The organism is Sphingomonas sp. BL-S-28, from assembly GCF_055521515.1.
Genome location: NZ_CM145483.1, coordinates 1,477,326 through 1,703,770, shown reverse-complemented (window position 1 = coordinate 1,703,770; position 226,445 = coordinate 1,477,326). Strand labels below are relative to the sequence as shown.

General features: G+C 62.2%; 215 protein-coding genes and 2 pseudogenes (2 of these 217 cut by a window edge). 96 read left to right on the top strand and 121 right to left on the bottom strand.

Annotated elements, in window-relative coordinates:
- On the top strand, positions 1-2,308 hold the 3' portion of the coding sequence (locus tag ACZ1JC_RS07250) for an AAA domain-containing protein (RefSeq protein WP_465140214.1). Its footprint begins 1,199 nt before the window's first position; the window shows 2,308 of its 3,507 coding nt (coding positions 1,200-3,507); the start codon falls outside the window, past its left edge; it ends in the stop codon at positions 2,306-2,308.
- 151 nt (positions 2,309-2,459) lie between these two features.
- Complete coding sequence (locus tag ACZ1JC_RS07245; RefSeq protein WP_465140215.1) at positions 2,460-3,602, top strand: Ros/MucR family transcriptional regulator; 1,143 nt, start codon at positions 2,460-2,462, stop codon at positions 3,600-3,602.
- A gap of 115 nt (positions 3,603-3,717) precedes the next feature.
- Here the strand turns inward: ACZ1JC_RS07245 and rlxS are convergent, their stop codons facing one another.
- The 5 genes from rlxS to ACZ1JC_RS07220 form a co-directional block, all read right to left on the bottom strand.
- Positions 3,718-5,685 carry a relaxase/mobilization nuclease RlxS gene (gene rlxS, locus ACZ1JC_RS07240; RefSeq protein ID WP_465140216.1) on the bottom strand — a complete coding sequence of 656 codons (1,968 nt, stop codon included), beginning with the start codon at positions 5,683-5,685 and terminating at the stop codon, positions 3,718-3,720.
- Positions 5,686-5,943: 258 nt separating this feature from the next.
- Positions 5,944-6,306, bottom strand: a complete 363-nt coding sequence (locus tag ACZ1JC_RS07235) for a hypothetical protein (RefSeq protein ID WP_465139140.1) — start codon at positions 6,304-6,306, stop codon at positions 5,944-5,946.
- 233 nt (positions 6,307-6,539) lie between these two features.
- Complete coding sequence (locus tag ACZ1JC_RS07230) at positions 6,540-7,190, bottom strand: lytic transglycosylase domain-containing protein (protein WP_465140217.1); 651 nt, start codon at positions 7,188-7,190, stop codon at positions 6,540-6,542.
- Entirely contained in the window at positions 7,178-7,762 is a 585-nt protein-coding gene (locus ACZ1JC_RS07225; protein WP_465140218.1) for a S26 family signal peptidase, read from the bottom strand. Before ACZ1JC_RS07225 ends, ACZ1JC_RS07230 begins: the two co-directional genes overlap by 13 nt.
- Positions 7,759-7,989, bottom strand: coding sequence for a helix-turn-helix domain-containing protein (locus tag ACZ1JC_RS07220; RefSeq protein WP_465140219.1), 231 nt, complete (start codon positions 7,987-7,989; stop codon positions 7,759-7,761). Before ACZ1JC_RS07220 ends, ACZ1JC_RS07225 begins: the two co-directional genes overlap by 4 nt.
- Positions 7,990-8,214: 225 nt before the next feature.
- On the opposite strand from ACZ1JC_RS07220, the gene ACZ1JC_RS07215 reads away from it, so the two are divergent.
- Entirely contained in the window at positions 8,215-8,727 is a 513-nt protein-coding gene (locus ACZ1JC_RS07215; protein ID WP_465148494.1) for a hypothetical protein, read from the top strand.
- Here the strand turns inward: ACZ1JC_RS07215 and ACZ1JC_RS07210 are convergent.
- The 4 genes from ACZ1JC_RS07210 to ACZ1JC_RS07195 form a co-directional block, all read right to left on the bottom strand.
- The gene (locus ACZ1JC_RS07210) at positions 8,699-8,914 is read right to left on the bottom strand and encodes a cold-shock protein (protein WP_465140221.1); all 216 of its coding nucleotides are present in this window, start codon (positions 8,912-8,914) and stop codon (positions 8,699-8,701) included. The genes ACZ1JC_RS07215 and ACZ1JC_RS07210 overlap by 29 nt on opposite strands.
- Positions 8,915-9,032: 118 nt before the next feature.
- Entirely contained in the window at positions 9,033-9,932 is a 900-nt protein-coding gene (locus ACZ1JC_RS07205; protein ID WP_465140222.1) for a nucleotidyltransferase and HEPN domain-containing protein, read from the bottom strand.
- 71 nt (positions 9,933-10,003) lie between these two features.
- Complete coding sequence (locus ACZ1JC_RS07200) at positions 10,004-10,909, bottom strand: HEPN domain-containing protein (RefSeq protein WP_465140223.1); 906 nt, start codon at positions 10,907-10,909, stop codon at positions 10,004-10,006.
- Positions 10,910-11,006: 97 nt separating this feature from the next.
- On the bottom strand, positions 11,007-11,327 hold the full coding sequence (locus ACZ1JC_RS07195; RefSeq protein ID WP_465140224.1) for a DUF736 domain-containing protein: 321 nt from the start codon (positions 11,325-11,327) through the stop codon (positions 11,007-11,009).
- Between the two features lie 546 nt (positions 11,328-11,873).
- Between ACZ1JC_RS07195 and ACZ1JC_RS07190 the strand changes: the two genes are divergently transcribed.
- Together ACZ1JC_RS07190 and ACZ1JC_RS07185 are read left to right on the top strand one after the other, a co-directional pair.
- A complete protein-coding gene (locus ACZ1JC_RS07190) occupies positions 11,874-12,074 on the top strand; it encodes a hypothetical protein (RefSeq protein ID WP_465140225.1) in 201 nt (66 codons plus the stop codon).
- 112 nt (positions 12,075-12,186) lie between these two features.
- Positions 12,187-12,408, top strand: a complete 222-nt coding sequence (locus tag ACZ1JC_RS07185; RefSeq protein ID WP_465140226.1) for a hypothetical protein — start codon at positions 12,187-12,189, stop codon at positions 12,406-12,408.
- Between the two features lie 72 nt (positions 12,409-12,480).
- On the opposite strand, the gene ACZ1JC_RS07180 is transcribed toward ACZ1JC_RS07185, so the two are convergent.
- From ACZ1JC_RS07180 to ACZ1JC_RS07165, 4 genes are all read right to left on the bottom strand, one after another.
- Positions 12,481-12,705 (bottom strand): hypothetical protein, encoded by a 225-nt coding sequence (locus ACZ1JC_RS07180; RefSeq protein WP_465140227.1) that lies wholly within the window; start codon positions 12,703-12,705, stop codon positions 12,481-12,483.
- A gap of 167 nt (positions 12,706-12,872) precedes the next feature.
- Positions 12,873-14,777 (bottom strand): ParB/RepB/Spo0J family partition protein, encoded by a 1,905-nt coding sequence (locus ACZ1JC_RS07175; RefSeq protein WP_465140228.1) that lies wholly within the window; start codon positions 14,775-14,777, stop codon positions 12,873-12,875.
- 101 nt (positions 14,778-14,878) lie between these two features.
- Complete coding sequence (locus tag ACZ1JC_RS07170; RefSeq protein ID WP_465140229.1) at positions 14,879-15,283, bottom strand: DUF2958 domain-containing protein; 405 nt, start codon at positions 15,281-15,283, stop codon at positions 14,879-14,881.
- Entirely contained in the window at positions 15,280-16,308 is a 1,029-nt protein-coding gene (locus ACZ1JC_RS07165; RefSeq protein ID WP_465140273.1) for an ArdC family protein, read from the bottom strand. The genes ACZ1JC_RS07170 and ACZ1JC_RS07165 overlap by 4 nt, the downstream gene beginning before the upstream one ends.
- Before the next feature lie 1,027 nt (positions 16,309-17,335).
- Between ACZ1JC_RS07165 and ltrA the strand changes: the two genes are divergently transcribed.
- The 3 genes from ltrA to ACZ1JC_RS07150 all read left to right on the top strand — a co-directional run bounded on the left by ltrA (position 17,336) and on the right by ACZ1JC_RS07150 (position 20,346).
- A complete protein-coding gene (ltrA, locus tag ACZ1JC_RS07160) occupies positions 17,336-19,201 on the top strand; it encodes a group II intron reverse transcriptase/maturase (RefSeq protein ID WP_465140230.1) in 1,866 nt (621 codons plus the stop codon).
- 238 nt (positions 19,202-19,439) lie between these two features.
- Positions 19,440-19,853 carry a hypothetical protein gene (locus ACZ1JC_RS07155; protein WP_465140231.1) on the top strand — a complete coding sequence of 138 codons (414 nt, stop codon included), beginning with the start codon at positions 19,440-19,442 and terminating at the stop codon, positions 19,851-19,853.
- Between the two features lie 214 nt (positions 19,854-20,067).
- On the top strand, positions 20,068-20,346 hold the full coding sequence (locus ACZ1JC_RS07150) for a hypothetical protein (RefSeq protein WP_465140232.1): 279 nt from the start codon (positions 20,068-20,070) through the stop codon (positions 20,344-20,346).
- A gap of 603 nt (positions 20,347-20,949) precedes the next feature.
- On the opposite strand, the gene ACZ1JC_RS07145 is transcribed toward ACZ1JC_RS07150, so the two are convergent.
- Positions 20,950-21,141, bottom strand: a complete 192-nt coding sequence (locus ACZ1JC_RS07145; protein WP_465140233.1) for a DUF6771 family protein — start codon at positions 21,139-21,141, stop codon at positions 20,950-20,952.
- Between the two features lie 97 nt (positions 21,142-21,238).
- Between ACZ1JC_RS07145 and ACZ1JC_RS07140 the strand changes: the two genes are divergently transcribed.
- The 4 genes from ACZ1JC_RS07140 to ACZ1JC_RS07125 all read left to right on the top strand — a co-directional run bounded on the left by ACZ1JC_RS07140 (position 21,239) and on the right by ACZ1JC_RS07125 (position 24,047).
- A complete protein-coding gene (locus tag ACZ1JC_RS07140; protein ID WP_465140234.1) occupies positions 21,239-21,916 on the top strand; it encodes a heavy metal-binding domain-containing protein in 678 nt (225 codons plus the stop codon).
- A 66-nt stretch (positions 21,917-21,982) separates the two neighbouring features.
- A complete protein-coding gene (locus ACZ1JC_RS07135; RefSeq protein WP_465140235.1) occupies positions 21,983-22,384 on the top strand; it encodes a hypothetical protein in 402 nt (133 codons plus the stop codon).
- A 363-nt stretch (positions 22,385-22,747) separates the two neighbouring features.
- A complete protein-coding gene (locus tag ACZ1JC_RS07130; protein WP_465140236.1) occupies positions 22,748-23,266 on the top strand; it encodes a lipocalin family protein in 519 nt (172 codons plus the stop codon).
- A gap of 286 nt (positions 23,267-23,552) precedes the next feature.
- Positions 23,553-24,047, top strand: a complete 495-nt coding sequence (locus tag ACZ1JC_RS07125) for a Ros/MucR family transcriptional regulator (RefSeq protein WP_465140237.1) — start codon at positions 23,553-23,555, stop codon at positions 24,045-24,047.
- Positions 24,048-24,082: 35 nt separating this feature from the next.
- Here ACZ1JC_RS07125 and ACZ1JC_RS07120 read toward each other — a convergent pair whose 3' ends face one another.
- Together ACZ1JC_RS07120 and ACZ1JC_RS07115 are read right to left on the bottom strand one after the other, a co-directional pair.
- On the bottom strand, positions 24,083-24,451 hold the full coding sequence (locus ACZ1JC_RS07120) for a DNA -binding domain-containing protein (RefSeq protein ID WP_465169052.1): 369 nt from the start codon (positions 24,449-24,451) through the stop codon (positions 24,083-24,085).
- Between the two features lie 136 nt (positions 24,452-24,587).
- Positions 24,588-24,878: a transcriptional regulator domain-containing protein gene (locus ACZ1JC_RS07115; RefSeq protein ID WP_465140239.1), complete on the bottom strand. Its 291-nt coding sequence runs from the start codon at positions 24,876-24,878 to the stop codon at positions 24,588-24,590.
- Positions 24,879-25,084: 206 nt separating this feature from the next.
- Between ACZ1JC_RS07115 and ACZ1JC_RS07110 the strand changes: the two genes are divergently transcribed.
- The 7 genes from ACZ1JC_RS07110 to ACZ1JC_RS07080 all read left to right on the top strand — a co-directional run bounded on the left by ACZ1JC_RS07110 (position 25,085) and on the right by ACZ1JC_RS07080 (position 30,691).
- Positions 25,085-25,837 (top strand): LuxR family transcriptional regulator, encoded by a 753-nt coding sequence (locus ACZ1JC_RS07110; RefSeq protein ID WP_465140240.1) that lies wholly within the window; start codon positions 25,085-25,087, stop codon positions 25,835-25,837.
- 75 nt (positions 25,838-25,912) lie between these two features.
- A complete protein-coding gene (locus ACZ1JC_RS07105; RefSeq protein WP_465140241.1) occupies positions 25,913-26,527 on the top strand; it encodes an acyl-homoserine-lactone synthase in 615 nt (204 codons plus the stop codon).
- A complete protein-coding gene (locus ACZ1JC_RS07100) occupies positions 26,517-27,395 on the top strand; it encodes a phytanoyl-CoA dioxygenase family protein (RefSeq protein ID WP_465140242.1) in 879 nt (292 codons plus the stop codon). The genes ACZ1JC_RS07105 and ACZ1JC_RS07100 overlap by 11 nt, the downstream gene beginning before the upstream one ends.
- Positions 27,392-27,991 carry a GntR family transcriptional regulator gene (locus ACZ1JC_RS07095; protein WP_465140243.1) on the top strand — a complete coding sequence of 200 codons (600 nt, stop codon included), beginning with the start codon at positions 27,392-27,394 and terminating at the stop codon, positions 27,989-27,991. The genes ACZ1JC_RS07100 and ACZ1JC_RS07095 overlap by 4 nt, the downstream gene beginning before the upstream one ends.
- Positions 27,992-28,088: 97 nt before the next feature.
- Positions 28,089-28,208, top strand: coding sequence for a benenodin family lasso peptide (locus ACZ1JC_RS07090; protein WP_465140244.1), 120 nt, complete (start codon positions 28,089-28,091; stop codon positions 28,206-28,208).
- Between the two features lie 63 nt (positions 28,209-28,271).
- Positions 28,272-28,940, top strand: coding sequence for a lasso peptide biosynthesis B2 protein (locus ACZ1JC_RS07085; RefSeq protein ID WP_465140245.1), 669 nt, complete (start codon positions 28,272-28,274; stop codon positions 28,938-28,940).
- Entirely contained in the window at positions 28,937-30,691 is a 1,755-nt protein-coding gene (locus ACZ1JC_RS07080; RefSeq protein ID WP_465140246.1) for an asparagine synthase-related protein, read from the top strand. The genes ACZ1JC_RS07085 and ACZ1JC_RS07080 overlap by 4 nt, the downstream gene beginning before the upstream one ends.
- Positions 30,692-30,823: 132 nt before the next feature.
- Here the strand turns inward: ACZ1JC_RS07080 and ACZ1JC_RS07075 are convergent, their stop codons facing one another.
- From ACZ1JC_RS07075 to ACZ1JC_RS07045, 7 genes are all read right to left on the bottom strand, one after another.
- On the bottom strand, positions 30,824-32,926 hold the full coding sequence (locus ACZ1JC_RS07075; RefSeq protein WP_465138646.1) for an Atxe2 family lasso peptide isopeptidase: 2,103 nt from the start codon (positions 32,924-32,926) through the stop codon (positions 30,824-30,826).
- Positions 32,920-35,424: a TonB-dependent receptor domain-containing protein gene (locus tag ACZ1JC_RS07070; protein ID WP_465138647.1), complete on the bottom strand. Its 2,505-nt coding sequence runs from the start codon at positions 35,422-35,424 to the stop codon at positions 32,920-32,922. Before ACZ1JC_RS07070 ends, ACZ1JC_RS07075 begins: the two co-directional genes overlap by 7 nt.
- A gap of 143 nt (positions 35,425-35,567) precedes the next feature.
- A complete protein-coding gene (locus ACZ1JC_RS07065; RefSeq protein ID WP_465138648.1) occupies positions 35,568-36,581 on the bottom strand; it encodes a FecR family protein in 1,014 nt (337 codons plus the stop codon).
- On the bottom strand, positions 36,556-37,131 hold the full coding sequence (locus ACZ1JC_RS07060) for an RNA polymerase sigma factor (protein WP_465138649.1): 576 nt from the start codon (positions 37,129-37,131) through the stop codon (positions 36,556-36,558). Before ACZ1JC_RS07060 ends, ACZ1JC_RS07065 begins: the two co-directional genes overlap by 26 nt.
- Before the next feature lie 1,025 nt (positions 37,132-38,156).
- The gene (locus ACZ1JC_RS07055) at positions 38,157-38,414 is read right to left on the bottom strand and encodes a cytochrome C oxidase subunit IV family protein (RefSeq protein WP_465138650.1); all 258 of its coding nucleotides are present in this window, start codon (positions 38,412-38,414) and stop codon (positions 38,157-38,159) included.
- A gap of 11 nt (positions 38,415-38,425) precedes the next feature.
- Positions 38,426-39,016 carry a cytochrome c oxidase subunit 3 gene (locus ACZ1JC_RS07050; RefSeq protein ID WP_465138651.1) on the bottom strand — a complete coding sequence of 197 codons (591 nt, stop codon included), beginning with the start codon at positions 39,014-39,016 and terminating at the stop codon, positions 38,426-38,428.
- The gene (locus tag ACZ1JC_RS07045; RefSeq protein ID WP_465138652.1) at positions 39,013-39,714 is read right to left on the bottom strand and encodes a hypothetical protein; all 702 of its coding nucleotides are present in this window, start codon (positions 39,712-39,714) and stop codon (positions 39,013-39,015) included. Before ACZ1JC_RS07045 ends, ACZ1JC_RS07050 begins: the two co-directional genes overlap by 4 nt.
- Positions 39,715-40,195: 481 nt before the next feature.
- Between ACZ1JC_RS07045 and ACZ1JC_RS07040 the strand changes: the two genes are divergently transcribed.
- From ACZ1JC_RS07040 to ACZ1JC_RS07020, 5 genes are all read left to right on the top strand, one after another.
- The gene (locus tag ACZ1JC_RS07040; protein ID WP_465138653.1) at positions 40,196-42,715 is read left to right on the top strand and encodes a TonB-dependent receptor; all 2,520 of its coding nucleotides are present in this window, start codon (positions 40,196-40,198) and stop codon (positions 42,713-42,715) included.
- Positions 42,716-42,832: 117 nt separating this feature from the next.
- A complete protein-coding gene (locus tag ACZ1JC_RS07035) occupies positions 42,833-43,696 on the top strand; it encodes an NAD(P)-dependent oxidoreductase (protein ID WP_465138654.1) in 864 nt (287 codons plus the stop codon).
- A 480-nt stretch (positions 43,697-44,176) separates the two neighbouring features.
- A complete protein-coding gene (locus ACZ1JC_RS07030; RefSeq protein ID WP_465138655.1) occupies positions 44,177-45,400 on the top strand; it encodes a cytochrome P450 in 1,224 nt (407 codons plus the stop codon).
- Between the two features lie 444 nt (positions 45,401-45,844).
- Complete coding sequence (locus ACZ1JC_RS07025) at positions 45,845-47,467, top strand: GMC family oxidoreductase (protein ID WP_465138656.1); 1,623 nt, start codon at positions 45,845-45,847, stop codon at positions 47,465-47,467.
- Positions 47,464-48,954, top strand: coding sequence for an aldehyde dehydrogenase family protein (locus ACZ1JC_RS07020; protein ID WP_465138657.1), 1,491 nt, complete (start codon positions 47,464-47,466; stop codon positions 48,952-48,954). The genes ACZ1JC_RS07025 and ACZ1JC_RS07020 overlap by 4 nt, the downstream gene beginning before the upstream one ends.
- Positions 48,955-49,154: 200 nt before the next feature.
- Here ACZ1JC_RS07020 and ACZ1JC_RS07015 read toward each other — a convergent pair whose 3' ends face one another.
- On the bottom strand, positions 49,155-50,387 hold the full coding sequence (locus tag ACZ1JC_RS07015; RefSeq protein ID WP_465138658.1) for a cytochrome P450: 1,233 nt from the start codon (positions 50,385-50,387) through the stop codon (positions 49,155-49,157).
- 117 nt (positions 50,388-50,504) lie between these two features.
- Here ACZ1JC_RS07015 and ACZ1JC_RS07010 point away from each other — a divergent pair, with 117 nt between their 5' ends.
- Positions 50,505-50,870, top strand: coding sequence for a hypothetical protein (locus ACZ1JC_RS07010; RefSeq protein WP_465138659.1), 366 nt, complete (start codon positions 50,505-50,507; stop codon positions 50,868-50,870).
- Positions 50,871-50,906: 36 nt separating this feature from the next.
- Here ACZ1JC_RS07010 and ACZ1JC_RS07005 read toward each other — a convergent pair whose 3' ends face one another.
- The 3 genes from ACZ1JC_RS07005 to ACZ1JC_RS06995 all read right to left on the bottom strand — a co-directional run bounded on the left by ACZ1JC_RS07005 (position 50,907) and on the right by ACZ1JC_RS06995 (position 55,141).
- On the bottom strand, positions 50,907-51,707 hold the full coding sequence (locus tag ACZ1JC_RS07005) for an SDR family NAD(P)-dependent oxidoreductase (RefSeq protein ID WP_465138660.1): 801 nt from the start codon (positions 51,705-51,707) through the stop codon (positions 50,907-50,909).
- Between the two features lie 80 nt (positions 51,708-51,787).
- Positions 51,788-54,181: a TonB-dependent receptor gene (locus tag ACZ1JC_RS07000; RefSeq protein ID WP_465138661.1), complete on the bottom strand. Its 2,394-nt coding sequence runs from the start codon at positions 54,179-54,181 to the stop codon at positions 51,788-51,790.
- Between the two features lie 159 nt (positions 54,182-54,340).
- The gene (locus tag ACZ1JC_RS06995; protein ID WP_465148495.1) at positions 54,341-55,141 is read right to left on the bottom strand and encodes a helix-turn-helix domain-containing protein; all 801 of its coding nucleotides are present in this window, start codon (positions 55,139-55,141) and stop codon (positions 54,341-54,343) included.
- Positions 55,142-55,474: 333 nt separating this feature from the next.
- Here ACZ1JC_RS06995 and ACZ1JC_RS06990 point away from each other — a divergent pair, with 333 nt between their 5' ends.
- Positions 55,475-56,767, top strand: a complete 1,293-nt coding sequence (locus ACZ1JC_RS06990) for a spinster family MFS transporter (protein WP_465169051.1) — start codon at positions 55,475-55,477, stop codon at positions 56,765-56,767.
- A 60-nt stretch (positions 56,768-56,827) separates the two neighbouring features.
- On the opposite strand, the gene ACZ1JC_RS06985 is transcribed toward ACZ1JC_RS06990, so the two are convergent.
- From ACZ1JC_RS06985 to ACZ1JC_RS06975, 3 genes are all read right to left on the bottom strand, one after another.
- Positions 56,828-57,223 (bottom strand): carboxymuconolactone decarboxylase family protein, encoded by a 396-nt coding sequence (locus ACZ1JC_RS06985; RefSeq protein WP_133085088.1) that lies wholly within the window; start codon positions 57,221-57,223, stop codon positions 56,828-56,830.
- On the bottom strand, positions 57,220-58,068 hold the full coding sequence (locus tag ACZ1JC_RS06980) for an NAD(P)-dependent oxidoreductase (protein WP_465138663.1): 849 nt from the start codon (positions 58,066-58,068) through the stop codon (positions 57,220-57,222). Before ACZ1JC_RS06980 ends, ACZ1JC_RS06985 begins: the two co-directional genes overlap by 4 nt.
- 125 nt (positions 58,069-58,193) lie before the next feature.
- Positions 58,194-59,513: an MFS transporter gene (locus ACZ1JC_RS06975; RefSeq protein WP_465138664.1), complete on the bottom strand. Its 1,320-nt coding sequence runs from the start codon at positions 59,511-59,513 to the stop codon at positions 58,194-58,196.
- A 146-nt stretch (positions 59,514-59,659) separates the two neighbouring features.
- Between ACZ1JC_RS06975 and ACZ1JC_RS06970 the strand changes: the two genes are divergently transcribed.
- Positions 59,660-59,932, top strand: a complete 273-nt coding sequence (locus ACZ1JC_RS06970; RefSeq protein WP_133085085.1) for a PRC-barrel domain-containing protein — start codon at positions 59,660-59,662, stop codon at positions 59,930-59,932.
- Positions 59,933-60,006: 74 nt separating this feature from the next.
- On the opposite strand, the gene ACZ1JC_RS06965 is transcribed toward ACZ1JC_RS06970, so the two are convergent.
- The 12 genes from ACZ1JC_RS06965 to ACZ1JC_RS06910 all read right to left on the bottom strand — a co-directional run bounded on the left by ACZ1JC_RS06965 (position 60,007) and on the right by ACZ1JC_RS06910 (position 71,027).
- Positions 60,007-60,537, bottom strand: coding sequence for a VOC family protein (locus tag ACZ1JC_RS06965; protein ID WP_255490519.1), 531 nt, complete (start codon positions 60,535-60,537; stop codon positions 60,007-60,009).
- Positions 60,537-61,802, bottom strand: a complete 1,266-nt coding sequence (locus ACZ1JC_RS06960) for a hypothetical protein (RefSeq protein WP_465138665.1) — start codon at positions 61,800-61,802, stop codon at positions 60,537-60,539. The genes ACZ1JC_RS06965 and ACZ1JC_RS06960 overlap by 1 nt, the downstream gene beginning before the upstream one ends.
- The gene (locus ACZ1JC_RS06955; RefSeq protein WP_465138666.1) at positions 61,799-62,575 is read right to left on the bottom strand and encodes an SDR family NAD(P)-dependent oxidoreductase; all 777 of its coding nucleotides are present in this window, start codon (positions 62,573-62,575) and stop codon (positions 61,799-61,801) included. The genes ACZ1JC_RS06960 and ACZ1JC_RS06955 overlap by 4 nt, the downstream gene beginning before the upstream one ends.
- 22 nt (positions 62,576-62,597) lie before the next feature.
- Positions 62,598-63,785, bottom strand: a complete 1,188-nt coding sequence (locus ACZ1JC_RS06950) for a sulfotransferase family protein (protein WP_465138667.1) — start codon at positions 63,783-63,785, stop codon at positions 62,598-62,600.
- A 76-nt stretch (positions 63,786-63,861) separates the two neighbouring features.
- Positions 63,862-64,989, bottom strand: coding sequence for a phosphotransferase family protein (locus tag ACZ1JC_RS06945; RefSeq protein WP_465138668.1), 1,128 nt, complete (start codon positions 64,987-64,989; stop codon positions 63,862-63,864).
- A 2-nt stretch (positions 64,990-64,991) separates the two neighbouring features.
- A complete protein-coding gene (locus ACZ1JC_RS06940; protein WP_465138669.1) occupies positions 64,992-66,074 on the bottom strand; it encodes a TIGR03857 family LLM class F420-dependent oxidoreductase in 1,083 nt (360 codons plus the stop codon).
- A 62-nt stretch (positions 66,075-66,136) separates the two neighbouring features.
- Positions 66,137-66,592, bottom strand: a complete 456-nt coding sequence (locus tag ACZ1JC_RS06935; protein ID WP_465138670.1) for a nuclear transport factor 2 family protein — start codon at positions 66,590-66,592, stop codon at positions 66,137-66,139.
- Between the two features lie 12 nt (positions 66,593-66,604).
- Positions 66,605-67,798 (bottom strand): DUF1214 domain-containing protein, encoded by a 1,194-nt coding sequence (locus ACZ1JC_RS06930; protein ID WP_465138671.1) that lies wholly within the window; start codon positions 67,796-67,798, stop codon positions 66,605-66,607.
- A gap of 109 nt (positions 67,799-67,907) precedes the next feature.
- Complete coding sequence (locus tag ACZ1JC_RS06925; RefSeq protein WP_465138672.1) at positions 67,908-68,672, bottom strand: tyrosine-protein phosphatase; 765 nt, start codon at positions 68,670-68,672, stop codon at positions 67,908-67,910.
- Positions 68,673-68,676: 4 nt separating this feature from the next.
- Entirely contained in the window at positions 68,677-69,189 is a 513-nt protein-coding gene (locus ACZ1JC_RS06920) for a VOC family protein (RefSeq protein ID WP_465138673.1), read from the bottom strand.
- A gap of 63 nt (positions 69,190-69,252) precedes the next feature.
- Positions 69,253-70,038 carry an SDR family NAD(P)-dependent oxidoreductase gene (locus tag ACZ1JC_RS06915; protein ID WP_465138674.1) on the bottom strand — a complete coding sequence of 262 codons (786 nt, stop codon included), beginning with the start codon at positions 70,036-70,038 and terminating at the stop codon, positions 69,253-69,255.
- A 119-nt stretch (positions 70,039-70,157) separates the two neighbouring features.
- Positions 70,158-71,027, bottom strand: coding sequence for a helix-turn-helix transcriptional regulator (locus ACZ1JC_RS06910; RefSeq protein ID WP_465138675.1), 870 nt, complete (start codon positions 71,025-71,027; stop codon positions 70,158-70,160).
- A gap of 148 nt (positions 71,028-71,175) precedes the next feature.
- On the opposite strand from ACZ1JC_RS06910, the gene ACZ1JC_RS06905 reads away from it, so the two are divergent.
- The 3 genes from ACZ1JC_RS06905 to ACZ1JC_RS06895 all read left to right on the top strand — a co-directional run bounded on the left by ACZ1JC_RS06905 (position 71,176) and on the right by ACZ1JC_RS06895 (position 73,411).
- Positions 71,176-72,465: a sulfotransferase family protein gene (locus ACZ1JC_RS06905; RefSeq protein WP_465138676.1), complete on the top strand. Its 1,290-nt coding sequence runs from the start codon at positions 71,176-71,178 to the stop codon at positions 72,463-72,465.
- A 90-nt stretch (positions 72,466-72,555) separates the two neighbouring features.
- Positions 72,556-72,873, top strand: a complete 318-nt coding sequence (locus ACZ1JC_RS06900; RefSeq protein WP_465138677.1) for a 2Fe-2S iron-sulfur cluster-binding protein — start codon at positions 72,556-72,558, stop codon at positions 72,871-72,873.
- A 34-nt stretch (positions 72,874-72,907) separates the two neighbouring features.
- Positions 72,908-73,411, top strand: coding sequence for an ester cyclase (locus tag ACZ1JC_RS06895; protein WP_465138678.1), 504 nt, complete (start codon positions 72,908-72,910; stop codon positions 73,409-73,411).
- A gap of 25 nt (positions 73,412-73,436) precedes the next feature.
- On the opposite strand, the gene ACZ1JC_RS06890 is transcribed toward ACZ1JC_RS06895, so the two are convergent.
- Positions 73,437-74,102 carry a TetR/AcrR family transcriptional regulator gene (locus tag ACZ1JC_RS06890; RefSeq protein ID WP_465138679.1) on the bottom strand — a complete coding sequence of 222 codons (666 nt, stop codon included), beginning with the start codon at positions 74,100-74,102 and terminating at the stop codon, positions 73,437-73,439.
- A gap of 68 nt (positions 74,103-74,170) precedes the next feature.
- Here ACZ1JC_RS06890 and ACZ1JC_RS06885 point away from each other — a divergent pair, with 68 nt between their 5' ends.
- From ACZ1JC_RS06885 to ACZ1JC_RS06875, 3 genes are read left to right on the top strand one after another with little or no spacing between them, the layout of a single operon-like run.
- Complete coding sequence (locus ACZ1JC_RS06885; protein WP_465138680.1) at positions 74,171-75,109, top strand: Rieske 2Fe-2S domain-containing protein; 939 nt, start codon at positions 74,171-74,173, stop codon at positions 75,107-75,109.
- A 14-nt stretch (positions 75,110-75,123) separates the two neighbouring features.
- Positions 75,124-76,203 carry an aromatic ring-hydroxylating dioxygenase subunit alpha gene (locus tag ACZ1JC_RS06880; protein ID WP_465138681.1) on the top strand — a complete coding sequence of 360 codons (1,080 nt, stop codon included), beginning with the start codon at positions 75,124-75,126 and terminating at the stop codon, positions 76,201-76,203.
- A 60-nt stretch (positions 76,204-76,263) separates the two neighbouring features.
- Complete coding sequence (locus ACZ1JC_RS06875; protein ID WP_465138682.1) at positions 76,264-77,343, top strand: LLM class flavin-dependent oxidoreductase; 1,080 nt, start codon at positions 76,264-76,266, stop codon at positions 77,341-77,343.
- A gap of 336 nt (positions 77,344-77,679) precedes the next feature.
- On the opposite strand, the gene ACZ1JC_RS06870 is transcribed toward ACZ1JC_RS06875, so the two are convergent.
- Genes ACZ1JC_RS06870 through ACZ1JC_RS06860 form a run of 3 tightly spaced genes read right to left on the bottom strand, consistent with a single transcriptional unit; the run spans position 77,680 to position 80,027 of the window.
- A complete protein-coding gene (locus ACZ1JC_RS06870; RefSeq protein WP_465138683.1) occupies positions 77,680-78,387 on the bottom strand; it encodes a TetR/AcrR family transcriptional regulator in 708 nt (235 codons plus the stop codon).
- Positions 78,388-78,393: 6 nt separating this feature from the next.
- Positions 78,394-78,759: a hypothetical protein gene (locus ACZ1JC_RS06865; RefSeq protein WP_465138684.1), complete on the bottom strand. Its 366-nt coding sequence runs from the start codon at positions 78,757-78,759 to the stop codon at positions 78,394-78,396.
- Positions 78,760-78,785: 26 nt separating this feature from the next.
- A complete protein-coding gene (locus tag ACZ1JC_RS06860; RefSeq protein ID WP_465138685.1) occupies positions 78,786-80,027 on the bottom strand; it encodes an acyl-CoA dehydrogenase family protein in 1,242 nt (413 codons plus the stop codon).
- 387 nt (positions 80,028-80,414) lie between these two features.
- Here ACZ1JC_RS06860 and ACZ1JC_RS06855 point away from each other — a divergent pair, with 387 nt between their 5' ends.
- Positions 80,415-82,853: a TonB-dependent receptor gene (locus ACZ1JC_RS06855; RefSeq protein WP_465138686.1), complete on the top strand. Its 2,439-nt coding sequence runs from the start codon at positions 80,415-80,417 to the stop codon at positions 82,851-82,853.
- 83 nt (positions 82,854-82,936) lie between these two features.
- Here the strand turns inward: ACZ1JC_RS06855 and ACZ1JC_RS06850 are convergent, their stop codons facing one another.
- Together ACZ1JC_RS06850 and ACZ1JC_RS06845 are read right to left on the bottom strand one after the other, a co-directional pair.
- On the bottom strand, positions 82,937-83,752 hold the full coding sequence (locus tag ACZ1JC_RS06850) for an SDR family NAD(P)-dependent oxidoreductase (protein ID WP_465138687.1): 816 nt from the start codon (positions 83,750-83,752) through the stop codon (positions 82,937-82,939).
- 2 nt (positions 83,753-83,754) lie between these two features.
- On the bottom strand, positions 83,755-84,909 hold the full coding sequence (locus tag ACZ1JC_RS06845) for an oxidoreductase family protein (protein ID WP_465138688.1): 1,155 nt from the start codon (positions 84,907-84,909) through the stop codon (positions 83,755-83,757).
- Between the two features lie 281 nt (positions 84,910-85,190).
- Here ACZ1JC_RS06845 and ACZ1JC_RS06840 point away from each other — a divergent pair, with 281 nt between their 5' ends.
- A complete protein-coding gene (locus tag ACZ1JC_RS06840; protein ID WP_465138689.1) occupies positions 85,191-85,634 on the top strand; it encodes a nuclear transport factor 2 family protein in 444 nt (147 codons plus the stop codon).
- A gap of 175 nt (positions 85,635-85,809) precedes the next feature.
- Here ACZ1JC_RS06840 and ACZ1JC_RS06835 read toward each other — a convergent pair whose 3' ends face one another.
- The 11 genes from ACZ1JC_RS06835 to ACZ1JC_RS06785 all read right to left on the bottom strand — a co-directional run bounded on the left by ACZ1JC_RS06835 (position 85,810) and on the right by ACZ1JC_RS06785 (position 99,153).
- The gene (locus ACZ1JC_RS06835) at positions 85,810-87,468 is read right to left on the bottom strand and encodes an FAD-dependent oxidoreductase (RefSeq protein WP_465138690.1); all 1,659 of its coding nucleotides are present in this window, start codon (positions 87,466-87,468) and stop codon (positions 85,810-85,812) included.
- A gap of 68 nt (positions 87,469-87,536) precedes the next feature.
- The gene (locus tag ACZ1JC_RS06830) at positions 87,537-88,457 is read right to left on the bottom strand and encodes a TIGR03619 family F420-dependent LLM class oxidoreductase (RefSeq protein WP_465138691.1); all 921 of its coding nucleotides are present in this window, start codon (positions 88,455-88,457) and stop codon (positions 87,537-87,539) included.
- Positions 88,458-88,545: 88 nt separating this feature from the next.
- Positions 88,546-89,121 (bottom strand): 2-phospho-L-lactate guanylyltransferase, encoded by a 576-nt coding sequence (gene cofC / locus ACZ1JC_RS06825; RefSeq protein ID WP_465138692.1) that lies wholly within the window; start codon positions 89,119-89,121, stop codon positions 88,546-88,548.
- 58 nt (positions 89,122-89,179) lie between these two features.
- Positions 89,180-89,917 carry a coenzyme F420-0:L-glutamate ligase gene (gene cofE, locus ACZ1JC_RS06820; protein WP_465138693.1) on the bottom strand — a complete coding sequence of 246 codons (738 nt, stop codon included), beginning with the start codon at positions 89,915-89,917 and terminating at the stop codon, positions 89,180-89,182.
- A 9-nt stretch (positions 89,918-89,926) separates the two neighbouring features.
- A complete protein-coding gene (gene npdG, locus ACZ1JC_RS06815; RefSeq protein WP_465138694.1) occupies positions 89,927-90,586 on the bottom strand; it encodes an NADPH-dependent F420 reductase in 660 nt (219 codons plus the stop codon).
- Positions 90,583-91,413 carry an SDR family NAD(P)-dependent oxidoreductase gene (locus ACZ1JC_RS06810; protein ID WP_465138695.1) on the bottom strand — a complete coding sequence of 277 codons (831 nt, stop codon included), beginning with the start codon at positions 91,411-91,413 and terminating at the stop codon, positions 90,583-90,585. Before ACZ1JC_RS06810 ends, npdG begins: the two co-directional genes overlap by 4 nt.
- Positions 91,410-93,746, bottom strand: a complete 2,337-nt coding sequence (gene cofH, locus ACZ1JC_RS06805; RefSeq protein ID WP_465138696.1) for a 5-amino-6-(D-ribitylamino)uracil--L-tyrosine 4-hydroxyphenyl transferase CofH — start codon at positions 93,744-93,746, stop codon at positions 91,410-91,412. The genes ACZ1JC_RS06810 and cofH overlap by 4 nt, the downstream gene beginning before the upstream one ends.
- A gap of 34 nt (positions 93,747-93,780) precedes the next feature.
- Positions 93,781-94,158 carry a hypothetical protein gene (locus ACZ1JC_RS06800; RefSeq protein ID WP_465138697.1) on the bottom strand — a complete coding sequence of 126 codons (378 nt, stop codon included), beginning with the start codon at positions 94,156-94,158 and terminating at the stop codon, positions 93,781-93,783.
- A gap of 190 nt (positions 94,159-94,348) precedes the next feature.
- Positions 94,349-95,461 carry a CaiB/BaiF CoA transferase family protein gene (locus ACZ1JC_RS06795; protein WP_465138698.1) on the bottom strand — a complete coding sequence of 371 codons (1,113 nt, stop codon included), beginning with the start codon at positions 95,459-95,461 and terminating at the stop codon, positions 94,349-94,351.
- A complete protein-coding gene (gene kce, locus ACZ1JC_RS06790; RefSeq protein WP_465138699.1) occupies positions 95,461-96,390 on the bottom strand; it encodes a 3,5-dioxohexanoate:acetyl-CoA acetone transferase in 930 nt (309 codons plus the stop codon). The genes ACZ1JC_RS06795 and kce overlap by 1 nt, the downstream gene beginning before the upstream one ends.
- A gap of 81 nt (positions 96,391-96,471) precedes the next feature.
- Positions 96,472-99,153, bottom strand: coding sequence for a LuxR C-terminal-related transcriptional regulator (locus ACZ1JC_RS06785; RefSeq protein ID WP_465138700.1), 2,682 nt, complete (start codon positions 99,151-99,153; stop codon positions 96,472-96,474).
- 228 nt (positions 99,154-99,381) lie between these two features.
- On the opposite strand from ACZ1JC_RS06785, the gene ACZ1JC_RS06780 reads away from it, so the two are divergent.
- Complete coding sequence (locus ACZ1JC_RS06780) at positions 99,382-100,383, top strand: zinc-binding dehydrogenase (RefSeq protein ID WP_465140274.1); 1,002 nt, start codon at positions 99,382-99,384, stop codon at positions 100,381-100,383.
- Complete coding sequence (locus ACZ1JC_RS06775) at positions 100,380-101,156, top strand: SDR family oxidoreductase (protein WP_465138701.1); 777 nt, start codon at positions 100,380-100,382, stop codon at positions 101,154-101,156. Before ACZ1JC_RS06780 ends, ACZ1JC_RS06775 begins: the two co-directional genes overlap by 4 nt.
- 131 nt (positions 101,157-101,287) lie before the next feature.
- On the opposite strand, the gene ACZ1JC_RS06770 is transcribed toward ACZ1JC_RS06775, so the two are convergent.
- The 5 genes from ACZ1JC_RS06770 to ACZ1JC_RS06750 are packed head-to-tail and all read right to left on the bottom strand — an operon-like array spanning position 101,288 to position 107,571.
- Complete coding sequence (locus tag ACZ1JC_RS06770; RefSeq protein ID WP_465138702.1) at positions 101,288-102,115, bottom strand: SDR family NAD(P)-dependent oxidoreductase; 828 nt, start codon at positions 102,113-102,115, stop codon at positions 101,288-101,290.
- Positions 102,112-102,990, bottom strand: coding sequence for a MaoC family dehydratase (locus ACZ1JC_RS06765; RefSeq protein WP_465138703.1), 879 nt, complete (start codon positions 102,988-102,990; stop codon positions 102,112-102,114). Before ACZ1JC_RS06765 ends, ACZ1JC_RS06770 begins: the two co-directional genes overlap by 4 nt.
- 17 nt (positions 102,991-103,007) lie before the next feature.
- Complete coding sequence (locus ACZ1JC_RS06760; protein ID WP_465138704.1) at positions 103,008-104,165, bottom strand: acyl-CoA dehydrogenase family protein; 1,158 nt, start codon at positions 104,163-104,165, stop codon at positions 103,008-103,010.
- Positions 104,162-106,321: a 3-hydroxyacyl-CoA dehydrogenase NAD-binding domain-containing protein gene (locus tag ACZ1JC_RS06755; RefSeq protein ID WP_465140275.1), complete on the bottom strand. Its 2,160-nt coding sequence runs from the start codon at positions 106,319-106,321 to the stop codon at positions 104,162-104,164. The genes ACZ1JC_RS06760 and ACZ1JC_RS06755 overlap by 4 nt, the downstream gene beginning before the upstream one ends.
- Positions 106,322-106,368: 47 nt before the next feature.
- Positions 106,369-107,571, bottom strand: a complete 1,203-nt coding sequence (locus ACZ1JC_RS06750) for an acetyl-CoA C-acetyltransferase (protein WP_465138705.1) — start codon at positions 107,569-107,571, stop codon at positions 106,369-106,371.
- A 157-nt stretch (positions 107,572-107,728) separates the two neighbouring features.
- Here ACZ1JC_RS06750 and ACZ1JC_RS06745 point away from each other — a divergent pair, with 157 nt between their 5' ends.
- Entirely contained in the window at positions 107,729-109,393 is a 1,665-nt protein-coding gene (locus tag ACZ1JC_RS06745; RefSeq protein WP_465138706.1) for a class I adenylate-forming enzyme family protein, read from the top strand.
- Positions 109,394-109,422: 29 nt separating this feature from the next.
- Entirely contained in the window at positions 109,423-110,205 is a 783-nt protein-coding gene (locus ACZ1JC_RS06740) for an SDR family NAD(P)-dependent oxidoreductase (RefSeq protein ID WP_465148496.1), read from the top strand.
- Positions 110,206-110,212: 7 nt separating this feature from the next.
- Here ACZ1JC_RS06740 and ACZ1JC_RS06735 read toward each other — a convergent pair whose 3' ends face one another.
- Positions 110,213-110,920, bottom strand: coding sequence for a GntR family transcriptional regulator (locus tag ACZ1JC_RS06735; RefSeq protein WP_465138708.1), 708 nt, complete (start codon positions 110,918-110,920; stop codon positions 110,213-110,215).
- A gap of 130 nt (positions 110,921-111,050) precedes the next feature.
- Between ACZ1JC_RS06735 and ACZ1JC_RS06730 the strand changes: the two genes are divergently transcribed.
- The 12 genes from ACZ1JC_RS06730 to ACZ1JC_RS06675 all read left to right on the top strand — a co-directional run bounded on the left by ACZ1JC_RS06730 (position 111,051) and on the right by ACZ1JC_RS06675 (position 120,185).
- On the top strand, positions 111,051-111,902 hold the full coding sequence (locus tag ACZ1JC_RS06730; protein WP_133085045.1) for a fumarylacetoacetate hydrolase family protein: 852 nt from the start codon (positions 111,051-111,053) through the stop codon (positions 111,900-111,902).
- Positions 111,903-111,954: 52 nt separating this feature from the next.
- Positions 111,955-112,911 carry a VOC family protein gene (locus ACZ1JC_RS06725; protein WP_465138709.1) on the top strand — a complete coding sequence of 319 codons (957 nt, stop codon included), beginning with the start codon at positions 111,955-111,957 and terminating at the stop codon, positions 112,909-112,911.
- 5 nt (positions 112,912-112,916) lie between these two features.
- Positions 112,917-113,657: an alpha/beta fold hydrolase gene (locus ACZ1JC_RS06720; protein WP_465138710.1), complete on the top strand. Its 741-nt coding sequence runs from the start codon at positions 112,917-112,919 to the stop codon at positions 113,655-113,657.
- Positions 113,654-114,430: an SDR family oxidoreductase gene (locus ACZ1JC_RS06715; protein ID WP_465138711.1), complete on the top strand. Its 777-nt coding sequence runs from the start codon at positions 113,654-113,656 to the stop codon at positions 114,428-114,430. The genes ACZ1JC_RS06720 and ACZ1JC_RS06715 overlap by 4 nt, the downstream gene beginning before the upstream one ends.
- Before the next feature lies 1 nt (position 114,431).
- Positions 114,432-114,986, top strand: coding sequence for an NADPH-dependent FMN reductase (locus tag ACZ1JC_RS06710; protein WP_465138712.1), 555 nt, complete (start codon positions 114,432-114,434; stop codon positions 114,984-114,986).
- A gap of 63 nt (positions 114,987-115,049) precedes the next feature.
- On the top strand, positions 115,050-116,213 hold the full coding sequence (locus ACZ1JC_RS06705) for an acyl-CoA dehydrogenase family protein (protein ID WP_465138713.1): 1,164 nt from the start codon (positions 115,050-115,052) through the stop codon (positions 116,211-116,213).
- A gap of 11 nt (positions 116,214-116,224) precedes the next feature.
- The gene (locus ACZ1JC_RS06700; RefSeq protein ID WP_465138714.1) at positions 116,225-116,683 is read left to right on the top strand and encodes a hypothetical protein; all 459 of its coding nucleotides are present in this window, start codon (positions 116,225-116,227) and stop codon (positions 116,681-116,683) included.
- Positions 116,680-117,069: a MaoC family dehydratase gene (locus ACZ1JC_RS06695; protein WP_465138715.1), complete on the top strand. Its 390-nt coding sequence runs from the start codon at positions 116,680-116,682 to the stop codon at positions 117,067-117,069. Before ACZ1JC_RS06700 ends, ACZ1JC_RS06695 begins: the two co-directional genes overlap by 4 nt.
- Before the next feature lie 51 nt (positions 117,070-117,120).
- Positions 117,121-117,645, top strand: a complete 525-nt coding sequence (locus ACZ1JC_RS06690) for a VOC family protein (protein WP_465169050.1) — start codon at positions 117,121-117,123, stop codon at positions 117,643-117,645.
- A 15-nt stretch (positions 117,646-117,660) separates the two neighbouring features.
- The gene (locus tag ACZ1JC_RS06685) at positions 117,661-118,500 is read left to right on the top strand and encodes an alpha/beta fold hydrolase (RefSeq protein ID WP_465138717.1); all 840 of its coding nucleotides are present in this window, start codon (positions 117,661-117,663) and stop codon (positions 118,498-118,500) included.
- Complete coding sequence (locus ACZ1JC_RS06680; protein ID WP_465138718.1) at positions 118,497-119,249, top strand: SDR family NAD(P)-dependent oxidoreductase; 753 nt, start codon at positions 118,497-118,499, stop codon at positions 119,247-119,249. Before ACZ1JC_RS06685 ends, ACZ1JC_RS06680 begins: the two co-directional genes overlap by 4 nt.
- 15 nt (positions 119,250-119,264) lie before the next feature.
- Positions 119,265-120,185, top strand: coding sequence for an alpha/beta fold hydrolase (locus tag ACZ1JC_RS06675; protein ID WP_465138719.1), 921 nt, complete (start codon positions 119,265-119,267; stop codon positions 120,183-120,185).
- Between the two features lie 168 nt (positions 120,186-120,353).
- On the opposite strand, the gene ACZ1JC_RS06670 is transcribed toward ACZ1JC_RS06675, so the two are convergent.
- Positions 120,354-120,878: an ester cyclase gene (locus ACZ1JC_RS06670; RefSeq protein ID WP_133085034.1), complete on the bottom strand. Its 525-nt coding sequence runs from the start codon at positions 120,876-120,878 to the stop codon at positions 120,354-120,356.
- 148 nt (positions 120,879-121,026) lie between these two features.
- Here ACZ1JC_RS06670 and ACZ1JC_RS06665 point away from each other — a divergent pair, with 148 nt between their 5' ends.
- From ACZ1JC_RS06665 to ACZ1JC_RS06645, 5 genes are all read left to right on the top strand, one after another.
- On the top strand, positions 121,027-121,482 hold the full coding sequence (locus ACZ1JC_RS06665; RefSeq protein WP_465138720.1) for a nuclear transport factor 2 family protein: 456 nt from the start codon (positions 121,027-121,029) through the stop codon (positions 121,480-121,482).
- Between the two features lie 40 nt (positions 121,483-121,522).
- Positions 121,523-123,859 (top strand): membrane-bound PQQ-dependent dehydrogenase, glucose/quinate/shikimate family, encoded by a 2,337-nt coding sequence (locus tag ACZ1JC_RS06660; RefSeq protein WP_465138721.1) that lies wholly within the window; start codon positions 121,523-121,525, stop codon positions 123,857-123,859.
- A gap of 115 nt (positions 123,860-123,974) precedes the next feature.
- Positions 123,975-124,412 (top strand): nuclear transport factor 2 family protein, encoded by a 438-nt coding sequence (locus ACZ1JC_RS06655; RefSeq protein WP_465138722.1) that lies wholly within the window; start codon positions 123,975-123,977, stop codon positions 124,410-124,412.
- A complete protein-coding gene (locus ACZ1JC_RS06650; protein WP_465138723.1) occupies positions 124,412-125,428 on the top strand; it encodes an NADP-dependent oxidoreductase in 1,017 nt (338 codons plus the stop codon). Before ACZ1JC_RS06655 ends, ACZ1JC_RS06650 begins: the two co-directional genes overlap by 1 nt.
- 5 nt (positions 125,429-125,433) lie before the next feature.
- On the top strand, positions 125,434-126,159 hold the full coding sequence (locus ACZ1JC_RS06645; protein WP_465140276.1) for an SDR family oxidoreductase: 726 nt from the start codon (positions 125,434-125,436) through the stop codon (positions 126,157-126,159).
- A gap of 3 nt (positions 126,160-126,162) precedes the next feature.
- Here ACZ1JC_RS06645 and ACZ1JC_RS06640 read toward each other — a convergent pair whose 3' ends face one another.
- Entirely contained in the window at positions 126,163-127,314 is a 1,152-nt protein-coding gene (locus ACZ1JC_RS06640; RefSeq protein ID WP_465138724.1) for an NADH:flavin oxidoreductase, read from the bottom strand.
- A 130-nt stretch (positions 127,315-127,444) separates the two neighbouring features.
- A complete protein-coding gene (locus tag ACZ1JC_RS06635) occupies positions 127,445-127,651 on the bottom strand; it encodes a ferredoxin (RefSeq protein ID WP_133085027.1) in 207 nt (68 codons plus the stop codon).
- Between ACZ1JC_RS06635 and ACZ1JC_RS06630 the strand changes: the two genes are divergently transcribed.
- The 8 genes from ACZ1JC_RS06630 to ACZ1JC_RS06595 all read left to right on the top strand — a co-directional run bounded on the left by ACZ1JC_RS06630 (position 127,612) and on the right by ACZ1JC_RS06595 (position 134,919).
- Positions 127,612-129,129: an aromatic ring-hydroxylating dioxygenase subunit alpha gene (locus ACZ1JC_RS06630; protein ID WP_465169049.1), complete on the top strand. Its 1,518-nt coding sequence runs from the start codon at positions 127,612-127,614 to the stop codon at positions 129,127-129,129. The genes ACZ1JC_RS06635 and ACZ1JC_RS06630 overlap by 40 nt on opposite strands.
- A gap of 18 nt (positions 129,130-129,147) precedes the next feature.
- Positions 129,148-129,723 (top strand): aromatic-ring-hydroxylating dioxygenase subunit beta, encoded by a 576-nt coding sequence (locus ACZ1JC_RS06625; RefSeq protein ID WP_465138726.1) that lies wholly within the window; start codon positions 129,148-129,150, stop codon positions 129,721-129,723.
- Between the two features lie 13 nt (positions 129,724-129,736).
- Positions 129,737-130,906, top strand: coding sequence for an NAD(P)/FAD-dependent oxidoreductase (locus ACZ1JC_RS06620; RefSeq protein WP_465138727.1), 1,170 nt, complete (start codon positions 129,737-129,739; stop codon positions 130,904-130,906).
- Positions 130,903-131,715 (top strand): SDR family NAD(P)-dependent oxidoreductase, encoded by an 813-nt coding sequence (locus ACZ1JC_RS06615; protein WP_133085023.1) that lies wholly within the window; start codon positions 130,903-130,905, stop codon positions 131,713-131,715. Before ACZ1JC_RS06620 ends, ACZ1JC_RS06615 begins: the two co-directional genes overlap by 4 nt.
- Positions 131,712-132,344 carry a TetR/AcrR family transcriptional regulator gene (locus tag ACZ1JC_RS06610; RefSeq protein ID WP_465138728.1) on the top strand — a complete coding sequence of 211 codons (633 nt, stop codon included), beginning with the start codon at positions 131,712-131,714 and terminating at the stop codon, positions 132,342-132,344. The genes ACZ1JC_RS06615 and ACZ1JC_RS06610 overlap by 4 nt, the downstream gene beginning before the upstream one ends.
- Positions 132,250-133,575 carry an acyl-CoA dehydrogenase family protein gene (locus ACZ1JC_RS06605; protein WP_465148498.1) on the top strand — a complete coding sequence of 442 codons (1,326 nt, stop codon included), beginning with the start codon at positions 132,250-132,252 and terminating at the stop codon, positions 133,573-133,575. The genes ACZ1JC_RS06610 and ACZ1JC_RS06605 overlap by 95 nt, the downstream gene beginning before the upstream one ends.
- Positions 133,576-133,873: 298 nt before the next feature.
- Entirely contained in the window at positions 133,874-134,317 is a 444-nt protein-coding gene (locus ACZ1JC_RS06600; protein ID WP_465138730.1) for a gamma carbonic anhydrase family protein, read from the top strand.
- A gap of 2 nt (positions 134,318-134,319) precedes the next feature.
- The gene (locus ACZ1JC_RS06595) at positions 134,320-134,919 is read left to right on the top strand and encodes a malonic semialdehyde reductase (protein ID WP_465138731.1); all 600 of its coding nucleotides are present in this window, start codon (positions 134,320-134,322) and stop codon (positions 134,917-134,919) included.
- A gap of 74 nt (positions 134,920-134,993) precedes the next feature.
- Here ACZ1JC_RS06595 and ACZ1JC_RS06590 read toward each other — a convergent pair whose 3' ends face one another.
- The 4 genes from ACZ1JC_RS06590 to ACZ1JC_RS06575 all read right to left on the bottom strand — a co-directional run bounded on the left by ACZ1JC_RS06590 (position 134,994) and on the right by ACZ1JC_RS06575 (position 139,004).
- Positions 134,994-136,208, bottom strand: a complete 1,215-nt coding sequence (locus ACZ1JC_RS06590) for a cytochrome P450 (RefSeq protein WP_465138732.1) — start codon at positions 136,206-136,208, stop codon at positions 134,994-134,996.
- Positions 136,209-136,272: 64 nt separating this feature from the next.
- Positions 136,273-137,436 carry an acyl-CoA dehydrogenase family protein gene (locus ACZ1JC_RS06585; RefSeq protein ID WP_465138733.1) on the bottom strand — a complete coding sequence of 388 codons (1,164 nt, stop codon included), beginning with the start codon at positions 137,434-137,436 and terminating at the stop codon, positions 136,273-136,275.
- A 22-nt stretch (positions 137,437-137,458) separates the two neighbouring features.
- Positions 137,459-138,193 carry a GntR family transcriptional regulator gene (locus ACZ1JC_RS06580; RefSeq protein WP_465138734.1) on the bottom strand — a complete coding sequence of 245 codons (735 nt, stop codon included), beginning with the start codon at positions 138,191-138,193 and terminating at the stop codon, positions 137,459-137,461.
- Positions 138,194-138,359: 166 nt separating this feature from the next.
- Positions 138,360-139,004, bottom strand: a complete 645-nt coding sequence (locus ACZ1JC_RS06575) for a TetR/AcrR family transcriptional regulator (RefSeq protein ID WP_465138735.1) — start codon at positions 139,002-139,004, stop codon at positions 138,360-138,362.
- A 228-nt stretch (positions 139,005-139,232) separates the two neighbouring features.
- On the opposite strand from ACZ1JC_RS06575, the gene ACZ1JC_RS06570 reads away from it, so the two are divergent.
- Both ACZ1JC_RS06570 and ACZ1JC_RS06565 read left to right on the top strand, forming a co-directional pair.
- Complete coding sequence (locus ACZ1JC_RS06570) at positions 139,233-140,069, top strand: SDR family NAD(P)-dependent oxidoreductase (RefSeq protein WP_465138736.1); 837 nt, start codon at positions 139,233-139,235, stop codon at positions 140,067-140,069.
- 22 nt (positions 140,070-140,091) lie between these two features.
- Complete coding sequence (locus ACZ1JC_RS06565) at positions 140,092-141,669, top strand: phytoene desaturase family protein (protein WP_465138737.1); 1,578 nt, start codon at positions 140,092-140,094, stop codon at positions 141,667-141,669.
- A gap of 159 nt (positions 141,670-141,828) precedes the next feature.
- On the opposite strand, the gene ACZ1JC_RS06560 is transcribed toward ACZ1JC_RS06565, so the two are convergent.
- The 6 genes from ACZ1JC_RS06560 to ACZ1JC_RS06535 all read right to left on the bottom strand — a co-directional run bounded on the left by ACZ1JC_RS06560 (position 141,829) and on the right by ACZ1JC_RS06535 (position 146,583).
- The gene (locus ACZ1JC_RS06560; protein ID WP_465138738.1) at positions 141,829-143,043 is read right to left on the bottom strand and encodes an aromatic ring-hydroxylating oxygenase subunit alpha; all 1,215 of its coding nucleotides are present in this window, start codon (positions 143,041-143,043) and stop codon (positions 141,829-141,831) included.
- A gap of 102 nt (positions 143,044-143,145) precedes the next feature.
- Entirely contained in the window at positions 143,146-143,526 is a 381-nt protein-coding gene (locus tag ACZ1JC_RS06555; protein WP_465140277.1) for a VOC family protein, read from the bottom strand.
- Positions 143,527-143,653: 127 nt separating this feature from the next.
- A complete protein-coding gene (locus tag ACZ1JC_RS06550; protein ID WP_465138739.1) occupies positions 143,654-144,037 on the bottom strand; it encodes a nuclear transport factor 2 family protein in 384 nt (127 codons plus the stop codon).
- A gap of 86 nt (positions 144,038-144,123) precedes the next feature.
- Positions 144,124-145,182, bottom strand: coding sequence for a class I SAM-dependent methyltransferase (locus tag ACZ1JC_RS06545; protein ID WP_465138740.1), 1,059 nt, complete (start codon positions 145,180-145,182; stop codon positions 144,124-144,126).
- Positions 145,175-146,197: an LLM class flavin-dependent oxidoreductase gene (locus ACZ1JC_RS06540; RefSeq protein ID WP_465138741.1), complete on the bottom strand. Its 1,023-nt coding sequence runs from the start codon at positions 146,195-146,197 to the stop codon at positions 145,175-145,177. The genes ACZ1JC_RS06545 and ACZ1JC_RS06540 overlap by 8 nt, the downstream gene beginning before the upstream one ends.
- Positions 146,198-146,208: 11 nt before the next feature.
- Positions 146,209-146,583 (bottom strand): limonene-1,2-epoxide hydrolase family protein, encoded by a 375-nt coding sequence (locus tag ACZ1JC_RS06535; RefSeq protein WP_465138742.1) that lies wholly within the window; start codon positions 146,581-146,583, stop codon positions 146,209-146,211.
- 286 nt (positions 146,584-146,869) lie between these two features.
- Here ACZ1JC_RS06535 and ACZ1JC_RS06530 point away from each other — a divergent pair, with 286 nt between their 5' ends.
- From ACZ1JC_RS06530 to ACZ1JC_RS06520, 3 genes are read left to right on the top strand one after another with little or no spacing between them, the layout of a single operon-like run.
- Positions 146,870-148,246: a hypothetical protein gene (locus ACZ1JC_RS06530; RefSeq protein ID WP_465138743.1), complete on the top strand. Its 1,377-nt coding sequence runs from the start codon at positions 146,870-146,872 to the stop codon at positions 148,244-148,246.
- A gap of 29 nt (positions 148,247-148,275) precedes the next feature.
- Positions 148,276-149,685, top strand: a complete 1,410-nt coding sequence (locus tag ACZ1JC_RS06525) for an acyl-CoA reductase (protein WP_465138744.1) — start codon at positions 148,276-148,278, stop codon at positions 149,683-149,685.
- Positions 149,682-150,752, top strand: a complete 1,071-nt coding sequence (locus ACZ1JC_RS06520) for an aldo/keto reductase (RefSeq protein ID WP_465138745.1) — start codon at positions 149,682-149,684, stop codon at positions 150,750-150,752. Before ACZ1JC_RS06525 ends, ACZ1JC_RS06520 begins: the two co-directional genes overlap by 4 nt.
- 148 nt (positions 150,753-150,900) lie before the next feature.
- Here the strand turns inward: ACZ1JC_RS06520 and ACZ1JC_RS06515 are convergent, their stop codons facing one another.
- The 3 genes and pseudogenes from ACZ1JC_RS06515 to ACZ1JC_RS06505 form a co-directional block, all read right to left on the bottom strand.
- On the bottom strand, positions 150,901-151,782 hold the full coding sequence (locus ACZ1JC_RS06515) for a helix-turn-helix domain-containing protein (protein ID WP_465138746.1): 882 nt from the start codon (positions 151,780-151,782) through the stop codon (positions 150,901-150,903).
- A 225-nt stretch (positions 151,783-152,007) separates the two neighbouring features.
- A pseudogene (locus ACZ1JC_RS06510) lies at positions 152,008-152,365 on the bottom strand (FAD-binding protein); the annotation flags it as partial.
- 63 nt (positions 152,366-152,428) lie between these two features.
- The gene (locus ACZ1JC_RS06505) at positions 152,429-153,019 is read right to left on the bottom strand and encodes a TetR/AcrR family transcriptional regulator (RefSeq protein WP_465138747.1); all 591 of its coding nucleotides are present in this window, start codon (positions 153,017-153,019) and stop codon (positions 152,429-152,431) included.
- 168 nt (positions 153,020-153,187) lie between these two features.
- Here ACZ1JC_RS06505 and ACZ1JC_RS06500 point away from each other — a divergent pair.
- Positions 153,188-153,384, top strand: a pseudogene (locus ACZ1JC_RS06500) (integrase core domain-containing protein); the annotation flags it as partial.
- Between the two features lie 153 nt (positions 153,385-153,537).
- Here the strand turns inward: ACZ1JC_RS06500 and ACZ1JC_RS06495 are convergent.
- Positions 153,538-154,716, bottom strand: coding sequence for a tyrosine-type recombinase/integrase (locus ACZ1JC_RS06495; protein ID WP_465138748.1), 1,179 nt, complete (start codon positions 154,714-154,716; stop codon positions 153,538-153,540).
- 155 nt (positions 154,717-154,871) lie between these two features.
- Between ACZ1JC_RS06495 and ACZ1JC_RS06490 the strand changes: the two genes are divergently transcribed.
- Entirely contained in the window at positions 154,872-155,735 is an 864-nt protein-coding gene (locus ACZ1JC_RS06490; RefSeq protein ID WP_465138749.1) for a TonB-dependent receptor domain-containing protein, read from the top strand.
- On the opposite strand, the gene ACZ1JC_RS06485 is transcribed toward ACZ1JC_RS06490, so the two are convergent.
- The 4 genes from ACZ1JC_RS06485 to ACZ1JC_RS06470 are packed head-to-tail and all read right to left on the bottom strand — an operon-like array spanning position 155,725 to position 158,765.
- Complete coding sequence (locus tag ACZ1JC_RS06485; protein WP_465138750.1) at positions 155,725-156,102, bottom strand: PaaI family thioesterase; 378 nt, start codon at positions 156,100-156,102, stop codon at positions 155,725-155,727. The two genes, ACZ1JC_RS06490 and ACZ1JC_RS06485, sit on opposite strands and share 11 nt — an antisense overlap.
- Positions 156,099-156,524 carry a PaaI family thioesterase gene (locus tag ACZ1JC_RS06480; protein ID WP_465138751.1) on the bottom strand — a complete coding sequence of 142 codons (426 nt, stop codon included), beginning with the start codon at positions 156,522-156,524 and terminating at the stop codon, positions 156,099-156,101. The genes ACZ1JC_RS06485 and ACZ1JC_RS06480 overlap by 4 nt, the downstream gene beginning before the upstream one ends.
- A 7-nt stretch (positions 156,525-156,531) precedes the next feature.
- Positions 156,532-157,710 (bottom strand): acyl-CoA dehydrogenase family protein, encoded by a 1,179-nt coding sequence (locus ACZ1JC_RS06475; RefSeq protein ID WP_465138752.1) that lies wholly within the window; start codon positions 157,708-157,710, stop codon positions 156,532-156,534.
- A complete protein-coding gene (locus ACZ1JC_RS06470; RefSeq protein ID WP_465138753.1) occupies positions 157,707-158,765 on the bottom strand; it encodes an acyl-CoA dehydrogenase family protein in 1,059 nt (352 codons plus the stop codon). The genes ACZ1JC_RS06475 and ACZ1JC_RS06470 overlap by 4 nt, the downstream gene beginning before the upstream one ends.
- A 437-nt stretch (positions 158,766-159,202) precedes the next feature.
- Here ACZ1JC_RS06470 and ACZ1JC_RS06465 point away from each other — a divergent pair, with 437 nt between their 5' ends.
- From ACZ1JC_RS06465 to ACZ1JC_RS06455, 3 genes are read left to right on the top strand one after another with little or no spacing between them, the layout of a single operon-like run.
- Positions 159,203-160,066 carry an SDR family NAD(P)-dependent oxidoreductase gene (locus ACZ1JC_RS06465; RefSeq protein ID WP_465138754.1) on the top strand — a complete coding sequence of 288 codons (864 nt, stop codon included), beginning with the start codon at positions 159,203-159,205 and terminating at the stop codon, positions 160,064-160,066.
- Positions 160,063-160,521 (top strand): nuclear transport factor 2 family protein, encoded by a 459-nt coding sequence (locus ACZ1JC_RS06460; protein WP_465138755.1) that lies wholly within the window; start codon positions 160,063-160,065, stop codon positions 160,519-160,521. Before ACZ1JC_RS06465 ends, ACZ1JC_RS06460 begins: the two co-directional genes overlap by 4 nt.
- Positions 160,522-160,548: 27 nt before the next feature.
- Positions 160,549-161,454: an NAD-dependent epimerase/dehydratase family protein gene (locus tag ACZ1JC_RS06455; protein ID WP_465138756.1), complete on the top strand. Its 906-nt coding sequence runs from the start codon at positions 160,549-160,551 to the stop codon at positions 161,452-161,454.
- Between the two features lie 45 nt (positions 161,455-161,499).
- Here ACZ1JC_RS06455 and ACZ1JC_RS06450 read toward each other — a convergent pair whose 3' ends face one another.
- The 7 genes from ACZ1JC_RS06450 to ACZ1JC_RS06420 form a co-directional block, all read right to left on the bottom strand.
- Positions 161,500-161,976, bottom strand: coding sequence for an Lrp/AsnC family transcriptional regulator (locus ACZ1JC_RS06450; protein ID WP_465138757.1), 477 nt, complete (start codon positions 161,974-161,976; stop codon positions 161,500-161,502).
- Positions 161,973-162,440 carry an Lrp/AsnC family transcriptional regulator gene (locus tag ACZ1JC_RS06445; RefSeq protein WP_465138758.1) on the bottom strand — a complete coding sequence of 156 codons (468 nt, stop codon included), beginning with the start codon at positions 162,438-162,440 and terminating at the stop codon, positions 161,973-161,975. Before ACZ1JC_RS06445 ends, ACZ1JC_RS06450 begins: the two co-directional genes overlap by 4 nt.
- Positions 162,441-162,559: 119 nt before the next feature.
- Positions 162,560-163,318, bottom strand: coding sequence for an SDR family NAD(P)-dependent oxidoreductase (locus ACZ1JC_RS06440; protein ID WP_465138759.1), 759 nt, complete (start codon positions 163,316-163,318; stop codon positions 162,560-162,562).
- 40 nt (positions 163,319-163,358) lie between these two features.
- Positions 163,359-164,873 (bottom strand): amidase, encoded by a 1,515-nt coding sequence (locus ACZ1JC_RS06435; protein WP_465138760.1) that lies wholly within the window; start codon positions 164,871-164,873, stop codon positions 163,359-163,361.
- Positions 164,874-164,905: 32 nt separating this feature from the next.
- Positions 164,906-165,994 (bottom strand): Rieske 2Fe-2S domain-containing protein, encoded by a 1,089-nt coding sequence (locus tag ACZ1JC_RS06430; RefSeq protein ID WP_465138761.1) that lies wholly within the window; start codon positions 165,992-165,994, stop codon positions 164,906-164,908.
- Between the two features lie 14 nt (positions 165,995-166,008).
- On the bottom strand, positions 166,009-166,881 hold the full coding sequence (locus ACZ1JC_RS06425; RefSeq protein WP_465138762.1) for an amidohydrolase family protein: 873 nt from the start codon (positions 166,879-166,881) through the stop codon (positions 166,009-166,011).
- A gap of 41 nt (positions 166,882-166,922) precedes the next feature.
- Positions 166,923-168,599, bottom strand: a complete 1,677-nt coding sequence (locus tag ACZ1JC_RS06420) for a class I adenylate-forming enzyme family protein (protein WP_465138763.1) — start codon at positions 168,597-168,599, stop codon at positions 166,923-166,925.
- A 428-nt stretch (positions 168,600-169,027) separates the two neighbouring features.
- On the opposite strand from ACZ1JC_RS06420, the gene ACZ1JC_RS06415 reads away from it, so the two are divergent.
- Together ACZ1JC_RS06415 and ACZ1JC_RS06410 are read left to right on the top strand one after the other, a co-directional pair.
- Entirely contained in the window at positions 169,028-169,804 is a 777-nt protein-coding gene (locus ACZ1JC_RS06415; RefSeq protein ID WP_465138764.1) for an SDR family NAD(P)-dependent oxidoreductase, read from the top strand.
- A gap of 173 nt (positions 169,805-169,977) precedes the next feature.
- The gene (locus ACZ1JC_RS06410; protein WP_465138765.1) at positions 169,978-172,497 is read left to right on the top strand and encodes a TonB-dependent receptor; all 2,520 of its coding nucleotides are present in this window, start codon (positions 169,978-169,980) and stop codon (positions 172,495-172,497) included.
- 84 nt (positions 172,498-172,581) lie between these two features.
- Here ACZ1JC_RS06410 and ACZ1JC_RS06405 read toward each other — a convergent pair whose 3' ends face one another.
- Complete coding sequence (locus tag ACZ1JC_RS06405) at positions 172,582-173,361, bottom strand: alpha/beta fold hydrolase (protein WP_465138766.1); 780 nt, start codon at positions 173,359-173,361, stop codon at positions 172,582-172,584.
- Positions 173,362-173,448: 87 nt separating this feature from the next.
- Here ACZ1JC_RS06405 and ACZ1JC_RS06400 point away from each other — a divergent pair, with 87 nt between their 5' ends.
- Positions 173,449-174,345 (top strand): LysR family transcriptional regulator, encoded by an 897-nt coding sequence (locus ACZ1JC_RS06400; RefSeq protein ID WP_465138767.1) that lies wholly within the window; start codon positions 173,449-173,451, stop codon positions 174,343-174,345.
- A gap of 5 nt (positions 174,346-174,350) precedes the next feature.
- Here ACZ1JC_RS06400 and ACZ1JC_RS06395 read toward each other — a convergent pair whose 3' ends face one another.
- Positions 174,351-174,869, bottom strand: coding sequence for a hypothetical protein (locus ACZ1JC_RS06395; protein ID WP_465138768.1), 519 nt, complete (start codon positions 174,867-174,869; stop codon positions 174,351-174,353).
- 140 nt (positions 174,870-175,009) lie between these two features.
- Here ACZ1JC_RS06395 and ACZ1JC_RS06390 point away from each other — a divergent pair, with 140 nt between their 5' ends.
- Positions 175,010-175,138: a hypothetical protein gene (locus tag ACZ1JC_RS06390; RefSeq protein WP_465138769.1), complete on the top strand. Its 129-nt coding sequence runs from the start codon at positions 175,010-175,012 to the stop codon at positions 175,136-175,138.
- A 4-nt stretch (positions 175,139-175,142) separates the two neighbouring features.
- Here the strand turns inward: ACZ1JC_RS06390 and ACZ1JC_RS06385 are convergent, their stop codons facing one another.
- The 11 genes from ACZ1JC_RS06385 to ACZ1JC_RS06335 all read right to left on the bottom strand — a co-directional run bounded on the left by ACZ1JC_RS06385 (position 175,143) and on the right by ACZ1JC_RS06335 (position 186,965).
- Entirely contained in the window at positions 175,143-176,993 is a 1,851-nt protein-coding gene (locus ACZ1JC_RS06385) for a hypothetical protein (RefSeq protein WP_465138770.1), read from the bottom strand.
- Positions 176,990-178,078 carry a protein-glutamate methylesterase/protein-glutamine glutaminase gene (locus ACZ1JC_RS06380; RefSeq protein ID WP_465138771.1) on the bottom strand — a complete coding sequence of 363 codons (1,089 nt, stop codon included), beginning with the start codon at positions 178,076-178,078 and terminating at the stop codon, positions 176,990-176,992. The genes ACZ1JC_RS06385 and ACZ1JC_RS06380 overlap by 4 nt, the downstream gene beginning before the upstream one ends.
- Before the next feature lie 4 nt (positions 178,079-178,082).
- Positions 178,083-178,895: a CheR family methyltransferase gene (locus ACZ1JC_RS06375; RefSeq protein ID WP_465140278.1), complete on the bottom strand. Its 813-nt coding sequence runs from the start codon at positions 178,893-178,895 to the stop codon at positions 178,083-178,085.
- A gap of 103 nt (positions 178,896-178,998) precedes the next feature.
- The gene (locus ACZ1JC_RS06370) at positions 178,999-179,484 is read right to left on the bottom strand and encodes a chemotaxis protein CheW (protein WP_465138772.1); all 486 of its coding nucleotides are present in this window, start codon (positions 179,482-179,484) and stop codon (positions 178,999-179,001) included.
- The gene (locus ACZ1JC_RS06365; RefSeq protein ID WP_465138773.1) at positions 179,481-181,301 is read right to left on the bottom strand and encodes a methyl-accepting chemotaxis protein; all 1,821 of its coding nucleotides are present in this window, start codon (positions 181,299-181,301) and stop codon (positions 179,481-179,483) included. Before ACZ1JC_RS06365 ends, ACZ1JC_RS06370 begins: the two co-directional genes overlap by 4 nt.
- A gap of 56 nt (positions 181,302-181,357) precedes the next feature.
- Positions 181,358-183,043: a methyl-accepting chemotaxis protein gene (locus ACZ1JC_RS06360; protein WP_465138774.1), complete on the bottom strand. Its 1,686-nt coding sequence runs from the start codon at positions 183,041-183,043 to the stop codon at positions 181,358-181,360.
- 13 nt (positions 183,044-183,056) lie between these two features.
- A complete protein-coding gene (locus ACZ1JC_RS06355) occupies positions 183,057-183,575 on the bottom strand; it encodes a chemotaxis protein CheW (protein ID WP_465138775.1) in 519 nt (172 codons plus the stop codon).
- 4 nt (positions 183,576-183,579) lie between these two features.
- Complete coding sequence (locus ACZ1JC_RS06350; protein ID WP_465138776.1) at positions 183,580-185,598, bottom strand: chemotaxis protein CheA; 2,019 nt, start codon at positions 185,596-185,598, stop codon at positions 183,580-183,582.
- On the bottom strand, positions 185,595-185,963 hold the full coding sequence (locus ACZ1JC_RS06345) for a response regulator (protein WP_086492540.1): 369 nt from the start codon (positions 185,961-185,963) through the stop codon (positions 185,595-185,597). Before ACZ1JC_RS06345 ends, ACZ1JC_RS06350 begins: the two co-directional genes overlap by 4 nt.
- Complete coding sequence (locus ACZ1JC_RS06340) at positions 185,960-186,271, bottom strand: STAS domain-containing protein (protein ID WP_465138777.1); 312 nt, start codon at positions 186,269-186,271, stop codon at positions 185,960-185,962. The genes ACZ1JC_RS06345 and ACZ1JC_RS06340 overlap by 4 nt, the downstream gene beginning before the upstream one ends.
- Positions 186,272-186,542: 271 nt before the next feature.
- On the bottom strand, positions 186,543-186,965 hold the full coding sequence (locus tag ACZ1JC_RS06335; protein ID WP_465148501.1) for a hypothetical protein: 423 nt from the start codon (positions 186,963-186,965) through the stop codon (positions 186,543-186,545).
- Between the two features lie 239 nt (positions 186,966-187,204).
- Between ACZ1JC_RS06335 and ACZ1JC_RS06330 the strand changes: the two genes are divergently transcribed.
- Complete coding sequence (locus ACZ1JC_RS06330; protein ID WP_465138779.1) at positions 187,205-188,476, top strand: MFS transporter; 1,272 nt, start codon at positions 187,205-187,207, stop codon at positions 188,474-188,476.
- Between the two features lie 6 nt (positions 188,477-188,482).
- Here the strand turns inward: ACZ1JC_RS06330 and ACZ1JC_RS06325 are convergent, their stop codons facing one another.
- Genes ACZ1JC_RS06325 through ACZ1JC_RS06315 form a run of 3 tightly spaced genes read right to left on the bottom strand, consistent with a single transcriptional unit; the run spans position 188,483 to position 192,680 of the window.
- Positions 188,483-189,940 carry an efflux transporter outer membrane subunit gene (locus tag ACZ1JC_RS06325; protein WP_465138780.1) on the bottom strand — a complete coding sequence of 486 codons (1,458 nt, stop codon included), beginning with the start codon at positions 189,938-189,940 and terminating at the stop codon, positions 188,483-188,485.
- Between the two features lie 8 nt (positions 189,941-189,948).
- A complete protein-coding gene (locus ACZ1JC_RS06320; protein ID WP_465138781.1) occupies positions 189,949-191,508 on the bottom strand; it encodes an MDR family MFS transporter in 1,560 nt (519 codons plus the stop codon).
- An 8-nt stretch (positions 191,509-191,516) separates the two neighbouring features.
- Positions 191,517-192,680, bottom strand: coding sequence for an HlyD family secretion protein (locus tag ACZ1JC_RS06315; RefSeq protein ID WP_465138782.1), 1,164 nt, complete (start codon positions 192,678-192,680; stop codon positions 191,517-191,519).
- Between the two features lie 187 nt (positions 192,681-192,867).
- On the opposite strand from ACZ1JC_RS06315, the gene ACZ1JC_RS06310 reads away from it, so the two are divergent.
- On the top strand, positions 192,868-193,329 hold the full coding sequence (locus tag ACZ1JC_RS06310; protein ID WP_465138783.1) for a MarR family winged helix-turn-helix transcriptional regulator: 462 nt from the start codon (positions 192,868-192,870) through the stop codon (positions 193,327-193,329).
- A 252-nt stretch (positions 193,330-193,581) separates the two neighbouring features.
- On the opposite strand, the gene ACZ1JC_RS06305 is transcribed toward ACZ1JC_RS06310, so the two are convergent.
- The gene (locus ACZ1JC_RS06305; RefSeq protein WP_465138784.1) at positions 193,582-194,643 is read right to left on the bottom strand and encodes a YeiH family protein; all 1,062 of its coding nucleotides are present in this window, start codon (positions 194,641-194,643) and stop codon (positions 193,582-193,584) included.
- A 110-nt stretch (positions 194,644-194,753) separates the two neighbouring features.
- Here ACZ1JC_RS06305 and ACZ1JC_RS06300 point away from each other — a divergent pair, with 110 nt between their 5' ends.
- From ACZ1JC_RS06300 to ACZ1JC_RS06245, 12 genes are all read left to right on the top strand, one after another.
- Positions 194,754-195,650 carry a LysR family transcriptional regulator gene (locus ACZ1JC_RS06300; RefSeq protein ID WP_465138785.1) on the top strand — a complete coding sequence of 299 codons (897 nt, stop codon included), beginning with the start codon at positions 194,754-194,756 and terminating at the stop codon, positions 195,648-195,650.
- Positions 195,651-195,663: 13 nt separating this feature from the next.
- Positions 195,664-196,218 (top strand): GNAT family N-acetyltransferase, encoded by a 555-nt coding sequence (locus ACZ1JC_RS06295; protein ID WP_465140279.1) that lies wholly within the window; start codon positions 195,664-195,666, stop codon positions 196,216-196,218.
- A gap of 136 nt (positions 196,219-196,354) precedes the next feature.
- Positions 196,355-197,107 carry a CDP-alcohol phosphatidyltransferase family protein gene (locus ACZ1JC_RS06290; protein ID WP_465138786.1) on the top strand — a complete coding sequence of 251 codons (753 nt, stop codon included), beginning with the start codon at positions 196,355-196,357 and terminating at the stop codon, positions 197,105-197,107.
- A gap of 100 nt (positions 197,108-197,207) precedes the next feature.
- The gene (locus ACZ1JC_RS06285) at positions 197,208-197,660 is read left to right on the top strand and encodes a carboxymuconolactone decarboxylase family protein (protein ID WP_465138787.1); all 453 of its coding nucleotides are present in this window, start codon (positions 197,208-197,210) and stop codon (positions 197,658-197,660) included.
- Positions 197,657-198,523 (top strand): sigma-70 family RNA polymerase sigma factor, encoded by an 867-nt coding sequence (locus tag ACZ1JC_RS06280; RefSeq protein ID WP_465138788.1) that lies wholly within the window; start codon positions 197,657-197,659, stop codon positions 198,521-198,523. The genes ACZ1JC_RS06285 and ACZ1JC_RS06280 overlap by 4 nt, the downstream gene beginning before the upstream one ends.
- Positions 198,524-199,245: 722 nt before the next feature.
- Positions 199,246-201,684 (top strand): TonB-dependent receptor, encoded by a 2,439-nt coding sequence (locus ACZ1JC_RS06275; protein WP_465138789.1) that lies wholly within the window; start codon positions 199,246-199,248, stop codon positions 201,682-201,684.
- A 23-nt stretch (positions 201,685-201,707) separates the two neighbouring features.
- Positions 201,708-203,108 carry an MFS transporter gene (locus ACZ1JC_RS06270; RefSeq protein WP_465138790.1) on the top strand — a complete coding sequence of 467 codons (1,401 nt, stop codon included), beginning with the start codon at positions 201,708-201,710 and terminating at the stop codon, positions 203,106-203,108.
- 40 nt (positions 203,109-203,148) lie between these two features.
- The gene (locus tag ACZ1JC_RS06265; protein ID WP_465138791.1) at positions 203,149-204,102 is read left to right on the top strand and encodes a TauD/TfdA dioxygenase family protein; all 954 of its coding nucleotides are present in this window, start codon (positions 203,149-203,151) and stop codon (positions 204,100-204,102) included.
- An 89-nt stretch (positions 204,103-204,191) separates the two neighbouring features.
- Positions 204,192-205,895, top strand: a complete 1,704-nt coding sequence (locus ACZ1JC_RS06260; RefSeq protein ID WP_465138792.1) for an arylsulfatase — start codon at positions 204,192-204,194, stop codon at positions 205,893-205,895.
- Between the two features lie 128 nt (positions 205,896-206,023).
- The gene (locus ACZ1JC_RS06255) at positions 206,024-207,385 is read left to right on the top strand and encodes an amidohydrolase family protein (RefSeq protein ID WP_465138793.1); all 1,362 of its coding nucleotides are present in this window, start codon (positions 206,024-206,026) and stop codon (positions 207,383-207,385) included.
- A gap of 5 nt (positions 207,386-207,390) precedes the next feature.
- Complete coding sequence (locus ACZ1JC_RS06250; RefSeq protein WP_465138794.1) at positions 207,391-208,524, top strand: dipeptidase; 1,134 nt, start codon at positions 207,391-207,393, stop codon at positions 208,522-208,524.
- Between the two features lie 17 nt (positions 208,525-208,541).
- The gene (locus tag ACZ1JC_RS06245) at positions 208,542-209,471 is read left to right on the top strand and encodes an ornithine cyclodeaminase family protein (RefSeq protein WP_465138795.1); all 930 of its coding nucleotides are present in this window, start codon (positions 208,542-208,544) and stop codon (positions 209,469-209,471) included.
- Positions 209,472-209,658: 187 nt separating this feature from the next.
- Here the strand turns inward: ACZ1JC_RS06245 and ACZ1JC_RS06240 are convergent, their stop codons facing one another.
- Positions 209,659-210,132, bottom strand: a complete 474-nt coding sequence (locus ACZ1JC_RS06240) for a hypothetical protein (RefSeq protein WP_465138796.1) — start codon at positions 210,130-210,132, stop codon at positions 209,659-209,661.
- Between the two features lie 413 nt (positions 210,133-210,545).
- On the opposite strand from ACZ1JC_RS06240, the gene egtB reads away from it, so the two are divergent.
- Entirely contained in the window at positions 210,546-211,880 is a 1,335-nt protein-coding gene (gene egtB, locus ACZ1JC_RS06235; RefSeq protein WP_465138797.1) for an ergothioneine biosynthesis protein EgtB, read from the top strand.
- A gap of 100 nt (positions 211,881-211,980) precedes the next feature.
- Entirely contained in the window at positions 211,981-212,925 is a 945-nt protein-coding gene (egtD, locus tag ACZ1JC_RS06230) for an L-histidine N(alpha)-methyltransferase (protein WP_465138798.1), read from the top strand.
- Between the two features lie 41 nt (positions 212,926-212,966).
- Here egtD and ACZ1JC_RS06225 read toward each other — a convergent pair whose 3' ends face one another.
- Positions 212,967-213,575, bottom strand: a complete 609-nt coding sequence (locus tag ACZ1JC_RS06225; RefSeq protein WP_465138799.1) for a TetR/AcrR family transcriptional regulator — start codon at positions 213,573-213,575, stop codon at positions 212,967-212,969.
- A gap of 157 nt (positions 213,576-213,732) precedes the next feature.
- Here ACZ1JC_RS06225 and ACZ1JC_RS06220 point away from each other — a divergent pair, with 157 nt between their 5' ends.
- The gene (locus tag ACZ1JC_RS06220) at positions 213,733-214,737 is read left to right on the top strand and encodes a cupin-like domain-containing protein (RefSeq protein ID WP_465169048.1); all 1,005 of its coding nucleotides are present in this window, start codon (positions 213,733-213,735) and stop codon (positions 214,735-214,737) included.
- A 113-nt stretch (positions 214,738-214,850) separates the two neighbouring features.
- Here the strand turns inward: ACZ1JC_RS06220 and ACZ1JC_RS06215 are convergent, their stop codons facing one another.
- The 4 genes from ACZ1JC_RS06215 to ACZ1JC_RS06200 are packed head-to-tail and all read right to left on the bottom strand — an operon-like array spanning position 214,851 to position 219,425.
- A complete protein-coding gene (locus ACZ1JC_RS06215) occupies positions 214,851-215,597 on the bottom strand; it encodes an SDR family NAD(P)-dependent oxidoreductase (protein ID WP_465138801.1) in 747 nt (248 codons plus the stop codon).
- A 20-nt stretch (positions 215,598-215,617) separates the two neighbouring features.
- Positions 215,618-216,541: a LysR family transcriptional regulator gene (locus ACZ1JC_RS06210; RefSeq protein ID WP_465138802.1), complete on the bottom strand. Its 924-nt coding sequence runs from the start codon at positions 216,539-216,541 to the stop codon at positions 215,618-215,620.
- Positions 216,542-216,564: 23 nt separating this feature from the next.
- Positions 216,565-218,037 carry an acyl-CoA reductase gene (locus ACZ1JC_RS06205; RefSeq protein WP_465138803.1) on the bottom strand — a complete coding sequence of 491 codons (1,473 nt, stop codon included), beginning with the start codon at positions 218,035-218,037 and terminating at the stop codon, positions 216,565-216,567.
- The gene (locus ACZ1JC_RS06200; protein WP_465138804.1) at positions 218,037-219,425 is read right to left on the bottom strand and encodes a long-chain-fatty-acid--protein ligase; all 1,389 of its coding nucleotides are present in this window, start codon (positions 219,423-219,425) and stop codon (positions 218,037-218,039) included. Before ACZ1JC_RS06200 ends, ACZ1JC_RS06205 begins: the two co-directional genes overlap by 1 nt.
- A 161-nt stretch (positions 219,426-219,586) precedes the next feature.
- On the opposite strand from ACZ1JC_RS06200, the gene ACZ1JC_RS06195 reads away from it, so the two are divergent.
- Complete coding sequence (locus ACZ1JC_RS06195; RefSeq protein WP_465138805.1) at positions 219,587-220,588, top strand: GSU2403 family nucleotidyltransferase fold protein; 1,002 nt, start codon at positions 219,587-219,589, stop codon at positions 220,586-220,588.
- A 13-nt stretch (positions 220,589-220,601) separates the two neighbouring features.
- Here the strand turns inward: ACZ1JC_RS06195 and yaaA are convergent, their stop codons facing one another.
- The 5 genes from yaaA to ACZ1JC_RS06170 all read right to left on the bottom strand — a co-directional run.
- Positions 220,602-221,354: a peroxide stress protein YaaA gene (gene yaaA, locus ACZ1JC_RS06190; protein ID WP_465138806.1), complete on the bottom strand. Its 753-nt coding sequence runs from the start codon at positions 221,352-221,354 to the stop codon at positions 220,602-220,604.
- A gap of 71 nt (positions 221,355-221,425) precedes the next feature.
- Complete coding sequence (locus tag ACZ1JC_RS06185; protein WP_465138807.1) at positions 221,426-221,755, bottom strand: DUF1905 domain-containing protein; 330 nt, start codon at positions 221,753-221,755, stop codon at positions 221,426-221,428.
- 868 nt (positions 221,756-222,623) lie between these two features.
- Complete coding sequence (locus ACZ1JC_RS06180) at positions 222,624-224,006, bottom strand: FAD-containing oxidoreductase (RefSeq protein ID WP_465138808.1); 1,383 nt, start codon at positions 224,004-224,006, stop codon at positions 222,624-222,626.
- Positions 224,007-224,110: 104 nt separating this feature from the next.
- Positions 224,111-224,881, bottom strand: a complete 771-nt coding sequence (locus tag ACZ1JC_RS06175) for an SDR family oxidoreductase (protein WP_465138809.1) — start codon at positions 224,879-224,881, stop codon at positions 224,111-224,113.
- Positions 224,878-226,445, bottom strand: partial view of a GMC oxidoreductase gene (locus ACZ1JC_RS06170; protein ID WP_465138810.1) — the 3' portion only. It continues 25 nt past the right edge of the window; 1,568 of the gene's 1,593 nt are visible here — the last part of the coding sequence; its start codon lies off the right edge, out of view; its stop codon occupies positions 224,878-224,880. Before ACZ1JC_RS06170 ends, ACZ1JC_RS06175 begins: the two co-directional genes overlap by 4 nt.

The window sequence follows — 226,445 nt, the reverse complement described above, 5'->3', positions numbered from 1 at the left end:
CCGCCTTGCCTACCTTGATGCGGCAGGCAAAGCGTTTCCGCACCTCCAATCCCTGACCGTCGAAACCGTAGTCGCCGCGCTGCACCATCAGTTGATCGTTCAGGTGCAAATGCTGGCGGCGATCGAGAACGCCTGGCAGGCTCTCCTCCAAGCGCGGGCGGCGGTTCTTGCAGAACTGGGCTCGGATCCGCGCCAGGCCCGCGCCGATCGGGCAACTGCGCTGGAAGCGGCCGAAGCCGAGTTGCACCGCACACAGGCAATCTCGAGCCTCTGGGATCGGCACCAGGCCTCCGAGCCGGTTCTTCATTCCCTGCTTGGCTGGCTGCCGTCGATCGCAAAACGACGGCTTGCTGCAGCGCGGGCAACCCTTGCTTCAGACTGGTCCGGCCCTTTGCCGGACTGGACAAGTCTGGATGATATCGCCTCATCTGTAAGGGCTGAAGTCGCTCAGGCGCAATCTGCGATGGGCGACTGCATCGCAGACCTCGGCCGCGCCGACGCTGTTATTACGGATGAAACCACCGCGCTCGGTTCCTGGGCCAGTGCCCTCGCGGTGCTTTCTATCAGTCCTGAGGCAGCGTCTTCCATGACGCTCGCCGATGCGGACGAGGCTGCGGATCGCCTGGTTCGCTTCCCCATCTTCCTCACGACGACCCATTATTGGGAAGGTCGCTGGCTACTCGACATGGCCGCCGATCCGGACATTCCCGCCAAACAGCGAAAGACCGGCAGGATCCCGATGGCCGCGCGGTGGGCACGCCGGATGAAACTGACGCCCTGTGCCGTATCGACATTCTACATGCTGCCGCGCCTGCTCTGTGCGAGCCGCTTCCAGGACGGCGATTTCCTGCCGGACTACCTCTATGGCCAAATCGATCTCCTGATCGTCGACGAAGCCGGACAGGTCACTCCCGAAATTGCCGGTGCTTCCTTTGCCCTTGCCAAGCGCGCGCTGATCATTGGCGACACGGCCCAGATTGAGCCGATCTGGAGCGTGCCCAGCCGGATCGACGTGGGCAATCTGAGGCAGGCCGGCCTCATCGGCGGCGATGACAACAGTCCGGAACTGTCGACCTTCCTCGAGACAGGGCGCGCCGCTTCGTCCGGCAGCGTCATGAGGATTGCCCAGCATGCGTCCCGCTACCACCAGGATGCCGATCTCGAGCGCGGGCTCATGCTCTACGAGCATCGCCGGTGCTTCGATGAGATTGTCGGTTACTGCAACGACCTTTGCTATCGCGGAAAACTGCAGCCGAAGCGCGGGCTCAAATCGGAAGCCCGTAAGAGCGACGGCCTCCCTGCCCTCGGCTACCTTCATATCGACGGGCGTTGCGATTCCATCGCTGGCGGCAGCCGGCGAAATGCTCTCGAGGCTGAAACGATCGCTCGGTGGCTCGCAGATCGGCAGGAGGAGCTGCTGGCCTCCTATCCCGGCAAGCGCCTCGACGAGATCGTTGGCATCGTCACCCCGTTCGCAGGTCAGACCCGAGCGATCACGTCTGCGCTTGGACGACAGGAAAGCCTTACCGGCGCCAATGTCACCATCGGCACGATCAATACCTTCCAGGGCGGCCAAAGGCCGGTAATCCTGTTCTCTCCGACTTACTCCAAGCACGCAGACGGCAGTTTCATCGACGCCAAGGCCAGCATGCTCAACGTGGCGGTCTCCCGGGCGATGAACAGCTTCCTCGTGTTCGGCGACATGGATTGCTTCTCGGCCGCGGCTCCGGGCAGCCCGCGTGGCCGATTGAGGCAGCGGCTTCTGGCGCACGAAGGCAATCGGCTGTTTTTCGACGCACCTGCACGGCCCGATCTCACACACGAAGCAGGTCTGGTGCACCTCACTGACCTCGATGCGCACGACGGCTTTTTGCGCGACGTCCTCGAGGAATGCCGAAGCGAAATTCATATCGTCACACCGTGGCTGACGGATCGTGGACTGCAGGGTGCCAGGATCGTTCCGCTCATTGAGGCTGCCGCGAACTCCGGCGTATCAGTTACAGTCTATACTGACCGTGCTCTCAACGAATGGCGTGGCGAACAGGACAAGAGCGCCGTCGAGAGCTTTGCGACGGCAAAGCAGAACCTTGAAGGCGCCGGAGCCATTGTCGTCGAAGTGAAGGACGTGCACAGCAAGATCGTGATGGCCGACAACAATGTCTATTGTGTCGGGTCGTTCAATTGGCTGAGCGCGGCGCGCGAAGGTGCCTTCGTGCGCCACGAGACCTCGCTCGCGTATCGAGGAGCCAGCGTCTCACCCGAGATCGAAACCATGAAGGACAGCTTGAGGAAGCGGGCGATCATCTGATCCATTCCGGGCCGAATGGACCCCTGTATTGTAACGAACAGGTCGAAGCCCGATTAGGTGTGCCTTATGCCCCCTGAAAATCGCCTTTACTTGATGCGGAATTGGGAAGACAAAGGCCTCCTCCGATACCCCCCCCCAAGAGGGATCTTCCATGCCCGACACCGAGCAACCAGAGCTCGCCCGCCTGACAGTTGAACTGCTCAGCGCATTTGTTTCCAACAACACCATCTCCAGCGATGCGCTTCCCGCCCTGATCGAGGCGACGCGCAGCGCGCTCGCAGGAGACACCGGGAAGGGGCAGATCGAAGAACCGGAGTTCAAGCCGGCTGTGTCGGTTGAAGAGAGCCTTGCCTCTCGCGATCACATTCTCAGCCTGATCGATGGGAAGCCTTACAAGGCATTGAAGCGGCACCTCGCCAATAACGGCCTTACTCCTGAAGAGTACCGCGCGCGGTATAACCTTCCGGCCAACTATCCGATGGTTTCGGCAAGCTACTCCGATCAGCGCCGGGCCTTCGCTAAAGCGGCAGGACTTGGCGGCAGTAGAGCGGGTGCCAGCGCCGCCGCAGCTGTGCCCGCCAAAGCCGCTTCTCCCATAGCCGCGAAAGCCACCAAGGCAGCCGCGAAGAAGGCAACTCCGAAGACCGCGGTGTTGGCCAAGCCGTCAAACAAGGCAACGCAGGCTCCTGCAGCACCGTCTTCCGTAACGGCGCCGGCAGCCAAGGCTTCCAATGCGAAGCCGAAAAATGCCACAAAGGCAGCGGCGAAGTCAGTCAGCAAGCCTGTGCCCAAGGCTTCTGGCAACGCAGCCGTAGCCTCGGAAGCGAAGCCGGAAGCAAAGAAGGTTGCCGCGGCGAAGAGTGAGCCGGCTGCCGTTGCCACATCTGCCAGCAAGCCCGCCCGCTGGATGGCCCGGACGCCAGGCAAGGTTGCCGTCGAACCAGGTGCGACAGGCTCCGCGAAGCCAGCAGCGGCGCCCAAGAAGGTTGCGAAGACAGGGAAGAAGGCTGCCGCTCCGGCACCTACGGCCACGAAGCCTGTGACTGCCACGGTAGCCAGTCCCGAACCGAAAGCCGCAGTGCCTGCCGCAAAGACGGCAAAGCCCGCAGCAGCGAAGCCGAAGGCCAAGACTGCTGCGACCGCCAAGTCGCCTGCGCCGAAGAAGAGCCGTGCAAAGCTTGGAATCGCCGTGCCCACTGTGGAGAATGCGGCTTCGACGGCCGCAGTGTCGTCACCGACGGACCCCGCTCTCGACATACCGGCGGAACAGAGCACTGCAGAAGCCAAGGCCTGAAGGCCACGCTCGCCAGCTCCAGTTGCAAACCTGAGAGCTTTGACGGGCGGCCATCCTGAACGGGATGGTCGCCCCGTTTTCATCTAGGCTTCAGCCGCGCTCACGGCACCATGGATCAGGAAATTTCCGGCCCCGATCGCCCGCGTCCGAACTGCCAGTTGATACCGGCCTCCCGCATGATCCCGCCGGCCTGCTGTCCAAGCTGCTTCTCAAGCACCGGTCGCCATGGAACCAGGGTGAATTCGTGGCTTCGCTCCATAAGCGCGAAACGCCCCGAAATACCATCGATCCTGCGGCTCACCTTGCCTTCGATCCAATCGCCGGTCTTCGCCTCGGAAAAGTCCTTCCCCAGCTCTCCTGAAAGCCGCTCGGCGATCCGCAGCAACTCGCGCCTCTGCAGCAATGCGAGGGCATTCTGCCGCAGCCTGACACCGCTTGGCGAGACATCAGCCAGGTCCTGCTCGACCAGCCATTGGCGTCGCTGATCCAGACCCGCACGAACTTCCCGGCCGAAACCCGTATCGCGCATGGCCAGTCCCGAGGGTGAGGCAAGTTCGCGATCGAGCCAGGTCGCCCCTTCCATCCCGGCCATCCGCTCCACCGATCCCGCCCCCAGGACCTCGACTGCAACAGGCCGGGAAGCGACATCTCGCTGCTCGAAGCGTTCTGCGACTTCGAGATGTTCTGACGAAATACGCCAGCTTCCATCGACCTCACGGGTGACATCGGAGCGCGCTCGTCGCATCGCTTCAAGCCTGCGCACATGGGTCTCAGCGAAAGCCTGGGTGACGGAGCGATCGTAGCGTAAATGCCGCGCGATCGAATACCGCCCCTCATTCGCCTGTGACACTTCCAGAATACTGCGATCGATATCCCGAACCTCAGCTATTCGCGGGATCACCCGAACCACGGCCTCGCGCGGCAAAGGCTCAACAGCTGCCGAGGGGCCAATGTCGATATAATGCGAACGTCCATCGATGCCATCGACGAGCAGGAAATGCCGGTCGCGATGCTCGTCCGCCAGCCCGCGACAAATGACCTTGCCGACAAGCGGCCCGACGTCCGGCGAATAGATGCGCTGGTCCTGTCGCTCCAGTCTGGCGCGCGTGACCTCGCGCTGCATCAGGCGGATGATGTCGCCGCGCTCGCCCATGGTCCTGAGGGTTTCATCGAGCCGATCGGCAAGCTGCCAACGCCCGTCCCCCAATTCGGTCGCAAGCTCCATGCGCTTCAGGGCCTGAAGGCGCCCTGTCTCCAATGCCTGGAAAAACGGATCGCGATCGTGCGGCGAGACGCACCGATCGGCATCCATCCGACCGATGAGGCGGCGGTCCAGACCAGTGAGCCGCTCATGCCCCATTTCCTGACGCAGCCGCGCCTCGATTTCGTGGTCTGCGCGCGGCCCGAGATCGAGGGACATGAGATCAACGGCGCGCTCACGGAAACCATGGGCAATATAGTCGCGCGCGATAACGAGATCCTTGCCCTGATCGTCGATCCCGCGGAGCACGATATGCGTGTGGGGATGGCCAGTGTTGTGGTGATCGACAGCAACCCATTCCAGCCTGGTTCCAAGGTCCTCCTCGACCTGGTTCATGAGCCGGCGGATGTATGGCTTCAGGTCCCCATACTGGTCGCCGTCCTCGGCCGAGACGATGAAGCGGAATTGGTGCCGGTCGTCCTTCGACCGTTCGAGGAATTCGGCGCCGTCCATGCGGTCGTTGTCGGGGCCATAAAGCACTCCCCGTTCGCCCTCCCTGGTGACGCCGTCACGCTGGATGTAATGGAGGTGGGCTTTGAGGGCGCTGGCGCTACCGCTGCGAACTTTCACCAGCCTCGTCTTCACGACAACGCGGCGGGCCCGGTATCCCCCCAGTCGATCCCGCCCCGCAAGCGCGCGCCCGAGCGCCGCACCCCGACCGATACGGCTACCAACGAACTTGCCGCCCTTCTTCCCGGTGCCGATCAGCCCCGCTGCGACGGCAACGCGGGTCGCGTATTTGATCGCTTTCCTGCCGCCCTTTCTTGCGACCGCATCGCGCTGCCGCCCAAGGCGCGGCTCGAAATCGTCGTCGAAATCCATGCAAAGCCTCCCGAAAAGGCATGTCTCGCTACAGTCTCGTCACCGACCCTACAGTCTCGCAGAAAAACGATGTGCAGACAGAAACTTAAGCGTGTCACGAGACACGCCTTCAATCTTGTCGTCCGCAACTTTTCCCCCTTCACCCCCTCCCCACGACCAAACCCGCCTCCCCTGCAATCCAGCGGCCAGGCGCCGATGGATCACCGGCAAATCAGAGGGGCAGCACCGTCCGGCACTGCCCCATCGATTGCGCAGAGCTCAGTGGGCCTGCGCACTCGCTTTCTCAGCTGCTGCGCGCTTCGCAAAATCGCGCCGGGCAATGAGGCCGACCGGATCGCCCTCTCCATCAATGATGAGCGTGGCGGCGAACCAGCGGCGGCCCAGGCGGCCCAGGACGGCGACCCGATCGAGATCGACCGCATCGTCCTCGCCAAGGCCTTCGTAGCGCCCGAGCCAGCGCTCCGAGATACGTGCGTCCCAGAGGAAATCGCTTTCCTCCGCTTCGATAAAGCGCTGTGCCAGGGCGCGTCCTGCGCCTTTGCCGAACTCGATTTCGAGCCCGTGAACGAGGCTGGCGAACACATCGTGATGGTTTGCGGCAATGGTGCGATCGATCTGCATGATGAAGCTCCTCGCGTGACCGTTCCCGTGACTGAGAACGACCATTCGAAGACGGGCGCCGGGCGGTCTGTCAGGGCCGCAGGGCTTTAGTCCTGCGCCGCGAAGCGGACGTGGGGGGAACCGATTTGCGAAGCAAATTGGGGGGTACCCGCGGGCCTTGATAGACTGTTCGGCGCCCGTCACACTGCACCATCTCAGACGAGCATTCTTACCTCTCCTCTGGGCACGACCTCTCAGTGGGCGTTGTGGCGAACGGCAAACAGAGGATCGCGTTCGGGAGGACGGACGGGACTTTTCCCATCTCCTTCCACCACTTCCCCACGCGTTTGCCCCGACTTGTCCTCCGGGTTCTCCACAGGGCTTGGGGCAGACTGCGAAGTGCCCACAAAGAGCGGCGGCGCTTGGGGCAAAACGGAGGTGTCACTGCCGCTTATCCCCGCAAGGTAGGCCACAGTTTCGGCGGGCAGCGGTATGCCGGCCAGGTATTTTTCATAGCGCGCCGGCCCTGCATTATAGGCCGCAAACAGCCCCGGATATCCGAAGCGATCATAGAGCAGCCGGAGGTAAAATGACCCCGCAAGAATGTTGTCGCGCGGATTATCCGGGTCGTTGCCGAGCGACAGGCGCGTGCGCATCTCCGCCCAGGTTCCCGGCATCAGCTGCATCAGCCCGATAGCGCCTTTGGGACTGCGTATCGGCGCGTCGCCGATCTGCGTTCGGCCCCGGCTCTCGGCCCAGATCACCTTCCTGATCCAGGCAGACGGCACGCCGAAACGCGACGAGGCGGCTTCGATATGGGGCTGCCAGCGCTCCAGATCCTGGGCGCGGACAGGGCTTGCCGCGATGATCGTCGCGGCGACGATCATCGCTTTCAGCGTTCCCATAGCAGGTACGCCTGACCGATTATGTCCGAGCTGCGGCTTATCCCGAAATACCGCCCGTCGAAGGAATCCGGGCTGGCCGTCATGAGCAGGAAATACTCGCCGCGAGCAAGCACACGGCACCCTTCCCACCAGGGCATGGGCCGCCCTTTCCCGTCGCGCGCTTTGCGCACGACCAGCGGCACGCCGTCGAGGAAAATCTCGTTTCCGAGCGCACAGACTTCGCGCCCCGGATAGCCGACGACACGTTTCACCAGCGGTACGTTCGAGGGAAGATAGCGGCGCGAGGCGGCAAGGTCGCGCCACGGGCGGGGCATGCGGGCAATCACCATATCGCCCGGCAGGGGATCGCTTCCGGGCGATACCAGGTAGAGACCCATGGGCGCGCTGGGGCTGGCATTCCAGAGAAGGCGCGGTGCAGGCGGAAAGGCCAAGGTTGCACCCAGCAGGCTCGCGACTACGGCGATGCCGAACGCCATGGTCCGCCCCTTTCGATAACGGCTCCATCGGGACTTCCAGGCCTCGACTGAGGACAGGATCGGCAGGTCGCCGCCGGGGATATCGGGCCCGCTCATCGACGGAACGCCCGGCCAGAGTTAGCTTCGCTCCAGGCATTGAGGTCATCAATGTGGTACTGGATGAAGCGGCAATGGCGGCGAAAGATGGGACCGCCGCCGTTGCGCCGAAACTTCAGGAGCAGGCGGATCGAGATGCCGAGATAGGCTGCCGCCTGGGGCGTGTTGAGAAACGGCGAGCCGCGCTTTGCAGCCCGCGCGCGATCGATTTCGTCGGAGTTTTCCATGGTGTCCCTTCCGTGCATCGGGCGACACCCAGTCGCCCTCGGGGACACTCAAATGAGGGACAATCCATGGCCCGGGCAGAGTCGGATTCGGCTATAGGCGAATTCGACTCTGCCGCTGGGACGGCGCACAGATCGCTCTTTACAATTGCGCCGAAGCGCCGGGCTTGCCACACCGCCACGCGGGCATATCGACGGGGGCTATCCATGCGCGGACTATCGATTTTTGTGGGCCTGGCGGTGATTGCAAGCACCGGTGCCGCCCATGCCGCCGAGCCTCCGCCGCCGGCAATCCCGACTGCGATTTCCCCGCTCGCAGGGTGCTGGGAAGGTACCGGGCAGGTCATGAAAAAGCCGGTGACGATCGCCCTTGTCGGCAAGGCGGTCGCGCTCGGCGCCATCCTGACGGTTGATGCGGAGAGCCATACCATTGCCGATCCCGCCGACCGGTATTCGGCATATCTGGTGCTCGGCGGGGCAATGGTCCTGCCGGGAAGCGCGACCGATCTGGTCGGCTACTGGGCGGACAGCTTCGGCGGCGCGATGACCGCTTCGGAATCCGGATCGAGCAGACCCGATGGCTTCGACATGAGCTATCAAGATGAGGACGGCGCCTTCCTCAATCGCTGGCGCTTCAATGGCGACAAGCTCACCTGGCAGATTGTCTCCCAGGATCCGAAAAAGGGCGAGGAAGCGTTTGCGAGCTACTCGCTCACGCGCGTGAAATGCCCCGCAGGTTGATCGCCGACACCTTGCCGTTCCGGGCTAACAGAACGTCGTATTTGATGGCGTGGCCGGCTTCGAGATTCCATATTCCGGCAGCGATGACCACGGACACGTGGACGAAGAGATCGGGTCCTCCGTCATCGGGCGCTATGAAGCCATAGCCCTTTTTCGCATCGAAAAACTTGATCCGCCCGCTCGGCATCGCCCCTGCCCCCCACGTTACGGGGTTCTGCACGGTGCGGGCGAGATCAGAAATTGCACAAGTGAACACAAAGGCTGCGTATTGGAGCCGTGTCGCAAACCGGGACGGATTTCGGGCGTCAGATGCTGGAAATCCGCTTCTCGGCGATGCCTTGAACAGCGGTCTGGAGTTCCTGCACCCGCTCGAAAGCCCAGTCCAATTCCGCATCGCCGATAGAGTATTGGGGAGAGTATCGCCCCTTGATGTATGCCTGATGGAGAAGTTCAAAACATCGCCTGGCGAACTTGTCCTCGCGCGGCCAGATCGGGATCAGTTCGCGCGCGACCTCCTCGGCCCGGCTGCGCAGGAACTTGAGGTGATGCGTCCCCGGGCAATGGAGGGTCTTGACCGCTAAAACTGCCTGATACGATTGCTCGGCGGCCTGATGAAGCTGGAACGCGGCGTGACTGTTCGCTCCCCGCGAAAGTGCAAAATCCGCCGTATCGAGGAAGATCCTGGCGTTATCGAACCACTGATGGAAAAGCTGGTGTGTCTGCTGGCGAAGTTCCTCTCGCGGGAGCCTCTTCGGCATCTCGAACTGTGTCGAGCCGCACTGATAGAGCGCTATCCCCTTGCGCAGGAGGTCGAGGAAAAACGGTCGCCCACGATTGAGCTGCGCGGTGAAATCGTCGAGCGAATGGACCACCAGATTTGGCAATGCCGAAATGCGCTGGGCTATCGAGTATTCGCGCGCCAGCGCGTCCTTCGCCTTGTTCCAATTTTCGACTTCGTTCGCCAGACGCTCATGGTTGACGATGACCAGGATATCGTAATCCCACGCGTGGCCGTCCAGGTGATGAGCCTCCCAGTCGGCGCGCGCATAGGCGCCGTAGAGAATGACGCTCAGGATCCGACCTCGCCGCTTCCACGGCTGTGTTCCGCGCGCAATGGCGTCCTCGAACTGCGAGAATATGATCTGCACGACCCGTTCCAGGTCGCGCTGATGCTGTTCGGGCAAGTGGTCGAGATCGGTCTTCATAGTCCCCCGGATTTGGAAAAGTCCGGTCCAGAGACGCCGATTATCGAAAACACCCTCAGCGGGACTTCTCTTTAATCCAGCGGCTTGCCCAGATGCTTCTCGCAGATCGTTTTCACTTCCGCCTCGAGCAGTTTGATGCGCTCGACCAGCCACTCGAGCTCGACATCGCGGATGACGTAGTGCGGCGAATACCGGCCCTTCACGTAGGCCTGATAGAGCAGCTCCCAGCAGCGATTGCCGAACTTGGTATCACGCGGCCAGACCGGGATAAGATCGCGCGCGATGTCTTCCGCCCGGCCGCGCAGATACTTCAGGTTGTGCGACTTGGGGCTGTAGAGTTTCAGGACCAGCAAAACGGTGTGGTAGAAGTTCTCTGTAGCCTGGTGGAGCAGGAATGCGGCTTGGTTGCCAGAGCCGTCTGAGATAAGAAATTTCCCGGCGCGCAGGAACGCGCTCGCGCTATCGAACCACTGCCGATAATGGTTCTCGGCCTCGATGTGCGCCACCGCACTGTCGAGCGGCTTGGGCAGTTCGAACTGCTGCGCTTCGAGCTCGTAAAGCACGATGCCCTCGCGCACGACGTCGATGAAAAACGGTCTGCTGCGCGATAGCTGGAAGTTCGCGTCCGCCATTGAATGGACGGTCAGACCGACCGGCGCCGAGATCAAGTTCATGATGTCGTAGGCCCGGTTGAGGTGATCTTTGGCCTTGCCCCAATACTCGGCCTCGTCGGCCAGACGCTCGTCATTCACCACGACAAGGATGTCGTAGTCGGAATAGTACCGGCCGACGGGATCGGCGACCCAATCGCCGCGCGCATGCGAGCCGTAGAGGATCACTTTCATGATCCGCCCTTGCTTCTTCCAGCCCTGCGTCGCGAGCCCGAGAACGTCCTCGAATTCGGCAAAGACGATCTCCACCACGCGCTTCAGGTCACGGCGCTTTTCTTCGGGAAGGTGATCGAGATCCGTCTTCATAATCGCCTGATTCTAGACGAGTTCGGGGGAAGGACAACACACGTTTTGCTGCACGCACAGGAAATCCCCGCGCCGTTTTCGGCGCGGGGACCGGCTGTCAGTCGGCGGGATTCCAGATGATCGCGTAGCTGTCTTCATCGTCCTTGCCGGCAGCGCGACCCAGGTTCGCGTAGATGCGGCGCGGCCCGAATTCCGGCGCCGCCAGCGTCAGCGAGATGTAGTCATTGCCCGAGGCCTCGCTGCGGCGCAGCCATCCGGCACCCACCTCGACGCCGGAAGACGTGACCCGGAAATCCGGCTGGGTGTCGGCGGTCTTGCGGGTATTGGGCGCGATCTCGATCTCGGCGCGGATAGAGAGTGTGCGAAGCTGACCCTTGAAGCTGCGACCATCGCGCGTGACGTATCCGATTGCGGGCATGATAATTCTCCTTGATCTGTCGCCGCGAGAACCATTCCCGGGCGATGGGCAGACCGAAGGGACAGTCACAGCGGCGCCCGCGAACCGTGAGGCCGCAGCGTCAGCGAAGGACCGGAGCCGGCGGCTTGTTTGGAGCGTCCGCGACCGCGAGGAGCCCGCCTTTGGCGGGCGGGGAAAGAAGCCGTTCGGCGATGGTTTGCGCGGGACCGCGACTGTTCCAGGTCACTGCCTCGCACCCGGAATGGACCTGACGACCGATACGGGAACGCTGTCAAAGCCGCAGTTGGAAACGCAAAAGGCACCGATCTCGCCTCGATGGAACCTGCCTTGCTCTGTCTGAAACCGAGCCGATCCGAAGGGCGACTCTGTGTCCATCCGTCGACACTCCCGAAGCGCGGGTTGAACGTTATGCCCCCCACTCGAGCTCGCAGCTTGCCGCAGAAGCGCGTCGATTTATCGCAGCCCATATGGATCGCGGCGCCCGTCGATTGGAGAATTCGCAGGTCGTTTAGTGAAGCGGGGCATTGCCCGCGCATGGAGAACGCTATGACGATCTACACGCTCAAGTTCCATGAAGACCGCCACGGCCCTGCCAAGGATATCCGGTTCGAAGCGACCGACCCAGGCGCCGCCCTCCTGTTTGCCCAGAAAGAAGCACCCGAGCGCCCCGCCGAATTGTGGAACGGTTCGCGAAAGATCTGCACGCTCACGCAGAGCGGTAGCGGTGTGTGGGAACTCAAGGCGTGATCCGCCGGTCGTCGCGCCCCGGCGCCGAACGGCCTTGGCCGGCCGGGAACTCTTCAGCGGCTGTTGCAGTTTGTCAGTCCGCAAGCGTCCGGAAGAACGATGGAGGAGAGACATGAAAATCTACACGCTGCGCTTTTCGGACGATGGCGAGGGTCTCGCCAGGCGCATCGAATTCAAGGCCGAGGACCTCACCGCCGCGCTTATCATTGCCCATCGCGAGGCGAATCGAAGGACGGCTGAACTTTGGGAAGGAGCAACCAAGCTCTGCACCATTCGGCGCGAAGCGAACGAGAATGAAGTCCCTGTCTTTTCGCAGCGCCGCCAGATGGCCTGAACCTTCGCAAGCGGTCACTGTCGACGGCCGCCCTTTGGTGCGTCCGTCGGTTCGATGGTGCCCGGGATCAGTTCAGCGACGGCGCGTCACGAGGCGGGTTTCGCCGCAAAGGCTGCAGGCATCCTTGTTGCGTTCGAATCCGTTAGTCCCTGCCAGTTCGCGCACAAGCTGATCGGCGTGATCAAGCGGCGAGAGTCCGAGCGTCTGGTTGATGCATTCATCGCAGATCGGATCGGGAGAGAGCCGGGAAACAAGCTTTTCGATGGCGTGAAGCGCGTCGGTCTGAATTGCAGTCATGGTCTTTTTCCTGTCACCGATTGCGTGCCACCGGGATAGGACCACGGCAACGAAGTTTTGGTGTCAGCCGCGGACCCGCGCCTATCAGGGCGCGGGTCCGCGGCCGGAATTTTCTCTCGCCGCAACAAGTTGGATCGGAGGCGGATTGTTCCGCCTCCGATCATTTTTCAGGCCGCCAGCCGGTCGCCTTGCGGTCCGGCATCCTCCGTGAGGTCCTCGGGCCCCGCCCCTTCGGTTGAGCGCGAATCATAGGTTTCGCCCCAAGCCTCGCCGCCCTCCTCTTCCGCCGGTTGTCTGTCGGCTTGCATGGCCGCGCGGTCGTGCGCCTCGACCGTGCCGACTCCGCCCCGCTCGGTATAGGCGGATGGCGGGAAAACCATCCAGCGGGGCACCCAGCCCTCCCGCTTCTCGCGCCCGCCGCTGCCCGCCAGATGGTCGCGGATTATGGCGCGCAAGGTCTTGGCCTTCTCCTTGGCATTGGCCTCGGCCACCAGCTTTCCGGCCACCTCTCCGACCATGGCGAGCAGAATCTCGCGGTCACGCAGCGTTTCGAGAAAGGCTTCGTCGGCCTCCCACCAATCCGCCATGGGAACACCGATGGCGAGCCCCACCGCTTCCACCGAAGGGCTCCCGGCCTCCAGCGCCTCGCCCATGACGAGCGCCAGCACGTCCAAGACCTGCGCATCGGCAAGTTCGGTCAATCGAGCGAACAGGCCGCAAAGCGCGCGCAGCCCGCCCCGCATACCGTAACCGGTCCCGCCGATCACCGTCGGTTCGTCATCCGGCAAGCCCAGAAGCGCCAGAACTTCGCGCCGCCGCGCATCGAACACAGCCTCGGCCCGGCAATTCTCGACGCTTTCCTTCACCGCGTCGTTCTTGGAAGCCTGCGGTTCGACCACGATCCGCCATAGGGCAGACCCGGCGATGGCGTGGGCAACCATGAGCCGCAGGGCAATGCTCGGCCGTCCCAGCAGTTCGGTGCGCACGGCGGCATGGCGGTGCAGGTCGATATAGGTCTGGGTGATCGAGGTCAGTTCGGGTCGGACGGCCTTCGGGCTTGCCCCGCCCTCTCCCGCCTCGGACTTGGCGAGCCGCGCCGCTTCCTTCGTTGAGAGGTAGCCTTCGTGAATGACTACTTCGCCATTGCCGCGAACGTCAAGATAGACGCGCCCGCCCTTGCGCTTCGGGGTCTTGTCATATTCCCACGAATGAAAGTGGGTTTCGGGAGGGAGGATGACGGCATCGGTCCAACCCGCCTCGATGAAGCCCGCGCGCTTGGCCTCAACGGCGGCATTCTGGAGGTCCCAGAATGCGTCCGTCTCGGCAAAATACGCGTCTTCTCCGAAGAGGTCCGAAACCGTGGCGAGCCCACTCGCCTCGACATCGAACAGCGCATGGCCGGTCGGAACGGAGGTTCCGCCGAACAGGAACGATTTCAGCTGAAAGCCGCGCGGCGCGTAGCTTTCGGGGTCCTCGGCAAGGGCCAGCCATGCCTTCTGCTGCGATTTCGACGCCATGGTGAGATAGCGGATGGTCGCCGCGTCGATCTCTTCGGCCCGGTACATCTCGCGGATGCGGGGCAGAAGATTGCCGAGCGCAAGAATGCGCTTCACCGAAAGGTTTGGCAGACCGAAGGTCAGGCCTATATCCTCGACGCTTCGCCCTTGCTTGATGAGCCGGGTGAAGCAGGTCCAGCGCGAAACTTCGTCTGGATCGAGCCGGGCGATGTTCTCGATCAGCGAGGCCTCGACGGCGCTGGCATCGTCGGCATCGTCCAGCACCGCGCAAGGCAGCATCGCCGCTTCGGGGTCCGGCTCGCCCGCCTCGGTGCAGACAGCGAGCCGCTCGGCGGCGACGATCTGCGCGGCATGGAAGCGGCGGCATCCCGCAATGATCTCGTAGTGCCCGGCCCCCTCAACGCCTTCACAATTGGGCCGAACGATCACCGGCTGGATCACGCCGCGCGCCCGGACGGTCGGCAGGATATCCGACACATCGGGAGCCTTGCGTGCATAGCGCATGTTCGCCTTGCTAACGGAAAGGTTGCTCAGAGCGATGAATTCGAGTTTCATGGGTGTACTCCGGATTGAGAGTGCCGGTCCGTCCTTCAGGTGGAATAGTCGGGCGGACCGGCTTAGTTTTGACGGTGGACGACCGTCTGCGTCTTCTCCCCTCAGCGGGGCGAAAGCCTGATGGCGGACGGGTCCTCGCGCGTGAGCCGGTCCAGAAGCAAAGCGGCATCGGGGATTGATCCAGCGAGACGCGCGGCCTCCGTCCAGACGGAGAGCCGGTGCCGGGTGCAAAAGCCCATGTCGCGTTCGATGGTGAGCCCCATCGGCAGGCGGATCGCCTCGATCTCGCGAAGCGATGAAATGCCGAGTTCGGGGCATCCGAAGCCAAGGTCCGCCAGCCCGAACAAGGTGTCGTCGTCGGCATAGATTTCGGTCACCAGCCAGACCGCACGCCCCATCGGATTGAACAGGCGGACCAGCGGCAGCGGATCGAACTTGGGGTTTTGCATGCAATGCTCGAAATTGGCTGAGAGCATCGAGCGGATGGAGCGGCAAAGGAGGGTCATGCCAGCGCCCTCCCCTCGTCATCGTGGCCATCATCGTGGCCGTCATCGGGGGCGTCCGTGTGGCCGGGTTTCTCGCTTTCGGGCAGGCTTGCCTCGTAGCGGGAAAGCACCCAGTCCGCCGCCTTGCTCGCCATGCTGGCCGCGCGGAAGATTGCCCGGTTGTCCTCGCGCAGGACTTCGAGCCATGCCCCGATGTAATCGGCATGCCGGACAGTAGGAACGATTCCGAGCGAGGCGCACAGGAATGCCGAGCCCATTTCGGCCACCATTTCCTCACGCGCGTAGTCCTTGGAGCCGAACGCACCTGTCAGATTGCGGTTCAGCCGTGAACTATGGCCGACTCCATGGGTCAATTCGTGCAGCGCCGTCCGGTAGAAGTTCACCTGATCGTGAAATGCCTGCTGCGGCGGCACTTGTACGAAATCCTGCCCCGGAGAATAGAACGCCTTGTCCCCGCCGATCCGGAAATCGATCCCGCTCGCGGCAATGACGGCCTCGGCCACCGGCACGATCTCGCGTTCGGGCAGTGCCACTGGTCCGGCCAAGAAATCGTCCGGCAATCCCTCGCACTGCGCGACATTGAAGACCGTGAACCTTTTCAGGAAAGCAACCGAACGGGCATCCCCGCCAGTTTCGCGCGCCTTGGCCTTTTCGGCCTCAGGCGTGAAGCGGTCGGCATAGACGACTTGCGTTCCGCGCTCGCCCTTGCGGACATTGCCGCCTGCACTGAGAGCCTGCCGGAAAGTCAGCCAGCCCTGCGAGGCCCAACCGCCCGCAATGACCGCGCCCCACAGGATCAGCACGTTTATTCCCGAGTACCCGCGACGGGTCAGGGCATTGACGGGAAGCCCTGCTACCGGTCCCCCACCATTCCCACCGGCGGTCTCACTGCTCCACGGTTGCACCCACGGCACCCGCCCCTGTTCGAGTTCTGCGATGATCCGGGCCGTAACCTCGTCGTAGAGCGAGGCCCTGTCGGAACCCCTAGGGGCAGTGGCACGAATTGCGGCCCCCGTGTTGCCGATCTCGGGATTACCCCCGGCCACCCTCAGGGTAATTCCCGATTGCGACCCCGCGCATGACGGAGCCTTGCGATTGCGGCGCATGTCTCACCTCCATACCCCGCCCCAAACCACCATGGCCTCCCCCGACGGAGCGGGGGTGGGCGGCACGGGCGACCGCAAGGCCCGCTGCAGGGCAGCGCCTGCACGCGCAGCCGGGGCCCCGATCCAACAGGATCGGGGTGGCAAGGGCCGGAGCGAAGTCGGAGGAGCCGCATTCATGCGGCTTGCAGGCGGTGCCGGCGGGCCTAGACGGGCGCCGAGCCCACCCGCGCTCCGAGAGGGAGGCCCACAAAAAAACGCCGCGCGCGAAAGCGCGCGTCTGCGTCACCGGTCCATCTTGATGGACCGAGCCCTGCGCCAGCGATCCTCACCGAATGGCGTGCGCCGTTGAGGCGCGAGAAGAAAGGAGTGTTCTACCGAACGAAACTTACTGGCACAGTTTCTGCCTGACCGACTTACCGGTGCCGGTGATGAGCCGGCTGAGATTCCGAAAGGGAAACGGGACCATAGCATGTCGGTGAAGGGATCGAAGCCTGACTCCGCAGTCGGGCGGTTGACCTCCGGGCAAGGTGCGCATGGTGAAGACTGGATTGTCTGAATCCCAGTTTCCAGCGGTTAATAGGTGAGCGATGGCGAACGCGGATGACACGCCATTTCGTGCAGGGCGAGGAGCGCGGCCTAGCGAATCGCCGCCAGTCTGCACGGCGCGGCCCCGGTCAGGGGATCAAGGAAACGAACGGGGCACCTAAACGCATCGCGACTCCTCCTCGTGCAACTACGGGATCGCCTAAACAGGCCAGCGTACCGGACCTGCATGGCGACGGAGCCGTCATAGTACTCAAATGCCCGGTGTAATGGCCGGGACAGCCACCGCGAGGTGGACGGACCAGCGGTACAAGCGGCGAGTGATCGCCCGTGAAATCCGCCCGGTACGGGGGAAGGACGGCAGTTCTGCGTAACTCGACCAATCGATGGAAAGGAACTGCTGATGCAGACCGCTATTATCCTGAGAAGGCTCGAAACTCTTCCGGCCCTGTCGCGGGCGGGAAAGCGGGTCAATGGTCTTCACCGTCTGTTGAGATCGTCGCATCTCTATGAACGGGCCTATGTCAAAGTATCCCGGAACCGGGGTGCCGCGACACCGGGCGTTGACGGGCAAAGCTTCGACGGCATGACGCTTGAGAGGTTAGCCAATCTCGCCCGGCAGGTGGCCGATGGCACATACCGCCCCCGACCGGTCAGACGGGTCTATATCCCCAAGGGCAATGGCAAAATGCGCCCATTGGGCATCCCTACGGTCGATGATCGCATTGTTCAGGAAGCGGCTCGAATCGTCCTCGCGCAAATCTATGATCCTGTGTTCTCAAAACATAGCCATGGGTTCCGCACGGGACGCTCGTGTCACACGGCGCTCGAAGAGATCCGCAATACCTGGACAGGCATGAAATGGCTGATCGAGGTGGATGTTCGCGGGTTCTTCGACAACATCGATCATGACATCCTGCTCAGGCTTCTCTCGAAACGCATCGATGATTCTCGGTTCATCGGTCTGATAGAACGGATGCTGAAGGCGGGCGTCATGGACGACTGGATGTTCGAGCGGACCTATAGCGGCACCCCTCAGGGCGGCGTAATCTCGCCCTTGCTGGCCAACATATATCTCCATGAGCTTGATGAGTTCATGGAGGAAATGCGGGTCGGCTTCGATCAGGGAAAAACGCGTAGGGCAAATCCTGCCTATACGCGTCTATCTCGCCAGATCGCCGATTATCGTGCCGAGATCGATGCCCTCCGCGCCGGTGGCGCGGACGATGCCGAGGTCCGCAATCTGTTGAAGCGGATCAAGGCAGTCACGAAGGAAAGGCAGGCATGTTCATCTGTCGATCCAATGGACCCCAACTTCCGGCGCCTGCGCTATTGTCGCTACGCCGACGACTTCCTCGTCGGTGTAATCGGCAGCAAGGCTGATGCAAAAAGGATCAGGGCTGAAATCGAAGCGTTCCTTCGTGATCGGCTCAACCTTGAGGTGTCACCGGAAAAAACACGGGTCAGTGATGCATCGAAGGGATCGCCGTTCCTTGGCTTCCACGTTTGCGCCTTCACGTTGCGGTCTGCCGGATCAATGGCAGGGCGTCCGAAGGTCGGTGGCGGATCACGTCGTGTCCGTCGCCGACCAACGCGGGGCAATATCAAGCTGTGGGTGCCGAGGTCGCGGGTCTATGGGTTCTGCAGGCGTAAGAAACTCGGCAACCTCGACTTGAGGAATGGCCGGGTACGTCCGCAGTTCCTCGACTCCAGTGTCGCGGAAATGGTCATTGCCTACAACTCAGAGCTACGTGGCCTCGCCAATTATTATGCGATCGCCGACGGCGTGAAAAGCTCGCTCAACGGCCTTGAACTCGTCATGTTCAGGAGCCTACTGGCGACCATCGCGTCGCGGCAGCGCATAACGCGGGCGCGAGCCATGGCAAATCTGAAACTGGGGACGGACTATGGCGTGAAAACCATGGTACGGGGTGAACTGCGGGTCCAGATGCTCTGGCGGTTGAAGCACTTGAACGCTCGGCCTTGGCAACAGTCGGTCGTGGATAATACCACTGTCGGCTCACGCCTTGCGTTGAGCACGAACGACATCATCACACGCCTCAGCGCCCGCGAATGCGAGAGCTGCGGCGATGTTGATGGCCCGTTCGAAGCGCATCATCCCAACAGACTGAAGGACAAGCGGCGCGGCCCGATGACGGCGTGGAAACAATCGGCTCGGCGGCGCGGAACTGTCGTTCTGTGTCGCTCATGCCACGTCCACCTCCACGGCGGCCGGTTGACCAGCGGAATGGAGAGCCGTGTGCATTGAAAGGTGCAAGCACGGTTCGGGGGGAGGCGCTGGAACGTCCTCGAAAGAGGCGTTCCGCGTCGACCCTACCGAGACCGAAAGGGCTCGGTGCCCTGCACGCGGGCACGCTGCCAGCCCGCGCGCGGCATGGAGCGCGGTCGCGCTTCAGGCGCGAGGCGCCGAAAAATGTCGTTAAAACAAAAGGATGTGGCAAAATTCTTATCATATAACGGAAAGACAAAGTGAAAACGGAGACACTGTGACCGGAACAATCATGCTGCAGGCAAAGCAATTCACCCAAGCCGACCTCCATCGCGCACAAGCGCTGGGCGCGGTCGAAGGCAGCTACTGGACCATTACCGGCACCTGTCTGCTTTCCGCCGCGACACTGTTTTATCGAGAGGTCGTCACCTTTCTCCACCTCAACACGCTGGGCTTCACCCCGGCTAGCCAGGACGAACTCTGGAGGATGGGCAAAATCATCGGTTTTGGCTTGCTGGTGATGGGATTCCAGATTTTGCGCCTGAAACGACTTAACCGCAGGCACGCCAGCCTGTCTGCCGAGATCGGTGCCGATGATGGTTACGTAGCGCTAGACAGCCGCAAAGCCTTACACGGAAAGCTGGCGGGGATGACGCATCGCCTGCGCCAAATTCTGACGAAGGGCGTGTAGTTCAAACAGACACTCCCCGACGACGCTGGTTTCGTAGCAGGAGGGTACCGCGATATCGAGGACTGAGCGCATCGAAGCCGGCCTCGGCCCGCCCGCGCCACATGGCCAGGCCGCAACTTTGCAATCGCCTTCCAGAAAGGCATCTGACATTCAAGCCGAGATAACCGGATGCAGATGGAGCAGGCGATTGGCTAACGGAACATGGATGGTTCGCGTGAAGCACAACAAGGTTTCGGTCGGCATCTTCGCATGTTCGCTCTACGAATTGCCGCTCCTGGTGGATGAAGCCTGCGACCCGGGTGCCTGCGAGTTCAAGCCTCTGCCGGCGGGCGGCTTCATTTTCGGAGGCACGGTGGCGCTTCACGAGGTAGACGAGTGCGCCGATCACGATCTGCCCCATTTCAGTGACGGCTTTCTCACGGAAGGATGGGCCGGCGAGGCCTATGAAGAGACGGGCGACTGGCGGCCGATCATGATCGCGCAGAATGACTAGCAGGACGCCGCCATCTGCACCAAGAAGCGCATTCGCATAGTAGAAACCGCCCCCTGATTGGCAGCTTCCACCCATCAAGGGCCCCCGCCGCCCGGACGTCGGCATATCCACCACTCCCGACCCCTCAACCAATCGACAGCGTCTCATCCAATGGTCTGATCGCCCTTATAGTCGGTCAGTCCTGGCCGCCTCCTTTCTATAAATTTCCCAGGACTGGCGGGGGATGCATGATGGGCAGGCGGGAAGCACTGGATCGCCAGTGCAGGACAATCGAGGCAATTGCCGGGGCCGTCGCCATGGCCGGGATAGAACCGGCAGTCCGCGACTACCTGATGGAACTCATCGGAAGAGCAAGGATCGTCGCCTCGCCGGAAGCGCCCGGCAAATACCGCCGCCTATCGATGGCATCGACCAGACAGCTCTACCGCGACGTGCAGTTTTCTGCTCGAGCCGCCTGTCCTCTCGTGGTCGCTGCTAACCCAGATCGCCCAGGCAGACCTTGCGCTTTCGGTGCTTTCCGCACAGCCCAGGCACCGGGTGCCCGGCTAAAAGCCAGTCATGCGTCAGGCCCACGACCGCACGCACGCCCAGCCCCATCATTCATCAAGGGAACAGCTTGAGCTGATCGGGATCCGGAATTGCAGGATAGTCGGAAAGCCGTTCGACGATCGACTGGGCAAGTTCGTCGGCAGCTTTGAGTCGCATGCGCTCATCGCGCATGGTGATCCCGACCCGCGCCCATGCCGGCGCGGTGAGGATGGCCTCCGATAGCTGCTGTGGATCGAGTCTCTCCATGACACGAGGTTAGAACAAATAAAGAACAAAGCACAAGTCCCCTTGCGCGCCATCACTCCAGGCGACATGTGCACTTCTGGCAAAATCAGGGGGTTACATGAGCGACACATGCGGGAATTGCGGCGCGGAAATCACCAGCGGCGGGATCATCAAGGGCCCCAACCGCCGGTACAGCGCCAAGCAGGCCGAGATCCTCAATTTCGTGACGGGTACGCAGTACGCAGAAATCTGCGAGAAGTGCGGCAAGCAGGAATACGAGAACGCAATCCTGAGCCTCAAGACCGAGCGGCAGGCATGCCAGGATTACATGAAAGCGAACGTCGTCGATTTTCCGATGATGACGATCTCGCAAATCCCGCCCGGCGCCGATTGCAAGATCAAATCCATGGTGACCGCGAACGTGACCGTCGGCACGGGCATGTTCAGCGAGCTCAGCCAGGGCTTTTCCGACATGTTCGGCGCGACCAATGTGAATTCGGGCATGGCGCTGAAGGTCAACAGCGGCGAAGCCACAGCCCGCTCGATACTGGTCACCAAGGCGGTGGCGATGGGCGCCAACTGCATCATCGGCGTCGACGTCGACTACGGCACGACCGCCAACAATGCAGCCACGGTCAATATGCAGGGAACGGCCGTCATCATCCGCAATCTCGATGCGATCCTCGACGAGGACGTGCTGGAAAAATTCAGCCAATTCGAGGCATCGCTGGCGCGCGCCCAGGAAATCAGCCGCTGGCTGGCCGGCGATCTCACACCTGACAGCGTGCCCGCGTAAGATCTGGCACGCCTGCCCACTCCCCCGCGCTCCTCAAAAACCTCCAGAACTGCGAGAAATCGTCCCATGCGCCCCGTTCATATTGCCGCCCTCGCCTCGCTTGGCCTCGTGATTTCGCCGGCCTCGGCGCAGGTGAAGGACAGCCACGGCAATGCGCTGCGCGTCGGTCTGCCCGCCAAACCGGCCCCGGATTACGATGGCGGCACGATCAGCGCCGGCCGCCCGGCCAAATGCGTGCTGGACAGAGATGCGCCGCAGGTCTGTACGTTCTACCCTCGCAATCGCGATGGCAGCTTCGCCATCGATGTGGAGGGGATGGCCTATTATGCGGACAAAGTCTCGCCGAGCGAGGTCATCGTCGATTACGACAACGGCGCCCGGATGGTTCCGCAAGGCTCGTTCACGCGCAGCAAGCGCGATCCGGCCTGCTGGGTCCAGGGCAGCGACCGGAAAATTTGCGTCTATTGAGACCAGCCCCCGCGAGAGGGAGAAAGCGCCGGTCTGGCTCCAGCCAGCATGCATGCATGAGGAATCCCGGTCCGCCCAATACGTGCAGATCCGCAAAAAGAAACCCATAAAATACTGACCAATAATCACTTTTGATGGTTGCACGCGGGCCGCGACCGGTCATAGTGCTCTCCTCCCCAAAAGGGAGAAGGGGGCTGGAAGGTGCGACCCGACCCCAGCAACGGCGGCAGTTCATTCGCCCCCCGAACCGCCGCCGCCCCTTACCCCGCCGCTTCGCGGTCCAATCCGTCCCGACATCAGCGCGACTGCGCACATGGAACCCTTCCCCGCATTCGCCGGTTGCGGCACAGGAGGTCTTTTTTCATGTCCGAGCAAAATGCCGAAGTCCGCGCCGTTTCCGAACTCGACCTCGAGCGATATCTCGGGACCTGGTTCGAAATCTGCCGCCTTCCCCTCAAATACGAGGATGCCAAGGCAACCGATATTACCGCCAATTACGCCCTCAACGAGGACGGCTCAGTCCGCGTCGAGAACCGGCTCCTCGACGAGACTGGAAAACCCGACCGGGCGATCGGAAAAGCCGAGGCGACGGACGCTAGCAACGCAAAGCTCAAGGTCAGTTTCCTGCCCGACTATCTGCGCTGGATTCCCTTCACCAAGGGCGATTACTGGGTGCTCGCAATCACGCCCGATTACGAGACGGCGCTCGTCGGCACGCCCGACCGTGATCATCTCTGGGTTCTGTCGCGTACACCGCATCCGCTCCCGGAAACCGTTGAAGGCATGCTCAAGACAGCCACCGCCATGGGCTTCGACTTGTCCAAACTGATCTGGACCGAGCAAAGCGGCGTGCCGGTCCCTGCCAGTGCATTCGCGGACTAACCAAACAGTTCAACCACTGGCAGGCGCCTGACTGTCGCTGCTCGGATGGGCACGCACCGGTGCCGCATGGCAACCTTGATGCAGCCGATCAAGACAGATGAGAAATGCGGTTTCGGCCATCAATAGAACCGCGAGACCGACAAAGGAACTGCAAGGGCGGATAGAGAGGGCGGCATTATACTTTTGAAAATGACCTCAATTATCGATTCCAACTTGCGTTTCGAACGCATTGATGGTTGCCACGGGACCGGTGCGATTCACATTTTCACGCGGGTGGCAAATTAAAATGATGAAGGACGTCCTACTGGAGCTGACGAGCGACATTGTCGCTGCGCATGTCACGAACAATACCGTTTCCGCCGACCAGCTGCCGCAGATCATCGCAGCAGTCTACGGGTCGCTCGACAGGCTCGGGCAGCCGGCGGAGCCAATCGAGGAAGAACGCGTTCCTGCGGTCCCGATCAGGTCTTCCGTCAAGGCCGATGCCATAGCTTGCCTGGAATGCGGCGCGAAGCAAAAGACGCTGAAGCGTCACCTGATGGCGCAGCACGGCCTTTCGCCCGATGAATACCGCGCGCGCTGGAAGCTAGCTTCCGACTATCCGCTGGTAGCGTCCGACTACGCGGCCACGCGCTCCCAGATGGCGCACAGCATTGGGCTTGGCAGCAAGGGCGGCCGGAAAAAGAAGGTCGAGGCGCCCAAGGCACCCGTCGAGAATGCCGAAATACACGCGCCGACTGCGGCCAAGACCAAACGTAAGCTTGGCATCAAGGCCGGTTGAAGGCGATCGGAGAGCGAGCCGGCGGTCCTGGCCGTTCAAGCGATTTCCATGCCCATCAATGAACGGTACTCCCCCGCCGCCATCGACCGCGCATCGCGGACGAGGCGGCGGATCCGCGACTTGAGGGAATCCGATCCGCCGTTCGGACCGGCCCACTCCGTTCCGTAAAGGGCTTCCGCCATCTGCGCGATGCTTGCCCCGTCGGCTAGCGCGTCGGCAACGCGCAGGGCCGCTGCGAAGCGCTCCATCCTGGGATCCGGCGGGAACAGCGAAGTCACGAAGCGCCTATGAGCGCACAGGGCCAGCAGACGCCTGAGAGGCTGGATCCGGGGCCGCAGGGAAGCCAAGCCCGCCAACCTGTACTGTAAAACGACTGGCCCATCCTGGAGGGTCCCGGCAAGCACATCCAGCCTTATCCGGCACCTGCCGTCCGTCAGCGCAACGTGCTCGCAGCCTCCTGGCCCCACAACGGAACTGAACCAGCAACGGAACCAGAGAGGGTCGATGGCGTCAGGATCGCTGGGGCGTGCAAGCTGCGCCTCAACCGGGATTGCTCCGGGGTCGAACGCCGCACTCCAGATGAGCTTTGCCCCGCAGGCGCCGACTGCGGGGTTCTCGGCGAAAGTGAAGTCCCCATTTTCGGGTCACCTCCCCATCGCCTCCGCCACGGGTCGCTTCGCTCGCGCGGACGTACCACTCGATATACCGGGGATCGCGCCGAAGCCATTCCCACATCATTGCAGCGCGATCAAGCCTGATGAGATGGCGATATTGCGTGCCATCGCGCCAATTCGATTCCGAAGCCGGCGCATTGCCGCAGCCCCCGGTCATGGGGCCGGCACGCCCGCTTCCCGCGCGTATGACAGTTGTGTGACGCAAATCACATTGCGACCTGCCACCAAGACGATAAGTTGCACGCTACGTACAATCGCGGATCGCTGAGGGAATGAGGGCCCGATGCGTTTTCGCCCGTAAGCGGAAAGGACGGCTCGACGCGTCCTGGCGGCTTGAGACGCCGCGGAGAGCCGGTACGACGCATGGGCGTAATCAGCGCACACAAGAAATTCGAGAAACTCATTTCGGCGGCAGAGAATCTGCAGCAGCTCAACCTCGCCATGGCAAGCATTACCCAGGCGATGGGCTGCGACTTCTACGCGATCGGCCACCACGTCGATTGGGGCCCAGCCAAGCCCCACGCCTTTCGGCTTCAGAACTACCCTTCTCACTGGGTAGACTTTTACGACAGCAACAATTGCTGGGGGCGGGATCCCGTTCAACGGGCGTCGGGCCGCACTCAAAAGCCGTTTCTGTGGCGCGAGACTTCTGATTTCATCGAGGTAACGGGGAACGACGAGCGGTTCATGGCGCTTGCCCAGCGTAACGGGCTTGGCGACGGCATCACGGTGCCCTCCAATATTCCCGGCGAGTTCCAGGGGTCTTGCACTTTCGCGGTCGCGCCGGGCCGGCATCTCAACGAAGACGGCGTCTATCTGGCGAGATTGATCGCACCAGACATCTTTCATGCGGCCCGCAAGCTGATTGGAATGGCGCAGCTTATCGGACACATGAAGACGGCCCAACTGACGCAGCGCCAGCGTGATTGCCTGCTCTGGATCGCAGCCGGCAAGTCCGACTGGGAAACCGCGATCATCCTGGGGATCAGCGAAGAGACGGTGAAGCAGCATATCAGCGACGCCTGCAACCGCATGGGAATAAAGAAGCGCACATTGTTGCTGTTCCTCGCGTTGCGGAACGGAGCGATCAGCATTTCAGAGGTGCCGTTTCGCTGATATCCCCCTTTCCGGGGATAACGCTGACTGAATTTCCGCAGGCAGAAATACGAACCTTTTCAATGGAGGTTCGCCATGATCCACTGCCTTTCGCGTCCACCGGCCAACGGGGAGCACGCCGTCCTTCGCGCCATGTTCGAGGCGCGCAAGCGCGTCTTCATCGACCTGCTGAATTGGGACCTGCCGGTCCTTGGCGGTCGTTTCGAACTCGACCAGTTCGACAACGAGCGGGCCATCTACATTGTGCTCTCGGACAACAACGGAGCCCATCGCGCTTCGGCCCGGCTGCTCCCGACGACGCAGCCGCACATTCTCGACAGCCTGTTTCCCGAGCTGTGCGAGGAAGCCATTCCGCGCGGGCCCACCACCATGGAAATCACACGCTTCTGCCTCGAGCGCCGTTCCAGCGCCGCGCAGCGCCGAAAGTCCCGTGACGAACTGGTTCATGCGCTCGTGCGCCATGCCCTCGAGAACGGCATCGAACGCTATACGGGCGTGGCCGACCTGCCCTGGCTGCGCCAGATATTCGCCTTCGGCTGGCGCTGCAGACCGCTTGGGGCGCCCAAGACGATCGGCGGCCGTCGCCTTGGCGCCCTGTCGATTGAGATCGACGAAGACACACCGGCGCTGCTGGAACGCGCCGGCCTTCTGGCTGCGGACGACCAGCGGGAGGTCTGCCATGCGCATTAACGACCTGGCCGGTCGCGCGCGGCGCGACTGGGCCGCCCTCATGGACACGGGCTACTGCCTGATCAAAGGTGCCGTTCCGGCTGACGAGGTCGAAGCGCTGGACCGCGATCTTGCTCCCGCTTTCGAGACGACGCCTCTGTGCAGAGGCAAGTTCTCCGGCGAGAAAACGCAACGTTTCGGGCGCCTGCTGCTGCGCTCCACGCGAACGGAACGCTTTGTCTTTCACGAAACAATCAAGGCCATGACGGAGAACGTCCTGGCGCTGGGATGCGATACCATGCAGCTCAGTGTCACGCAGGGGATTGCCGTGCACCCGGGCGAAGCCGACCAGTTGCCTCACCGGGCCGAACATGTCTGGATGGCGGGCAGCGAGCGCTATGAACTGCTGGTCAACGTAATCTGGCCCCTGACGGCGCACATGGCCGAAACGGGTTCAACCCTCGTCTGGCCGGGCAATCACAAGCGGGGCGTCACTTTCCCGCCACCCAAGGACCCCGGAGTTGCGATCGAGATGGTTCCAGGCGATGCGCTCATGGTCCTGGGGTCCACGTTGCATGGAAGCGCGGCCAATCGATCCGATGGAATCCGCCGCGCAGTCAAGATCGGATATTGCCTCGGCTGGCTCAAACCCGAGGAGAACCAGTGGCTTGCCTATCCACCGGCGATTGCCCGGCGCTTCTCTTCTGAACTTGCAGACCTCGTTGGCTATCGGCGCCACAGGCCCAATCTCGGTTGGCACGAAGGGCAATGCCCATCCCTGCTGCTCGCGCCTCACCCCAGCGAACCGACAGGGGCCACCGACACCCTGCCCTCTTGGGAGTGCGCAGCTCTGGCGGCCTTCTCGGCCCACCAGGAACCGCACGCATGAACGCGGGCATGACGGCCGAGCGGGTCTACCAGGAACTCAAGGACATCATTCTGTCCGGGTCCATCCGGCCCGGCGCTCGGCTGGAGCCTGCCCGTCTCGCGGCTCGCCTTACCAGCAGCGCGACCCCTGTCCGCGATGCACTCCACCGCCTTGCCGGCGAAAATCTCGTCGATATGCGTACCAGCGACGGCTTTCACCTGCCGCCGCTCAACGAAGTCTTACTTGGTGACCTCTATCGCTGGAACAACGAACTCTTGAGGATTGCCCTACGACACCGAAGGCGATCCCCGCCCGGCAGTGGCGGCGAAGTCCAATCCGGCGATGCGGCAAGTGTCTTTGCGGCGATCGGCGAGGCAACGCGAAGCAGTCCGATCACCATGCACGTCGCTTCCGCCAATGCCATGCTGGCGACTGCGCGACACGCCGAATCGACCATTCTTGCAGGCGTCGCAGCAGAGGTTTCGGAGATTTGGCGCCAGTTCACACAGTCTTCCAGTGAGACAAAAACATCAATTCAGAACTACCACAAACGAAGATTGTTACATTTACCTGAGATAATAAAGGCAATAAATCAACGCGCCCCGCAGCCCAAATAACAATCGATCTATATTTTAGATATAGATTTCAGATCAGACTTCAATCGCAATACACTTGTTGGCGCCGCAATGGTGCGGTTTCAATGAGGAGTATACCATGAATCGAGAACTGACCGTCATCGAGCTGGGCACTGCCAGCATCGAGACCCGCGGCAGTATCGGTGCCAAGCAGGACGGGGTGCTGCTTCAGCCCCAGACCATGCTCACCGACGACTGACCATCTGGATGCGCGGCCCCGCAAGGGGTCGCGCATCTTGCGTTCCCTTGCGGAGTTCCTGCCATGCCCTATGCCCTGTGCCGCGGGGTCTCGTATTGCCGGATCGGTGAGAGATTGCTGTTCCTCGATCTGGCCTCGGATCGTTACCTCTGCCTGCCTCCCGCGATTGAGGCCTGTTTCATTGCGCTCAGCAAAGGCGAAAACGCGGATGGCGCGATAATGGCCTACCTGCGCGAGACCCGCCTTATCGAGCGGGCCAACTCCCCGGACCTCGGTGCGTGCCCTGCGCTTGCGCCGCCTACCTCCAGCCTGCTCGATGCTGCGTTGCCGGAAACAAGAGCCATTCTGCCCGCGATCACGCGGTTGGCACTCGCTTCCGCTTCGCTCAAATGGCGAGGGTTCCTTGCCGCTGTCGCGGGTCTCGCCATACGCAAGGATAGCAAGCGCGGCGCATCGCCGCTCGCGAACAGTTCTGATGGAGACAGTCTCGTCGCGCTCCGCGTCGCCGCTGCTTTCGATGCCTGCGACAAACTCGTCGGCAGCAGGGACAAATGCTTGCCCCGTTCGCTGGCCGCCGCGCATCGCATGTTGGATCTCGGCCTTCCGGCCCACCTTGTCGTGGGGGTGCGGCTGAACCCGTTTCATGCCCATGCCTGGGTGCAGTGGAACGATCTTCTCGTCAATGAACGCATCGATGCAACGCGCGCGTTCACTCCGATCCTCGTCGTATGATCGAGGATCGCTTCGTCCTTGTCCTGGACGCCCACGAGAACGCCAGGGAATGCGCACGATCCCGCATTTCCGAACTCGGTCTCGCCCCCGTGATAGACGAGCCCGGCATTCTTCTCGCCGTGAGTGCAGAGGCACGCATCATTGAACTTGGGGATGCCGGTGCGGTAATCGGTGCCGTCTATGCCTCGGGCATCCGGCACCGGCTGGAAGCGATCGACACCGACACCATCGTAACGGTCCGATCCTCAAGGGGACAGCGTCTCGTCGAGGCGTTCTGGGGGGACTATGTCGCGATTGTGCGAGGAGACGGGGAGACCGCGCTCGTTCGCAGTCCGTTCGGACGTCTCGCATGCCACTACGTCAGAACAGAGCATGGCCTATTCGCGGGATCGCATCTCGACGATCTCCTTACCCTGGCAGGCAAGGTGCCAACGATCGACTACGCGGCCATTGCCAGGCAGCTGATCGCCGGCAGCATGCGGCATTCCTGGACGTGCCTTGAAGGGATTGAGGATCTGCGCGGCGGGGACCGGATTTCCTTCGACCACCGGGCAGCTGTCCGCCACGATCAGGTATGGACGCCTTGGAAGTTCGTGCAGAGCAGGCGGACCATCTTCGATCGCGACGACGGATCAAGGCGCCTCAGGCATACTGCCATGGCCTGCGTCGCCAGACTGACCGAGCATTTGGAGCGTCCCTTGCTCATGCTTTCGGGCGGCCTGGATTCCTCGGTTACAGCGGCCTGCCTCGCCGCCACGGAACGCCCCTTTATTTGCCTCAACCTCGCAACCGCGCACGATAATGCCGGCAACGAGACCGAGTATGCGCGAATGGTTGCCACTCATCTCGGGCTGGAACTTGCCGAACGCACAATGGGTGAGGATCCGGAAGACATCAGGGAGTTCGCAAGGAACAGGCTACCGCAGCCGGCGGCACGCGGTTTCGAGCAGCTTCTTTTCCGTCAGGCCGGACGCTTCGCCCAAACTGCCGGCTGCGACGGCGTGATAGACGGGGGCGCCGGCGACAATGTGTTTGGAGCCTTGATGTCCGCGTCGCCAGCCGCCGATTGTCTGCTGGATCCTGCCGGCGCCGGCGATTTCAGAAGGGTTTGCAGCGATATCGCCAGCATCGTACAGGCGCCGCGTTGGAAAATCGCATGGAAAGCGCGGCGACGCGCCTACTCGGCGACGAGGCCGTTCCGCTGGCCGATCGAAACCCTGTTCCTGAGCAAGGATGCCGCCGCGCTCGCCGACGAGGCAGCGCGCCATCCCTGGATCGATGCCCACAGCGTTGCCCTTCCCGGCCGGGCGGCGCACATCGCCATGATCGTGGCGGCCCAATGCGTGGCCGAAGATGGTCCCTACGGCGCCCGCATCAATGCAGTATCCCCCCTGCTCGCGCAGCCGCTCGTCGAACACTGCCTCGCCATTCCGAGCTGGTACTGGTTCGAGAACGGCTGCAACCGTGCCGCAGCCCGGCGCGCTTTCGAAAGCCACTTACCGCACGATGTCGCATGGCGCCGGTCAAAGGGCGCGCCGGACAGCGCCGCAATCGCCATGTTCGCAAGAAACCGCCAAGTCATCCGCGACGAACTTACGTCGGGCGTGCTTTCCCAGTCCGGCATCCTCGACATGCGTGCCGTACTCAAGACCATAGACGACCCGCGCCCGATCACGGGAACCGACTACAACCGCATCCTGCAAATCTTCGATGCACAGTGCTGGGCAAGAGGAATCCTTGAACGCTCCTAGGCTCTGGTCGCTTCCGCCTGAAGAACTGTTAAACACCCGATATCGGAGGCATTGACGTCGCCGGAGCCGAAGATCATGCGCGGCAGAACCTGATCGTTCAGTTGCCTGTGACAGTCCCCCCCGCAGCGCAGTTCAATGCACTTTCACCCCAGCCGATCGCATCGCCTCCCACCTCTCGTATTGCAGACGCTTCGACGGGGCCTCGTCCTCGCGTCCCCCGAGCCAGAATTCGAACCAGTCGATAGACCGATCGTAAGTTGCCAGCCGATGAGCTGGCTGCCACTTGTCGTGAAACTCATCAGGATAAACAAACAGCTCGACGGGCTTTTCAGCTTCGCGAAGCGCCGTAAATGAAGGCAGCGCCAGCAGCGTCTCGCGGTCAGCAAGCTGCATGAGTATCGGCGTGTCGATCCGGCGCGCATTGACGGTCAGGGACAGCGGCTTCCAGAACTCCCGATCATCGTCGACAAAAGTTGGCAAGCCGGTTTTCCGGTTCTCATCAGCCCAGGCGAAGCCTCCCAATGCGAGCGAACTCAGCACATCGTCGCAGCAAGAGCTCATGGCTGCTGCAGCGAACCGGCGCGAATTTACCATCGCAAACTGGACGCTGGAGGCGCCATCACTGAGCCCGGTGATGCCAATCCGGTCGGGGTCGATGAAGCCTGTCGCGACTGCCGTGTCGATCCCGCGATCGAGAGAAGACATCAGGCTCCTGCGCTCGTTCCAGCCGTTGTGGTCCGCGGCCAGCGTCTCTTCCCAGCTCTTCAAGCCGGGAATGATCGAGGACGAAGATGGCGGGCGCTCGAAGCTCAACACGGCCAGCCCGTGAGCCGCCATGGGATAGATTGGGTAATCATCGCCGATACCGCCGCGCAAGAAGCCTGTGCTGTGGTACTGAACGATCACCATGGGGAGTTTCGAATGGCCGTCATATCCCGGCGGCAAGACAAGATCGCCCCAGGCAGGAAGGCCCCGGTCGTTGGCCCAGCGCAACCTGCGGACCGTCCCTAGCCTCAAACCGGCAAATTCCGGATTTGGATCGAAGATGGTCCTGAACCGTCCCGATTGCAGATCCAGGGCAGCAATGCGCCGAGGCGTGGTCGCATTTTCACGGCCACAGATGAGTTCGCTGGCAGCCTGGATGCAACCGGTAAACGCATCGCGCGTGCGCAAGACGAGCGAGATGCGTCCGGATACGGGCATCCAGCGATAGAGCGTCCAGTCTTCGCCGTTCCAGCCTTCGCGACGGAGGAAGACTATCGAACGCCCTCCACTTTCCCAGAACACACGCAATATCCGCCCCACGCATTGCTCCAGACCGCACGGCTGTTCCTTGCCGCCGGGCATTTGCGCCCAGAGCCGCAACGGCGCTTCGGGATGACCGGTTGTCCCGGCGGTCCAGGCAATCGCACCATTCCTCGCCCACACAGCCGAACCGCCGTGAGTATCCGGCCCGGGCGACGGCCAAGACCTGATCCGCTCCTCTTCGGCCGCCACGCGAACCGATCCGCTCTCGAGATCCACAATGAACGCGCGCTGCGGGATATCGCGCGCCCAGGGTTGCGGCTCCCACGATTGCTGGGGAAGTATGCTCGAGTCGTAGCGCCAGCCGGAAAGCCCATCTGCCTCCGTCTTGCGCTTCGACCCGAGCTGCCCTGGTCTGGCGAGGTAAGTTATGTGCGACCCGTCGGGCGACCAGGAGAAATCTTCGATATCTACGGGAGACTGCGTCACGGCCTGCGTGCCGTTGCCATCGGCTCCAACTCGCACGATCTGGACAACACCTCCGACCAACTTCCGGTATGCAAGCGACTTGCCGTCAGGCGCCCAGACCGGCGTAATGAGGTCGGGCAGGCCAGTGGTGATGAACACACCCCTGAAGACGCCTGCCAGCTTGGGAAGCTGACCTCCTCTGTCGAGCACTTTGGCAGGCGAGCGGCCATCGGCCGCGACCGTCACCAGCGCCGAGCAGATTGAATTGGTTTGCGGATCGCCGCGAGTAATGACGAAGGCAAGGGTCCTACCATCAGGAGAGAGAGCGAGTGGACTGGCGGCCCCACCCATGACTTCCGGAAACCCGATGTCGCGCAAGCGCGCGACATCGAGGGTGGTAATCTCCCTTTTCCCATGCGCTGCAGTCACCAGCGGCATAAGGTCATCGCAAGTGGCGTACGCGCGAGGCGAGACCATGCCCGCGGCGAGGGCCGCGAGCATGACCGGAAAACGATTTACCATTTCTTGGTCACCGTCAGGCTGACCACGCGCCCGAACGGCGAGTAATTCGTGCTGTCGTAGGGCGTATCCAGAAACGAACTGGTCGCGATCGTATCCGGCTTGTCATTGAAAACATTCTGGATTGAAGCAGTTACGTCGATTCCACCGAGCGGCCCATGCAGGCCCTTGGGATGGAACCGCAACGTGAAATCGACCGGTACCATGCCGGAAACCTTGATTGACGGCGTCGAACGGATGTCGCGAACCGGACCGATGTAATTGACCGCCGCTGTAAGCGTCAGGTCGGCACCGGCCCAGCTCAGTTCCCCTCGTCCGCGAACGTGCGGCGGATTGAACAGCGTACCGGCCAGCTGCGTCCAATCCTGGCCGGCTCCGAGCTGCTGCTTGCTGTCGAGATAGCTTGCATTGAGCGAGGCACTCAGCCGTCCTTCGCCAAGATCGAAACTGTAGCGGCCGAGGATGTCGACACCATGGATGTTCTGGCGCCCGGCATTGACGTTGGAGTTGTCGACGATCGCAACCACGCTTGCGGGGTCATAGGCACCACTGGTGAGGTTCGTGAAAGTGATGAGCCGCGAAATGACGTCGTTCTGCTGGTCGACCGTGGGATCGAGCGTGACATAGGGAGCGTAGAGCGGATTGGTCAGCGCCTCTCTGGTATAGGTAATCGGCGTGACGATCCGGTTGCGGTAGCGAATGTCGAAGTAGCTCACCTCCAGTTCGGCGCCGTCAAGCGCTGTCGGATGAAGCGCCAGGGTAGCCGACCAGTTGGTGGATCGCTCGGGTTTGAGATCGGGATTCCCACCCTGGAAATCGATCACGGTCCCGTTCGTACCCCCGAAGTAGTAGGAGTCCTCGAGGTAGCCGGGATTGGCGGTATATTGCTCGTAGAAGGTCGCGGCCCGGAAGGATTTGCCCCAGCTGCTCAGAATCGTGAAATCCTTGGTCGGATCGTATATCAGCCCCAGTTTCGGGGTCGCGACCGATGCGATACCGGGATACTTCTCGTAGCGCGCGGCAGCACTCAGATTGAGGCTTCTCCCCAAGGCCGAGTTCTGGTCGGGTGCGATGAGCGGAATGCTCAGCTCCCCGAAAGCATAATAACTGTCGCGGGATTTATCGACGAATTGGCTGGGCCCAAGGGTCGTCTGGCGGTGGAATTCGTCGCGCCGGTAGCCAGTCCCGAAAGCCGCCTTGATCGCGCCGGCAGGCAGATCGAAAAGCTTGCCGTTCCCGCTCACTTCGACATTGGCGGTGGCGTTGCGATAGTAGCCATTGCCCACGCTTGCCGAGGTCGCACCGTAAGTAACCGTCCCCTCATAGTAGACCTTGTTCCATCCGTAACTGCCAGCGAGGGTGACTTCCCACTGCGCGGGAAGTGACAGCGTCACGCTAGGGGCCAGTGCCCAGGATTCCGCTTTCTGCAGCGTATCGTATCGGCTCACTGACAGGTCGCCGGTCGCATCGAGCGGCATTACCTGCTCGCGCCGCCGCTTGTTGTAGATACCATCGAGATCGAACGTCAGGTTGGAGGCAAGATCCTGCCGAAGCGTCAACGCTGCATTGTAGTGATGCATGGCAGGATAGACTTCGAGCCCCGGAGAGGTATTCCTCAGGTAGGAGCGCTGGCTCGACTTGATTGCCGAGTTGCTCCCATATTCGGCCGAAACCATGGCGCTGCCGGAAGACCAGACTTTGCCGAGCGTTGCGCCATATTGCTGCTGAAAATTGCCCCCATCGGTCGAGCCGCCGACGCGCGCCGTCGTTTCCAGCCCGTCGAAGTTTCGCCGCAGGATGATATTGGCAACGCCTGCGACGGCATCGGAGCCGAATAGGGCTGAGGAACCGTCTGGCACGATGTCGATGCGTTCGATTGCTCCGAAAGGGATGGCTGAGACGTCGACACTCTGTAGCGCAGCATCGAAGCTGAGCCGGCGACCGTCGAGCAAGGTCAGCGTTGCATCGCTTCCCAACCCGCGCAGATTGATCGAGGCCCCACCCCCAACGTCAATATTCTTTCCGCCAGGGAGGTTCGCGCCGACCCCAGGATTTTGACCACCCGAGAAGTTTTGCGGAATGGCGCGGATCACGTCGTCCGCGCTCGACTGCCCGGCATTGCGCATTTGCTCGCGACCGTAAGTCAGCTGCACCGATGCCACTGGGGCGCCGCGGATGCGCGATCCCGTGACGACGATGCCGCTATCATCGGCGTCGCTTTCGGCGCGCGTGCTGACGATTACTCCGCCGCCAGATGGACTGAACTTCAGCCCGGTGCCGGCAAGGACAGAGGCAATCGCTTCCTCAAAGGTCAGCTTGCCATCAACGGCGCCTGCAAGCCGATCGTTGACCACCGCATCATCGACGCTGACATTGCGGCCGAAAATGCGCCCCATGTCCCGCAGTGATGCGGAAAGCGACTGCGCAGGAAGATGGACCTCGACCCTCGTATCGGCTTTCGCAGCAGCCGGCGCACAGATCATCGTTGCGGCCGCAGTCATGCTGCAGCACGCCAGTAGGTGATAACGCACTTGTGTACCTCCGTCCCCGAGGCCTGCTCTCAGCAGAACCCTTCGGAAGGCGAAGCGCCGTCCTTGAAAAAACACCCTACGCTCAGCGGAAATATTTTTCGAAAGCTGCAGCCTCAGCGATACACAATCGCAAAACTGCCGTCCGCGCGCGTTTCGAAGCCAAGACCGAAGGTGCCTGCTACCTGCCGAGCGAAGCTTTCCGGATCCGATCGCCTGAAGGCGCCGGTGACTTTCATGGGACGCGTCGATGATGCCTCGTAGAGGACAGGAGTGGGAGCAGTCCGGTTGAAGACAGCAACGGCCTGACCGATTTCCACGCCGTCGAGAACAAGCATGTCGTTGGGCCACTGGCTGTCGGCAGCAACGATCGGCGTGGGATCTCCGACAGAACCACGTTCGATCGCGATTTTCCGGCCCGCGGTCAGTTCTTGTCGCTTGCGACCATGCCCTCCGCTGGCATCTCTCACTTCGACAGCGCCCTGTAACAGAGCGACCCTCACAAACGTCTGCGCCAGTTCGACGTCAAAGAGGGTTCCGTGCGCAATCACCCTCGCCGCCCCTGCCTCGACCACGAACGGCCGCGCCTTTTCGTGTGCCACGGAGAAGCGCGCCCTCCCGGCAAGCAACCGCAACCGCCGCTGCTGCCCATCGAAGGAAATCTGCATCCGCGCGCCCCGATCCAGGATTATCGTCGACCCGTCCGGAAGAGATACATGCCGTGGGGGCTCCTCCAGCGATGCCACTTCCATCCGGGAGACCGCGTCCGGCACGTCCCAACTGCGATGCATGAGAATGGGAACGAGCACCCCCAGCAGTATGAGGCCGGCCGCAGCAGCTGCATATTTGCGGAGCGAAGTTCGCAGCAGCCATGGCTTTGCGATACCGAGATCCCTGTTCCTGACAGTCCCTGTGCTGGCAAGAAACATGGTCGTGTCGAATGACCGCACCCTGCGCTCATACGCTTCAGCATGCGCGGGAAAAGCACGCCATTCATCGAACTCGGCACGGAAGCTTTCTGCGTCCGATCGCCGCATCCGAATGAACCAGTCGTCGGCTTCCTGCTCGAGGCTCATTCCACCCCCATTGTTTTCCTGCCCGGCATCATGGCTCGAGCCTTCGAGTGACATGCCCGATCGCCCGGCTCATGTGCTTCTCGACGGTCTTTACGCTCAGCCCCGTCCGCGCCGCAATCTCTCCGTAGGTAAAGCCGTCGAAGCGGTGAGCGAGGAAGATTTCGCGCGTACGCGGCGCCAGTTCCGCCATGATCGCCTCCAGCCGGGCAAGCATGTCACGAGCCTCGGATGAGGCGACGCCATCAACGTCGGCGATCGGGATGTCATCCGAACACACACGGAGGTTTGCACAGCGACGCCGGTCGTAACGCGCCTCGCTCCGGATCAGATTGATCGTCGCCTGACGCAAATATGCGTCGGGCGCCTCTACTTCCAACGGATTTGCCTGCCCCCTGGCCGCGAGCCGTGCGAAGAGCTGCTGGACGATGTCCGGAGCACGATCAGGCTGGGTGTGACGCATGGCAAAGCGCACAAGCTTAGCGCAATGGGAACGGTAGAGCCGGTCGATCCAGTTTCCTTTCGGGAATTGAACCCGATCTTCAGGTGGCAGAGGGTCACCGTCCGCGATCCTTGGCGGGCAATCCTCATCGATATTCAGGCGCATAAGATCGCCCCACCTGTCACGAAACAGGTTTCGACCGCGCGCATCAAGGGCGCGCTCATCTTGCCCAAATCCACGGGCAGCTCTCCAGCCGGAGACCGCACGGCGAACGCCGGGCGGGGCCAACATTTGGAATCGATTACCGGCGCCTTTAGCCTGAGGCCTGGACATTCGCGCCAGCGGCCCGGATGCACGCACCGAGCGATTTTTCCTACAAGGCTGTTGGTTCGCCTTCACGCCCTCTGAAGGCGCATTTGCAATCATACGTATGGCACGCACCAAGGCAAGCCGCAGTTTTGATGAAAAATGCCGGGCGTGAGGGATTACCACTGTCTTGAGACAATGGGCCAAGACCTTTAGTCACAGCAAGACCTGAACATACGTCCCGGCCACCCGGACAATTCCAGACCGTTCGGCGACGCTATCAATTCTGATGTCAGCTTCCGTTGCCACCTTGTGCGACACAAAACGCCGTCAACATTTTTGAGCTTGGATCGCCGCCCCGACCAACAATACCATGCCACTCAAGACGGAGAACACAGAATTAAATTTTTGAAGCCCCTCGCAGGAAACGCCGTCATGCATTTGCACTGCTGAATTGAGTAGCGCTTGGTTTTTCGGGCGCCTCTTCATTTTCATAACAGTGAATGCTGAATGCAGCCTAGCGAGTGAATGGCAATGCCGCCCAACCGCATTGCCCCGTGCAATTGGGCGCGTACGCCGCGTAAGCTGGCTGCAATGACTGCGGCGTAAGCGAGGACTGGGCAAGGTCGAAACGTTCGACCGACGTCGAAGCCGGAATTGCACTTGTTAACGACATAATTATGGCAAATCGCGCCATGAACATAATTCGCCCTCCAGTTTATATTTTACCCTTTCAACATACAATGTCATTCTTAAGATTATTTATCTAATATTTTTCTATCAAACACATAATTCCAAATATGCAATATTCAACGTCAGTAAAATGCCCCTTCAATCATAAATTTCATACACTTCACTTAATTTCAAAATTCCGGCAATTTAGGTTACGCAAAGGTCAACACGGTAAGCGCAGTGGCGAGAGCGACAACCCATGCTTGAAACGGCCAAAGGAGATACTTCGGTGCGTGCCGCAACTCCATGAACTCACGCCCGACCACAGTCACCTTAGCAAACGCGACAATTAGGATCACACAGCGAGCGGTGCCATCACGGCCAACGATCATCGTTTCAAACGACAAGAAGGTGGCTGCGACCAAAATCGTCCATACAAGGATTGCGCGATTGTACAGAATTGAAGCCATCAAGACTCACCTCACAGCAAGTACAGCAACGCAAAGAGAACGATCCACAAAAGATCGACCATATGCCAGAAAACGCCGCCGCCTTCGATGAGCGCTATGCTGCCGCGTAACTGACCGGACGAGTCGATCTGCGATGCCGCAAAACACAGAACACCGATGCCGATCAAGACATGAACCAAATGAATACCGGTAAACATATAGTAATATATCGAGAATGCGTTGGTATTGAGAGTGAAGCCCTCCGCTATTTTAGACGAGTACTCGACGGCCTTCACCACGACAAAACCTGTTCCCAGCGCAATCGCGCCAAGCAGAAAGCGGCGTGCGCGCCGATCGCCTTTGCGAACAGCCGCAACGGCCCGAACCACGCAAAGGCTGCTGGTCAAGAGGAGTAGCGTGTTGAGCAAGCCGAGTTGGCGATTGAGCAATCGCTGGGATGCTTCGAAGAGAGCAGGTTCCTGCCGGTGGGCGACGGCATAGGTTAAAAAAAACACTGCAAAAACTATGAGGTCACCAGCAATAAATACCCAAACTCCTTCTTCGCCCGGTATACGGCCACCAGAAAACCCTGTCTCTGGTATTGTCTTTCGTTTGTCCGTCATTCGCCGTCCAATGCGCCGCGTTTGATCGCCGCCAGCATGGCTAAGATCATGACGTTGAACCAAATGCCGAAAACGACCGCCGGAAGCCAAAAGGCAAGAACGCCATTCCAAGCAAAGGGGCCCGATTTGAACAAACCGACCGCAAGACCTGGCAGCAACAAAACACCAGTCCAGAGATTCACGTAGCCCAGCCATCGCGGAAGGGTCGGCTGCGACTTCCGATCCTGCAAGATCACGACACCAGTGACAATGTTCTGCACGAACGCCGGGACGGCGGGCATAACGAACAAAAAGAAGGCGATGTCGCTCAACAAGGCGATTTCGGCGTCGGGCCGATCCGGCCGGTAAGCGGCTACTGTGAAGAAAAGCCCTGCAAAGAACAGGGTTACAAAACCATAGGCAACGATCATCACGAACGACCAGGTTAGCGGAGACACCGGCCCCTCTATCCTTTTCATGAATGTCGCCACCGCGCCGAGAAATGGGAAGAACAGGACCGAAGACGAGGTTATGAGTATGCCGCCGACCAATATCCCTGTCTGATGATCACGATAGTATTGCGCAACTTGTGCGTAAGGCATGGCTGGCGCCAGTGGAGGGAACAAGTGTGCAACCGGCCAGATACCCAGGAACATCATTGTCCCGGCAATCGCCCCCATGTAAGTGCACAGTTTCATTGTGGTGCCCTGGCTGCCCATCACGCCTCCCCGGATTTCTTGCAGTTGATCATGGGAAGTACCGGTGCGAAAATCACCCGCCCGAGGATAGGGTGTGTCGGCTCAGGAAACTTACCCTCGGGGAAGGGCTTCTCCTAAGAAGTCCTTCAAATGGCCATCTATTTGATGCATCCGCGCCACGATCCGCTCTATCGCATCCGCCCTCCTTTCAACCGTTCGCACGAGCGGCCCCTTGGACACTTACATCCTGCAAGTCCGCACGGGGTCGTAGAAGCGACTGAAAATCGGACGGCTAGCCCGCTGTAAGAGCGAAAATGTGCACCATGTAACGCGCCCCTAAACGCATCGCTGCAATCTTGCGACCTCTCACCCAGTCCGCATTTCTCGCAGCGGAAACCTTGCCCAACCCAATGGAAACGAGACTGCCCCACCCTTCGATAGGTAGCCCTGCGGCAGACCGTCAGTAGACTGCAAGAAAATTGGAGTCGGCAGGGAGATGGAAATGAAAAAGGCGATTTGCAGGGTATTGCTCGGTTCGAGCGCCTTGATGATCTGTTCGGGACAGGCCTGGGCGGAAGAGGATAATGCTCCGGCGAATACCCCTGGCGCACTCGGCTCGGGGGAGATTATCGTCACGGCTCGACGGACCTCCGAGCGATTGCAGGACGTTCCGGTTGCAGTCGCGGCGTTTGACAGCACCGCTCTCCAACGCTCGACCGTGCAGGAACTATCGGATGTCCGGACAATCGCCTCGGGCCTGAACTTCAATTCGGAAGGTGGGAAAAGCACCACCAACGTGAGTTTGCGCGGTGTAGGGCAGCTTCCAGTTGGGCTTACCACGCCGGGCGTAGTGACCTATTTCAATAACATCGCGATTCCCAGCCTCGGGTCGAGCATCCCCACGTACGACATCGCAAACGTGCAGGTTCTCAAGGGTCCGCAAGGCACACTGTTCGGCAAATCGACGCTCGGTGGCGCGATCCTCGTCAATACCGTTCAGCCGGACCTGTATGATTTCGGGGGCTACGTGAAAGGCACGTATGGCCGCTGGAATTACTGGGCGATCGAGGGAGCGGTCAACATCCCGATCGTGTCGGAAAAGATCGCATTGCGGGTTGCCGGCCAGATCCGGCGTCAGGACCCCAGGATCCGCTCGCTGGACGCAGACTTCTTCGCTCTGCCTGAAGTGAAGGCTCTGGGCGCAACAGATCCGAAAGCTAACAGCTATCCAGGCTTCGAGAACATCAAGAACGACAGCGTTCGCGTATCGCTTACGATTGCCCCCACCGAGGGGATCACGAACACGACGGTTGCAGAATATTTCAAGGCCGACGAACTGGCATCGGGTCTCTACTTATACAAAGCAGATTTCGCGCCTCTCCAGTCCTCCGCTTTCCTGCCGCTCATGGGCAGCGCCAGTCGGGCTGCCACGGCAGTTCAGCTTGCCAGCCTCGCCGAAACTTACGCACAGGCGCACCCTCGAGGCGCATTCGACGGAGGGATCGACGGAGGTCGCGCTTACCGAAAGTCGATCGCGGTCGTCAACACAACCGACGTTGAGCTGAGCGACAACTTCTCTCTTCGAAACATCTTCGGTTATCGCAAGAATACCAACAATCAGTCGATCAATACCGCCGCTGTCCCGGTTCTGGATCAGGGCGGATTTGCAAACCCGTTCCTAGGCGGACTGGTCACACAGCCGTTTATTACCTATTATGCAGAACAACGGTATGTTCGTGACTATATCGACAACGATTTCCAACTTATCTATAAGGGCACCGGCGGACTGAACGGGATTCTCGGCGTCTACTATAGTGTGGACGGCCCTGCGGGACCATCGGGCGACCAATTCACCGTATTCTCTTCCCTTGGCCGCGTTCCGCCAACGACTACTCACGTGAAGAATCAAAGTCTCGCGGTGTACGGCCAGTTTGGCATCCCGCTGACCGATAAGCTGAATTTCAACGTTGGCGGCCGCTACAGTTGGGACAAGTCGCAATTCTGCTACAATCCGGGCAATACAGCGACGTTCGCCTCGGTCGATTTCTCGCAGTGCAAGCAGAATATAGCCGATCGCATGGGTACGCCGACAGAATTCAGCGACGGCTTTGGTCGGGCAGCGGTCAAGGACAACTATCCTACATGGACTGTCGGATTTGACTACAAGATCAGCCCTGATTTCATGGTCTATATCACCAGCCGCCGCGGCGTTCGCCCCAAGAATCTCAATTTCCCCCTGTTCGAATCTGCTCCGGTCACCTGCCCATCCAAGGCCTACTCGATGTCCTGCGTGGATCTGCGTGGCTACCAGACAATCAAGCAGGAACGGGTCACGGACGTCGAAATCGGTGAGAAGCTGAGCTTCAATGTGGCCGGCGCACAAGGGCGGCTCAATGTCGCAGCTTTCTATTCGCGTTACGACAACGCCACGCAGTTCCTGTCGAATTCCGGCAACTTCCTGTTTCCTCGCGGAACCCTGGACGCGCCGCCTTCCTCGATCATCATCAATGCGGCCGATCTCAACATCTATGGTGTGGAGATCGACGCCAGCGTGTCCCCGGACCGCAACCTGACTCTGGGCTTCAACGGAGCCATAACGAAGACGGACGTGGCGAAGCTGCTGCCGATCAATACGAATGGCGAACTCGGGCCAAACGTCGGATCATTCGGCGCAGATCAAATCAACAAGCTGACGCCGACTTTCTCCGGAACGGTCACGGCAAGCTGGATAACGCCGATCCATCCGGCAAGCGCCGATGTCGTCGTCAGCGGTGATCTGTATATGACTGCTGATTACGGCGGCCAACAAGGCTATCAGCTGAAGGGCTACTCCCTCGCCAATGGTCGTATCGACGTCAAGGGAATTGCCGGCACAGGGCTCGATCTGGGCTTTTATGTCAAGAACCTGTTTGACGTTCAGTACCAGGCAGGCGTTTCGGTCATTCTGCCGAATGCTCCTTACAACAGCCTCTACCTCGGGCCGCCGCGCACCTGGGGCGTCGAAGCGAGCTACAGGTTCTGATAGCCAGAACGACTACGAAGGGGCGGATGCGATCCGCCCCTTTTGCCTTTGAATTGACCTGCAGGCGCCGGGACCTTCTCGGCAGCAAAAGTATTATTCCGATACAGGAGAGTGGCGATGAAGACCGGTGGCGTAATCGGGTTGGGATCGATAGGCGGAGGAGTTGCCATATGCCTTCAGCGATCCGGGCAGCTTGCAGCGATCTATGACGTTCAGGCGGCAGCCGCGGATCGCGTAAAGGGGGCGCCCGCAATTTCTCCGAGCCCCCGCATCTTGGCCGAGGCTTGCGATTGCGTACTGATTGCAGTCCTCAACGGCGAGCAGACCCTTGCAGTCCTGTCCGGACCGGACGGCGTCCTTGCGGCGAACAAACCCGGCCAGACTGTCATTCTTCTGTCAACGATCAACATGGCAGATCTCGCCAGCGCGCAGGCGATGTGCAAGGATGCCGGCGTTGTACTCATCGACTGCGGGGTCACGAACGGACCAAAGTCTGCCGAAAACGGCCTCATTTGCATGGCCGGCGGCGAAGACGACCATCTTGCGGCGGCCAAACCCGTATTTGACGGATTCGCGCAACAAGTCCTTCACATGGGCGGGCCGGGAGCCGGTATGGCTGCCAAGATCGCTCGCAACACCACCTATTTCGGCTGCATGAGGGCGGGTTACGAAGGGGCGGTTATCGCGCGCAACTACGGCGTCAGCCTCGATCAGCTCACTCTCGCCCTGTCAGGCGACCCGACCGCTGGCGGCGGGCTCGAGGGCGCCCTTTCCATGGCAAAACGTCCTGAAGCAGCCGGCAATGCCGATGAGACAAAGCTGCGCGAATATTTCCAGATGCTCATGATAAAGGATCTGGAGGTCGCAATTGCAGAGGCTGCTCGCTTCGGCGTCCGTCTTCCCATGGTAGAACTGATCCGGGAGAACGCTGCTTCCACATCGGGACTGGAATATCCACTCGGCCAACCAATCGACGCCTGATATACGCCCCTAACCAGGCCGCGGGCAACCTGGCGGATGTAGCATTGCGCATTCGCCATATTCGTCACGCGGTCTGACCGGAGCAGCCGAAGCGCTGAAATACAAGGCGCCAGGAAGCGACGCGGGGAAACCTATCAAAATTTCGTCCCCATCGCCGGCTCCGCCGTGCAGGAATATCCAGCGCCCAGCAGCAGGGCGAATGAGAGCCATTCAAACTCTGTGCTCGTTTACGCACGCTGCTGATTTTACTCAAGAACTGGCAAACGCCTACTGACCTAGCTGCAACGCGCCAAGCTCCGGTTTGCAGCGAACAGGGGTCCTTCGCCTATCTTATGGAAGGTTGCGCGCACCAAGCATTGACGCATTTCCCGTCATCTGATCGCGGCGCGACACAGGACTAGGCGCTTCGGTAAACCAGAATGGTCGCGCTCAGATGAGCGGTCTGGCCGACGGGGCAAAGACGATTTCGGAGAAGATTTGATGGCGAGCGCACCCACACAAGAAATTCCGCCCCACGTACCGGCCGAGATGGCAAAGTGGTTGCCCTATTTCGCTCGTGAGGAAGTGAAGGAGTGCCCTCAGGAAACGCTCATTCCCGAGATGCACCGCACCCTGGGACCCATTACGTATGTCACCAACATCTTCCCCGGAGACAAGCCCGGCTGGCTGCTCACCGGCTATGATGACACCATGGCCATGCTGCGCGATCCCGACAATTTCACCAAGAACGGCATGGGCCAGTGGTCCCAGAGCATCGGCGCAGACTGGTTGGTCGTGCCCACGGAGGTGGACCCTCCCATGCACAGTTTCTACCGCAAGGCCCTGAACCCCCAATTCTCGCCGCAGAAGATGGCCGCGATGAAAGACGAGCTGCGGCGACGCGCTAGCGATCTCATCGGGGCATTCAAAGACCGCGGCCACTGCGATTTCGTGAACGAATTTTCCGAACGCTACCCAATCTTCATCGTTCTCGACCTCCTGGGACTTCCGCAGGAACGGATGGCAGAGTTCCTGGTCTGGGAAAAGGAGATGTTGCACACCAATGACTGGCAGGTGCGCAGCAACGCGGTGCGCCAGGTCGTGGCATATCTGCAGTCCGAGATCGATGCTCGCCGCCGTAATCCTCAGGACGACTACATCACCAAGATATTCGATTTCGAAGCCGAAGACGGTCGCAAGTGGAATAACGAAGAGGTCCTCGGCCATTGCTTCAATCTTTTTCTCGGCGGTCTCGACACGGTCACGACCATGCTGGGCAATATCTTCGCACATCTCGCACGGCATCCCGATCAGCAGCAGGAACTGCGCGACAATCCTGACCGGATGGTCCTGGCGGTTGAGGAGTTTCTTCGGGTCTACGGGCCGGTTACGGCATTCCGCATCGCCTCGCGCGAAATCGAGATTCACGGACAGAAGATCATGCCGGGCGAATATGTGTCGGTCAGCACGCCCGTCGTGAACCAGGATCCGAAGATCCATGAAAACCCGGCGGAAGTCCGCTTCGATCGCAAGGCCGCGCATGTGGCTCTCGGAGGGGGTATCCATAAATGCCTGGGCATGCATCTCGCCCGGCTCGAACTCCAGAATGCCCTGGAATTATTCTTGAAGGAAATTCCGCAGTTTCGCTTGAGGGACGGTTTCGAACTGAAATATTTCGTAGGAAATATCACTTTCGTGCCGCGTCTCGAGCTTCAGTGGGAATAACCGGCGCAGTACGTTATTGAAGCAATACGCTGCGCGCAAACCGTTCCGGCTACAAGTCCTGCCTCGAGACTGGCGCAGCTCATGCGATCTACAGCAAACCGGAATGGCATATTGTGCCATTCCGGTAATTGTGGGCAGCCTGTTTACACTAGCCCCAAGGGCAGATCATACCCCTTTCGTGACCCGCACACGGGTGCTGAGAATTGTTGCGCGCCCCAAAGTCTTAAGACTGCCGCGGACGATAAAGCAGGATTGTGGCCTGGAATGCGTTACCGCGCCTGCCCCCCATTTTCCGGGGCAGGAGGCGGTTGCCCCAATGCTGTCATCTCTCTGAAGGCAATTGTCGGGTAAATGGCGTGCAAACCTTCCGCCCCCGGGACATAAGGTGCGCCGACCTTTCCTCAGACAGGTGGGCATACCGCGCCAGCATGTTCATTTGGCGGCATGCTGCAAAAAATCTACGATTATATCATTGTCGGCGCCGGATCTTCCGGCTGCGTTCTGGCAAACAGGCTGTCTGCCGATCCAGCCGTTTCGGTGCTGCTTGTAGAGGCGGGCCCCGACGACAGGAGTCCTCTGATAAGGATGCCACGAGGCATCGGCAAACTGCTTGCCCCTGGAAACCCGCATGTCTGGGACTATCAGGTATCCCCGGGCGGGAACGCATCACCTGAAGTGTGGCTCAAGGGCCGAGCGGTTGGCGGTTCAAGTTCCGTCAATGGTATGGTTTATGTCAGGGGCGCTCCGGCCGACTACGACGCCTGGGAACGAGCGGGCTGTGATGGCTGGGGCTGGACGGAAATGGGCCGGCATTTCGTCGAACTCGAAGACCACACGCTTGGTGCCAATGAATGGCGCGGCGCCGGCGGTCCACTGAAGGTCAGTGTTCATCCCGCCGGCGATCCGCTTTGCGAAGCGTTTCTGAAGGCCGGTGAGCAAGCCGGAATTCCTCGGGTCGCAGACATGAACGACATCCCTTCGGTCACCGAAGGCGGTATGGGCTACCAGCCGACCACGACGCATAATGGCAAACGCTTTTCAGCTGCGCGCGCATTTCTGAAACCCGTGCGTGGGAGAGCCAATCTCGACGTTACGCCCGGCACCGATGTCCTGCGCATCCTGTTCGAAGGCAAACGGGCCTGCGGCATTGTCGCGCGCAAGGCCGGCCAGACTTTCGAGGTGCAAGCACGGCGCGAAGTAATCGTATGTGCGGGTGCGATCCAGAGTCCGAAACTTCTGCAGCTCTCGGGCATCGGCCCACGCCGCCTGCTGGAGGGGCTGGGTATTCCGGTCCTGGTCGATGCACCGGGGGTGGGCGCCAATCTGCAGGAGCACCGATATCTGGGTTTCACTTTCCGGGTTCGCGGCCAAAGTCTGAATCAGCGACTGTCGGGCGCTGGTCTGGTCGCATCGTTCCTTCGCTACCTGTTTGCCTCGAGCGGTCCCCTCACCCATTCAGCGCACGAAGTTGGCGGCTTCATCAAGACAGAAGCGCAGCTCGAGCGACCCGACGCACAAGTGGGCTTGGGGCTCTATTCGTTTCATACCGATGAAAAAGGCGCGGTCGTTCTTGACCCATTTCCCGGCCTGACGGTGATCGCATACTACATGAGGCCCGACAGTCTGGGCGAAGTGAGAATTACCTCGGCAGATCCCGATGCTGCGCCTGCCATCGATGCCAATCACCTTGCGAGCGCCAATGATCGTGAGCGGTTCCTGGCTCTGTTCAGGTGGCTGCGCAACCTTGCCCGGCAGCCGGCCTTGCGGGACTGGATTATCGAGGAAACCGGCGCCACGGCGGGCCTCGAAACCGACGAGGACATCCTCGCGAATGCAATCGGGCTTGGTGGCACATCGTTCCACATCTGCGGGACCTGCCGGATGGGAAGCGATACGGGTGCAGTGCTCGACCCGCAGCTGCGCGTTCGCGGCGTCACCGGTCTACGGGTCGTGGACACATCGATCATGCCAACCATTGTGTCGGGCAATACCAACGCGCCGGCCATGGCGATCGCTCTCAACGCCGCGGAAATGATTTTGCGGCCCCAGCAGGATGATGGACTTTGACTATTCCCTTCACCAGTTTCGATGGTCTCTACATCGACGGCGCCTGGGCCGAAGCCGCCGGCGATCGGGACGACATCCTCAATCCGGCAACCGAGGCGGTAATCGGCCGTGCACCCGTGGGCGATAGCATCGCGGCACACGCAGCCATCGCCGCGGCGCGAGATGCATTCGATAACGGTGTATGGCCCCGCATGGCGATGGCCGAGCGGGCGGAATACCTTCGCAAGATGCATGCCGCACTGGATGGTCGTCGAGCCCAGATCGCGACGCTAATCGTGGCAGAGGTCGGCTGTTCGCAAGGCGTCACCCATACGATGCAGGTCGGCAATCCACTCGACCATTTGCTTGCCGCCCTGAACCACTCTACACGGGACGATAGTGTCCGGTTGCCGATCGACGTGACCGCCGATCCATTTGATCCCCAGGGCCCAAAGAAAATCGGCGGCACGACGGTAGTCCGCGAACCGGTTGGCGTCGTTGCAGGTATTACCGGCTACAATTTCCCTTTCCTGCTCAACCTGGCGAAAATCGTACCTGCCTTGCTGGCGGGCAACACGCTGGTGCTCAAGCCGTCCCCATTTACGCCCTTTTCCGCTCTCCTGTTCGGTGAGATCGCGCAAGAAATCGGGTTGCCAAAGGGCGTGCTGAATATCGTTACCGGTGGACCGGATGTGGGATCGCTGTTGACTACCGACCCGCGCGTCGATCTTGTCAGTTTCACGGGATCAGAAACCGTGGGCGCTGCGATCATGGCGCAGGCGGCCCCGACCTTGAAGCGCGTTCATCTGGAACTCGGCGGCAAGTCGGCGCTGATCGTCAGACATGATGCCGATATTGCCCGAACCGCGGCAATGGCCGCCGCTGTCTTGTCGGTCAATGCTGGACAAGGATGCGCTCTGCTCACGCGGCTTCTGGTGCACAACAGTGTGCGGGCCAAATTCGTCGAGGCCGTCTGCGCTGTCGTGCGCCAGTTCAGGATCGGCGACCCCAGCGATCCAACGGTGACGATGGGCCCGCTGATCCGCGAGAGCCAGCGTAGCAAGGTCGAACGCATGATCGCCCAGGCCCGCGATCAAGGCGCAAGGCTCGTTCACGGCGGCGGACGGCCGGCGGGGCTCGACAAGGGCTATTTTACGGAGATCACGATCTTCGACGATGTCGACAACCAGATGAACATCGCGCAGGAGGAAGTCTTCGGGCCCGTCGGCTGCGTGATCGGTTTCGACAGTGATGACGAGGCCATCCGCATCGCCAACGATTCCAGATACGGTCTCAACGGCGGCATCGAGACGGCTGACGCTGCCAAAGGGTATGAGATGGCAATGCAGATTCGCGCAGGCAGCGTCATGCTGAATGGCGGGACCGGGCGGATGACTTATGCGCCGATCGGGGGTTACAAAAGGTCAGGTATCGGCCGTGAGTATGGTCCGGATTGGCTTCACGAATACCAGAACCAGAAATCCGTGTTCTACCCAATCGGTCGCTAGAGCGTTTTCTAATCCGGTGGAACCACCTGATGACTCGGAAAACGCGCCAAACCAGAAGTTTAGAGCGGTTGATCCGATGCAGTCGGATCAACCGCTCTAGGCTGGAAAATTCGCTATCGGAACGCGCAGAGTATTAGGCTTTATGGCTGATACTCCTGAGCATCCGGGTGGCCCAACAAGGCTTCCCGGACGCTCAGCTGTCATGCCGATGCGCTATCCCATTGAAGATGAAGATCGGGCACGTGCAAGATGTTGCCGACGTAATAGGGGACTTTGAAGCCGTCCTTGATTCTGAATTCGGGCAGCGTCGTCACAAACTCCTCCACTGCTATCTGCAACTCCAGCCGGGCGAGATGCATGCCCAGGCATTTGTGGATGCCGCTTCCCAATGACATGTGCGCCGCCTTGCGGTCGAACCGGATTTCCTGCGGTTGATCGTAAAATACCGGATCGCGACCCACGACCGGCGAACTGAAGGCCACATAGTCTCCAGGCATGATCTTTTGGCCGTGAATTTCGATCTCCTTGGTCGCGATGCGAAACACGGTGACAGGTGCGAAGGCGCGCAGGAACTCCTCAACAGCCAAAACGATGAGCGAAGGATCGGTTCGGAGTTCGTTCTGCTTTTCCGGATGCGATGCCAGATAGTTGAAGATGTTGCCCAGCAGGGACGTGACCGTATCGAGGCCGCCGATGTAGAGATTGAAGCAGTGCCCCAAGACCTCGTCATCATTCCAGGGCCGCCCGTCTACTTCGAAGTCGAGCACCTTGGTGATGTAATCGTCGCGTGGCTGCTCGCGCCTCGCTGCGATTTCCTCGAGCAGGTAGGCCTTTACCTTTCGCACGGCATTTCCGCGCACTTCCCAGTCGTTGGAATGGAGCAGTTCCTTTTCCCATTTCAGGAACTCGGTCATTCGTCCCTGCGGCAGGCCCAAAAGGTCGAGGACGATGTAGATGGGAAACTTCTCCGAGAAGTCGGCAATGAAGTCGCATTGTCCCCGCTCTCGCAAGGCGCCGATGAGAGACCGCGCGCGTTCACGGACCTGTTCCTTCATTGCAAACATCTTCTGCGGCGCGAAATGGCCGTTCAGCGCCTTGCGGTACTGGGTATGGATCGGCGGATCGGCTTCCGTTGGGATCACGAGCCAGTCTTCACCAATATTCTGAGCCCATTTTCCCATGCCGTTTTTGGTGAAGTTGTCCGGATCGCGGAGCATCGCCTGAACATCTTCGGCGTTTTTCAGCAGCCAGCCGGGTTGATCCCCCGGAAAAATGTTAGTGACGTAAGAGACGGGCGGAAGCTCGGCGTGCATTGCCGGGATCAGAACTTCCTGCGGATTTTCATAGACGACCTTGCGCGCAAAGAGAGGCAGCGTGAACGCCAATTCGGCCGGAACATGGGCGGGGAGCGAGGATTTGGCGAGTGAAGTCATGGTATTCTCCAGAGCTCAACGGAAAGTGGCAACCCTTGCCAAAGATGGGTGCGTCGCCCGCTGCACGGATGCGAATGCGGCGGGGCGGAATATCCGCAGCCAATGGAGGCCACGAAAATGGGCGACGCAATCACTCCGGATCTTGAGCAGGCGATCAGGGACAACTACCGGTTGTGGAACGAAGGCAAGCGCGAAGAGCTCGATGCGCTTTTTCGCTCGCTCGGGCCCCAAGGTTTCACGATCGAATATGTCGGATCCTCCGCAGTCGACGGCCCCACCGCGATGGCCGCCATGTGGAAGGAATACGGGGGCAAATGCACCACCGAACTTTTGGATGTGATAGTCAATGGAACGGAAGGCGCCGCCTATGTCGCCAATCACCTTCAGACCGATAGCGGCACGGTCAGATTGACCAGCCTCGAGACCTACAAAGTTGCCGGCGGCCGGTTGGCTATCAGATACTTCCATCGGACTGCCCTGTAGAAGCTTCCTGGTCCGAATGCGGGTTTTTGGCATCGATCAGTCCGCTGCCTGCATGAAGGCAAGCAGATCCGCATAATGCGGCTGATGGACAAGGCCGCCGCCAGAAATGGAGATGTTCTCACCCGTAATGTAGCGAGCCTCGTCGGACGCCAGGAACGCCACAAGCGCAGCGATGTCTTCAGGTGTTCCGAAATTGGGCGTCAATATATGCCGCTGGATGATCTCCTTGAGACCCGGCACCGTCTTTTCCAGCGCTTCGGTCAGCACGACACCGGGGGCCACGCTGTTGCAGCGAATGTTGTCGCGTCCGTGCTGCGTCGCGATGTACCGCGTCAGCCCAATGATACCGGCTTTGGATGAACCGTAGGCGATACGGGCCAGATCTCCTGCCGAGCCTGAATTCGAGGCGGTATTGATGATCGAGCCGCCGCCACCAGCCACCATGTGCGGAATCGCGTATTTGCATCCGAGCAGGTAGCCAGTGAGATTGATGTCGAGGATCTCGCGCCATATCTCGATCGGGATATCGACTGCGGTCGTATCCTGCGGGCTTTTGACCGGATCCGTCATGGCCGCATTATTGTGAAGTATGTCCAACTTGCCAAAGTGCGCGACTGTCTTGTCGACCATGGCCTTGACCGACTTCGGCGCGGCCGCATCGAACTGCAGGGCGAGTGCCCTTTCTCCCAAAGATGCAGCAGTGCGCGCCGCGGCCTCTTCGGAAACATCTGCGACGACGACCAGCGCGCCTTCCTCAACGAACCGCCGCGCAACACCCGTACCGATGCCGCCGCCGCCGCCAGTCACAATTGCGACCTTGTTTTCTAGCCGTTTCATCTCTCACAATTCTCCCGGACGTGTACGAGGGGACCAAGTTGTCCCCTCGCTTACTCAATAGTTCGCCTCGACGCGGCCGATCAGTAGTTAAACGTCAATTCCACCCCATAGGTCGCCGGTTGCCCGACATAGGCTGCGACAATTCCAAGGGTTCGATAGAGATCCGGGAATCTTCGCAGCAGATACTTGTTGTTGGTGATGTTCCGTCCGTAGACGGCTATTTCGATGTCGGGGTTGTCGAACTGGTAGGCGATCCGGCCGTTGAAGACACCATATCCCGGCACGCGTCCGAGGCTGTTCTCAGTGTCGTAGGCGGCCTTGGTCGCAGCGGATGCCTGATCGGCCGCCCTCACCGCGTCGAAATGCTGAGCCCCAATATAGGAATAGGCGCCCGTAACAGCGAAGCTGCCCGCACCCAGCGGAACTTTCTGGGTCGCGCTGACGTTGAGCTGCTCCTTGGGCAGCTGCAGCAGCGGCAATCCGCTCAGGTCGACAACACAGCCGTTTGTCACGCCCGATCCGTTGGTACAGCCACTGCCCGGGACAACCTGAATTTCGTTAAATGTGCCCTTGACGTACTTGCCGTCCTGAAGCGACCCGTTGAGGCTGACGGTCATACCCTTCCAGGGAACCGCAGTTGCTTCGGCCTCGACACCCCAGATCCGCACCTTGCCGTTGTTCTGGATATACTGCGTAACGCCAATCCCGGGAACGAAGCTGTTGACGATCGCCTGGTTGTCGCTCTTCCAAGTATGGAAGACCGCCGTATTGAAGCGCAGATGCCGATCGAAGAGATCCACCTTCAGACCTCCTTCGACATCCTTCACTTTTTCCGGCGAGAATGCCGGTAGCCCGCCTGCCCGCAGGTTCCAGCCGCCGGCCTTCGCCGCGCCGCGTGTCGCGACATACAGGAAGAGATCGTCCGTTGCCTGCCAGTCGAGACCGAGGTTCCATGCAGGATAGTGGAACTTGGCATTCTGGTCCTGATTACAGGTCGTGGCCGTGACCGGTTCTGTGGGAGTGACCGTGCAATTGATCCCGGTGGGCGTGCCTGCGACCGGCACGTCATAGGGCAGGCCATATACCTGGGCATTGTGCAAAACACTGTCCCTGGTGTCCCACGTGTAGCGGAAGCCACCGACGGCGCGCAGGCTCGAGGTCAGCTCCAGGTAGGCTTGCGCAAACAAGCCGAACGTCTTGTTGGTAACGTCCGCATTGGAATCGCGAATGAGGCCGCCGAAGATCTGGGATCGACTGAACTCGTAGCCGCTTTCTTTCCCGGCGTAGGCACCGGCGATGAAGCTGAGCCCGTCCGTTACATTACCCGAAACCTGGAGTTCCTGGGAAAGGTAATAGGACCCCGATCCAGCGAAGGTCCCGAGCAAGGGAACCGCGGTACCATCGGTATCGCTCAGGCCGTAGTTCATCGAATGACGATAGCCAGTAATGGACTTCAGATTGAGTTGGCCCAGTTCGACATTAACGGTGCCGGAAAAACCGTATACTTCCAGAGTGTTGAACGGCTGCACCCCATAGAGAGCTTGCGCCTGCGGCGTGAGTCTGCCAATACCTGCCGGCACCGAGGTACCGGTAGCGGCATTGTCCCACCAGTTGTCCTTGGTCAGCAGACCTGCGGTGAGACCCGGCTGAAAGGGAGCCGGGACAATTGCGGGATTGAAGGTCCAAAGAGCAATCTGCTGCCCGCTGTTTCGCTGGCGGTTCCAGTCGCCGGAAAGAGTGACGTCCCAGCCATTACCAATGTACTTGAGTTTACCGCGCAGGAATTTGCTGTTGTTGTCAGCAAAATCCCGACCTGTAAGTGGATTGTTCCCGTAGCCATCGCGATCGTTGATCGCGCCGCTGACGCGGATCGCCAACCCTTCGGCCAGGGGGAGGTTGATCGTGGACTGAACACCGAGGTTGTTGTAGTTTCCAAACTCCGCCTTGAATCTGCCTTCGCGTTGGTCGGTTGGATCCTTGGTGATGATGTTGATAGCTCCGCCGGTCGTGTTCCGCCCGAAGAGCGTGCCCTGAGGTCCACGCAGCACCTCAAGGCGCTCGACATCCTGGATGTCGGTCATGCCGGTCGAAGGGCGCGGAATGTAGACACCGTCGACGTATGTCGCCACTGCCGGATCGTTGGCGAGGATCGGTTGAAGGTTTCCTTGTCCGCGAATGGCCACGAACACGATGCCATCGCCGCCCGCCGAACCGCGGCCGATCACCAGGCCGGGCGCCGTACGTTGAAGATCCACGACGTTTTCGACTTTGGCAGTCGTCAGTGCCTGGGAACTGAGCGCCGTTACGGCAATCGGCGTGGTCTGAAGACTCTCCTCGATCCGGCGAGCCGTAACGATGATGTCCTGGATCCCGGTAGTTTCGTTTGATTGTGTTTGCTGCGCGTGTGCGGGTTGCCCCCACGCAGCAATCAACGCGCCTGTCGCTATAGTCGCCAGTATGACAGCCTTGGTCATCCGTTCCTCCCACGTCGTTTTTGTTTTGCTCCGTGCCTGTTTCGGCACGTTGACGCGGGGAGGAGCCTAAGCGCGGGAGATTTTCCTCCATAGTGGTTGCGGAGTTAATGACTGCGGCGCGACATGTTTTGGCCGTCGCTCGATATGTTCAGGCGTCTGTCAGTGAACCTGCCGCGGCTGGCAGCGAAAGTCCTTGGGCGTTTGGCCGGTCGCCACACGGAACGCGGCCGAAAAAGCCGAGGTGCTGCTGAAGCCGCAGCGCCAGCTGATCTCCTTGATCCGCGTGCCGTCGCCGCGCAGCAGTTCCTTGGCGAGAGCAATCCGACTGCGCGCAACGAATTCCCCCAGACTTACGCCGGTACCGTCCTTGAACACGCGCGCCACGTGCCGCACGCTCATATTGCAACCGCGAGCGATGTCAGCAACTCCGAGCGGCGCCGCCAGATTATCCATCACATAGTCGACGATATGGCGCACTTGCCGTGTACTACGTGGGCTGCCGGCGCCGAATTCCTGTGTACTCACATGCCGAACCAGTTCCACGGCAAGTCCCATGAGCATGGATTCGATCAATGCCTGGCTTGCGAATCCGGGTACACGAAGCTCTGCCGCCAGCCCCTCGAAAAAGCGCCGCATCGCGATATTTTGAACATCGGCACAAGGTTCCAGCCCGTGGAAGGGGCGTTCGCCATCGAAAAGTTCTTCGAGGAATGCCTCGCCGAGCGCGACGCAAACGAGATGACGTTCCTGCAGGGCCGGCTCACCCACGTACTGACGGTGAGGCGGCATGTAGAGCATGTCGCCACTCGCCACGAACCCGTCCGAACGCCCCATCGAAAGCATGCTGCGACGAGGCTGGGTATTGAGGGAATAGTCGAGGTAATGCTTTTCAGGGCTGAACACGCCGCTGCAGGGCCGCACCCAATTGAAGTGCCGGATATCGACGCGGGCATCGTTCACCGATGCCAACGCTTCGATGTAGAAATCATCGACGCCGAACCTGTCCTGGCCGGTCCAATCGCTCTCCGGACGAAACATCGTTACCTCTGCCTCTTCTCTTTTTTTATGAGGGCATCAGATACCTGTGCCGCCTCCAGTTCCTCTATCTTCGGGTAGGTCGTCAAGATGCCCGAAAGTGCTGTCGGCAATTTATCCCGTTGGCCCATGCGCGACACGATCTGGCCGAGTGACGGCATTGGCCGTGGATGGCGGAACGTTTTCCGGGGGCTAGGCTGTTCTCGTCACAACGGGGAGACCTATGCATAACCTTTCGGTCAAAAGCGGGTCCGTGCGATGAGAGCTCCGGACCCAGTCAAATCCGCCGATCGCTACCCTTGGTATGTGCTTGGCATCTTGACACTATCGCAGACTTGCCATGGGATCGATCGCGCGATCATCGGTCTAGTGCTCGCACCGGTAGGCAAGGAATTCTCACTCACCGACGGTCAGCTTGGCATTCTGGCCGGGTTTGCATACGGGATATTCTTCGCATTGGCCGCGCTGCCTTTCGGCATCGCGGTGGACAGCCTGAACCGGCGCAACCTGATGGCGATCGCACTGGCGCTTTGGAGCGGCGCAACAGCGCTATGCGGTCTGGCATCCGGTTTCTGGACGCTCCTTCTCGGCAGGGCCGCGGTCGGCACCGCAGAAGCTGCCGGCTCTCCCACCGGAATGTCACTCCTTAGCGACTATTTCGGCGAGGAACGGCGGGCGACGGCTATCGGCATATGGTACCTGAGTTCGGGCATCGGTCTTGCCCTCGCCTTCCTGATTGGAGGGGCCATCGTTCAGGTCGGTGGGTGGCGATGGGCTTTTGCCGCAGCTGGACTGCCCGGCCTTGTTTTGGCGCCGATCCTGTTCCTGACCGTTCGTGAGCCGCAGCGAGGCGCCTACGACGATCCGGTGCCTGCACGGCCAGCCGAGGGCCAGCCCGGTCTTGCCGAACGCATCCTTCAACTCGCCGCGCGGCCGGGACTGTTCTTGTGCATAGCCGCCATCATTCTGATCGCGGCCGGCATCTACGGAATGAGCACCTGGCTTACGACGTTCCTCATTCGCGTTCATGGTATGCCGATCTCGCGCGCGGGCATCACCATCGCCATTGCCTACGGCGGCCTCGGCTCGGTGGGCGGTTTCCTTGCCGGGTGGGCAATCGATCAGATAAATCGCCGGCGCGGCGGCTTCGATCCGGCAAGAACCGCCCTCTTCGGCGCGGCGATCCCCCTTCTTACTGCCCTGACCGGGATCGGCACGGTGGTCGTTTCACAAACTGGTCCCATGCAAGCGCTCCTCATGGCCTGCGGCTTCCTGAGCGCCTCCTACAACGGCCCGATCTATGCGGTGATCGTCACTATAGCCGGCCCGCGCCTGCGCGGTCTTGCCGTATCGCTCGTGCAACTTGGCGCAAATCTGATCGGTGTTGGCGCCGGGACCTATCTGATCGGAGCTGTCAGCGACTTCGTGGGCGGGACCGAGGGAGTCGCATGGGGCATAGGGACGGCTATGCTGTTCACGTTTGCCGGTGGACTGGTGCTGTTGCTGGCATCGCGGTTCATTCGCCGCGCGCAGGAGAAGCAAATCGCCTAAAGAATTATGGCCCGGCTCGTGCGAGCCGGGCCATTCCCGAAAACTTGAAATCTCTGTTCCCTATTGGGCCGCTTCGACGCGATCGCGGCGCCGGGCCTTGGCGGCCTCGATCCCCCTAAAGAGCGCCGTGGTATTGCCTGCGCCAGCATAGAACAGCGTGAAAAGGGGAATGAAATCGAGCTCTTCGTCGGTGAACTCCCCGTTGATCAAGGCGCCGTTCATCTGAATTTCCACGAGATCAGTGCGGCCGAGCATGGCTGTTGCACCGAGCACGAGCAGACGCTTCTCGCGCATCGACAGGACATCGCTTGCCCAAAGGTTGGCGAACTGATTACCGACGATCTCCTGGTTGAACGATGAGTTCCGGAATGGCAGCACCATGTCCGAGGAACCCGGCCCATAAACCTGATCAAAGGTTTCGAGACCCTTTTGCCACTGTGTTTCGTCGATACTCATGCCTTTTCTCCCAATACTGCTTCAAGGCCGACAACCGCCAGGTCGGTGCGGCGGGTCAGTTCGATAAGCGGAAGCGAAATCCCGTAGCTCTGCGCAAGGTCGATCGCGGCGTCGAGATCCTTCACCATCAGTGAGCGGGTATATTCGCGCACCGCCGCTTCGCTCTTGCTCGACGACGGGTCGTCGCGAATGGCCAGCATCAGCGGCCCCCCTACACTGTCGGAACTGGCCTCGATCACCTCGTTGAGTTGACGAATGTCGACGCCGGCGTTGCGGCACAATATCGACGCTTCGTATCCTGCGCGAAGTCCCCCAAAGACAATGACGTTTCGTGCAATCTTTGCAGCCATGCCGGAACCTGGACCGCCCATATGGGCAACGTGCTTGGCAAAGCCGTCAAGCACCGGTCGAACCCGGTCAATCACTTGATCGCTGCCGCCCACCAGACAGACGAGCCCGTGTTCGCGCGATTTCGGGCCGCCGGTCACGCCGCAATCCACCAACTCCACTCCGGCTTGCTCCGTAAGCCTGCGGATGGCGTTCAAGTCCTCGATCGAGACGGTCGCCACGAGAACGACGGTCATGCCCGGACGCGCCCGCGCAAGCACTCCATCGGGGCCGGTGAGCACGCTGATCGTCTGCTTTGCATCGACGACAGCGATGACGATCACGTCGGCCTGCTCGGCAACAGCGGCAGGGGAGCTCTCTACCGCGGGCACGCCGTCCAGCGTATCGGATGCATCCGGCCGGATGTCGTAGACTGCCGCGAGTTGGTTAGATCGTGCCAGGCATACGGCAACGCCGGCACCGATCTGACCCAACCCGATGACTCCTGCTTGTCCCATTTTCTACCTCTCATGCGCGGCGCCTTGGCCACTTGATCGACATGTTTCAAATCGTGGCATAGCTGGGCCGTCGACGTCATCCTGACAGCTGCCCGTTGGCCGAAACGCGACAAATTTACAGCTTCTCACGATGCATTTGCTTCAGCGGGGAGGGTACTTGCAGCGCGCAAATATAGGAAAACCGCCACAACCAGCACAAATGCAGTTGCCGCCATGCTGAGTTGCAGACCGCCGGCCGCAGCCTGAAGGCAGGCTCGAGTCATCGAACCTCCCGCTGCGCCCACGCAATCGCTCGCGTAACCGGCCCCATAGCGCCAGGCGGCAAGGTGATCGCTGAGATAGCCCAGGAGCACCGACCCCAGTCCAAGCCCCGCCACGGTCTGGCCGAAGGAATGAAGTGCCGCTGCCGAAGCGCGCATCCTGGGTTCGACGAGGGATTGGGTTATTGTCATGATTGCGGGCGTGAAGGCATAAAGCAGGGCCGTCGCACCAAACAGGAAGCCCACGAGCCAGCGCCAGTCGTCCTGGTAGATAGCGAGCAGATAGAGTGGAAAGGCTAGAGCAACGGCCGCCGCCGGTGCCCAGCCTCCCCAACGCAGGTCGCGGCGAAGAAGGCTCGCGATGACATATCCGCCGCTTGCCTGTCCCACCATCGTGGCAAGGCTGAACGACAATGCAAAGACGAGCCCGGCTTGCGACAAGGACAATTCATATCGCCGTACAAGCAGCGGAATCAGGAAGAGATTGGTACCGAAGCCGACCATTCCTACAAATCCGCTCCCGGCGGTAAGGAAGAGGAAAGCGGGCGAACGGCCCAGCCTGCGCAGTACAGCGCCGAATTTTGGCGTATCGGCGCTCTTGCCGGCATCAATCCGAGCGGGCTCAGGGATCGTCGTTATCAGCATGCCCGCCAGAAGAATCCCGGGCAATCCAACGCAGACCAGGGCAAGGCGCCAGCCAAATGTCTGGGCGACCGCCCCTCCCGCAATTGCGGCAACCGCGCCGCCGATAGGGACCCCCAGCGCAATGAGCGAGAACACGACCGCCCTGCGGCTGGCCTCAAACCTGTCGGAAATCATGGAAACGAGGGCCGGCGTGAATCCTGCCTCTCCTACCCCTACTCCCATGCGGCAGATCAGGAGCTGAACGTAGCTCCCCGCCATGCCGGAAAGAGCCGTCATCAGCGACCAGATGACAGTGACGGCCGCGATGATCTTCACTCTGCTATACCGCTCGGCAAGACGGGCAAGTGGAATTCCGAGGACTGCGTAGAAGAGCGAGAACGCCAATCCTCCAAGCATTCCAAGCTGGAGATCGGTGAGCTTGAGATCGCGGCGGATCGCCTCGCCAACCACCGCGATAATGGTGCGATCGATGAAATTGAGCATGTAGATTCCGCCCAGAAGCAGCAGAAACCAACGGTCACGCATCGTGAAACTGGGCATAGGTTTGGCAGCTCTCCCTAGGCGGACTTTTTGCCTCGCATGAGACAAGTAGAACACTTTTTCTCTCAAGTGTATCATTTTTCACTTGATCGACGGCAAGACCTGCGCCACCACGCCGCCAACCTTGATTGGGGGGATCTTATTGCATGAAGAAGATAATCATCGCACTCATGGCACTTGGACTGTCCGTTCCTGCGCTTGCCGACGGAGCAGCGGTAAAACGGAACGACGCGGTCTATTCCGCGAACGGCACACGGATCGGCAAAGTTGAGCGGGTCCTGACGGATAGCGACGGCACCGCGACCGCTGTGCGCATCATCTTCCGCGGCAAGTTCATCACGATCCCTGTCGCCACGCTGACCGCCGGTGAAAAGGGCGTCACAACGAGCATGTCGACCGACGACATCAAGAAGCTCTAGGCGGATTTACCGGTCGGTCTCGCCGCGAGCCATGACTTTTTGAGGCGAACGGGCCGAGGCTCTTGCCAGCAGGTTCACGCAAGATCGGCGATGGCGCGAATGGGCCGGCTGATGCCGTCCCATTCGAGATGGGCTGCATGCATCCTCTGAAGCGATGCTTCCATGGCTCCCGACAGTTCCATCAATTCGATGAACCCCCCGTTGGCGGCCAGGGTATCGAACAATGCAAAGCGCTCACCCGAAGGCATCGTGCCGCTGAAAGCGATTTCATGACCTTCGGCCGAGAGCCGCTGAACGCCCTCCTCGTAGGGAATCCGCAGCATGACGTGATGGTAGCCCTCTCCGCTGCGATCCAGCATCTCGGTGAAGACGGATGGTCTCTCGTTCGTCTGCTGAAGAAGTTCGATCAGCAGGCCGCCGGAAAATCCGAAGGCGACCTTCAGTGCAACTTGCGTTGGCTCGCCTCGATAGATCTGGCCCGGTAACACCGGCACGTCGAAGACAAAAAAAGGTCCTGCCTTGATGACCCTCGTCCAGTGGTCGAGCGCACGGTCCATGTCGCGTACGACCTGGCATAGTTCGAGAATCGAGCCATTGGGTTGCATCAGCCCTTACTCCACTTCGCTGCGGCGGTCCGCAGCCCGTGACTGCGGGCCCGGTCAACCAATTGCCTGCGCCGCAGCGCGATATCCGAGGGCGGCAGCCGTCCTTCACCATCCCCAAGCGTCGCAAGATCGACGACGCGCACGTCGCGGATGAATGCCGCAGGATCGCTTCCCTCCGGCACGCCTTGCCAGCGCAGCAATACCCAGCCTTCCCCAAGCCCTGCGGTGTCGATCCAGTTGGCGATACCGGCATCCACGCCGGCGAGGACATAAGTGATCGTGCCGTCGGCGGAGGGCGCAACCTGTGAGCCAGCAAGACTTACCGTGCGCAGCATTGGATCGGGCGATATTGTCCAGGGGTCGGCAACCTGGATACCCGTGTAACGGCTTCCTGCCGGATCAATGGTGATGAGCAGCCCCTCGCCGTCCCCGAGCGCGAAACGACCCCCTGCAAGATAACCCCAGCCACCATCCCGCCCCTGAGGTCCGACTAGCCGATTGGGCTGCGGATACCCGAGAAAGTCGTCCTTGAAGCGCGACCAGAATGTCACCCAGGCTGGCATGTCGGCAACGATGGCGCGGGCGATATCCTCCTCGCTGCGTGGCATCGATGCATGCAATTGGTCGAGACGACTGACCCTGACTTCGGCGGGTACCTGTTCCCAGCCGCATTGACTGTCGCGCGTGTAGACCTGGATGCGCGCACCACTCTCGGTTTTCAGATGGGCCGGCCCGCCGTCCCCAGGGCCCACCGTGACCGTCACGCGCCGACTTGAATCGCAGAGCGGCAACAGGTCTTGAAGAGTGAGCGCACCGAGATTTCGACCGAGGCCGGCATGGTGTTCGGGCTCGACCTCCGCAACGATGCTGAATTGGGGCGGATCGGCGGAGAAGCGGATTTGAACCGCGTACCCGCCATCGCCGTCGATCGGAATCTCGCGATTGATATTATCCGGATTATCGATCGCGACGGCGGCGCCGGGAAATATGTGACCGAACCAATCCCGAGGGGCATTGCTGATATTCCACACGACCTTGGGATCGGCGGGATCGCCGTTGGCTTCCCGCATAGCAAGGCCGAGGACCCATTGATCCAGCGCACGATCGAGGCCAATTCGTCCATCGAGCGTCTTTGATAGCGGATCGCCAAGCAGAATCTGCCGTGCGCTTTCGCGCGCAGCGCGAACGTCAGGCCGTTCGATGAGGCGCAGGGCCAGCCGCTCGGCTGAAGCCTGATCTTCCGTCCATAGCGGATTGACCGTCATGATATCGTTCCCACCCTACCGCCTTCAGCGAAGATCGTGCTTCCCGTAGTGTAGCTGGAGGCATCGCTAGCAAGCAGGATGGCCGCCCCGACAGCTTCGTCCGCGGCACCGAAGCGCTTGATGGCGTTCCGCTCTGCCAGCCCCAGACCCTTGTGGATTTCCGCTTCCTGCCCATCGGGGCTCATGGAACCGACGCACAGACAGTTCACGCGCGTGTGCGGGGCCTGCGACTTGGCGAGTTCCCGCACCAGAAAGTGGAGCGCTGCTTTCGATACTCCATAGGCGACAGCCGGCGGGATGGGCGTGAAACCGCCGCAGCTTTGCACCGAGATAATACTACCCTTCCCATGTGCCTTCATGTCGGCTTCGGTCAGTTCAGCCAGCCACCAGGTCGCCATGACGTTGACGTCGAATGCGGTGCGCCACACTTCGTCGGTGTTCGCCCAAAGCCCGCCATCGGTGGCATATACGACCCCGGCTGCAGCATTGTTGAAGATGATGTGGATCGGACCGAAGGCTTCGCGTGCGCAGGCCACGAGCCGCTCAAGATCACTCCTTTTCCCGGCGTCCGCTACAATGGCGGCAGCGCGGCCGCCGCCGGCCGCATTGATCTCTCCTGCCAGCCGTTCGAGACGATCCCCCGAACGGGCGGAGATCACTACATTCGCCCCCAGTTCGGCGTAAGCCCGTGCAACATGTTCCCCAACTCCCGGACCAACGCCCGTCAGGATTGCAGTGCGCCCGTCAAGGCGGAAACGGTCGAGAATGCCCATGGTCTCGTTCCCCAGGTCAGGCCTATGAATGGTCGAAAAGATGGCCGTAGCGCGCGTAGTATCCGGCAAGGCGCGTGTGTACCTCGGCCGGATCAATCCCGAACTGCTCCGGACTGTGCCGATGCCTCCCCAAGCGGTTCGCAGCGGGATTCTCGGCAAGAAAGCGGGCGATGCGATCGCGGTGCTGCACCGAAAATGGCAGATCGAACCGGCTGTAGATGTGTTCGATTGCAGCCATTGGATCGCTGACGACATCGCGGTGAGCAAGGTCAAGGATGCGCCCTTCCAACGCCGGATCGGCCGACCGCGCCTCTGTCGCGCGCGCCATCGCCGCACACCAGGTGTCGACGACCGATCGCCCGATCGCCGCCAGGTCGTTTGCGCCGCCCACAGCAGCAAGGAAACCTGCAATCATGCTCGAGAGCGAGGAGAAGGTGAGAACCGGATCGCGGTGGGTCCAGACCAGCATTGCACCGGGATAGGCCTGCAGCAGGCCAGGCAGGTCCATCAGATGCTGCGGCGACTTCAGCGTCCACCGTCCCTTCGGGCCTTTCCACTGGAATTGCTGCAGCATTCTCCGGTGCGTGCGATATTGTCCCTCGGGCACGGTTTCCTGCAGCCAGCGCGCAAAATCGGGAACACCGAGCTCGGCCGGAAAATTGGTGCTGGCGAAATGCAGCATCATCCCATGATTGCATTCGCCGGGCTGGGTACAATCCATGCGTTGGATGTCGGCTAGCTGCGGGGCATGCTTAAGCCAATTCTCGTAGATCGCCTGGACCTGGCCGATGCGCGGATCACTCTCGAAATTTGCTTCTTCAGGAGCGGGCCAGGGAATATACCATTCCCACTCGCGCGGCGCCCTCGCGGACGGATCGAGACAGAGCAGATCGTAGGTGATCGTTGTCCCTGTGCGCGGCAGACCGCAGACTATGAGAGGGTCGCCGAGATCCTGCTGCGTAATCTCCGGGTGGCGTTTCTCATCCTCGATGTAGCGCAGCCGGGTCGCCAGCAGGCCGACAATCTTCTCGCTTGCTGTCTGGCGCAGTTGCGGCGGCGGATCCATCGTCTCCACCGCTTCGACCAGACGGTGAAAGCCGGCCATGAACGAAAGGTCGCTTCCGAAATCCGTAAGGCCCGTGAGATCGCGCGCGCGCGCGATCAGGGTTTGCGGTTCCAAAACCGCCGGTTCACAAGAGCCCGCGTTCATGCAGGCCGCTTTTCACGGTGCTGCGCCATTGCCGTACTTCTCCCAGGTGCCGCGATCCGGTATGGAATCCGGTCGCTCAGGCCTTGTCTTCGACCGGTGTCAGGTTCTTCATGAAAGCAACGAAATCCGGACCCAATTCCGGGATTGGCAAACCCAGACGTTCCGCGAGGTAGAGCGTCATGAAGTTGTCGTTCAGCGACTTGTTGGTCTCAGGGATATTGCCGATACCAACCTGGCGGTCGAACGCGCCGATCGCCACCAGCGCCATGCGCAGTGCGACGACGATATCGTAGTATTCAAGGTTTCTCGCCGTCTGCCGGGTAGTCTCCTCCCAGATCGCGATCGTTTCTTGCTTGTTGGGCAGCCCTTCAAGCCGGGTAATGCCGAACCGGCGACCGAACAGGTCGTCGAAGTAAAGCCACCATGCGAGGTCGAGCTCGGCCGGTCCCAATGCTGCCAGTTCCCAGTCGATCAGCGCGTTGACGCGGCCATCGGGCGCAAACATGACATTGGACGGTGTGGGATCGCCCCACAGTACGTTGACGGCCGCATCTTGCGGCATGTTGGCGCGCACATAAGCCATCGCCGTATCGACAATGGGCATTGCCCGCCCGCGTCCTGCGGCCTTGTGCCACGCTTCCAATGCACCGACGTATTGATCGAGGCCCGGCTCACCGTTTTCAGGTTGTGCGAGGAATTCGAACCCGTCGCGCCAGTCAATACTCGCCAGGCTGGCAAACGCCGATATGGCATTGGTAAAGGCCGCGCGCCGCTGCTCCGGCGCCATGTCGACCAGCCAGCCTTCAAGATTGTAGTTCGGCGTCTGCTTGGCGCATTCACCCGCCACTTTGCCCATCACGAGGAAAGGCAGGCCGAGAATCTCGGGATCGAGGTGCATCCCGATCCATGGCGGAACGGGGAGATCTCCGCGCGCATCGAGCGCGGCCATCATTTTCCCCTGAAGGGCCAGACTGCTGCCGAAGACGACTTCCAGGTCCATCGGCTGGCGGCGCACCACAAGTGTCTGCGCCTGGGGGCCTGCCTCGTCGACATAGTCGACCTCCACGAAGAAGATGTCGGCAGAGAAGCCCGCCCCCAATGTCACGTCGAGGGGGCGAACATGGATCTGGCGCCATTGCGGTTTCTGCCCGGCCAGCCATTCCTGCAACTGGACAGTAATGCGATCGGGGGTCAGCACGTCCATGATCACAGTCCCTTTGCAGCCAATGCGCGCTTCAGTTCGCTCGTGAGAGGACCCATGTCCTTGGGGGAGGAGCCGTGCAGTAGGATTTCGTCGGCGCCTGCATCAAGGAAGGACATCAGCTGATCGGCGCACTGCGCTGCCGTTCCCACTGCAGCTCCCTCGTCCAGCCACTGCTGGGGTATGAGACGGCTTACATCGACGAGTTCCTGACGCGTATAGGCCTGGTCGGCGGGCTTTCCGTTGAGCCCTGCAATCTTGGGGTGGGCGCGAATGTCGCCGAGCACCTGCTTGTCCCAGCCGTTGATGTCGACGATCAGGTCGCCAAAACCGGGGAGTTCGAAATAGGTGATCGCGCGCCCGCCGACGACGGCCTCTTCCTCGTCCTTGGGCAGATCGGGAGCGACAATGATATTATGGTAGATGCGCACTGACATCGGGTCGCGCCCTGCCTTTTCCGCGGCCTCACGGACGATTCTGGCGCTGTTCTTCACGCCCTGCGCCGAAACGAAGGGGTGAAGCAGCACGCCGTCGCAGTGCTCGCCTGCAAATTCGAGGCTTTTAGGCCCGATCGCCGTGAAAATGATCGGCGGGGGCGTTCCTCCGTGGCGATCGGTCAGGTTGATGGCCGGAAACTTGCCAAGTATGCCGTCGTAATCGACCTTTTCGCCGGCCCAGAGCCGGCGACAGATCGTGATCAGATCGGCAAGCCGCTCCATAGTGATGGGAGGGGATCCGAGCATCTTCATATAGGCCGGTACAGCGCGGGCGAACATGAGGCGGAACCGTTCCCCGCTCATCGCCTGCATCATGTCCGCCACGCTTGCAGTCACCAGCGGATGGCGCATCGTCGCATACATGGTTCCCGTTATGCGGATCTTCGATGTGGCCTCAGCCACAGCGCCTGCGAGCACAGCCGGTTCCTTGAGCGCATAGCGTTCGGAGATCCACACGCACCCCAGGCCGATCCGCTCGGCTTCCCGGGCTTCTTCGATGCCGCGCCGTGGGTCGTTGACACGCCCCGGCAGAATATACGTGCCGAACCTGTCGAAAAGCGCCTGTGCTCCCGGTTCCACCGCCAGCGTCATTGAAATCCTCTCAGTTCGTTATGCGCCGCAGGTTTGCGTCCGCGACGTCCATTGGCAACCTGTCAAAAGACAGGCTCGGGATGAACCTCGACATAAAGACGTGTCAGCTTGAGCGAGGCGATCTTCCATGACCCGGCCTGGCGGACATAACGCTCGGTGTAATGACCAAACCCGGTGATGGATTGCGCGCCGGGAATTGGGCTCTTGCCCGGCGCCCAGACGACGCGGTCCTGCATAGCAGTCACGACGCTCGCCTCATCCCCTTTGAGATCGATCTCCGAGGAATGAACCTGATGGGCCGACCGGGCATCCGCCACTGCAAACCGAACCTGGTCGAGTATCGCCTCATGGCCGGTGATCGGCGCGTGTCCGGTATCCTCCTGTACGTCCATCACCGCGTCACTGGTGAAAAGGTCGATGAACCCCTCCCAGTCCTTGGTATCGAGCATGCGGCAGTAGCGCGCCTTGACGTTGCGGATCGCTTCGTAATCGAGCAGCATCGAGAGTGCATCGTTCATCGCGTCCGTCCTTCACCAGATGATGCGGGTATGCGCTCGCAGCGCCCGCTCGCGGATTGCCTCGGCGCGTTCGTGCGGTGCCACCAAAACGGTGCCTGCCGGCAAATACTGGCGGACCTCGTTCAACTTCACCTTCTTCATGCTGGGGGTTGGACGCTCGTCAGTGTTGAACCACCGTCCCTGCACCGCTCCGCTGGAATAGCCCGAGGTATCGAGCCAGTTGTGCACGCCCGGGTCTCGCGCGGAGATAACGGCCCGAAAGACGCCGTCGACGTCGACCACGGCCTGCGCAGCATTGAGGCTGGACTGATTGTGATACCAGTCAGTCGTTTCGTAGAGCTCGTTGGTCAGGATCAAGGACCAGTACCCGACCTCCTTCGGGATCCGCACTTCGGTTATGAGGGCCTCGTCCTCGGCGAGTTCGTAAGCGCCTTCGTAGTACGACTGCCGAGCAAGACCCGTCATCTGCGAGAAATCAGCCACTTTCAGAGTGTTGATCAGCCCTTCGTCCCGCAGCTTCTGGACCTTATCGGGAAATGCCATCGCACATACCGCCGCCGTCACGGGAATCTCGGCGAACCGGTGCGCGAGCTGGGCGAGGCTTGGTCTTCCCTTGGCGGCATGTTCGGCATCCAGGCGGACGATGCCGAAGCGAGGCTCGCGCTCACAACCCCAGTCGCAAGCCACGATCCTCACCATCAGCTTTTCGGTCTCGGGCTTGAGCTCCCACCAATCGCCGTCGTAATCGGCGGGACGCTGCGGCGAGAGAATGACGTCGAAGCCGCCGTCAGACGCAATCTTCAGCTCATCGAAGTCATTCGCGTCCTGTGCGGGATGATGCTTCCCCGTGCGGAGCGTGTCGGGGCCGAGCTGAGCCAGGATCATCATTCGCGTGGTGCCGCGATCACCCCGAATGCGGTAGGAACCACCTTTCTCGATCAGCGCTGCCTTGTAAATGGTGTCTGCGTTGGGCTGGAAGATGTTCTGACAGATATTGAGTTCGGGGACGAAGATCGGATGACTACGATCGTGCATGATCGCATCGTTCGCGGTCCTGAGCACTCCGGAGAGCAAGAGCCGCATCGATTCCTGCATGACATGCGGATCGCTGCGGAGACGCTCGGGAATGCGATCGCGCATCTGCTGACCCAGCGGACGAAGCTGGTCGAGAAGGTCTTCCCATTCGAATACGCCGTTATCGCTCATATCGCTCTCCACCTTTCTGCGACCGATCCATGCTGCACCTTGGGTCGCTCCGCTTCCCGGCATCATCGTCAAGGCCGCGATTGTCGTCATGCCCGCACGAACCTCGCGCCTAGTCGGTGACGAGCAGCGCGCGCAGCGCCGCGCGCTGTTCGTCATCGATTCCGGCAGCGGCAAAATAACCGTCGACGCCGCCCCACCGGCTCTCCATCTCGTCAAAGGCGCGCGCGAGGAAACTGTCCTGAACTCCGATGAGCACTGCGACCATTTCGGCGGGCGGCACGAAGCCGAACGTCTTTTCAAGGTCACGCTTGAGATGATCCGACATGCGCAGATTTTCCCCGAAGACATCGGACTTGCGGTAATCTTCGGCAATCACCGCTCGCGGAACGCCCAGCAGTTCCAAGAGTAGTCCCACGACGACCCCGGTCCGGTCCTTGCCGGCCGTACAATGAACCAGCATCGGTGTTTCGCGGGAAAGAAGTGCCTCAACCATTGTCGGCAAATGACGCAGGAAAGCCTGAGGCATCAGGCCATAGTTATGCGCCATTACTTCCGACGCGCGCGAGGCACTCGGCTCCTGCCCGAGCGATGCCCACATATCCTCCCCGTGCGCGCGCAGGTCGGTATTCATGTCGAGATTGAGAAGCCTGCAATCCGGTCCGCACCAATCGTGGGGTGCCGATTGGCGTTCAATGTCCGAGCGCAGATCCGCAACGCTGCGAAAACCAAGCCTCACCAGTTCTTCGCGGTGATCTTCCAAGAAACTGGCCGGCCCCTCGGACCGGAAAAGAATGCCGTGCCGAACCCTTCGGCCGTCTGAGGTAGGCGTTCCGCCGATATCGCGAAAGTTCAGGCGGGATAGCGCGAGGGTCATCGTCTCAGCCCTCCACCGGAGGGAAGCTCGGGATCAGCGTTCGCATTTGTGCAAGCAATTCTGGAGACATCCAGACATGTTCAACGAAATGCCCGAGCGTTGGGCGCTCGTCGGTATAGATATAGCGCAGCATGTCTCCGACCGCGCCTTCGAACACCACCGGGTGGCGATCCTGATCGATCGAGCCCAGATGCGCTTCCCAATTCGCCATTGGCCCGCCGATCCGGGTCGCGATATGATGGAAGCGGATAGCAAGCTCATCCCCTTGCGGCAGGAAATCCCTGAACAGCGGCGCAGTGTCGCCCACTGGCTCGATCAGTTCGATTTCGACGCCCCCCACGACCGCAATGGCGATCTTGAGCACCGGCTTGCCTGTGGGATCTTCCCCTGGCTGGATGTTGCACATCTCGAAGAAGCCGGGCGTACCGTATTCCTGCTTGAGCCTCGCCATGGCGGCGGGCAGGTCATTGGTGACGTAGGCGACCTGACTGTGCAGGCTGTTTGGCCGGGCGAACATGCAATCCTCCTGATGTTAGGCTCCAGACTGGCGGCGAAATGCCCTCTCGCACCTGCCGTCCGGTCAGTTAGCCGACATCTTCCCGCCATCGACGACGAGCGTGTCACCGGTGTGGTATGCTGCCATGTCGCTCGCCAGATAGACCACGGCGCCTTCCAGGTCGGCCGGGGTTCCAGCCCTTGCGATCGGCGCTTTGGATGCGACGATATCGGCGATCCTTCGGCCGATCTCCGGGTCCGCGAACGTCATTTCCGTTTCGATGAAGCCGGGCGCTATGACATTGCAGCGCACACCGAAGTGGCCCAGTTCCGCTGCCAGCGCCTTGGCAAGCGCGTTGAGCGCCCCCTTCGCAATGCCGTAGTGCGCCATTGTCGGCACACCCTGGAAGATCGAGCCGCTTCCGCAAATGATCAGGGAGCCCCCGGGGTCACCGGCCTCGGCGCGAGCCTGCATGTGGCGTGCGCCTTCGCGCAGCGTGAAGACAGCGCCGTCGAGATTGATGTCGATGAGCTGGCGATACCGTGTGACGTCCATCTGGGTGAAAGGCACCTGGGTTGCGACACCTGCATTGGCGACGAGCGTGTCGATCCGCCCCATGGCTTCGAGGGCGCGTGAGAATCCGGAAACGATGGCCGGCTCGCTGGCAACATCCACACTGTCCGCAAAGACCCGGACACCGTAGGCGCGCAGGGCCGCAGCCGCCTCCTCGTTCTTGTCTTGCCGGCGTCCCCAGATCACGATGTCGCTGCCTGCACGGGCAAGCCCCCGCGCGAAGCCGAAGCCAAGGCCGGAATTTGCCCCTGTGACCAGTGCCACTTTGCCGCTGAGGTCGAACAGGTTCTCCGGCACGCTCTATCTCCCAGTGACCGCTTTGAAGTCTGGCCCGCTCGGCGAAAGATTGCCCGTTGCGGCCTTCACATCAACAATCGGAACTTTCGTAGCCCTGCCAAAGCCATCGCCAAACGGCCTTAGTGCATCAGACCATCCCGGAACTGCCGCGGGGTCACTCCGGTCGCCTTGCGAAATGCGGCGGAGAACGCCGCGGGACTATCGAAACCGCATTCCCACGCGATGACCTTGATAGCCAACTCGGTCTGGCTGAGCCGCTCCTTGGCTCTGAAGATTTTGCGCTCGGTGACGTAGCTGGTGAGCGTTTCGCCCGTGGCAGCTCGGAACGATCGGAAGAAGTGACGCGTGGAAAGACCGCAATCTTTTGCCATTTCGGCAATTGAGGGCGGCTTTCCGGGCATTTCGATCCGCTCGTTAATTCGCTCCATTTGGCGGCGCGAGAGTGCGCTGCGCGCGCTTCGACCCCCCGAATTCAGCCGCAAATACCGCTGCAACTCTATGGCCGCCTCGAGCCACATTGCCTGCACCAGCAATTCGCTGCAAAACCCGGGCTGTGCAATTTCGCCCGCAATACGCCTCAGAGCTGCGCGCACCGCCGCGCTGCGAACATCGAGCAATGCCAAACCCACATCGGCTGTTGGACGGCGCGCCTCCGCGAGATCGAAACCGGCTCCGTCAAATCCGCAACAGATGGATTTCTGTTCACCGTCACCCCAGCGCGTATGCAACCTGCTTCCCTCAGGAACGAAGATAATTTCGCCCAGCGCTCCCTCCCCGCCGCTTTCAAAGCCGCCACGCGGACGGCCTGGCCGCGGCGACAAGGCAAGATCCAGAAACCCGCGATGCGAAGTGAAGATGCCTTCCTGCCGCCCGAAAAAACGGTAGCGATGGAGTTCCATCACCACGCCAGGAAGTTCGATGCGTCCTTCGATCCTGCACTCCATCTCCGGAGTGGCTGGCAGGTCGTAGATTTGTGAAACAGTGTCCATCAAACTCTCCCAGGCGCCCTTTCCCGAAATCCGCCGCGCACGGCGATTGGCGTTATGAAGCAGGATTTGGCAGAGCTGCGATGCCCGATCACCTTGCCTAGGACAGGGTCCATCTCCTTAAATGCGGCAAAGGCCAAGGGAGAGTGACATGGTCGATTCCGCTCAGAAGAGGGCAACGCACCCCAACTTTATAGATATCGCCGACCTTCATCACCCCGTGCTCGACGAAATCCAGAAGCAGGTGCTCGCCGGCGCCGAAGCTGCCGCTGCGCATATTGTGTTCGAGCCGCAGGTCATTCTGGCAGCCGCCATGGCGCAGACGGGCCTTTCGGATTTCGGCGCCCAGGACTTTCAGGAACGTCTGGCGGTCTGGTGCCAGTCCATCGACGAGGACGAAAACGCCTCTGCCGTGACACGGGCAAATCTGTTCCAGATGATGATCCGCTATGCAGCAACACGTCTGCGCGTCGAGGATATCGTGAAGCGACACCCCGAGATTCTCGAAATACCGATCGAGAGGCCGATCATTGTTGCCGGCCTTCCAAGGTCCGGTACGACGCACTTGCTGGGGCTGCTTGCGGCAGATCGCCGGTTCCGTTCCCTGCCCTGGTGGGAAGCAATCGCGCCCGTAGCAGCGCCCGATGAAACGCCCACGCCCCACGATTCCAACCCGCGCTGGACAAAGGCCGAAGAAGGCTGGCGAACGATGGAATCCATCCTGCCTTACATGGCTATCATGCACGAGTTCTCGCCCGATCACATCAGCGAGGACATCGAGCTGCAGGCTGTCGATTTCTCCTCCTACCTCATAGAATGGCTTGCCCTCGTGCCACGCTGGCGCGACTACTATCTCAGTCACGATCAATCCGGAACATACGCCTATTTGCGCAAATGCCTCCAAGTCTTGACGTTCCTCAAGGGGCCCGATCGGTGGGTCATCAAGTGTCCGCAGCACATGGAGCAGTTGCCGGCCCTCTACAAGACATTCCCGGACGCGACCTTTGTGCTCACCCACCGCGATCCCGTCGGCTCGATCCGTTCGCAGCTCACGATGTACACTTACGCTGCCCGCATGCTGCGCAAGACCGTCGATATCGCGGAACCGCTCAGCTATTGGCCAGATCGATACCAGAGGTTGCTACAGGCCTGCGTCAGGGACCGCGATGTCCTGCCAGCGGACCAGACAATCGATGTCTATTTCGATGAATGGACGAAAGCACCGGATCGGATACTCAAGGAGATTTATCGCATCGCAGGCGTTGAGCTGACGGATGAAGCGCTGGCTGAGCTCCATCGCTATCACGCCGAGCACGGGGAACAATCCAAAGGAAAGATCGTCTACGATCTGGAACGAGATTTCCTTGTCACAGCCGAAGAACTGCGCCGGCCGTTCGGGTTCTATTTCGACCGCTTCGATGTCACCGCTGAAGTGGCATGACTTCCTCCGCGACCTGTCTTTCGGCAGGTCGAGAGACGGGGCTGGCTCGCTAACAGTCATACATCGACCAGACTTCCGCAGAGGAACCACATGCCTGAATTGAATGTCATTACCCGTGACGGCGCGCAGCAGACGATCGCGGCTTCCGCAAATGCATCGGTAATGGAAGCCATTCGCGATTCCGGCCTCGACGAACTTCTGGCCCTGTGCGGCGGCTGCTGTTCCTGCGCAACATGCCATGTCTATGTCGATCCGTCGTTTGCAGCGACGCTGCCGCCGGTGACCGAGGACGAAAGCGACTTGCTGGATGGCTCTCCGCATCGCAACGACAGTTCACGACTGTCGTGTCAACTCATGATGACGGATGCATTGTCCGGTCTTACCGTGACAATCGCACCCGAGGACTGATAAAATCCTTAGACCGAATAGAGAGAGGAAAGACGTGGCCTGGAAAGAATCAATTCGCGAACAACTGGACGTGTCCGCATCCCCGTTGCTCACCGATGCCCAGAAGAAGATGGTCAAGCATTGGACCGACCTTCAGGAAACCCTGAACGCGGGCGATTTCGATGGCATGGATCGCTTTTTCCATGCCGACTTTCGGTATGGAAACCCCAACCGGCCGGATCTTGGCACTTACGATCAGTGGAAGACCTCGCCGGTTGCATTGTACAAGACCTTCTTCCCCGCCGCCTACAAGACCATCGACGCGGTGGGCAAAGGCGATGACGAGATCTGGATCTATGCTACCCACTACTGCAAGCACGTTGGCGGTCCGTACATGGGCGTGCAACCGACCGGCAACGAGTTTCAGGTGAACTGGTTCTCGATCGTCAAGTTCAAGGACGAAAAGATTGTCAGCATCTTTAGTATTTCAGACGTCCTTTCGATGCTCAAGGACATTGGCGTGATCGACGTGCCGCAGCCAGTAGACCCTTACAAGTGATTTGCGCTTGCTCCCGGCGTGTCGTTCAGGCGACCGGCGGGAGCAAGGCCGCCAGCAGAAACGTCGCCAAATGGGCTGCCTGCTGATCTGCGTGGTCTGCATCAACCTCCTGCCCGGCGCCCAGTCGTTGCTGCATCGGCACCGCGCAGAAATAGTATCCCACCCCCTGCACAAGCAGAGCCATAAGGGCAGCCGTCGAAAGTCCGTGAACGGGCCGTTGGCGGCGCACAGCATCGAGAAGATCGTCCAGCCTGCGCTGGAAGGGTCTCACGAAGTGCTCGACGATGTGGTCCAGTCGCCAGGTTGAGCGGCAACCTTCGACATTGGTAAGGGCGACGATGTCCCCGTTTCGCGCCGCCCACAAGCAGAACCGCTCCACAAGATGCCGCAGACGCACTTCGGCGTCGGCCTGTTCGTCGAAAGCAATTTCAACGAAAGGAGAGGCCTGAGCCATCCGCCAATCAACCGCACGAACCCACAGATCCTCCTTTCGGCCGAAACGGACATTCAAGAGATTGTGGCTGACGCCGAGTCGCTTCGAGAGGTCGCGCAACGTCGTTGCCTCGTATCCGCGCTCTGCAAAGGTGGCAAACGCAAGCCCCAGAAGCTTGTCCTCGTCCAGAGCCTGGTCGGCATTCTGGGCGGGACGGCCGCGGGCGCGCTGAGGTCTATCGAGCATCTGAAAGGCCATATTCAAAAGTCATTGACTTATAAATTGTCACGCGTCAATTTAATCAAAAGGGAGAGTGGATAGACACTATGAGTCTCGAGAATGATCTCTGGTGGGCGGTGGCCCGGTCCGAGGAAGTGACCTCCCAGAAGCCGCTGTCGGTCGATATTGGCGATCAGCCGCTCGTACTGTGGCGGGATAATCAGGGCATTGCGCGCGCGCTCGAGGATCGCTGCCCGCACCGCAGGGCTCCCCTCTCGCTCGGGTGCATCCGCGACAATGGCTGGATTCAATGCGGCTATCACGGATGGAGCTATGATGGCGAGACCGGGCGCCTGAAGGAAATCCCGAACATGAAGGACCAGCAGAAGTTTCCGCCGGTCTACAAGGCCAACGCGTTCGGCGTGTATGAACAGGGCGGCTTTGTGCGCGTGTGCCTGAACCCGAAGGCGACGGTTCCACTGATAGCCGAGGACAAGTATAACTACTGCGGCACTGCAAACGTGAGCTGCAGCCATCAGGAATATCTCAACGCCCTCTATGACGATCCCAGCCTGATCCTCAAGATCAGGGGCGTCCGCTTCACCCCCTATCTCATGTCGGAACTCCATGAAGAGGACGGCATGCTGGTGATGGAGCGCAATTGTCAGTGGAGCACGCCGCACTGGCCATCCCACTTTGTGGCAGAGTTTCCGTTGACACTGCTCACGCGGACTCATCCGCAGACCGGCCAAACCACACTCATCCTGCGCGACGATCAATTCAACGAGCTAATGCGCGCGGTGCTTTGTCCCGTTCCCTCGGCACGGGGCGTTACGGCTATACGCTGGAGATCTGCACTGGGTGTGCGGCAACCTGGCCTTCACGGTGCAATTCTGCGCGGAATCAATCCGCTTTCGGTGCTGTCGTCGGTCGACGGATCCAGGCTGCGCGCGACGAAACCCACTGCCTCGCTGCACGGCGAGGACCTGCGTAGCGCAATGCTCGAACCGACACCGCTCGTACGCGACAAGACGGAAGCGGCCTGAAGGAGAAACTGGAGATGCTTGAAGTCGCTGATCGTTCCGCCGAACACGACGGAAGTCCCCCTTCCGCCCCCGGCGCCGGTAACGGCCAGATCGCGCTGAATGCGATCAACCGCTGGGTGCCGCACAATATTGTCATGCGCGACACGTGGTTTCCAGTCGCGCACAATTATTCCGTGACGGCAAAGCCCGTCCGACGCGCAGTCTACTCGCATCCGGTGTTTCTCTGGCGCGAAAATGGCTCTGTCATCGCCAGTGAATTCCATCCGAACGAGCGGATAGCGCGCGACAAGAGCGAATATACCGACGCCCGCGGGTGCTATCCGGTGATGGAGCACTATGGCGTCGTTTGGGTCTGGTTCGGCAATCCGCTCGCAGCCGATCCGGTACACCTTCCAAGCCTGCCGTTCCTGCCGCCGGACGGCGGACTTCCCCGGCACATGACCGCGACGGTACGCTTTGAAAGCGCTGCACCGATCAGCCTCGAAAACCTGATCGATCTGACGCACGCCGATTTCCTGCATGCCGACGTCGTGGGGGATGAGCGTTCGGACAGCGAGACGGTGGAAACCTTCTACGACAGCGAAACGGTCACCATGGTTCGCACCTGCGTGAATAAATCGGTCGCACCGGTCATGAAGTTTTTCAGCGGCATCAGGCAACCGACGCAAAACGTACGTCAGGTCATCCGCATCTACCTGCGTTCGCACTGTGCGATCGCCTATGGCCGGTTCAGCCCAGGCGACGATGTGCCTTTGTTCCATCCCTGTACGCCCGAAACGCGGGATCGCACGCGCATGGAAATGGTGATGAACACGACCAATGCCGGGCTCATGTTCCGGCATGTCATGCCGAAAGCCGGCTACAAGGTTTCGCGCCAAGACAGCTACATGACCTCTCCCCAAAGTCCGCGCTACATGCGTCATACGGACCGCAAGGACCTCCACAGCAAGTTCGATCAGGCTGGCCAGCGCTACCGCATGGCGATGATGGAGTTGGCCGATCGGCAAGCCAACGGCGATTTCGCCTATCGCGACAACGTCAGCGCGGATTGCAGCGAGATCATCGGACTTCGCAAAGAACTATTCCGGTTCTGACCTGACCTCTCCCCTTGGGCGGACAGCAATGTCCGCCCTTTTTTTATCTTCGGAGTAATCATGCCCGAGCTTGTCAATGCCGTCGGCGCGGAGCGCCGCTGGTGGGGTGTCATGCCCACTCTTTCCGCCCCGATCATGGCTGGCATTGGTCAGCAAATGGAGCAGGTCGGCTTCGAAGGCTGCTTCTCTCTGCAGATCTACGGCCCACCGTTCATTCCGATGACGGCGACTGCCGCACTAACCAGTAGCCTCAAGGTCGGCACTGGCGTGGCTATCGTTGGCACGCGCAGTCCGCTCGAAACGGCCTATGCGGCGATGGACGTTGACCGAATCTCCGAAGGGCGCTTCGTGCTGGGCCTTGGCTCCAGCATCAAGAGCTGCGTGACCGGCATGTACGGAGAGCCGGAACGTAAGTTGTTGACGCACCTGCGCGAGAGCGTCGGCGTCATCCGCTACGTGATCGCCAATGCGCATAAAGGCCTAGATCCGATCAATGGCGAATACTTCACCGCAGATTTCGAAGAAATGATGCTAACCCCCCCGCCTGTCCGCGAGCGAATTCCGATCTGGATAGCCGCGCTCCAGGACAAGATGACCGCGCTGGCTCTCGAAGTCGGCGACGGGCTCATGGTGCACGCCCTTTGGTCTGCGGCCTACACCAAGAGCAAGCTGCCCTTCATAAATGAAATACTGGCAAAGCACGGGCGCAGCCGCCTGGATGTCGAGATTAACGCGTGGCCATGGATCGCGGTCAACGCAAACAAACAGCAGGCGATCGACGACAGCCGGGCTACTGTTGCCGCTTATTCCGGCTACAAGGAATATGAGCCGTTCTTCGAGGCAATCGGCTTTGGAGATCAGGCACGGGCCTGCCAACTCAGCCTCGGCGAACATGGAGACATTGCAAAAGTAGTCGGCAATGTGTCAGACGAGATGGTCGAAGCTTTCGTCAGCTGCGGGCCGATCGACGAGGTTCTTGAAAAGATTGAGCCTTTCTGGGAGGTGGTCGACTCGCTTTGCCCGATGACGCCTTATCGGGATCTCACATTGGAGCAGTTGACCGAGTATAATTCGGGTCTCTTTCAATTGGTCGCAGCCGCGAAGGCACGTGCTGGCACGGCCATTCCCGCGCCAGCCTGATCGGGTCAGCGAATTGCACCATTTTCCAATAAAGAATGCCAAGGGTTCGCGTGGGGAGGAAGGACAGCATCCACGCACGCCCGTGCAGGCAGTGATAAAACCACTCGTAGTACGTAAGGATGCGGCGCTGCCTCCCTGCCATCACCTTCTTCTCAATCCAGAGCGTCAGATCGGCCCGTTTCGTCAAGATCGAGCGCGGATTGCCGTTTTCCGGCCGCGGCGAACCGGGGGATTTTAGGGACGCAAAGCGTACTTTCGATGCTAACAATCGGAATGGGTATCCCGCCTGCCAATGCCTCTTTCAAACATGACCGACAGCGACCAGATTAAGACAGATCACCCCCGTTCGATCGAACTCGACCACCAGTCCAGCTTGGTCGCCTCCTCGGACAGGCGAAATCGTACCTGCTTGCATGCGAGGGTCACCTCGTCGTGGGCTGCTGACAACCCGCCGAATGTGCATCGGATCATCTCGTCCATATAGGCATGCGGATCGCTTATTCCGCGAACGAGGCGCCGCCGGGCTTCGACAGTCATACCGACGATGAGGTCTACAGCGGCATCCGCCGACGTGAACATAATCTGCCCGCCATCCCTCGCAGCCTCAAGCGCATCGCGAACCATGAGGTCAAAGGCCCGCTCGCGCGCAAAATAATCCACAAAGTCGATGCGGCAGGTAAAGCCCCCCCACCGCGGATCGTGGAGCGCCCGGAGCAGCACCATCATTGCACCGCCCACCGCCCGCACCAGTGGATCAGTAACATCCCAGAACAGGCGGCGATAATCGGCGATCATGCCCACCGTCATCGCCTCTGCCAATTCCGCGACCACCGCATCGACGGAATCGAAATACTTGTAGAAACTCCCCCGCGAGACATCCGCCAGCTTGATCACGTCATCGATGAGGACATGCTGCGCGGCCTGGCCTGGCTGGTAGAGTTCAAGTACCGCTTCAAGCAGCCTCTGCCGCATCCGGTCGCGCCGCAGCGCTGCTGCCTTGCTGCGCGGATCCGGCTCTTGAAGGTGGGTGACAACGGAGGACATGCCGTCCTATTGCATGGGGTGGAAATAGCGCGCAAGCAGGCTGCCATCATCACCGAACACATACTGCTCGATGCTGTATGCGGTGACGGCGTGCCCCTGATATTCCCCTTCGTTGCGGACGTAGATTACGGCTTCGTTTCCGCTGACCTTCACATCCTCCACGAACAATTTCCAACCCGCATATTCACGGCATAGCGCTTCCAGCTTGTCCCATCCTTCCTGGATTGGACCTGTGGCGGGATCCTGCACCTTGAATCCTCCGGGCGCGATAGCCCTGAAGGCCGACAAAAAGTCATCAAGCCGCCCGGCGTTGAACATTTCAGCCTGCTCTTTGAGGAAGTTCGCGATTGCCTGCGGTGTTGGAATGGGCATCGTTTTCTCTCCTGTAGTAAGCGGAATTATCGGTCGTTTGAAAGGACAGGCACCGGCCCGATGTCGGGAATGAGGCGGATGTTCGACGCACGGCCCGTGATTGCCCGCCCGTAAAGCTCGAGGGACAAATGGCTATTGAGCGCGTTGTGACGTGTGCCCACGCTGAGGTCGCGCCAGAAGCGCTGCAACGGATTGGACAACGCGAAGGCACCCGGTCCGGCGACGTCCATCAGCCGCTCGCCTGCGCCACGCAGCAGTTCCATGGCATAACCACAGTCCGCCTGGATCCGCGCCTTGTCGTATCCTGTCAGGACCCGTTGCTGTGCCGCCTCGTCAAGCATCGCGGCAGCTTGACGGACATGCAGCCACGCCGAGTCTATTTCCATTGCCGCCCGTCCTGTCATTCCGATCAGGGCTTCGGAGGCAGTCTGAGTGGTAAACGTCCAGCCTACGACCGGCCGCCGGTCCATCTCCTCAACCACGTGCTCCAGCATCGCCATTGCTGCGCCGAGCATCGGCGCCAACACGCCCAACGGGAACAATGGCTCCATCGGCCAACGGTCCCGCGCTTCGAGACCTTCCATCGCGAGCAACACTTCTGCTGGAGGCGAATCCCTGGGATTCAGCATCAACTCTTCCGGCACGAACAGGTTTTCTGCAACGATCATGTTGCTCCCCGAGCCGGCCATACCTGCAACATGCCAATTGTCCTCGATGGAACATGCCGGATCATTAAGGTCCAGGAAGGCCATGGCTGGCTGCGCGCCACCCGGCGTATCAAGCATGACGCCGTTCAGCGCCCAATCGGCGTGAAGGCATCCGGAACCGTATCCCCACTGCCCCGAGACGCGATATCCCCCGGGGACCGCCGTCGCCTTGCCACTGGGCGCCGATGCGCTGCAGAACAGTTCACCCCCATGACGAAAGAGCAGCTCTGTCATCGACGGCCCCAATCCAAGAGCAGTACCGGTTATGCCGCTCAGCAAACCGTAGGCCCAGCCGGTGCCGGGGCAGGCGCGAGCGAGCTCCGCCACCGTTTCAATATGGGTGATCAGTTTATGCCCCGGCCCTCCGGCTCGCCGGGGTGCAGTAATGTGAAACAAGCCGGAGGCGCGCAAAGCCTCCATTACGGGTGCGACGATCCGGCGTTCCTTTTCGCATTGGGCGGCATGCGCTGCGAGCAATGGGCGTAATGCGCGAGCAGCGATTACAGGATTCTCGACGCGGGCAACACTCGATTTGCCCTCACCAAATGTGCCGATCCTCATCTTCGCCTCCTATAATGACATTTTCGTCATTATTTGATTGGCGGACGATTTGCAAACTGCCTTCTCATGAGGGGGCCCAAAATTATCACCTGCATGACTATGACGAGGAGAAGAAAGACATTCGATCAAACGCGAAGGACCAGTGCCGCAACCGGTCGAAAGCGGGGCAAAGCGAAGCTCTGCCGGGTGTTGGTCACTGATTACAATCTGCTTGTTTCGGAATAAGATGGTTCGAACTGAAACCGAGACCATTATGGGCTTCGCCCCCTCCGAAGATAGGGATCGAAACAGGATTGATCTCTATAGCTCCCGCAGTCTGCCCGCTCTTCGCAGCGGGAAATATCTACGCGCCGCGCAAGTATGCCGGACGCAAGTGGGAGGCGATACATGCAAAGTACACTAGTCCGCATCGTTGCGGGGACCGGCCTATGTGCGATGAACGTTGTTCCTGTTCACGCTTGGGCCGCCGATACCCCGCCCTCGCCCGAACAGTCCGCCGAGGCGCAGCCTTCTATCGCCCCGTCGCTAACCGGCGAAATCGTCGTGACGGCGCGGCGGCGTGACGAACGGCTCCAGGACGTGCCTGTGTCGGTCGTAGCCTTCTCCAACACTGCCCTAGAACGCAGCAGCGTCCAAACGATTGCCGATATTCGAACTATCTCGCCAGGTCTTACGTTCAGTTCGGAAGGCGGTAAGGACAACACTTCGGTGTCACTGCGCGGGATCGGGCAGATTCCGACCGGCGAAGTCACGCCCGGTGTGGTGACCTATTTCGCGAATGTGCCCCTTGCCTCTCTCGGCTCGAACGTGCCGACCTTTGATATCGGCAACATCCAGGTCCTCAAGGGACCGCAGGGCACCTTGTTCGGCCGCAACACCCTTGGCGGCGCGGTACTGATTTCCCCGCAATCTCCTGGCCAGGACTTTGGTGGGTATCTGCAGGGGACTTACGGCAACTACGATTATCGCGAGATTCAGGGCGCCCTGAATGTCCCGGTCATCGAGAATGTCCTTGCCATCCGCGTTGCAGGACAGCTCAGAAGACGCGATCCGATGATTTATTCAATCAACAGCGGCGACGGGTTCAACGACGTTCACCAGGACAGTGCGCGCGCTTCGGTTCTGTTTACCCCCGCTGACTGGCTGAAGAGCACAACGATTTTCGACTACTTCAAAGCCAGGGAATCAGCTTCGGGGTATTATTTGCTCCGCCAGAACTTCAGCTTTACAGACCTGTTCGCCCCGTCCGTCGGCCCAGCAGCAGGGGCACTGATCGGCGGTTCTCTCGATGCCCAGACAGCGCAGTATCTCGCACTGCAGAAGCAGAACTTCTACGGCGCTTTCGCCGACGATTCGGGATCCGGCCGTGCCAATCGTCGCAACTGGGGCATTTCAAACGACACGTCCGCAATTTTCGGCCAATTCACGCTGCGAAACATTTTCGGTTATCGCAAGAATCGCAGCGACCAGTTGATCAACACGGCTGCACTCGGACCGATGTATCTGCCGGGCGCGGCACTGGGCAGTCCGAATGACGTCCCGTTCACGGTATTCCATGCGGCTGCGTTGATTCAGCGCCAGTATCTGACCGACGAGGTGCAGTTCCTAGGCAACTTCGACAGGTTCAATTTCATTGTCGGCGGCTTCTACAGCCATGACACGCCCGATGGTCCCTCTGGATCGACATTCGCCGCATTCACCACGCCAGGAACACCGGCTGCCGTGGTCACCGCCAACGTCAGGAACACCAACTATGCAGCGTTCGGGCAAATCTCCTACAAACTGACGAACACCGTTACGCTCAACGCCGGCCTGCGCTACAGCTGGGACCGGGTGTCGGCTTGCGGGGGCGCCATCGGAACTTCTTATGCGGAGGATTCAACCTGCCGGTCGCTTGCAGAGCTCAATCTTCCGGACGGCATTGGCGTGGTCTCCAATCGCGGCTCCGCCCCAAGCTGGACCATTGGCGCGGATTGGAAGGCCTCGCCTGATCTTCTGCTGTATGTGGTGAGCCGTCGCGGCTACCGCGGTGTCAATGTCAACACGCCTCTATTCGAAACGCGCTTCACGACAGGGGGAACCGACCCTGCTTGCGGGTCCGGCTCGGGTCAGTGCGTCGATTTGCGGCCATTCCAGAAAACCGGAAAAGAAACACTTACCGATATCGAGATCGGCGAGAAATGGACTTTCAACATCGCCGGTGCCCACGGCCATATCAATACGGCTGCCTATTACAGCAAGTACAAGAACGCGTTGCAATTTCTGAATGCACAAACACTGATTCCCGCTTCCGCCCCGGACAGTCCGACTAACGGCTCGTTCGGCGTGAATGCGGCAGACCTGTCGATTTATGGCGTGGAACTGGATGCTGCCGTCAGCCCCAGCAGAAATCTGACGGTAGCCTTCAACGGCGCCTACACGCATATGAGGGTCGACAAGCTCACGCTGCCCGACGTGGAGGGAATTTCCTTCAGCTCCTCGGACGTAAACAAGTATGCCCCCACCTTTTCGGGAACTTTCAGCGCGAACTGGACTTTACCTGTCCGTCCGGCGGACGGCGATATGGTGTTGAGCGGCGACCTGTTCATGACTGCGGACTTCGGTGGTCAATACGGCGAAAAGCTGCCAGGCTACAATCTCGTCAACATGCGCCTGGACTGGGAGAACATCGCTCACACTGGCGTCGATCTCAGCTTCTTCGTCCGCAATCTGACCAAGGAGCGATATTTCGCGGCTGCGGATGTCCTGCTCAAGAGCTTCCCGGTCAATTCGGTAGCTGTAGGCGATCCGCGCACTTACGGGGTCGTTGCCAAGGTCCAGTTCTGAATTCAAACCGGCTCCGCGTTAACCGCGGAGCCGATCGGGCATTCTAGTACGGAGCGGTCAGTCTGCGACTGGCCGCTCCGTTTTCATTGGTGTGCGGTCGCTTGCATATCCATCACATCGCCGAAATATGGAGTGTGGTGGCAGATTCCGCCATCGACCGAGAAGACTTGGCCCGTGACGAATGCCGAAAGATCCGAGGCAAGGAACAGCACGGCCCCGGCGACATCGTCGGGCACGCTTTCTCGCGGCAGCAGCACATGCCGCTGGATCATGCGCAGTTGTTCTGCAGGCATCATCTCGCGCGCCTGCGGTGTAAGAACCAAACCGGGCATCACTGCGTTGCAGCGAATGTTCTGGCGGCCCAACTGGACGGCAGTGTTACGCGTAAGACTGTTCACCGCTCCTTTCGAAGAAGAATAGGCCGGGTTGAAGACATCCCCCAGGATGGAAACGCCTGTGCTTGTATTGATGATCGACCCACCGCCCGCGGCGATCATGTGAGGTGCGACGTGCTTGATCATCAGCATCGTGCCGCGCGTGTTGACACGAAACGCTGCGTCCCAAACCGCTGCGTCCATATCAACCAAAGCGCCGTCGGCCGCCATCTGGTTGACGGCGGTGTTGGCGGCATTGTTGTGCAGGACATCGATCCGTCCATGAGCAGTGATCACTGCGTAGACCAATGCAGCGATACTCGGCTCTTCTGCAAGATCGAGTGGACATGCCATTGCCTCCCCACCGGCGGCGCAGATGCTCTTCGCCACGCGCTCTGCTCCCGCCAGATTAATGTCTGCCAGAATCACTTTGGCGCCTTCGGAGGCGAGCTTGCGAGCGCATGCTTCCCCGATATTGGATCCCGAACCGGTAACGACAGCGATTTTTCCCTGAACCAGTCCCATCCTCACTCTCCCAGCAGGATCTTCCAGGTCCCAAGTTCCTCGCCCGCAACGAAGAACCGTTCGTTCATGGGCAATCCGTTCTGTCCCCAGGAGTCGTGGTTGGCGACCCACGCCTGAATTCCATACATCACCCAGAGGCGTGTCTGCTCCCAGACCTCCTCGAAGCGGGGAATCCCGGAGACGCCGGTCGCGGTCAGATATGATAGATATTGCTTTAGCAGATCCTTGTGATGGACGCGCCGCTCATCGATGGTCAACGATCCGACAAGGAAATAGGTTAGATCGCGCCAGGGACGTCCACGCCTGACAAGTTGCCAATCCAACCACAGCCTTTCCCCGCCGGGAAGAATATAGGTGTTACCCTGGTGGCAGTCCCCCAGCGCGATGCAATAGGGCGCGTCGTAGGCGCGCTCAAGCTCGCCCAGACGGTCGAAGGCGCGCTCGACGCGGCGCGGATCATCAAGGTAATGCTTTGGCGCGATCGCGCGGAAATTCGGATCTTTCAGGTTGTCGTCGATCCACTGCCACATGATGCGGACCTGGTCGCTGTCGACCGGAGTATCCATCTGGGTCTGCAACCAGGGCGCCTCGGCCTTGGAGATCTTCTCGCTTCCCCAGAGACTGGCATGAAGGCGAGCAAGGCCCTCGAGATTGGAGGCGATCATGTCGACGCCGGAGTGCTGCGTGCTGTGACCGAAGTGACCGCCGCGATCGTTGAGATCTTCCAGAACGAGCAGGCCGTGGGCGCTCCCGTCATCGTCCCAATCGGCGTAATAGCATTCCGCGGTGGGAACCTTCATTTCCTTTGCGAGGAAATGATAGAAACGGGCTTCGACGGCATGGATATCGACATTGTCGAAGCTGCCCGACCAGTTGGCCTTCAGGCACAGGTTCGCGGGAAGCCCAGCTGCCAGCCCCGCCTCGTTCCAATCTACTTTCACGCGCCACTTGGTCGTGTGACTGTTCAGCAGTTGGACCGTTTCCATACTGCGTGCCGCGACGCCGGGATACTTGTTGGCCATGATCGATCCCAGCCACGCGGCATCGATCCCCTCCATAGAGATCGGCAGATGACCGGTTCGCGAGGGATAGGGACGAGGGACGCAATCAGGATCGACGGTCGCACTGCGATATTGCGGTTGGGCTTGTGGGTCCATCGAACTCTCCTGGTGTGTTTTGGTGTTACAGCGTCGCGCAATCCGGCGAAAATCCTCGAGGGGGTGTGCCGGCATTGCGGATCGATATTGCGTTGCACTGGGGATACCCAGCATCGCAGGCACACCTGCAACGCAACCTGCCCGAAGAGAGGGGCGACACCAGCCTTCGACGGACACTTTGGAAAGGGCTTTTTGGCAGCACTTTCCGCAGTTTCGGTTCAGAGGAAGAACGCCCCTCGATCGCGATGCATGGGCGCTCCCGGCCGGCACGGAGCAAGACAATGGATTCAGAGACCAGGGTTCGCGCTTTTCAGGCGCTCCTCCATGCGACCAATCTCGACTTGTCCGCTTTGCGCGCAGCTCTCGCCGCCGGCGCTACCTTTCAATCGGTCTTACCGGCTATGCCGCTGCGCCGGGGTGTGGATGCGATATGCGCGGAACTGGTAGATCGAAACGCGCTCTACGACGAGTGCGACAGTGACATCCGCGAAGTCGCCACGAACGGGACCACCGTCTTCATGGAAAGTATCGATACAGCCCGCATTATTGCGGATGGACAGCGCACAACAACGCATGTGGTGGCGGTGTTCGATCTGGACGACAAGGGGCGGATCTGGTTCTGGCGTGAATATCGGGACATTCTCAACTGTAGGACCCGGTTGGGCATGCACGGTGCGTCGATGCCGCAGAACCTGTGCGCCGAACTTTCCGGTCTTGCCCGTTAGGGTGTTCAGCGGACGAACGTCATCGCGTTGCTGCGCACTCACCCAGGATAGCCGTGAATACCGTCAGCCAGCCGATACGGCGCGGAGGAGCAGCCTGCTCTACCGATTTACCCCCGGCAACGCAAAGGACGCGGTCCCCGCCCGAACGGGATATGCCGCGTACCAGACTTGACAACTACGATGCGAGCGCCAGCTCCTGCGCCATCGCATTGCCGGCTATAAAGCCGGTCACCATGGCAGGACCGACATTGCACCCATGTGCAGGCGACTTGCCGCGCCAGATCGAATTTGCATCCAACCCGGCTGCATAAAGACCGGGAACAGGTTCCCCATCTGCCCCCACCACGCGAAACTGGTCGTCGACCTTGAGACCTACGGTCGTGGAGCCATCACCGGGGTAGATCTTGATCGCATAGAACGGAGCCCGCTCGACGCGCCCCAGGCAAGGATTGGGCTTGTTCCGGGGATCGCCGATCTCGATGTCGATCTGCGTCTCTCCCTTTCCGAAGTCGGTGTCATGACCAGTTTCCGCATAGCGGTTGATCTTGGCCACACTGGCGACAAGGCCATCAGGGTTTACGCCGATTTTCTCCGCGAGTTCGCGGAGACTGCGCCCCTCGGTGACATAGCCCGCCGCGATAAGCCTCTTGAGACCGCCGCCACCGGGATAGACCATGCCCATACCGTACTTCTTGATGAAATCGGCATCACAGATGATGTGGGCCGGAACCGCTCCGTCACGGTGCATCGCTTCGACGAAATGCACCGATGCTTCATTACCGAAGCGCTCGCCCTTGGCATTGACCGCGATGCATCCCGGCTTCGACATGTCGATGAGGTGGGCATAGCGTGCCACATATCCGTCGGGCCGCGTGAGCATCGAGACCACGGCCCATACCGCATTGACCAGATTTTCCCCGGCGAGCGCGGCGCCTGCCTCCAATCCCATGTTCATGCCGTCGCCCGTGTTTTCGTAAGGGAGGATCGAGACATGGTGTTCGGCAAAGGGGATATAGGCCTTACGAAGCTGCTCGCTGGCGGAAAATCCGCCCGATGCCAGCAGAACTCCCAACCTTGCCTCGATCTCTTCCTCTCCTACACGAACACCGGTCACCCGGCCGGATTGGACCAACAATTGATCGACCGCTGCATCTTTTCGCAGCGTAATCCCTGCGTCGAGCGCCGAGCGAAGAAGGCGGGCTGCCAGTGCATTGCCCATCGTGAGACGTGTTCCGCGAGGATAGCGGCGAAGCTTGTCCAACCCGAATTTGGCAGCCAGCTTGCCGAAGTGCACAAGCGATTTCGCCGAAGGCATTTGCGCAAGATAGGGCAGATCGAACAGGTCGATCATGAATCCTCCCGGCGCGTTGAACTCTTCCCGCGCGGGCCTCAGCTGCGCGAAGTGTTCGCCCAGTTTCTTGCCGTCATATTCCTTTGGAGCGAGCAAACGACCGTGATCGGCTGCGCCGCGCACTTCGGGATACCAATCGCTGCTGGGCGGCGACAGCAGAAATTCCACCCTGCTGTTTTTTTCCAGCCACTCCACCATCCGCGGCCCTGCATCGAGGTAGGCATCGATGAGTGCCGGCTCGGCCGAGGGACCTATAACATTCAGGACATATTGCCGCGCCCTGTCCTTGCTGTCGTCGACGCCCGCAGCCCGCGCCTGCGGGCTTGCCGGAACCCAGATACCGCCGCCCGAGATCGAGGTCGTGCCCCCAAAATGCGATGCCTTCTCGAGAACAATCACCGACTTTCCGGCCGCGGCCGCACGCAGCGCGGCTGTCAAGCCCGCGGCGCCCGATCCGACTACGACCACATCGTACTGGGTCATTGCTACCTCCCGCTTTTCAATTTGGATGGAACGGCGGTTCACAATACTCGTCGTTCCCACGGCGCAGTTCAGATTTTCGGCATGATTTCCTGCGCGACCCATTGCAGCCGCTCGATGTATTCATCCATCCCACCGATCCCTGGCGGCAGGGGAACGATCGTTTCATTGACGCCCAGGTCGTGGAGCCATCCGATCTGGTCGATGATCTTCTGCGCGTCGCGGGTTCCGGGCGCGCGCGGATCATCCATGATTTCGTGATGTGCACCGACATTGAGCATTTCGAGCGCGAAGAACAAATCGATAGGCCGTCCGTCATATTCAGGCTGGGACCGGATGAAATCCAGGCACTCCGGGAATTTTTCGGGCGGCGTCCTGAATGGAGACCAACCGTCGCCAAACTTGGCCACGCGCTTGAGAACAGCTTCTGCGTCGCCGCCAAACCAGATCGGCAGGCCCGGCTTTTGGACCGGTTTCGGCGCGAACCCGACATTGCTGAATTTCACGAACTCGCCGTCGAATTCCGGATTGTCAGCGGTCCACAGCTCGATGATCGCAGCCACGTACTCGTCGGCCATTCGTCCCCGGTTATGGAAATCCACTCCCAGCATGTCGAACTCTTCCTTTAGCCATCCCACGCCGAAGAGCGCGGTCGCCCGCCCACCGCTCAACCAGTCGAGCGTAGACCATGCCTTGGCCTGGACGATCGGGTTTTGGAGGGGCAGGATTGTGACTGAAGAGCTCACTTTCATCCGTGAGGTTCGGCCGGCAAGGAATGCGAGAGCCACTGTCCCATGAACGTAATGGTCGCCGGACAGTTCTATGTGCTCACGGGGAATTATGAAATGCTCGCCCAGCATGCACTTGTTGAAGCCGAGATCGTCCGCAATTTTCAGCGCATGCCCTATATCGTCACCGGTCAGGGCATGCTCCCAGGGCTGGGTCATCGCAGCCACGTGCATGCTGTTGGGCACACTGACGTTCAGTTTCATCTGCTGTCCTCTCACGATGTCGGGCGGATAGTGAAGCGCGGCAGCGTGCTCGCACCTTTCCTTAGGAAGGAGAGCGCGCGACGACTGTTCACGCGGCTAACGCTATGAGCCTTCGGGACACTGCGTCTTGGAGATCGGCCGTCGTATCGAGATCGAATCCCAGCCCGCCGGTTTCGACGATCGCGGCCCCGGGAAATTGTGCCCGGTGGCGTGCGAGACTGCCAGGACCAAAGGCGAAAGTGAAAGAACCGCGGTCCGCAAGGGCGATTGCATTGGTGCCTCTGCCATGCCTATCGGGGGCGAATGCGCGTCCCGACTCTTGCGCCGCGGCAACCAAAGCCTCCACATCTGCGGCGACCAAGGCAGGCAGATCGGCGTGGATAACGAGAAGCGGCCGGCGATCAAAATGTTCGCGGATCCTGTTGAGTTCGCCATTAAGGCCAAGACCGCCATCACGCAGCCATTGCACAGGCCAATCATCCAGGCCGACAGGAGCCAGCACGAAAGTGGATCCGATTGCCTCTATCCCGGACAGGCAGCCGACGACGTGCGCCGCCATTGTACAGGCCAACGCCTGCCGCTTTGTCGAACTCAAGCTGTCTGCCAGTCGCGACTTCGTCTCCGCACCTTGTTTCCAGGGAACCACAGCGATCCAGTTTCTCATCGAACACGTCCTGCGGCGGAGCCGATTTCAATCACCAAGGAGCGCGGAGTTGTCCCGCTCATGCAAACAGGTCTTCCCGCCTAGGGCGTACCAGTTCGGCGGCTTTGCGCGGCGTCCCGTCAAGACGGCATCCACGGACGAGAACAGCTGGTATGCCTTCCGCCCCTTCACCCGACACCAGGCCAGCGGCACTGGCTATCATGTCCGCCAGAGCCACCTGAGTGACTTCCAAAGGACGGTCGTCGCGATCGAGTTCGCCGCGACGGTCGTGGAGGGCCGGCAGGCCCGCTGCGCCGATGGCGACACAGACCACGCCAAGGCGCCAAGGCCTTCCGAAGCTATCCGAGATCACTACGGGAACACCGAGCGCGCTGTGCAAATTCGCCGCTGTTGCGTCAGGGTCCAGGGGAAGCAACAACGCTCGAGCTCCCTGCGAAGGCCCGATGTTGGAACGATCGATCCCCGCATTGGCCATGACGTGACCCAATTTGTGCCGCGTGATCAGCACTTCGGGAACCGCTCGCACAATCTCACTCGATTCGTCGAGCACGAGTTGAACCATGCGCGGATCCTTGCGCGTCAATTGGGACAATTCGCGGGCCGGCTCGCCCGGTTCGACTTCCTCCAGATTGACCTGCCGTCCCTCAGCCTTCGAGACAATCTTCTGCGTTACCACGAGTACGTCCCCATCGCGCAGCGGCGATGCGCATCGTTCGATGGCGTCCCCAAGTATCGCAGCTAGGTCGTCGCCAACCCCGATTTCGCCAATACCGCCTAGTTCCACTATTTCGATCATTATCGCAGCCTATTGCTGATCTGGCGGGATCAGTTCACCCGTAATTCGAATACCGGCCCCGTCGACACGGTATGTCTTGTTCATGAAAATGAGGATTGATGTCAGCGCCTCGGCTGCGGCGGAATTGACAAGCGCACCGCCATGAAGGCCGCGAAGCCCCATGGCATCGGCAAGGTCCACAATCCGCCCGCGCGCTTCCTTGTCATCGCTGAACACAAGGACGTCGCAGCCGACATCGACGTCCTGGGCGAGCTTGTGGGCTGCGACGTTATGGAATGCCGAGACCACAACAGCACTGGCACCGAGTGCGGCCTGCGCTCTCAATGCTGCCGATCCTTCCTCGGGCAACTGCACGCGCATGACCTTGGGCGGAACAAGCGGAACCGTGGTATCGACAACCAGCTTTCCTGCGACATGAGGCGCAATGTCGGCAAGCGTCGACTGCTGCGCGTTGAAGGGAACCGTGACGATCACGATATCGGCTCCAGCCGCGGCTTCGACATTGTTCGCGCCGCGAAGTCCATGGCCCAACCCCGATGCGACGTCTTGCGCACTTTGAGCACTTCGCGATCCGATCACGACCTCATAGCCCGCCCGGGCCAGCCGCCAGGCGATAGCCGCGCCAAGGTTTCCCGTTCCGCCAACGACGGCAATAGAGGGCTGCATCATGCCTGTACTCCGGTATCCGTCGCCGCAAAACGCAGCATGTCCGCATAAACGGCCGAGTGGGATGTGAAGCCGCCGTCGGCGACGATCGCTGCACCCGTGATGTAGCGGGATTGCTCGGAGGCGAGAAATGCAACCACTTCAGCGATGTCCTCAGGCCTACCCAGGTGGTCCACCAAGTTATGTTCGGTCATCAGCTTCTGCGCCGCCTCGGGCATGTTCCTATCAAGTGCCTCAGTCATGGCGAGGCCTACGACAACGACATTGGAACGAATGCCCTGCTTACCGTATTGAGTCGCAATGTAGCGCGATAGTCCCAGCAAGGCCGCCTTTGTCGTACCGTAGGCCGGATAATCGAGATCGCCGGCAAGCCCCTTGCCCGAACCTGTGAAAATGATGGAGCCGCCCCCGCTGGCTAGCAGAAGCGGAATGGTATGCTTGGCGCAAAGCATCGATCCGCGCAGGTTTATCGAGAACGTGCGGTCCCAGAAATCTGCGTCCATCGCAGCAATGAGGCCATCCTCCCGCAGTTCGCCGGTCTGCGCCGCATTGCTGTGAAGAATATCCAGCCTGCCGAACCGATCCGCGAGGCGCGCAACGCCCCCTGCGATCGCGTCTTCGCTCGTCACGTCCATGACAATCGGCAATGCCTGCCCACCGGCGGCGGCAATTTCCCCGGCAACCTGAAGCAACGGCGGCTCGTCGAGGCCAGCGACGGCGACCATGGCGCCGCGCTGGGCGAACATGCGGGCGGTAGCGCGCCCGATGCCGCTTCCGCCGCCGGTGACGAGCGCCACCTTATCGCGCAGCGGAAAGGAAAGATCGATCATAACGTCTCCATGCAATGGCCGTAACGGAGCGGCGGATCTTCATACAGGGTGGTTCGCTGGCGCACGGGCCGGTTGACGGAAGCGGCAAGCGCCCGCATTTGCATGGGCCCGAATTCCTGTCCGTTGACGCCGCCGGCAGCGCGGGTGATGGACTCGTCCATCAGTGTGCCACCCATATCGTTGGCACCTGCCTGCAGGATAGCAGCTGCGCCCTCAGGCCCCATCTTGACCCACGAGACCTGAATATTGGCAATTACCGGATGGAGGACGATCCGGGCAACGGCATGCATCAGCACAGCCTCGCGGTAGCTCGGCCCCGAACGGGCCAGCCCTTTTCGCCAGATCGGCGCTTCCATATGGACGAAGGGCAGCGGGACGAATTCGGTAAACCCGCCTGTTTCGCCCTGAAGCGATCGAATCGACAGGAGGTGGCGGGCCCAGTGACTATATCCCTCGACATGACCGAACATGATCGTGGCCGTGCTGCGCAGTCCCACGCTGTGGGCGACACGCATGACCTCGATCCACTCGTCCGCGGTAACCTTGTCCGGGCAGATGATGTCGCGGATTTCCGGATCGAGGATTTCGGCGGCGGTGCCGGGCAGCGTGGACAACCCTGCCGCTTTCAACCGTGCCAGAAAGTCTTCGAGCGGCAGTCCCAGCGTTCTTGCGCCGTGGGTCACCTCAAGCGGGGAGAAGGCATGGATATGAATATCGGGCGCCGCCTCCCGAACGGCACGAAGGACATCGAGATAGGTATTGCCGTCGTAATCCGGGTGGATACCGCCTTGCAGGCAGACTTCGGTGGCCCCGCGATCCCATGCTTCCACTGATCGCCGGCCAATCTCGGCGAAATCGAGCCGATAAGCCGGCCCGCGCATGGCTTTGGTACTGCCCTTGGAAAACGCGCAGAAGCCGCATTTGTAAAGGCAGATATTAGTGTAGTTGATGTTGCGATTGACCGCATAAGTCAGCGTTTCACCCACCACATCCCTACGAAGGCGATCGGCGAAGTTCACCACTGCTGTAAAGTCGGCTCCTTCAGCATCGAACATCGACACGATTTCCGCCTCGTTCGGCACGTGCCCGGCTTGCACGCTGTCAAGCAAGAGCGACATGTGCGAGGACATCTCGTGCGAGCGAACCGTTGTCTGCTCCGGCGCAGCATCGCCCCTGCCCGCGGCCCAATCGTCTACTTTAGGCAATCCGCGAGCATCGATTGCCCGCAGGACATGTGCCGCGACAACGGGCGCCGCCCATTGTCTGGCAGTTGCCGCGTACCGGGGCGCGATGGCAAGACGCTGGTGCAATGTCCGTCCGGCGGCAATGGTAGCGCGTTCGAGAACCTCGAGGTGCGGCCAGGGCGCCTCCGGATTGACATGGTCCGGGGTTACCGGGGAGACCCCTCCCCAATCATTGACGCCGGCGCGAACCAGCGCGGCAAGATTATCGCTCTCCTGAAGGTTCGGGGGAACCTGGATCGTCATCTCCGGGCCAAGGATGATACGAGCAGCCACAATAGCCCATAGATGGTCATCCAGTGTCGGCTCGGGAAAATCTACCATCCGGGTGCCTGGCTTGGCGCGGAAGTTCTGGATTATGACTTCCTGTATGTGCCCATATTGGCGATGCAAGTCGCGGATGGCGACGAGTGCATCGACCTGCTCGCTGCGCGTTTCGCCGATGCCAATCAACAAACCGGTCGTGAATGGGACCTTGGCAAGTCCTGCCTGAGCGATCGACTCAAGGCGTCGCATCGGCTCTTTATCGGGCGATCCGAAATGCGGCCCGCCCTTCTCGCACAGGCGCTGCGCACTGCTCTCAAGCATCAAGCCCATCGAGGCTGAGTGCGGACGCAACGAGACGTAGTCGGCAGCCTCCATCAGGCCGGGATTGAGGTGCGGAAGCAGCCCCGTTTCCTTGAGGACGAGGGCTGCCATTTCGCCAAGGTAGGAAAGGGTCGTCTCGTGCCCCAAACGGGTCAAGGCATCACGTGCTGCACCATAGCGCAATTCTGGTCTGTCCCCGAGCGTGAAAAGCGCCTCGCGGCATCCTGCGGCCACACCGGCCCGCGCTATCTCGAGGACGTCCTCCGCAGCCAGATAGGCTTTGTCGATCCGGCCCGGCGTAGTAGCGAAAGTACAATAGTGGCAAACATCGCGGCACAGCTTGGTCAGAGGGATGAAGACTTTGCGCGAATATGTCACGCGCGGACCATGAGCGGCGAGCGTCATCGCCTCCGCCGTGGCCATTAATTCGTCGAGGGAAGCCGAACTGAGAGCGGTGTAAACCCGATTTGCGTCATCGTGACTGAGGTGCATTTGGTCGAGCATCACAATAGTCTCCGTGATAGTTCGAGGCCGATTTCTACCGGTCGCTCAGGCCGCTCTGGAACGTGTATCTTGCCGATGCACCCCAAGGTCCGGAGCCGCCGGCACAAACAGACCGGCTCGGGACGGAGGGGATCGACACGCTCGCCGCCGAGTAGGCGAACCTTGACGTGATCGTCTGCACATCGCCCATTGTCAGGACAATGCTTCGCTCCCGCGCTTTAGCGTAAAACGCTGAATTGGAGGCAGATACATCGTGCAGGCAATCTTCGCGGCGGCGTGCGCCGACAATGATGTCACCCATCGCCGCACATTCCAATTGATGCGCGGAAGCGTTGTCATCCTGCGCCCACGCCGGGACGGCAAACGTCGTACCTGCCGACGATAGCGCCATTCTCGGCAAACGCGATTTCATCAACTCTCTCCCGCCGCCTGTCTCTTCGCAGGCCTTTCAAAGTATTCTGAAAGGCCGCTATTTACGGCCTTTCACCACCTATCTTCGGAGAGGGAACGATACAAAAGAGGGGAAAACTGTTCAGTTTTGACTGCCAGGCAGCTCCGACTCCGCCGATAGGCGGCCCTGCTAACGATGAGGGACATGTTCATTACCCGTTTTCAGATCGCGGTGCCCAAGCCCGGACGAGATCCGAGATAGCGGCCGAATGCCTTGTGGTGATGGCAGGGACGGTTCCCGCCAGACGGGGCGATGGCGCTGGCTGCGTTACACCGCCCAGGGTGACGAAAGTATTTCGGGCGTCGTTGTGAGGGCTCGTCGGAGCCTCGGCCATGCTCAGGACCGGTGTCACGCAGGCATCGGTCAACGCGAAGGTCTCCCCCCACTCGTCGCGCGTCCGCGTCCGGAAGGCCGCTTCGAAATCGGCCTCCATACGAGGCCACCCCGCCCGATCATCTTGATCGTATCCGCGTCCGGCAAGGCCCAAACCTTCGAGCATCTGGGCAAAGAACTTGGGTTCCAGACAGCCCACGGCCACGAATTTGCCGTCGGCACAAGCGTAGCATCGATAGAACGGCGCGCCGCCGTCAAGAAGATTGGATGCGGGTGCATCATGCCAAAGGCCCTTCGGCTCCCAAGCGTAGAACAGGCTCATGAGCGACGCGACGCCGTCCGTGATGCAAGCGTCAACCACTTGTCCCGCTCCTGTCTGCCGAGCCGAGATCAAGGCGCTCAACATTCCGAAGATGAGGAACATCGCGCCGCCGCCGTAATCACCGACGAGATTGAGAGGGACGGGGGGAGGCTCGCCGGTCTTGCCCATGGCGTGCAGCGCTCCTGTGATGGCGAGATAGTTGATGTCATGTCCCGCGCGCATGGCCATGGGCCCGCTCTGCCCCCAGCCGGTCATCCTCCCGAACACCAGGCTCGGGTTACGGGCAAGACAGACATCCGGTCCGACGCCCAGCCGCTCCATCACTCCTGGCCGATAGCCTTCGATCAGACCGTCTGCATGCTCGATGAGGTCGAGGAGACTGCTGCGATCCCTTTCGTTTTTAAGATCGAGATAGGTGACGGTTCGGCTACGATGAAGGATATCACCGCCCACGTCCTCCCAGTCACCGGGGCCAGCGGAGGGAGGCCGCGCAACCCGCACGATGTCCGCCCCCATGTCGGCCAGCAGCATCGCTGCCAGCGGCACCGGGCCGATCGCATCGATCTCGACGATACGTACGCCGACCAGCGGCCCCGAGCGCGCCTGCATCAGATATTCGTCCGGTCCGCGCCCTTCAGGTCAAGAATGGCACGGGCTTCGTCCGGACTTGCCACCTCCAGCCCCATGCCCTCGATGATCTGGCGCGCGGTGCGCACCTGCTCGGCATTGGTCTCTGCCAGACGCCCGGGGCCACCCCACAAAGAATCTTCCAATCCGACGCGCACGTTTCCTCCCATCGACGCTGCCATCGCGACGACACTCATCTGGCGGGCACCCGCGCCGAGCACAGACCACTCGTACTGATCGCCGAACAGCCGATCGGCGGTACGTTTCATGTGCATGATATCCTCGGGATGACTGCCGATCCCGCCCAGAATGCCAAAGCATGTCTGTATGAAGAGCGGCGCCTTCACCAGCCCCTGATCCAGGAAATACTTCAGGTTATAGAGATGACTGGTGTCGTAGCACTCGAACTCGAAACGCGTGCCGAAAGGGGAGAGCGTGCCGAGCAGATGCTCGATGTCCGCGTATGTGTTCTTGAAGACCAGGTCCCGCGATGCTTCCAGCGCCGCCGGCTCCCAAGCGTGCTTGAATTCCTTGAAGCGGTCCAGCATCGGGAACAGTCCAAAACCCATCGTGCCCATATTGAGACTGGCCACTTCCGGCGCGAAAGTCTGGGCGGGACGGATGCGTTCCTTCACCGTCATCGACGGATGTCCCCCGGTAGTCAGGTTCAGCACCGCATCGCTGCGCTGTCGGATGATCTTGAGGAACGGTTCGAAGAGCGTCGGATCCTGATCAGGGCGACCGTCGGTAGGATTGCGGGCGTGAAGGTGGATGATTGCCGCACCTGCTTCGGCCGCGCCAATCGCTGATTCCGCAATCTCGTCAGCTGTCACTGGAAGATAGGGAGACATCGATGGTGTGTGGATCGCTCCGGTAATTGCGCAACTGATGATGACTTTACGTTTGGCCATGATGATTCCTTTCCCGCAGCCGCTCGATGACAGCCGCCTCGCCGCCCGCAATCTATCCTTCGATAGGCAGCGAGGGGGGCGTCAGGGAAGGATTCCAAGTTGGCGGGCGCGCAGAACCGCCTGCGGGCGCCGGCGAACACCGAGCTTGTCGTAGATCTGCTGCATGTACCACTTGACCGTACCCTCGGTCAGTCCCAGCCGATCGCCGATTTCCCGGTTGCGGAGACCGCCGCTCACCATGGTGAGAATGTCCACCTCCCGGTTGGCAAGGCGTCCGGTCAGCCCGAAATCCTCGTCCTCGTCCTCGTCGGTCTCGATCTGCGGGCCATTCCGCATCAGGGAAACCAGGTGGACCGCAAACCGGTCTGCAGGTGTTTCGAGTTCGGGGCCGTGGGAATAGGCCTCCGTAAGAAGAGCCGAAATGACTTCGCCCTCGTCGATAAACGTGCGCACCCAGCCGGCAGGTTCCGCCATTTCCACCGCCGCGCGCACAGCGCGGCGAGCCTCGGAGCGATTGCCCTGTAGCACCGCGATTTCGGCAAGGAGCAATTCGAAGGTTACGGCCGAGCGAACGGCCCCGGCGCGCTTTACGAACTCCAGCCAGCGATGGGCCACCTTGCGCGCCCGGGTCAATCGGTGATGCTGCATTTCGATGCGCAACCAGGCGATCGCATTGCACTCGTTACGACGCGTCGGCCGCAGCGTCGGTATGGGCTCGCCGTCGATCTGCGGATCGCCGGCCAGGAAGTGCCGCTCGGCCTCCTCGATTTGGCCCGCCTTGACGAGCAGACGGACCTCTTCGGCAACAATGAAGGCGCGCATGCGATCAAGACCGCATTCTATCGCAACGAGATGCGCGTCATTGAGAGTGGCAAGCGCGCCGGACAGGTCGCCGCGCGCGGCGCGAAGGCGAGCATCGACGAGGTAACCGGAGGCCATCTGGTCGGCAAATCCCCACTGTCGCACGACGGGCAAGTGCCGTTCAACCAGGTCAGCCGCACGATCCAAATCGCCGGCGTCGTAAAGAAGCTCCGCAAGCGGGAGTGCTGGCAAGGCAGCCAGCCCCGAGCCCTCGCCATGTAACCCTTTCGCAAGCGTAAAGGCTTCTTCGAGGAAGCGCTGGGCAAGAGGCGTCTTGCCTTGTGCCATCAATGTCGGGGCAACGGAGGCCTTGAGCGCGATCGAGGCAAAATCCGAACCCGGTCGGGAAAGCGCTCGCCGCGTTTCCGCTTCCAGCTTAAGCATGTCCTGAAAGTGATAGAGTTCGCGCCGCGCCGACATGAGCTGGGCAAGCAACGTACAGCTGAGATAGGCATGGCTTTCGGCCATCTCGACCAAAAGGGGCTCCGCGTCCGCTTCAACCTTGATCATGTCGTCGCGCGCGGAAGCCAGCATGACCAGGCGATGACGGATCATCAGATCGATCTGATCCGCATCGTGCGCAGAGACCCTTCCCTCGGCCACCTGGGTCTCGAGTATAGCGCGCGCTGCGTCGATAAACCGCTGGGCGGCGGCGAAAGACAATTGCCGAATGCGCCGCCATGCCAGAGCCAACAACAGATAAGGGTGCCGGGCCAGTTCCGCCCATGGCAAGGCGGAGCCCAACTCGTCGATGCGGTAGAGATAGCCGGTATAAGTCAGCTGTTCCGCCAATTGGTCGAGCTGGCGGGCCAGAAATGCCTGATCGCCGCTCAGTCGCGCATGCTCGATGGCCAGGACGGCCTGACCGTTGGCGGCGAAGTAGTCGCTGGCACGGCAATGCATCAGGGCCGCCCGTGCGGGCGCCCTGTCCATCAGGCGTCCAAGGACCATCTCACGAAACAGGCGGTGATAGGCGTATCGACTGTGTTCCTGATCGATAGCGTTCAGGAAGAGCCCCTGGCGAAACACATGGTCAAGCATCGCGCGCGAATCTTCGTCGCCGGTGACCGCGGCGCAGGCTGAAGGGGTCAGTTCATCCAGGATCGACGTATCGACAAGGAAGCGGCGAACGTCCTCTGGCTGACGGCTGAGCACCTCTTCATGGAAGTATTCCGCAAATTCCGGGCGCAAGCCCGTCAACCTGGGACTGCCGGCCCCCTGTTTGCCGCGGCGATACAAGTCGCAGGCGATCACAACGCCGGATACCCAGCCTTGCGTGTCCCGCACGATATCCTGAAGATCCTTGGAGTCGATCGGCGTTCCGATGCTCTGGGTTACCAGCTGAGCCGCTTCCGCGATTGTGAGTGAGAGATCGGCATTTCCCACTTCATTGAGGAAGCCCAATGCGCGCATACGCGCCAGCGGAAGCCCGATCGCGCCGCGGGCAGAAACGATGATGCACAGGGCATCCCGAGCTGTCGCCGATAGCTGCGCGATAAAATCGAGAGCGGCTTGATCGAGCAGATGGGCATCGTCAATGACAAGGACGGGCCGCGGGTCGACCGTCACCGATAACGCATCGAGCCAGTGCGTATCGTCGCCATCCAGGGTAAGTCGCTCCCAAGGAAGGCCGGCCGCAACGCCTGCTGCCTTGAGGGCTGCGAGGAAAGAAGCCTTGTTGAAGATTCCCGCACGTGTCGCCACCCAAAGGAGCGGGTGGCCTTGCGCGCGTAGCAGGTCCGCCCAGTAGAGCATCGAGGTGGTCTTTCCGCTTCCAGCGGGCGCCGACACCATCGTCAATCGGGAATCGCGGACCTTGGCCGTCAGGTCTCTCATGGCAGCGCGCTCAATCAATGTCGGCGTTATCCGATGCGGCAAAGCGCTCGTCGGAATGACTTTCATGGCTCTCTCCTGGACATGCCTTGTGGCAATTTGTTTTTTGATCCGAAATATATTCTGACGTGTGAAATCCTAAACGCAATCCTTTTTCCTATCCGCAGATAGGTCCTCGCGAGCCGAAGATATTGTCCTGCTCCGGATGGCCGGAAATTTTCGTAAATTGCCGTCTTTACACCCGAAACAAGCAGGCCACCCGAAGCTGCCGGGGCCAAAATCTAGGAAAGGTTGACCATGAAGGCCCTGTATCTCGAAAAAGCCGAGGGACCTGAATCTACCCGCGTTACCGACGTCGAAACGCCGGAACCCGGTCCCGGTGAAGTTCGAGTCGCACTCAAAGCCGCCTCGATCAACCACCGAGAACTGTTCATTTCTCACGGACAATATCCCGGCATGGTGATGCCGGTAACGCTGGGCTGCGACGGCGCAGGCATTGTCGACAAGGTCGGCGCCGACGTTAGCGGAGTGGATGTGGGCTCAGAAGTCGTTCTCTATCCGGCCCGCAATTGGGGCCCCAATCGCCATGCGCCCGCTGCGGACTTCGGTTTGCTGGGCATGCCATTTGCCGGGACGATCGCCGAATACATCTGTATCCCAGCCGAGAACCTGGCTCCCAAACCTTCGTTCATGAGCTTTGAGGAAGCCGGCGCGATGCCGCTCACCGCGCTGACATCGTGGCGGGCGTTGATGTTCAAGGGCCGGCTTCAGGCCGGAGAAACTGTGCTGATCAGCGGGGTCGGCGGCGGAGTCGCCACGTTCGGCCTCGCATTCGCCGTCGCCAAGGGAGCGAACGTCTATGTGACCGGTGAGAACCAGGAAGTCCTCGACCGGGCGATCGAGATGGGTGCCAAGGGCGGCCTGCTCTATACCGATCCGGATTGGCGAAAGCAGGTCGGCAAACTGACCGGCGGGGTTGACGTAGTTCTCGACGGTGCGCCGTCCCCCAGCTTTGCCAACTATGTCCGCACCATCAACCCGGGCGCGCGCATAGTCATCTACGGATCGACCGCCGGGAACGAGGTCAAGTTCAATGCGACGGATATCTTCCTCAAGAGCGCCAGCATCGTCGGCAGCCAGGTCGGCGATCCGCAAGACTTCCGGGAAATGCTAGCGTTCGCCGGCGAGCATCGGATCAAGCCGGTCATAGAGGCTGCGTACCCTCTGGCACAGGCGAAGGAGGCTCTTCTCCACCTTCGCGACCAGCACAAGTTCGGCAAAGTCGTGGTGACGATGTGAGCGACCTGTTCAGCCTCCACGGCAAGAGAGCCCTCGTCACCGGCGGCGCACAGGGGTTGGGGCGAATGATCGCTGAAGGCCTTCTGCGCGCAGGCGCCAGCGTGGCAATCACCTCGCGCAAGGCCGATGTGTGCGAGACCGCCGCCGCGCAAATGTCGCGCCTCGGGTCATGCCTGCCGCTTGCCGCAGACCTGTCTACGCCGGAAGCTGCGGTGGAGCTTGCAGCAGGGTATCGCAGCGCGCTGGGCCGATGCGACATTCTGGTCAACAACGCCGGCAAGACCTGGGGCGGCCCTATAGATACCTTTCCCGACCAGGCCTGGCCAAGCGTGATGGCAGTCAATGTGCAGACGCCTTTCACTCTTGTGCGCGAACTCCTTCCCGAACTGGTCGCGGCGGGCACGGCCGATGATCCATCGCGGGTCATCAACATCGGTTCGGTGGCAGGCATGAAGGCCGAACGGCTCAATGCCTACAGTTACGCTGCCAGTAAGGCGGCGGTCCACATGATGACGCGGGATCTCGCCTGCGACCTTGCCGACCGGAACATCACGGTCAATGCCGTGATACCGGGCTTCTTCCCAACCAAAATGACCGCTCACATGCGCGACGAAGATGCAGTCGACCCGAAACTGCTCAGCCATATCCCGCTGCGCAGGCTGGGCCGCGCCGACGACATCGCCGGAATCGTAGTGTTCCTTTGCTCGCGGGCAGGAGCCTATGTTACTGGCGCGCAAATCCCGGTCGATGGCGGCGTAGTCGGCTGCGGGTGATCTTGGTGTCGGCAGAGGGACGAGCGTCCAGCCAGGCTCATCCCTGATGCTGTATCCTCCGAGGACCTCATTCCTCTGGCAGCGGCAAAACTTGAGCGAGGGAGGATATAGGTCCTCCCTCGCTCCACAGGTCAGAGCTGCCAGCCGCCCCCCGCGACTATGACCTGACCTGTGATGTAGTCGGCCTCCGGCATGCACAGGAGATAGACGGCTCCTGCTGCTTCTTCCGGAGTGCCTGCGCGCCCGAGGGGAATTCCTTTCTCCATGGCCTCAAGGATCTCGTCGCTGACCCCGGCCTTGATCTTCTTGCCCTTGATATCGATGGTCGAACTGCCAGCCTCGCCGGCTGTCATACGCGTCATGATCGCGCCGAAGGCGACGGCATTGACCGTGGTGTTGTATCTCCCCCACTCCTTCATCACAGTCTTCGTGAGGCCGACAATTCCAGCCTTGCCGGCAGCATAACCGGCCTGGCCCGGGTTTCCGCCGAGACCCGAAACTGAGGAAATGTTTACGACCGTCCTTCGTTTGGCGCGCCCGTACTGTTCGATCTCTGCCTTGGCTGCTGACGATATGATCGGCTGGGCGGCTCGAAGAATCCGGAAAGGTGCGCTCAAGTGGACATCGAGCATCGCGATCCATTGCTCGTCGCTGGTCTTCTGAAGCACCGAATCCCAGGCATAGCCGGCATTGTTGATGATGATATCGATCGTTCCGAAAGCCGCCACTGCCGCAGCCACGAAGGTATCGCCAAAGGTCGGATCGGTCACATCGCCAACGCAAATGACGGCGCGAACCCCAAGTTCCTCGATCTCGGCCGCGGTGGCGCGGGCCACGTCTTCATCAAGGTCATTGACCACGACATTTGCGCCCGCGCTAGCCAATTTGAGCGCGATTGCCTTGCCGATGCCCCGCCCTGATCCCGAAACCAGAGCGACCTTACCATCCAGTATTTTCACGTGACCTCTTCCCGTTCTGTTACAAATCCCCGAACGCAGGCACTGCCTGCATCGAGCACCACCACGCCGCGTTCTCTCACAGACGCGCGAAAGCGAATCTCATCTCCATCGCGCCAGATCTCGGTCCGAATGGTTTCACCGGGGAACACAGGCGCGGTGAAACGGACATGCATGCGTGTCAGCAACGACGCGTCGCCGTCGCAGCACAAATGGATCAATGCGCGGCCAACGAGGCCCATGGTCGCCAGTCCGTGGAGGATCGGGCGCTCGAAACCCGCCGCCGCCGCCGTTCCGGCATCGATGTGCAACGGATTGCGATCGCCGGTCAGCCGGTAGAGCATTGCCTGGTTAGCAGCCGTAGGCAGGTCAAGCACTGCATCCGGCGGGAAATCGGGACATTGCCCATTCGCAAGCGGAACGAGAGAACGGTCTCCCCCGAAACCACCTTCGCCCCGTAGGACCCAGATTTCCTCTGCCTCCGCAATCAGCTGGTCTGTCGGCGTCGTCAGTATCCGCTTCGCCCGAACGAGAGCGGGCTTGCCCGGTCCCTTGTCGGCGACCTCTCCGATCTCGATCCGGCCATGAATGACCTGGCCCAGTTGCAACGGTCGATGCAGACGCAAGCTCTGCTCGCCGTGCAGAATTCGCGGCCAGTCCCACCCGAGTTCCGCAGCCATCGGCCAGAACCCCGGCGTGCCAAGCACAAGCGCCATGGTCGGCAAAACGGTTAGGTCACGCTCAAAGAGGAAGCGGCTCTCATCGATGGCGGCGAGCCCCGCTCCCACGCCCAGGGCGTAGAGGATGGCGGAACGCGGATCGCAAACGTCCTGCGCGGTCGGGACCTGGTAACCGCGCATGCGCTCAAGGTTCAGCATAGCGAGTTTCCCTTAGGTCAGGTCAGCTTGCGCTCGTCGAGCCCGAGCCCGCGCCCGATTATCTCGCGCATGATCTCGCTGGTGCCGGCGAATATGCGGCTGACGCGTGCATCGGTGTACATCCGGCTGATCCGGTACTCGTCCATGTACCCTGCCCCGCCGTGGAGCTGGACGCATTCGTCCATCACCCGGCCCTCCAGTTCGCTCGTGAGCAACTTGGCAGCGGAGGCATCTTCGGCAGTGAGTTCGCCTGCGTTGAGCAGGATCACGCATTGATCCACGTACGTCTGGATCGCATCGAGCTCCGCGCGCATGGAAGCCATCTTGAAGCGCGTATTCTGAAACGCGCCGATCGGCTTTCCGAAGGCCTTGCGCTCTTTCACGTAGTCCAGCGTAAGGTCGAAGGCAGTCTGGGCAGTGGCCATGAAACCGATCGCTGCCACGAGGCGCTCCTGTGCCAGGAAGCGCGCAAGATACTTGAAGCCCTGCGTCGGATCGCCCAGCACGTTTTGCTTGGGCACTTTGACATCGCTGAAGAACAGCTCAGCGGTATCCTGCGCCTTCATGCCCATCTTGGCGAGCTTGCGCCCGCGCTCGAAGCCTTCGAAGCCGCGCTCCACCACAAACAGGCCAAGCCCATGGCGGCTGGCCGGATCGGTCCGTGCCGCGACAACAACCAGATCGCCCAAAATCCCGTTGGAAATGTATGTCTTGGCGCCGTTGAGCACCCAGTGATCGTCACGCTCGACCGCGCTCGTGCGCATTCCTGCAAGGTCGCTGCCCGTAGATGGTTCGGTCATCGCCACGGCAAGAATAGTCTCGCCGCTGACGATGCCGGGCATCCATCGCTCCTTTTGCTCCTGCGTGCCGAGCTTGGCGATGTAGGGCGCGACCAAATCGTTATGGAGATTGATGTAGAAGCCTATGTCGCCGTGGCGCATATTCTCCTCAATGATGATCTGCTCGAAACGAAAATCGTCGATTCCCGCACCCCCGTACCGTTCCTCGGCCCAGGTGCAAAGCAATCCCTGCTCGCCTGCCTTGAGGTAAAGATCGCGATCGACCATGCCCTGTTCGCGAAAGCGTTCGGCATGGGCGCCGACGTTGGCGCTCATGAACTTGACGACGCTGTCGCGAAACTGCTCGTGCTCCGGCTCGAAGATCAGGCGCTTCATGCTGGCATGGGCTCCTTGGCCTCGTCGGCGCTTTCGGCAGTGTAGAAGGTCTCGCCGCGCGATGCCTTCTCACGCAGCCACGCGGAAGGCAGGAAACGGGGCCCATATCGCTGGGCAAGGATATCCGCTTCCCCGACGAACGAGCCGATGCCGATCGTATCGATGTAGCTGATCGTTCCGCCGGTCCACGTCGGGAAACCCCACCCATAGATCGCGCCGAGATCGGCGTCCTGCGGTGTTTCCAACACGCCCTCTTCCAGGCAGCGCGCAGTCTCCATCGCCTGGGCAAATAGAAAGCGCTTCTTGAGTTCCTCGATGTCCCAACTGTCATTGACAGGGAAGTGCTCGGCGAGCCCCTTCCACAAGTGCTTCTTGCCGCCTTCAGGGTAGTCGTAGAAGGCTCCTCCGGTCTTGCGGCTGGAGCGTCCGATCTCGTCCTTCATCTTGCGCATGACGGCAACTCCGGCCGGCGGAGTATAGCCCTCGCCCTCTTCCGCGATCGCCTGGTCGACGATCTTGAGCGGCAGATCCAGCGTGAGTTCGTCCAGCAGCGCGAGCGGACCGACCGGCATGCCAACTGCCTTGGCGGCATTCTCGATCACTGCCGGTGGCACGCCTTCCGCCAGCATGGCCGCACCTTCGTGGATCAGCATCTGGAACACGCGGCTGGTATAAAAGCCGCGGCTGTCATTGACGACAATCGGCGTCTTGCGGAGCTGCGCGATGAAATCGAGACCCTTGGCCAGCGTTTCCTTGCTGGTCTGCTTGCCCATGATGACCTCGACCAGGCCCATTCGATCGACCGGCGAGAAGAAATGCAGACCGATGAACTGATCCGGGCTTCTCGAAGCCAGCGCCAACTGCGAAATCGGAAGGGTCGACGTGTTAGAAGCAAAAATAGCTTCGGGCGGCAGCACAGCCTCTGCCTTCTTCGTGGTCTCCGCCTTGATCGCGGTATCCTCGAACACGGCTTCGACGACCAGATCGCAGCCCTGGAGCATGCCGAAATCGTCGGTCGGGACAATGCGGGCAAGAACCGCATCGGCCTTGTCCCGCGTCACCTTGCCTTTTTCGACCAGCTTACCGAGTACCTTGGCTGAATAGTCCTTGCCCTTTTGCGCCGTCGGCACATCGCGGTCGATCAAGACGACGTCGATGCCGGCATTGGCCGCAACGTAGGCAATTCCTGCACCCATCATCCCCGCGCCCAGCACGCCGACCTTTCGCGCTTCGAACCTGGGATAGCCTGCGGGGCGGCGAGCGCCCTTTTCTGCTGCCAGCTTCGAGATGAAGGTCGTGCGAATGATGTTGCGGGCGACCGGATCGGTGAGCAGCTTAGCAAAGTATTTGCCCTCTACTGCGAGCGCCTTGTCGAACGGCAACTGCAATGCCTGAAACAGCGAATTGAGAATTGCGAGCGGAGCCGGCTGATTATAGCCGCTCTTTGCCAGGCCTCCCGTCGCCATCATGTACGCGGCGGAATCTTCCGGTACCGTAAGCCCTTTCTTCTGAGGCGGAACCCAGCCCTTGACGTCCCACGGCTTGACAGGGTCGGGCCCGCTCGCCAGCCACGCCCGGGCGGTATCGAGAAGATCCGCTTCGGGAACCACCTGATCCACGATGCCCGTTTTGAGCGCTTCGGCAGGCGCGACGGCGCGGCCGGTCAGAAGCAGGTCGAGCGCCGTTTTCATGCCGGCGATGATACCGAGCCGAACCGTGCCTCCAGATCCGGGAAGGAGACCGACAGTAACTTCGGGCAGGCCGACAGTGGCCTTTGCATCATCGACGAGGATGCGATGATGGCAGGCCAGCGCAAGTTCGAAACCTCCGCCCAGCGCCAAACCGTTGATCACTGCAACCCACGGCTTACCCGACTGCTCGATCGCGCGGTGCATGTCGGTCGCCCGCTTCGAGAACGCATAGGCCTCGAGCGGTGTGAGCGTATCGAAGCCATTGACCAGCTGCTTGAGATCCGCGCCGGCCATGAACGACTTCTTGCCCGAGGTCAGGATAACGCCCTTGATGGCGTCGTCCTGCGCGATCTGCCTGGTGGCCTGCGTCATGTCCGCAATGAAGCCGTCGTTGACGACGTTCATCGGACCTTCGGCATCGAGAGTCAGGATCGCGAAGCCGTCTTCGGCCTTCTCCAGTCGCATTGTCTTCATGGGTGTGTCCCGATCTTTTTCTAGGAATGGAGCAGCGTTCAGACGCGCTCGATGATAGCGGCGGTCCCAAGACCATTGGCCGCGCACAGCGTGATGAGGCCTGTTTCGGCGTCGCGGCGTTCCAATTCGTCGAGCACGGTGCCGAGGATCATCGCGCCGGTGGCGCCGAGCGGATGTCCCATGGCGATCGCCCCGCCGTTCACGTTGATCCGGTCGTCGGGAATGTCCATGTCGCGCTGAAAGCGCATAACTACGCTGGCGAAGGCCTCGTTGAGCTCCCAGAGGTCGATGTCCTTGGGCATCATTCCTCCGGCCCGCAAAGCCTTGCGCGAGACCTCCGCAGGGGCCGTCAGCATGATCGTCGGTTCAGAACCGATATTGGCATAGGAACGGACGCGCCCGCGGGGTTTGAGGCCCGCTTTCTCACCGAACGCCCGTGAGCCGACCAGGACGAGCCCGGAACCGTCGACAATACCGGAGCTGTTGCCGCCGTGATGGACATAGTCGAGGTCCTCGATCTCGGGGTACCGGGCTTTCGCGACAGCTTCGAAACCGGCTTTCCCGAAGCCTTCGAATGCGGGCTTGAGCTTTGCCAGGCTCTCCAGCGTGGTGCCCGGACGCATGTGCTCGTCATGATCGAGCACGACCTCGCCCAGCACGTCCTTCACCGACACGATGGAATTTCGAAAATAGCCGTTTTCCCAGGCTCGGGCCGCCTTGCGCTGGCTCTCGACCGCGAAACGGTCGACATCCTCGCGGGTGTAGCCGTCGAGCGTCGCGATGATGTCCGCGCCGATGCCCTGCGGCGCATAATAGTTGCCGAATGCAACTGCCGGGTCCGACGTCCAGGCACCGGAATCATAGCCCATGACCGTTCGGCTCATGGATTCAACGCCGCCCCCGATGCCGGCCTGGATCATGCCGGAATGGACCTGGGCCGCGATGAGACTGACAGCATCGAGGCCAGTCGCGCAAAATCGGTGAATCTGCTGGCCAGCCACCGATTGCGCATAGCCGGCTTGAAGAACCGCCGCGCGCGCCAGGACACCGCCCTGCTCGCCGACCGGCTGCGCCATGCCAATGATAACGTCATCGAGCAAGGCGGTGTCGAGTGCGTTGCGCTCCTGCAAGGCCTTGAGCAGCTGTGTCGCCATTTCGACCGAAGTGATCTCATGCAGCGCGCCATCGGGCCGGCCCTTGCCGCGCGGCGTGCGAACATGATCGTAGATATAGGCTTCCATCGTCATTTCCCGGCCAGTGATCGGTGTTTTCGTGATCCTGCTCTTGGGTCTGGCCAGCCTGTCCGCACCTATCCAACGAAAGGCGCAGGATCGCGGGTTCGCTGCAATCTCGCACTCATCGCGCAGGGACGAACTTTGAGGACGAGCTTTTGTGAGCATGACGGGTGAAGACGACGCCGCAATTCGCATCACCGCGACGACGTTGGGTGATCACCTCTTGGCGGGGTGGGACAAGGGCAAGGACAGGGAGGCGCTGGTTTTCCCGGGCGAACGCAAGAGTTATGACGAAGTCGTGGCCAGTGTTCTGCGCCGCGCGAGGGGGCTAAGGGCGCTCGGGATTCGACGGGGCGACCATGTCGGCATCTTGCTGCCGTCCAGCATCGAATTCGTCGAAACGCTTTTCGCAAATGCGATGTGCGGTGCCGTCTCGGTTCTCATGAATGCCCGCTACAAGGCACCAGAGATGGCGTACGTGTCGGAGAACGCCGACCTTGCAGCCATCGTCACAAACGATCTTGTCTCTGAACACGTCGACTTCGGTGCGCGGCTTTACGAGGCATTTGCAGACCTGGCGAGTGCCGACAATCCTGCTCGCCTGTCACTTGCCGCGGCACCGAAGCTTTCCCGCATCATCATGCTTGGCGGTCGTTCGGTTCCCGGCTTCATCGACCAGGCGATGTTCGATGAAGCCGCCGAACAGGTCAGCGAAGACGAGATCCATGCGGCGCGCCTCACTGTTCGCGTGCGTGATACCGCGATGATTCTGTACACCTCCGGCACTTCGGCCAATCCCAAGGGCTGTCTGCTAAGCCATGAAGCCGTGACGCGCGAGGCGAACAACCTGGCGCACTATCGCTGGGCCTTCCAGCCCGGCGAGCGAGCATGGTCGCCGCTGCCGCTTTTCCATATCGCCGCAATGCTCTGCATGCTCGGCGCGATGGAGGTTGGGGGTACCTTCATTGGACAGCCGCATTTCGACGCCGGAGAAAGCCTGCGCCAGATCGAGCAGGAGCGCGTGACGATGATGTTCCTGCCCTTCGTCACATTCCATCAGGCAATGATCGCGCACCCCGATTGGGAAACGTCAGATCTTTCCTCGGTCAGGCTCCAGAACAGCTGCTTTGCCTTCATGCCCGACCGGGTCGGTCAGGCGTACCGGGAGAAGGCTCCCGGTATGTTGCAGGTGGGGACCATGGGCATGACGGAGGCTACAGGAATCGTGACCACCGGCGGCTACGGGATGGAGCCGGAAATGGGCTTCAGAAAGCTCGGTTATCCGCTCGCCGGCATCGAAATGAAAATCATCGACCCTGAGACAGGCTTGGAGAAAGCCGTCGACGAACGGGGCGAGATATTGATCCGCGGTTACAATCTGTTCGACGGATACTACAAAGATCCTGAGAAGACGGCCCAGGCGCTGGACAGCGAGGGCTGGTATCACAGCGCCGACATCGGCTCGATCGATGCGCACGGCCATGTGATGTTCCACGGCCGGTTCAAGGACATGCTCAAGGTGGGCGGCGAGAACGTCGCGGCGGCAGAAGTCGAAGCGGTCCTGGCCGCGCATCCGGCTGTTCGTCTTGCCCAGGTCGTTGGCCTGCCGGACGAGCGGCTGGCCGAAATCCCGGCAGCCTACATCGAGCGAGACGGCGACGTGATCGTCGAGCCGGAGGAATTGATCGCCTTTACCAAGGCGCGCCTTGCCTCGTTCAAGGTGCCCCGGCACATCCGTTTCATCGACGAATGGCCGATGTCGGCATCGAAGATACAGAAGTTCAAGCTGCGCAGCGCGTTGATGGACGAGCTTGGTCTCAAGGACTGATCAGGCGCTGCGCGCAAAGGGAGAATGGAATGCGTGTGGTCATTACTGGTGCAGCCAGCGGCATCGGCCGCGCCTGCGCTGAACTACTGGCGGCAGGACAAGTTTTGCCCGGCGTGCACTCAATGCTCCTCGCCGACAGGGACGAGGCCAATCTTGGAGCGGTGACGGGCAAAATTGGGGGGGCGACAGGGGGCTTCGTCGTTGACCTTGCCGAGCCCGACAGCGGCGATCGCATCGTCGAGGCTGCACTCGCCCACATGGGCGGTATCGATGCAGTCATCAGCAATGCGGGCATCATCATGGGCGGCACTCTTGTCGACCAGCCGCTTGCCGACTTCGACCGGATCTTCGCGATAAACACTCGCTCTACCTGGCTGCTAGCAAAGGCCGCGCATCCTCACCTGCGAGCCAGCAAAGGTGCCTTCATTGCAACGGGCTCGATGTCGGGCACCCAGCCTACGCCGGGGCTCGGATTTTATTCATGCAGCAAGGCGGCGCTTTTGATGCTGATCCGGCAACTCTGCATTGAATGGGGTCCCGATGGCATCCGTTGCAATACCGTCTCTCCCGGCCCTACCTACACGCCGATGACGGCCGCCGGCTACGGTGACAAGACGCGCCGGGAAGAGCGGGAAGCCAGTATACCTTTGCGTAAACTCGGCGTGGCCGAGGATGTCGCCAACGCCATCCTGTTCCTCGCCAGTCCGCAGGCCAGCCACATCAGCGGTATCGATGTGCTTGTCGACGGGGGCATGAGCAACATGCTGATGCCGGCCAGCGGGGGCGGCACGGGCCAGCAAAGGCAACGCTGAAATGGTGTCAGGCGGCCTTGTCATCCAGGAAACGCAGGCTCGCCTCACCCGCCGGGTCGCCCTGCCCATCGATCAGAAGCCTGGCTGTTGCCTCGAGATGGCTCCTGAGGAGAGCGACGGCCCGATCCGCGTCCCTGGCAAGCGTGGCTTCGACGATCTCGGCATGCTCATGCACCAGATCCCGCTCGCCGGTTGCGAGCGGAACGGTGAGGTAGCGATATCGTTCGGATTGAGCGTAGAGCCATTCGCGCATGCGCAGCAACCATGGGCTGTCGCAAGCATCGACGAGGGCATGATGGAAGTCGCCATGGGCCTCGGCGTAGTCCTCATTGAGCCGCTCCGGCATGGCGGGATCGCGTGTCGGCGTCTTGCTGAGACGGTGGGCAGCACTCACGATCGTCGATTCCCAATCGAGGCCGCCGCGTTCGATGGCGCGGCGAAGGCACTGTCCCTCGATGTCACTCCTCACCATGACGAGGTCGGTCAGATCGGCGATGGAAATCGGCGCTGCCCGAAAGCCTCGCGCATCGTCAAGCACGACGAACCCTTCAGACGTCAGGCGCGACAAGGCCTCTCGGACTGCACCGAGACTGAACCCCAGGTTGTCCGACACGTCTTTGATGTTGATCCGCTCCCCCGGCACAAGGCGGCAGGTCAGGAGATTGTCCCGCAGCCGGCGATAGGCCTGCTCGGTGAGGCTGAGCTTTTTTGTCATCCCAGTCCCCATAGCAGCAACGAAATGCAAGGTAAACGCTAGAGGTATATCTTAGCACTTAGAATATATTTTAGATTGACGAGCCGACCGAGCCACCCCACGGTGCCCGAGTTTGGAAAAGGATCGAATCATGCGCTTGGCAAAAGTTTCGAAGGACGGTCGCATCGGCGTTGCGGTGGACACTGGCTCCGGCATCAAGGCGATTTTCGGCGACGCGGCACTCTACGATCTGGACGACCTTGTCGCTCAGGGCGGCGAAGCGCTCGCAAAGGCGGGCGGCAAAGTCCTGGCCCAGGGAGAGAGCGTCGCGCAAGACGACCTTGAATTCCTGCCTCCGCTTATCAAGGCGCCGAAAATCCTGTGCCTTGGTCTCAACTACAAGGATCACGCTGCCGAAGGCGGCTTTCAGGTTCCGGAATTCCCGACAGTTTTCGGACGGTTCAATTCGAGCCTGATCGGCCACGGCGCGCCAATCATCAAGCCGGCCACATCGGACCAGCTCGATTACGAGGCTGAAATGGTCGCAATCGTCGGCAAGGGCGGAAAGAACATCGGAAAGGAAGACGCGCTGTCCCACATCGTCGCTTACTCGGTGTTCAATGACGGCTCCGTGCGCGACTATCAGCTCAAGACGCCGCAATGGACCGTGGGCAAGAATTTCGACGATACCGGTGCCTTCGGCCCATGGCTGGTCACGGCCGATGAACTGCCTGCGGGCGGCGCTGGGCTCAAGATCGAGACCAGGCTGAACGGGCAGGTCGTTCAGAGCGCCAATACCTCCGACATGGTCTTCGATGTTGTCGATACGGTGTCCTTGCTTTCCACATGCTTCACGCTGGAAGCAGGCGACGTGCTGGTCATGGGCACGCCGTCGGGCATCGGACTTGCCCGCAATCCCCCGCTCTTCATGAAGGACGGGGACGTATGCGAAGTGGAGATCGAAAAAATCGGCTTGCTGGTCAATCCCATCAAGGCAGCGTGATTTCGGGCCGAGCGATGCGCCAGAACATCGCTCGGCCGCCATGGAGGACAGGATGAACGAGAAAAGCATCGCCAGTCGCCGCGCCAATGTGCTTGGTGTACATTCGATCGATCACTTTGCGGTGGAAGTGCCCGACCTCGACGAGGCACGACGCTTCTACACGCTCTTCGGTCTGGACGTGCGCGAGGCGGATGGCGGGCTCGAACTCTATGCACAGGGTCATCCGCACAGGTGGGCAGTGCTCAGCCAGGCAGGCGATGCCAAGCGACTGCGTTATCTCAGCTTCGGGATATTCGCGGATGAGGAGGAGACGTTTCGCGGCCACCTCGAGCGCGCCGGTGTCGAATTCATCGCGGCTCCTGACAACGCAGAAGCCAAGGGTATCTGGTTCAGAGGGTTCGACGGCCTTCCTGTCAACGTCCGCGTTGCGGAGAAGGCGACGCCTGCCGAAAAAAGCCGCTTCAGCTTCACAAGTTCAGAACCCGGCAAGTCCGGCGCAATTCCCAACAGCAAGGCACCCAAGGTCCACCCCCGCCGTCTTTCGCACTTTGCGATCTTCACCACCGACGTGAACGCCGCGATCGACTTTTATGAGCGGACGCTTGGCCTGCGGCTCTCCGACAAGAGCGAGCCCGCTGTTGCCTTTCTCCATGGTGTCCATGGGAGCGATCACCACTTGCTCGCACTCGTGCTCTCCGACCGCCGCGGTATGCATCACAACAGCTGGGACGTGGGTTCCGTCATGGAAGTGGGTCTCGGCGGCGCAAGCATGGCGCGCGCCGGCTATGGACCCAACTGGGGCCTCGGCCAGCATGTGCTGGGCGCGAACTACTTCTACTACGTGCGCGATCCCTGGGGCAGCTTCAGCGAGTATTCCGCGGACATCGATTTCATTCCTGCGGATGTGGACTGGCCCTCGGCCAACCACGCCCCTGACGACAGCATGTTCCTATGGGGACCCGACCCGTTCCCCGAATTTATCCAGAACACCGAACCAGCGGAGGCCTGATTGCCATGACCACATTCGTTCTTCTTCACGGCGGCGGCATGGGCGGCTGGACCTGGAAATACGTCCGGGAAATTCTCGAAGCGCAAGGGCACACGGTCTACACACCGACCTTCACCGGCTTTGGCGAGCGCAGCCATCTCATCGGCCGCGATGTGGGCAACGAGACCCACGTGCGCGACATCGTCAACGTGTTCAAATTCGAGGATCTGAATGACGTCGTGCTGGTAGCGCACAGCTATGCCGGCACCGTGGCGCCGGGTATCATAGCAGAGGTGGGCGACCGCATCGCCAGCATCATCTACCTCGACGCCATCATCGCCCATTCGGGCGAGCGCATCGCCTCGCTGATGGGTTATGTACCCGAAGAACAAGTCGCACAGCTCGATGCATTGCTTGAAGCCGGCGAGGGACCGATCGGCTCGGGCGTCGACGAGATGCAGCGTGCGGCCGCCAAGGAGCATCCGCACCTCATGGATCCCGCACGGGAAAAGTGGCTGCTCGACAACCTTTCTGACCAGCCGATGAAGGCGACAGCGGGCGCCATCGCCAAGGGCAGCGAAACCATCGCAAGACCGGTGGACTATATCGCCGCCGCCGTCACCGTGATGACGGCGATGCACGAGCGCGCGCGCGCGCTCGGTTGGAACATTCACGAACATCCAGGCGACCATGCTCTGCTGGTGGGCGATCCCGAAGGTACCACCGGCCTGATCCTCAAAATCGCCGGATTGAAGGTGGACGCATGAACCCCGCAGAACTGTTCTCGGTGAAGGACCGCATCGCCGTCGTGACGGGCGGCTCCGGCGGCATCGGGCGCCATATAGCGACTGGCTTCGCCGCCGCCGGCGCCAAAGTTTATATCTGCGCGCGGACCGAGGCCAAAGTGCTCGATACCGCCCGGGAAATCAGCACCTCGACCGGGGGTCAGTGCATCGGGCTAACCGCTGATGTCTCATCCCTGGAGGGAGTGGACGCTCTCGTCGCCCGCGTGAGTGAAGCCGAGAAAGCGCTTCATATCCTGGTCAACAATGCCGGTGCGATGGCCGAGGCTCCTATCGACGATTACAGCGAGCAGGATTGGGACCAGGTCATAGATCTCAACCTGAAGGCACCGTTCTTCCTGCTTCAGAAATTTCTCCCTCTTCTGCGTGCCGGCGGGACAAAGGAACGGCCGGCATCCCTCATCAACATCGGCTCGGTAGGCGCTCTCAAGGTCGGTCCCAAGGAGAACTACGCCTACCAGGCATCCAAAGGTGCGATCCACTGGCTGGCAAAGGGTCTCGCGAAACGACTGGGCCGCGACCACATCACGGCCAATGTCATCGCGCCCGGCTTCTTCGAGACGGAGATGACCGTCATCACGTCCGACGAGATGAGAAAAATGGTCGAAGGCATGGTGCCGCGCGGGCGCACCGGTACTGCGGAAGACCTGGCGGGCGCTGCCATCTATCTGGCCTCTCGTGCCGGAGCCTACGTGACAGGATCGGTCATTCCGGTCGAAGGTGGATTGTCGATCTGATATGACCCAGCCCCATTTCATCGCCATCGGCGGCACCATGCGCGCCATGTCATCGACCGAACGCGCCCTGCGTAAAGCGCTAGCAATCGCGCAGGAGCGCGGCGCACGCACTACCATCCTTTCGGGCGAAGACATCAATTTCCCCCCGTATGCACCGGAAAATCAGGAGCGTTCCGACGCAGCACGGCGTTACATTGAACTGCTTCGGACCGCCGATGGCATCATCATCGGTTCGCCGGGCTATCACGGTGCGATATCGGGCTTCGTCAAGAACGCGCTCGATTATGTCGAGGATACGAACCGGGACAGTCGCTGCTACTTCGACGGCCTGCCGGTCGGCGCAATCGCCACGGCTGCTGGCTGGCAGGCTGCGGTTGGAACGCTCCAGCAGCTTCGCAGCATAACCCATGCCCTGCGCGGTTGGCCGACACCTCTGGGGGTTGCGATCAACACGGTCGGAACCGAGGGCGATCCCATCGAACAGGCGCCCGTCACCAGCCAGCTTACCATGATGACAGACCAGATGTTTCGCTTCCACGAAGGGCCGACCCTATAGGACGATAGGTTCTGAGCGCACCGGATGGGTGCCAATTGGGGGCGCAAGAGAACAGGAAGTACAATGGATTTTTCGCTCACCGACGAGCAGCAGGCCTTCCGTGACGTTGTGCGCCGCTGGGTCGACGCAGAAGCCCCGAAGGACTGGATGCGCACGCTCGAAGCCGACGAGGAAAACTACCCTTACGCGCTTTGGGACAAGCTGGCAGAGCAAGGCTTTTTCGGCATCGGCATCCCGGAAGAATATGACGGGCTGGGCGGCGACGTCATGATGCAGATGATCTTCGCCCGCGAGTTTGCCCGCACGGCAGGGGGATTGCTCTGGGTGTGGGGCCTTACCTCGTTCGGAGGCGCCAAGACGATCGGTGCGGTGGGAACCGAAGAGCAGAAGAATCGCTGGCTGAGGCCGATGGCCCAGGGCAAGCTTCGCGTCTCGCTGTCGATGACCGAACCCGATGGCGGAACCGATGTCCTGGGTGCGATGAAGACTTACGCGGACAAGGTCGAGGGTGGCTGGAAGCTGAAGGGGGCCAAGATGTGGACGACGGCCGCCAAGGCGGCTGACCGGCTTCTTGTCCTCGCGCGGACGGATCGCAATGTCGAAAAGAAGCATCACGGCCTCACGATGTTCTTCGTCGATGCCAAATCTCCCGGCATTACCTGCTCGCTGCTGCCCAAGCTTGGCATGCGGGCGATGGGTTCTTGCGAAGTCCATTACGACGATGTCTTCGTCCCGGATGAGGACGTGCTCGGGGAACCGGGGCAGGCGTGGTACGCAATGCTGCCGACGCTCAACAACGAGCGGATAATGGTCGGCGCGCAGTGCCTCGGTGCGATAGACGGCGTACTTGAAGACGCGCTCGACTACATGAAGCAGCGCAAGGCGTTCGGGGGCATCATCGGTCGCTTTCAGATCCTTCAGCACTACGTCGCGGATATCGCCACCTGGCAAAAAACGACCGAATTGCTGCTCAACAACGTCGCATGGATGCAGGCCAACGGCATGCCCTGCGGTGTCGAGGCGAACATGCTCAAGATGGTCGCGACTGAAAATGCAGTAAAAGCGGCCGATCTCGGCATCCAGATCCTAGGCGGCATGGGCTATTCCGCAGAGACCGACATGCAACGCTACTGGCGGGATCACCGGATCCTGAGAATGACGCCAATCAGCAACGAGATGGTTCGTAACTCGATTGCCGAAAGCCTCGGGCTGCCCCGCTCTTTCTGAAGGAAATGGCCATGAGCGATCTCGACGATCTGCCCCCTGCCCCACACGCTGCCGGCACGTCTCTGGACGGCAGCGCGGTCTTCAAGATCAGTGCCGAGGAAAACGCTGCGCTGTGCCGTTCAACCGGCATCGAGCCGGCGCCTGACGGCACTGCGCATCCGATCTACTACTACATCGCGACCCAGGTCGCGATGGGCAAGACGGTGGCCGGCGTATGCGAGGCCTGCGAATTCGACGTCGAGGACGGTCCGATGATGGGCTCGAGCGGCGTAACGTTCGACGCCCCCCTGAAGGTGGGCGAAAGCTACAGGGTCACCGGTGAAATCCTCGATCTCGTCCGCAAGCGCAGCCGCAAGCTCGGCGTCATGGACGTACTGACCTACCGGCTCCGCTTGCACCTGCTGGACGGCACCAAAGTGCTTGAGACCGACAACGTCTGGGTACTGCCCCGCAAGGAGTTTGCCGCATGACATATGACGTTGGAGACGAATTGCCTTCGTTCACCATCGAGCGCGTCAGCCCCGATGCAATGAAGCAGTGGGCGGTCTTTCTCGCAGATCCCAATCCGATCCATCTCGACGTCGAAGCCGTGAAGGCAAAGGGCCTGGGCAACCGCGTGATCAACCAGGGGCCAATCAATGTGGCCTACATGATGAACATGCTCATGCGTGCCTTCCCCAAAGGCCGGATTTCGAAGATGGATTCGCGCTTTCTGGACAATGTCTATGGCGAGGATCACGCTGTCGTCACCGGCAAGGTCACCGCGATCGATGGAGGCACGGTCACGTGCGAATTCAAGCTCGACGTGGACGGGCGTGGCACCGTCAATTCCGGCACAGCAACAATAGAAATCTGAAAATTCTCCAGGAGAGAGATTATGCCTAGCGGACCTTTTGCCCACGTTTGCATGGTCGTACGCGACCTCGACACCGCCATCGAGAACTGGACCAAGATACTGCGCGTTCTCGACCCTGCATCGCTGGAAGAGCGTATCGTCAAGTACGACGAATTCTCGAGCGGCGCGGATGCAGGAATGCGGTGGGCCACTTTCGTCAACAATGGTGGAACAGAAATCCAGTTCATCCAGCCCTCCCCGGGAACGCCGATGGGCGACCGCCTCGAAAAGGTCGGCGAGCACGTGCATCATTTCTGCTTTGCTACCGACGACGTACCGGGAGCAATGGAGAAATTGGCCGCGGAAGGCATTCAGGTGCTTGGCGACGGCAAGACCTACAACGACCCGGACATGACCTGGCAGAAATGGAGCTGGGTGGGCCCGAAAAGCACCCATGGCTGTTTGATCGAGGTCGCCTCGCCGTATGAAAGCAGGAACGACGGCAAGTGGCACCATGCACCGGGCAAGTTCGCGTACAGCGGGCCAGGCGAACATCCTTCCTTTGCAGAACTGGTACCCCCGGTCGCCGCGGCCTGACCGGCAGACTTGCGCATGATCACCGCTTCCCGAACCACGTGGCCCGGTGACCATCTCGACATGGTAGCCGATGCCTTCGGCGACCCTGCTGCGCCTGCAGTGTGCTTCTTCCATGGCGGCGGCCAAAGCCGCCGCTCATGGACGCAGTCGGCGCGGCGGACGGCGGAGACCGGTTACTATGCACTCACGTTCGATTTGCGCGGACATGGCGAGAGCGGCTGGGCGGCCGATGGCGACTATGAGCTGGAAGCCTACGGGCGGGATGTGGAATCCATCGTCGCCCGTCTCGCCAGGCCCGTTGCGCTGGTCGGCGCATCGCGAGGCGGGCAATCGGCACTGGTCGGCGGTTCGCGTCATCCCGACCTCGTCAGGCTGATCATGCTGGCGGACGTGGCGCCGCTAATCGTCGATGACGGCGTGGATGGCATTCGCGATTTCTTTCGCAGCAGCGACGCCGGCTTTGCCACGCTGGATGACGCAGCCGATGCTCTGCATCGCCATTTGGGCCAACCGCGCGTTGCCAACGTATCCGGCTTGGCCAAGTCGATGCGGAAGCAAGACGGCCGGCTGTTCTGGCATTGGGATCCGCGCACAACCGCACCCGAATTCCTGCATCCGCCTTCCGAACGCGCATCCCTGTTCGCAGCGGCCGGCAGGGTGAAATCACCCGTCGTGCTGGTGAAGGCGCAGCTCAGCGAACTTGTCTCGGACGAGAGCGTTCGCCATTTCAAAAGCCTCACTCCGCAATTGGAGGTCGAAATCGCCGAGGGTGTCGGTCACATGTTCACCGGCGACCAGAACGATGCCTTCGCAGTTCGACTGCTACGCCATCTGGCCGAGCATCTGCCTTTATGAACCGGGGAGCCGCAATCGTCATTGGCGGAACCGGCGGCCTTGGAAGCGAGATATGCAGGCAGCTTGCCTCTGACTGGAACGGCGTCGCCATCGGATATCGTTCCAGCCACGAGCGAGCCCTCGCAGTCGCCGAAACAATCGGCGGAAACGGCGGCACCCTGGCGGTCCGCTGCGACCTTTCCGACAATGCTTCGATCCAGGAGGCCATGCGCAGCACCGTGGAGCGGTTCGGAGCAATCGGAACCGTCGTTTACGCCAGCGGCGTCGAAATTCCGCAGCCATTCGTCAGTCAGATCGTCGAACAGCAATGGCGCGAAGTCATCGAGATCGAACTGATGGGTTTCACCCGCGTGGTTGCCCATGCCCTGCCGCACTTTCGAACGCAGGGCTTCGGCAATTTCGTCGCGGTCGTATCGGTTGCCAATTACTGCTTCCCCCCTGGCGATGCGCTTTCATCGGTTCCCAAAGCCGGTATCGAGGCTCTTTGCCGGGCTGTTGCGAAAGAAGAAGGGCGATACGGCATCAGGGCGAACACGGTTGCACCAGGCATCATTGACGCAGGGCTTGGCGCCGAATTTCTTTCCACTCTCTACACACCGGACATCTGGGAATCCCAGCGCAAGCGGATCGCGCTCCAGAGCTTTGGCAATGCAGGCGATATCGCCAACGCCGTGGCCTACCTCGCGTCGGCGCGTGCAGGTTACGTGACGGGTCAGACCCTGATCGTAGACGGCGGCTTCAGCCTCTGAAACAGGATAGCAAACGTGTCCAAATTAACGCTGTCGATACCCGTTGGACCCGCGATCGAATTCGCGCAGCCACTCACGGTTGCCGCTACGCTGGCCCTCCCCGAAACCGTGCCTTCAGATGCTCTCGACCTACTGGTCTGCCTTCATGGCGGTTCGTACAGTCGCTGGTACTGGGATGCACAGATTGACGGCTACCCCGGCTACAGCTTCATCGATTACTTCCTCGCCCAGGGAAAGGCCGTCCTTACCCTCGACGCGCTGGGCATGGGGGATAGTTCCAAGCCACACGACGAAGGGCTACTAAATCCCCTGCTCGGCGCGCGGGCGCACCATCAGGCGCTTGCAAACATCCTGTGCCGGATCGACGCTGGAGATTTCGGCGGGGAACTGGCTGCGAAGCGCAGACGGATCAGCGGCATCGGTCATTCCATGGGCGGAATGCTCACGATCATTCAGCAGGCCTCGTTTCGCAGCTTCGATCAGGTTGCGATCCTTGGGTTCACCAATATCAGCCTCGATCTGCCGGACGAAGTGCGTGCAAATCTCGAAAAGCGGGTCGAAGGCAGTGGCTACAGTCAAGCGGATCGGGGTTCGATGCGCGCGAGTTTCCACGCCCCTGACGTGCCGGAGGCCGTCATTGCCGCCGACGATGCCCGCGCCTCGGTCACGCCCAACAGCTACGGCCGCCTGGCGATCGTACCCGGCGGCGTGGCGGATGAGGCAGCAGCGATCGATGTTCCCGTCTATCTGCATTTCGCGGACATTGACGTCAGTCCGGATCCGCTTCTTGAGCCGTCGTTCTACGGCAAGTCGCGCCGTATCAGCCTGATGCCGCTCGCTGGTTCTGCGCATTGCCATAACTTCGCCTCAACGCGCAGCAACAGCTGGGCGAAACTCAACAACTGGATCGATGAGATGGCCAAGCCGGGCGAATGAGGCGTCAGCCGCTACTGCGAAACTCGCAGCGTTAAGGACGCCGATACCCCGAGGCACCCGAGAGACTCACGTCAAACCCTTGGCGCGTTACGCCGCAAGTCCCGCTCTAAGATTGGGCCTTTTCACACCCCGACCGCCCGACAACGCAGGCGGTCGGGGCGTGCTCGATCACTTGTAGGGATCGACCGGCTGAGGCACATCGATCACTTCGAGGTCCTTCAGCATCGAGAGCACGTCGGAGATCGAATAGATGTGGTCGATCTTGTCGCCGCGGAAACGCAGCCAGGAGAACCACAGGACGTTGAGCTCGTTTCCGGTCGGCTGAACACCCATGTAGGGACCACCAGTGTGCTTGCCGTAGTGATGGCAGAGCACGCAGACCTCATCGTCGCCGCGTCCCCATGCCTTCAAAGTCCGGTAAGTGCTGGGCGGGAACGTCTTGTAGAGGCCCTGCGGCGAGGTCTTCCAGATGTGGTAGGTGCCAAGATCCGGCCGGTTCGGATTGTCATACGTCATGGTGTCGGTGTTGAAGAAGGCATCCATGCCGTCCCAATCGCCCCGATTGATGACTTCGTGCAGGTCCATCCATTGCGTGACCATGAAAGCCTGCCGCTCAGTCAGTCCGGCTGTGATTTCGGCCCGCTTCTCCTTGGACAGGACGAAATCGGCTTCAGTGAACGGGGCCAGGCCCATCAGTAGTCTCCTTGCTTGATATCTGGCCCGCTCATCGCGCAAGCCGTAACCCGTCATTCCGGTCCCCGCACCTGCTGCCACCTACCCAACGAAAGGCGGCCAAGACGAACGCCCGTGCGATCGCACCATATCGAACGGAGGAGAGGCCATGACCCTGAGCATGCAGGAAATGTCCGACAGGTTTGAACTGCAGGACCTGATCGTGGGATATTGTTATGCCGTGGACAATCGCGATTGGGACGCGCTTGACGACTTCTTCACGCAAGACGCGCTGATAGACTATTCAGAAATGGTGGGCGTGCGCGGCGGACTGAGCGAGATCAAGCAATTCCTCGTGGAGGGGCTATCTCCCATTCTCGCCTACCAGCATGCAGTGTCGACGACAAAATACGCCATCGATGGCGATACCGCGCAGACCAAGACGGTATGCTACAATCCGATGACCGTCTCGCAGGGGCAATCGAGCGACACGCTCGTATTTGGGCTCTGGTATGTTCACGACTTTATCCGGACCGAGCAGGGCTGGAAGATCAGCCGCCTTTACGAACAGAAATGCTACCGGATCAATGTTCCGGACTGGCTGGCTCAACAACTTCCGTCCTGAGCCCGCGCTCACGCTCCATCCTGAGACCCAAGGCGGTGACATGCGACGCCTATTCAATCACGCTTTCCTGGTGCTGCTGGGCGCAACAGGCGGTACCCTGACTGTCCTTGGCGCCCAGCTCGCCTTGCTGGGTGGATCGCCCTGGTATCTGCTGAGCGGCCTTGTCATGCTTGTCTGCGCAGTTCTGGGATGGCTTAGGGAAGCAAAGTCTGCGCTGCTCTATTGGGTATTTCTCGGTGTGAACTTATGCTGGGCGCTGTGGGAGTGCGGCCTCGATGGCTGGGCACTGGCGCCGCGGATCGCAATGCCGACTGTCATGGGTCTCTACATGCTGACAGGTTGGTACCGCCGGCATCTCGGCCAGCAAGCGGCCCTGCCCGGCGGCGGCCTGCTTTGGCCTGGCCTTGCGGTAATCGGGATAGCCGGGATCGGGGCGGCGTTCTGGGCCGACCGCACACCTGCAGCCACAAGCACAGCTTGGGGACCGGCACCAGCAGCATCGGAAGAAGGTGACTGGATTGCATATGGCAACGACCGCGGAGGCTCGCGCTATTCCCCGCTTGGTCAGATCACACCAGCAAACGTCGGTAATCTGAAACCCGTCTGGACTTACCACACGGGCAAAATGACAAGCGGCAAGCAGGGCACGGCATTTCAAACCAATCCCCTCAAGATCGGCGATCGCTTGTTCATTTGCGCGGGTAATAATGATGTAATCGCACTCGACCCTGAAACCGGCAGCCAGATCTGGCGTCATTCGCCAAGGACAGACCTCGAAGGCGTTTACGGCCTCGTATGCCGCGGCGTGACATATTACCGCGTCCCTGGCGCGACGGGCACCTGCTCGGAACGTATCTATACCGCTACGCTTGATGCTCGGCTTTTGGCGCTCGATGCTGCCACGGGACAGTCCTGCCGCGCCTTCGGACAGAACGGCGAGGTCGATCTCACCAAGGGCCTTGGATCTGTCGAAAAGGGCTATTACTTCGTCACTTCGCCCCCGGCGCTGGTTCGCGGACGATTGGTCCTGGGCGGCTGGATCATCGACGGTCAGAGAATACAGGAGCCTTCTGGCGTCATTCGCGCATTCGATGCTGTTTCGGGCGAGTTTTCGTGGGCATTCGATATTGGCCGCCCGGACGATCACGGTTCACCGGAACCAGGCGCGACATTCACAAGAGGCACGCCGAACAGCTGGGCTCCGATGAGTTCCGATGAAGTTCTGGGGCTCGTCTATGTGCCAACCGGAAACGCAACGCCCGACTACTTCGGCGGCCACCGCACGGCGCTGGACGATCGCTACTCCAGCGCTGTTGTCGCACTTGACGCCCAGACAGGAGCAGTCCGCTGGTCGTTCCAGACGACGCATCACGATCTTTGGGATTACGATGTTGCGGCGCAGCCTACTCTCTTCGACCTGCCCGGCGGTATCCATGGACTTGTACAACCCACAAAACGTGGGCAGATCTTCGTCCTGGACCGCATGACGGGTAACCCCCTACTGCCGGTAATGGAACGCGCTGTTCCCCGCGGAGCGGTCGCCGGTGAGCGACTATCGCCCACCCAGCCCTTTTCTGCCGCGATGCCAAGTTTCGGCGGCCCGGCTCCCACGGAAAAGAGCATGTGGGGGCTCACGCCGATCGATCAGGCATTGTGCCGCATCCGCTTTCGGCAAGCCCGTTTCGAAGGCGAAATGACGCCGCTCTCGACAGACCGCTTCACGATTACGTGGCCTGGCTACCTTGGGGGGATCGACTGGGGCGGTGTCTCCGTCGATGTGAGACGCGGCCTCATGATCGTCAACAACAACCAGGTCGCCAACTACAACCGCCTCATTTCCCGAGCGGAGGCGGATCGGCGCGGCATCAAGCCGATGAATGCAGCGCACATGAGCAATGTGGGGGGGCCAGCGGCTCAACAGGGCGTGCCTTATGCCGCGCAAATCGCACCCTTTCTTTCGCCGCTCGCGATCCCGTGCCAGCAGCCGCCCTATGGCAGGATCAACGCCGTCGATCTCAGAACCGGCAAGCTGGTATGGTCGCGTATCTTGGGCTCATCGCGCGACAGCGGGCCGCTGGCGCTGCCTTCATTCGTACCGATACCAATGGGGGTGCCGAACATTGGCGGGTCTCTAACGACGTCGAGCGGCCTCACCTTCATCGGCGCAACTCAGGAGCACGTATTTCGCGCCCTTGCGACGGAAAGTGGGCAGGTGTTGTGGAAAGCACGGTTGCCAGCCGGCGGCAATGCATCGCCCACCACATATTTTTCCCGGCCCAGCGGACGCCAATTTGTCGTGATCGCGGCCGGCGGCCATGCGGCCATGCTGTCTGGAACGAGTGACGAACTGATCGCCTATGCTCTGCCGACGAAATGATGAGCCAGAAAAATCGGAAAAATAGGTGTGTGTCCTTGCAAGCTCCTATCCTTGGACGGGCAAGTCGCCCCGATTAGGCACTATCGTCGCAAGTAACAAAACGGGAGGATGGAGCATGCCGACATCAGGCAGCCTGACGAGAACATCGCCTGTCGCGGCCGATGACGAGCGCGCAATCCGCAATTTGCTGCTGCGCTACGCGACAGGCATCGACACCCGGGACTGGCCCTTGTTTCGCTCCTGCTTCGCGAATGACTGCGAAGTCGATTACGGCAGCTTCGGTCAATGGCGCGGACCACGCGAGATCACCGAGTACATGGAAGCTGCGCATCGCAATCTGGGCGCGACGCTTCATCGCATAACCAATATCGTGGTCGAGAGCCGCAACAGCGAGATTCTGGCCCGCAGTTATGTGGACGCTGTGCTGACCGACCCGGCACCGGGAGGCAGCGCGACAAGAGCGGCCGGATTCTATGACGACTGCCTGATCCGCACGGCAGAAGGCTGGCGGATATCCCGCCGGAAATTCACGATGGTCAGAGCGGGTTTTTGATGGCGACGAACCGGCAGGTCAGGTTGCGCTCCCGTCCGGCAGGCATTGCCCAGGCCGAGCATTTCGAAATCGGCAGCGCTCCGGTGGACCGTCCCGGTCCGCGCCAGATACTTGTACAAAATCACTATCTCTCGGTCGAGCCCGCCATGCGCGGCTGGATCGCCGACGTCGGTAACTACGGAGACCAGGTGGCCCTGGGCTCGGTCATGCGCAGCCTCGCCTCAGGCCGTATCATCGAATCGAACCACGAACATTTCCAAGTTGGCGAATACGTCGCAGGATGGTTCGGGTGGCAGGATTTCGCTTGCGTAGCAGCCGATCAAATCCTTCAGAAGACCAGCGAAAATGAACTGCGCGCATCGCTCGGCATTTTGGGAATAAACGGCGTCACTGCCTATCTGGGCCTCACGCTGATCGGGCAGCCGCGCGCCGGTGAAACCGTACTGGTATCCACGGCCGCAGGCGCAGTGGGGTCTGCAGTGGGCCAGATTGCCAATATTCTTGGCTGCCGTACGGTGGGTATTGCCGGCGGGGCCGATAAAGTTCGGCGCTGCGTCGAAGAATTCGGATTCGAAGCTGCAATCGACTACCGCGGGCAGGACGTGGCTTCCGCATTGAGCAGCGCGGCGCCCCAGGGAATCGACGTCTATTTCGACAACGTCGCCGGCCCGATCAGCGACGCCGTAATGCCCCACCTCGCGCTGGGCGGGCGTGTCATCGTGTGCGGAACAGCATCACAGGACCGCTGGACTCCCTGGCCCGATGGTGCGCGCGTGGAACGCCACCTTCTGGTCAAGCGGGCGCGAATGGAAGGCTTCGTCGTCTTCGACCACATGGCCCGTTACGACGAAGCCGTTGCGCAGCTGCGCGAGTGGACCGAGCAGGGCCGCCTGACTTGGCGCGAGGAAATACTCGACGGGATCGAGAGCTGTCCGGATGCCCTTGCGGGGCTCTACCGCGGGGAAAACCACGGCAAACGGTTGATCCGGCTGAAAAAGACAGGAGAGCTCGAGTGACGGCAATGAACGCGCTTGAAGGTAAGGTCGCCATTATAACCGGGGCATCGTCGGGGATAGGCGCGGCCACTGCGCGAGCGCTGGCCGAGGCGGGCGCGAGGACAGTGCTGGTCGCCCGCCGCGCCGAACGCCTTGCCTCACTGGAGGGCGAACTCGGTGAGCATGCCTGTGTCCATTCAGCCGACATGGCGGATCCCGACGCCGCTCGGGCTTTGCACGACTTCGTTCTGGCTAAGTTCGGGCGAGCCGACATTCTGGTCAATAATGCGGGCATTCTTCATGCGGCACCGATCGACGATTTCGATCTCGACCAGTTGCGACCGATGATGGCGCTCAATTACGAAGCGGTCGTTCGCACCAGTACTCTGTTTGCACGGACAATGAAATCGGCAGCCAGCGGGCAGATCATCAATATTTCCAGCATCGGTGCCAACATCGTTGCCCCCGGTGTCGGTGTATACGGCGGCCTGAAACGGGCACTGGAGGGATTCACCGATTGTTTGCGGGTCGAATTGGCCGGCACTGGCGTGAAAGTCGGTATCGTTTCGCCCGGCACAACAAGCACAGAAATATTCGAGGACATGAAGTCACGCGGACAGCCGGCCTGGGACAGTTTCATACCGCCGATGCAACCTGAGGATGTTGCGGACGCCGTGCGGTACATGGCGGCTCAGCCCGAGCGCACCAACCTCGCCCGGATTCAGGTGTTTGCCGCCTGTGACACGCACTAGGCGTTAATCCAGCGACCCGTAAGCTTCCAGTCGGAAGGGATTGACGCTCTCTCCCTTCCGCATCTTGCAAACCCACTGCGGGTCCATCAGTAGCGCCCGTCCCACCCCAACCAGATCAAACTCACCTTTCGCCAAGCGCTCCGCCACAAGAGAAAGATTGTTGGTCATCACGGTCGGGTGGGCGAACGAGGATTGCAAATCGCGCGAGAGGCCGACGCCGCCCACCGCTATCGTCGGCCGGCCCGTCAGCCGTTTTACCCATCCCGCCAAGCTGAGATCGGAGCCGTCGAATGCGGGCGCCGAGAACACCCGGGTGCTGACGTCGAACAGGTCCACGCCCGCCTCTACAATCGGCGTCAGCAAGGATTCGAGCTCATCCGGGGTTTGCGCGTTTCGCGCATCGTAATCCTGCAATTTCCACTGCGAGTACCGGAACATGATCGGAAAATCGGGCGCCGTCGCGGCCCTCACTGCCCGGACCAACTCTGCCGCAAGCCTGGCGCGGTCTGGGAGTGCGCCTCCCCACCGGTCCGTTCGCAGGTTTGTCTCGCCCCAGAGAAAGCTGTCGATCAGGTAGCCATGTGCACCGTGGAGGGCGATGCCATCGAAGCCTGCGGCTCTCGCATTTGCCGCGCTTCGTGCGAACCCGGCGATGATGTCGGCGATTTCGTTCTCTGTCAGCGGCGCGGTAGGCTCGCGAACCTGTTCGAGATAGTCCGGCGGTACCATCGCCTTGTCGAGGGGCCCCCAGATGCCTGAGGGGCGCGCAGACGGCGTGTCGGGATGATAGCCGGTTCCCGGGACTCGAATGACGCCTTGGTGCCATAGCTGGGGAATGATCTTTCCCCCGGCCTCGTGGACCCCGTCCACGACCGCGCGCCACCGCGCAAGCGCGGCCTCGCCGTGCATGACCGGCGAGGCTCCGCCCCCCATTGTCTCCCTGCCGACGGCAGCAGGATGATCCACCCCGATGCCTTCCGTGACGATAAGACCTACTTCCGCTTCGGCACGGCGGCGGTAGTAGTCCGCCACACCCGCCGACGGAATCCCGTCAGGCGAGAAATTTCGCGTCATCGGCGCCATTACGAAGCGGTTGGGCAGCGCTAGCGCCCCGACTTCACATGGCCTGAAAAGAATTTCGGTGCCGCTTGCCATAGTGCCGTGGATTCCCGCCCTGCCTGATTTCAGACACTGCTGCCTCAAGCCGATCCGTCCTGAGACCTTCCCGGCGACAGGTTCGCTCCGAGGGCGAATCAGGATTCTTGTCCCACCGACCGGCCCCTCATCAGGCGTCGACCACTGCCAGCGCGGCCTGGGGACATGCTTCGGCGCCTTCGCGCGCCAGCTCTTCCAGGCCGTCCGGCACGATCTCGTCGTCCACGTATACGATGCCGTTGGCGTCGAGTTTGTATACCGCGGGGCAGATTTCGGCGCAGACTCCGTATCCGCAGCATGCGGCCTTATCGATCACCACTTTCAGCTTCTGACTCATCGTCCTCTCCTTTTTTCGGATTATTACAGCTTGAACAGATTTCGTTCAATATGTATAACTCGATCAAACACGGATTTTCCAAGGAGAGGAAGATGCTGCACCACCCTGGGTTGACACTCAGCGACGGGACGACGCTCGACAATCTCATCGACCGCGAGATGAACGAAGTGTCGCTGCGTGTGATGAACGATAAGGAATTGTACGAGCTGGAGATGGAGCGCATCTTCGCGCGAACCTGGCTCCTGCTGGGCCACGAGTCCGAGATTCCCAAGGCCGGCGACTACGTCATGCGCGATATGGCCGAAGACAATGTCATCGTCTCGCGCGACCGTAGCGGCGAAATTCACGTCATGCTCAACGTGTGTCCGCATCGCGGCATGAAGGTCTGCACAGCCGAGGCGGGCAATGCCCACGCCCACCGCTGCATCTACCACGGCTGGGCCTTCCGACCCGATGGCAGCTTTATCGGCGCCCCCATCGAAAAGGAGCAGATGCACGGCAATAAGCGCCAGAAGGAAGAACTCGGGCTCAAGAAGGCCCGCGTCCATCTGTACGGCGGCCTCATCTTCGCAACGTGGAACGAGGATCTTGCGTTCGACGATTACCTCGGCGACGCGAAGTTCTATCTCGATCAGCTATTCTGCCGTACCGATAACGGCCTTGAAATGCTCGGCCCGCCGCAGCGTTTCGTGCTGCCCTGCAACTGGAAGATCCCTGGCGAACAGTCGGGATCCGACGGCTTCCATACTCTGACGCTGCACCGCTCGCTCATGGAAGGCGGGATCATGGGCGGTACTGCCGAATCGATCTACGATACGGCGCCCGGCATGTACGGTGTCGATATCTCGGTTCCACAAGGCCATACCCTGCGCTGTCTGGAAGCGGCCCAAACCTTCAAGATGTTTGCGGATGTAAGTTTTGAAGGGAAGTCGACCGAAGAGCGCCTTCATCTACTTTCGCCGCCCGGCATCACCAAGGACCTGATCCCTCAGCTCTTCAAAAATCTGACGGAAGATCAAGTCAACCAGTTGGCCACAATCCCCCCGCAAGTCGGCGGCATGTTCCCCAACGTGTTGATCGCATTCATCTTTGCGCCTCGCACCGATGGCGGCGCGTCGGGTGCGCTGTCGCTGCACACCTATGTTCCAAAGGGGCCGGACAGGGTCGAATTCGTGAACTTCATTTTCGCGGAGAAGGACGCACCTGAGGACGTGAAGCGCGATATGCTGCAGAACGCCATCTGGTCGACCGGCACCTCGGGAACGATCGAGCAGGACGACGCCGATACCTGGCCGCAGATCATGCGCAATGCACGCGGCCACATGAGCAAGACCATCACGCTCAAGTATCAGGCGCTTCACGGCCACGAGCGGCCGGAAGGCTGGGTGGGAGGCGGCGATCTCTATCCCGGCTTCACCAAGGATGACACGCAGTGGGCCTGGTGGATGGCTTACTACAATCTGATGGCCGAAGCCTGAGACTGGGAGGATCACGACATGGTGAACTACGCCACGGCCGCAATCGACAAGACTGGAGTGATGCGCGGTCTTGTTTCCACCAAGCGGGTACCGCTCGGTTCGGAGGTCTACAACCGCGTTCTGGAAACGCTCTATGACGAGGCGGCTGCGCTCGACGAGCGGCGCTTCGACGACTGGGTCGCCTTCCTTGCGGAGGATTTGATCTACACGGCACCGCTGCGTCTCACACGAAATGGCCCCAACAAGGACCGTGACGTCGTACGGACGATGAAGCATTTCGACGAGAATTACGGGTCGATCCTCATGCGCACCGGTCGTCTCTCGAAGAGCGCCTGGGCAGAAGACCCGCCCTCGCGTACGCGGCGGTTCGTCACTAATGTGCGGATCGCCGAGAGCGAGAAGAGCGGTGAATATGAAGTGGTCAGCTACCTCTTCGTCGAGCGCAGCCGCTTCGACAATCCGGAGAACGAGACGCTTACCGCCGAGCGCCGGGACGTCTGGCGTCTTGTGGATGGCAACTACAAGCTGTCCGTAAGGGAGATCATTGTCGACCAGTCTACGCTGGGAATGTCCAATCTTGCGATCTTCCTCTGATCGGACGGGCACGGTGACGTCATCCCCGCACATCGTCGTCATCGGGAGCGGCCTCGCCGGCTACGGCGTCCTGCGGGAGCTACGCAAGCTCTCGCCGGACGCCCGGTTGACCCTGGTGACGCAGGACGATGGCCACTTCTATTCCAAACCGGCGCTGTCCACCGCACTGGCCAAGGGCAAAATGCCCGACGCCCTGATCACCACGCCGGGTGAGAAAATGGCGGCTCAGCTCCGAATTGATCTGCGCGCAGGACGACTCGTCGAGGCCATAGATCGGCAGGACAAGGCTGTGCTGACAACTGGCGGGCCGATCTTCTACGACAAACTGATCCTCGCGCTTGGAGCAGATCCTGTGCGGCCGCCGATCGATGGCGACGCGGCCCACCGGGCTCTTGCGGTCAACAATCTCGACAATTACCGCGAGTTTCGCGAGCGGCTGCCCGCTGGCGGGCGAGTGCTGGTCATGGGCGGCGGACTTGTCGGAACTGAATTTGCGAACGATCTGTCTGCCGCAGGCTATTTTCCGGTAGTCGTGGACATGCTGCTCCATCCTTTGGCTCAGCTGGTACCCAGCGGGGTCGGTGATCGAATCCGTGATGCGCTGGCTACCAAGGGCGTCGAATGGCACCTGGGCAGCAAGATCACGGCCATCCACAAGTCTCCAGGCGGGGTTCGCGCGCAGCTCGACAGCGGCATGGTGATTGAAGCCGTTGCCGTGCTTTCGGCGGTGGGTCTTCGCCCTCATGTCGCGCTGGCACGTGAGGCGGGGCTGGAGACCGGCCGGGGCATTACTGTCGACCAGACCGGGCGGACCTCCGATCCCGACATCTACGCGATCGGCGACTGCGCGGAATATCCGCAAGGCCTCGCAGCCTATGTAACACCGATCATGTCGGCAGCGCGCGCCATCGCTCCCAGTGCGCTCGGAACACCTACGAATATCCACTTTCCGCCGCTCTCGGTGCAGGTCAAGACCACAGCCTACCCGGTGGTTCTGCTTCCGGCTCCGATCGGCGTTGCCGGGCGGTGGGAGGAAGCGGCCAACGACGAGCGGGGGCTCAAGTATCTGTTCCGCGACAACGACAAGAACGTGCGGGGCTACGTTTTTACGCAGGACTATTGCCAGGACCGCATGGAAATGGACCGCGCGCTGGGCGAACAATTTGCAGGAGAAGCTGCTTGACTGGGTTGGTTCAGGGCAAGATCGCGATCGTCACGGGCGGGGCCAAAGGGCTGGGCTACGGCATCAGCCGCTGCCTGGCGCGCGAGGGCGCCGATATCCTCATTACCGGGCGCGACGGCGCGGCGGCGGAAGCGGTTGCGGCCGAGATAAGCCAGGAGTTCGGAACCCGCGCCATGGGCCTTTCGGCGGACATGGGAATCAAGGACGACGTCGAAGGCATGATCGAGCGGGTCGTCTCCGAGTTCGGAGGCCTCGACATCCTGATCAACAATGCCTCGCAGCTGTCTGCCAACGTGTTGCTGGAACAGAAGACCGATGAGATGCTCCAGCGCACTCTCGAGATCGGTACCTGGGGAACCTGGTGGGCCATGCGTGCCGCCTTCCCGCACATGAAGGCACGCGGCGGCGGCTCGATCGTCAATTTCTACTCGATCGACGCCCAGACGGGTGCATGGCTTCATGCCGACTACAACATGAACAAGGGGGCGATCCTGGGCCTGACCCGCACCGCTGCGGTTGAATGGGGCCGGTTCAACATCCGGACGAATGCGATTGCACCGACAGGGATGGGCCAGGTGTTCGCGCAGCTGGCAGAGGACGTCCCCGGCTTCCTGGAAATGGCAACGGCCAGTAATCCGCTCAAGCGCGCGGGCGATCCCGAGAAGGACATCGGACCGGTCGTGCTCTTCCTCGCCTCGGAAATGTCGCGTTTCGTCAATGGCGAGCTGATCAATGTCGATGGCGGTCAGCATCTGCCCGGCTATGTAAGCGTTCCGCACAACCTTGCCGAGATGGAAGCCCAAACATGAAACTGACGCCGCACACCGACTGGAGCGAAGTCGTCGCCACCGACAGCACGGGCAGCGTCCAGAAGATCATGGATGGTACACTGCGCGCGATCGCGACAATCGGCACGCGGCGACTGTCGATGAGTGACATCAGCGAAAGCAGCGGCGTGTCGCGCGGGACCCTCTATCGCCATTTCGCGTCGAAGGAAGAAGTGCTCGCGGCAGTCAGCGAATACATCTGCAGCAGTTTCGAAAAGGGCATTGTCGAGGCTGGCGAAGGCATTTCCGATCCGATCGAGCGGTTCCGTGCCGTCATGAAATTCTTCGGCCGTTTTACGATCGAGCGGTCGCCGGAACGGATCTTCGAAGTCGAACCTGCCTTTCACCTGAGTTTCCTACGCAGCCATTTCGGCCGTCACAAGGCCGCCGTGCAACGCGCTCTCGAACCCGTGCTCGACTATTTCGAAGGACTGACCGGAAATACCATAGACCGGGACACATTCTGCGACACGCTCGTTCGCCTGCAGCTTAGCACGCTGATCATTCCAGCCACTGGTGAATGGCTGGAACTCTGGAACGGTTCTCCCGATCGGCTGCACGAAATCGCAATGCAAATCGCCGGCCACCAAGCCGAAAATACGAGAGGATGATTTCATGGCAACAGTAGCAAAGCTCGAATCCGACACGCAATCCGGCTTCGCCGACAAGGCGGTGGCCGACGGCCTGGTGGAAAAGGCGCGCAGCCTGCGCGAATTCCTGCAAAAGGAAGCGCCTGAAGGGGAAAAGCGGCGCAGCCCAACCCCGGCCGTCGATCAAATGCTCAAGACGGAAGGTTTCCTGCGGCTTCTACTGCCTCAACGCCTCGGCGGCTTCGGACTCTCGACCACCGACTTTTGCCGCGTCCAGATGGAAATCGCCAAGGGCGACCCCGCGGTCAGCTGGGTGATGCAGATCATCAACGGCACCAGCTGGATAACCAGTCTCGCGCCCGACGGTGTCCAGGACACGATTTTTGGCGAGGGCCCGCAGACCGTGTGCGGCGCCTACAACCCGCCGGGCAAGGCGCGCAAGGTGGACGGCGGCTGGATCATCAACGGTAAATGGCCCTACATGTCCGGCTCCCGCCAGTCGAAGTGGGCGCAGCAAGGCGTGGTGCTTGAAGGCTACGACGGGCCGGTCGTTCCGGGCATCAGCATGTGTTATCTGCCGATGGACAGCATGACTATTGAGGACACCTGGTTCGTTTCGGGCATGCAGGGAACCGGTTCGGACACGGCGATAGCAAAGGACGTGTTCATTCCCGATGACCAGATGGTATTGATGGACGAACGCGCGGGCCAGATCGACCGGACCAAACGTAATTTTGGCGCGCCTTCAGATCTGCTTCCGGCCGTTCCAGTGGTTCGCACGACCGGCATCGCACAGCTCATTGGGGCGGTCGAGGCCATGTTGGAGATCGTTACGGCGGAATCCCCGAAGAAGCCCGTACTGACGACGACGATTTCGCCGCGCACCAATTCCGGTGCCTACATGCGCGACCTTGGTGAAGCGGCCGCCATGATCGACACGGCCAAGTTGATCCTGTTCGACCTCACTGCCAAGCTCGACCGGGTCGCGCAGGGTGAGGAGTTTACGCTCGCCGAAAAGGCAAAGCAGCGCTCCGGTAGTGCCCAGATGGTCGAACTCGTCCACAGTGCGAGTGAATCCCTGATGTTCCAGGCGGGCTCCTCCGGTTTTGCGCTGGACAAGCCGATCAACCGTTACTGGCGCGATATTTCGATGGCTCTCCGCCACATCCAGAACATCCCGACCATCGGCTACGAAATCTATGGGCGGAACCTTGCCGGAGCCGATCCGATCTCTCCGCCGGGCGCCTATTAATCCAAAATGCCGGGGGCGATCGCGTGTTTGGCAGGCGATCGCCCCAACAGCAGCGCCTAGGCCAATTTAGTGAAGGACGGCCCATGTATGCTGCGCCGGCGTCGCAACAGAGACAACGAACGGCGATATCGTGACCGAGCCGAGCATCGGGTGCCTACCAGCTTACGTCGATCCCACAGCCCGGATCTTCGGCGACGTCAGGCTCGAACAGGATTGCAGTCTGTGGCCGTACGCGGTTGTTCGGAGCGAGAGAGGTCATGTGCGCATCGGAAAATGCGCAAGCGTGCAAGATCACGCCATGATCCACATCGGCTGGAATGACCCGACCATCATCGGCGACTACTGTACAGTCGGACACCGTGCAGTCCTGCACGGATGCACGTTGGAGCCCGGCTCCCTCATCGGCATCGGCGCCACGATCATGGAGCGCTGCGTCATAGGCCACGGCTCGATTGTCGCTGCTCACAGCTTCTTGCCTGCCGGCACCATTATTCCGCCAAATTCGCTGGTAATGGGAACGCCCGGCCGAGTGACGCGCGTTCTTGACAAGCTGCACGGCAACATCATCGATGCGCTGCTCTATCGCGAGAACGCCCGCGCCTATGCCACCGGAAACCACCGCGTCTGGGAGATCGCGGAGATGGCGCCTCTGGCCGAAGAGGCCGAAGCTATCCTCGCACGCGAACATCGCCAATGGATCGAGCGTGGAATTCCCGGTTCCTGCTGCGCTGACGAGGAATGAGGATGACTGGCACAACCGCGCTCGAACACGACACGATGCTGAACCTTCTGTTTCGCGAAGCCCGCACTCATAACACCTGGCAAGATCGTCCGCTCAGCACGGAGACCATTCGGAACCTCTACGAACTCGCGAAGTGGGGCCCGACGACCGCGAACAGCAATCCGGCCCGATTTGTCTTCATCCGCTCGGCCGATGCCAAGGTCCGGCTCTTGCCTCACGTCAATGCCGGCAACCGAGACAAGGTCATACAGGCTCCCTGCACTGTGATCGTAGCGAGTGACACACGGTTCTATGAATTCTACGGCAAGCTGTTTCCCGCCAGGGACATGCGAGCGACGTTTGAAGGCAATGACGCACTCGTCGCGCAGACTGCCGCCCGTTCCTCTACATTGCAAGGCGCCTATCTCATCATGGCAGCCCGGGCCCTGGGTCTCGACTGCGGTCCTATGTCGGGCTTCGATGCGGCCAGCCTCGATTCCGAGTTCTTCCCCGATGGCCGCTGGAAAAGCAATTTCCTGTGCAACATCGGTCACGGCGACCCGGCAGGACTCCATCCCCGCAATCCCCGGCTGGACTTCGACGAAGCCTGCGTCGACCTTTAGGCTCGAAAGCCGTTTCCAAGGCGCTCTCCTGTGAGAAAGCAGTGACTGTCCTGGAAACGGCTCAGTCGCACCCCTTACCAGACCAGCGGCAATTCCACTGGCTGGATCATGCCCAGATGACAACGCACCCGATGACCGGGCGCAAGGCGGAATTCCGGAATCCGCGCCAGGAATTCTTCCATCGCGATCCGCAATTCGCGGCGAGCCAGGTGCATGCCGACGCAAGTATGTATGCCGAAGCCGAAGCCGACGTGCCTCGGCCGCCGCTCCAGCTTGACCTCGCAGGGATTTTCGAACTCCTCCGGGTCGCGCCCGGCGAGCGTTGTCGACATCGCGACCTTATCTCCCGGCCTGAACTGTACACCGCCTATCACCGCTTCCTTCTTGCAGGTGCGAAACGTGGTGACCGCCCCGTATGCCCGCATCAATTCGTCTATTGCCTGCGGGATCTGTGAAGGGTCGGCTCTCAAAAATGCCTGGTCTTCAACGTGTGTGCCGAGGTGGCGAAATTGTAGCCCCATGTTCGTGGAGACTGTGTCGAGCCCGCCGATAAAGAGGTTGAACATGAAGCCGAGCAGTTCGTCCTGCGTCAGAGGACGTCCCTCAATCTCGCCCCGCACGCCGAATGAGATGAGATCGTCGCGCGGATTTGCGCGCCTGTCGGCAATCTCGCCGGCCAGATAGTCAAGCACACTGCGCGTGGCATCCGCGATCTTGGACAAATCGTGGTTATGCAAGAGGTTCATTTCCCATTCCATGAATTCGCCGACCCGGTCGAGCGGCAAACCCATCAGTTCCATGAAGACCTTGATCGGGAATTCGAATGCGAACTCGCCCATGAATTCACACTGCCCGCGCTTGGCGAAGGTCTCGATGTACTCGACCGCATAGTGCCGAATCCTGTCTTCCAGCGCCGCCATGGCCTTGGGCGTGAAGGCCGGGTTCACCATCTGACGGAATGGTCCATGCGCCGGAGGGTCGAGTTCCGCCGGCGAATTGATCCACGCTCCACCGACCAGCTTCGAGAAAGGCGAAAAGTCGGTGGAAGAAAAGTGCTCTGTATCGAGATAGATTTCGCGAAGATGCGCCATGCGGCGTGGCACCCATGCCCCCGTCCCTCCGGGATAGGCGTGGGCCGCGTAAATGATTTCGGGTCCGCCATGGATCCGCATGGCCAGATCGTCGAACGGATCTTTGTCCGTCGTCGTTCCGAAAATAAACGGAAAGTCCCGGCTCACCAAGGCTGGCGGCACGTGATCGGGGATCGGCTGCTCCGGAAACATCATCATTCCCACACTCCCTGTGGTTGGTCCCGCCCCATTTTCCGGGGCCTGTCATTCCTGCACCTGTCGCTTAGAAGGATCGGGGCAACCCGAGGCTCTCCGCGATGCCGTTTCGCACCATCTCGTTGGTGATCGGGCCGATCCGCCAGAGACGGCTGTCCCGCCAGTAACGCTGCATGTCGGTCTCTGCGGAGTAGCCCATGCCGCCCAGTATCTGGATGCCGAGATCTGCAGCCGCGTTGGCATTCTCCGACGCGATGAGTTTCAGCATGTTCGCCTCAACGCCCACGTCTTCGCCTCGGCTCTGCTTGTCGGCGCAGAAATGCAGCATGAGTTCGGTGGTCTTCTGCATCGTGGCGATATCCGCCACATAGTGCTGCAGGCTCTGGAAACGACCGATGATCCCGCCGAATGCCTTGCGCTGCTGCATGTAGGCGACAGCGTCTTCCAGTACGCCGTCGATGACGCCCAGGCAGAACGCGCCGACCATGATCCGCTCGTTGTTGAGCGTGGGCAGCAACATGTACCAGGCCTTGTCCGGCTCGCCGAGCACTTGTTCGTCTGCGACGAAAGCATCTTCGAAATGGATCGAGCAGCTCCCCATCGATCGCATGCCGAGCTTGGCGAGCGGGGTTATCGTCACTCCGGCCGTCTTGGCGGGAACCCAGAAAAGAGTCAGTCCCTGATGCTTTTTCTCCGGATTCCTGTCACTTCGGCCAATCACCAGAAGATAGTCGGCAACATGCGCAGATGAGGACCAGGTTTTCTCGCCGTTGAGCTTCCAGCCGCCATCGACGCGTTCCGCCGTTGTCGTCATCGCGCCAAGCAGGTCGGTACCGCCCCCCGGTTCCGTGAATGCGATGGCGGCCTTGAGCTGACCGGAAGCGATCAGCGGCAGATACTTTTCCTTCTGCTCGGCAGATCCGTAGAGACCGATCGACTTCCCCCCAGCAAAACTGGTGATCCCCCAGATCCATGCCAGTCCACCCAGGGAACGCGCCAGTTCGCGGGCCAGCAGCATCTGCATCACCACGTCGCCGCCCTGCCCGCCGTATTCCTCGGGAATGCCGACGCCGTGAAAGCCCGCCTCAGTCAGCTTGTCCCAAAGGGCATAGGGGTAGGCATGCTCGTCCTTCTCGAGCGCTCGCGACCACTCCTTGGGCACCTCGTTTTCGACCCAGCGATGCACGGTGTCGCGGAAGGAACGGTATTCGTCCTCGAGTTCGAAATCCATCTCAGGTATCTCTTTCGTATAGTTATATTTTCTGATTTTCAGCAACGTCGTCTGACGGCTCGCGCCCCTGGACGGCCAGCGCGATCAGGCGAGTGGCGATGCGGTCGACTCCGGCGAGCACTGCGGAGCGGTCGTTCGCCAGGAAGGCTGCAAGGATCGCTTCATGCTGGGAAAGCCCGAGCGGGCAAATCGTTTGAAGACCGTGCAGCAGGACAAACCTTGCAATCAGGGCTCTACGGTCGAGCGTTGAGCGCAGCAGCTCCCGGTTCCTCGACGCCGCGATGAAGATCGTATGGAAATCCAGCCCAGCAGTGAGGGCGCCTGCGGAATCATCGCTCGCCAAACACGTGCGGTAGCGCGCAAGTGCGTGCTCGAGTTGAGCTACCTGCCCTGCCCCAACATGTGGCATGCCCCATATGTAGCCAAGCCGCCAAAGCTCGGACTGAACGCGAAGCAGGTCCCGCATGCCGCGAAAGTCAATGCGCGCAACCCGTTTCAGGCGGTGCACTTCAATCTCGACCAGCCCTTCGGCCTCTAGCGTGCCAAGTGCCTCGCGAACCGGCGTGGCGCTGACCTCCAGATGCGCCGCCAAACTCGTTTCGCGCAGCAGCGTACCGGGGGGCAACGCTCCTGAGACGATGTTGCTGCGAAGGCGCTCAAGAACGGCTTGGCGGCGGGTCAGCGGCGTACTGACCGGCTCCGTGCCGAACAGGCTCGGGCCGGAAGGCACGTCTGACGAAGGGAGGCGGCGATCCAATTCCATATTCTATAGAATTGCAGTGCCCCTGCATCTTCGCGCCTTTCCAAGGATAGGGTGCCTCTCATGGATTAGTGTCAAGCGGCCAGCTTGGCATCGTCATGATGCAAGCAGATCAGGGCTTGGCGGGAGATGATGCCACGACGAGAATTCAGAATCGATCACGTCAATCTGAAGCAACCGCCAGACATCGCAGAGCGCCTCGCGCACATCCGTTCAAAAACAGGTCAACCGCATTTTCCGCGGAAGCGCGCGGATTGCTGTAACACTCTACGCTTGCGGGCTCCAGAATGACCACATTGGTGAAGAAGATCGTTTGCATGAATTGGCGCGCGAGAAAATCTGCATCGCCCCCTGCCAACGTCTCCCGATCAATCATCGCTTGGAAGTAGTCGTTCAGCCGGGCGGCCTCCTCGGTCCGAAGGATAGCGAGGCATCTTCCACTGATATCGGGATGTGTGATCGAAGCGCTCAGGAGCACCCGAATAAATTCGTAGAACGGCCTGGCGCCGAAGACCGGCCGGAGCATCTGGCGAATGTGCTGCTCGGCGAACGCGACAAGTACGTCACGAACCGGTTCATCACAGCGCAGCACAGACCGAGCGCCTTCCGATGCGTTTTTGGCAGCGTCGATCATGCACTCGGCGAACAATTCTACCTTGTCACCAAATAGCTGATAGATCGCAACTTTCCCTACGCCGGCAGCGTGCGCGATGTCGTCGATCGTCGCACCGGCATAACCGCGGTCGAGGAAAATTTCAGTTGCTCGCCGGAGTATTCGTATACGTCGTTGAGGCGAGGCTGTTTCCACCGGGAAAGGATTAACACCTTTGCCGCAAGAATCCATATCAACGTGGATGGAATGGTAGTTTTCCGATGTTTTGGAACATCAACCCGCTTGAATTATCCTAATCCTTTGCATCAACAAGGATGCTCCCTGCCTCCGGATAGGACGGAGATTCCCCGTCAGCTTGTAACAGGCGCCATCCGCTCAATTAAACAAACCGACGCGCGTTACCCGGGCAAGGATCATTCCAGCATGCGAACAGTAGAGCTTCCTCCGCTTGATCACGCCGAATTTGCACGCCGTTACGGCCCTTGGGCGGTGATCGCCGGGGCCTCGGAAGGAACAGGCGCAAGCTATGCAGAACAACTTGCGGCGATGGGCATCAACTTGGTCCTCGTTTCCCGCCGCAAGGAGGCCCTGGATCAACTGGGCGAACGGCTCGCCGGTTTGTACGGGATTGCGTTTCGCTCGGTGGTTGCCGATCTCACGCAATCGGGAACGGGCTCCCGGCTCGTCGAAGAGACACGTGATCTCGATATCGGACTCTTCGTTTCGAACGCCGGAGCCGACGGGGCTGGCAACAGTTTCCTTGGAGAGCCTGTCGATCGAGCGCTCAGCCTTCTGACCATGAACGCCGCCAATGTCGTCGAAGCCGTCCATGGCTTCGGCAACAGACTCGTCAAGCGGCGCAGCGGGGGGATCATAGTCATGTCTTCGGGAGCCGGTCTTGGCGGCCAGCCCTGGCTGACTATGTACTCAGCGACGAAGGCTTTCGAGTTGAATTTTGTGGAATCGCTTTGGGCAGAGCTCGACGGACAAGGCGTAGATATCCTCGCAATAGCCGCTCCGATCATGGACACTCCGACCCTTCGCCGGGCGACCGAAGGGCTTGGGATGGACTATTCGACCGCCTACGATCCCGCAAACGTCTGTGCACTGGCTCTCGCAAGTCTGGGCAAGGAACCCCTTGTGATCGTACCCGATGGTCCGGATGAGGCGCAGATCCCGCGCATTCAGGCAGACCGAAAGACGCGCCTTCTTGCCCTCGCCGAATGGGGCAAGGCGTACACGGCTGCGGCGAATGGCTGATTTGTTAGGAGGATAGCAGGAGATGATGGAGGAGGTCGACGTCGTCGTTATAGGAGCCGGCCACAACGGCATGGCGGCCGCAGGCTATCTGGCGCGGGCGGGCAAGAAAGTCGTCGTCGTCGAGCGCCTTGCGAAAGTGGGCGGGATGACGAGCTCGGGCCACATGATCCCGGAAGCGCCTGAGCACTTGGTAACGCCCTGCGCCGTGGAACTACTGTTTGCGCGCAAATCTGGCATCATCGAGGACTTCGATCTCCATAAGTACGGCTTACGGACTGTCGATCCCGACCCCACTTACGCCTACCTCCATCCCGATGGCAGCTCTATCGCCCTCTTCTATGACTATCGCCGCACGGCGGAAGACATCGCCCGTATCAACCGCAACGACGGCAAGGCCTATCTGGATTTCATGAAGACGTTGAACGTCATGATGGATATTGGATTTCCCATGATGATGGCCGAGCCCGGACGGCCCGACGTGCGGAATATGTCGAAGGTGATCAAAAGCGCGGTCCGCAACGTCCGGCTGAAAGACGAACTGGTGGCGATGTCCAAGGCGACCGCCGACCAGATCGCCTGCGAAAGGTTCGAAGACCCCGCAACAATCGCGCTGTTGCTGGGAATCGCCGCGGGCGCCGGTCCCATCGATGACGACGGAAATGCTGCTGCATACATGATCTTCGCCGTCACGCACAAATATGGCACCGGTAAACCCATCGGCAGCCTCCAGTCCTTTTCGGACGCGCTTGCTCGCAGTATCGAAGCATCGGGCGCCACAATCGAGCTCAATGCGCCGGTTGCGGAAATTATCGTCGACGACGGGGCGGCCAAGGGCGTGCGACTGGAAAATGGCCGAATCATACGCGCCAAGATGGTGATCGCGACGTGCGACCCCAGAACGGCAATGCGCCTGACGACCCCAGGCGGCGTTTCGCGCACATTGTTTCAACGCATCGAGCATGCCCCGTCGAACCGCTCCAATGCCGCGCCGTTTCTGGCCAATATCGCTATGTCCGGGCCGCTGCGGCTCAAGCGGCATCAGGACATGCGGCATGACGACGCCGACCTCGACAAGGCGGTGGGACTCATCGGAACGCCCGAAGAAGTGCGGCGGTCATTTGCCATGGCGCGGCGGGGCGACATACCCGATCGTCACGCGATGTCCCTCAGCCCGCTGTCCAATACGGATCCTTCGCAGGCTCCGGCGGGCGGTTCGCTAGCCTACATCTACTTGCCCGGTGTTGCTGTGGATGCGCGCGAGGGCTGGAGCGCGGAGTTGAAGGACCGAACGATGGCCTCGATCATAAGCCATCTTGGCGAGTTCTACGACGGGCTCGACACAGAGGTCGGGCGTTTCGTGGAAACGGCGCGCGAACGAGAAAAGCGGCTCAACGTCAGCAATGGGTGCGTCACCCACATAGATTTCGGTGCCCTGCGATCGGGGGTGCACCGTCCGGCTTCCGGTTTTGGCGGCCCCCGGCCGCCATTTCCCGGCTTTCTTATCGGAGGTGCCGGCGCTCATCCCGGCGGCGGTGTGTCCGGCATTGCAGGAAGGATCGCTGCCAACCGCGCACTGCGAGCTCTGAAAAACACAAAGTAGCTCCTGTACCAACGGGGTCACCCCGAACAATCGCAGGTAACTTCCCCACCGGTGACCAACTAGACTCGCATCATGCACACCATCATATCGTCACGCCGCGCATTGGCGGTATGATTTGTGCGAGCACCTCAACGATCTCATAGCCCGCAGTCGGCCTATTCATTCGCTATGGGGCGCGGAGTAGGAGGCCAACCTCGGCTTCACCTGAAGGTCTTGCGGCACGCGATCGGGGCCTATCCGGCGGTCGATTTCCTCCTCGAACCAATAGAGCGCCCGCTCCTGATAACCGGTGACGATCGACGTCAACGCACCGTTGCGCAGCGATTGCTGTATATTGGAGAATAGGCAGAGGTCCTCTGACAGGATGTGTTCGGTCGCCGTTCGCATTCCGCTCCAGTATTCCCTGTCGGCATCGTCATCCGTTGCCCATCCCATCTGGCGCACTTCCATGACCGACTTGTTCTGGCCGGCCGGCCAGAAGCATTGCAGATTGAAGCCCACGGGATCGAGCGAGAAAAACGTGTTCGGAAACGTCGGCAATGCGACCGTGTTCTCGAGAAAGACCTCTGCAATATCGTCAGGTTGGACGGGGGGTTTTTCGAAGAGCGAAACGCCGCCTTTTTTGCGCGTGCCAAAACGCATATGGCCACCATCGTAAAGCGCTATCACGAAACTGCGGGAGTCGAGGTGCGGCGCAAGCGTCTTTGGATGAACAGTATTGACGTGATAGATTTCGAGGAAGTTGTGATAGGCGATTTTCCAGTTGCACTCCATTTCGACCGTGAACCGGTCTTTCACAACCATGCGCTCGAGAGGATAGCCTTCGGTCAAGGCAACAAATTCGCCTAGAAACTCGCGCAAAGGGCCCGCCGCGTCATCAAAATTGATGAAGACGAAGCCGCGATAGGTTTCGCAGCGCACCTCTGCCAAGCCGTGGTCCGACTTTTCGAAACAGGCAAAATCGTGTTGACTGGGCACCGCCTTCAAGGCGCCGTCCAGCGCGTAACTCCAGGAGTGGTACGGACAGACGAACCGCGAGGCTCGTCCTTCCTCCTCAAGCAAGAGGGGCGAACCTCGGTGCCTACAGGTGTTGTGGAATGCGCGAATCCGATCGTCCTTTCCTCGGGAAAGGATCACGGATCGATCGAGGTGGCGAAAGAGTCGGTAAGAACCTGGCTCTGGCAGCTCCGAAGCTATGCCGGCGAGCAACCACGCACGATCCCACAGCCCTTCTTTCTCGAGGGCCGCAAACCGGGGATCGGTGTAGCGTCCAACGGGAATGGGCGGCAAGGCAGGAAAGTCGCTCGGGTGTTCGGTCCGGGTCAACTGATCGTCCATCGTCCGCTTGAGCAATTGCAATGCAGCTTCATGCATGGGCTGTCCTCCTTGGTCTTCTCGTCTCCCGATGCGGGCAGGATGACGGGGTGGTGCGAAAGCGAACCTGCAATCCGATAGGGTTCAGTGGCGGGAATCCGATCAGCACGGATCGAAGCAATAGGCACAGATCTTGTTACCGTCGGGATCGAGCAAATAGGCGCCATAGGCGTGGGGGACCGCATGCCACCGTCCCGGCTCCCCTGCATCGGTTCCACCTGCCGCCAATCCGGCCGCATGAAACTGGTCGACTGCAAGCCTGCTGGGCGCCTTGAATCCCAAGGTCGCGCCATTTGACGAAGTCGCGCAGCCTTTCAAGGGGTGCAGAATGAGCAATTCCGGAACAGTGCGCCCGTAGCCGAGACCTTGTTCCTGAAACGGACCCAAATTGGCAATACCGAGCGGCAGCAGCGCAGCATCATAGAAGCAGGCAGCCCGCTTCAAGTCGTTTGTGCCGAGGCACGCGTGGGTAAAAATGCCCATTTTCTTTCCAAAAAAACACCTCAAGCAGGCGATCTCGATTTGCCGTCCGATGCAGTTGATGGGGCTGCTTGTGGGCATCAGGCCATCCCAAATACACTCTGGCTCGAGCAGCAAATTATTGACGCGTTCAAGCGCCGGCCGAAAAAGCCTCAGCCACCGCGCGTGTATCCATGTACTCCTTGCCCGAAACGATCTGACCGTCTCGGATGATCAAAAGGTTATGGTACTCGTTGCGATAGACCCGGTCCGGAAAAACCATCTCGCCGCTCACCTCCACGGCAACCCGCTCACCTTCGGCGGTGATTCCGACAACGTTCGCCGTGCGCCGCTCAGCCGACAGCAATCCGCCCTTCACGCTGGCGATGAAATCCGCACGCGTCATGTCGCCATGGCCCAATATCCACCATTGGCAATCGGGGTGCTGCAAAGCCTCGATTGTCTCGAGATCCCCTTCCTCCACGGCCCGCATATAGCGCCGTGCAATTGCCTTGTTTTTCTCGATATCGCTCACCGCTTTTCTCCGCTGCCTTCATCAAAGTGCCGTTCGCAAATCTACACGTTCCGATACGACTTTCGTTGATCGTCCGTTCCCCCTGGCTAGCTCCCTTTTCGGATCGACAGGAGTGCGAGATAGGAAACACTCTGCTGCGGATCCGCCGCCAGGCGCGTGGCAAGCCTTGTTCTTAATTCTATCATCAGGCGTTCCGGATCTCTGTTGCAGCCTATCTGGGCCAGGAAATTGGGTCCGTTCGCCGCGCACATCATCGACGACCACTGAAAGCCGAATGCCTCCGCGTCCCCGGTCTCGCGGTAGGAATCCCAGAATGGATCGGGAGAACGGACGCAAGACACGTGCACTATCGAGAGGTCAGGAAGGAGCCCCTGCTCGAACGGCGCCTTCAATTGCTCCAGGGAACGTCCCGCCGATGGAGAGGTCGCCATGAATGTATCGTTGTCATCGAGGAGGCCCTCGCTCCTCAAGTCGAGGAGTGCTGCCCAGAAGTGGCCTGCCATCCATTCGAAGCCATGTCGGTCGCCGCCACGCCCCATGAACTGGCACACTAGACGCCCTCCAGCCCGCAATTCCCGCGACCGGGCCCGCAGGAAATTTAGCAAATCCTGGGCAAGCACGTCATCGACCACTTCGCGCGCGCGGACGCTGCTGCTGTATACGGCCCAGCCGTGATCGGCGACATTCACGGGGTTGTGGCTGAGCCAATGCAAGGCGTTGGACGACCAACCCAAGTCCACGCTGTCGGAGGGTAGAATCTGCTCGAAATAAGATCGACCCACCGCCATCGGGAATACATCTCTCCGGTCCGCAAGGTAGCTCTCCGATTCGGTCGCCAGGAGCCCAAACAACGACGAGTAATCGTTGGATGGGAGATCGGTATGAATAATCTCCAGTGGTCGTTGAACGTCGTGAGCCCTCAAAAGGTCGATGGCTGTGGCCATGGGAAGCTGCGAATTGCGCCCTTGCGAGGCGCCGTAATCCACAATCCGAACCAAGCCCTGGGAATTCGCAGTGATAGTTCCCACTGCCTCCTCCCAGAGAGGAAGCGCCGAATGAAGATTGGCGTGCTGCAAACCGGAATGCCGGTTGTAAGCACCTGCTCCTGCCATCGGGGCAATCGCTTGGCGCACGGGATCAGCCATAGAAAGCCTCCGTCAGCCGCGCGCTGTATGTCCGGCTCTTTTCCGGCGAGAGGCCATAGTGCGGAATTACGGGCGTAATCGCGTCTGCCGCCAGTGCACGCCTGGCTACGCCGGCGCGTACCTCGTCTACGTCGCCTACGACCGCGATGCTCTCCACCATCTCGTCCGGGCATGCGGCAGTCATCGCCGCTAGATCGCCTCTCGCAAATGCCGCCTGGATAGCTGAGGCTTCCTTGCCGAAGCCGATCTCCTCGAAATAGCGCAGATATTGCGGGGACTGGCTGTAATAGGCAACGGTCGCCCGGCAATCGTGTATGGCCTCTTTGCGATCCGGATCGATCGCGGTGAAGATCGAAAGGTTGAGTGAAAAATCTCCGCGCTCTCGTCCGGATTTGTCGAGCCCTGCCCGGATACTCGGAATGACCTCGCGTTCGATCCAGGCTTCGTTCCACAGAGGGTGGCCCAAAAGTCCATCGGCAATCTCGGCAGCCTGAAGGCAAGCCTTCTGGAATACGGCAGGAAGATAGACCGGAATTTCACTTCGCACGGGCGGATGCAGAAGGCGAAAGTGCGAAAGGTCGAGACTGTGGTAATCGCCCTTGAGGTGTGACAGTTCTCCGGTGTGACCGAACGCCACGATCTTGCGGATCATGCCAACAACTTCGCGCATGTGTGCAAGCGGCTTTCCATAGGTCGAACCGAACGATCCTTCTGTCTGGCTTTGCGCGCTGGAACCAAGTCCCAGCACGACACGGCCGCCACTGATCAGATCGAGATCAACCGCGCTGCAAGCGGTCTCAAGCGGGCTGCGCACGAATGCCAGGGCGATGCCCGTCCCGAGTTTGATTTTCTGCGTCGCAGGCGCGGCGGCCGCGAGGGTCGAAAATGGCGCCCCAAACATTTGGGGTGCCCAAACTCCCTCGACTCCGGCGGCTTCGTAGCTTCGCACCGATGCGACCAGGTCCTCACCGGGCATAGGCGCGATTTGCGCCCAAACAGCTTTTCCTTTTGCCATGCTATCGCCTTTCAGAAGCCCTTGGTGTCGAAATAGTCGCGCCACGCCGTGATGTGCGGGCCATCCATCTCCATTGCGCCCATCAGCCGCAGCGAGACGAGTTCCGCGCCATCTACTCCGTAAAAAATATCGCTGCGCTCCGTGAGGACGACGTTGCCATGCGCTGCGGCGTGGTGAACAACGACTTTGCAGCGCTCGAAGGGAATGCGGGCCAGGAAACCCTCAACGAAGGCCATCGCTTCCTCGATTCCGACGGTCGTCGCCACGCCGACATTTTCCCAGCGCGTGACGGACGTAAATCGCTTTCTCATTGCCGAGATCATGTCTTGCGCGGTGCCGCCGCTTTCATCGAAAAATGCGAGCACTTCCTGCAACGGCCCCGCCATATTCGCCTCCGCGATCTGCAATCGGGGCACCATGGGGACTGATGGCAGGCAATGCCCCTGCCGAAAGATAGCCAGCCCGCGTCAGGGCCGGAGCCTGACATGCATCCCCTTGGGTAGATCGGAATCCGTCATGCCTGGCATTGGCCGTTCGTTGCCGCCCGATCATTTGCCGCAACGTGACGTCGCTTCGGCGACACTATGTCCTCGTGTTGAAAGTCATAGTTGCAGCATGCTTCACAGCTCTTCCTATAGTGCTGCGGCACAAGTGAACGGGAGTGCCGCAACCATGAGCGCCGTCGACGAACTGATCGCACTTGCACGATCAGCAGACCCATTCCGCAACGCCCCGGAACAGTTGGCCGAACTGCAACTCGAAGCCGCACGAGAACGTTTTTCCGAGCGGCGCGGACAGATTGGTGTGCTGAACAAGCGCGCCAGAGAGGCAGGGATCGACAGCATAGACGGGCTGTCCGATCTTGTGCCCCTTCTCTTCGCTCACACAAACTACAAAAGCTATCCGGATGCCTTTGTCGACAACGGGCAATGGGCTCGCATGAACCTATGGCTTGGCACGCTCGCAACCTATCCCACAGACAACATCGACGTGTCGGACGTGCGCGACATCGATGAGTGGTTGGACCGCGCACGTTTGGCCGGCCACCACGTATTTGCCTCGAGCGGAACGTCTGGAAAATCCTCATTTCTGGATCAGTCGGACCAGGACCGGGACGTCAGCGTCACCGCCTGTCTGCACGCCGCTGACCTGTCGACGCCCGGCTACGTCGCTGATCACTCGCGCTCGGTCTTCACGATGATGCCGGAGCGCGGCACCCATAAGATGATCGATTTCTGCAACCGCCACTTTCCTCGCTGGGCAGCGCCCGGCGAACTGCACCGATTGAGCGAGGATCCGATCCGTGCGTTCGATGCCATGAGGCCTGCGCAATTGAGGCGTTTGCTGGCAGCAGGCAAGATCGGCCCAGGCGAGATCGCAGCCTACGAAGCCGAACTTGAGGTCCGCCGCATCAAGCGTGCAGCCGAGTTCGAGACCTGGATCGACCTGTTGGAAGACCGCCGGCACAGTCCCCTTTACATCGGCGTAATGTACGGCGTTGCCTGGCAGATCGTAGAAACGCTGCGAAAGCGCGGGGTAAAGAACGGAGATTTCCACCCCGACACTCTGATGAGCTTCGGGGGAGGCACGAAGGGCGCTGCGGTCCCAGCAGACTACCGGGAAAAAATCCAGCAATTCTTCGGCGTCACGCCCGACCGGATTACCAGTTCTTATGCAATGGTGGAGATGAGCGGCTTCTGCGCCAAGATCCAGCCGACCGAGTCTTATGCGGTACCCCCGTGGATCGTCCCCTTGGTTCTCGACAAGTCCGGCGAACATCTGCTCGGCACGACCGGTGACATGGGCCTCGTCGAGGGGCGTATGGCATTTTTCGACATCCTCGCCGATGCGCGTTGGGGCGGCGTGATTTCCGGCGACAAGGTCCAGGTGGAGTTCGGATCGGGCCTTGAAGGGGTTAAGACACCGGTGATCCACGCGGTAGCTCGTTATGCCGATCTCGAAGAGGGCGAGGACAAACTCAGCTGCGCGGGATCCATCGACTCCTACGTCCGCGGGTCGATCTCGTCTTCCCCGACTGTCGCGGCTTGAACGAGGATACAGTCATGCGACCGGAAAGCATGTCCAACGAGCCGAGCCTGCTGATAGCGCACGTCATAAAGGGAGAAGTACAGCTCGATGCTGCAATCGAGCATCGCTCCCGAGCGAGCGCGAGCCCGGTGATGACCCCTGCACTGGATCTCGACGCGCTGATTTGGCCCAGACGCGACCCCGGACCTGCATTCGAAACGCCGCTGGCGGAAATCGTCGATTTCCTCGTCGAGGTCGGCAAGGCACTCGATTTCGATAAAAATGCCTATCTACAGGAAGCGGCAGCCCTCAATCTCCACTGCAATAGTCTTGGCGCGCGGATTCTGGAAAACTGCTACAGGGACATCGGATGGTTTTTCGCGCGCGAGGCCGTCGAGGCCGAGGCGGAGCAATCTCTCGGTTGGCTCGGCGCGAATGACGGCTGGGTTAGACGTGATATCCAAGGCCACCCCTTCGACATCCGGGCGTTTCCGCCGCGCATGGTCCATATCCTTGCCGGAAATGCCCCCATCGTGCCGCCAGTGACGATTGTGCGCGGGGCTATCAGCAAGGGCGTTCATTTGCTGAAGATGCCCTCGAACGACATGTTCACTGCCACGGCACTTCTGCGCACGATGGCTGATGTCGGGCCCAATCACCCGGTGACACGCTCGTTCTCGGCGGCCTATTGGCGCGGCGGCGATACCGCGATCGAGGAGCACATCTTCAGATCCCAGTATTTCGACAAGCTGGCGGTGTGGGGTGGCGAAGCGGCCGTTCGCCATGCAATGAAATATGCAGCTCCCGGTTTCGAGATCATATCCTTCGACCCCAAGATCTCGATTTCGCTGATCGGCAAGGAGGCTTTCGCAGGAATGCCTATAGCCGAGATCGCCCGGCGCAGCGCGGCCGATATCATAGCCTTCAATCAGGACGCATGCAGCTGCGCTCGCTTCCAGTTTGTCGAGGGATCCTTACCGCAAGTGGATGCCTATTGTGAGGCTCTCGTGGCCGAGATGGGCAAGGATGTTCGGTATGGGAATGGAAATGGCGGACCCCGTCCTCCCGAGGCATTGTTGGACGAACTCGACATGCTCGGCAATCTTGAGCCGATCTACCGTGTATTCGGACAACCCGACGGCACCGGAATGGTGGTTCGTTCAAACGATCCGGTCGCATTCAATCCCGGTGGAAAGCTTGTCAACGTGGTTGCCGTTTCCAGCCTGGCAGAGGCCATTTCGCATGTCTCCGTGGCCACTCAGTCGGTCGGTGTCTATCCGCCCGGCCGCATCACGCAGTTGCGCGACGGGCTGTCGTCGGCCGGCGCGCAACGCATCGTCGGCCTTGGTAACATCAATAGCGGAAAGTTCGGCGGCCTGCCGCACGATGGGGGATGGCCCGTCCATCGTATGATGCATTGGGTCGTGACTGAAGCAGAGAGAGAGCCAGCACAGCCATGAACCGCATGCATACGGGAACGCTTTCCCTCGACACCTACCGGCTGCTCGGCCGCTCGGGATTGCGGGTTTCGCCTTTGGCTCTGGGTACAATGACGTTCGGCGAGGAATGGGGCGCTGGCGAAGAGGAATCCCGACGGATTTTCGATGCCTACGTCGATCAGGGCGGCAATTTCATCGACACCGCGGGATACTACGCTGACGGCGTTTCGGAAGATTTGACGGGTAAATTCGCCGAGGCAAAGCGCGACAGACTGGTTCTCTCCACCAAATACTCCCTGACGCGATCGGTTGGAGATCCCAATGCTGCCGGAAACAGCCGGCGCAACATGATGCAGACCGTTGAGACGAGCCTGCGCCGACTTCGCACCGATCGCATCGATCTGTTATTTCTCCATGTCTGGGACGATAGCACCCCCGCAGACGAAATCATGCGCGCCTTTGATGACTTGGTGACCCAGGGCAAGGTTCTTTATCTGGGTCTGTCGGATACGCCCGCCTGGCAGATGGCGCGATTGCAGACGATGGCCGACCTGCGCGGCTGGACTCAGTTCGCAGCGTTGCAAGCCGAATACAATCTTGTGGAGCGTACCGCCGAGCGGGATCTCATGCCTGCCGCGAAAGCACTCGGCATTGGCGTGATGCCGTGGTCTCCTCTTGCCAGCGGCTTGCTGTCCGGCAAATACGCGGTTCGGAGAAGCGGAGAGGGTCAAGACGCCGGAGGTCGCGGCACCTTGCTGGCTGCTGCGGGCAAACTGGATGCTCGTACGTTGGCCATTGCAGACGCCGTTCAGGCAGTTGCCGACGATGTCGGCGCTACTTCGGCACAAACAGCCATCGCTTGGACTTTGGCGAACCCGACCGTGGTCTCGCCGCTGCTGGGTGCACGAACGATGCGGCAATATGAGGACAATGTAGCCGCTCTCGCCGTTTCGCTGGATCTGCTCCATCTCGAGCGATTGGAAGCGGCCAGTTTCACTCCGAAAGGCTTCCCGCATGACTTCCTGGCATCGGACTTCATTCGCCACGGATTGACCGCCGGCACCAAAGTGCGACCCCGAGAAAGCTGATGGAGTGCTCGCTCAGGTTGCCCGGATTAGCCGTCCGGGGGCGTGTGCCGGAATCGACGCCATCCCGACAAGTGATGACGCCGCTTACCATCGTCGCACGATATCCGTCTTGTTTCGATGACGAATTCTGGCTTTCCATGGGGGGTCACTACAACGAAGAACGGTCGCGATATTCGCGCGGAGTCAGGCCGGTTGCCCGCCGGAAAGCCGCCGAAAAAGCGGCCGGGCTCTTAAAACCGCAATTACCGGCGATAACCTTGATCATCATTGCATCGTCTCGAAGTTGCTCCTGAGCCCGGGCGATACGGCGCTTGGCGATGTAGCCCGTCAACGTCTCTCCCGTGGTCGCGCGAAAGGTGCGGATGAGATGTCTCGGACTGGTGCGAATTTCGGCAGCGAGGCAGGATACCGAGAGGTCGGTGCCCAAGTCCGCTTCGATCCTGTCTCTCACTCGCTGCAATCGCCAAACCGGCATTTGTCCGGATCCGGCATCCCGAGGAGATTCCGATTTCTGGAAATGGCGGCACAGCTCGACCACAAGGAGGAGCGCCATGCTCTCCAGCAGAATTGCCTGACCGAATCCCGGATGCCGCAGTTCATTGGCCAATCGGGCAAGGCCCTTCCTTATCGACACGCTCTGAACATCGAGACAAGGAGCCAGATCAGCAATCCGTTCATCTTCGAACAGTTTCTCGGCGCGCTCGTTGGCGAACGTCAGGCAAAGAAGGCTATGCTCACCAGGCTCACTCCACGTCGCAAATTCGCCGCCCTTTGGCAGAAACACGACGTCTCCCGGAGGATCGGCCAATTCGTTGGCGGACCTGAAAAATCGCGAGTTTGGGCAACGCGGGCCGAGCGAAAAATCAAGGTAGTATGAATTCGGCTCGTACAGAGCGCGACTGCCCTCATTCCAACCGAAATGGCGGATGTCCGCAAAAATGCCATTGATTTCGATTTCGCGTTCGATGCGGAAATGAGACGCCGTGTGAGGTGCGCACATCGGCAAATCGCCTCGAACCGCAATGCCCATGTTCGGCCTCCTCGTCAGCCGAATTGTTTCGCTCGTAGATGGAGCCAATCCGGTCTTCGATGTCATGCGCCGAGCAGGCCCTCCTCCGACCCGCCCGGCGCGTACGTTTCAAAGCAAGGGGCCTCGAAACGCTATAACTCTATTGTTGGCCACTTTGCGGCGAACCACCGTATATCGCAACCTTCCTTCGGATAGGGCGCCTGATCACCCTGATAGCAGATCATTTCAAATGGACTTGGTCAGTTCCAGCGCGGCGATGAACAGATCCGCCACGAGGTCGACGTCGGCGACCTGGAAGATCGGAACGTCCTCGTCCTTGTTGATGGCGATGATGATCTTGGAGTGCTTCATGCCGGCAAGGTGCTGGATCGCGCCCGAGATGCCGACCGCGATGTAGACTTCCGGAGCCACGATCGTGCAGGTCTGGCCGACGTGATAGTCGTACACGTAACCCGCGTCGGCCGCAGCGCGCGAGGCGGCGACGGCAGCGCCGAGCGGCAATGACCTGCTCGAACGTTTCCGGATCCTTCAGCGCGCAGCCGCCCGAAACGATCACCTTGGCGCTCGTCAGCTCTCGACGTTCCTACTTGGATTCGGCACCCAAGAGTTGGAGAGGCCCGCGTCAACAACACCAGATACGGGGCATTTAATCACATCCGTAAGCCCGCAAGAATGCGTCTACGGCGCCCCCAACGGCTTCCTCGACTTGATAATCAGGCTCAGCCCCGAATAGTTGGGGTTCGAGAACCCCCGCTTCCAGCAGTCCGCGCAAATGCGCGGCGATGATCACCGGCGACCCGGCCCTGAGCTTGCCCTGCATCTGAAGTGGGGCAATGAACGCAGCGATTTCCTCCGTCCCGCGTAGAGGGCCGAGTTTATAAAGCCTGTCCCCCAGCGTGGTATTCGCACCTTCCGCCACCGCCGTCCGCATGATTGCAAGATTGTATTTGGAAGTGACGAAACCGAGGTACTCGATCCCGAAGCGGAGCAGTGCGGTGCGAGGGTCATCGGCAGAGGCCTTTAGCCGCTCCATGATCTCCATGCCCCGCTCTTCCATCGCCCCGATCATGGCCGCGGCGAAGAGATCATCCTTGTTCTTGAAGTAATTGTAGAGTGTGCCCTTCGAACCGCCAACGCGTGCGGCGATGGCCGCCATGCTTGCCCGCTCGTATCCCACCTCAAGAAACAACTCGATTGCCGTATCGAGGATTGTCTGCCGGCGGCTGTCTGTCTTCACACGCACGGGTCTTCTTTCATTTCTGCACTGGACTGTACGCTTTTCGCTTTGCGAGACAAGCGCGAATTCATGAATTGATGACCGGCCGCACGGCTATGACGATCGTTCGAGTCGAGATGGAGTGGTTCGTGAACCCAGGGATTCTGCGGCACTGACCCTATCCCGAAAAATGCCTCCGTGGAGAGCTTCAACGGACGGCTGCGCGATGAATGCCTCAACACGCACTGGTTCTTGTCTTTGGACGACGCCAGAAGCAAGATCGAGGCGTGCGGACGGACTTCAACGAGACCCGACCTCACACATCGCTGGGGTTCATGACGCCGGCCGAATTTGCTTCATCGGCCGGGGTTACCCCCGCCCGATGAAGCGCCGGATCTCTCGTTCTGGCCGGTGGCAAAACTGGCACAGGGTTATGAAAAGCCGGCTTTTCTCGCGATAGCCGGATCAACAAAGGGGGAAGGCTATTGCGCCGGCGCTCAACTGCCGCTGGCGTGGCCACATCCAACTACCGCGTGTTATCATTCACCGTGATATTCGCGTAAACGCTGCTCAGCCATGACGTTTACTGCCTGACGAACTTGATGATCTTCCACGTGGACGTAGCGCATGAATGTCGCCAGCCGCCGATGACCTGTTAATGCCATACCGACTTTCAACGGTACGCCGGAGTTTGCAATGTCAGTCGCCGCCCGGTGGCGGAGTCCGTGTGTTCCTACCCCAGGCACATCACATGCTCGTAGTATGCGCTTCCAGACGCGATAATAGGTAGCGAAATGAAGATGCTTGGCGCCACATCTCCTTCCCGGAAAGACAAATGGAGAACCTTCTTTACGCGGTATACTTGCCAGAAGACGTGCAACGTCAGACGAAAATGGCTTCCACATTGCTCCAGTTTTGCTATCCGGCCAAATTACACAATTTAATTCAAAATTTATCCAGGCCCATTCAAGAGCAATGATTTCCGATGCTCGCGCTGCAAAGGCAAGTTGAAGCCTGATCGCCATGACGCAATCAGGGTATAAAAAGTTTTCCAATTCAGATTTGCCGAGATACTCGATTACCCGCTGCATCTCAGTAATTGTCAACAATCGCGTGGTCTTGCCCTGAGCATACCGTTTAACTCCGTTACACGGATTACTGCCTTTCTCACAAAAACCCCATTGCTCAGCGCAGGTGAACATTGATTGCATGTCATTAAGCATTGAGTTTGCCAGCCCCGGCTTGCGACGCCACGCATCCATAAAAAGGACAATGTCCTGACGGGAGAACTCGTCAATTTTGCAATTACCGAAGGTAGGCAAGATCACTCTCCTAAATCGGTAAACGCGCCCTTTTTGGGTAGATTTCTTATTGTTAACCTCCACATGCCGGCGAAAAAACATTTCGGAGAACTGCTGGACAGTGGGGGAACCCCGTCTCTTTTGACGTTCGACGGAAGGATCAAGGCCACCTGCTGCCTCGCTGATCCATCGCTGCGCGACAGCCCTGGCCTGTTCGACCGTCAGTTGCCCGAACTGGCCAATGGCGGGCTTTCGCCGACGCCCTGATACGTTGCGATACTGAACCATGAAAACCTTCCGTCCGGAAGGCGTCACCTTACATAGGAAGCCCGGCACTTCAGTATCTCGCAGCTCGTAATCAGACTGCGCGGGCCGGGCAATTTCGACAACGCGTTTCGTCAACTTCATCTTCGGCATAGTGCTACATTCCTATCGAAATCCAGGAGCCAAATAGGAGCGGATCGGACGTAACCTTTAGCGAAGCCGGAAATGCTTGATCGAAGCATACAACATATATAAAGCAATCTAAACAATGGCTTGCCGCACTCCGTCGCAATCTGGCGATTTGTAGAGTGCACCATTTCTTGACCGTCACCAGCTTCATCGCCGGCGGCACGGCGGCGGGCCCGCTGGCGGTGGACAGCGTGACCGGCAAAGTGTTCCAGGGCCCGGCGATCCCCTACAAGGAGGAACGCGCCTATTCGTGGGAAGGCGGGCTGAAGGCGGACTGGCTGGGCCACCGCCTGCGCACCAATCTGGCGCTGTTCCATGTGCGCTATTCAAACCTGCAGACGCCGATCTTCGCCTCTTCAGGCTGCGTGACCTCACCCAGCGGCATTTGCGAGCCGATCGTCTCCTCTCAATACACCGCCAACTTCGGCAAGGCCCGCGCCTTCGGGCTGGAATTCGAAGTGACCGCGATCCCCATCGAAAACCTGACGCTGAGCGCCAGCGGCAGCGTGACCGATTTCAAGTATCTGGAAATCTCGCCCGAAGTGCTGGCGAGCGGCGGCGTCAGCAAAGTTTCGGACTATCCCGAAACGATGCGCCCCACTTTCCTGTCGAACCTTTCGGCCGAATATGTGCAGCCGCTGGATGACGGGATGCGCCTTGCCCTGCGCGTGGACGGGGCGCTGCGCTCCAAGATCGTGGTCGGCACCAGCGTGTTCAGCAGCGCCGGCTTCGCGGCGGCAGGGCTACCCTACACCAACGATTACATGAATGCGGAAAATACCCAGAAGGCGCTGCTGACGCTGAACGCGCGGCTTTCGCTGATGGACCTGCCGCTGGGGCCGACGACGGCGACCGTCTCGCTCTGGGGCCGCAATCTCACCAACAAGCAGCAGATCAACATCATCTCCAACACCGGCGTGACTGCAGCCGCGCTGTTCGACGATCCGGTGACTTACGGCATCGATCTTTCAGTTAAGCTCTAAGGATGTGCATCCGGCCGGAGGCGATGGGGCTTTCCCGATCACTCTGCCAACAGGTCGCGTCCACATTCACCACCCGCTTGCCCAGGCGCACGATGCGCGCCTGGGCATAGCTTTCGACCATCAACCCGCCGCGCAGGAAGTCGATGGTGATGTTGATCGGGCGGGGGCGCTCTCCCGCAACTTCACCCTCCCCCGCCAGCGCGGCAAGGCAGGCAAGCTCTAGCAAGCTGCCGATCACGCCGCCGTAGAGAAAGCCTTGCCTCCCCTCCAGCGCCGGGGACGCGGGCATGACGAGGCCGGCATTGCCCAGCGCGTCGGTCCATTCGCGCACGCCCAACAGCTGCGCATAGGGGGCCCGCTCGATCATGGCTCGCTCGTAAAAAAGAAGCTGGCGGCCGCGAAGGCGACAGGATTGGCGGGATCGCCGTCGTGCACTTCGCAGCGGGTGAAGGCCACGCGGCGCGTCACCCGGTGGCAGGTGGCGCGGGCATGGAGCGTGCATTCGGGCCGCGCCGCGCGCAAGTAATCGACCCTGAGGTCCAGCGTCGCCATCGGCTCCCACCGCCGGGTGCGCGCGATGATCGCTGCCCCCGCCGCCGCATCGATCAGCGAGATGACCGGCCCGGAGGAAACGAGACCGGAGCCCGCATCCATCAGGAACCCTGCCGAGAACGGACAGGCCAGTTCCGCCCAGTCTGCTCCGGCCGCGACGTGATAGATGCCCAGCAGAGCATGATGCCCGCGCGGGGGCATGGACTTCAGCCGCTCGAACGGGTCCTCTGCCTCCATCGCTGCGTCAGGCCGTCCAACGCGGTTCGCGCGGCAGGCCAAGGCCGCGCTCGGCGATCAGGTTGCGCTGGATCTGGTTGGTGCCGCCGTAGATCGTGTCCGCGCGGCTGAAGAGGAACAGGTTGGGCAGCGTATCCCATTCGTAGTCCTCGTGTGCGCTGACTTCGCCCGCCTGCCCCAGCACGTCCATCGCCAGTTCGCCAAGACTGCGCCGCCATGTCGCCCACTGGATCTTGTAGGTCAGCGCGGCGCCATCCATGCGCGAATTGTCGGTCTGGGAGAGCATCCGCAGCGCGCCATAACGCATCAGGCGCAAGCCGATCTCTGCCTTGGCCAAGCGCTGGCGGATCAGCGGATCCTGCGCCGCGCCATTGGCTTTGGCGGCGGCGATGATCTCATCCAATTCGTTGCGGAAGCCCATCTGCTGACCCAGCGTGGACACGCCGCGCTCGAAGGCAAGCAGGCCCATCGCGATCTTCCAACCTTCGCCCACCGTGCCGATGTAGCTGTCCGCCGGGCAGCGGGCGTCGGTAAAGAACGTCTCGTTGAATTCGGCATCGCCGTTGATCTGGCGAATGCCGCGAATCTCGATGCCAGGCTGGTCGATCGGCATCATCAGGAAGGTCAACCCGCGCGGGCCCTGGCTGCCCTCTTCCGTGCGCGTGACCACGAAGATCCAGTCGGAGATATGGGCAAGGCTGGTCCAGATCTTCTGGCCGTTGACCACCCATTCCCCGTCTTCCAGCCGCCCCTTGGTGCGCACGCCGGCAAGATCGGACCCGGCATTCGGCTCCGAGAAACCCTGACAGAAGATCGTCTCACCCGCCGCGATGCCGGGCAGGAAGCGTTGCTTCTGCTCTTCGGTGCCGAACGTCAGGATCGTCGGCCCGGCCAGTTCGATGCCGATGTGGTTGACGCGGCCCGGCACGCCGGCGCGGGCATATTCCTCGGCAAAGATCACCTGCTGGGCCAGCGTCGCATTACGGCCGCCCCATTGCTCCGGCCAACCGATGCACGACCAGCGGTGCGCGGCGAGCTGCTTTTCCCATTCCTTGCGGCGTTCGGGGCTGCCGGTCAGCTTGCTGATGCCCTTGATGTCGCGGAATTCGCCCGCCATCTGACCGTTGAGCCAATCGGCGCATTCCTGGCGAAAATGCTCGTCCGCCTGCGAAAATCCCAGCTTCATGCCGCTTCTCCCAAAATCATCGCGGCAACCTGTTCACGGTGCCAGTCCCCCTTGCCCAGCAAGGTCTGGATCGATCGCGCGCGTTTGAAGAACAGATGCGCGTCATGCTCCCACGTGAAGCCGATGCCGCCGTGAAGCTGGATCATGTCCGCCGCGCAGCGAAAAGCGGTATCGGCGGCGAAGGACTTGGCGGCATGGAGCGCCAGCGGGGCTTCCTCGCTGCCCTCGTCCACCGCGCAGGCCGCCCAATAGACCGCCGAGCGAGCCTGCTCGATCTCCACCATCATGTCGGCAAGGCGGTGCTTGTAGGCTTGAAACGAGCCGATCGGCCGGCCGAACTGCACACGCTCCCGCGCATAGTCCACCGTGCGGTCGAGACTGGCCTGCGCGCCGCCCAATGCCTCCGCAGCCAGACCGACCAGCGCGGCACGCTTGGCCGCATTCAGCCCCGCAGCAGGGTCTGCCAAAGCCTCCGCCGAAGCGCCGTCGAAACGCACTGCGGCCAGCGGGCGCGTCTGATCCATGGTCGTCTGCGCCGTGACGGAAACCCCCGCCGCATCGCGCCGCACCAGCCATGCACCGCTGCCATCGGTGACCACGAAAACCTGGGCCAGCGCACCATGCGCGACGAATCCGGAACCGCCGGTGAGCTTCCCATCGCGCACGTCCAGCCCGGCATCTTCGACAAAAGCGGCAATCGCCTCCCCCGAAAGCAGGCCCGGCAGCCACGCATCGCGCTGCGCCTCACTGCCGCCCGCAGCAATCGCCTGCGCGGCCAGCATCAGGCTGCCCAGCATCGGCAGCGCAGCCACGTGTGCACCTGCCGCCTCGGCAAGGATGGCCAGTTCGACCAGGCCGAGGCCCGCCCCGCCCGCATCTTCCGCGATGGAGATACCGGAAAAGCCCAATTCCTGGCAAAAGTCACGCCACAGCGCCCGGTCGATGCCTTCACCTTCCATTGCCGCGCGCGTGCGCGCACTGGTCGCATTTTCGGAGAAGAAGGCACGCGCCGTCTCCGCAATCATCCGCTGTTCGTCGGTAAACGTGAATTCCATTTCAACCCGCTTTCACGATCTCAGGCACCCGACGTTCGGGCCCCGCAGAGAGCGGCCGTGTTCGCATCACGCCACCCTTGCGTAGCCGCCGCCACCACGGCACCTGCATCCTCCCGCCGCGCCTCACCCATGCGGTTAATTGCGCGCTTGCAATCACGCTATATTACGCAAATCACCTTTTCAAGGGGCATTTTGCGTATTTTTTATCTCAAAAATATCCGCATCGAATCCTGCAAGGAGGCCCCTTGCCACCGAAGGATCCGCCCTGTCCTCCTGGACGATAGCTGAATCGAGAGGCGGAACATCTCGCAAACAGAAATTCATTTCACGCACAATCAACGGATCATAACCGGATTAAGATCCATATTTGCGTATTGAAATAATGTTTTTACGACGCATATTGCGATTTGAAAAACATAACGAGAGGATTGCAAACGATGGGCCAGACAGGCACCCCATTCCATCCGCGTCAGGCGCTCGATTTCACTGGAAAGACAGTTCTCGTCACGGGCGGTGGTGTCGGTATCGGGAGAGCCGTGGCGGAAAGCTTCAACGACGCCGGCGCCCAGGTGATCATTGCCGAGATCGATGCCGAACGCGCGAAGGCCGTGGAAGCCGATCTGCCCGGCACACGGGTCATTCAATGCGATGTGCTCCAGCGTGCAACCCCGAAGGTTCTTGCAGAGCGGATCGCGTCGGAATTCGGCAAACTGGACGTGCTCGTCAACAACGTCGGCCATTTCGTGCACGCACGCCCCTTCGAAATGCTGGGCGAAGACGAGATCGACGAAATTCTCGATACCAATCTCGGCCATATCCTGCGGATGGACCGCGCGATGATTCCCCTGCTGCGCGCGGCCGGGCGCGGCGCGTCGATCATCAACATCACATCGATCGAGGCCTATCGCGGCATCCCCTATTGCTCGGTCTACGCGGCCGGCAAGGCGGGGCTGATGGGCTTCACCAAGAGCCTTGCACTCGAACTTGCCCCCGAAGGCATCCGCGTCAACGACATCGCCCCGGAAACCACCGATACGCCGCAAGTCGCGCTGGACTTCATGATCCCGCCCGAAAACCGCGACCATATGGACAAGTGGATTCCGCTCGGCCGCTTCGGCCATCCATCCGATTGCGCCGGGGCCGCGCTCTATCTGGCCAGCCCGCTTGCCTCCTGGGTGACCGGAACGGCCATTCACGTGGACGGCGGCGCACTCGCGGCCTCGGGCTGGATGCAGACCCCGCAAGGCGAATGGACGGTTGTCCCGATGATCAGCGCCAACGGCCTCAAAGTCCCGTCATGACGCCACAGGATGAGGATCGCGCCGCCCTGCGCCGCGCTGCCGTACTCTATGCCCGGGGCGCAGACCGCCGCTCAAAGGACGACTGGCGCGCGGTTCTTGCAGAGGAGGTGGAAATCGCCGGCCCCGGTTTCGTGGCGAGCGGTATCGAGGCCTGCCTGCAGTCCATCGATTTTCTGGCGCACGCGTTCAAGGCCACCCGCCACCTCGTCCACGATCAGATCGTGGAAATCGCGGGCGATCACGCCAGTGGAGAGACCCTGTGCACGGCGGAACATCGCACTGCGAATGCAGAGGGTCCGGACACTCTGATGTGCTGGGCGATCCGTTATCAGGACGAATGGCGGCGGGACGGTGCCGACTGGCGCTTCACCCGCAGGCACCTGATCGTCGACTGGGAAGAGAACCGGCCGGTCGGCGATCCGGGCCCGCCGCCCCCGCCGAATGACAACCGATAGAACCACAATTGTACGGAGAGATTGTCCATGAAAGTTCTCGTCGTCGGGGGCACTGGCGCCCTTGGGGGCCACGCCGCCCTTCATCTTGCGGCAAAAGGCCATCAGGTCACCATCACCGGGCGCGGTACAGGCGCCAATGCCGCCACGCCCATGGCCAAGCTCGCCTATCTCCAGGGCGACTATGTGACCGGCGATTTCACCCCGGATCGACTGGCGGGGTTCGACTGGGTCGTCTTCGCCGCCGGCAACGATCCGCGCCATGTGCCCGCGGGGGCGGACTTCGGGGCGTGGCTGCGCCAGGCCAATGACGTGGCCATTCCCGCATTCTTCGCCGCCGCGCGCGAGGCGGGCGTATCCCGTGCGGTGCAACTCGGCAGCTTTTACCCCCAGGCCGCTCCGTACCTGCTGGACGGCAATGTCTACATTCAATCGCGCCTTGCCGCCTGCGAAGGCGCGCGTGCCGAGGGTCGCCCTGGCTTCGACGTCTGCAGCGTGAATGCCCCCTTCATGGTCGGCACCGTCCCCGGCCTGCCCAGCGCGATCTTCGAACCTTACGCCCAGTGGGCCAAGGGACACCTGCCGATCCCGCCTTACGCACCGACCGGCGGCACCAATTTCATGTCATTCACTTCGCTTTCCGAAGCGATCGAGGGCGCGCTGGAACGGGGCGCGCCGGGCAAAGCCTATCTCGTCGGTGATGAGAACCTGTCGTTCCGGGATTACTTCCAGATGTTCTTCGACGCGGCCGGTCGATCCGATGTGCAACTGAAGGAGCGGGACGCGGAAATGCCCCTGCTGCCCGACGTGGCGATCCCGCAAGGGCGCGGCAACTTCATCGATTACCAACCCGATCCCGTGGAAACCGCTCTGCTCGGCTATCGCCGGCAAGATGTCCGCGCGGCCGTGAACGATATCGCCGCCCAGTTCGGATAGGACGGATAAGACACTATCGGCCGGCGTAACAGCCGGCCGATGGCATCATCCTTTGGCGACGGCGCTGACGCCGACCACGCCATTGGTGAACTTCACCGTCTTCACCGCGATCGACGTTTCAACGTGCTGCACCCCTTCCACCGCCATGATCTGGCGGACGGTCACCTCATGCAGATCCTCGATCTCTCGATAGAGGCAGGTGGTCATGATATTGAATGGACCCAGCATCGTCATGATCGAATGGATCGTCGGGATCTGGCGCAATTCGCGGGCGATCTGCTTGAACCGCGTCATATCCGCCTGGATCGAGACGAAGGCGGTCTTGGTGCTGCGGTCCAGTTTAGGGCTGATCAGCGCGGTGAAGGCGATCAGACCATCCTGCTGCAAGCGCTTCAGCCGCAGGCGGATGGTGCCTTCATTGACCCCCAGATCGGCGGCGATGCTGCGGTTGGACACGCGCGCATCCTTGGAAAGGATCGCGATGATGCGGTGATCGAGATCGTCGAGATCAGGCCAGCTCATTCCGCGTCCTCCACCGAATCCAGACCGAACTTGATGATGTCGAGCCCGATCGACTGCGTGATCGAGCGGATACCCGCCACTTTCGAGAACTTCCTGGTCACGAACTGCGAAAGATCGTCCACATTGGGCAGGGCCAGCAGCACGCTCACTTCGTAGCGGCCAGTTACCAGATAGGCGGCGAAGACTTCCTCGAACTGCGCCAGTTCCTCCGCCACGTCGCCCGGCGCGCGTCCGCTGACCTCGATGCCGATGTAGATCAGCACGTGATAGCCATGCACCGCGAAGTCCGAAACGGCGACCACGCGCAAAGTGCCGGACTCCTCCATGCGCCGCATCCGGGCGGAAACGGTGGTGGGCGCGATGTCCAGCGCCTTGGCGATCTGCTGGTGCGTGGCGCGGCCATTGCGCCGCAACTGCTCCACGATCTTCAGGTCCGTTTCATCGAAGTCCGCCAGATCGTCCATGCCCTCGCCCGTTTCTTTCCCATCGTTGCCGATAAGCGAAGGGTCTTGCCAGTATCGAAACGGCACGTCGAATCGAAAGCGCTTCTCCGCATTGGGAAATCCCCGGGCTTGATCGGTGCTCAATCGCGTAGCAGCGAGCCGCCGTTGACGTGCCAGAGCTGCCCATTGACCCATTCGCCGTCGTCGGAAGCGAGGAAGGCCACCGCGCCGGCAATATCGTCCGGCTGGCCCAGACGGCGATGCGGGATCGCCTCCAGCATTCCGGCCACATAGTCGTCGGTCAGGTGCTGGGCCACCGCCTCGGTCATCACCACGCCGGGGCAGATGCCGTTGGCGCGCACGCCCTGCTTGCCGAACTTGCGCGCGACATGGCGGACCAGCGCGTGAAGCGCGTTCTTGGTCATCGGATAGGCGACCTGCAGCGGATTGCCGGAGATCGCCGCGCCGGACGAGGTATAGATCATCGCCCCGCCGCCACGCTCCAGCAGCACCGGCAGAGCCGCCTGCGTGGCGAGGAAATGGCTCTTGGCATTGATCGCGAAGGACCGGTCCAGCACCTCCTCCGTGCAGTTGAGCACATCGATATCGCCCTCCGTCCCGCCCGCGAGGTTGGAGTGGTAGAAGTCCAGCCCGCCGAATTCCGCCAGTGCCGCTGCCACGATCGCGGCCTGAGAGGCAGCGCTGGTGCCGTCCAGCCGCATGCCGATCGCCCTGCCGCCGCCTTCGCGAATGGCGTGTGCGGTATCCAGCGCCCATTCCTCGACGATATCGCCGATCACCACCGAAGCACCCTCGGCTGCAAGGCGGCGCGCCGTTGCCGCACCGATGCCTCGCCCGCCGCCGGCAACGATGCCGACCTTGCCGCTCAATCCGCGCATTATCCGTACTCCTGAATTGTCTTTGGCCGGCCGAGGCCGATCACACTTGCGGGCGCCGATCCTTCCACGGCGCGGCCTGTTCCAGCTGACCGGCAAGGCGCAGCAGGCCCGCCTCGTCGCCATAGCGGCCGACGAACATCACCCCGATCGGCAGCCCCGCCTTCGACATGCCCAGCGGCACCGACATGGCGGGCTGGCCGGTCATGTTCTCCACTTGCGTGAAGGGTGAGAACGCCGCCGCGCGCGCGCCCCATGCGGCGAAGTCGACACCCGGCGTCAGGTTAATCTTGCCCAGTTCCAGCGGCGGCGCGGCCAGCGTGGGGGAGAGGATCATGTCGTAATCGGCCATGAACTGCGCCATCGTCAGCGCCGCCGCCTGCAGCGCATTGTTGGCCCGCACATAGTCCATGCCGGTGACGTGCTGGCCCATCTCGACGAAAGCCAGCGTGATCGGTTCCAGCACATCGGGGCCCAGCGGAATGCCGGTGGCCTTGGCCCGGTCCAGCATGTCCGCCGCCACGGAAGAGGCGATCAGCGCGAAACCGGCCGCGCCAAGGGCGGCGACGTCCAGCTTCGGCGCGGCCTCGACCACCGTGTGGCCAAGGCTTTCGCAGAGGCGTGCGGCGGCCAGCGCGGCATCGCGGCACTCGGGATCGATCGGCGCGCGGGATGGCGCATCCAGCATCAGCGCGATGCGCAGCTTGCCCGGCACCTTGGTCACTTGCGCCAGGAACGTCTCGTACGGCGTGGGCGCGGAATAGCGGCTGCCGGGCTCCACACCGTGCGTAACGTCAAGGATCGCAGCGGAATCGCGCACGCTGCGCGTTACCGCGTGGTGCACCGAAAGCCCGCCCCACCCTTCCGTGCGCGGCGGCCCCATCGGCACCCGGCCCCGGCTGGGCTTGAGACCGAACAGGCCGCAGCACGATGCCGGAATGCGGATCGATCCGCCGCCGTCAGTCGCATGGGCCGCCGGGATCACGCCCGATGCCACCGCCACCGCCGCCCCGCCCGACGAACCACCGGCAATATGCGCGGGGTTCCACGGATTGCGGGTAGCGCCGGTCACCTGGTTCTCGGTCGTGCCGGTCAGCCCCAGTTCGGGCACGGCGGTCTTTCCGAAGACCACGAAGCCCGCCTTCTCGATCCGGCGCACCAGTTCGGAGGTTACATCGGGGCGGTAGTCCTTGAAGAACCGGCTGCCGTTCCCGGTCGGCAGCCCCGCGATATAAGTGTTCAGGTCCTTGAGCAGCCACGGCACGCCGCGGAACGGCCCTTGGGGAAGCCCGTTGGCGATCGCCGCGCGGCCATAGTCGTAATGCCGCTGCGCCATGAAATGCAGGCGTGGGTCCAGCGCCTCGGCCCGCCCTATCGCCGCATCCAGCAGTTCGAGTGGCGATACCTGACGCGTACGGACAAGCTCCGCCAGCCCCAGCGCGTCGTGCGTATCCAGCGGATGGCCAGCCCCGGTCGCGGCCTTTGTGGCCGCAAGGGCAGGTGCGGCGGCAAGCCCCCCGGCCGCCGCCGCACCTGCGATCATCGTGCGACGGGTCATCGACGTTCCTTCTCCCGGCATGTCCCCCATGTTCAATCCTGCTGTGCGTAGAAGCGGGAATAGAACTTGCGGAACTGCGGGATCGGACCGTCACCGTCGCAGATGATCGGAGAGGGTTCGAATTTCTGGCGGTCCCACACCACCTTGTCCTGATCGAACTGCTTGCAGATGTCGCGGATCAGGCCCTTGGCCAGCCGCCCCATCGGCCCTTCGGCCTGCGCCTTGGGCTGGGTGAAGCAGAAGCGCGCGTGCACGTGATCCTCGCTCACCGGCGTAAGGCAGGCGATCATCAGCGTTTCGGAAATGCCGGTGAAGCGCGTCCAGCTCTGGCCCGGGCCCATCGTGTCATAGCTGATAAGGCCGTCCACTTCGCCCATCGGCGTGCCCATCTTCGCCTTAACATCCGCACCGCGGCCCCATTCGCCCCAGCGCAGATCGCCCTGCGGCACATCGGCCGTGCCGTGGATGTACTTGAAGTGCGCAAAGTCCACGCCGTTTTCGGCCATGTTCTGCAGCGAACCCCAGACGTTCCATTCGTGGACCTCGTAATCGGTCCAGTCGGGATCGGTCGCCTCCGGCAGCACCGCCACTTCCCATAGCGGATCGGCGTCTTCAGGGTGATACCAGACCCAGATCCAGCGGTTCACTTCCACCACGTGCCAGGTGCGCACGCACTTGCGCTTCACCTGCGGCGGGATCACGCGGGCATAGGGGATGTCCTTCACCACGCCCTCGTTCCCGTCATAGCGCCAGGCGTGGAACGGGCATTCGAGCAGGTTGCCGTTGACCTTGCCGCCGTGCCCCATGTGCGCGCCGAGGTGGCGGCAATAGGCATCGACCACGCGCACCTGCCCATCCTCGCCCCGCCACATCGCCAGATCCTTGGCGAAGTAGTGCAGCGGCTTCACCTCGCCCACGGCAAGGTCGGCGGACAGGTCGATCGGATACCAGCCGAACGGGATGCCGTTGTTCAGGTTGCGCGCTTCTACCGAGGCACGGCCTTTCACTTCGGCAAGGCGCCAGTCGACCAGATCCTGGCCGCGCAGCTTTTCGAGGATCTGCCACACGGCAACGGGCGGGGTGCGCGCATCGCTGGCGGCGCGCGGATCGGCTTCGGACATGGGTACCTCTCCGGTCATGACTTGAGATCAAAAACCCTGATCGCGTTTTCGCGCAGGAACTTGGGCCAGACGTGTTCCTTGAACGGCACGTTCTCCATGTCGGAAAAGATGCGTTCCAGGCTGAGGCCCATCGGGAAATAGCCGGCGTAGAGGATCTTCTCCGCGCCGCGCGTATTGGCGTAATCGATGATCGCCTTGGGGTAGTGCTTGGGCGCGAAGGCGCTGGTCGAGTAATAGAGGTTCGGCCACTTCAGCATCAGCTTCACGGCCAGCGCCTCCCACGGCTCCGCCCCGTGGCGCATGACGATCTTCAGGTCCGGGAAGAACCAGCAGACTTCGTCCAGATGTTCAACCTTCTGCGTTTCCATCGGGATGCGCGGGCCGGGAATGCCCACATTCAGCAGCACCGGCAGGCCCAGTTCCTCCGCACAGGCGTAGATCGGGAACATGTATTTGTGATTGATCGCCACTTGCGGCAGCGTTCCCGCCGGAAAGCAGCTGATCGCCGACAGGCCGACTTCGGCATGGATCCGCCGGATGCGCCGCACTTCCTCCATCCCGCGATTGGGATCGACCGGCAGGTCGAAGAAGAAGCGGTTCCCGAACATCTCCTTCGCGCGGTAGGACGTGGCATTGTCGTTCCAGCCGACCATGGCCTTGTCCACATTGTGGCGGTCCATCTGCGCGACGGTCCAAGCCACGAAATCGTCCACGTCGCCGGTCTGCGGGATGTCCTTGAACATGTACTGCGCCGGCATCGCGAACTGCTGGATCGTCTGCTGGTCCTTGATCAGCGGACGAAACGGGGCGAACCATTCGGAACGGTCCTCCGCCTCCGGAATGCCGAGCATGCAGTCGATAATGCCGATGTCACGGGGCATGCCCATGCGATGTTCTCCTGTCCTTTGTTGCGCTGTCAGTTGCCCGGTCAGGCTTGCGCGGCCAGTTGCGGCCACAGTGCACGCAGCGCGATCTTGTCTATTTTCTGGGAATGGTTGCGCGGCAGAGGCCCGGCCGAGAAGGCGACGTGGGCCGGCACCTTGTAACGGGCCAGCCGCCCGCCCACCCATTCGCGCACGGTATCCGCATCCAGCCCGTCGGCATCGATCACCGCCACCAGCAGTTCGCCCAGACGGTCGTCCGCTACTCCGAAAGTCGCGCATTCGCGCACTTGGGGCAGTTCGCTCAGCACCCGCTCCACTTCGGCGCAGTAAATGTTCTCACCGCCGGAGATGACCATGTCCTTCGACCGGTCGACGATGGTGATGTAGCCACGCTCGTCCCGGAACCCGATGTCGCCGGTGCGCAGCCAGCCATCGGGCGTGAGCGCGGCGGCGGTCTCTTCGGGACGGTTCCAGTAGCCTGACATGACCATGGCGCTACGCACCGTGATCTCGCCGCTTTCACCGGCTGTGCAAAGGCCGCCGTCGGGCCGCACGATGCGCATGTCCACCAGCGGCAGCACACGGCCGGCAGAGGCGCGCGCCTGCAGGAAATCGTCGCCCACCGCCTGCGCGATCGCGCCGGAGGTCTCGGTCATACCGTAGCCGGTGCCGAGCAGCGCGTGCGGGCAGAGGCGGTGTACTTCTTCCAGCAGATTCAGCGGCAGCGCCTGCCCGCCGGAGCCGATGTTGCGCAGCGATGCCAGATCGGCGTCGGCCAGCCGCGCCTTGTGCACCATATCCCACAGCATCGTCGGCACGGTGGAGAGCTGGGTAACGTGCTCCTTGGCGATCAGCCGTACCGCTTCCGCCGCATCCCAGCGCCGCATCGTCACGATCTTCCCGCCCGAAAGCATCGGCGCCAGGAAGCCCGAACCCAGCCCGGAAATGTGGAACAGCGGATAGACCAGCAGGATCGCCTGCGGCGGCGCCTGCTGCATCATGGTCTCGACCGAAATGCCGTACTGGCGCGCCATGTTGTGCAGCACCATCGATCCGGTCAACTGCGTGCCCAGCAGTCCGGTAATCAGGCCGCGATGCGAAAGCACCGCCCCCTTGCAGCGGCCGGTAGTGCCGGATGTGAAGAGGATCGCGCAGGCATCGTCGGGCCCGGCGGGCGCGACTTGTTCGGGCTCCGCGCCCTCGCCCTCCAGCGGCGCGGTCAGGTCCAGAATGCGCCCCCGATAGCCGCCATCGCGGATCGCCGTGGCACGCTCGCCATCGGCAAGCACCAGCGCAGGATCGATATAATCGATGGTATCCGCGATCTCGGCCGCCGATCCCCGGCTGTTGAGCACTGCCGCCACACCGCCGGCCTTGATGACCGCGAGGAAGGCCACCATCCATTCCGCCCGGTTGCGCATGGCGATCGCCACCCGATCGCCCCGGCGGATGCCGAGATGGCGGACCAGTCGGTCACGCCATGCGAAAACCTCGGCATAGCTCAGCCGACGCTCGCCTTCGGGGCCTTCGAAATCGACGATCATCGTCTGATCGCCGAACCGGCGCGCCGTTTCCAGCAATTGGCCAAGGTCGGCCGGTGCATTGACGAAGATGCGCAGGCCGTCCCGCTCACCGATTTCGAACGGCGCACCGGCTGCGGTGACTTCCGCGAAGACCGGGTCGACCGTGGCCACACCCGCACCGTCACACTGATTGAGCACTGCCTTCCCCTACCCGGTAGCCGTGGGCGCACATGGGTCCGGCCACGCCGGCAAGGCCCGCTTTCGCTGCCCCGGCTTCGCGCCAGACATCCCGTTCCCGTCGACTCGCATCGTTTGTGTTCTGCGGCCAGAATATTCCCTTGTTCGCGTATTTCAAGGCAATTATTTTTACGCGCTATCTCATCAGCGACGATCCAGCATGATTTCCCCGCACGATCGGCATTTTCCTCACCAAAATGCGTGTTCTTCACGAATACAATGGCCGATTTCGCGCCATTCCATGCACTCCACGCAGTCGCTCAATTTCGTTCTTTTGGCTCAGATTCGTATTTTTGATGTTTACATTCTACGCATTTTGAAGAATTCAATTGCGTAACGCAGCCGCTCGCGAGTTGCGCACCACGGGACAAGAGGAAGCTGGGAAAGCGATGATTCGGGATTTCGAAGGGCGCGTGGCGGTGGTCACCGGCGGCAGTGACGGCATCGGGCTGGCGACCGCCGCACTGCTGGCCCGGCGCGGGGCGCTGGTGACGATCTGCGGGCGCCGGCAGGACAAGCTGGACCACGCCCTGGCCGCGATAGAGGCCGAAGGCAGCCCTATCACCGCCGTCAGGCTGGACGTGGCGGATTTCCCCGCCCTCACCGCGATGATCGAGGATGTCGCCCGCCGTCATGGCAGGCTGGACATGCTGGTGAACAACGCGATGTCCACGCACTACGCGCCGATCGCGCGCCTGACGATAGAGCACTGGCGCAAGGATTTCGCGGTCAACGCCGATGCCGCTTTCGTCGCCACGCAGGCGGCGATGAAGGCCATGACCGATGGCGGCAACGGCGGCGCCATCGTCAATGTCGCGTCCACGTGCGGGATCCGCGCGGCGGTCAACATGGCCAGCTATTCGGCCTCCAAGGCAGCGCTGGTCCATTTCACGGCGGTGGCCGCGATGGAGGGCGCGCCGCTGGGCATCCGCGTGAACGCCGTGGTCCCCGGCCAGGTGCAGACCGTGGGCACGGCGGAATTCGCCGCCCGCGCGCCGCAAGTCGCCGCGCGCACGACGGAGGCCATTCCGATGGGCCGGGGCGGCCATCCGGACGAACTGGCCCGCGCCATCGCCTTCCTGCTTTCCGACGATGCCAGCTACGTCACCGGCACCGCGCTGCCGGTGGACGGGGGCAAGGCCGCGCAACTCTACATGCCGTCCTGACGGCCAATCTCACCAGCGCGCCTCCGTCCGGAGGGTGTGCACCAAACCGGTTCCGATCCGGGCACCAGCGACGGCGGGCCGGATAGGGCCGGACCTGCCGCGAACAAAAAGACAATCACGGGAGACAATCGATGCCGAAATGCCATCAGAGATTCAGGAGCCCCACCCTCATCGTGCACTTGCTGGCGGGCGCCAGCGGGCTTGCGCTTGCCCTGCCCGCCATGGCGCAGGAAAAGCCGGCAGAACCAGCCCAGTCCGGCCTGAACGAGATCGTGGTGACCGCGCAGAAGCGTTCGGAAAACCTGCAGGACGTGCCCATCGCGATCAGCGCCATCGGCAGCGAGAAGATCGAGCAGCTGGGCATCCAGGATTCGCGCGATCTCAGCGGCTTGGCGCCGAACGTCACGATCCTGCCGGGCACGGTCAGCAACAGCGCGGCGGTCTTTTCCATGCGCGGCATCTCCAACGGCGGCAGCGAAAGCTTCGGCGTCGATGCCGCGAACGGCCTCTATGTCGACGGCGTCTACATCGCCCGTTCGGGCGCGATGGGGCTGGACGTGATGGACATCCAGCGCGTGGAAGTGCTGCGCGGGCCGCAGGGCACCCTGTTCGGCCGTAACACGACCGGCGGCGCCATGGCCTTCATCTCCCGCGAACCGTCGAAGACGTTCCGCCTGAAGGCAGAGGCCGGATACGGCAACTTCGACGCGTGGAACGGCAAGATCATCCTCGATCCCGGTGAGATCGCCGGCGTGGCCACCAGCCTGTCCTACAGCCATTCGCAGCGAAACGGCGTGGTGGACAACATCCTGCAGCCCAAGGATTCGAAAGACCCCGGTGCGCGCAACAGCGATGCCTTCCGCATCGCCGCCCGCGCCGAACTGGGCGGCACCGGCAGCATCCAGTACATCTTCGACTGGAACCGGATCGACGGCAGCCCGCCCGCCTTCCAGCTGACCAACGTTTCGGACGGCACCTATCGCCCGCCGATCGTGGTGGACGGCCAATCGGTGGCGGTCACCCAGCAGGCCCCGGTGGCGCAATATCTGGCCGGCGTGACGTTCGCCGATCCCGAATGCGCGGCACTGGCGGAGCCCCGGCGCAAGTACCGCAGCAAAGTCTGCAACGACATCCTGGGCAAGGCGATGGACAAGAGCTGGGGCCACAACCTGCAGGTCCAGAACGATTTCGGCCCCTTCAAGGTGAAGTCCACCACCGGCTACCGCTTCTGGAACAGCGATTCCATCGCCGATCTGGACGGCATCGGCGCGTTCACCGGGCCGGCCTTTTCCAACGCCACGCTGTTCAACGGGATGCCCGTCTCGCTGCTGCAGTACATCCCCTCCATCCCCGCCGCCGCGCGCCCGTTCATCGCCGCCGCGCCGGTGCCGACGACATCGCAGAACCTCTACGACATCAACAACCACCGCCACCACAAGCAGCTGAGCCAGGAGATCGAGGTTTCCGGCGATACCGACACGTTGGACTGGGTGGTCGGCGGCTTCTACTTCTGGGAAAAGGGATCGGAAGACGGCTATCAGAACAGCGGCTACGTCCTCGATACCAATGCCATCTTCCTGGCCAATTTCGGCGCGCTGGGCCCGTCCTTCGCCGCCGCCAATCCGGCCCGCTATCGCCTTGTGCAGACGCTGGCCCGGCTGACCTACACCGCCTCCAGCGAGAGCAAGGCGCTATACGGCCAATTCACCTTCTACCCCGGCGGACGGGATAGCGGCATCCGCCTGACGGCGGGCGGGCGCTACACCTGGGACGACAAGAGCATGATCCGCCAGCAGAACGGCGCCGCGCCGCTGCCGGTGGCCGAAACCGGGCACGCCAGCTTCAGCAAGTTCACCTGGAACCTGATGGCCGGCTATGACATCGCGCACGACATCAACCTTTATGCCCGCGCCGCCACCGGCTATCGATCGGGCGGCTTCAACTCGCAGGATCCGGCGATCAGCGGCACGACCACGCTGCCACACTACAACCCGGAGAGCGTCACCTCCTACGAGATCGGCGTGAAGAGCGAACTGTTCAACCGCCACTTGCGCCTGAACCTTGCCGCCTATCACAACATCTACAAGGATCTGGCAGTCAACGTGCCGCTGACCGATGCGCCGGTGGGCACATTCGCCACGCGCATCGGCAATGCCGGCAAGGTGACCTACACCGGCTTCGAAGTGGAAGCGCAGGCCGTGCTGAACGAGTACCTCTCGCTGGACGGCAACCTTGGCTATGTCGACATCAAGTACAAGGAGTTCCTGGCCGGCCAATCGACCACGCCGGGGGCGCCGCCGGTCAACATCGCCTCCATCGTGACGCCGGGCTATACTTCGCCGCTCACCGCCAATGCCGCGATCAATGCGCAGTTCCCGCTGGGCTGGAACGACGCCACGCTGAAGGCGCGCGTGGGCTATACGCATGAGGACGGCAAATACAGCTTCACCAGCATCACCACCTCCCCGTTCAACGACGTGCTGAAGGGTGACGACCGCGACGTGATCGACGCGCAGATCGGCGTCGAGAACATGGCGCTGGCCGGCGGGCAGGGCTTCGTCCGGTTCTGGGTGAAGAACCTGACCAATGCCAAGGACTTCGTGCGCGCCATCGATTTCGGGCAACTGGGTTATGGCGGCGGCTATTACGCCGATCCGCGCACGTATGGCGTGACGGTGGGCGTCACGTTTTAATAACTCTCAGCGCGGGTTCCACCCTGCGCCGCGGGCCGGCACTGTTAGCGTGTCGGCCCGCCACTCTGTTTGAGCCCCGGGTGGTCAGCCTTGCGACAGCCAGTTGCGCAGCAGGAAGTTGGTCTGCTCGGGATGTTCCAGCGCGGCCATGTGCCCGCACGATCCGATCTCGTGATAGCTGGAACCGGCCACCCGCGCGTGGATTTCGCGCGCGTGGTCGGGCGGGGTGATGCGGTCGCCGTCGCCCACGACCACCATCGTCGGCACGGCGATCTGCGCCAGACCCTCCAGCGCCTCGGGCCGGGTCATGATAGCGTGTTGCTGGCGGATGAAGGCATCGCCGCCGACGCGTGAGGCCATGGCGCGCATCTCGTCCGCCACAGGGCCACTCGTGTGATCCGGATGGACAAGCTGACCCAGCAGCTTGTGGGTCACGCCCAGGAACTTGCCCCGGCGCAGCGATTCGATGCCGACCATGCGCTGCTGGCGGCGTTCGGGCGTATCGCCGCGCGCGCTGGAGTTGATGAGCGCAAGGCGGGAGATCCGCTCCGGCGCGCGGCGCATGATTTCCAGCGCCACGTAGCCACCCATCGACAGGCCGACGAGCGAGAAGCGTGCCGGCGCGGCGGCCAGCGTGCGCTCGGCCATGGCGGAGACGGTATCGTCCAGCGTCAGATCGGCCACCATCGGCGCGGCGACGTCCGCCAGTGCGCTGATCTGCCGGCGCCACAGCGCCTGATCGCACAGCAGGCCGGGCAGGAACACCACGGGCTCCAGCGCGGCGGCGCGCTGCGGAACCTCACGCGGCCACAGGCTGCGCGCCTGCACCGTGTTGACCGTCTCCTGAATCGCCAAACTTGCCATATCAAATCTCCTGCCGGCGAGATGCGCTTGCACACTCCATCTGTCCAATTCATGATGGAGGCGATCTTGATATGTTTTAGGTATGATATGGAACTGCGCCACATCCGCTATTTTCTCGCCGTGGCGGAGGAACGCCACTTCACCCGCGCCGCGCACCGGCTGGGCATCAACCAGCCGCCGCTGAGCCATCAGATCAAGGATCTGGAGGCCGAAGTCGGCACGCCCTTGTTCCACCGCATCCCACAGGGTGCGGAACTGACCGAGGCGGGCCGCGCGTTCGAGGAAGGGGTGCGGCAGATTCCGGGCCTGGTGGCGGCGGCAGTCAATGCCGCGCAGCGTGCGGCTGCCGGCGAAACCGGGCGAATCCGCGTGGGCTTCACCGGATCGGCCGCGTTCAATCCGCGCGTGCCGCAGGCGATCCGCGTCTATCGCCGGCGCTTCCCCGACGTGGAACTCAGCCTGGCCGAGCACAATTCGAACGGCCTTGTCGAAGGGCTGCGCAACGGCACGCTGGACGCCGCCTTCCTGCGCCCCGAAGCGGTGGACAAGCACGACTTGCGGCTGTTCCATCTGGCCGACGAGCCGCTGATCGCCGCGCTCGCCTCCAGCCGAATGCCGCATGGCGAGCCGATCCGGCTGGAGCAGCTTGCCGGCGATCCCTTCATCCTCACCCCGCGCGTGCTGGGGCCGACGCTGTTCGACGCGACGCTGGAGGGATGCCGCCGCGCCGGGTTCGAGCCGGTGCTGGGCCAATCGGCACCGCAAGTCGCCTCCGTCCTTGCGCTGGTCGCGGCCGAACTGGGCGTGGCGCTGGTGCCGGAATCGATGCGCGACGCCTCTTTCAAGGGCGTGACCTATCACGACCTCAAGGGCGATTCCCCCACGGTCACGCTTGCCCTTGCCACGCGCGCGGACGAGCGCGCCGCCACCGTTGCGGCCTTCGTGGCGGAGGCGCGCTTCCCGTCAGAGACCGATGCGGCCTGACGCTGTCAATTGAACGATTCGAGCGCGCGGCGGTCTTCGCTGGAGACATATTCGCAGGCGAGCAGCGTCTTGCCGCCCAGTGCCGGCCCCTCGCGGGCGATCACCGAGACCAGCCCCATTTCCGGATCGACCTGCTGATCCTCCGGCAGCGGACGGGAAAAGCCAAGCGAGGAGGCTCCGAAGAGGTGCGATTTTTCGGGTGCCAACTGGTACTTTGCAGCCGCCTGCGCCGCGACACCGCCTTCCAGCAGCACGCCCACCGACGTTCCGGCAAAGACCACATCCTGCGTCACAAAGCCGTCTCGCTTGATCGGCGCGGGAAGGTGGTAAATCGCCGCGCCCAGCGTGGAAGTATCCGGCTTGGCCAGCTTCTCCGCCGCTTCGTAAAGCTGCGTCGCCGTATCCATGGAATAGGCCGGCTGGCACAGGGCGGCGGCGAAGAAGTCCGGTGCGACATCCTCGGCAAAGGCCGATGTGGCACCGCACGCCAGCAGGATTGCGGCGGCAGCGATGGGCAAGTTCATGATTTGAAAGCGCATAGGCATGCAATGGCCGGACCGCTCGCCGCGATCAACTGCTCTCTTCACATCAGACGGCTGGGCCGATCAGAGTAAACGGACAAGCCTGACAGCCAATCCGCCCATGACGGGTTACATTCCCCCTCATGAGCACAATCGAACAGACCCTCGCCCTGCCGCTTCGGCGCAATATCAACCCCTTGCAACTGGGCGTCGGCAGCACCGTCGCGCTGGCCGGCGTGCTGCTGGCCACCGGACACTTGCTGCTGGGCTAAGGGCCTAGAACAGGCCGTCGTCGAAATCGTCGTCGTCGTCCAGGAACAGGTCGCCCAGCCCATCGTCGGCGGTGGCTGCCTGTTCCGAGGCGGGAAGGAACGCGCGGTGCACTTCGCGCTCGCGGGCCATGGTGTAGCGCGCGGCGATGGTGCCCAATAGCGCGCCCAACGCTTCCTGCCCCGATTCCGGCATTTCTTCACAGGCCCGACCGAACTGCGCCAGATGATCGGCGATCCGGGCAAGCGGCTCGCCCACTTCGGCTTCGCAATCGACCTGATCCATCGTATCGGCAAGAATCCCGGTCACTGCCGCAGCGTTCTGATCCAGTTCGGACAGGCCCTGACGCATGCGCTGGCCGCCGTCGCGGATGCAATCCAGCGATTCCGTCAGCGCCTGCCCGGCATCGGCAGGCTCATCGTGATCGGAGCCCTTGATGACCGCCGCCGCCTCGGTCAAACCGTCGAACGACTGCGCGATGCCCGATGCGATGGTCGCCAATGTCGCGGCGAAGCCGCGAATTTCCGCCGCGACCACCGCCAGCCCGCGCCCTTCGGTACCCATGCGATAGCAGCGCAGATCGGTGTTCCACGCCATCTGCTGCACATCGCTGGTAATACGGTGGACAGTGGCCAGCCGCTGCGCGAGATTTTCGGCCGTGGTGGAGGCCACACTGCTCAGGCGGTTCGACCGGTCATCGGCCTCTCGCAAGCTGGCGGTGACGCTGGCCACATCGCCCACGCTGCGTTCCAGCCTTTGCAGGAACACGCCCTCGTTCTCGCCCCCGTTTTCACCCCCATTCCCGGCATCGCCGTCCTGCAGGTCCAGCAGGCTGGCGGCGCTGGGGCCGATGGCGCGCAGGCTGCTCGCCAGCAGCCGCGCCTCTGCCTGGAACGTCTCCAGCGTATCCGCCGCCTGCGCCGCCAGCAGCGCCATGATATGGCCGCCGATCGCCGCGCGGTCGCTGTCTTCCACATAGAGCGCATCGATCAGGAAGGCATCGATATCGCCCAACCCGTCGGCCACATGCTCCAGCCGCTGCCGCGTGATGTCGCCCACTTGCAGCGCGCCCAGCGCGGTGCCGACCTGATTGCGGATATGGCGCGCCACTTCGGCGATCCGCACCGCGCGGTCGGCAAGGTCCTGCTGGTGCTGCTGCAAGGCACGAGCGTCCTCTGCCAGCTTGCGTGGCACGTGCGGGATCACCACCGTGCATTCGCTGGCAAGCTGGCGTTCCACCTCGAACATGCCCGGCACGGCTTCGGCCAGCCAGGCAATTTCGCGCGCGATGCTCTCCATCTCCTGCTCGCCCAGATCGATCTTGGCGAACATCATGTCTGCAAAGCCGGAAAAGTCGCCCGAACCGGCTGCCGCCACCTTGATGTTGAGCCCGCAGATCCGCAGGAAACTGAGCGTGCGGTTCACCTGATCGATCTGCCCGGCCAGCGCCGCGCTCGATTGCTCGATGGCGCCCAGCGCCTGATGCCGGGTCGCCTGAATGGCCGGCAGGCGCATGAGCCGGTCCGCCGTGCGATGCATGTTGTCCACCGCCGCTTCGGCCGCATCGCGTTCGAAGGCGTTGGTCACGCTTTCCAGCGCGCCGATCAGCGTTTCGACGATCTCGTAGGCACGCGCCAGCGCCGTACCCGCCGCCACGAAGCGCGCGTCCAGCCCGCTGGACACCGCCACCAGCGCATCGCGAAGCTCCATGCGCGCCATCGCCGGATCGGCCGAAAACACGGCTTCGCGGTCAAGATCGGTCGGTTCGAGAACCAGGGCTTCAAGAATCAGGGCACCCTCCAGACCGGCCTTTGCCGGTTCCTCCAAGACGGGATCGGGAAAACAGAGCACGGTCATCGCGCGGTGGCCGCCAACACTTCACGGGCGATGGAGCCCAGCGGGATCACCCGGTCCGCCGCGCCGCGCGCGATGGCTTCCTTGGGCATGCCGAACACGATCGAGGTCGCCTCGTCCTGCGCGAAGGTACGCGCGCCGGCCTGCTTCATTTCCAGCAAGCCGCGCGCACCGTCATCGCCCATGCCGGTCATGATCACGCCCACCGCGTTCGATCCGGCGGAGCGCGCGGCAGAGCGGAACAGCACGTCCACGGAGGGGCGATGGCGCGACACCAAAGGACCGTCCTTCACCGCGACGCAATAGCGCGCGCCCTGCCGTTCCAGCATCAGGTGCTTGCCGCCCGGCGCGATCAGCACGTGGCCGCGCAGCACCGGATCGCCATCCGCCGCTTCCTTCACATCCACTTCGCACAGGCCGTTCAGACGCTTGGCGAAAGCGCGGGTGAAATTCTCCGGCATGTGCTGGACCACGACGACGCCCGGCGCATTGGCGGGCAGCGTTTCCAGCACTTCGCGCAGGGCCTCCGTCCCGCCGGTGGAGGCGCCAAGGCAGACCACCATCTCAGTCGTGCGGCTCATCGCGCGGCCGCTGGGCGGGGGCAGCACGGCATCGGCGGTCAGCTTCTTGGGCGGCCCGTCCGACTTCGCCTCACGCACGGCAGGCCGGCCGCGAACGCGCGCGCGGGAGGCGCCCTTCACCACGTCGCGGATCTGCAGATTGTGTTCGGCCAGATGGTCCGCCACGCCGATGCGCGGCTTCAGGATCACGTCCACCGCGCCGGCTTCCATCGCTTGCAGCAGCGTTTCGGAGCCTTCTTCCGTCAGCGACGAGCACATGACCACCGGCACCGGGCACTGCGCCATCAGCTTGCGCAGGAACGTGATGCCGTCCATGCGCGGCATTTCCACGTCCAGCGTGATGACGTCGGGCACTTCCTCCTGAATCCGCCGCGCGGCGCTGAACGGATCGGGGGCAGCGCCGATCACCTCGATCTCCGGATCCTCCTGAAGGATCGCGGTCATCGTCTGGCGCACGCTGGCGGAATCGTCGATGACGAGGACGCGGATCTTCTTGCCCGTCAGCATCGCCTCAGCCCTTCCGGAACACGGTATTGGCCACCTGCGTCAGCGGTAGATCGTGCCCGGTGATCGATTCCGAATGGCCCAGGAACAGGTATCCCCCCGGCTTCAGGCAATCGACGAGGCGGGAGACGACCTTGCGCTGCGTCGGCTTGTCGAAATAGATCAGCACGTTGCGGCAGAAGATCAGGTGCATCGGCTCACCCACCGGATAGTGGTCGTCCATCAGGTTCAGCCGGGCGAAGCCGATCGCGCTGCGCAGTTCGGGCACCATGCGCACGTCGCGCCGCTTCGGATCGCGCGAGGCCATCACGTATTTGCGCTGAAGCGCCGCCGGCACCGGCTCCACCAGTTCGGCCGGGTAGATGCCGCTGCGCGCGGTTTCCAGCACATCGGTATCGAGATCCGTGGCCAGAATGCCATAGGCCGGGCCGCCGCGGGTTTCGGCGTGATCGTCCAGCACCATGGCCAGCGTGTAGGGCTCCGGCCCGGTGGAGCAGGCGGCGCTCCAGGCGCGGATGCTGCGCACACCGCGCGCGGTCATTTCCGGCAGGATCACGTTGCTCAGGTAATCGAAATGGCCGGGTTCGCGGAAGAAATCGGTCTTGTTGGTGGTGACGGCGTTGATCAGCGCCGGCCCTTCCTGCGGCAGGTTGTCCGCCGTGAACAGCAGGTCGCAATAGGCATCCAGCGTGGGCGAGCCGGTGGCGCGCTGGCGGCGGCGCAGGCGGCCTTCCAGCATGGTCTGCTTGCTGTCGGGCATCTTGATGCCCGATTCCTCGTAGATATAGGCCGCCAGCCGCGCAAAGTTGCGCTTGCTCATGCGGTCGCCGCCAAGGGGCGCCCCCGAAGTCTGCGGGGTGGCGGGGCGACTGGCAAGAGCGGATGCGGTCATCTGCGCGGCTTTCAACGGTAGAGGGACGGATTCAGGCGGGCAGCGCGACGGGTGCGGAAAGCTGGGCGACATCCTCGGCAGAGAAGACGCGCGCCATGTTCACCAGCACGGTGAAGCCTTCCTCGCGCTTCACCACCCCGCCGATGTAGTCGGACGGCCAGCGCACGCCCACGTCGGGCGCGGCGCTCATCTGGTCGGCGCGGAAGCTGGTGACCTCGATCACCCGGTCGACCACCAGCCCCAAGGTCAGCACCCGGTCGTCCAGCGGGATATCGATCACCAGAATGCGCGTTGCCGGTGTCGGCTCCACCGGCGGCAGGCCAAGCCGCAGGCGGAAATCGATGGTGGTCACGCCCTCTCCGCGCATGTCGGTCAGGCCCAGCAGGTAATCCGGGCCGCCCGGAATGCGGAAAGTGTCCCGATAGTCCAGGATCTCGCGGACCAGTGCCACCGGCACCGCGAAGATCTCTGCACCGAGGCCGAACGTTACGGCCTGGATTTCCTGCGTCTGGGTCATGCGGTCTGCATCCCGAAGGCGTCGTCATGGTCGTCCGCACCGCCCATGGCGAGGTCGAGCGCAAAGCCGTTCGGACGGGCGTGGCCGTTGGTCGCGGGGCGCTTGGCGGCGGTCTTGATCGGGGCCTTTACCGCCACTTTCGCAGGGGCCGGCTTGCGCGCGGGGGCCGCGCTGCGGGCCGTCCCGGCCGAGCGGCCCGGCTTGCCGGCATCCTCGACCGTGAAATAGGCCATGCTTGCCTGAAGCTCCTCGGCCTGCGCCGCCAGTTCTTCCGAAGTGGCCGAGATTTCCTCGGACGCGCCGGCGTTCTGCTGGGTCACCTGATCCAGCTGCTGGATCGCCTGATTGATCTGGCCGGCACCGATGTCCTGTTCACGGCAGGCGGCGCTGATTTCGGAGATCAGTTCGGCGGTGCGGCGAATGTCGGGCACCAGGCGCGAGAGCATCTCGCCCGCTTCGGTGGCGGCATCGACGGTGTTGGACGAAACCGCGCTGATCTCTGCGGCCGCACCCTGGCTGCGTTCGGCCAGCTTGCGCACTTCGGAAGCGACGACCGCGAAGCCGCGGCCATGCTCGCCGGCGCGGGCAGCTTCCACTGCGGCGTTAAGCGCCAGCAGGTCGGTCTGGCGGGCGATTTCCTGCACGATGCCGATCTTCTCGGCAATCGTGCGCATCGCGCCCACTGCACGGTCAACCGCAACGCCGCTGGCTTCGGCATCCTGTGCCGACTGGCGGGCGATCTTCTCGGTCTGCGCCGCGTTCTCGGCGTTCTGCTTGATGTTGGCGGACATCTCTTCCATCGAAGCCGATGCCTGTTCGGCCGCCGCCGCCTGCTCGGTCGCGCCTTGCGAGACCTGTTCGGACGTCGAGGACAGTTCCTGACTACCGCTGGCCACATTGTTGGCGGCCACGGTGGCATCGCCCACGACGCCGCGCAGACGCTCGATCATGCGGACCAGCGCGTGGCCCAGCTTGTCTTCATCGGACAGCGGCTTGTGCGAAACGGTGAGGTCACCGTCGGCGATCTTGTCGGCCAGACCGGCGCTGATGCGCAAGTTGGCGGTCATCTTGTTCACGGTGTCGACCAGATCCTTGATCTCGTCGTTCGAGGTGACTTCCACGTCCTGATCGAGATCGCCGATGGCCACCGCGTTGATCACGGTGCTGACACGGCCCAGACCGCGCGAAACGATCAGCGAGATCCAGACGCCGCCAGCCAGCGCGCCCAGGATGGCGATGGCGGCCACGGTCAGCAGGGTATAGCGGGCCGAGGCGTAGAGCGCGTCGGTATCGCTATCGACCTGCTTCATGTCGTCACGCGCGCGATCGACAAGGGTATCGGCCTGCTTGTTCACGCGGTCCAGCACGGCGCGTGCCGGGCCAAGCGCCAGCCGGGCGGCTTCGTCGTTCTGGTTCGCGCGGGCCAGATCGCGGATGCGCGTGTCCAGCGGCTTGTAGTTGTCGAGCGCCGCGCGCATGTCGCGCCAGGTCTGGCGCGTATCGGGCGTCGCCGCTGCCTCACCCTCTTCGACCAGACCGTCGAATTCGGTCAGCGCGCGCGTCACCTTGTCGTCGAATTCCTTCAGCTGCGCCGGGTCGTTCGTCATCGTCATGCTGCGCTCGTTGCGCGACATCGTGCCGAACACGACCTGCACCCGCTCTGCACGGTCAAGCCGCGCGGCCGGGCCGGAAATCAGGTCGGTGATCGCCGTGTTCAGAGTGCTGAGACGGGTAAGGCTGACGCCGACAAGCACGGCCAGCAGCAGCAGGATTATGCCGAACGTGACGGCCAGCTTCATTTTGATGGTTGCACGCATGGAGAAAAGTAGCCTTGGAAACCCAGATTGGGGGGAAAGACGGGAAACCGTTCGGATCAGGCGACGTGGGCGCTGAAGGCCTCGTCCTCGCTATCCGGGCCGCCGGTAGAGAGATCGAGCGCGAAACCACGGGCACGGGCCTGCTGGTCGGCAACGGTCAGGGAACGGGTGGAACGTGCTGGCACTGCAGCCTTGCGAGCCGGCGTGACTGCCGGCCGGGCGGCCATCGGCGGCGCCTTGCGGCGGACCGGCGCATCGGTGACGCGGAAGTAGGCGATGGAGGCCTGAAGCTCCTCCGCCTGCGCGGCGAGTTCTTCGGACGTCGTCGAAATCTGCTCGGACGCGCCGGCGTTCTGCTGCGTCACCTGATCGAGCTGCTGGATCGCCTCATTGATTTGCGATGCGCCGATATCCTGTTCGCGGCAGGCGACGCTGATTTCAGAGACCAGTTCGGCGGTGCGGCGAATATCCGGCACCAGTTTGGAGAGCATCTCGCCCGCTTCGGCGGCAGCATGCACGGTCTCGGTGGAGACGGCGCTGATCTCGGCAGAGGCCTGCTGGCTGCGCTCGGCAAGCTTGCGCACTTCGGAGGCGACCACCGCGAAACCGCGCCCATGCTCGCCGGCGCGTGCGGCTTCCACCGCCGCGTTCAGGGCGAGAAGGTCGGTCTGGCGGGCGATTTCCTGGACGATGCCGATCTTCTCGGCAATCGTGCGCATCGCCACCACCGCGCGCTCCACGGCAACGCCGCTCGATTCCGCATCCTTGGAAGACTGGCGCGCGATCTTTTCGGTCTGCGCCGCATTGTCGGCGTTCTGCTTGATGTTGGCGGCCATCTCTTCCATCGAGGCGGAGGCCTGCTCGGCCGCCGCTGCCTGCTCGGTCGCGCCTTGCGAGACCTGCTCGGAATTGGCCGAAAGCTCTTGGCTACCGGTGGACACGTTCTCCGCCGCAACACCGGCATCGCCCACCACCCCGCGCAGGCGTTCGATCATTGTGTTCACGTGGCCCAGCAGATCGCCGATCTCGTCATTCGAGCGGATTTCTACCGTGCGCGTCAGGTCGCCATCGGCCACCTGGCGCATGGCGTCACCCGCCGACTTCAACCCGCGCGCAATCAGCAGCGCCAGATAGGCGGCGGCAGCGGCGGTGATCAGGAAGGCCGCTACGCCCATGGCGATCATCAGCGAGCGGGCGGAATCGTAGGTGACTTCGGTATCGTCGTCCGCCTTCGCCATGGTCTGCTGCTCTACCTGCACCAGCGCTTCGACGGTCTTGCTCACGCCCTGCGCGCGGTCGCGGGATTCGCCCATCGTCAGCGCGGAGGCGGCGGCCCTGTCGGTGCCGCTCAAGGTCGCGACATGTTCGTTGACCGGCTTGAACGCATTCCACTGCTCACGCAGTTGCGCCCATGACGTGCGCGACTGGTCCGATGCGGCGGCATTGCCCTGCTGCACGGCCTGTTCCACCTTGTCACGCCAGGTCGCGATCTGGGTTTCCAGCTCGCGGCGCAGCGCCGGATCGTCCGACAGCACGAGATTCTTTTCCGCGCGCACCATCATGCTGACGCCGCCGTCGATGGCCCGCGCCCGGTCCAGCTGTCGCGCGGGTCCGGTGACGAGATCGCCGATGGCGTCGTTCAAGGTGGTAAGGCGGGAAATGCCCACCACGATCGTGGCGGTCATGATGATCAGGAGGAGGACGAAAGTGCCCCCCAGCTTCAGCTTGATGGTCGCGCGCATGATGCCCCCCGGCTCAGTGGAGTGTGGATGGCTGGGCGGCGGCGCTTTCCGCGCTGCCGACCAGGGAACGGAAAATCGCGGCCAGATCGGGCAGGACGACGACGCCGTCCTGCCGGCGAACCAGTTCGCGGACGAAATCGCGGCGCCAGCGCATGCCGACGGCGGGCGGTTCCTCGCTGGCGATGCGCTGCAGCGTCGCCACTTCGTGAACCTTGTCGGTGCGGATGCCGATCTGGAATGTCTCGCCTTCCGCGTCCGTCTCGATCACGACGATGCGGCTGTCGACGGTCGCTTCGGCTGCGGGCATGGCGAAGGCCAGCCGCAGGTCGGCAATCGGAATGATCTTGCCGCGAAAGTTGACCACGCTGCCCAGCAGCGGCGCCGCGCCGGGCACGCGGGTTTCGGGCAACAGGTCCAGAATCTCGCGGACCAAGGTGGCTTCCAGCGCGAAAGTTTCTTCGCCCAGATTGAAGGTCAGCACTTCGAGATTGCCGGCGGCATCCCACTGGGTGGCGGTCGGTTGTTCGCTCATGGGCTTATCCGGCGGCGCGAAGCCGCTCCTCCTGGTTCTGGCCGAGCATCACGAGCTGGGCGACATCAAGGATCAGCGCGACGCCGCCGTCGCCCAGGATCGTGGCGCCGGCAAAGGTCGCCACGTCGCGGTGGAGCGGGGACATCGATTTGATGACCGTCTGGTGGCTGCCGATGATCTGATCGACCACCAGCCCCACGCGTTCGTTGCCGGTGGCGATGACGACGATCTTCTGGTGCGGATCGGGCCGCGTGCCGGTATCGAAGATTTCGCGCAGGCGCAGGAACGGCACCAGCCGGTCGCGCAGGGTGATAAAGCTGCGGCCGCGCGAACGCAGGTCTTCCTCAAGGCTGAGTTCGAGGCATTCCTCCACCGCGCCCAGCGGGATCACGTAGCGGCCCTCACCCACGCGGACGAGCAGGCCGTCGATGATCGCCAGGGTCAGGGGGATGCGCAGCACCACGGTGGAGCCCTCTCCGGGCGCCGAAGTGATGTCGATCTGGCCGCGCAGGCTTTCGATCGTGCGCTTCACCACGTCCATGCCGACGCCGCGGCCGGACAAGTTGGTGACTTGCGCCGCCGTGGAGAAGCCGGGGTGGAAGATCATCTGCAGCAGATCATGGTCGGAAACCTGCTGGCCGGGCTGGATCAGCCCCTGCGATTCCGCCTTGGCGCGCACGCGGGCGCGGTCGATGCCCCGACCGTCGTCGCGGATGGTGATCAGCACTTCGCCGCCCGCCTGATGCGCGGAAAGATGCACCTGCCCGGCGGCCGGCTTGCCGGCGGCAAGGCGGTCTTCGGGCGTTTCCAAGCCGTGATCGCAGGCATTGCGGATCAGGTGGACCATCGGATCGGCCAGACGCTCGATCATGGTCTTGTCGACTTCGGTGGTCTCACCCTCGGTCGAAAGCTCGATGGTCTTGCCGGTTTCGCGCGCAAGATCGTGGACCAGACGGCGGAAGCGGCTGAACAGGCTGGCGACGGGCACCATGCGCAGCACCATCATGGTATCGCGCAGTTCGCCGGCCAGACGCTCGATCTCTTCGGAGATGGAGCGCAGCGCCAGTTCGCTGCCCACGGCCGAACCATGCCCGCTGGCGAGCTGCGAAAGGCGGCTCTGGACGATCACCAATTCGCCCACGCGGTCCATCAGTTCGTCCAGCCGCTCGGCCGGAACGCGGACGCTTTCGCCGGCATTGGCGGCCGATTTCGCGCCTGACGGGGCAGGCGTGCGGCTGGCGGGCTTGTCCTGCGCGGCAGCCGGGACTTCGGCTACGGGCGCCGCCTCTGCAACCACTTCGGCGGGCTCATCGGCCTCCAGCGGCTCGATGGTCAGTTCCATGTCGTCCATCACGAAGATGAAGACATCGTCGATATCGTCGCGCGCGATATCGCCGCGCAGTTCGACATCCCAGCCGATGTGGCATTCGGTCGGCACCAGTTCGGCCAGCGGCGGAATGGCATCGGTGCGCGCGGCGATCCGGCATTCGCCCAGATCGCGCAGCTCGTCGAGCAACATCAAGGGGTTGGTGCCATTGGCCATGGCGTCGGCCGGCAGGCGGAAGAACAACCGCCAGCCCTGCGCGGAGACAGCCGGAGCAGCGGCGACGGCAGCGGGCGCAGCGACGGTATCGGGCGCGCTGCCCCCTGCCGCGTCGATCGCCGCCTGAAGCTGTTCAAGAATCGCCGCCCCGGTCGCTTCCAGACCGGTGCCGTCGCCCTCGATCAGCGCACGCATGTGGTCCCGCGCGGAAAGGATCACCGCCACCAGTTCCTGCGTTGCCGGGGCCAGCCCCTTGCGCACGCGGTCGAACGCGGTTTCGCAGTGGTGGGTGAAATTGGCCAGCGCGTCGAAGCCGAACATCGCGCCGGATCCCTTGAGCGTGTGCAGCCCCCGGAAAACCTCGTCGATCAAGCCGCGGTCGTCCAGCCGGTGGCCAAGGTCGAGCAGCCCGTGCTCGATCTGGTCCAGCAGTTCGCCCGCCTCGACGCGGAACGCCGCGACCGGATCCTGCGTGCTCACCGGCCCAACACCTTGCGCGAAACCTTGATCAGCTGTTCGGGCACGAAGGGCTTCACCAGCCAGCCGGTGGCGCCGGCCGCCTTGGCCTGCTGCTTCATCGCATCGTCGCTTTCGGTGGTGAGGAAGATGATCGGCACGCCCGCCTGTTCCGGCGCCTTGCGCAGTTCGCGGATCATCGTCAGCCCGTCCATATTGGGCATGTTGAGGTCGGTAATGATCAGATCGAACCGCTTGGCGCCCGCTGCGGCAAGGCCCTCCACGCCGTCTCCGGCTTCGGTAACGTCGTAGCCCGCGCCGGTCAGCGCGATGCGGATCGCCATGCGCAGGCTGGGGGAATCGTCGACGGTGAGGATAGAGGCAGTCATTGCGGCAGTTCTCCGTGGAACCAGAATTCGATGTCCGAGGGGGTAAGGTCCGTCAGGAAGCCCGCGCGTTCCAGCAGAGCGGCAACGGCACCGCCGGCGGGCTGCGTCAGGCGCAAATCCCGCCCGGCGCGCGCCCATTGATCACGCGCAGCGTAAACGATCTCGACAAATGCAAGATCGACTTCACTTAGTGCAGACAAATCAAGATCAGTGTCTTGCTGCGCATCGTACCCGGCAAGAATTGCCTGCTTGAATACGTGTGCAGAGCGCACGGTTATGGAATTTGGAACAGCTATGACTTGACGCATCGCTTCCTCTGGATTGTGGCCGTGAGTGCGACGGGGTCGGCGCGGGGGGATGGCCTATCCAGATTCTAGAGGAATACCGGCCGATACGGATGCCGGGGCGCGTTTTTTTCGAAGTTTTGCTGAACGCGTACGGAATGTGTGCAGCCGAAATGGCGCCGCCCGCGTCGTTGCGGGCAGCGTCAGGTCGTCGTCGGAAACGGCAGATTTTCAAACGTTTGCAGGCTTTGCGCGGGTCTTCGACAGCCTTGGCGGGGCCACCGGCGACCGGCGCTCAGGCCGCCTGCGCGCAGTCCGCCAGATCGAAGGCGGAGGATGCCGGATAGGCTTTATGCGGCGCGAACAGCGCGGCGATGGCATCGAACTGGTCCCGCGAATAGCCGGCGAGGCGGAAGCGGTAGAACTGCTCGGCCGGGAAATCGCGTCCGCGCAGCAGCACCGCCGTCACCCGCAGCACTTCCAACTTATCGTTGGCAAGGCAGTAATTGTAAGGCTTTCCAAAGACAAAGGCGCGCCAGCCGCGCGTGCGCTTCTTGTCGAACGCGATCGATCCCACCGGATCGCGCGTCGCCAGCGCCAGGATGCTGCGTTCCTGCCCCGTGAACAGATCGGTGAACAGATCGGTCGCATCGCGGGCATCGGCTCTGAACGGGGCTGTGAACTGCTTCTCCATCGCGTGTTTCTGCACTTTTTCCATTGTCGCTGCTTATGCGGCATGTACCGGCGATGGCGATCCGCAATAAGCCCCGCGCAGCGCCACAGATTGTTGCCGCGTGGGAGACAATGAGCCTGCGGACCAATCCTCCATGCCTTGCGACGTCCTTCCCGGCCGGCCGAAGGTCCGTTACTTCTATTCACATCTGCCGCCAGACTTTCTCGTTCGGATCGGCTTGCGCAAAGCGCTAGGTTCGCGGCCATTTCGCAAAGGACCCGCCAATGCCGCAGAGTACCCGCCGCCTTCATCCCGCATGGATCGTGGTTGCCGTCACCTTCTTCGCGCTGCTGGCTTCGGCCGGGCTGCGGTCCGCCCCCGGCGTGATGATGATGCCGCTGGAACTGCATTTCGGCTGGGACCGCGCGACGATCTCCGCCGGCGCGGCGCTGGGCATCCTGCTCTACGGGCTGGTCGGGCCCTTCGCGGCGGCGCTGATGATGAGCGTGGGGATCAAGCGCACGATGCTGGCCGGGCTGGCGCTGATGGCGGCGGCGACATTCGCCAGCCGCTGGATGACCGCGCCCTGGCACTATGTGCTGAGCTGGGGCGTGCTATCCGGCATCGGTTCCGGCGCGGTTGCCTCGGTATTGGGCGCGGCGGTGGTCAACCGCTGGTTCGCGACGCGGCAAGGGCTGGTGATGGGGCTGCTGAGCGCCAGCACCGCCACCGGATCGCTGATCTTCCTGCCGGTGTTGGCATGGCTGTCGCAAGGCGGCGCGTGGCAGCCGGTGGCGCTGGCGGTCAGCCTGCTCTGCGCGGCGCTGATCCCGCTGGTGTTCTTCTTCGTGCCCGAACGCCCCGAAAGCCGCGGCACGCGCCGCTTCGGCGAAAGCGCGGATACGCCGCCGGCCCCGCCGATGAAGCAGGCCGCGACGCCGTGGCTGGCCATAGAGGCACTGATGCGTGCGTCCCGCCAGCCAATGTTCTGGCTGCTGGCGGGCAGCTTCATGGTCTGCGGGCTCACCACCAATGGCCTTGTCGGTACCCATATGATCCCGTTCTGCGGCGATCACGGCATCGCCCCGGTCGCGGCCGCCGGCCTGCTGTCTATGATGGGCTTCTTCGACCTGTTCGGCACGACCGCGTCGGGCTGGCTGAGCGACCGCTACGACCCGCGCCGTTTGCTGGCGATCTACTACGGCTTTCGCGGGCTTTCGCTGGTGGCGCTGCCGTTCATCGATTTCAGTGCGGTCAGCCTGACCGTCTTCGCCGTGTTCTACGGGCTGGACTGGATCGCCACGGTGCCGCCGACGGTAAAGCTGGCCAACTCCACTTTCGGAGAGCGCGATGGGCCGATCGTATTCGGCTGGATCTTCGTGGCGCACCAGATCGGCGCATCGATCGCCGCCTTCGGCGCCGGCGTGATCCGCGAAACCTTGGGCACTTACACCCCCGCGTTCATGATCGCCGGGGCCTTCGGCGTCATCGCCGCCTTCGTATTCCTGGGCGGGTACGGCAGGGCGCGTTCGCAGCCCTGCCCCACTCCTGCCTGATTACTTCTACTTCCAGGCGAGACCGAGCGACTTCTGGATCGAAACGTAGTCGCCGGTCAGCGCCGCGCGGGCCTGAACCAGGTTCTGGTCCGCCGTGTTCAGATCACCCTGCGCATTCAGCAGCGCGATCTTGGTCACGGTGCCGGACTGATAGCGCTGCGCCGTCAGGCTCTCCGCCAGCGCCGCCTTTTCGCGCGTGCGGGCCAGCGCCGCCACGGTGACGCGGCGTTCGCGGAAGCGGGCCAGCGAATCCTCCGCATCGCGCAGCGCCGAAAGCACGGTGCCGCGATACTTCGCCTCCGCCTCGTCCCGCACGGCTTCGGCCTGATGGACCTTGGCCTTGGTGCGCCCGAAGTCGAGGAAGTTCCAGCTGAGCTGCGGTGCCGCGATCGAAGTGAAATCGTCCAGCTTGCCCAGATCGCTGATCTTGGTGCCGCCGATGCCGATCAGGCCCATGAACGAGAGGCGGGGGAAGCGTGCCGCCTCCGACTGGCCGATCTTCGCGGTATCGGCCGCCAGTGTGCGCTCGGCCTGCCGGATATCGGGGCGATGCGCGATCAGTTGCGCGGGATCGCCCACCGGCACCGCAGCCGGCGGCAGTGGCAGTTCGCCTGCCGCAGCAAGGCTTGCATCGAGCGCGCCCGGCGCCTGCCCGGTCAGCACCGCCAGCGCGTTCATGTAGGCATCGCGGTCCGCCGCCAGCGGCGCGATCTGCGCGCGGGTGGAGGCCAGCTTGCCCTCGATCTGCGCGACGTCCATCGCCGTGGCCGTGCCGCTCTGGAAGCGCTGGCGGGTCAGCGCCAGCACGTCTTCCTGCAGCGCGATCGACTGTTCGCCCAGCACGATCCGCTGCTGCCGATCGCGGAGGTTCAGGTAATTCTGGGCGACGCTGGCCGAAAGGCTGACCTGCACGTCCGAAAGGCTGGCCTGCGCGCCTTCCATCGTCGCGCGCGCCGCCTCCACCGCGCGGCGCTGGCCGCCGAACAGGTCGATCTCCCAACTGGCGTTGACGCCCACGTTGTAGAGGTTGAGGTCGGTGCCGCTGCTGCCGCCGCTGCTCTCGCTGTCGGACCCGCCGGAGCTGTCCGAACTGCTGTCGCTCTGGCCGAAAGCGACGCCGGGCACATGGGCGTGGGCATAGAGCGCCGATGCGCTGGCCTTGGGCGCCAGATTGGCGCGCTCCTCACCCAGAGAGGCCTGCGCCTGCCGCAGCCGGGCCTCGCCCGCCTTCACGTCGGTATTCTCGGCCAGGGCCTTGGCGATCAGGTCATCCAGCAGCGGGTCGCCCAGCGGCTTCCACCAGTCGGCGACCGGCGGCGCCGTGGTGACGCTGCCCGCGTCGGCGCGCACGAAGGCAGGGTTGGCATCCGAGGAAACCTTGGGCGGGCCCGCGTAGTTGGGGCCGACGGTGCAACCGGCAAGCGCAGTGCCGGCCAGCAGCGGAAGGAGAAGATAGGAACGCATGGTTATCCTCAATGTGCGGCCGCCAGCGGCGCATTCTTCGGAAGCGGGCGCAGGAACAGCGTAAGCGGGATGACGAAGAGGATGCCCACCGACATCATCCAGAACATGTCCGCGTAAGTCATCGTCAGGGCCTGAATCTGGATCGTGCCCTCAAGCGAGCGCAGCACGCCGGCGCCTTGCGCGGAAACGTAGTCCTGCACCGCGACGGAATTGGCGTTGAGCGTTTCTTCCAGACGGCGCGCGTGCAGCCACAGGCGCTGGTCCTGAATGACCGCGATCCCCGCCAGCGCGAACGAGCCGCCCAGGTTGCGCGCCGCGTTGTAGAGGCCGGAAGCGTCGCCCGCCTCCTCCTTCGGCACCGAACGGATCGCCGCCTGATTCAGGAACATCATGCAGAACACCGTGCCCATGCCGCGCAGAAGCTGGCTGTCCACGAAGTCCTTGCCGTCCGAAAGCGGGGTGATGTCGGTTTCCAGCCACGCGCTGAGCGCCAGAACGGAAAGCCCGAAGCAGACCGACAGGCGGATATCGACATTGCGGATCAGCCAGGGCGTGATCGGCATCATCAGCATGACCGGGATGCCCGAAAGCATCACCACTTGGCCCGATTGCAGCGAGTTGTACCCGGCGATCTGCGAAAGGAACTGCGGGATCACGTAGGACGTGCCGTAGATCACCATGCCCACCACGGTGACCATGGCGACGACGCTGCCGAACTGCCGGTCCAGCAACAGCTTCAGCTTGATCACCGGCTTCTTCGAGACGACCTGCCCCAGCCCGAGCAGAAACAGCCCCAGCACCGAAACCGCCGTCAGCATGATGATGAGGTGCGAGGAAAACCACTGTTCGCGCTCGCCCTCTTCCAGCACCACGGTCAGCCCGCCTAGGCCGAGCGCAAGGCCCAGGATGCCCAGCCAGTCCGCCTCTCGGATCAGGCCAAGGTTCGCCTTCTGGTGCGGAATCGCCACCAGCAGCAGCGTTGCAAGTGCGATACCCACCGGCAGGTTCAGGAAGAAGGCATAGTGCCAGCTGACATTCTCGGTCAGCCAGCCGCCCAGCACCGGGCCGACCACCGGGCCCAGCAGCGCGGTCGCGCCGAACAGCGCATTGCCGATCGGTTGCTGCGCGCGGGGCAATCGCGTCGCCACGATGGTCATCGCCGTCGGGATCAGCGCGCCGCCGGTGAAGCCCTGCCCGATGCGGCCGACGATCATCATCGTCAGCGTCGTCGAAAGGCCGCACATGATCGAAAACAGCGTGAACAACGCCGATGCCACCAAGAGCAGCGTGCGCAGGCCCAGCAACCGTTCCAGCCAGCCGGACAGCGGGATGATGACGATTTCCGCCACCAGATAGGCGGTCGCGATCCAGGTGCCTTCAGTGCCGCTGGCGCCGATTTCACCCTGGATCGTGGGCAGCGAACTGTTGACGATGGACACGTCCAGCGTGGCCATCAGTGCACCCAGCGTGCCGGCGGCCACGGCCAGCCATGCCGCCGCGTCGGCGGGCTTTTCCGCTGCCGGCAGCGGTGCCGGAGGAGCACCGGCAGTGGCGGTGGATCCGCTCACGGCCTTGCTCACTTACCGTCCGTCCGGCGGGCCTTCTCTTGCTTGGCGATGGCCTGCTGCGAACCCTTTTCGCCGATGGTGTCGACGGTGACGGTCACCGAAAGGCCCGGCACCAGCACGCGGCGCGCCTCGGGACCGGCATCGATGGCGATGCGCACGGGCACGCGCTGAACGATCTTGGTGAAGTTGCCGGTGGCGTTCTGCGGCGGCAGCAGAGAGAACTGCGAACCCGTACCCGGCGACACGCTTTCCACGTGGCCGCGGATCTTGGTGCCGTTCAGCGCGTCGACCTCGATCGTCGCGGGCTGGCCGGGGCGCATCAGGCCAATCTGCGTTTCCTTGAAGTTGGCGGTGACGTAGAGCTTGGACAGCGGCACCACCGACATCAGGCGGGTGCCGGCCTGCACGAACTGGCCGGCGCGCACGGTGCGATCGCCGATGCGGCCGTCGACGCTGGCGGTCAGCACCGTCGAACCGACATTGACATGGGCGGAGGCAAGCTGCGCGCGGGCGGCCTCGCCCTGCGCCTGCGCCTGCTGGACTTGCGCATTCAGCGCGGCGATGCGGCGCTGGGCGGATGTCAGCGCGGCGCGCTGGGCATCGGCGGTGGCGCGGGCCTTGGCGGCCTGATTGCGCAAGGTGGCCAGATGTTCCTTGGTTTCGGCGCCGCTGGCGGCCAACGGGGCGTAACGGGCGGCCTCACGCTCGGCATAGCGGGCGTCTTCCTCGGCCGAGGCAAGCTGTGCCTGCGCCTGTGCGATGGCCGCTTCCTGCTCGCCGATACCGGCGCGCACGTTCTCGGCATTGGCCTTGGCCACGTCGATCTGCGCCTGATACTGGGCGGCCTGCGCGTTATAGTCGCGCGGGTCGATCTTCACGAGCGGCTGGCCGGCCTTCACGTCCTGGTTGTCGCCCACCAGCACGGCATCGACATAGCCGGAAATTCGGGGCGAAACGGTGACGGCATCGGCCTGGATGAAAGCGTCGTTGGTGTCTTCCAGATACTGGCCGCGCGTCACGTAGTGCAGCACCCAGGCGCCCAGGCCGATGGCCACCACGGCGGCGCCAACGAACAGCGCGCGGCGCACGCCGGGACGCTTGAGCGCGGAAGGACGCTCTGCCGCTTCACCACCCACCGGCTGGCCATCCGAATCGATTCCGTCGTTTGCCATCAATCGCTTCCGCTTCTCATGCGCTTGTCGCTGCATTGCAGCCCAGAGGTCTTGCTGCGTTGCAGCTCATAGGTCCTGCTGCATCGCAGCAGTGATGGATGCGCCCTTGCACCGCTCCGCAGCATATGGCAATGGCATTTCATATGGTCCCACAATATTTCTTACCGTGAGTATTCGCCTCCAATCCATGGAGCAGTTGCGCGATCTGCACCTGCGTATGCACCGGCTGTTCAATGACCGGATGCGCGCGCAGGGTGCATCGCTGGCGCAATTGAAATTGTTGCTGGCCATAAAGCGCGGCGGATCGGTGCGTTCCACGGACATTTGCGAGGTGCTGGGGCAGGCGCCGCGTACCGTGACGGAGGCGATCGACGCGCTGGAGCGCGACGGCCTGGCCGTGCGTAGCCCGGATCCGAACGATCGACGGGCCAAGCGGATCAGCCTGACGGACGCGGGCGAGGCGGTGATCCGTGAGGTGGAACCTCACAAGGAAGCCTTCATCGCGCAGTTCTTTGAGGTATTGGACGACGAGCAACAGTCCGCATTCCTGCGGACTCTCGAAGTGCTTAACGACCGATTGGTCGAAATGGGCGCCCCGCGCAGCCTTGGCGAACCCGCCGCGCCGGGGGATGATTCAAGTCAGCAATAGTATCGTCATCAGCGCAAAAGTGCCGCTGCATGCTACCGCAGCGCACAATGTGCGGAATTCGCATACGCAAAACACGGATTCCATTCTTTCCATGCCCGCTCTCCTCTTCAGCCCACTCTTTGGTGGTTGCAGTGAAGATACCATGTGATCGGTTCGGCCCATAGCGATCAGTGCGGGTTTTCCATCGCCCCGGCGAAGGAAGACTTGCCTGTGAAAGAACAAGTCTTGCCTGCGTAAGAAAAGAACTGGGCTTTAAACCATGCGCAGCAGGTGGAGCAGGCCCAGGCTGATCGCGCCCAGTCCGGCCAGCGAAAGCACCACTGCGGCCACCACGCGCCCGCCGGCTTGCGCCACGGTGCGCACATCCACACCGAGGCCAAGCGCGGCCATGGAGATTACCGTGAGCATGGTGGCGAGGTGCGCTATGGGGGCAAGCATCGCTTGCGGGATCAGGCCGAGCGTGCGGCATAGCATCAGAGCCAGGAAGCCGAGGATGAACCACGGCACCAGGTGGCTCAGCACCGGACGACAAAGCGTTTCCCCGTCAACGTCGGACCGAGGCGTCGTCAGCGACAGTACAAGGCACACCGGCCCCAGCATCAGCACGCGCACCAGCTTGACCAGCGTTCCCGTCTGCACGGCGGCCGGCCCCATCGGCGCGGCGGCGGCGATCACTTGCGGCACGGCGTAGACCGTCAGCCCGGCAAAAGCGCCGTAGGCATGGCCGCCCAAGCCCAGCGCCGCACCTGCCAAGGGCAGGCCCAGCACCACCACGACGCCCAGCACGGCCGTGAAGGCGAGGGAGGCGGCCACATCGTCACTCTCCGCGCCGATCACCGGGGCGACGGCGGCAATCGCGGAATTGCCGCAGATCGCATTGCCGCAGGCCACCAGCAGCGCCATGCGCAGCGGCAGGCCCAGCAAACGGCCCACTGCGAACCCCAGCATGAGCGCCGCCGCGACGACGCCCGCAATGCCCGCAAGCAGCCCCGGCCCGGCCGCCAGCAATGTCGCCCCGCTGACCGAGGCCCCCAGAAGCACGACGGCTATTTCCAGTAAATATTTGGCACTAAATGATATTCCCTGATTGAATCGCGCGCCGGGCGTCCAAAGGCTGCGCAGCGCCGTGCCGATCAGGATCGCCAGCACCAGACTTTCCAGCCACGCGCGGCCGGCCAAGGCCCGCTCCCCCGCTTCCAGCGCATAAGCGGCGGCGGCCACGGCACAGCACAAGAGCACGCCCGGCATGACCGATCGCAGGTTTTCCCGGGGAAACGCGGCATGGTCAAAATGCAGGAGTTCTGCGGTGTTCATGGGGAAATTCCTTTCTCCCAACCGGCCTACGCCTCGATATTCAATCACTCCAACGCATCGTTCTTGTCATTTCGATCACCAATTCGGATCAGTCGTGCTACAGCCCTGCCATGACCCTTGAGCAGTTGCGCATCTTCGTGGCCGTGGCCGAGCGCGAGCATGTGACCGCCGCTGCGCGCGCGCTGCACGTCACCCAGTCGGCCGCCTCCGCCGCCATCGCCGCGCTGGAGGAGCGCCACGCGGTCAAGCTGTTCGACCGTGTCGGCCGGGGGGTGGTGCTGACCGAGGCGGGGCGGCTGTTCCTGATCGAGGCACGCGGCGTTCTGGCCCGCGCCGCCGCCGCCGAAACCGTGCTGGACGAACTCAGCGGATTGCGCCGGGGCCGGTTGCGCCTTGTCGCCAGCCAGACCATCGCCGCTTACTGGCTGCCGCCGATCCTGACGGAATTTCAGGCACGTCATCCGGCACTGCGCGTCGAACTCTCCATCGGCAACACCGATCAGGCCGCGACCCGCGTGCGCGAGGGCGAGGCGGAGCTTGGCATCGTCGAAGGTCGGATCGACGATGCCGTGCTGGCCCAATGGCCGGTTGGCGAAGACCGGCTGGTGCTGGTCTCCGCGACGCCATTCGCAGCGGACGAGACCGACGCCCGATGGCTGCGCCGCGCCCGCTGGATCATGCGCGAGCCCGGATCCGGCACGCGGTCCAGCCTCGATGCCTATCTGCGCGAGCGCGGCGTGGATCCCGCCGCGCTCGATGTGGCGCTGGTGCTGCCGTCCAACGAAAGCGTGCGCACGGCGGTGGAGGCCGGTGCGGGCGTGGCCGTGCTCTCCTCTCTGGTGGTCGCCCCGGCGCTGGCCGCCGGCACGCTCCACGCCGCCCCGCTGGCGTTCGGCCCGCGCGCGTTTCACGGGTTGCGCCACCGCGAACGCTATCGCAGCCGCGCCGCCGATGCGCTGCTGCAAGTCATCGCCGCATCACGCCCGCCGCTAAAGGAAGCGCCCTGAACGCTTGCCAGACGTGGAGCGCGGCGCCACGGTTCGGCCGATGATCGAAACCGACCGCCTGCTGCTGCGCCCGCCCGTTCTTGCCGATTTCGAAGCGTCCGCAGCGATGTTCGCGGATGCGGCGGTCACCACGCATATCGGCGGCGCGCCGCTGGAGCGGGAAGTGGCCTGGACCCGCTTCCTGCGCGATGCCGGGCACTGGAGCCTCTATCCCTTCGGCCTGTTCGCGATCGTCGAGAAAGCCTCCGGCGCCTATGTCGGCAAGATCGGCTATGCTCATTTCCAGCGCGATCTAGGGCCGCTTTCTCAGGCCGCCGTCGAAATGTCGTGGACGCTGGCATCCGGTTTTCACGGCCGGGGATATGCGTCGGAGGCCGGCCGCGCGGCGCAGGCATGGTTCGATGCGGCGCATGGCCTGACGACCGCCTGCCTGATCGCACCCGCCAATCTCCCCTCGCTGCGGCTGGCGGAACGGCTGGGCTATCGCGAAGTGGATCGTTTCGTGCCCCAGGGCCGCGATCCCGCGCGCGAAATCGTCGTGCTGGTGCGCGATTGCGGCGCCGGCTGACGACCGCGGACGATTGCCGGTTGCCGTGCGGGACGGAAACGCCCACAGCAGCACGCGACAAAGACCGGCGCGCGTGCCGGCAAGCCCGATACACCGGCGCAGCCGCGATGGGCACCGAATTTCGACGAGGAATACAATGGCAAGAGACGGTGCGGAAACCGGCCCGGAAACCGATGCGGCAACCGGAACGGGAGGCGGCGCGGAAAGCGGCGTGAAAACCGGCGCGATCGATCGCATCCAGGTGAACCTGCTGGCGCGCGGCGAACGCCGCCTGCTCAACTGGCTCTGCGCACGCATGCCGAACTGGGTCATGCCGGATATGCTCACCGCCGTGGGCATGGTGGGCGCGCTGATGGTCTTCGCCGGCTACATCGCCAGCAACCTGGGCGACCACTGGCTATGGATTTCCATCGCCGGCTATTTCGTCCAGTGGTTCGGGGATTCGATGGACGGCAGCCTTGCCCGCTTCCGCCGCACGGAGCGTCCGCGCTATGGCTATTTCCTCGATCACAGTTGCGACGGGCTGGCGACGACGCTGGTGGTCGTCGGCATCGGGCTCAGCCGCTATGTCCTGCTGGAAGTCGCGCTGATCGCGCTGGTGGGATACCTGCTGCTGTCGATCCACGCCTTCCTCGCCGTGCGCGTGCTGGGCGAGATGAAGCTGTCCTACGCCTATGCCGGGCCGACGGAGCTGCGCTTCATGCTGATCGGCCTGACGCTGGCGATGATCGCGGCAGGATCGCAGCCGGTGCTGTTCGGCGTGCTCACCTGGTTCGACGTGTTCGTCGGCTCCATCGGCCTGCTGCTGATCGTGTTCTTCGTGCTGCAGACCTTGCGCACCGCGCGCCGGCTGGCGGTGGACGAACCCGCCATCCGCATGCCGCGCTGAGCGGCCCAAACGCGAAAACCTGAAAAAATTTGCCGGGCCATGTCACACTGGCCGGGCCCCACTCGTCATGACCGCATCGAACCCAAGAAAGGACGATGCGATGACTCCCCGTGCCGATATCTACTCCGTCTCCCCCGCGCTGTTCAAAGCCTGGTATGCGTTCTCCATGCAGGTGGGCGAATGCGGGCTGGAAAAGCCGCTGCTGGAACTCGTGAAGATCCGCGCCTCGCAGATCAACGGCTGCGCCAACTGCCTGAACATGCACACCGCCGAGGCGCGCGCCGCCGGTGAAAGCGAACAGCGCATCCATCTGCTTGCCGCATGGCACGAAGCGCCGTGCTATACCGACCGGGAGCGCGCCGCGCTTGCCTGGACCGACCATCTGACCGAAGTTGCCACCAAGCGCGCGCCCGATGCCGTCTACGCAGCGCTGGATGCGCAGTTCGACAAGGAGGAGCAGTTGAAGCTGACCCTGATGATCAACGTGATCAACGGCTGGAACCGGCTGGCCGTGGGCTTCAACCTCTATGCCCCGGAACTGGGCTGGAAGTGAGCGCCAACGCCGCCCCCCAGCCGGCCGCAATTTTCGACGCGCAGCGGCCCGGCCTGCTGCGCGTCGCCTACCGGATGCTGGGATCGATGGCCGATGCGGAAGACATTCTGCAGGAAGCCTATATCCGCTGGGCGGCGGCGGACCGGGCGGCGGTGGAAGTGCCCGCCGCCTACTTGCGCCGCGTGGTCACCCGGCTGTGCCTCGACCAGTTGAAGTCCGCCCGCGTCCGGCGCGAGGCCTATAGCGGCCCCTGGCTGCCCGAACCGGTGGTGGAGGAGGATCCGGTGGAGGACGTCACCCTGCCGCTATTGCTGGCGCTGGAGCGGCTTTCCCCCCTCGAACGCGCGGCCTTTCTGCTGCACGACGTGTTCGGCGAGAGTTTTGACGATATCGCCGCCTCTATCGGCCGCGACGCTGCCGCCTGCCGCCAGCTCGCCAGCCGCGCCCGCGCCAATGTGCGGATGGAGCGTCCGCGCTACACCGTGGACCGCGCGCATGGCATGGCGATTGCCGATGCCTTCTTTCAGGCATCCCGCGGTGAGGGTCTTGCCAATCTGGGCACGCTGCTGGCGGCGGACGTGCGCTTCCATTCCGATGGCGGCGGCAAGCGCCCCGCCGTGGCGCGTGTGCTGGAAGGCGCGGGCGAAGTCGTCCGCGCGCATCTGGCGCTGGAAAAACTGCGCCGCGCGCCCTCCACGCTGGTGCGCTATGGCTTCGTCAACGGCTTGCCCGGCTTCGTCACGCGCGAGCCGGACGGCATCCTGCAGACCACCGCGCTGCTGATCGAGGACGGGCTGATCCGCGCCATTTACGTCACCCGCAATCCCGACAAACTGCGCCACTTGGAAGAGGCGCTGCATTGATGGCTGAAAATCCGCCTCCGGCGAATTTTGCGGCACCGGCCCACGCCCCCACCCGACCTCCCACTAGTGTATCCTCGATGGGAGGTCGGGTGGGGGCGTGGGCCGGTGCCGCATCGGAAATGCCTCTTCCGGCATTTCCGCAAAGACACCCTCCCCCACGCTTGGCCGTGCAAGCTGTTCGATTGGCCGACAAAGGAAAGCTTGTGCTTGACCTCCTTTTCTCAACTTAATAGGTTGAGTTTATCCCGCAGGATATCGGAGACCGACCGATTCCTGCTGTTCCAGGGGTTTCGGTCCGCGGCTTTTGACAGGGATGCAGCTTGCTCCGCGATACCAACGGCTAAAGCGCGCGATGCTCGGGCGACCACGCCAAGCTTCGTGTTCCCCTCTCGAAACGATGAGGTGATACGATGCCAAAGACCCCCACACCCACAAGCTGACGCCCGAAGGGGCAGAGCGACACGCCACTGGCCATGATCCCGCGCGGATAGCTTCGCGCACCGGATAGCTGCGCCCGAAAAGCGCCGTCGCCCGCAATCAGCCACCCCACCGCCGGCACTTTGTGCGCGGCGAAGGGGCCGCCGCGCCCGTCAGGGCCGATCCGGGCACTTTTCGCGTGTCCGGCAAGGACGGCGCGCGTCCCGCACCGACCGAACAAACCAAATCGCCGTCCGCAGTTTGTCGTCACGCCTGCGGGACGGATCATCAGGGAAAAGAATTCGATGTTTCGCAGTCTTGCAATCGCCGCCAGCCCCCGCACGAGCACGCTGGCCCTTGCCGTCGCACTTGTCGGGCCGGCGCTCTTCGCCGCACCTGCCGCCGCCCTTGCAGCGGATACCGCAGAGGCCCCCGCTGAACCGGCCGCTGATCCAGCCGCAGATGCCGGCGCAGACGGCGGCACCCCGATCATCGTCACCGCATCGCGCCGCCGCGACGAGAACGTGCAGGATGTGCCTGTCGCGATCTCCGTCGTCACCGCAGAGGCGCTGGAGCGGCGGGGCGACTACACGATCGGATCGATCCAGCAGCAGATTCCCAGCCTGCAGGTCATCACTTTCAACCCGCGCAACACCAACATCAACATCCGCGGCCTGGGCTCTAACGTCTCGCTGACCAATGACGGGCTGGAGAACGGCGTCGGTTTCTATATCGACAACGTCTACTACGGCCGCGTCGGTCTGGCGCAGTTCGACCTTGTCGACCTGCAGGGCATCGAAGTGCTGCGCGGCCCGCAGGGCACGCTGTTCGGCAAGAACACGACATCCGGCGTGATCAACGTCACCTCGCGCAAGCCGACGTTCGATCCGGAGCTTTCGGCCGAGGCCAGCATCGGCAACTACGGCTATTATCAGGTTCGCGCCTCCGCCTCTGGCGGGCTGGTGAAGGACCTGCTGGCGGTGCGCCTGTCGGGCGCGATCAGCGAGAATGACGGGTTCCTCTGGAACAAGACCACCAACAGCCGCGCCCAGAACTATTCCAACAAGAGCATCCGCGGGCAACTGCTGTTCACCCCCGATCCGGATTTCGAAGTCCGCATCATCGGCGACTATGCCAAGCAGAAGCAGGATTACGTCCTCAACGTCTTCGCCGGCCTGCATACCACCTATGCGGACGGCACGACGATCGCCGGCAACTTCGCCCAGCGCGCCGCACGGTTCGCCAATTACACCTTGCCCAGCTTCAACGCGTTCGACCGCGTTGGCGAGGCGGACAGCCACTACCAGTCGAACATGGCCGGCTACGGCGTTTCCGGTCAGGTCGACTGGAAGCTGGGCGGCGCGACGCTGACCTCGATCACCGCCTATCGCTGGTGGGACTGGGATCCGGCCAACGACGGCGACAGCACCTCGCTGCCCGTGGTCGTCAAGGCCCAGCAGGCCAACCGCCAGCGCCAGTTCAGCCAGGAACTGCGTCTCGCGTCCAAGGACAACGGCGTGTTCGACTATGTGGTGGGCGCCTATTACTTCTGGCAGACCGTGCGCGGATACGGCGCCACCGGCTATGGATCGGCCGCGCCGCTGTGGTTCCTGGGCGCCGCCAACGCGGTGAACAACGCAGCGCTCAGCGGATACGAGGTCAATTCCTATTCGGAGCCGCAGACCAAGACCGTGGCCGGCTTCGGCCAGGCGGACTGGCACATCACGCCTTCGCTGACGCTGACCGGCGGCCTGCGCTTCACCCATGAGGAAAAGAAGGGCGTCTACCAGCAGTGGGTGGCGCAGGCGGCGGATATTTCCGGCTTTACCACCGCCCAGCAGGCCCAGATCCAGGCGATCCGCGCCAGCTTCAACAAAGTGGTGCCGCTCTACGAAACCAGCTTCACCGACAACAGCCTTTCGGGCCTGATCTCGCTGAACTGGAAAGTGGCGCAGGATGTCATGGTCTATGGCAGCTATTCGCGCGGCAACAAGTCGGGCGGGCTCAACCTGACGCAGCTGCCCTCCAGCGTGACCGACGCCACGGTGAAGCCGGAGAAGGTCGATGCTTTCGAAGTGGGCGTGAAATCCCAGTTCCTCGACCGCCGCGCCACCTTCAACGCCGCCGGGTTCTGGACCGAGATCAGCGATTACCAGACCGCGATCACCGATCTCGACCCGTCGAACCCGCTGGTCAGCCGCCAGTACATCGCCAATATCCCTAAAGTCCGCTCTCGCGGGTTCGAGGGCGACCTGACGGTTGCGGCCACCGACTACCTCTCGTTCAACGCTTCCGCCACGTACACCGACGCCAGCTACGTCAGCTACAAGAACGCCCCGCAGGCGTTCGAGCGGCTGGACCTTGGCGCGATCCAGGATCTTTCGGGCGAGCGCCTGCCCGGCGTGCCCAAGTGGGCCTGGACGCTGGGCGCGGACTTCAACCACGCGCTGACCAACCTGGGCGGCAAGGACGTCTCGATCTACGCCCACGCGGACTACGCCTACCGCTCCAACTACAACACCTCGGCCTCGAACTCGACCTGGGCGCAAGTGCCCGGCTACGGCCTTGCCAACGGCCGCATCGGTTTCCGCACCGACGACGGCATCTGGGACTTCTCGATCTGGGCCAAGAACCTGTTCGACAAGAACTATTACGTCGCGCTGGGCGCCGCGAACACCGGCGTCGTCACCGCGCAGCTGGGTGAGCCGCGCACCTTTGGCGCCACCCTGCGCACCAAGCTCTGAAGCCAGAGAGAGGAAGCCCCGCCATGTATTACCAGTCCTTCGCCCGGCGCCGAACGCGATCCCTGTCCTCGGGCAAGATGGATGCATGGCGGCTGTTCCGCTTCACCGCTCTGGCCGTTCCCATCTATGCCGCCGCGCAGCCGGTGATCGCCTTCGTTCCCGCCATCATGGCGCGGGACTACGGCATCCCGCTGGCGGGGCTGGGGCTGGTCTACCTGATCGGGCAGATCGTCAATTCGCTGCTCGATCCGGTGATCGGCGCGCTCAGCGACCGCACGCGCAGCCGCTTCGGCCGGCGGCGGCCGTGGATCGCGGGCGGCGGCCTGCTGTTCATCGCCGGCGCCGCCATGCTGTTCTTCCCGCCGGCCGGCATCGGCCTTGGCTGGGTGAGCGTGGGCGTGTTGCTCTATTACAGCGGCGCTTCCGCCGCGCAGACCGCGCTGCTGGCATGGTCCGGAGAGATCAGCGGCAATTACAACGAGCGGACGCGCATCGCCTCGCAATTCACGCTGCTGTCCTCCAGCGCGTTGGTGCTGGCGCTGCTGCTGCCGGCCCTCGCCGATCAGGTCCGCCCCGATGACGGCCCGCTGCGCCTGACGCTGTTCGGCGTGCTGGTGCTGGTGACGGCGGTGCCCGGCCTGCTGCTGACGCTGACCGCCGTGCCCGAGAACCCGGCCCCGGAAGCGCCCGAACGCTTTGCGCTGGGCAAGACGCTGAAGGCGGTCTTCGGTAATGCCCTGCTGCTGCGCGTGCTGGCCGCCGATGCCGCCGTCACCGCCGGGCAGGGCGTGCGCACCGCGCTGCTGCTGTTCATCGTCACCATCTATTTCGGTCGGCCGGAATGGGCCGCCAGCTTCTTCCTGCTGCAATATTCGTTCGGCGTGCTGGCCGGCCCGATCTGGCGGCGCATCGGCCTGAAGCTGGGCAAGGGCCGCGCCGCCGTGCTGGCCGAACTGACGCAGGCCGCGATCAACTTCAGCCTGATCTTCCTGACGCCCGATCGGTTCGGCCTGATGATGGTGCTCGCCATCGCGCAGGGCCTGTCGCAAGGCTCGGGCAACCTAATGCTGCGTTCGATGGTGGCCGACGTGGCCGACCTGCACCGCGCCGAAACCGGCGAGGATCGCGTCGGCCTCTACTACTCGGTGTTCAGCGTATCGATGAAAGTGGGCAGCGCGCTGGCACTGGGCATCGCCCTGCCGCTGGTCTCCGCCTTCGGCTTCGATCCCAAGGCCGCGACCAATACGCCGGCGGCGCTGAACGCCCTGCTGCTGGTCTTCGCGCTGGGCCCGGCACTGGCCCACACGCTGGCCGCCGCGCTGGTCGCCCGCTTCCCGCTGGACGCATCGCACCACGCCGAAATCCGCCGCCAGATCCAGGCGCGCGAGGATGTCTACGCCGCCGTGCTCGTGCCGGCCGAATGAATTCCTGAATCCCCCAATCCACGACGAAGGAGTAAATGCCATGACCTCGATTGCCACTTACGCCAATGCCAAGGACCCGAACTCCCCGCTCGATATCGCGCCGATCACCGGCACCATCGGCGCCGAAATCCGCGGCGTCACGCTCTCGGGCGATCTCGATGGCGAGACCGTGCAGCACATCAAGGACGCGCTCGTCCGCCACAAGGTGGTGTTCTTCCGCGGCCAGCATGAACTGACCGACGATCGCCACGAAGGCTTCGCCTCACTGTTCGGCGCGCCGGTCGCGCACCCGACGGTGCCGGTGGCCGAAGGATCGCGCTACCTGCTCGAACTGGACAGCAAGGAAGGCTACGCCGCCTCCAGCTGGCATACCGACGTGACCTTCACCGATGCCTATCCGGCCGGTTCGATCCTGCGCGCGATCACTATTCCCGAAGCGGGCGGCGATACCGTCTGGGCCAATACCGAAACCGCCTACGAAGGCCTGCCCGAAAGCCTGCGCCAGCTGGTGAACACTCTCTGGGCCGTCCACTCGAACGACTACGACTATGCGCAAGTCCTCGCCAATGCGCCCAAGGCGGACGAAGTCGCGCAGGAACGCGTAAAGTACCACAAGAACATCTTCGCCTCGACCGTGTACGAGACCGAGCATCCGCTCGTCCGCGTCCACCCCGTCTCCGGCCAGCGCAGCCTGCTGCTGGGTCATTTCGTGAAGCGCATCGTCGGGCTCAACCAGGCGGATTCCGCGCGGCTATTCGCGATCCTACAGGATCACATCACCCGCCCCGAAAACGTCGTGCGCTGGCGCTGGCAGGCCGGAGACGTGGCGTTCTGGGATAACCAGGCCACCCAGCACCGCGCCGTCGCCGACTTCGGCCTGCAGCGCCGCACCCTGCGCCGCGCGACGATCGCGGGTGAAGTGCCCGTCGCCATCGACGGCCGCAACAGCCGCACCACGCGCAAGGAAAAGGCGACCTCTTACGAACCGGCCTGATCCCTCAACCCTGTAGGGCCGTTCACTTTCCCGCGCCGCGCTACCCAGCCGCGGCGCGGGACTTTTTTGCCAGTTTCCAAGGATTTTCCATGCCCGCTAGACGTCTCTCACGCCTTTTCCTTGGCGCCACCGCTCTCAGTGCGGCGCTGCTTGTCTCCACCGTCACCCCCGCCGCCGCCCAAAGCACACCGCAAAGTGCACCGGCTCCCGTACCGGCGGCAAAGGGCCCCAACTTCCTCGTCATCGTCGCCGACGATCTCGGCTGGTCGGACCTCGGCGCGTTCGGCGGAGAGATCGCCACGCCGAACCTTGACCGGCTGGCGCTGAACGGGCTGCGCCTCACCGGCTTCCACACCGCGCCCACCTGCTCGCCCACGCGATCGATGCTGCTGTCGGGAACGGACAATCACCTTGCCGGGCTTGGCAGCATGGCCGAACTGATGGCCGCCAACCAGAAGGACAAGGAAGGCTACGAGGGCTATCTGCGCCCCGAAGTCGCCTCGCTGGCCGAACGCTTCGCCGCCGGCGGCTATCGCACGCTGATGTCCGGCAAGTGGCATCTGGGCCTGAAGCCGGAGCAAGACCCGCACGCGCGCGGCTTCCAGTACAGTTTCGCGCTGCTGCAGGGCGGCGCCAACCACTTCGGGCTGGACCAGTCGGCCGATCCCACCAAGGGCGCGACCTATACGCGGGACGGTGCGGTGCTGCCTTCGCTGCCCGCCGGTTTCTATTCGTCCGACGCCTATGCGAGCAACCTGATCGACGAACTGCAGCGCAGCCGCAAGGATACGCCGGGCAAGCCGTTCTTCGCCTACCTCACCTTCACGGCGCCGCACTGGCCGATCCAGGCGCCGGACGAGGACGTCGCACGCCAGCGCGGCCGCTACGACGCCGGTTTCGAGGCGATCCGCGCCGCGCGTCTGGCCCGGCAGGAGCAGCTTGGCCTTGTCGCCAAGGGCACCGTCGCCCACACGCCCCGCGCGCCGCGCGGCGGCTGGGACGGGCTTTCGGTGGCCGACAAGCGCGAGGCCGCGCGCAACATGGAAATCTACGCGGCGATGGTCGCGCGGATGGACGCCAATGTCGGCAAAGTGATCGACGAACTGCGCGCCAGCGGCGAACTGGACAACACCGTGATCGTGTTCCTGGCCGACAACGGCGCCGAGGCGCTGGACGCCAAGACCACCGGCGCCAAGATGCTCGCGCGCTACACGACGACGGCCAACAACGCCTTCGACAATCTGGGCAAGGGCACCAGCTATGCCACTTACGGGCCCGAATGGGCGCAGGCGGGAACGGCGCCCTCGTGGTTGACCAAGGCCTATGCTTCCGAAGGCGGCACCCGCACCACCGCCTTCATCAGCTGGAAGGGCCTTGCCCATCCCAAGAGCGTGGGCGGGGCCTATGTCAGCGTGGCCGATATCGCCCCCACCCTGCTGGACTATGCCGGGATTGCCAGCGGCGGCACCAGCTTCCAGGGCCGCACCGTGCTGCCGATCACCGGCAAGAGCGCCAGGCCCTGGCTGGACGGCAAGGCGGCCCTTGTCCACGCCGTCGACGAACCGCTTGGCACCGAACTGTTCGGCAGCCGCGCGCTGCGCAAGGGGGACTGGAAGATCACCGACATCGGCGACGGCCAGTGGCGCCTGTTCGCGATCGCCAAGGACCCCGGCGAAACGCAGGACCTTTCGGACAAGTATCCGGACAAGCTGCGCGAATTGTCCGCAGACTGGGATGCCTATGCCAAGGCGAACCATGTGATCCTGCCCGATCAGGCACCTTACCGGCCCTGACCCGGCGCGTCCGGGGGCGGCAAGGACTGCCCCCGGATCGTGCCTGCGGCAAGTTTTCCGCCACGCTGTCGTAATTTTCGTGCGGGGGTGGATTGCGCAAGGCCCGGCCAGTGTCTTAGCCACCGCGCATGGTCGCAAGATTCCGTAAAGCCGCGCTCCTCGCCGGATTCGCCACATCCCTGTTCACCGCCGGCGCCCATGCCGCCGAACCGCAGCGCGTGCTCTATGCCGACGCCACGGTGATCGACGGCACCGGCGCACCGGCCCGTGCGCATCAGGACATCCTTGTAGAGGGCGAGCGGATCCTTGCGGTCGGCCCGCACGGCACGCTTGCGGCCGGGCAGGCGCGCAGCGTCGACCTCGCCGGGCGCTGGGTGATCCCCGGCCTGATCGACACGCATGTCCACATGGCCACCCCGCCCAATCCTGCCCGCGCGCAGGGCGAATTGCGCCGCATGGTCTATGGCGGCGTCACCTCGGTGCGCGACATGGCGGACGACTTGCGATCGGTCAGCGAACTGGCCCGCGCATCGCTGGTGGGCGAGATTCCGGGGCCGGACATCTATTCCGCCGCGGTGATGGCCGGGCCGCCGTTCTTCGGCGATCCGCGCGTCAACGCCGTCAGCATGGGCTACAAGGCCGGCACCGCGCCCTGGGCACAGGCGATCGACGACAAGACCGACATTCCCACCGCCATCACCCTGGCGCGCGGCACCGGGGCCACCGCGATAAAGATCTACGCGGATCTGCCCGCCAACCTGATTTCCGCGCTGACGGCGGAGGCGCACCGGCAGGGGCTGATGGTCTGGGCCCACAGCGCGGTATTCCCCACCCGCCCGGCGGACGTGATCGCCGCCGGCGTCGATGTGGTCAGCCACGCCTGCTATCTTGCCTATCAGGTCGAGCCGGTCATGCTCGCCTCCTACGAGGATCACACCCCGGTCAATGAAAGCCTGCTGGCCAAGAAGGGCGACGATCCGGTGATCGCCGGGCTCTACAAGGCGATGCTGGCCAAGGGCACGATCGTCGATGCCACCGGCGGGCTGTTCGTGCGCTATGACAAGCTGCGCAAGGAAAAGCCGGAAACCCGCCCGCTGCGCTGCACCGGCACGACCACCGCGCGACTGGTGCGGCAGGCGTGGAAGGTCGGCGTTCCGGTCTCCGCAGGCACCGATTTCGAGGCGGACGTGACCAGCCCCTGGCCAGCGCTTTACGACGAACTCGATTTCCTGGCGCATGACGTGGGCATGCCGCCGCTGGAGGTGATCCATTCCGCCACGCTGGTCGGCGCGCGCGCGGCCGGGCAGGCGAAGGACACCGGATCGGTCGAGGCGGGGAAGCTGGCGAACTTCGTGGTGCTGGCGGCCGATCCGCTGAAGGATATCGACAATGTGCGCAGCATCGCGATGACGGTGAAGCGCGGCAAGGCTTTCGCCCGCGCGGACTACAAGCCGGTAACGGTCGAAGAAATGGGGGCGGACGAGGAATGAGGGCGATGAAGATTGATCGGCGCGGACTGATCGCAAGTGGTGCGATGATGACTGGTGCGGCGCTAGCCCCGCGCGCGATGGCGGCAGCCGTAAGCGGCGGCGACCCGCTGGCCAACAGCATCGTCATCAACGCACTCGGCGGTCTGGGCGACCCCAACGGCCCCGAAGGCGCCGACGCCGTGCTGTTCACCCCCCGCGTGCTCGAAGAGGCGCGCGCATCGGGGCTTACGGCCGTCAATGTCACGCTGGGGTACGTTTCAGGGCCGCAGGACCCGTTCGAATTCAGCGTGCGCTCGGTGGCGGAAACCGACGCGGCGATGCGCGCCCATCCCGATCGCCTGCTGAAGATCCACACCGCCGCCGACATCCGCCGGGCCAAGGCGGAAGGCAAACTGGGCGTGATCTACGGCTTCCAGAACGCCGCGATGATGGGCAACGACGCCTCTCGCGTGGACATCTTCGCCAATATGGGCGTGAAGGTGATCCAGCTGACCTACAACCCGGCGAACCAGCTGGGCGACGGCTCGATGGCGCCGGAAAACCGCGGCCTGACGCCGTTCGGCCGCGAAGTGGTGGAGCGGCTCAATGCCGCAAAGGTCATGGTGGACCTGTCGCACAGCGGCGAGCAGACCTGCCTTGAAGCGGCGCGCGTCTCCAAGGCGCCTATCTCGATCAACCACACCGGCTGCCGCGGCGTTACCGATCTGCCGCGCAACAAGACCGATGCCGAACTGCGGCTGGTGGCGGAAAAGGGCGGCTTCATCGGCATGTATTTCATGCCCTTCCTCAATGCTTCGGGCCATGCCAGTGCCGAGGATGTGGTGCGCCACATCGACTATGCCGTGAACCTATGCGGGGAAGACCACGTGGGCATCGGCACCGATGGCACGGTCACGCAGATCGACGATCTGAAAGCCTATCAGGCCACCTTGGCCAAGGAAATCGCCGCCCGCCGCGCCGCCGGGATCAGCGCCGCCGGTGAGCGTCCGGATACCTATCCCTTCGTCGTCGACTTGCGCGGGCCGGACCAGTTCCGCAAACTGGCCGGGCTGCTGAAGGCCAAGGGCTATTCGCAGGCACGGATCGACAAGATCATGGGCCAGAACTTCCTGCGTTACGCGGAAACGATCTGGGCCTGAAGACGAAGGAGCCTGACATGCGGCTGATCGACGCCGAGGAAGTCGCCCGCCGGCTGGACCATCGCACCGGGACCGATCTGGTGCGCCAGGCAATGATCGCGCTTTCCACCGGGGGCAGCAAGCAATTGCTGCGCGGGATCATCGATCTGGATCAGGGCAATGCCTTCGGCGTCATGCCGGGATCGCTGGCGGGCGCGAGTTTCGGCGCCAAGATCGTCAGCGTCTTTCCCGCGATGGCCGCGCAGGGCCGCTCCCATCAAGGCGTGATCGTCACCTTCGATCCGGAGACCGGCGCGCCGGCTGCGGTGATCGAGGCGGGCGAAGTCACCGCAATCCGCACCGGCTGCGCCACCGCCGTCGCCACCGATGCCCTCGCCCGACCCGATGCGACGCGGCTGGCGATCCTCGGCACCGGCGAACAGGCGTGGCACCACGCCGCCGCGCTGCGCCATGTCCGTCCGTTCGCGCAGATCGCCGTCTGGGGGCGCAGCGAGGCCAAGGCGCAGGCCATGGCCGAGCGCATCGAACGCGATTTCGGAATCAAGGCGCACGCCGCGCCCAGCGTCGACAAGGCGGTGGAAGGCGCGGACGTTATCTGCGCGGTCAGCGCCGCCGACGAGCCGATCCTGATGTCCGAACAAGTGGCCGACGGCGTCCACGTCAACGCCGTGGGATCGAGCCGCGCCGGCCCGGTGGAGATCGATCCCGTGTTGGTGCGCCGCGCCCGCTTCATCCCCGATCATCGCGACGGGGTGCTGGCGCAAGGCGCGGAATACTTGCGCGCGCTGGTGCTGGGCATCGCGCACGAAGACGATGTCGGCCCGGAAATTGGCCGGATTCTCGCCGGTCTGGACGAAGGACGGCAATCGCCCGAGCAAGTCACCGTCTACAAGTCGCTCGGCTCGATCGTGCAGGATCTCGCCTGCGCCGGTTTTCTGGCGGGCTGAAAACCCCGCCTGACCACGCGAGGATTTCAGCCTGAAACCGGCGGCAGTCACCGTCGTTGAGGACGTTACATCCCCCCGTCATCCCAGCGAAAGCTGGGACCGTTCTCGGCCTCACGCAACTGAGAGAGCGATCCCAGCTTTCGCTGGGATGACGGGGTAAGAGTGTCCCCTCTCCCCATAAGGCCGATCAGCCCATCTGCCCGCGCGCCAGCGCCGCCAATACGGGGGCGGAGACGGTGTAGACCGCGTGGCGCTGGGCGCCGCGGTTATGGTGGTCGACGCGGTAACCCTGGTAATGGCGCCTCACCAGTCCGGCCCGCACCAGTTCGGATACCGCGCGGCTCACGGCCGTCATCCCGGAAATCCGCACCCGGTCCGCCACTTCCATTTCAACGAGATGCGCGGCTTCCTCGGGATCCTGCGGCAGCAGGCCGCGCTTCGCCAGGTCGCTGCGCACCGCCTCGATGGTTGCCTTGCGGTAGTGGTGGCGTGCCGCGCTGGGGGCGATGGCGGCGGACAGCCATTCGCGGATCGGCACCAGTTGCTCCCCATCGCGCACCAGCGGCCCGGCCGCGCCGCCCCTGCCGGCGACCCGCGCGATCAGATCCAGCACCATGAAGGTATAGCGGGGCCGGGCCGAGTGATCGGCGATCGCACGCATGATCCCCGGCATGTCTAACCCGCGTTCAACGGGCGGGCGGCTGAGCGGGAGTTCCAACATGGAACGAATCAAGCACAGACGCGAATCCAAGGGAATCCACAATCTGCACCGACGCACGATTTTCCGGCGCTTTTTCCATCTATGTCACTTTACCCAGCGCCTCTGGTAAAGTGACATAAGTGGCACCACGGCTACCGGGCTGGGGCCGGAATCGGCCCGAACGGGCAGCAATTGAGACGACACGGCATAAACCTGCGTGCAAATGCGGAAGGGGCGCGGAACACATCCGCCCTCGGTCTGTTTGGCTTTCTGAAGGTGCGCCCGAAAGCTGAACAGGCAAAAGCTGAACAGGGCACACTTTCCCGCCATATTCCTCGCGTAGCGTTCCTCGCGCCAGCGAAGGGGAGCCATTCATGGAAAGCCTGCCCAACCGGTCCAAGCCTGAACGATTTACCGCAGCGTCATCCTTTCCCGGCCCTCTAGCGGGCCAACTCCAGCCTCCTGTCATTGCCCCAATTGCCGCGCGCTTCCGCGCCACTCGCGCCTTGTCGCTGCAATTGGTGGAAACGCTGAACGAGGCGGACGCCGCGGTGCAGTCCATGCCCGATGCCTCCCCCGCCAAGTGGCACCTTGCGCATACGACATGGTTTTTCGAAACCTTCCTGCTGCGCGACCATGTTCCCGGCTACCGCCTGCATGACGCGCGCTGGCCGTTCCTGTTCAACAGCTATTACGAGGCCGAAGGCGCGCGCGTGGCCCGCGCCGATCGCGGACTGCTGACGCGCCCCACGCTGGCAGAGGTGATCGACTATCGCCGCCATGTGGATGCGGCCTTGCTGGCCGCCCTTCCCGCGCTGGAACAGACGCACGGCGATCTGGTGGAATTGGGCATCCAGCACGAACAGCAGCATCAGGAATTGCTGCTGACGGACATCAAGCATCTGTTCGCGGCCAATCCGCTGGGGCCGGCCTATCGGATGCCGGAGGCCGAAGCCGGCCAGGTTGCCCCGCCGCTCCGCTGGATAGTCGGGCGAGAGGGCAGGGTCGATGCCGGCCACGAAGGCCACGGCTTCGCGTTCGACAACGAATTGCCCCGGCATGCCACCTGGCTGGCTCCCCACGCCTTGGCCAACCGCACGGTCACCAATGGCGAGTGGATCGAATTCATGCGCGACGGCGGCTATTCCGCGCCCTCGCTCTGGCTGTCGGACGGGCTGGACTGGGTCCGCCGCGAAGCCGTGGCCGCACCGCTCTACTGGCGCGAAAGCGACGGGGAGTGGGAGCACTTCACCCTCGCCGGCTGGCGGCCGGTGCGGCCCGACGATCCGGTCTGCCATGTCTCGTTCTATGAAGCGGATGCCTTCGCTGCCTGGGCGGGGTGCCGCCTGCCCACCGAACAGGAATGGGAAGCCGCCGCGCAGGGCCGCAACCCTCATCACGGCAACCAACTGGACCGCGCCGTCCCGGCCATGCCGCGCGCCGCAGTTGAAAGCGAAAGCGACGGTTTCGCCGCGCTGTTCGGCGACGTCTGGGAATGGACCGGCTCCGCCTATCGTCCCTGGCCCGGCTACCAGACCGCACCGGGGGCGGTGGGCGAATACAACGGCAAGTTCATGTCCGGCCAGTTCGTGCTGAAAGGCGGCAGCTGCGCCACGCCGCGTGGGCATTTGCGCGCATCGTACCGCAATTTCTTCCATCCCCACCAGCGCTGGCAGTTCACCGGCCTGCGCCTTGCGAGGAGCCTCTGACATGCACCGCGGAACCTTCGAAACGGAAATGGCAGATACGATTGCGGCCCCTCCAGCCCCGAGTTCGGCCCCGGCCCCGACTCCGTGCGAAACCCCCGCCGTGCCCTATGATCCGGCGTTCCGGGCGGATGTGCTGACCGGGCTTTCGCAATCGCGCAAGACGATCCCCGCACGCTGGTTCTACGATCTGGAAGGGTCCCGCCTGTTCGAGGAGATTACCCATCTTCCAGAATACTATCCCACCCGCACCGAAACCGCGCTGCTGCACACTTGCGCCGGGCAAGTGGCCGGCCTGCTGGGCGCGGAGCCGATGATCGTGGAGTTCGGATCGGGCAGTTCGATCAAGACGCGCATCCTGCTGGATGCCATGCCGCGCGCCACTTACGTTCCGGTGGAGATCTGCGGAGAGTTCCTGATCGAGGCTTCGCAGGCGCTGGCGCGCGACTATCCGGGCATCGCGATCATGCCGGTGGAAGCGAACTTCATGAACCCGATCGACCTGCCCGATCGCCGCGCACCCGGCCCGGTGCTGGGCTTTTTCCCGGGCTCCACGATCGGCAATCTGGTGCCATCGGCCGCGATCGACCTGCTGCGCACGATGCGCGAAAGCCTGGGTTCCGGCAGCCTGCTGCTGATCGGCATCGACGCGATAAAGCCGGTGGACCGCCTGCTGGCCGCCTATGACGACAGGCGGGGAATCACCGCAAGGTTCAACCTGAACCTGCTGCACCGGATCAACCGTGAGCTGGAAGGGACCATCCCGGTCGGCGCGTTCCGCCATCGTGCGCACTGGAATCCCGCATGGACGCGGATCGAAATGCATCTGGAGGCCCTGCGGGACGTCGCGTTCGACGTGGCGGGCGAGCGTTTCAGGATGGCGGAGCGTGAGACCATCCACACGGAAAACTGCCACAAGTACGATCCCGGCCAGATGCGCCTGCTGCTGCAATCGGCCGGCTGGGGCGAGCTGCGTCACTGGACCGACGAGGCGGGCGATTTCTCGCTGATCCTTGCCGAAGCCATGCCCGATCCGTTCGGGCCGTGATGTCCGATTGAAAGGGCCATTCGCTTCCGCGAACAGCGTCCTCACCCCGGCAGCGCAGCCCCATGCGCACGCAGGGTTTCCAGCACGCGCGCCATGGCAAGGTCAAACGGCTGCGTCTCGCCCATCAGCGCGAAGCTGCCGCCCAGCGCGAAACTGCAATGCCCGTGGACGGTCGCCACCAGCGAGCGGGAGAGGCGCGGCGCCTCGGCGTGGTGGGCATTCGGCAGGATCGCCGCCACTTCGCGCTCCACCACCGCCATCAACCCGCTGCGCCGCCGTGCGAAATCCTCGGGCATGGCCATGCCTTCGGGCAAGCGATGTTCGTAGATCGCCGACCACAAGTTGCGCCGCTGCGAGGCGAAGCCGAAGTACCCTTCCACCAATGCCCGGATCCGGGCGCTACCCTCGGCGCCCTCCAGCCGGCTTTCCAGCCATTCGGCCCAGAGGATGAAGGTGCGCGTGTTGATCTCCAGCACCAGCCCGTCCACGCTGCCGAACACGTGCATCACCGTGCCCACCGAATAGCCGATTCGCTTGGCCACTTCGCGCGCGGAAAAGCGGGCAAAGCCCACTTCCTCCATCAACTGCTGCCCGGCGTCGAGAATCAGCGCTTCCAGTTCGGCGCGGCTATGGTCGGATCGTCTGCCCATTGCGGCGCTATACCGCGCCAATTTAACAGCGTCTAATTATAAACGGCTCGCTGCGTGACGCAGACGCCCGGCTGGGCTAGATCGCGCAATCGAAAGGTGATTCCGATCCCCCGCGCCAAAGCCGGCGGACGGACAGCCTGCCTGGTTCGGGAGAGCGATGTTGCGCGCGGTGGCAGAAATTCAGGGACCGATCCCGGTCGAGGCATTCCGCGCCCGGATAGAGGCCAGCTACCAACCCGTCGTGATCCGGGGCCAGATGCAGGATTGGCCCATCGTCCAGAAGGCGCGCCAGTCGTCCGACGCACTGGCAGACCTGCTGGAAGCCATGGACAACGGCCGCGAGCTGGCCGTGATGATCGGCCCGCGTGAGGAAAAGGGCCGGTTCTTCTACAACGAGGGGATCACCGGCCACAATTTCCAGGTGCGCAAGGGCCAATTGACCGGCTTCCTGCGCCACCTGATCCGCGTCAGCGGCAATGCCGATGCGGACAGCGCCTATGTCGGCGGCGTGCTCGCGGGGGATTACTTGCGGCAATGGAACGAGACGCACCGGCCGCCGATCGACGTACCCCATGCCGAACCGCGCCTGTGGATCGGCAACCGCACCCATGTGACGACGCATATGGACGAGACATCCAACGTCGCCGCCGTGGTGGCCGGGCGGCGCAAGTTCGTGCTGTTCCCGCCCGAACAGCTGGACAATCTCTACCTCGGCCCGCTCCACTTCACCATCGCCGGCCCACCGGTGAGCATGGTGGACCTGAACGATCCCGATCTGGAGACATACCCCCGCTTTGCCGACGCGCTTGAACACGCGCAAGTGGCCGAACTGGGCCCGGGAGACGTGATCTATATCCCCGCGATCTGGTGGCACAGCATCACCGCGCTGGAGAGCGTCAACGTGATGGTCAACTACTGGTGGGCGCCCGAAGGCGCGCGATCGGGCATGCGGGCGCTGTTCCAGACGATCGCCGCGCTGCGCGACCTTCCGCCGGAGCACCGCGCGGCATGGCGGCACTGGTTCGACCGCTTCGTCTTCGATGGGGAAGCGGACAGGATGGCGGACCACCTGCCCGAACACATCCGCGGCTTCGCCGGCCCACCGTCCGCCGAGCGCAAGGCGTTCCTCAACGCCTTCTTCGGCAATACCGGCGATTTCTGAAGGGCTCTTTGAAAAATGCTCCTGCGAGCATTTTGGATGGGGGAGCGGGCCGGTGCCGCAAAATCCGCCCTCGGCGGATTTTCAAACGGAGTCTGAGACGCCGTCCGGCCCCGCTAAGTATTCGCCGCCCCGTTCGCCAGAATATGCGCGCCGGAAACCCAGCTGGCCTGCGGGCTGGCCAGAAAGGCGACGACTTCGGCAATCTCCCCTGCCGTGCCGATCCGGCCGAAGGGAGAGGCATTCTCGAAAAAGGCGCGCGTGGCGTCCGGCGCCTTGTCCATCATGCCGGGCGCGGTGGCGCCGGGGATCACGGTGTTCACCGTCACGCCCTTGCGCCCCAGTTCCTTCGCCCAGCTTTCGGTCATGCTCTTCAGCGCGACCTTGGTGGCCGAATAGATGCCCGATCCCGCCATCGGAAATTCGCCCAGACTGGAAGCGAGATTGACGATCCGCCCGCCCTCGCCCAGCCGCACCGCCGCTTCGGACGCGACATAGAGCGGCCCGCGCACGTTGACGCCCAGCATCCATTCCAGCTGCGTCTCGTCCAGTTCCGCCAGCGACCCGCCGCCGCTGACACCGGCGCTGTTGACCACCACGTCCAGCCGGCCGAACGCCCGATCGATGGCAATAAACAGCGCCTTCACCTCATCGCGCCGCGCAATGTCGGCACGGGCCGTGATCGCCTCTCCCCCGGCTTCGCGGATCGCCTGCGCCGTCTCTTCCGCGCCCTGCTCGCTGCCGCTGTAGTGGACCGCCAGCCGGGCGCCGTCTTGCGCCAGCCGCAGCGCGATGGCCCGGCCGATGCCCCGCCCCGCACCCGTCACCAGCGCCACTTTGCCGGCCAGAACGCCGTCACTCATCGCTCTCTCCCTTTGTCTGTTTAGCGTTCGGCGGTGACTTCGGCCCGCCACAGCCCCTCCGCCGCGCAGGCCGCCATCACGCGGCACAGCAGGCTCTCCACCATGATCGAGGCATGGGTCAGCACGTGGGAGGGATTGCGGGCCAGCGCCAGCGTCCGCCGCAGCGGCGGATCGCCGATACGTGCCGTGCTGATCCGATCCCCTGCCGCCACCGCAACGGACAGCGGCAGCACCGTCAGCGCCGCCCCGCGCGCGGCCAGCATCACGGTCGTGTCCAGCGAGTCGATCTCGTACGCGGTCTGCAGCGAGACACCCAGCCGCACAGCCTCGCGCTCAAGCAGTTGGCGCAGGCCATGCTGAGCGCCGGGCAGGGCGAGCGGCTCCGCCGGCAGCGCGGCAAGATCGACCTCCGCGCCCGCGCCAAAGCGCCCCGGCGGCCCCGCCAGCACCAGTTCCTCGCTCGCCAGCGTGCGGGTGGTCAGATGGCGCAGCGGATGCACTTCGTAGAGCACGCCAAGGTCGATCTTCTCGGTCTCCAGCCAGCCGCGCACCGCACCCGAATAGGCCTCCACCAGACGCAGCCGGACGGAGGGCGCCTGCTGCGCCAGTTCCTCGATCAAGCGCGCGCCGATCGCCCGCGCCAGCGAGGGCGGCATGGCGAAGACCACTTGCCCGCGCGCATCGTTGCGCAAGTGGCGGGCATCGGCCACCGCCTGCTCGGTCGCCAGCAGGATCTGCCGCGCGCGTTCGCGGAAGACATGGCCCGCCTCGGTCAGGGTCACGCCGCGCGCGGTACGCTCGAACAGGGAAAAGCCGATCTCGTCCTCCAGCCGCAGCAATTGCTGGCTGAGCGAGGGCTGCGCAATGCCCAGCGATTCCGCCGCGCGGCTGATCGAGGCACTGTCGGCAATCTTCAGGAAGGCCTTGAGGTGGGCGGTGTCCATGCGGTGTCCATGCCTTGCCGATGCTATTCCGCCGCCAGCCCCAGCGCCACACCATCGTGCGCGGGCCGCATGTCCACCACCCAGCGCACCGAACGGCGCATCGGCTCTATCCCGTCATGCGGGGATCCGGGCGGCATGTGATGGGCATTGGCATAGACCGTCATCGGATCGCCGCCGGACAGCGAGACCAGCCGCTGCACCCCCGCCAGCGCGAAGAGATCGAGCAGACGCGCGCGGATACTCTCGGGATAGATGCCCACGGTCTGCGTGGTGTCATCACACCATTTCAGCACGTCCGTCAGATCGTCCACCGGCACGAAGTTGACCACGCGGTTGGCCAGCTTGTCGTAGAATTCCACGCGGTCGTTGAACTTCGAGACCACGAAGCCGCCCTTCAGCGTATCGCCCTCCACATGGTAGAAATCGTCCTCCAGCGAAACGGCAGCCAGTTCCGCTTCCAGTTCGCGGTTGGGCGCGGCGAAGGGCACCGAGAGCAGCGGCGGCAGCCGGTCGTAGGCGGCCAGCATCCGGCGGCCAAGATCGATCACCTTGTCCAGCGAGTCCTCATCGCAATCGCTTTCCACATAGACGATGCGGGTGTTGGCGCAGGCGGTCTGGTTGTAGAAGCCGGCCAAAGTCGCCAGCCCCACCGCCGCCTCGTCCATCGCCGCGTCGCTCTCGAACGTCTCGCGCCCCACCATCGACATCGAATATTTGGGATTGAGCGCGGTCAGGTCGATGCCCGGCTGGAGGAACTTCTGGATGTGGCGCACCGAACTCATCCCGCCCCAGGCGGTGATCTTGTCGATGCGGCTGGTGCGGACGATCTGCGAGTCCATGAATTCGTCTCCGCCCTTCCAGTAGGCGACGGCGATATGCTTCGTCACCGGATGATCGGGCGCCAGGCCGATCAGCGTCCGGGCGATGGCATTGGCGGTAAGCGGATCGTTGGAGGGGGACTTGATCAGGATGTCGGACTTGGTCAGCCCCGCGCGCGCCACCGTCATCGCCGCCACCACCGGCACATTGCCCGCCGTGATGTGGAGCTGCCGCGTGCCCACGGCGCGGATGCTGGTGTTGTCGTAGGCGCCCTGCCCGGCGACCCACCCGTCGAGATGGTCGATGCCGATGGTCTTTTCCACCAGCCCCGTCATCATCGCGGGTTCGAACATCGCCGGCAGCGCGTCATAAACGCCGCGCAGGATCGGCTCCGCCAGCCCGCCTGCCGAGAGCGCCAGCGCAAAGCTTTCCTGAAGCAGTTCGTTGTCGTCCAGCCGCAAGCGTGTGCCCAGTTCGGCCAGCAGGTCGATAATCTCCCGCATCGGCGTATCGTGCAGATCGCGCAGCCGCGCGGTATCGCCCAGGACAAGATCGTGGATGTGCCGGTGCGGATCGGCCTGCCGGAAATCGGCGCCGCCGCGCCCCTTGAACAGCACTGCATCCTCGCCCGGCATCAATACCCGGCCGCGCGCGATGATCGGAATGTCGAGAACCATCACGCCTCTCCCGCCACGAATTCCATGAATTCGTTGTAGGCCGCCTGCGATCCGGCGCAGGTGATCTTGTCGTCGCCGCCCTCGTTCTCGGCAAAGCGGCGGATGGTCTTGGCGGCGCGCGGTCCGCCCCAGCCGCAGGGGCAATCGTCGTCCCAGTGCATCGTCACTTCGTCTCCCGAAGTAAAGCCGCCCCAGTAGGATGTCGGGATCGGATCGACCAGCGTCAGCCGTCCCTTCTGTACCCCCTCGCGCGGCAGCGCCTGCCCCTCGCCATCCATCAGCAGCGGCACGGTATAAGGCAGGAAGTGGAAATAGCCGTGCGAACACATCGGCGCATTGCCGATGCATTCGGAAAAGCCGTACTGGTTGCCCAGCCGATCGACGCCGAAGAAGGCCTTCACCTGATCCTCCCAATCGGCGGGCGCATCCTTGTAGCCCTTCATGCCGCCGCCGCCCTCGACGATGGAGCCCGGCGCGAACTGGCAGGTCAGCCCCTTGTCCAGCCCCGCCTTGGCCACGCGGTAGAGGTCCGCGAAGGTGCCGCCGATCTTCACGCGCTGGCCGCGGAAGTCATGGATCAGCTTGCCGAACCACGCCTCCATATCCGCCTCGCGCGTGCGGCCCTGCCGCAGCATCGCCTCGCGCTGGTGCAGCAGCGCGGGATCGAGGCCCAGGCTCATCACCTCGCCCCGGTCCTCGGCCGCGTGAAGGCGCCCCGAAAGCGCCATCAGGTCGGCGGGAATGTGGGTGTCGTAGAGCGTGTGATAGTTCGCCTCGCCGCCGGCCATCTCCACATTGAACAGGCTCATCATCTTCAGCATCGTCTGATAGCCGCCGCGATAGCCGGGGAAGAACGTCGGCAGCTTGGTGGTCCAGGCATCGACGCCGCTGGACGCGCGGTTGACGCTGAAGAAGTGGTACTTCCACGGCCCAAGCTCGTCATAGGAACGCGGCACGAAGGACAGCTTGCCGGTCGTCCCGCTGGAATAAGTCACCAGCATGCCATAGGCTTCCAGCCGCGCCAGCCACTGTTCGATGGTGGTCACACCGGTCAGATCCACGCGGGTGAGATCGTGCGCGGTCAGCTTGTCCAGCCAGCCGGTCAGCTTCGCGAAATCGCGGTTCTCGATGATCTGGATCGGATAGTTCTTCAGCACCCGGTGGTCGAAGCAGACCGGCAGCACATCCTCGATCCGGTCGATCGCTTCCACGCCCTGCCGGTCCGCCAGCTTCTTCAGCGCCGGGATGCGGTTCCGCAACTTGGCGAAATTGATGCGGACGGCTTCCAGTTGCAGCGCCTCGCGCGCCTCACGCGGGATTGCGAAAAGATCCTCGAACCGGCGATAGGTCCATGATGCCGGATTGTCCGGCAGCAGGCTGATCGACATTGGCAAATCCTCTTCCCGGTGTTCTTGCCGGAGAGCCTATGCGGGCGAAGGCTCTGCCGGAACGGGCAAAGGCATTCTGGCAGCCAGAGGATTTTCGAATGGCTCGGGCCCATTTATCCCACAAATTGACGATTTAGCAAAATCGTGGGATAAACGCCGCCATGCCGCGCGTTCGCCCCTTTTCCGACGAGCAATCCCGCCTGCTGGTCAACTTGCGCCAGCGCTACGAGACATGGATCGCGGCGGAGCGCGATCTTGCCGCCCTGCCCTACGACTTGCGGCGCAAGACGGTGAGCGGGCGCGAATATCTCTACCGCATCTTTGACCGGGGCGGAAACGGCAAGAGCCTGGGCGCGATGACGCCCGAACTGGAAGCGCAGTTCAGCAGCTACCACGCCGAAAAAACCGCGCTGAAGGAGCGTGTGCGCACGCTGCGCCCGGCGCTGGCGGAGGCGGCGGCGCTCTACCGCGCGCTGCGCCTGCCGCTGCTCTCTGCCGATGCCGGACCGATCCTGCGCGAATGCGACCGGCGCGACCTGCTGGGATCGCACCTGCTGGTGGTCGGCACGAATGCCATCGCCGCCTACATGATCGAGGCGAACGGCAGGATCGACCTGCCCGACGAGACCGAGGACTTCGACCTCGCCTGGGTCGCGCAGGCGGCCGAGGAGAACGAACGCCGCGTGTGGGACATGCTGAAGGCGGTCGATTCCACCTTCACCGTCAATGCGGAGCGTGACTTTCAGGCCCGAAACGCCCGCGCCTACGAAGTGGAACTGCTGGTCGCCCCCTCGCGCGCGGCAACGCTGGGCGGGCGGGACCAGCCGCGCCCGGTGCCGCTGCCCGAACAGGAATGGCTGCTGCTGGGCCGCCCGGTCGATCAGGTGATCGGCTGCCGCGACGGTTCGCCCGCGCGCATCGTCGCCCCCGATCCCCGCTGGTTCGCGCTGCACAAGCTATGGATGGCCGCGCAGGCCAAGCGTAATCCGCTCAAGCGCCCGAAGGACCGCGTGCAGGGGCTGGCCCTGCTGGACGCGGTGGCGGAAGCGATGCCGCACTATCCGCTGGACGAAAGCTTTGCCGCGTCGATCCCGGACGAACTGATGCCCCACTACCGGGAATGGGAAGATAGCGGCGGCACCCCGTCCCCGGCGGCCTGGTAAAGCGAAACGCAGGTCAGGCCCGCGTGAAGCGCCAATTGTCGGCGTCGCTCTCTTCCGGATCGAAGCGATAACCGTCGCTGTCGAACCCGCGCATCGCGTCCGCATCGGTGATGTGATGCTCACACATCCACCGCGCCATCATGCCGCGCGCCTTCTTCGCATTGAAGCTCACGAAGCGCGGGCCGTTGGGGCCGGGCTCGCGGAAATCGACTTGGATGACGCGCAGGCCCTTCAGCCTGTCTTCGACCGCGGCGAAATATTCCTGGCTGGCCAGATTGAGCACGACGCCCGATCCCTCGTCCGCAACCTCCTGCCGCAGCAGCGCGGCAATGCGGTCGCCCCACCAGTCGGTCAGCTTCTTGTGGCGCGGCGCCCAGCGGGTGCCCATTTCCAGCCGATAGGGCCGGATCGCATCCATCGGGCGGAGCAAGCCGTAAAGGCCGGACAGGATGCGCACATGGTCCTGCGCAAAGGCGACCGCCGGCTCATCCAGCGTATCCACCTCGAAACCCGTGTAGACGTCGCCCGCGAAGGCGTAGAGCGCCTGCCGCTCCGGCAGGTCGGCGAAATCGCGGAAGCGGTCTGCATTGAGCTTTGCCAGACGCGGCGAGATGCGCATCAGTTCCGCCAATCGCTTTTGCGAAAGGTTCGCGGCCGATTTGGCGAGATCGCGCGCTTCGGTGGTGAAATGCGGCGTCGTGGCGGCCAGTTCCGGCAGCGTACGTTCGAAGTCCAGGGTCTTGGCGGGAGAAAGCAGAACGATCATGGCGCAGGCGGTAGCCAGACCGGGCTTATGCGTCAAACCTCGGCCGCCATTCTTCCGGCGTTGTGCGACCTCTACCCTTCGAACCCGGCTTTTGCGATCACCTGGATTTCAACCGTCACCTGGTCGCCCAGCCCGATCGCGCCGGCCTTTCTGACGGCGGCCTTCAGCGGCAGCAGATAGCCGTCATTGCGGGGAAACAGCGATGTCGTGAAGGCGCTGCCGTTCACGACCGCGCGAACCGGCACCACGCCCCAGCCATAACTCGCGATCCGGGCCGCATAGCGCATCTCACCCACCCGATCGTCCGGCACGGCAACGAAAAAGAACGGAGCCGGACCGCGCCATTCGATCACCGCACCAACAAAGGCGATGTGCGCGATCGGTGCGTTGCCGGATTGCATGGGGGCACCCTATCGCAATTCCGATCCGGGCGACAGTCGGGCCTAGGCTGGAGAAAATGCTGTCGTCATCCCCGCGCCCCGTCATTCCGGCGCCCCGTCATCCCAGCGAAAGCTGGGATCGCCATCGGCCACTGCAGACGGTTAAACGTCTGCTTCCTTCTTGGCCAAACTCCGCAACAGCAACCAAGCAAGAAAAAACGGAATCAGAGACAATATAGAACCAAAGAATAATCCTAGGAAAAATCCCTTCCAGTCATGATTGATGAAACGAATATGATGGAAAAATTGGTAAAAAATCCACAACAACGCACAAATAAATATCGACCGATCAACCTTCTCCAAAGACCCGCGCCCCCTGAAAAATATAGCAGAGACTATCTTTGAAGCCATTGATACGAGAAACACATACCACAATGTCTTTAAAATCAATAGTATCACAAAAAATAATGCCATCAACCCCACCCCCTGACATCAATCGTCAGCATGTCATCGGTGAATATGATTAAGACATTTCAAAATTGCTCACAGGTTTTCGTGAGAATGATGATGCTCTTGAACTCAGCGAATTTCCGGATGTTTTGAGGCTTTCGATCGCGAAAACCAAAAGGCAGCCCGCGTCGGCGTATTCGATGTCCACTTATCCGCATCCCCGATAACAAGGACAAGCTTGTCCGGTTTCTTGAACCAGAATTGCGAAATTACACGATTTTAATCCGAAACCGGCCGTCGGGAAGTCTGACGTTGCGGGTGGGCTTCGACAAGCTCAGCCTGAGCGGGGCGGAGTTAAAACCCGGCAAGCCTGAACATGGTCCGCCCCCCACAACCGCCGCCCGTCAGGCCAACTCGCCCGTTCCTCAACCACCACCGCTCAGCCACCTTTCGCCGGCTCCAGATCGCCCGCCAATGTCGGAAGCAGTTCGGAAACCGTCGGATGGATCGGCACCGCCCATTGCAGCGTGTCGATCGTGGCGCCGGCGTTCATCATGTCCAGCACGCCGCTGATGGCCTCGTCCCCGCTGGTTCCGAGAATGGCGGATCCCAGAATTTCGCGGGTATCGGCGTCGGCCACCATTTTCATGAAGCCGAGAGTCTCGGCTTTCTCCACCGCGCGGCCGACATTCGCCATCGCGCGCCGGGAAACGAGCAGCGGCCTGCCGCTGGCGCGGGCCTGCGTCTCCGTCATCCCCACCCGCCCAAGCGGCGGATCGATATAGAGGGCATAGCCCAAAATGCGGTCGCTCACGCGCCGGCTTCCGCCGTCCAGCAGGTTGGCCGCGACGATCTCGTAATCATTCCAGGCCGTGTGGGTAAATGCCCCTTTCCCGTTGCAGTCGCCCAGCGCCCAGACGCCTTCCGCGCTGGTGGCGAGCCCATCGTCCACCACGATATAGCCGCGCCCGTCGGTGGCGATGCCTGCCTTGTCCAGCCCCAGATCGTCGGTATTGGGCCGTCTTCCGGTCGCCAGCAGCACATGGCTGCCAAGGACTGTCGGCGCACCCTGACTGCAGTCCACGGCCACCGAAACGCCGCCGGCATCGCGGGCGAGGCTGATGCAGGTTGCCGATGTGCGCACCGCGATGCCTTCGGCTTCGAGGATCCTGCGGATTTCCTCCGAGACATCCTCGTCCTCGCGGGCGATCAGGCGGGGGCCCATTTCCACGATCGTCACTTCGCTGCCGAACCGCCGGAACATCTGCGCGAATTCAAGACCGATGTAGCTACCGCCGACGACCACAAGATGCGCGGGCAGGCTGTCCATGCCGATAAGGTCCGCGTTCGTCAGGAACGGCACGTCGTGGACGCCGGGAAGGTCAGGGATCGCCGGGCGGCCGCCGACATTGAGAAATATCCGGGGCGCCGAAAGCAACCGGTCCTCTACCCCGATCACGCCCGGCCCTTCGAACCGTGCATGTCCGCGAATGAGAGTGAGGCCCGGCATCCCCGCGATCCAGCGCTCGTTGCCATGGCGCGAATCCAGGATCACCTTGCGTGCCCGCTCGGCAACCCGTGCCATGTCTACGGATACGGCCCCGGTGTTCACGCCAAGCTCAGCGCCCCGGCGGGCAAGGTGCGCTGCATAGGCGCTGGCAACCATCGTCTTGGTGGGCTTGCAACCCGTGTTGACGCAGGTGCCGCCGACATCCCGCCGCTCGACAAGGGCAACGGTCATGCCGGCCTGGGTCAGGCGACCCGCGAGCGCCGGCCCCGCCTGACCGGCACCCACGATGATGGCGTCATAGCGTTCGGTCATGCCGGCCCATGATGATGACTGCCTGATGATGACTGCACAAGCCTTCTTACCACGACAACGGGATCGGCCAAGGTCAGAACGCTGGCCCTGTCCTGCTCTCCCGATCAGGCCGCGCTGGCCAGCCGCCTCGGCCGCGCAGGAGGCCGCAGGGTCAGGCGATTGAACAGGCGGCGTTTGAGCGACTGCGGCGGCAGCATTTCCATGTCGCGCTCCCACAAAGTGCCGTTGAACGAGGCATCGCGCGAAAGGGCCAGTTCCACCCCCCATTGCGCCGCCACTTCGGGCAGGAGGCCGTCGACGATGCCCATTCGCGTCCGCAGCGCGCCGGGGGCCCAGTCGCTGATCACGATGCCGGGGAAACGATCGGCCAGATCGGCCACCAGCGCGCGCGTCAGCAGCCGCGATGCGCCTTTGGATACCGAATAGGCACTGCTGGCCGGCAGCGGCGCGATATCGGCGAAAGAGGTGACGTTGATGATCCTGCCGCTGCCGCGCGTCACCATGTCATCCAGCGCGAGGCGGCAGCAGGCCGCCATGCCGCCGAAATTGACGGCCAGGGTGTGCTGGAAGCTCTCTATGCTCTCGTCCAGAAAGTCGCGGCGGGGATAGACGGCGGCATTGTTGATCAGGATCGCGATCGCGCCCAGATCGCGGATCGCGGCGAACGTCCGCCGCAGCGCGTCGATATCGGCAACGTCGCAGGCGATCGGATGATAGCGGCCCGGTCCGGCCGCAAGCGCGCCGGTTTCGCCCAGGCTCTGCGCGCAGGGACCAAGGCCGACGACATCATGCCCCCCGGCCAGCAGCCTGAGCGTCAGCGCGCGGCCAAGCCCGCGTCCCGCGCCGGTCACGACGGCCAATTCCGATGTGCTCATGCCGCCACCCCCACTCGTGCCACCATGCCATCGGCCACGCGCAGCGCGTTGGCGGCGATTGTCAGGCTGGGGTTCACCCCCATCGAGGTGGGCATGAAAGAGGCATCCGCCACCCACAGATTGCGCATGCCGTGGACCCGGCAGTCCCGGTCCACAACGCTGGTCGCGGGATCGCGTCCCATGCGCAAGGTGCCGCAGGGGTGCCCGAAATTGAGTTCCGGCTGGTGCGTCAGAAACGCCATGCGCTGCCCCTTGTGGCTGGTGCGGATCAGCCGCCGGAACTGCTGGCGGCGGCGGTGCAGTTCGGGTGTGAAGCGATAGTCGATGACGATGTCGTCGGGGCGTTCGGGATCGCGGTGCACGCGGTTTTCCGCATAGGGCATGTCCTCCATCAGCCCGACGAAGACTTTCGCCTGCCCCAGCGCGCGCGCCGTGATCGCGGCGGGAATGCGGACGAGCTGGTCGGCGCCGGGCACCCGGCGCAAGGCGGACCGGGCGAGGCGCTGGCGCAAGTAGTGCAGGATCTCCCCCTCTCCGGCGTTGAGGCCCATGGCCTGAACCATGCCGAAACGCTCGCCCGCCACGAAATAGAGATCGCGATAGCCGACCGACTTGGCCGCTTCGGCATATCGCTCCGCGCGCCGGGGCCAGAGCGCAAACATCTCGTTCAGGTGGAACATCAGGTTGCGCCCCACTTGCCCGGCGCGGTTGCCAAGCCCGTCCTGCCATCGCTCGCCGCGCGAATTGAGCAACAGGCGGGGGGAAGAAAGCGCCCCTGCCGCCAGAACCACCCGGTCTGCGGAAAAGCGCAGGACCGCGCCTTCGCGGCGTGCCTCGACGATCCGCACCGCATCGTCTTCGGTATTAAGGGCGGTCACGTCGCAGCGATCGACAAGGGCGGCGCGTCCCGTGGCCAGCGCGGGTTCGACCCCGGCGGAGCGCCCGTCCATCTTGCACACGCGCGGGCATTTCCGGCCAAGGCAGTTGCCGCAGCCCTCCCCCCCGCGCACGGCGCTGTGAAGCTGGTAGGGATGCAGGCCCGCATGGCGCATCCGGTCCATGATCCGCACATCGCCTGCCGCGATGGCGGGCCCGGCCCGCAGCGCCGGGCTGGGATGGCGGGCCAGCGGATCGGCCTCCCCCGAGACCGAGAACAGCGCCTGCGCCTGATCGTACCACGGCAGCATCTCTGCAAAGCTGACCGGCCAGCCCTGCGTCGGGTGCGGCCGCTCCGCGCTGTGGTCCAGGTCATGCGGTTCGGGCCGTTCCAAAGTCGCCGCATAGAACACCGAAGACCCGCCCACCCCGGCGCCGATCGGCGGATGGAAGGAGTGTTCCCGCTCGCCCGGCGTGTCGCCCATCCGCACGCGGATCGGATCGGGCCAGGCGCCGCGGGTCAGCCGCGCCACCGGATCGGAAATTTCCGCGCCGGACAGCGCGTTCTCCTCACGCCGGTGGCCCGCGCGCCCCTTTTCCAGAAACAGGACCGAGAGGCCGCGCTCCGCCAGCCGCCTGCCCACCGTGCCGCCGCCGACGCCGGTGCCGATGACGATGACGTCCCAGT

Bases quoted from the DNA above. Each gene is read 5' to 3' on its own strand.
- ACZ1JC_RS06175 (WP_465138809.1), bottom strand. From the start codon at position 224,881: ATGAGCACATCGGAATTGGCCGTCGTGACCGGCGCGGGACGCGGGCTT.
- ACZ1JC_RS06720 (WP_465138710.1), top strand. From the start codon at position 112,917: ATGACCACATTCGTTCTTCTTCACGGCGGCGGCATGGGCGGCTGGACC.
- ACZ1JC_RS06625 (WP_465138726.1), top strand. From the start codon at position 129,148: ATGGTGAACTACGCCACGGCCGCAATCGACAAGACTGGAGTGATGCGC.
- ACZ1JC_RS06730 (WP_133085045.1), top strand. From the start codon at position 111,051: ATGCGCTTGGCAAAAGTTTCGAAGGACGGTCGCATCGGCGTTGCGGTG.
- ACZ1JC_RS06495 (WP_465138748.1), bottom strand. From the start codon at position 154,716: ATGCCGAAGATGAAGTTGACGAAACGCGTTGTCGAAATTGCCCGGCCC.
- ACZ1JC_RS06880 (WP_465138681.1), top strand. From the start codon at position 75,124: ATGCTTGAAGTCGCTGATCGTTCCGCCGAACACGACGGAAGTCCCCCT.
- rlxS (WP_465140216.1), bottom strand. From the start codon at position 5,685: ATGGATTTCGACGACGATTTCGAGCCGCGCCTTGGGCGGCAGCGCGAT.
- ACZ1JC_RS07220 (WP_465140219.1), bottom strand. From the start codon at position 7,989: ATGGAAAACTCCGACGAAATCGATCGCGCGCGGGCTGCAAAGCGCGGC.
- ACZ1JC_RS07050 (WP_465138651.1), bottom strand. From the start codon at position 39,016: ATGACGGACAAACGAAAGACAATACCAGAGACAGGGTTTTCTGGTGGC.
- ACZ1JC_RS06670 (WP_133085034.1), bottom strand. From the start codon at position 120,878: ATGGGCCTGGCCCCGTTCACTGAAGCCGATTTCGTCCTGTCCAAGGAG.
- ACZ1JC_RS07075 (WP_465138646.1), bottom strand. From the start codon at position 32,926: ATGGTAAATCGTTTTCCGGTCATGCTCGCGGCCCTCGCCGCGGGCATG.
- ACZ1JC_RS06660 (WP_465138721.1), top strand. From the start codon at position 121,523: ATGCGACGCCTATTCAATCACGCTTTCCTGGTGCTGCTGGGCGCAACA.
- ACZ1JC_RS06595 (WP_465138731.1), top strand. From the start codon at position 134,320: ATGACTGGCACAACCGCGCTCGAACACGACACGATGCTGAACCTTCTG.
- ACZ1JC_RS06340 (WP_465138777.1), bottom strand. From the start codon at position 186,271: ATGCGTCAAGTCATAGCTGTTCCAAATTCCATAACCGTGCGCTCTGCA.
- ACZ1JC_RS06430 (WP_465138761.1), bottom strand. From the start codon at position 165,994: ATGTCCGAAGCCGATCCGCGCGCCGCCAGCGATGCGCGCACCCCGCCC.
- ACZ1JC_RS06920 (WP_465138673.1), bottom strand. From the start codon at position 69,189: ATGTTCGCCCGGCCAAACAGCCTGCACAGTCAGGTCGCCTACGTCACC.
- ACZ1JC_RS07115 (WP_465140239.1), bottom strand. From the start codon at position 24,878: ATGACCGGGGGCTGCGGCAATGCGCCGGCTTCGGAATCGAATTGGCGC.
- ACZ1JC_RS06590 (WP_465138732.1), bottom strand. From the start codon at position 136,208: ATGATGATGTTTCCGGAGCAGCCGATCCCCGATCACGTGCCGCCAGCC.
- ACZ1JC_RS06690 (WP_465169050.1), top strand. From the start codon at position 117,121: ATGGTCGTACGCGACCTCGACACCGCCATCGAGAACTGGACCAAGATA.
- ACZ1JC_RS06925 (WP_465138672.1), bottom strand. From the start codon at position 68,672: ATGACCCTCGCGCTATCCCGCCTGAACTTTCGCGATATCGGCGGAACG.
- ACZ1JC_RS06365 (WP_465138773.1), bottom strand. From the start codon at position 181,301: ATGCGTGCAACCATCAAAATGAAGCTGGCCGTCACGTTCGGCATAATC.
- ACZ1JC_RS06610 (WP_465138728.1), top strand. From the start codon at position 131,712: ATGAAACTGACGCCGCACACCGACTGGAGCGAAGTCGTCGCCACCGAC.
- ACZ1JC_RS06630 (WP_465169049.1), top strand. From the start codon at position 127,612: ATGCGGCCTTATCGATCACCACTTTCAGCTTCTGACTCATCGTCCTCT.
- ACZ1JC_RS06405 (WP_465138766.1), bottom strand. From the start codon at position 173,361: ATGGCAAGTTTGGCGATTCAGGAGACGGTCAACACGGTGCAGGCGCGC.
- ACZ1JC_RS07100 (WP_465140242.1), top strand. From the start codon at position 26,517: ATGCGCATTAACGACCTGGCCGGTCGCGCGCGGCGCGACTGGGCCGCC.
- ACZ1JC_RS07190 (WP_465140225.1), top strand. From the start codon at position 11,874: ATGACGATCTACACGCTCAAGTTCCATGAAGACCGCCACGGCCCTGCC.
- ACZ1JC_RS07055 (WP_465138650.1), bottom strand. From the start codon at position 38,414: ATGGCTTCAATTCTGTACAATCGCGCAATCCTTGTATGGACGATTTTG.
- ACZ1JC_RS06255 (WP_465138793.1), top strand. From the start codon at position 206,024: ATGGTCGCAAGATTCCGTAAAGCCGCGCTCCTCGCCGGATTCGCCACA.
- ACZ1JC_RS07245 (WP_465140215.1), top strand. From the start codon at position 2,460: ATGCCCGACACCGAGCAACCAGAGCTCGCCCGCCTGACAGTTGAACTG.
- ACZ1JC_RS07185 (WP_465140226.1), top strand. From the start codon at position 12,187: ATGAAAATCTACACGCTGCGCTTTTCGGACGATGGCGAGGGTCTCGCC.
- ACZ1JC_RS06445 (WP_465138758.1), bottom strand. From the start codon at position 162,440: ATGGACGATCTGGCGGACTTCGATGAAACGGACCTGAAGATCGTGGAG.
- ACZ1JC_RS07095 (WP_465140243.1), top strand. From the start codon at position 27,392: ATGAACGCGGGCATGACGGCCGAGCGGGTCTACCAGGAACTCAAGGAC.
- ACZ1JC_RS06650 (WP_465138723.1), top strand. From the start codon at position 124,412: ATGGCGACGAACCGGCAGGTCAGGTTGCGCTCCCGTCCGGCAGGCATT.
- ACZ1JC_RS06795 (WP_465138698.1), bottom strand. From the start codon at position 95,461: ATGCAGGCGCGCTCGGGGCCGCTGGTCGGCGTACGTATCGTCGAGATC.
- ACZ1JC_RS07045 (WP_465138652.1), bottom strand. From the start codon at position 39,714: ATGGGCAGCCAGGGCACCACAATGAAACTGTGCACTTACATGGGGGCG.
- ACZ1JC_RS06515 (WP_465138746.1), bottom strand. From the start codon at position 151,782: ATGGGCATTGCGGTTCGAGGCGATTTGCCGATGTGCGCACCTCACACG.
- ACZ1JC_RS07110 (WP_465140240.1), top strand. From the start codon at position 25,085: ATGGGCGTAATCAGCGCACACAAGAAATTCGAGAAACTCATTTCGGCG.
- ACZ1JC_RS06850 (WP_465138687.1), bottom strand. From the start codon at position 83,752: ATGGGACTGGTTCAGGGAAAAATCGCTGTCGTTACCGGTTCGGGATCC.
- ACZ1JC_RS07135 (WP_465140235.1), top strand. From the start codon at position 21,983: ATGCGCCCCGTTCATATTGCCGCCCTCGCCTCGCTTGGCCTCGTGATT.
- ACZ1JC_RS06325 (WP_465138780.1), bottom strand. From the start codon at position 189,940: ATGCGTTCCTATCTTCTCCTTCCGCTGCTGGCCGGCACTGCGCTTGCC.
- ACZ1JC_RS06860 (WP_465138685.1), bottom strand. From the start codon at position 80,027: ATGAGGATCGGCACATTTGGTGAGGGCAAATCGAGTGTTGCCCGCGTC.
- ACZ1JC_RS07235 (WP_465139140.1), bottom strand. From the start codon at position 6,306: ATGCAGATCGATCGCACCATTGCCGCAAACCATCACGATGTGTTCGCC.
- ACZ1JC_RS07070 (WP_465138647.1), bottom strand. From the start codon at position 35,424: ATGACTGCGGCCGCAACGATGATCTGTGCGCCGGCTGCTGCGAAAGCC.
- ACZ1JC_RS06890 (WP_465138679.1), bottom strand. From the start codon at position 74,102: ATGGCCTTTCAGATGCTCGATAGACCTCAGCGCGCCCGCGGCCGTCCC.
- ACZ1JC_RS06785 (WP_465138700.1), bottom strand. From the start codon at position 99,153: ATGAAAGTCATTCCGACGAGCGCTTTGCCGCATCGGATAACGCCGACA.
- ACZ1JC_RS07230 (WP_465140217.1), bottom strand. From the start codon at position 7,190: ATGGGAACGCTGAAAGCGATGATCGTCGCCGCGACGATCATCGCGGCA.
- ACZ1JC_RS06315 (WP_465138782.1), bottom strand. From the start codon at position 192,680: ATGGCAAACGACGGAATCGATTCGGATGGCCAGCCGGTGGGTGGTGAA.
- ACZ1JC_RS06200 (WP_465138804.1), bottom strand. From the start codon at position 219,425: ATGTCGATCAGCCTGCTGCCGGACAATCCGGCATCATGGACCTATCGC.
- ACZ1JC_RS06865 (WP_465138684.1), bottom strand. From the start codon at position 78,759: ATGCCCATTCCAACACCGCAGGCAATCGCGAACTTCCTCAAAGAGCAG.
- ACZ1JC_RS07130 (WP_465140236.1), top strand. From the start codon at position 22,748: ATGTCCGAGCAAAATGCCGAAGTCCGCGCCGTTTCCGAACTCGACCTC.
- ACZ1JC_RS06520 (WP_465138745.1), top strand. From the start codon at position 149,682: ATGAACCGCATGCATACGGGAACGCTTTCCCTCGACACCTACCGGCTG.
- npdG (WP_465138694.1), bottom strand. From the start codon at position 90,586: ATGATGCAGCCCTCTATTGCCGTCGTTGGCGGAACGGGAAACCTTGGC.
- ACZ1JC_RS06185 (WP_465138807.1), bottom strand. From the start codon at position 221,755: ATGCAATCCGGCAACGCACCGATCGCGCACATCGCCTTTGTTGGTGCG.
- ACZ1JC_RS06555 (WP_465140277.1), bottom strand. From the start codon at position 143,526: ATGGGCATTTTTACCCACGCGTGCCTCGGCACAAACGACTTGAAGCGG.
- ACZ1JC_RS06215 (WP_465138801.1), bottom strand. From the start codon at position 215,597: ATGAGTGACGGCGTTCTGGCCGGCAAAGTGGCGCTGGTGACGGGTGCG.
- ACZ1JC_RS06245 (WP_465138795.1), top strand. From the start codon at position 208,542: ATGCGGCTGATCGACGCCGAGGAAGTCGCCCGCCGGCTGGACCATCGC.
- ACZ1JC_RS06270 (WP_465138790.1), top strand. From the start codon at position 201,708: ATGTATTACCAGTCCTTCGCCCGGCGCCGAACGCGATCCCTGTCCTCG.
- ACZ1JC_RS06960 (WP_465138665.1), bottom strand. From the start codon at position 61,802: ATGACGGTCAATCCGCTATGGACGGAAGATCAGGCTTCAGCCGAGCGG.
- ACZ1JC_RS06400 (WP_465138767.1), top strand. From the start codon at position 173,449: ATGGAACTGCGCCACATCCGCTATTTTCTCGCCGTGGCGGAGGAACGC.
- ACZ1JC_RS06375 (WP_465140278.1), bottom strand. From the start codon at position 178,895: ATGAGCAAGCGCAACTTTGCGCGGCTGGCGGCCTATATCTACGAGGAA.
- ACZ1JC_RS06910 (WP_465138675.1), bottom strand. From the start codon at position 71,027: ATGGACACTGTTTCACAAATCTACGACCTGCCAGCCACTCCGGAGATG.
- ACZ1JC_RS06210 (WP_465138802.1), bottom strand. From the start codon at position 216,541: ATGGACACCGCCCACCTCAAGGCCTTCCTGAAGATTGCCGACAGTGCC.
- ACZ1JC_RS06640 (WP_465138724.1), bottom strand. From the start codon at position 127,314: ATGGCAAGCGGCACCGAAATTCTTTTCAGGCCATGTGAAGTCGGGGCG.
- ACZ1JC_RS06710 (WP_465138712.1), top strand. From the start codon at position 114,432: ATGACCCAGCCCCATTTCATCGCCATCGGCGGCACCATGCGCGCCATG.
- ACZ1JC_RS06950 (WP_465138667.1), bottom strand. From the start codon at position 63,785: ATGAACGCGGGCTCTTGTGAACCGGCGGTTTTGGAACCGCAAACCCTG.
- ACZ1JC_RS06310 (WP_465138783.1), top strand. From the start codon at position 192,868: ATGGAGCAGTTGCGCGATCTGCACCTGCGTATGCACCGGCTGTTCAAT.
- ACZ1JC_RS07010 (WP_465138659.1), top strand. From the start codon at position 50,505: ATGGGCGACGCAATCACTCCGGATCTTGAGCAGGCGATCAGGGACAAC.
- ACZ1JC_RS07210 (WP_465140221.1), bottom strand. From the start codon at position 8,914: ATGCCGAGCGGGCGGATCAAGTTTTTCGATGCGAAAAAGGGCTATGGC.
- ACZ1JC_RS06600 (WP_465138730.1), top strand. From the start codon at position 133,874: ATGATCCACATCGGCTGGAATGACCCGACCATCATCGGCGACTACTGT.
- ACZ1JC_RS07225 (WP_465140218.1), bottom strand. From the start codon at position 7,762: ATGAGCGGGCCCGATATCCCCGGCGGCGACCTGCCGATCCTGTCCTCA.
- ACZ1JC_RS06275 (WP_465138789.1), top strand. From the start codon at position 199,246: ATGTTTCGCAGTCTTGCAATCGCCGCCAGCCCCCGCACGAGCACGCTG.
- ACZ1JC_RS07000 (WP_465138661.1), bottom strand. From the start codon at position 54,181: ATGACCAAGGCTGTCATACTGGCGACTATAGCGACAGGCGCGTTGATT.
- ACZ1JC_RS06335 (WP_465148501.1), bottom strand. From the start codon at position 186,965: ATGGAAAAAGTGCAGAAACACGCGATGGAGAAGCAGTTCACAGCCCCG.
- cofE (WP_465138693.1), bottom strand. From the start codon at position 89,917: ATGATCGAAATAGTGGAACTAGGCGGTATTGGCGAAATCGGGGTTGGC.
- cofH (WP_465138696.1), bottom strand. From the start codon at position 93,746: ATGCTCGACCAAATGCACCTCAGTCACGATGACGCAAATCGGGTTTAC.
- ACZ1JC_RS06195 (WP_465138805.1), top strand. From the start codon at position 219,587: ATGCCGCGCGTTCGCCCCTTTTCCGACGAGCAATCCCGCCTGCTGGTC.
- ACZ1JC_RS07090 (WP_465140244.1), top strand. From the start codon at position 28,089: ATGAATCGAGAACTGACCGTCATCGAGCTGGGCACTGCCAGCATCGAG.
- ACZ1JC_RS06560 (WP_465138738.1), bottom strand. From the start codon at position 143,043: ATGCATGAAGCTGCATTGCAATTGCTCAAGCGGACGATGGACGATCAG.
- ACZ1JC_RS06455 (WP_465138756.1), top strand. From the start codon at position 160,549: ATGAAAGTTCTCGTCGTCGGGGGCACTGGCGCCCTTGGGGGCCACGCC.
- ACZ1JC_RS06780 (WP_465140274.1), top strand. From the start codon at position 99,382: ATGAAGGCCCTGTATCTCGAAAAAGCCGAGGGACCTGAATCTACCCGC.
- ACZ1JC_RS06355 (WP_465138775.1), bottom strand. From the start codon at position 183,575: ATGAGCGAACAACCGACCGCCACCCAGTGGGATGCCGCCGGCAATCTC.
- ACZ1JC_RS07170 (WP_465140229.1), bottom strand. From the start codon at position 15,283: ATGACCCTCCTTTGCCGCTCCATCCGCTCGATGCTCTCAGCCAATTTC.
- ACZ1JC_RS07065 (WP_465138648.1), bottom strand. From the start codon at position 36,581: ATGTCACTCGAAGGCTCGAGCCATGATGCCGGGCAGGAAAACAATGGG.
- ACZ1JC_RS06220 (WP_465169048.1), top strand. From the start codon at position 213,733: ATGTTGCGCGCGGTGGCAGAAATTCAGGGACCGATCCCGGTCGAGGCA.
- ACZ1JC_RS07105 (WP_465140241.1), top strand. From the start codon at position 25,913: ATGATCCACTGCCTTTCGCGTCCACCGGCCAACGGGGAGCACGCCGTC.
- ACZ1JC_RS07145 (WP_465140233.1), bottom strand. From the start codon at position 21,141: ATGGAGAGACTCGATCCACAGCAGCTATCGGAGGCCATCCTCACCGCG.
- ACZ1JC_RS06965 (WP_255490519.1), bottom strand. From the start codon at position 60,537: ATGCAACCCAATGGCTCGATTCTCGAACTATGCCAGGTCGTACGCGAC.
- ACZ1JC_RS07175 (WP_465140228.1), bottom strand. From the start codon at position 14,777: ATGAAACTCGAATTCATCGCTCTGAGCAACCTTTCCGTTAGCAAGGCG.
- ACZ1JC_RS06180 (WP_465138808.1), bottom strand. From the start codon at position 224,006: ATGACCGAACGCTATGACGCCATCATCGTGGGTGCCGGTCAGGCGGGG.
- ACZ1JC_RS06740 (WP_465148496.1), top strand. From the start codon at position 109,423: ATGCGTGTGGTCATTACTGGTGCAGCCAGCGGCATCGGCCGCGCCTGC.
- ACZ1JC_RS06540 (WP_465138741.1), bottom strand. From the start codon at position 146,197: ATGGCAAAAGGAAAAGCTGTTTGGGCGCAAATCGCGCCTATGCCCGGT.
- ACZ1JC_RS06930 (WP_465138671.1), bottom strand. From the start codon at position 67,798: ATGAGCGATAACGGCGTATTCGAATGGGAAGACCTTCTCGACCAGCTT.
- ACZ1JC_RS06990 (WP_465169051.1), top strand. From the start codon at position 55,475: ATGAGAGCTCCGGACCCAGTCAAATCCGCCGATCGCTACCCTTGGTAT.
- ACZ1JC_RS06545 (WP_465138740.1), bottom strand. From the start codon at position 145,182: ATGGCTGATCCCGTGCGCCAAGCGATTGCCCCGATGGCAGGAGCAGGT.
- ACZ1JC_RS06485 (WP_465138750.1), bottom strand. From the start codon at position 156,102: ATGATCGAGCGGGCCCCCTATGCGCAGCTGTTGGGCGTGCGCGAATGG.
- ACZ1JC_RS06635 (WP_133085027.1), bottom strand. From the start codon at position 127,651: ATGAGTCAGAAGCTGAAAGTGGTGATCGATAAGGCCGCATGCTGCGGA.
- ACZ1JC_RS06695 (WP_465138715.1), top strand. From the start codon at position 116,680: ATGACATATGACGTTGGAGACGAATTGCCTTCGTTCACCATCGAGCGC.
- ACZ1JC_RS06465 (WP_465138754.1), top strand. From the start codon at position 159,203: ATGGGCCAGACAGGCACCCCATTCCATCCGCGTCAGGCGCTCGATTTC.
- ACZ1JC_RS06760 (WP_465138704.1), bottom strand. From the start codon at position 104,165: ATGAAGCGCCTGATCTTCGAGCCGGAGCACGAGCAGTTTCGCGACAGC.
- ACZ1JC_RS06360 (WP_465138774.1), bottom strand. From the start codon at position 183,043: ATGCGCGCGACCATCAAGCTGAAGCTGGGGGGCACTTTCGTCCTCCTC.
- ACZ1JC_RS06370 (WP_465138772.1), bottom strand. From the start codon at position 179,484: ATGACCCAGACGCAGGAAATCCAGGCCGTAACGTTCGGCCTCGGTGCA.
- kce (WP_465138699.1), bottom strand. From the start codon at position 96,390: ATGGCCAAACGTAAAGTCATCATCAGTTGCGCAATTACCGGAGCGATC.
- ACZ1JC_RS06290 (WP_465138786.1), top strand. From the start codon at position 196,355: ATGGCAAGAGACGGTGCGGAAACCGGCCCGGAAACCGATGCGGCAACC.
- ACZ1JC_RS06390 (WP_465138769.1), top strand. From the start codon at position 175,010: ATGAGCACAATCGAACAGACCCTCGCCCTGCCGCTTCGGCGCAATATC.
- ACZ1JC_RS07125 (WP_465140237.1), top strand. From the start codon at position 23,553: ATGATGAAGGACGTCCTACTGGAGCTGACGAGCGACATTGTCGCTGCG.
- ACZ1JC_RS06955 (WP_465138666.1), bottom strand. From the start codon at position 62,575: ATGGGCATTCTCGACCGTTTCCGCCTTGACGGGCGCACTGCAATCCTG.
- ACZ1JC_RS06565 (WP_465138737.1), top strand. From the start codon at position 140,092: ATGATGGAGGAGGTCGACGTCGTCGTTATAGGAGCCGGCCACAACGGC.
- ACZ1JC_RS06715 (WP_465138711.1), top strand. From the start codon at position 113,654: ATGAACCCCGCAGAACTGTTCTCGGTGAAGGACCGCATCGCCGTCGTG.
- ACZ1JC_RS07025 (WP_465138656.1), top strand. From the start codon at position 45,845: ATGCTGCAAAAAATCTACGATTATATCATTGTCGGCGCCGGATCTTCC.
- ACZ1JC_RS06475 (WP_465138752.1), bottom strand. From the start codon at position 157,710: ATGAAGCTGGGATTTTCGCAGGCGGACGAGCATTTTCGCCAGGAATGC.
- ACZ1JC_RS06830 (WP_465138691.1), bottom strand. From the start codon at position 88,457: ATGAAACTGAACGTCAGTGTGCCCAACAGCATGCACGTGGCTGCGATG.
- ACZ1JC_RS06525 (WP_465138744.1), top strand. From the start codon at position 148,276: ATGTCCAACGAGCCGAGCCTGCTGATAGCGCACGTCATAAAGGGAGAA.
- ACZ1JC_RS06845 (WP_465138688.1), bottom strand. From the start codon at position 84,909: ATGGACCCACAAGCCCAACCGCAATATCGCAGTGCGACCGTCGATCCT.
- ACZ1JC_RS06875 (WP_465138682.1), top strand. From the start codon at position 76,264: ATGCCCGAGCTTGTCAATGCCGTCGGCGCGGAGCGCCGCTGGTGGGGT.
- ACZ1JC_RS06665 (WP_465138720.1), top strand. From the start codon at position 121,027: ATGACCCTGAGCATGCAGGAAATGTCCGACAGGTTTGAACTGCAGGAC.
- ACZ1JC_RS06655 (WP_465138722.1), top strand. From the start codon at position 123,975: ATGCCGACATCAGGCAGCCTGACGAGAACATCGCCTGTCGCGGCCGAT.
- ACZ1JC_RS06460 (WP_465138755.1), top strand. From the start codon at position 160,063: ATGACGCCACAGGATGAGGATCGCGCCGCCCTGCGCCGCGCTGCCGTA.
- ACZ1JC_RS06705 (WP_465138713.1), top strand. From the start codon at position 115,050: ATGGATTTTTCGCTCACCGACGAGCAGCAGGCCTTCCGTGACGTTGTG.
- ACZ1JC_RS06745 (WP_465138706.1), top strand. From the start codon at position 107,729: ATGACGGGTGAAGACGACGCCGCAATTCGCATCACCGCGACGACGTTG.
- ACZ1JC_RS06570 (WP_465138736.1), top strand. From the start codon at position 139,233: ATGCGAACAGTAGAGCTTCCTCCGCTTGATCACGCCGAATTTGCACGC.
- ACZ1JC_RS06435 (WP_465138760.1), bottom strand. From the start codon at position 164,873: ATGACCCGTCGCACGATGATCGCAGGTGCGGCGGCGGCCGGGGGGCTT.
- ACZ1JC_RS06385 (WP_465138770.1), bottom strand. From the start codon at position 176,993: ATGACCGTGCTCTGTTTTCCCGATCCCGTCTTGGAGGAACCGGCAAAG.
- ACZ1JC_RS06535 (WP_465138742.1), bottom strand. From the start codon at position 146,583: ATGGCGGGGCCGTTGCAGGAAGTGCTCGCATTTTTCGATGAAAGCGGC.
- ACZ1JC_RS06225 (WP_465138799.1), bottom strand. From the start codon at position 213,575: ATGGGCAGACGATCCGACCATAGCCGCGCCGAACTGGAAGCGCTGATT.
- ACZ1JC_RS06260 (WP_465138792.1), top strand. From the start codon at position 204,192: ATGCCCGCTAGACGTCTCTCACGCCTTTTCCTTGGCGCCACCGCTCTC.
- ltrA (WP_465140230.1), top strand. From the start codon at position 17,336: ATGCAGACCGCTATTATCCTGAGAAGGCTCGAAACTCTTCCGGCCCTG.
- ACZ1JC_RS06700 (WP_465138714.1), top strand. From the start codon at position 116,225: ATGAGCGATCTCGACGATCTGCCCCCTGCCCCACACGCTGCCGGCACG.
- ACZ1JC_RS06680 (WP_465138718.1), top strand. From the start codon at position 118,497: ATGAACCGGGGAGCCGCAATCGTCATTGGCGGAACCGGCGGCCTTGGA.
- ACZ1JC_RS06685 (WP_465138717.1), top strand. From the start codon at position 117,661: ATGATCACCGCTTCCCGAACCACGTGGCCCGGTGACCATCTCGACATG.
- ACZ1JC_RS07140 (WP_465140234.1), top strand. From the start codon at position 21,239: ATGAGCGACACATGCGGGAATTGCGGCGCGGAAATCACCAGCGGCGGG.
- ACZ1JC_RS06855 (WP_465138686.1), top strand. From the start codon at position 80,415: ATGCAAAGTACACTAGTCCGCATCGTTGCGGGGACCGGCCTATGTGCG.
- ACZ1JC_RS07005 (WP_465138660.1), bottom strand. From the start codon at position 51,707: ATGAAACGGCTAGAAAACAAGGTCGCAATTGTGACTGGCGGCGGCGGC.
- ACZ1JC_RS07040 (WP_465138653.1), top strand. From the start codon at position 40,196: ATGAAAAAGGCGATTTGCAGGGTATTGCTCGGTTCGAGCGCCTTGATG.
- ACZ1JC_RS06940 (WP_465138669.1), bottom strand. From the start codon at position 66,074: ATGACGCTGGCGGTGGAACCGGGAGCACAGGCGCTTTTCGACAGGTTC.
- ACZ1JC_RS06840 (WP_465138689.1), top strand. From the start codon at position 85,191: ATGGATTCAGAGACCAGGGTTCGCGCTTTTCAGGCGCTCCTCCATGCG.
- ACZ1JC_RS06345 (WP_086492540.1), bottom strand. From the start codon at position 185,963: ATGACTGCCTCTATCCTCACCGTCGACGATTCCCCCAGCCTGCGCATG.
- ACZ1JC_RS06835 (WP_465138690.1), bottom strand. From the start codon at position 87,468: ATGACCCAGTACGATGTGGTCGTAGTCGGATCGGGCGCCGCGGGCTTG.
- ACZ1JC_RS06380 (WP_465138771.1), bottom strand. From the start codon at position 178,078: ATGCTGACGGGCAAGAAGATCCGCGTCCTCGTCATCGACGATTCCGCC.
- ACZ1JC_RS06980 (WP_465138663.1), bottom strand. From the start codon at position 58,068: ATGGGACAAGCAGGAGTCATCGGGTTGGGTCAGATCGGTGCCGGCGTT.
- ACZ1JC_RS06725 (WP_465138709.1), top strand. From the start codon at position 111,955: ATGAACGAGAAAAGCATCGCCAGTCGCCGCGCCAATGTGCTTGGTGTA.
- ACZ1JC_RS06425 (WP_465138762.1), bottom strand. From the start codon at position 166,881: ATGGGCATGCCCCGTGACATCGGCATTATCGACTGCATGCTCGGCATT.
- yaaA (WP_465138806.1), bottom strand. From the start codon at position 221,354: ATGATCGTTCTGCTTTCTCCCGCCAAGACCCTGGACTTCGAACGTACG.
- cofC (WP_465138692.1), bottom strand. From the start codon at position 89,121: ATGAGAAACTGGATCGCTGTGGTTCCCTGGAAACAAGGTGCGGAGACG.
- ACZ1JC_RS06885 (WP_465138680.1), top strand. From the start codon at position 74,171: ATGAGTCTCGAGAATGATCTCTGGTGGGCGGTGGCCCGGTCCGAGGAA.
- ACZ1JC_RS06300 (WP_465138785.1), top strand. From the start codon at position 194,754: ATGACCCTTGAGCAGTTGCGCATCTTCGTGGCCGTGGCCGAGCGCGAG.
- ACZ1JC_RS06470 (WP_465138753.1), bottom strand. From the start codon at position 158,765: ATGGAATTCACGTTTACCGACGAACAGCGGATGATTGCGGAGACGGCG.
- ACZ1JC_RS06735 (WP_465138708.1), bottom strand. From the start codon at position 110,920: ATGACAAAAAAGCTCAGCCTCACCGAGCAGGCCTATCGCCGGCTGCGG.
- ACZ1JC_RS06750 (WP_465138705.1), bottom strand. From the start codon at position 107,571: ATGGAAGCCTATATCTACGATCATGTTCGCACGCCGCGCGGCAAGGGC.
- ACZ1JC_RS07035 (WP_465138654.1), top strand. From the start codon at position 42,833: ATGAAGACCGGTGGCGTAATCGGGTTGGGATCGATAGGCGGAGGAGTT.
- ACZ1JC_RS07060 (WP_465138649.1), bottom strand. From the start codon at position 37,131: ATGCGCCTGAATATCGATGAGGATTGCCCGCCAAGGATCGCGGACGGT.
- ACZ1JC_RS06985 (WP_133085088.1), bottom strand. From the start codon at position 57,223: ATGAGTATCGACGAAACACAGTGGCAAAAGGGTCTCGAAACCTTTGAT.
- ACZ1JC_RS06870 (WP_465138683.1), bottom strand. From the start codon at position 78,387: ATGTCCTCCGTTGTCACCCACCTTCAAGAGCCGGATCCGCGCAGCAAG.
- ACZ1JC_RS06240 (WP_465138796.1), bottom strand. From the start codon at position 210,132: ATGCGTGCGATCGCCGATCACTCGGCCCGGCCCCGCTATACCTTCATG.
- ACZ1JC_RS06415 (WP_465138764.1), top strand. From the start codon at position 169,028: ATGATTCGGGATTTCGAAGGGCGCGTGGCGGTGGTCACCGGCGGCAGT.
- ACZ1JC_RS07015 (WP_465138658.1), bottom strand. From the start codon at position 50,387: ATGACTTCACTCGCCAAATCCTCGCTCCCCGCCCATGTTCCGGCCGAA.
- ACZ1JC_RS06205 (WP_465138803.1), bottom strand. From the start codon at position 218,037: ATGGTTCTCGACATTCCGATCATCGCGCGCGGCCGGGTATTGATGCCG.
- ACZ1JC_RS06900 (WP_465138677.1), top strand. From the start codon at position 72,556: ATGCCTGAATTGAATGTCATTACCCGTGACGGCGCGCAGCAGACGATC.
- ACZ1JC_RS07205 (WP_465140222.1), bottom strand. From the start codon at position 9,932: ATGAAGACCGATCTCGACCACTTGCCCGAACAGCATCAGCGCGACCTG.
- ACZ1JC_RS07200 (WP_465140223.1), bottom strand. From the start codon at position 10,909: ATGAAGACGGATCTCGATCACCTTCCCGAAGAAAAGCGCCGTGACCTG.
- ACZ1JC_RS06285 (WP_465138787.1), top strand. From the start codon at position 197,208: ATGACTCCCCGTGCCGATATCTACTCCGTCTCCCCCGCGCTGTTCAAA.
- ACZ1JC_RS06765 (WP_465138703.1), bottom strand. From the start codon at position 102,990: ATGCTGAACCTTGAGCGCATGCGCGGTTACCAGGTCCCGACCGCGCAG.
- ACZ1JC_RS06395 (WP_465138768.1), bottom strand. From the start codon at position 174,869: ATGAACTTGCCCATCGCTGCCGCCGCAATCCTGCTGGCGTGCGGTGCC.
- ACZ1JC_RS07180 (WP_465140227.1), bottom strand. From the start codon at position 12,705: ATGACTGCAATTCAGACCGACGCGCTTCACGCCATCGAAAAGCTTGTT.
- ACZ1JC_RS07085 (WP_465140245.1), top strand. From the start codon at position 28,272: ATGCCCTATGCCCTGTGCCGCGGGGTCTCGTATTGCCGGATCGGTGAG.
- ACZ1JC_RS06305 (WP_465138784.1), bottom strand. From the start codon at position 194,643: ATGAACACCGCAGAACTCCTGCATTTTGACCATGCCGCGTTTCCCCGG.
- ACZ1JC_RS06755 (WP_465140275.1), bottom strand. From the start codon at position 106,321: ATGCGACTGGAGAAGGCCGAAGACGGCTTCGCGATCCTGACTCTCGAT.
- ACZ1JC_RS06585 (WP_465138733.1), bottom strand. From the start codon at position 137,436: ATGGATTTCGAACTCGAGGACGAATACCGTTCCTTCCGCGACACCGTG.
- ACZ1JC_RS06450 (WP_465138757.1), bottom strand. From the start codon at position 161,976: ATGAGCTGGCCTGATCTCGACGATCTCGATCACCGCATCATCGCGATC.
- ACZ1JC_RS06265 (WP_465138791.1), top strand. From the start codon at position 203,149: ATGACCTCGATTGCCACTTACGCCAATGCCAAGGACCCGAACTCCCCG.
- ACZ1JC_RS07030 (WP_465138655.1), top strand. From the start codon at position 44,177: ATGGCGAGCGCACCCACACAAGAAATTCCGCCCCACGTACCGGCCGAG.
- ACZ1JC_RS07080 (WP_465140246.1), top strand. From the start codon at position 28,937: ATGATCGAGGATCGCTTCGTCCTTGTCCTGGACGCCCACGAGAACGCC.
- ACZ1JC_RS06480 (WP_465138751.1), bottom strand. From the start codon at position 156,524: ATGGAGGCAGAGGACCCGTTCGAGCGGCTGAAGTCCATGCCCCCGCGC.
- ACZ1JC_RS06905 (WP_465138676.1), top strand. From the start codon at position 71,176: ATGGTCGATTCCGCTCAGAAGAGGGCAACGCACCCCAACTTTATAGAT.
- ACZ1JC_RS07195 (WP_465140224.1), bottom strand. From the start codon at position 11,327: ATGCCCGCAATCGGATACGTCACGCGCGATGGTCGCAGCTTCAAGGGT.
- ACZ1JC_RS06810 (WP_465138695.1), bottom strand. From the start codon at position 91,413: ATGATCGATCTTTCCTTTCCGCTGCGCGATAAGGTGGCGCTCGTCACC.
- ACZ1JC_RS06800 (WP_465138697.1), bottom strand. From the start codon at position 94,158: ATGAAATCGCGTTTGCCGAGAATGGCGCTATCGTCGGCAGGTACGACG.
- ACZ1JC_RS06530 (WP_465138743.1), top strand. From the start codon at position 146,870: ATGAGCGCCGTCGACGAACTGATCGCACTTGCACGATCAGCAGACCCA.
- ACZ1JC_RS06935 (WP_465138670.1), bottom strand. From the start codon at position 66,592: ATGAACGATGCACTCTCGATGCTGCTCGATTACGAAGCGATCCGCAAC.
- ACZ1JC_RS06250 (WP_465138794.1), top strand. From the start codon at position 207,391: ATGAAGATTGATCGGCGCGGACTGATCGCAAGTGGTGCGATGATGACT.
- ACZ1JC_RS06440 (WP_465138759.1), bottom strand. From the start codon at position 163,318: ATGCGCGGATTGAGCGGCAAGGTCGGCATCGTTGCCGGCGGCGGGCGA.
- ACZ1JC_RS06645 (WP_465140276.1), top strand. From the start codon at position 125,434: ATGAACGCGCTTGAAGGTAAGGTCGCCATTATAACCGGGGCATCGTCG.
- ACZ1JC_RS06945 (WP_465138668.1), bottom strand. From the start codon at position 64,989: ATGGACGTGCTGACCCCCGATCGCATTACTGTCCAGTTGCAGGAATGG.
- ACZ1JC_RS06330 (WP_465138779.1), top strand. From the start codon at position 187,205: ATGCCGCAGAGTACCCGCCGCCTTCATCCCGCATGGATCGTGGTTGCC.
- ACZ1JC_RS06970 (WP_133085085.1), top strand. From the start codon at position 59,660: ATGAAGAAGATAATCATCGCACTCATGGCACTTGGACTGTCCGTTCCT.
- egtB (WP_465138797.1), top strand. From the start codon at position 210,546: ATGGAAAGCCTGCCCAACCGGTCCAAGCCTGAACGATTTACCGCAGCG.
- ACZ1JC_RS06975 (WP_465138664.1), bottom strand. From the start codon at position 59,513: ATGCCCAGTTTCACGATGCGTGACCGTTGGTTTCTGCTGCTTCTGGGC.